The sequence below is a fragment of the Thermanaeromonas sp. C210 genome (assembly GCF_013167955.1).
Classification (GTDB): Bacteria; Bacillota; DSM-521; order Neomoorellales; family Neomoorellaceae; genus UBA12545.
The window spans coordinates 351185-576418 of sequence record NZ_BLWF01000002.1 but is presented as its reverse complement, the minus strand read 5'-3'; the positions used below and the strand labels follow the sequence as shown (position 1 = coordinate 576418).

General features: G+C 59.3%; 244 protein-coding genes, 2 tRNA genes, 2 pseudogenes, 4 riboswitches and 1 other annotated feature (2 of these 253 only partly in view). Of the genes and pseudogenes, 202 read left to right on the top strand and 46 right to left on the bottom strand.

The annotated features are described in order from the left end of the window. Positions 1-220, top strand: partial view of a putative selenate reductase subunit YgfK gene (gene ygfK / locus TAMC210_RS07020; protein WP_173298053.1) — the 3' portion only. 2828 nt of this gene lie to the left of the window's left edge; the window shows 220 of its 3048 coding nt (coding positions 2829-3048); its start codon lies beyond the left edge, outside the window; the stop codon is at positions 218-220. A gap of 164 nt (positions 221-384) precedes the next feature. Here the strand turns inward: ygfK and cydD are convergent, their stop codons facing one another. From cydD to TAMC210_RS06970, 10 genes are all read right to left on the bottom strand, one after another. Then, complete coding sequence (gene cydD / locus TAMC210_RS13500) at positions 385-4029, bottom strand: thiol reductant ABC exporter subunit CydD (protein WP_173298052.1); 3645 nt, start codon at positions 4027-4029, stop codon at positions 385-387. A gap of 145 nt (positions 4030-4174) precedes the next feature. Beyond that, positions 4175-5179: a cytochrome d ubiquinol oxidase subunit II gene (cydB, locus tag TAMC210_RS07010; protein WP_173298051.1), complete on the bottom strand. Its 1005-nt coding sequence runs from the start codon at positions 5177-5179 to the stop codon at positions 4175-4177. Then, positions 5170-6555, bottom strand: a complete 1386-nt coding sequence (locus TAMC210_RS07005) for a cytochrome ubiquinol oxidase subunit I (protein ID WP_254388546.1) — start codon at positions 6553-6555, stop codon at positions 5170-5172. The genes cydB and TAMC210_RS07005 overlap by 10 nt, the downstream gene beginning before the upstream one ends. An 85-nt stretch (positions 6556-6640) precedes the next feature. Further along, positions 6641-7054: an RrF2 family transcriptional regulator gene (locus TAMC210_RS07000; RefSeq protein ID WP_173298049.1), complete on the bottom strand. Its 414-nt coding sequence runs from the start codon at positions 7052-7054 to the stop codon at positions 6641-6643. A 284-nt stretch (positions 7055-7338) separates the two neighbouring features. Then, positions 7339-8667, bottom strand: a complete 1329-nt coding sequence (locus TAMC210_RS06995; RefSeq protein ID WP_173297661.1) for a transposase — start codon at positions 8665-8667, stop codon at positions 7339-7341. A 220-nt stretch (positions 8668-8887) separates the two neighbouring features. Next, positions 8888-9340: a ferritin-like domain-containing protein gene (locus TAMC210_RS06990; RefSeq protein WP_173298048.1), complete on the bottom strand. Its 453-nt coding sequence runs from the start codon at positions 9338-9340 to the stop codon at positions 8888-8890. 17 nt (positions 9341-9357) lie between these two features. Beyond that, the gene (locus TAMC210_RS06985) at positions 9358-9978 is read right to left on the bottom strand and encodes a TetR/AcrR family transcriptional regulator (RefSeq protein WP_173298047.1); all 621 of its coding nucleotides are present in this window, start codon (positions 9976-9978) and stop codon (positions 9358-9360) included. Between the two features lie 25 nt (positions 9979-10003). Next, positions 10004-11146: an ABC transporter permease gene (locus TAMC210_RS06980; RefSeq protein ID WP_254388545.1), complete on the bottom strand. Its 1143-nt coding sequence runs from the start codon at positions 11144-11146 to the stop codon at positions 10004-10006. Between the two features lie 56 nt (positions 11147-11202). Then, positions 11203-12006, bottom strand: a complete 804-nt coding sequence (locus TAMC210_RS06975; protein ID WP_173298045.1) for an ABC transporter ATP-binding protein — start codon at positions 12004-12006, stop codon at positions 11203-11205. A 16-nt stretch (positions 12007-12022) separates the two neighbouring features. Then, the gene (locus TAMC210_RS06970; protein ID WP_173298044.1) at positions 12023-13057 is read right to left on the bottom strand and encodes an HlyD family secretion protein; all 1035 of its coding nucleotides are present in this window, start codon (positions 13055-13057) and stop codon (positions 12023-12025) included. A gap of 165 nt (positions 13058-13222) precedes the next feature. Here TAMC210_RS06970 and TAMC210_RS13645 point away from each other — a divergent pair, with 165 nt between their 5' ends. The 4 genes from TAMC210_RS13645 to TAMC210_RS06955 all read left to right on the top strand — a co-directional run bounded on the left by TAMC210_RS13645 (position 13223) and on the right by TAMC210_RS06955 (position 15485). Continuing rightward, positions 13223-13357, top strand: coding sequence for a hypothetical protein (locus TAMC210_RS13645; protein WP_256366479.1), 135 nt, complete (start codon positions 13223-13225; stop codon positions 13355-13357). 119 nt (positions 13358-13476) lie between these two features. Continuing rightward, entirely contained in the window at positions 13477-13863 is a 387-nt protein-coding gene (locus TAMC210_RS06965) for a GntR family transcriptional regulator (RefSeq protein WP_173298043.1), read from the top strand. Further along, entirely contained in the window at positions 13860-14729 is an 870-nt protein-coding gene (locus TAMC210_RS06960) for an ABC transporter ATP-binding protein (RefSeq protein ID WP_173298042.1), read from the top strand. Before TAMC210_RS06965 ends, TAMC210_RS06960 begins: the two co-directional genes overlap by 4 nt. A gap of 105 nt (positions 14730-14834) precedes the next feature. Continuing rightward, a complete protein-coding gene (locus tag TAMC210_RS06955; RefSeq protein ID WP_173298041.1) occupies positions 14835-15485 on the top strand; it encodes an ABC-2 transporter permease in 651 nt (216 codons plus the stop codon). Between the two features lie 18 nt (positions 15486-15503). On the opposite strand, the gene TAMC210_RS06950 is transcribed toward TAMC210_RS06955, so the two are convergent. Further along, the gene (locus tag TAMC210_RS06950) at positions 15504-16205 is read right to left on the bottom strand and encodes a helix-turn-helix domain-containing protein (protein ID WP_217267298.1); all 702 of its coding nucleotides are present in this window, start codon (positions 16203-16205) and stop codon (positions 15504-15506) included. A gap of 262 nt (positions 16206-16467) precedes the next feature. Between TAMC210_RS06950 and rpoB the strand changes: the two genes are divergently transcribed. From rpoB to TAMC210_RS06625, 65 genes are all read left to right on the top strand, one after another. Further along, positions 16468-19959: a DNA-directed RNA polymerase subunit beta gene (gene rpoB / locus TAMC210_RS06945; RefSeq protein WP_173298040.1), complete on the top strand. Its 3492-nt coding sequence runs from the start codon at positions 16468-16470 to the stop codon at positions 19957-19959. A 20-nt stretch (positions 19960-19979) separates the two neighbouring features. Further along, positions 19980-23471: a DNA-directed RNA polymerase subunit beta' gene (rpoC, locus tag TAMC210_RS06940; RefSeq protein WP_173298039.1), complete on the top strand. Its 3492-nt coding sequence runs from the start codon at positions 19980-19982 to the stop codon at positions 23469-23471. A gap of 38 nt (positions 23472-23509) precedes the next feature. Next, on the top strand, positions 23510-23761 hold the full coding sequence (locus TAMC210_RS06935) for a ribosomal L7Ae/L30e/S12e/Gadd45 family protein (protein WP_173298038.1): 252 nt from the start codon (positions 23510-23512) through the stop codon (positions 23759-23761). A gap of 27 nt (positions 23762-23788) precedes the next feature. Beyond that, positions 23789-24163 carry a 30S ribosomal protein S12 gene (gene rpsL, locus TAMC210_RS06930; RefSeq protein WP_173298037.1) on the top strand — a complete coding sequence of 125 codons (375 nt, stop codon included), beginning with the start codon at positions 23789-23791 and terminating at the stop codon, positions 24161-24163. A gap of 45 nt (positions 24164-24208) precedes the next feature. Beyond that, a complete protein-coding gene (gene rpsG / locus TAMC210_RS06925) occupies positions 24209-24679 on the top strand; it encodes a 30S ribosomal protein S7 (protein WP_173298036.1) in 471 nt (156 codons plus the stop codon). An 85-nt stretch (positions 24680-24764) separates the two neighbouring features. After that, positions 24765-26843 carry an elongation factor G gene (gene fusA / locus TAMC210_RS06920; protein WP_173298035.1) on the top strand — a complete coding sequence of 693 codons (2079 nt, stop codon included), beginning with the start codon at positions 24765-24767 and terminating at the stop codon, positions 26841-26843. A gap of 91 nt (positions 26844-26934) precedes the next feature. After that, positions 26935-28137, top strand: a complete 1203-nt coding sequence (gene tuf / locus TAMC210_RS06915; protein WP_173298034.1) for an elongation factor Tu — start codon at positions 26935-26937, stop codon at positions 28135-28137. 94 nt (positions 28138-28231) lie between these two features. Next, positions 28232-28540: a 30S ribosomal protein S10 gene (gene rpsJ, locus TAMC210_RS06910; RefSeq protein WP_173298033.1), complete on the top strand. Its 309-nt coding sequence runs from the start codon at positions 28232-28234 to the stop codon at positions 28538-28540. Between the two features lie 14 nt (positions 28541-28554). Beyond that, positions 28555-29184: a 50S ribosomal protein L3 gene (rplC, locus tag TAMC210_RS06905; RefSeq protein ID WP_173298032.1), complete on the top strand. Its 630-nt coding sequence runs from the start codon at positions 28555-28557 to the stop codon at positions 29182-29184. 7 nt (positions 29185-29191) lie between these two features. Beyond that, positions 29192-29818 (top strand): 50S ribosomal protein L4, encoded by a 627-nt coding sequence (rplD, locus tag TAMC210_RS06900; RefSeq protein WP_173298031.1) that lies wholly within the window; start codon positions 29192-29194, stop codon positions 29816-29818. After that, entirely contained in the window at positions 29819-30109 is a 291-nt protein-coding gene (gene rplW, locus TAMC210_RS06895; protein WP_173298030.1) for a 50S ribosomal protein L23, read from the top strand. A gap of 20 nt (positions 30110-30129) precedes the next feature. Continuing rightward, positions 30130-30954, top strand: coding sequence for a 50S ribosomal protein L2 (gene rplB, locus TAMC210_RS06890; RefSeq protein WP_173298029.1), 825 nt, complete (start codon positions 30130-30132; stop codon positions 30952-30954). Positions 30955-30974: 20 nt separating this feature from the next. After that, complete coding sequence (gene rpsS / locus TAMC210_RS06885) at positions 30975-31259, top strand: 30S ribosomal protein S19 (protein ID WP_173298028.1); 285 nt, start codon at positions 30975-30977, stop codon at positions 31257-31259. A 19-nt stretch (positions 31260-31278) separates the two neighbouring features. Beyond that, entirely contained in the window at positions 31279-31617 is a 339-nt protein-coding gene (gene rplV, locus TAMC210_RS06880) for a 50S ribosomal protein L22 (RefSeq protein WP_173298027.1), read from the top strand. Positions 31618-31621: 4 nt separating this feature from the next. Beyond that, positions 31622-32317 (top strand): 30S ribosomal protein S3, encoded by a 696-nt coding sequence (gene rpsC / locus TAMC210_RS06875; protein WP_173298026.1) that lies wholly within the window; start codon positions 31622-31624, stop codon positions 32315-32317. Then, complete coding sequence (rplP, locus tag TAMC210_RS06870; RefSeq protein ID WP_173298025.1) at positions 32295-32732, top strand: 50S ribosomal protein L16; 438 nt, start codon at positions 32295-32297, stop codon at positions 32730-32732. Before rpsC ends, rplP begins: the two co-directional genes overlap by 23 nt. Next, complete coding sequence (gene rpmC / locus TAMC210_RS06865) at positions 32719-32925, top strand: 50S ribosomal protein L29 (protein WP_173298024.1); 207 nt, start codon at positions 32719-32721, stop codon at positions 32923-32925. Before rplP ends, rpmC begins: the two co-directional genes overlap by 14 nt. A gap of 23 nt (positions 32926-32948) precedes the next feature. Next, entirely contained in the window at positions 32949-33221 is a 273-nt protein-coding gene (gene rpsQ, locus TAMC210_RS06860) for a 30S ribosomal protein S17 (RefSeq protein ID WP_173298023.1), read from the top strand. Between the two features lie 42 nt (positions 33222-33263). After that, positions 33264-33632 carry a 50S ribosomal protein L14 gene (rplN, locus tag TAMC210_RS06855; RefSeq protein WP_173298022.1) on the top strand — a complete coding sequence of 123 codons (369 nt, stop codon included), beginning with the start codon at positions 33264-33266 and terminating at the stop codon, positions 33630-33632. A gap of 27 nt (positions 33633-33659) precedes the next feature. Then, a complete protein-coding gene (gene rplX / locus TAMC210_RS06850; RefSeq protein ID WP_373996439.1) occupies positions 33660-33986 on the top strand; it encodes a 50S ribosomal protein L24 in 327 nt (108 codons plus the stop codon). A gap of 29 nt (positions 33987-34015) precedes the next feature. Next, entirely contained in the window at positions 34016-34558 is a 543-nt protein-coding gene (rplE, locus tag TAMC210_RS06845; protein ID WP_173298184.1) for a 50S ribosomal protein L5, read from the top strand. Between the two features lie 16 nt (positions 34559-34574). Next, a complete protein-coding gene (locus TAMC210_RS06840; protein ID WP_173298021.1) occupies positions 34575-34760 on the top strand; it encodes a type Z 30S ribosomal protein S14 in 186 nt (61 codons plus the stop codon). A gap of 40 nt (positions 34761-34800) precedes the next feature. Next, a complete protein-coding gene (rpsH, locus tag TAMC210_RS06835) occupies positions 34801-35193 on the top strand; it encodes a 30S ribosomal protein S8 (protein ID WP_173298183.1) in 393 nt (130 codons plus the stop codon). Positions 35194-35208: 15 nt separating this feature from the next. After that, positions 35209-35772 (top strand): 50S ribosomal protein L6, encoded by a 564-nt coding sequence (gene rplF / locus TAMC210_RS06830; RefSeq protein WP_173298020.1) that lies wholly within the window; start codon positions 35209-35211, stop codon positions 35770-35772. Positions 35773-35788: 16 nt separating this feature from the next. Further along, positions 35789-36157, top strand: coding sequence for a 50S ribosomal protein L18 (gene rplR / locus TAMC210_RS06825; protein WP_173298019.1), 369 nt, complete (start codon positions 35789-35791; stop codon positions 36155-36157). 24 nt (positions 36158-36181) lie between these two features. After that, positions 36182-36688 carry a 30S ribosomal protein S5 gene (gene rpsE / locus TAMC210_RS06820; protein ID WP_173298018.1) on the top strand — a complete coding sequence of 169 codons (507 nt, stop codon included), beginning with the start codon at positions 36182-36184 and terminating at the stop codon, positions 36686-36688. Positions 36689-36746: 58 nt separating this feature from the next. After that, entirely contained in the window at positions 36747-36938 is a 192-nt protein-coding gene (gene rpmD / locus TAMC210_RS06815) for a 50S ribosomal protein L30 (RefSeq protein WP_373996444.1), read from the top strand. Between the two features lie 13 nt (positions 36939-36951). Beyond that, a complete protein-coding gene (rplO, locus tag TAMC210_RS06810; RefSeq protein ID WP_173298016.1) occupies positions 36952-37392 on the top strand; it encodes a 50S ribosomal protein L15 in 441 nt (146 codons plus the stop codon). Next, entirely contained in the window at positions 37393-38655 is a 1263-nt protein-coding gene (secY, locus tag TAMC210_RS06805; RefSeq protein ID WP_173298015.1) for a preprotein translocase subunit SecY, read from the top strand. 17 nt (positions 38656-38672) lie between these two features. Next, on the top strand, positions 38673-39326 hold the full coding sequence (locus TAMC210_RS06800; RefSeq protein WP_173298014.1) for an adenylate kinase: 654 nt from the start codon (positions 38673-38675) through the stop codon (positions 39324-39326). After that, positions 39323-40069 carry a type I methionyl aminopeptidase gene (gene map, locus TAMC210_RS06795; RefSeq protein ID WP_173298013.1) on the top strand — a complete coding sequence of 249 codons (747 nt, stop codon included), beginning with the start codon at positions 39323-39325 and terminating at the stop codon, positions 40067-40069. The genes TAMC210_RS06800 and map overlap by 4 nt, the downstream gene beginning before the upstream one ends. Positions 40070-40139: 70 nt before the next feature. Further along, entirely contained in the window at positions 40140-40433 is a 294-nt protein-coding gene (locus TAMC210_RS06790; RefSeq protein ID WP_217267295.1) for a KOW domain-containing RNA-binding protein, read from the top strand. Positions 40434-40459: 26 nt separating this feature from the next. Further along, positions 40460-40678: a translation initiation factor IF-1 gene (infA, locus tag TAMC210_RS06785; protein ID WP_173298012.1), complete on the top strand. Its 219-nt coding sequence runs from the start codon at positions 40460-40462 to the stop codon at positions 40676-40678. Between the two features lie 31 nt (positions 40679-40709). After that, entirely contained in the window at positions 40710-40823 is a 114-nt protein-coding gene (rpmJ, locus tag TAMC210_RS06780; protein ID WP_173298011.1) for a 50S ribosomal protein L36, read from the top strand. A 26-nt stretch (positions 40824-40849) separates the two neighbouring features. Further along, complete coding sequence (gene rpsM / locus TAMC210_RS06775) at positions 40850-41221, top strand: 30S ribosomal protein S13 (protein ID WP_173298010.1); 372 nt, start codon at positions 40850-40852, stop codon at positions 41219-41221. A gap of 38 nt (positions 41222-41259) precedes the next feature. Next, positions 41260-41649, top strand: a complete 390-nt coding sequence (rpsK, locus tag TAMC210_RS06770) for a 30S ribosomal protein S11 (RefSeq protein ID WP_173298009.1) — start codon at positions 41260-41262, stop codon at positions 41647-41649. Between the two features lie 18 nt (positions 41650-41667). After that, on the top strand, positions 41668-42294 hold the full coding sequence (gene rpsD, locus TAMC210_RS06765) for a 30S ribosomal protein S4 (protein ID WP_173298008.1): 627 nt from the start codon (positions 41668-41670) through the stop codon (positions 42292-42294). A 51-nt stretch (positions 42295-42345) separates the two neighbouring features. Further along, on the top strand, positions 42346-43287 hold the full coding sequence (locus tag TAMC210_RS06760; RefSeq protein ID WP_173298007.1) for a DNA-directed RNA polymerase subunit alpha: 942 nt from the start codon (positions 42346-42348) through the stop codon (positions 43285-43287). 11 nt (positions 43288-43298) lie between these two features. Continuing rightward, entirely contained in the window at positions 43299-43637 is a 339-nt protein-coding gene (gene rplQ / locus TAMC210_RS06755) for a 50S ribosomal protein L17 (RefSeq protein WP_173298006.1), read from the top strand. Then, positions 43638-44510, top strand: coding sequence for an energy-coupling factor transporter ATPase (locus TAMC210_RS06750; RefSeq protein ID WP_173298005.1), 873 nt, complete (start codon positions 43638-43640; stop codon positions 44508-44510). 34 nt (positions 44511-44544) lie between these two features. Continuing rightward, the gene (locus TAMC210_RS06745; protein ID WP_173298004.1) at positions 44545-45420 is read left to right on the top strand and encodes an ATP-binding cassette domain-containing protein; all 876 of its coding nucleotides are present in this window, start codon (positions 44545-44547) and stop codon (positions 45418-45420) included. Then, positions 45410-46201, top strand: a complete 792-nt coding sequence (locus TAMC210_RS06740; protein WP_173298003.1) for an energy-coupling factor transporter transmembrane component T family protein — start codon at positions 45410-45412, stop codon at positions 46199-46201. The genes TAMC210_RS06745 and TAMC210_RS06740 overlap by 11 nt, the downstream gene beginning before the upstream one ends. A 19-nt stretch (positions 46202-46220) precedes the next feature. After that, complete coding sequence (gene truA / locus TAMC210_RS06735) at positions 46221-46961, top strand: tRNA pseudouridine(38-40) synthase TruA (protein ID WP_173298002.1); 741 nt, start codon at positions 46221-46223, stop codon at positions 46959-46961. A gap of 610 nt (positions 46962-47571) precedes the next feature. Beyond that, complete coding sequence (gene rplM / locus TAMC210_RS06730) at positions 47572-48006, top strand: 50S ribosomal protein L13 (protein WP_173298001.1); 435 nt, start codon at positions 47572-47574, stop codon at positions 48004-48006. 17 nt (positions 48007-48023) lie between these two features. Next, positions 48024-48416, top strand: a complete 393-nt coding sequence (gene rpsI, locus TAMC210_RS06725) for a 30S ribosomal protein S9 (RefSeq protein ID WP_173298000.1) — start codon at positions 48024-48026, stop codon at positions 48414-48416. 19 nt (positions 48417-48435) lie between these two features. Beyond that, positions 48436-48606 carry a six-cysteine ranthipeptide SCIFF gene (scfA, locus tag TAMC210_RS06720; protein WP_277997689.1) on the top strand — a complete coding sequence of 57 codons (171 nt, stop codon included), beginning with the start codon at positions 48436-48438 and terminating at the stop codon, positions 48604-48606. Positions 48607-49379: 773 nt separating this feature from the next. Next, positions 49380-50786, top strand: a complete 1407-nt coding sequence (gene scfB / locus TAMC210_RS06715) for a thioether cross-link-forming SCIFF peptide maturase (protein WP_173297999.1) — start codon at positions 49380-49382, stop codon at positions 50784-50786. Positions 50787-51105: 319 nt separating this feature from the next. Beyond that, a complete protein-coding gene (locus TAMC210_RS06710) occupies positions 51106-52398 on the top strand; it encodes a M23 family metallopeptidase (protein ID WP_217267294.1) in 1293 nt (430 codons plus the stop codon). 283 nt (positions 52399-52681) lie between these two features. Beyond that, entirely contained in the window at positions 52682-53605 is a 924-nt protein-coding gene (gene trxB / locus TAMC210_RS06705; RefSeq protein WP_173297997.1) for a thioredoxin-disulfide reductase, read from the top strand. A 57-nt stretch (positions 53606-53662) separates the two neighbouring features. After that, positions 53663-53896, top strand: a complete 234-nt coding sequence (locus tag TAMC210_RS06700) for a heavy-metal-associated domain-containing protein (RefSeq protein WP_254388544.1) — start codon at positions 53663-53665, stop codon at positions 53894-53896. A 142-nt stretch (positions 53897-54038) separates the two neighbouring features. Further along, complete coding sequence (locus TAMC210_RS06695; protein ID WP_173297996.1) at positions 54039-54887, top strand: peptidase MA family metallohydrolase; 849 nt, start codon at positions 54039-54041, stop codon at positions 54885-54887. A gap of 144 nt (positions 54888-55031) precedes the next feature. Further along, positions 55032-56153, top strand: coding sequence for a S1C family serine protease (locus tag TAMC210_RS06690; protein WP_173297995.1), 1122 nt, complete (start codon positions 55032-55034; stop codon positions 56151-56153). Positions 56154-56232: 79 nt separating this feature from the next. Continuing rightward, positions 56233-56712 (top strand): 23S rRNA (pseudouridine(1915)-N(3))-methyltransferase RlmH, encoded by a 480-nt coding sequence (gene rlmH / locus TAMC210_RS06685; RefSeq protein WP_173297994.1) that lies wholly within the window; start codon positions 56233-56235, stop codon positions 56710-56712. A gap of 207 nt (positions 56713-56919) precedes the next feature. Then, positions 56920-57200 (top strand) — a binding site (T-box leader). Positions 57201-57364: 164 nt separating this feature from the next. Next, positions 57365-58402, top strand: a complete 1038-nt coding sequence (aroF, locus tag TAMC210_RS06680; RefSeq protein ID WP_173298179.1) for a 3-deoxy-7-phosphoheptulonate synthase — start codon at positions 57365-57367, stop codon at positions 58400-58402. Positions 58403-58525: 123 nt separating this feature from the next. After that, positions 58526-58948, top strand: coding sequence for a DUF1934 domain-containing protein (locus tag TAMC210_RS06675; RefSeq protein WP_173297993.1), 423 nt, complete (start codon positions 58526-58528; stop codon positions 58946-58948). A 9-nt stretch (positions 58949-58957) separates the two neighbouring features. Continuing rightward, complete coding sequence (gene argS / locus TAMC210_RS06670; protein WP_277997687.1) at positions 58958-60640, top strand: arginine--tRNA ligase; 1683 nt, start codon at positions 58958-58960, stop codon at positions 60638-60640. A gap of 6 nt (positions 60641-60646) precedes the next feature. Continuing rightward, positions 60647-62275, top strand: coding sequence for a CTP synthase (locus TAMC210_RS06665; RefSeq protein WP_173297992.1), 1629 nt, complete (start codon positions 60647-60649; stop codon positions 62273-62275). Then, positions 62272-63393, top strand: coding sequence for a lipid II:glycine glycyltransferase FemX (locus TAMC210_RS06660; protein ID WP_173297991.1), 1122 nt, complete (start codon positions 62272-62274; stop codon positions 63391-63393). Before TAMC210_RS06665 ends, TAMC210_RS06660 begins: the two co-directional genes overlap by 4 nt. Before the next feature lie 43 nt (positions 63394-63436). After that, complete coding sequence (alr, locus tag TAMC210_RS06655) at positions 63437-64675, top strand: alanine racemase (RefSeq protein WP_173297990.1); 1239 nt, start codon at positions 63437-63439, stop codon at positions 64673-64675. 155 nt (positions 64676-64830) lie between these two features. Next, complete coding sequence (locus TAMC210_RS06650; protein ID WP_308791915.1) at positions 64831-65229, top strand: response regulator; 399 nt, start codon at positions 64831-64833, stop codon at positions 65227-65229. A gap of 118 nt (positions 65230-65347) precedes the next feature. Then, complete coding sequence (locus tag TAMC210_RS06645) at positions 65348-65776, top strand: hypothetical protein (protein ID WP_173297989.1); 429 nt, start codon at positions 65348-65350, stop codon at positions 65774-65776. 39 nt (positions 65777-65815) lie between these two features. Then, positions 65816-66670 (top strand): class II fructose-1,6-bisphosphate aldolase, encoded by an 855-nt coding sequence (locus TAMC210_RS06640; RefSeq protein WP_173297988.1) that lies wholly within the window; start codon positions 65816-65818, stop codon positions 66668-66670. Between the two features lie 66 nt (positions 66671-66736). Then, the gene (fsa, locus tag TAMC210_RS06635; RefSeq protein WP_173297987.1) at positions 66737-67384 is read left to right on the top strand and encodes a fructose-6-phosphate aldolase; all 648 of its coding nucleotides are present in this window, start codon (positions 66737-66739) and stop codon (positions 67382-67384) included. A 21-nt stretch (positions 67385-67405) separates the two neighbouring features. After that, on the top strand, positions 67406-68716 hold the full coding sequence (gene rho / locus TAMC210_RS06630) for a transcription termination factor Rho (RefSeq protein ID WP_173297986.1): 1311 nt from the start codon (positions 67406-67408) through the stop codon (positions 68714-68716). Positions 68717-68821: 105 nt separating this feature from the next. Further along, positions 68822-69727 carry a peptidoglycan DD-metalloendopeptidase family protein gene (locus TAMC210_RS06625; RefSeq protein WP_173297985.1) on the top strand — a complete coding sequence of 302 codons (906 nt, stop codon included), beginning with the start codon at positions 68822-68824 and terminating at the stop codon, positions 69725-69727. 267 nt (positions 69728-69994) lie between these two features. Here the strand turns inward: TAMC210_RS06625 and TAMC210_RS06620 are convergent, their stop codons facing one another. After that, positions 69995-70156 carry a hypothetical protein gene (locus tag TAMC210_RS06620; RefSeq protein ID WP_173297984.1) on the bottom strand — a complete coding sequence of 54 codons (162 nt, stop codon included), beginning with the start codon at positions 70154-70156 and terminating at the stop codon, positions 69995-69997. 309 nt (positions 70157-70465) lie between these two features. Here TAMC210_RS06620 and rpmE point away from each other — a divergent pair, with 309 nt between their 5' ends. The 29 genes from rpmE (at position 70466) to TAMC210_RS06475 (ending at position 93267) form a co-directional block, all read left to right on the top strand. Then, the gene (rpmE, locus tag TAMC210_RS06615; protein WP_173297983.1) at positions 70466-70666 is read left to right on the top strand and encodes a 50S ribosomal protein L31; all 201 of its coding nucleotides are present in this window, start codon (positions 70466-70468) and stop codon (positions 70664-70666) included. Continuing rightward, the gene (locus TAMC210_RS06610) at positions 70626-71621 is read left to right on the top strand and encodes a DUF1385 domain-containing protein (protein ID WP_254388542.1); all 996 of its coding nucleotides are present in this window, start codon (positions 70626-70628) and stop codon (positions 71619-71621) included. The genes rpmE and TAMC210_RS06610 overlap by 41 nt, the downstream gene beginning before the upstream one ends. Then, positions 71590-72663 carry a peptide chain release factor 1 gene (gene prfA / locus TAMC210_RS06605; protein ID WP_173297982.1) on the top strand — a complete coding sequence of 358 codons (1074 nt, stop codon included), beginning with the start codon at positions 71590-71592 and terminating at the stop codon, positions 72661-72663. The genes TAMC210_RS06610 and prfA overlap by 32 nt, the downstream gene beginning before the upstream one ends. Before the next feature lie 40 nt (positions 72664-72703). Further along, positions 72704-73603: a peptide chain release factor N(5)-glutamine methyltransferase gene (gene prmC / locus TAMC210_RS06600; RefSeq protein ID WP_173297981.1), complete on the top strand. Its 900-nt coding sequence runs from the start codon at positions 72704-72706 to the stop codon at positions 73601-73603. 32 nt (positions 73604-73635) lie between these two features. After that, entirely contained in the window at positions 73636-74709 is a 1074-nt protein-coding gene (locus TAMC210_RS06595) for an L-threonylcarbamoyladenylate synthase (protein ID WP_217267293.1), read from the top strand. A gap of 14 nt (positions 74710-74723) precedes the next feature. Next, positions 74724-75305, top strand: a complete 582-nt coding sequence (locus tag TAMC210_RS06590; protein WP_173297979.1) for a manganese efflux pump MntP family protein — start codon at positions 74724-74726, stop codon at positions 75303-75305. Between the two features lie 14 nt (positions 75306-75319). Then, complete coding sequence (locus tag TAMC210_RS06585) at positions 75320-75775, top strand: low molecular weight protein arginine phosphatase (protein WP_173297978.1); 456 nt, start codon at positions 75320-75322, stop codon at positions 75773-75775. Between the two features lie 112 nt (positions 75776-75887). Further along, on the top strand, positions 75888-76400 hold the full coding sequence (gene rpiB / locus TAMC210_RS06580; RefSeq protein ID WP_173297977.1) for a ribose 5-phosphate isomerase B: 513 nt from the start codon (positions 75888-75890) through the stop codon (positions 76398-76400). Further along, complete coding sequence (locus TAMC210_RS06575; RefSeq protein ID WP_173297976.1) at positions 76378-76968, top strand: TIGR01440 family protein; 591 nt, start codon at positions 76378-76380, stop codon at positions 76966-76968. Before rpiB ends, TAMC210_RS06575 begins: the two co-directional genes overlap by 23 nt. A 27-nt stretch (positions 76969-76995) precedes the next feature. Then, entirely contained in the window at positions 76996-78255 is a 1260-nt protein-coding gene (glyA, locus tag TAMC210_RS06570; protein ID WP_173297975.1) for a serine hydroxymethyltransferase, read from the top strand. Between the two features lie 484 nt (positions 78256-78739). Beyond that, on the top strand, positions 78740-79228 hold the full coding sequence (locus TAMC210_RS06565; protein WP_173297974.1) for a ComE operon protein 2: 489 nt from the start codon (positions 78740-78742) through the stop codon (positions 79226-79228). A gap of 4 nt (positions 79229-79232) precedes the next feature. After that, positions 79233-79541 carry a MazG-like family protein gene (locus TAMC210_RS06560; protein ID WP_173297973.1) on the top strand — a complete coding sequence of 103 codons (309 nt, stop codon included), beginning with the start codon at positions 79233-79235 and terminating at the stop codon, positions 79539-79541. A gap of 19 nt (positions 79542-79560) precedes the next feature. Then, positions 79561-80739, top strand: coding sequence for a non-hydrolyzing UDP-N-acetylglucosamine 2-epimerase (gene wecB / locus TAMC210_RS06555; RefSeq protein WP_256366478.1), 1179 nt, complete (start codon positions 79561-79563; stop codon positions 80737-80739). Positions 80740-81129: 390 nt separating this feature from the next. Beyond that, positions 81130-81369 carry an AtpZ/AtpI family protein gene (locus tag TAMC210_RS06550; protein ID WP_173297971.1) on the top strand — a complete coding sequence of 80 codons (240 nt, stop codon included), beginning with the start codon at positions 81130-81132 and terminating at the stop codon, positions 81367-81369. Beyond that, positions 81341-81781 (top strand): hypothetical protein, encoded by a 441-nt coding sequence (locus TAMC210_RS06545; protein ID WP_173297970.1) that lies wholly within the window; start codon positions 81341-81343, stop codon positions 81779-81781. The genes TAMC210_RS06550 and TAMC210_RS06545 overlap by 29 nt, the downstream gene beginning before the upstream one ends. Positions 81782-82174: 393 nt before the next feature. Continuing rightward, on the top strand, positions 82175-82882 hold the full coding sequence (gene atpB, locus TAMC210_RS06540; protein ID WP_173297969.1) for a F0F1 ATP synthase subunit A: 708 nt from the start codon (positions 82175-82177) through the stop codon (positions 82880-82882). Between the two features lie 37 nt (positions 82883-82919). After that, on the top strand, positions 82920-83144 hold the full coding sequence (gene atpE / locus TAMC210_RS06535; RefSeq protein ID WP_173297968.1) for an ATP synthase F0 subunit C: 225 nt from the start codon (positions 82920-82922) through the stop codon (positions 83142-83144). A gap of 84 nt (positions 83145-83228) precedes the next feature. Continuing rightward, on the top strand, positions 83229-83735 hold the full coding sequence (gene atpF / locus TAMC210_RS06530) for a F0F1 ATP synthase subunit B (RefSeq protein WP_173297967.1): 507 nt from the start codon (positions 83229-83231) through the stop codon (positions 83733-83735). Further along, positions 83732-84274 carry an ATP synthase F1 subunit delta gene (gene atpH / locus TAMC210_RS06525; RefSeq protein ID WP_173297966.1) on the top strand — a complete coding sequence of 181 codons (543 nt, stop codon included), beginning with the start codon at positions 83732-83734 and terminating at the stop codon, positions 84272-84274. Before atpF ends, atpH begins: the two co-directional genes overlap by 4 nt. Before the next feature lie 19 nt (positions 84275-84293). Beyond that, on the top strand, positions 84294-85811 hold the full coding sequence (gene atpA / locus TAMC210_RS06520; RefSeq protein ID WP_173297965.1) for a F0F1 ATP synthase subunit alpha: 1518 nt from the start codon (positions 84294-84296) through the stop codon (positions 85809-85811). A gap of 44 nt (positions 85812-85855) precedes the next feature. Continuing rightward, a complete protein-coding gene (gene atpG / locus TAMC210_RS06515; protein WP_173297964.1) occupies positions 85856-86707 on the top strand; it encodes an ATP synthase F1 subunit gamma in 852 nt (283 codons plus the stop codon). Between the two features lie 57 nt (positions 86708-86764). Beyond that, positions 86765-88156 carry a F0F1 ATP synthase subunit beta gene (gene atpD, locus TAMC210_RS06510; protein ID WP_173297963.1) on the top strand — a complete coding sequence of 464 codons (1392 nt, stop codon included), beginning with the start codon at positions 86765-86767 and terminating at the stop codon, positions 88154-88156. Between the two features lie 16 nt (positions 88157-88172). Continuing rightward, the gene (locus tag TAMC210_RS06505; RefSeq protein ID WP_173297962.1) at positions 88173-88604 is read left to right on the top strand and encodes a F0F1 ATP synthase subunit epsilon; all 432 of its coding nucleotides are present in this window, start codon (positions 88173-88175) and stop codon (positions 88602-88604) included. Between the two features lie 106 nt (positions 88605-88710). Continuing rightward, positions 88711-89541, top strand: coding sequence for a YwmB family TATA-box binding protein (locus TAMC210_RS06500; protein WP_173297961.1), 831 nt, complete (start codon positions 88711-88713; stop codon positions 89539-89541). A gap of 61 nt (positions 89542-89602) precedes the next feature. Then, complete coding sequence (murA, locus tag TAMC210_RS06495) at positions 89603-90850, top strand: UDP-N-acetylglucosamine 1-carboxyvinyltransferase (protein WP_173297960.1); 1248 nt, start codon at positions 89603-89605, stop codon at positions 90848-90850. Between the two features lie 87 nt (positions 90851-90937). Next, positions 90938-91333, top strand: a complete 396-nt coding sequence (locus tag TAMC210_RS06490; RefSeq protein ID WP_173297959.1) for a S1 RNA-binding domain-containing protein — start codon at positions 90938-90940, stop codon at positions 91331-91333. A gap of 70 nt (positions 91334-91403) precedes the next feature. Then, positions 91404-92336, top strand: a complete 933-nt coding sequence (locus TAMC210_RS06485; protein ID WP_173297958.1) for a Ppx/GppA family phosphatase — start codon at positions 91404-91406, stop codon at positions 92334-92336. After that, on the top strand, positions 92321-92884 hold the full coding sequence (locus TAMC210_RS06480) for a UbiX family flavin prenyltransferase (RefSeq protein WP_277997684.1): 564 nt from the start codon (positions 92321-92323) through the stop codon (positions 92882-92884). Before TAMC210_RS06485 ends, TAMC210_RS06480 begins: the two co-directional genes overlap by 16 nt. Continuing rightward, a complete protein-coding gene (locus tag TAMC210_RS06475; protein WP_173297957.1) occupies positions 92881-93267 on the top strand; it encodes a hypothetical protein in 387 nt (128 codons plus the stop codon). The genes TAMC210_RS06480 and TAMC210_RS06475 overlap by 4 nt, the downstream gene beginning before the upstream one ends. Here the strand turns inward: TAMC210_RS06475 and TAMC210_RS06470 are convergent. Further along, positions 93260-94576, bottom strand: coding sequence for an NCS2 family permease (locus TAMC210_RS06470; RefSeq protein ID WP_173297956.1), 1317 nt, complete (start codon positions 94574-94576; stop codon positions 93260-93262). The genes TAMC210_RS06475 and TAMC210_RS06470 overlap by 8 nt on opposite strands. A 135-nt stretch (positions 94577-94711) precedes the next feature. Next, positions 94712-94782: riboswitch (purine riboswitch) on the bottom strand. 226 nt (positions 94783-95008) lie between these two features. Here TAMC210_RS06470 and ade point away from each other — a divergent pair. Beyond that, positions 95009-96769 carry an adenine deaminase gene (gene ade / locus TAMC210_RS06465; protein WP_373996443.1) on the top strand — a complete coding sequence of 587 codons (1761 nt, stop codon included), beginning with the start codon at positions 95009-95011 and terminating at the stop codon, positions 96767-96769. 114 nt (positions 96770-96883) lie between these two features. Here ade and TAMC210_RS06460 read toward each other — a convergent pair whose 3' ends face one another. Further along, the gene (locus TAMC210_RS06460; RefSeq protein WP_173297954.1) at positions 96884-97957 is read right to left on the bottom strand and encodes a L,D-transpeptidase family protein; all 1074 of its coding nucleotides are present in this window, start codon (positions 97955-97957) and stop codon (positions 96884-96886) included. A 126-nt stretch (positions 97958-98083) separates the two neighbouring features. Between TAMC210_RS06460 and TAMC210_RS06455 the strand changes: the two genes are divergently transcribed. Continuing rightward, positions 98084-98515 (top strand): DMT family transporter, encoded by a 432-nt coding sequence (locus TAMC210_RS06455; protein ID WP_173297953.1) that lies wholly within the window; start codon positions 98084-98086, stop codon positions 98513-98515. Positions 98516-98807: 292 nt separating this feature from the next. Here TAMC210_RS06455 and TAMC210_RS06450 read toward each other — a convergent pair whose 3' ends face one another. Both TAMC210_RS06450 and TAMC210_RS06445 read right to left on the bottom strand, forming a co-directional pair. Next, positions 98808-99203: a sigma-70 family RNA polymerase sigma factor gene (locus TAMC210_RS06450; RefSeq protein ID WP_254388540.1), complete on the bottom strand. Its 396-nt coding sequence runs from the start codon at positions 99201-99203 to the stop codon at positions 98808-98810. A gap of 138 nt (positions 99204-99341) precedes the next feature. Further along, the gene (locus tag TAMC210_RS06445; protein ID WP_173297952.1) at positions 99342-99605 is read right to left on the bottom strand and encodes a helix-turn-helix domain-containing protein; all 264 of its coding nucleotides are present in this window, start codon (positions 99603-99605) and stop codon (positions 99342-99344) included. A 68-nt stretch (positions 99606-99673) separates the two neighbouring features. Continuing rightward, positions 99674-99763: riboswitch (cyclic di-GMP riboswitch) on the bottom strand. A 297-nt stretch (positions 99764-100060) separates the two neighbouring features. On the opposite strand from TAMC210_RS06445, the gene TAMC210_RS06440 reads away from it, so the two are divergent. From TAMC210_RS06440 to TAMC210_RS13925, 7 genes and pseudogenes are all read left to right on the top strand, one after another. Next, positions 100061-100345: a hypothetical protein gene (locus TAMC210_RS06440; RefSeq protein ID WP_173297951.1), complete on the top strand. Its 285-nt coding sequence runs from the start codon at positions 100061-100063 to the stop codon at positions 100343-100345. 146 nt (positions 100346-100491) lie between these two features. Continuing rightward, positions 100492-100649: riboswitch (molybdenum cofactor riboswitch) on the top strand. 68 nt (positions 100650-100717) lie between these two features. Further along, a complete protein-coding gene (modA, locus tag TAMC210_RS06435; RefSeq protein ID WP_217267292.1) occupies positions 100718-101602 on the top strand; it encodes a molybdate ABC transporter substrate-binding protein in 885 nt (294 codons plus the stop codon). An 18-nt stretch (positions 101603-101620) separates the two neighbouring features. Next, entirely contained in the window at positions 101621-102412 is a 792-nt protein-coding gene (locus tag TAMC210_RS06430) for an ABC transporter permease (protein WP_254388568.1), read from the top strand. Beyond that, positions 102412-103554: an ABC transporter ATP-binding protein gene (locus TAMC210_RS06425; RefSeq protein ID WP_173297949.1), complete on the top strand. Its 1143-nt coding sequence runs from the start codon at positions 102412-102414 to the stop codon at positions 103552-103554. Before TAMC210_RS06430 ends, TAMC210_RS06425 begins: the two co-directional genes overlap by 1 nt. A 200-nt stretch (positions 103555-103754) precedes the next feature. Then, positions 103755-103831, top strand: a tRNA-Met gene (locus tag TAMC210_RS06420). A gap of 14 nt (positions 103832-103845) precedes the next feature. Next, a tRNA-Glu gene (locus TAMC210_RS06415) sits at positions 103846-103920 on the top strand. Between the two features lie 165 nt (positions 103921-104085). Continuing rightward, a pseudogene (locus tag TAMC210_RS13925) lies at positions 104086-104271 on the top strand (hypothetical protein); the annotation flags it as partial. Between the two features lie 173 nt (positions 104272-104444). Here TAMC210_RS13925 and TAMC210_RS06400 read toward each other — a convergent pair. Both TAMC210_RS06400 and TAMC210_RS06395 read right to left on the bottom strand, forming a co-directional pair. Then, positions 104445-104915, bottom strand: a complete 471-nt coding sequence (locus tag TAMC210_RS06400) for a DUF4231 domain-containing protein (protein ID WP_173297948.1) — start codon at positions 104913-104915, stop codon at positions 104445-104447. A 34-nt stretch (positions 104916-104949) separates the two neighbouring features. Beyond that, on the bottom strand, positions 104950-105126 hold the full coding sequence (locus TAMC210_RS06395) for a hypothetical protein (protein WP_173297947.1): 177 nt from the start codon (positions 105124-105126) through the stop codon (positions 104950-104952). Between the two features lie 773 nt (positions 105127-105899). Here TAMC210_RS06395 and TAMC210_RS06390 point away from each other — a divergent pair. The 27 genes from TAMC210_RS06390 (at position 105900) to phoU (ending at position 142532) form a co-directional block, all read left to right on the top strand. Then, positions 105900-107936, top strand: coding sequence for a SpoIIE family protein phosphatase (locus TAMC210_RS06390; protein ID WP_173297946.1), 2037 nt, complete (start codon positions 105900-105902; stop codon positions 107934-107936). Positions 107937-108032: 96 nt separating this feature from the next. Next, positions 108033-109418, top strand: coding sequence for a tRNA lysidine(34) synthetase TilS (tilS, locus tag TAMC210_RS06385; protein WP_173297945.1), 1386 nt, complete (start codon positions 108033-108035; stop codon positions 109416-109418). Between the two features lie 356 nt (positions 109419-109774). Next, positions 109775-111733, top strand: a complete 1959-nt coding sequence (gene ftsH, locus TAMC210_RS06380) for an ATP-dependent zinc metalloprotease FtsH (RefSeq protein WP_173297944.1) — start codon at positions 109775-109777, stop codon at positions 111731-111733. After that, positions 111727-112146, top strand: a complete 420-nt coding sequence (gene ndk / locus TAMC210_RS06375) for a nucleoside-diphosphate kinase (RefSeq protein ID WP_173297943.1) — start codon at positions 111727-111729, stop codon at positions 112144-112146. The genes ftsH and ndk overlap by 7 nt, the downstream gene beginning before the upstream one ends. Positions 112147-112751: 605 nt before the next feature. After that, positions 112752-115103 (top strand): DMSO/selenate family reductase complex A subunit, encoded by a 2352-nt coding sequence (locus TAMC210_RS06370; protein WP_173297942.1) that lies wholly within the window; start codon positions 112752-112754, stop codon positions 115101-115103. A 118-nt stretch (positions 115104-115221) separates the two neighbouring features. Next, entirely contained in the window at positions 115222-117615 is a 2394-nt protein-coding gene (locus TAMC210_RS06365; protein WP_173297941.1) for a DMSO/selenate family reductase complex A subunit, read from the top strand. A 17-nt stretch (positions 117616-117632) separates the two neighbouring features. Then, a complete protein-coding gene (locus TAMC210_RS06360) occupies positions 117633-118214 on the top strand; it encodes a DMSO/selenate family reductase complex B subunit (protein WP_173297940.1) in 582 nt (193 codons plus the stop codon). Between the two features lie 21 nt (positions 118215-118235). Further along, positions 118236-119063, top strand: a complete 828-nt coding sequence (locus TAMC210_RS06355) for a dimethyl sulfoxide reductase anchor subunit family protein (RefSeq protein WP_173297939.1) — start codon at positions 118236-118238, stop codon at positions 119061-119063. 145 nt (positions 119064-119208) lie between these two features. After that, a complete protein-coding gene (locus tag TAMC210_RS06350) occupies positions 119209-121215 on the top strand; it encodes a molybdopterin-dependent oxidoreductase (RefSeq protein WP_173297938.1) in 2007 nt (668 codons plus the stop codon). A gap of 13 nt (positions 121216-121228) precedes the next feature. Beyond that, entirely contained in the window at positions 121229-121837 is a 609-nt protein-coding gene (locus TAMC210_RS06345) for a 4Fe-4S dicluster domain-containing protein (RefSeq protein WP_173297937.1), read from the top strand. A gap of 196 nt (positions 121838-122033) precedes the next feature. Beyond that, entirely contained in the window at positions 122034-123236 is a 1203-nt protein-coding gene (locus tag TAMC210_RS06340) for a PucR family transcriptional regulator (RefSeq protein WP_173297936.1), read from the top strand. A 199-nt stretch (positions 123237-123435) separates the two neighbouring features. After that, positions 123436-124236: a fumarylacetoacetate hydrolase family protein gene (locus tag TAMC210_RS06335; protein ID WP_277997683.1), complete on the top strand. Its 801-nt coding sequence runs from the start codon at positions 123436-123438 to the stop codon at positions 124234-124236. 150 nt (positions 124237-124386) lie between these two features. Then, on the top strand, positions 124387-126312 hold the full coding sequence (locus tag TAMC210_RS06330; RefSeq protein ID WP_254388538.1) for an FAD-dependent oxidoreductase: 1926 nt from the start codon (positions 124387-124389) through the stop codon (positions 126310-126312). A 20-nt stretch (positions 126313-126332) separates the two neighbouring features. Then, complete coding sequence (locus tag TAMC210_RS06325; protein ID WP_173297934.1) at positions 126333-126527, top strand: hypothetical protein; 195 nt, start codon at positions 126333-126335, stop codon at positions 126525-126527. Between the two features lie 216 nt (positions 126528-126743). Further along, positions 126744-129035: a glycoside hydrolase family 31 protein gene (locus TAMC210_RS06320; RefSeq protein ID WP_173297933.1), complete on the top strand. Its 2292-nt coding sequence runs from the start codon at positions 126744-126746 to the stop codon at positions 129033-129035. A gap of 92 nt (positions 129036-129127) precedes the next feature. Next, positions 129128-130960: a site-specific DNA-methyltransferase gene (locus TAMC210_RS06315; protein WP_217267291.1), complete on the top strand. Its 1833-nt coding sequence runs from the start codon at positions 129128-129130 to the stop codon at positions 130958-130960. A gap of 76 nt (positions 130961-131036) precedes the next feature. Continuing rightward, complete coding sequence (locus tag TAMC210_RS06310) at positions 131037-132017, top strand: DMT family transporter (protein WP_173297932.1); 981 nt, start codon at positions 131037-131039, stop codon at positions 132015-132017. A gap of 16 nt (positions 132018-132033) precedes the next feature. Then, entirely contained in the window at positions 132034-133092 is a 1059-nt protein-coding gene (gene mtnA / locus TAMC210_RS06305) for an S-methyl-5-thioribose-1-phosphate isomerase (RefSeq protein WP_173297931.1), read from the top strand. 434 nt (positions 133093-133526) lie between these two features. After that, positions 133527-134474 carry a copper amine oxidase N-terminal domain-containing protein gene (locus tag TAMC210_RS06300; protein ID WP_173297930.1) on the top strand — a complete coding sequence of 316 codons (948 nt, stop codon included), beginning with the start codon at positions 133527-133529 and terminating at the stop codon, positions 134472-134474. Between the two features lie 253 nt (positions 134475-134727). Further along, positions 134728-134895 carry a hypothetical protein gene (locus TAMC210_RS06295; RefSeq protein ID WP_173297929.1) on the top strand — a complete coding sequence of 56 codons (168 nt, stop codon included), beginning with the start codon at positions 134728-134730 and terminating at the stop codon, positions 134893-134895. 79 nt (positions 134896-134974) lie between these two features. Then, positions 134975-135484, top strand: a complete 510-nt coding sequence (locus TAMC210_RS06290) for a transcription repressor NadR (RefSeq protein ID WP_173297928.1) — start codon at positions 134975-134977, stop codon at positions 135482-135484. A 101-nt stretch (positions 135485-135585) separates the two neighbouring features. Then, complete coding sequence (gene nadA, locus TAMC210_RS06285) at positions 135586-136488, top strand: quinolinate synthase NadA (RefSeq protein ID WP_173297927.1); 903 nt, start codon at positions 135586-135588, stop codon at positions 136486-136488. A gap of 3 nt (positions 136489-136491) precedes the next feature. Beyond that, complete coding sequence (locus TAMC210_RS06280) at positions 136492-138120, top strand: L-aspartate oxidase (protein ID WP_173297926.1); 1629 nt, start codon at positions 136492-136494, stop codon at positions 138118-138120. 35 nt (positions 138121-138155) lie between these two features. Next, positions 138156-138980 (top strand): carboxylating nicotinate-nucleotide diphosphorylase, encoded by an 825-nt coding sequence (gene nadC / locus TAMC210_RS06275; RefSeq protein WP_173298169.1) that lies wholly within the window; start codon positions 138156-138158, stop codon positions 138978-138980. 157 nt (positions 138981-139137) lie between these two features. Beyond that, positions 139138-140808 (top strand): formate--tetrahydrofolate ligase, encoded by a 1671-nt coding sequence (locus TAMC210_RS06270; protein WP_173298168.1) that lies wholly within the window; start codon positions 139138-139140, stop codon positions 140806-140808. 178 nt (positions 140809-140986) lie between these two features. After that, positions 140987-141745, top strand: a complete 759-nt coding sequence (pstB, locus tag TAMC210_RS06265) for a phosphate ABC transporter ATP-binding protein PstB (RefSeq protein WP_173297925.1) — start codon at positions 140987-140989, stop codon at positions 141743-141745. A gap of 70 nt (positions 141746-141815) precedes the next feature. Beyond that, on the top strand, positions 141816-142532 hold the full coding sequence (gene phoU / locus TAMC210_RS06260) for a phosphate signaling complex protein PhoU (RefSeq protein WP_254388537.1): 717 nt from the start codon (positions 141816-141818) through the stop codon (positions 142530-142532). Positions 142533-142552: 20 nt separating this feature from the next. On the opposite strand, the gene TAMC210_RS06255 is transcribed toward phoU, so the two are convergent. Then, positions 142553-143776, bottom strand: coding sequence for an MFS transporter (locus tag TAMC210_RS06255; RefSeq protein ID WP_173297924.1), 1224 nt, complete (start codon positions 143774-143776; stop codon positions 142553-142555). 239 nt (positions 143777-144015) lie between these two features. Here TAMC210_RS06255 and TAMC210_RS06250 point away from each other — a divergent pair, with 239 nt between their 5' ends. From TAMC210_RS06250 to TAMC210_RS06210, 9 genes are all read left to right on the top strand, one after another. Next, the gene (locus tag TAMC210_RS06250) at positions 144016-144834 is read left to right on the top strand and encodes a phosphosulfolactate synthase (protein ID WP_173297923.1); all 819 of its coding nucleotides are present in this window, start codon (positions 144016-144018) and stop codon (positions 144832-144834) included. A 169-nt stretch (positions 144835-145003) separates the two neighbouring features. Beyond that, the gene (locus tag TAMC210_RS06245) at positions 145004-145723 is read left to right on the top strand and encodes a 2-phosphosulfolactate phosphatase (RefSeq protein WP_173297922.1); all 720 of its coding nucleotides are present in this window, start codon (positions 145004-145006) and stop codon (positions 145721-145723) included. A gap of 79 nt (positions 145724-145802) precedes the next feature. Further along, positions 145803-146258, top strand: coding sequence for a DUF441 domain-containing protein (locus tag TAMC210_RS06240; RefSeq protein ID WP_173297921.1), 456 nt, complete (start codon positions 145803-145805; stop codon positions 146256-146258). Between the two features lie 377 nt (positions 146259-146635). Beyond that, on the top strand, positions 146636-147439 hold the full coding sequence (gene panB, locus TAMC210_RS06235) for a 3-methyl-2-oxobutanoate hydroxymethyltransferase (protein ID WP_173297920.1): 804 nt from the start codon (positions 146636-146638) through the stop codon (positions 147437-147439). Then, the gene (locus TAMC210_RS06230) at positions 147439-148155 is read left to right on the top strand and encodes a CvpA family protein (protein WP_173297919.1); all 717 of its coding nucleotides are present in this window, start codon (positions 147439-147441) and stop codon (positions 148153-148155) included. Before panB ends, TAMC210_RS06230 begins: the two co-directional genes overlap by 1 nt. 12 nt (positions 148156-148167) lie before the next feature. Further along, on the top strand, positions 148168-149583 hold the full coding sequence (locus TAMC210_RS06225) for an aminopeptidase (RefSeq protein ID WP_173297918.1): 1416 nt from the start codon (positions 148168-148170) through the stop codon (positions 149581-149583). 93 nt (positions 149584-149676) lie between these two features. Next, positions 149677-150258 (top strand): sulfurtransferase-like selenium metabolism protein YedF, encoded by a 582-nt coding sequence (yedF, locus tag TAMC210_RS06220; RefSeq protein WP_173297917.1) that lies wholly within the window; start codon positions 149677-149679, stop codon positions 150256-150258. Between the two features lie 11 nt (positions 150259-150269). Further along, positions 150270-151136: a HEAT repeat domain-containing protein gene (locus TAMC210_RS06215; RefSeq protein ID WP_173297916.1), complete on the top strand. Its 867-nt coding sequence runs from the start codon at positions 150270-150272 to the stop codon at positions 151134-151136. A 149-nt stretch (positions 151137-151285) separates the two neighbouring features. Next, positions 151286-151486 (top strand): DUF951 domain-containing protein, encoded by a 201-nt coding sequence (locus TAMC210_RS06210; protein ID WP_173297915.1) that lies wholly within the window; start codon positions 151286-151288, stop codon positions 151484-151486. Here the strand turns inward: TAMC210_RS06210 and TAMC210_RS06205 are convergent. Beyond that, positions 151454-151909 (bottom strand): CGGC domain-containing protein, encoded by a 456-nt coding sequence (locus tag TAMC210_RS06205; protein WP_173297914.1) that lies wholly within the window; start codon positions 151907-151909, stop codon positions 151454-151456. The genes TAMC210_RS06210 and TAMC210_RS06205 overlap by 33 nt on opposite strands. Positions 151910-152241: 332 nt before the next feature. Here TAMC210_RS06205 and TAMC210_RS06200 point away from each other — a divergent pair, with 332 nt between their 5' ends. The 4 genes from TAMC210_RS06200 (at position 152242) to TAMC210_RS06185 (ending at position 153464) form a co-directional block, all read left to right on the top strand. Then, positions 152242-152463 carry a DUF1659 domain-containing protein gene (locus TAMC210_RS06200; RefSeq protein WP_173297913.1) on the top strand — a complete coding sequence of 74 codons (222 nt, stop codon included), beginning with the start codon at positions 152242-152244 and terminating at the stop codon, positions 152461-152463. Positions 152464-152486: 23 nt separating this feature from the next. Next, on the top strand, positions 152487-152708 hold the full coding sequence (locus tag TAMC210_RS06195; protein WP_217267290.1) for a DUF2922 domain-containing protein: 222 nt from the start codon (positions 152487-152489) through the stop codon (positions 152706-152708). Between the two features lie 144 nt (positions 152709-152852). Next, positions 152853-153050 (top strand): YvrJ family protein, encoded by a 198-nt coding sequence (locus TAMC210_RS06190; RefSeq protein ID WP_173297912.1) that lies wholly within the window; start codon positions 152853-152855, stop codon positions 153048-153050. Positions 153051-153164: 114 nt separating this feature from the next. After that, positions 153165-153464: a MoaD/ThiS family protein gene (locus TAMC210_RS06185; protein WP_173297911.1), complete on the top strand. Its 300-nt coding sequence runs from the start codon at positions 153165-153167 to the stop codon at positions 153462-153464. A 287-nt stretch (positions 153465-153751) separates the two neighbouring features. Here TAMC210_RS06185 and TAMC210_RS06180 read toward each other — a convergent pair whose 3' ends face one another. The 12 genes from TAMC210_RS06180 to rbr all read right to left on the bottom strand — a co-directional run bounded on the left by TAMC210_RS06180 (position 153752) and on the right by rbr (position 164130). Continuing rightward, positions 153752-154213: a hypothetical protein gene (locus tag TAMC210_RS06180; protein ID WP_173297910.1), complete on the bottom strand. Its 462-nt coding sequence runs from the start codon at positions 154211-154213 to the stop codon at positions 153752-153754. 15 nt (positions 154214-154228) lie between these two features. Further along, the gene (locus tag TAMC210_RS06175; RefSeq protein WP_173297909.1) at positions 154229-154951 is read right to left on the bottom strand and encodes a nitrite reductase; all 723 of its coding nucleotides are present in this window, start codon (positions 154949-154951) and stop codon (positions 154229-154231) included. Between the two features lie 178 nt (positions 154952-155129). Next, positions 155130-156464 (bottom strand): replicative DNA helicase, encoded by a 1335-nt coding sequence (dnaB, locus tag TAMC210_RS06170; protein WP_173297908.1) that lies wholly within the window; start codon positions 156462-156464, stop codon positions 155130-155132. A gap of 14 nt (positions 156465-156478) precedes the next feature. Beyond that, positions 156479-158377: a Lon family ATP-dependent protease gene (lonC, locus tag TAMC210_RS06165; protein WP_173297907.1), complete on the bottom strand. Its 1899-nt coding sequence runs from the start codon at positions 158375-158377 to the stop codon at positions 156479-156481. A gap of 6 nt (positions 158378-158383) precedes the next feature. After that, positions 158384-158836, bottom strand: a complete 453-nt coding sequence (rplI, locus tag TAMC210_RS06160) for a 50S ribosomal protein L9 (protein ID WP_173297906.1) — start codon at positions 158834-158836, stop codon at positions 158384-158386. Between the two features lie 47 nt (positions 158837-158883). Then, positions 158884-159870, bottom strand: coding sequence for a YybS family protein (locus TAMC210_RS06155; RefSeq protein WP_173297905.1), 987 nt, complete (start codon positions 159868-159870; stop codon positions 158884-158886). Between the two features lie 205 nt (positions 159871-160075). After that, the gene (rpsR, locus tag TAMC210_RS06150; RefSeq protein ID WP_173297904.1) at positions 160076-160303 is read right to left on the bottom strand and encodes a 30S ribosomal protein S18; all 228 of its coding nucleotides are present in this window, start codon (positions 160301-160303) and stop codon (positions 160076-160078) included. Positions 160304-160325: 22 nt separating this feature from the next. Next, entirely contained in the window at positions 160326-160748 is a 423-nt protein-coding gene (locus TAMC210_RS06145; protein ID WP_173297903.1) for a single-stranded DNA-binding protein, read from the bottom strand. A gap of 60 nt (positions 160749-160808) precedes the next feature. After that, positions 160809-161105, bottom strand: coding sequence for a 30S ribosomal protein S6 (rpsF, locus tag TAMC210_RS06140; RefSeq protein WP_173297902.1), 297 nt, complete (start codon positions 161103-161105; stop codon positions 160809-160811). Between the two features lie 177 nt (positions 161106-161282). Next, a complete protein-coding gene (locus tag TAMC210_RS06135; protein ID WP_173297901.1) occupies positions 161283-162035 on the bottom strand; it encodes a slipin family protein in 753 nt (250 codons plus the stop codon). 22 nt (positions 162036-162057) lie between these two features. After that, the gene (locus TAMC210_RS06130) at positions 162058-163386 is read right to left on the bottom strand and encodes an NfeD family protein (RefSeq protein ID WP_254388536.1); all 1329 of its coding nucleotides are present in this window, start codon (positions 163384-163386) and stop codon (positions 162058-162060) included. A gap of 168 nt (positions 163387-163554) precedes the next feature. After that, on the bottom strand, positions 163555-164130 hold the full coding sequence (gene rbr, locus TAMC210_RS06125; protein ID WP_173297900.1) for a rubrerythrin: 576 nt from the start codon (positions 164128-164130) through the stop codon (positions 163555-163557). A 335-nt stretch (positions 164131-164465) separates the two neighbouring features. Here rbr and TAMC210_RS06120 point away from each other — a divergent pair, with 335 nt between their 5' ends. Then, a complete protein-coding gene (locus TAMC210_RS06120) occupies positions 164466-165248 on the top strand; it encodes a tRNA (adenine-N1)-methyltransferase (RefSeq protein ID WP_173297899.1) in 783 nt (260 codons plus the stop codon). A 40-nt stretch (positions 165249-165288) separates the two neighbouring features. On the opposite strand, the gene TAMC210_RS06115 is transcribed toward TAMC210_RS06120, so the two are convergent. The 8 genes from TAMC210_RS06115 to TAMC210_RS06080 form a co-directional block, all read right to left on the bottom strand. Beyond that, positions 165289-166950, bottom strand: a complete 1662-nt coding sequence (locus TAMC210_RS06115; RefSeq protein WP_173297898.1) for a bifunctional diguanylate cyclase/phosphohydrolase — start codon at positions 166948-166950, stop codon at positions 165289-165291. 108 nt (positions 166951-167058) lie between these two features. After that, positions 167059-167190: a cyclic lactone autoinducer peptide gene (locus TAMC210_RS06110; RefSeq protein ID WP_173297897.1), complete on the bottom strand. Its 132-nt coding sequence runs from the start codon at positions 167188-167190 to the stop codon at positions 167059-167061. A 20-nt stretch (positions 167191-167210) separates the two neighbouring features. Next, positions 167211-167822 (bottom strand): accessory gene regulator ArgB-like protein, encoded by a 612-nt coding sequence (locus tag TAMC210_RS06105; protein ID WP_173297896.1) that lies wholly within the window; start codon positions 167820-167822, stop codon positions 167211-167213. Beyond that, complete coding sequence (locus TAMC210_RS06100) at positions 167816-168286, bottom strand: hypothetical protein (RefSeq protein ID WP_173297895.1); 471 nt, start codon at positions 168284-168286, stop codon at positions 167816-167818. The genes TAMC210_RS06105 and TAMC210_RS06100 overlap by 7 nt, the downstream gene beginning before the upstream one ends. Before the next feature lie 186 nt (positions 168287-168472). Further along, positions 168473-169219: an energy-coupling factor transporter transmembrane component T family protein gene (locus TAMC210_RS06095; protein ID WP_173297894.1), complete on the bottom strand. Its 747-nt coding sequence runs from the start codon at positions 169217-169219 to the stop codon at positions 168473-168475. After that, complete coding sequence (locus TAMC210_RS06090) at positions 169194-170039, bottom strand: energy-coupling factor ABC transporter ATP-binding protein (RefSeq protein WP_173297893.1); 846 nt, start codon at positions 170037-170039, stop codon at positions 169194-169196. Before TAMC210_RS06090 ends, TAMC210_RS06095 begins: the two co-directional genes overlap by 26 nt. Then, complete coding sequence (locus TAMC210_RS06085; protein WP_173297892.1) at positions 170036-170899, bottom strand: energy-coupling factor ABC transporter ATP-binding protein; 864 nt, start codon at positions 170897-170899, stop codon at positions 170036-170038. Before TAMC210_RS06085 ends, TAMC210_RS06090 begins: the two co-directional genes overlap by 4 nt. Positions 170900-170932: 33 nt before the next feature. Further along, positions 170933-171502 carry a tryptophan transporter gene (locus tag TAMC210_RS06080; protein ID WP_173297891.1) on the bottom strand — a complete coding sequence of 190 codons (570 nt, stop codon included), beginning with the start codon at positions 171500-171502 and terminating at the stop codon, positions 170933-170935. A 420-nt stretch (positions 171503-171922) separates the two neighbouring features. Between TAMC210_RS06080 and TAMC210_RS06075 the strand changes: the two genes are divergently transcribed. Beyond that, entirely contained in the window at positions 171923-173017 is a 1095-nt protein-coding gene (locus TAMC210_RS06075) for a DUF763 domain-containing protein (protein WP_254388535.1), read from the top strand. Between the two features lie 65 nt (positions 173018-173082). On the opposite strand, the gene hcp is transcribed toward TAMC210_RS06075, so the two are convergent. Next, a complete protein-coding gene (gene hcp / locus TAMC210_RS06070) occupies positions 173083-174366 on the bottom strand; it encodes a hydroxylamine reductase (protein ID WP_173297890.1) in 1284 nt (427 codons plus the stop codon). Between the two features lie 301 nt (positions 174367-174667). On the opposite strand from hcp, the gene accD reads away from it, so the two are divergent. Both accD and TAMC210_RS06060 read left to right on the top strand, forming a co-directional pair. Next, a complete protein-coding gene (accD, locus tag TAMC210_RS06065) occupies positions 174668-175519 on the top strand; it encodes an acetyl-CoA carboxylase, carboxyltransferase subunit beta (protein WP_173297889.1) in 852 nt (283 codons plus the stop codon). Next, positions 175506-176450, top strand: coding sequence for an acetyl-CoA carboxylase carboxyltransferase subunit alpha (locus tag TAMC210_RS06060; protein WP_173297888.1), 945 nt, complete (start codon positions 175506-175508; stop codon positions 176448-176450). The genes accD and TAMC210_RS06060 overlap by 14 nt, the downstream gene beginning before the upstream one ends. A 32-nt stretch (positions 176451-176482) precedes the next feature. Here TAMC210_RS06060 and TAMC210_RS06055 read toward each other — a convergent pair whose 3' ends face one another. Then, complete coding sequence (locus TAMC210_RS06055; protein ID WP_173297887.1) at positions 176483-177145, bottom strand: hypothetical protein; 663 nt, start codon at positions 177143-177145, stop codon at positions 176483-176485. 250 nt (positions 177146-177395) lie between these two features. Here TAMC210_RS06055 and TAMC210_RS06050 point away from each other — a divergent pair, with 250 nt between their 5' ends. From TAMC210_RS06050 to TAMC210_RS06040, 3 genes and pseudogenes are all read left to right on the top strand, one after another. Further along, a complete protein-coding gene (locus TAMC210_RS06050; protein ID WP_173297886.1) occupies positions 177396-179021 on the top strand; it encodes a PAS domain-containing protein in 1626 nt (541 codons plus the stop codon). 13 nt (positions 179022-179034) lie between these two features. Further along, positions 179035-179373: pseudogene (locus TAMC210_RS13325) on the top strand (HD-GYP domain-containing protein); the annotation flags it as partial. Between the two features lie 342 nt (positions 179374-179715). Further along, positions 179716-180108 carry a response regulator gene (locus TAMC210_RS06040; RefSeq protein WP_173297885.1) on the top strand — a complete coding sequence of 131 codons (393 nt, stop codon included), beginning with the start codon at positions 179716-179718 and terminating at the stop codon, positions 180106-180108. A 60-nt stretch (positions 180109-180168) separates the two neighbouring features. On the opposite strand, the gene TAMC210_RS06035 is transcribed toward TAMC210_RS06040, so the two are convergent. Beyond that, complete coding sequence (locus tag TAMC210_RS06035) at positions 180169-180573, bottom strand: secondary thiamine-phosphate synthase enzyme YjbQ (RefSeq protein ID WP_173297884.1); 405 nt, start codon at positions 180571-180573, stop codon at positions 180169-180171. A gap of 172 nt (positions 180574-180745) precedes the next feature. On the opposite strand from TAMC210_RS06035, the gene TAMC210_RS06030 reads away from it, so the two are divergent. The 25 genes from TAMC210_RS06030 (at position 180746) to TAMC210_RS05915 (ending at position 203139) form a co-directional block, all read left to right on the top strand. Then, a complete protein-coding gene (locus TAMC210_RS06030; RefSeq protein ID WP_173297883.1) occupies positions 180746-181648 on the top strand; it encodes an HD-GYP domain-containing protein in 903 nt (300 codons plus the stop codon). A gap of 66 nt (positions 181649-181714) precedes the next feature. Beyond that, positions 181715-182473, top strand: a complete 759-nt coding sequence (locus TAMC210_RS06025; protein ID WP_173297882.1) for a tRNA lysidine(34) synthetase — start codon at positions 181715-181717, stop codon at positions 182471-182473. 8 nt (positions 182474-182481) lie between these two features. Next, complete coding sequence (locus TAMC210_RS06020; protein WP_173297881.1) at positions 182482-183477, top strand: radical SAM protein; 996 nt, start codon at positions 182482-182484, stop codon at positions 183475-183477. A gap of 251 nt (positions 183478-183728) precedes the next feature. Next, entirely contained in the window at positions 183729-183980 is a 252-nt protein-coding gene (locus TAMC210_RS06015; protein ID WP_173297880.1) for an AbrB/MazE/SpoVT family DNA-binding domain-containing protein, read from the top strand. Next, the gene (locus TAMC210_RS06010) at positions 183964-184380 is read left to right on the top strand and encodes a type II toxin-antitoxin system VapC family toxin (RefSeq protein ID WP_173297879.1); all 417 of its coding nucleotides are present in this window, start codon (positions 183964-183966) and stop codon (positions 184378-184380) included. The genes TAMC210_RS06015 and TAMC210_RS06010 overlap by 17 nt, the downstream gene beginning before the upstream one ends. 272 nt (positions 184381-184652) lie before the next feature. Next, the gene (locus TAMC210_RS06005; protein ID WP_217267289.1) at positions 184653-185225 is read left to right on the top strand and encodes a sensor histidine kinase; all 573 of its coding nucleotides are present in this window, start codon (positions 184653-184655) and stop codon (positions 185223-185225) included. Further along, a complete protein-coding gene (locus TAMC210_RS13920; RefSeq protein WP_373996442.1) occupies positions 185195-185302 on the top strand; it encodes a hypothetical protein in 108 nt (35 codons plus the stop codon). Before TAMC210_RS06005 ends, TAMC210_RS13920 begins: the two co-directional genes overlap by 31 nt. Then, entirely contained in the window at positions 185295-185771 is a 477-nt protein-coding gene (locus tag TAMC210_RS06000) for a NapC/NirT family cytochrome c (protein ID WP_173297878.1), read from the top strand. The genes TAMC210_RS13920 and TAMC210_RS06000 overlap by 8 nt, the downstream gene beginning before the upstream one ends. Positions 185772-185780: 9 nt before the next feature. After that, a complete protein-coding gene (locus TAMC210_RS05995) occupies positions 185781-186587 on the top strand; it encodes an ammonia-forming cytochrome c nitrite reductase subunit c552 (protein WP_256366477.1) in 807 nt (268 codons plus the stop codon). A gap of 594 nt (positions 186588-187181) precedes the next feature. Further along, positions 187182-188084, top strand: coding sequence for a Rossmann-like and DUF2520 domain-containing protein (locus TAMC210_RS05990; protein WP_173297877.1), 903 nt, complete (start codon positions 187182-187184; stop codon positions 188082-188084). Between the two features lie 310 nt (positions 188085-188394). Continuing rightward, on the top strand, positions 188395-189255 hold the full coding sequence (gene panC, locus TAMC210_RS05985) for a pantoate--beta-alanine ligase (RefSeq protein WP_173297876.1): 861 nt from the start codon (positions 188395-188397) through the stop codon (positions 189253-189255). After that, on the top strand, positions 189255-189638 hold the full coding sequence (gene panD / locus TAMC210_RS05980; RefSeq protein ID WP_173297875.1) for an aspartate 1-decarboxylase: 384 nt from the start codon (positions 189255-189257) through the stop codon (positions 189636-189638). Before panC ends, panD begins: the two co-directional genes overlap by 1 nt. A 106-nt stretch (positions 189639-189744) precedes the next feature. Further along, positions 189745-190728, top strand: a complete 984-nt coding sequence (locus TAMC210_RS05975) for a biotin--[acetyl-CoA-carboxylase] ligase (protein WP_173297874.1) — start codon at positions 189745-189747, stop codon at positions 190726-190728. A 12-nt stretch (positions 190729-190740) separates the two neighbouring features. Beyond that, positions 190741-191307 carry a biotin transporter BioY gene (locus tag TAMC210_RS05970; RefSeq protein ID WP_173297873.1) on the top strand — a complete coding sequence of 189 codons (567 nt, stop codon included), beginning with the start codon at positions 190741-190743 and terminating at the stop codon, positions 191305-191307. A 473-nt stretch (positions 191308-191780) separates the two neighbouring features. After that, positions 191781-191867: riboswitch (cyclic di-GMP riboswitch) on the top strand. A gap of 573 nt (positions 191868-192440) precedes the next feature. Continuing rightward, entirely contained in the window at positions 192441-193601 is a 1161-nt protein-coding gene (locus TAMC210_RS05965; protein ID WP_254388532.1) for an ATP-binding protein, read from the top strand. Between the two features lie 31 nt (positions 193602-193632). Then, positions 193633-193962 carry an STAS domain-containing protein gene (locus TAMC210_RS05960; RefSeq protein WP_173297871.1) on the top strand — a complete coding sequence of 110 codons (330 nt, stop codon included), beginning with the start codon at positions 193633-193635 and terminating at the stop codon, positions 193960-193962. A gap of 1 nt (position 193963) precedes the next feature. Then, a complete protein-coding gene (locus tag TAMC210_RS05955) occupies positions 193964-194665 on the top strand; it encodes a PP2C family protein-serine/threonine phosphatase (protein ID WP_173297870.1) in 702 nt (233 codons plus the stop codon). Positions 194666-194678: 13 nt separating this feature from the next. Next, a complete protein-coding gene (locus TAMC210_RS05950; RefSeq protein ID WP_173297869.1) occupies positions 194679-195002 on the top strand; it encodes an STAS domain-containing protein in 324 nt (107 codons plus the stop codon). Positions 195003-195008: 6 nt separating this feature from the next. Beyond that, complete coding sequence (locus TAMC210_RS05945) at positions 195009-196820, top strand: FapA family protein (RefSeq protein ID WP_173297868.1); 1812 nt, start codon at positions 195009-195011, stop codon at positions 196818-196820. A gap of 350 nt (positions 196821-197170) precedes the next feature. Beyond that, the gene (locus TAMC210_RS05940) at positions 197171-197935 is read left to right on the top strand and encodes a type III pantothenate kinase (protein ID WP_173297867.1); all 765 of its coding nucleotides are present in this window, start codon (positions 197171-197173) and stop codon (positions 197933-197935) included. Positions 197936-197953: 18 nt separating this feature from the next. Then, on the top strand, positions 197954-198940 hold the full coding sequence (dusB, locus tag TAMC210_RS05935; RefSeq protein WP_173297866.1) for a tRNA dihydrouridine synthase DusB: 987 nt from the start codon (positions 197954-197956) through the stop codon (positions 198938-198940). Between the two features lie 209 nt (positions 198941-199149). Next, complete coding sequence (locus TAMC210_RS05930; protein WP_173298163.1) at positions 199150-200418, top strand: double-cubane-cluster-containing anaerobic reductase; 1269 nt, start codon at positions 199150-199152, stop codon at positions 200416-200418. Positions 200419-200562: 144 nt separating this feature from the next. Then, complete coding sequence (locus TAMC210_RS05925; protein WP_173297865.1) at positions 200563-201111, top strand: helix-turn-helix domain-containing protein; 549 nt, start codon at positions 200563-200565, stop codon at positions 201109-201111. Then, a complete protein-coding gene (locus TAMC210_RS05920; RefSeq protein ID WP_173297864.1) occupies positions 201108-202031 on the top strand; it encodes a quinate 5-dehydrogenase in 924 nt (307 codons plus the stop codon). Before TAMC210_RS05925 ends, TAMC210_RS05920 begins: the two co-directional genes overlap by 4 nt. Positions 202032-202059: 28 nt before the next feature. Next, positions 202060-203139, top strand: a complete 1080-nt coding sequence (locus TAMC210_RS05915; RefSeq protein ID WP_173297863.1) for a shikimate dehydrogenase — start codon at positions 202060-202062, stop codon at positions 203137-203139. Here the strand turns inward: TAMC210_RS05915 and TAMC210_RS05910 are convergent. Both TAMC210_RS05910 and TAMC210_RS05905 read right to left on the bottom strand, forming a co-directional pair. Further along, on the bottom strand, positions 203136-203522 hold the full coding sequence (locus tag TAMC210_RS05910; RefSeq protein ID WP_173297862.1) for a DUF1634 domain-containing protein: 387 nt from the start codon (positions 203520-203522) through the stop codon (positions 203136-203138). The two genes, TAMC210_RS05915 and TAMC210_RS05910, sit on opposite strands and share 4 nt — an antisense overlap. 5 nt (positions 203523-203527) lie before the next feature. Continuing rightward, positions 203528-204346 (bottom strand): sulfite exporter TauE/SafE family protein, encoded by an 819-nt coding sequence (locus TAMC210_RS05905; protein ID WP_173298162.1) that lies wholly within the window; start codon positions 204344-204346, stop codon positions 203528-203530. A 291-nt stretch (positions 204347-204637) separates the two neighbouring features. Here TAMC210_RS05905 and TAMC210_RS05900 point away from each other — a divergent pair, with 291 nt between their 5' ends. From TAMC210_RS05900 to TAMC210_RS05875, 6 genes are all read left to right on the top strand, one after another. Continuing rightward, a complete protein-coding gene (locus TAMC210_RS05900; protein ID WP_173297861.1) occupies positions 204638-205672 on the top strand; it encodes a BMP family protein in 1035 nt (344 codons plus the stop codon). A 306-nt stretch (positions 205673-205978) separates the two neighbouring features. After that, the gene (locus tag TAMC210_RS05895; protein WP_173297860.1) at positions 205979-206890 is read left to right on the top strand and encodes a radical SAM protein; all 912 of its coding nucleotides are present in this window, start codon (positions 205979-205981) and stop codon (positions 206888-206890) included. Between the two features lie 290 nt (positions 206891-207180). Continuing rightward, a complete protein-coding gene (locus TAMC210_RS05890) occupies positions 207181-207831 on the top strand; it encodes a cobalamin B12-binding domain-containing protein (protein ID WP_217267287.1) in 651 nt (216 codons plus the stop codon). Positions 207832-207836: 5 nt separating this feature from the next. Further along, positions 207837-208871 (top strand): uroporphyrinogen decarboxylase family protein, encoded by a 1035-nt coding sequence (locus TAMC210_RS05885; protein ID WP_173297859.1) that lies wholly within the window; start codon positions 207837-207839, stop codon positions 208869-208871. After that, a complete protein-coding gene (locus tag TAMC210_RS05880; protein ID WP_173297858.1) occupies positions 208861-210165 on the top strand; it encodes an ATP-binding protein in 1305 nt (434 codons plus the stop codon). Before TAMC210_RS05885 ends, TAMC210_RS05880 begins: the two co-directional genes overlap by 11 nt. Beyond that, positions 210155-211543, top strand: coding sequence for a sigma-54-dependent transcriptional regulator (locus tag TAMC210_RS05875; RefSeq protein WP_173297857.1), 1389 nt, complete (start codon positions 210155-210157; stop codon positions 211541-211543). Before TAMC210_RS05880 ends, TAMC210_RS05875 begins: the two co-directional genes overlap by 11 nt. Positions 211544-211623: 80 nt before the next feature. Here TAMC210_RS05875 and TAMC210_RS05870 read toward each other — a convergent pair whose 3' ends face one another. Next, positions 211624-212124 (bottom strand): hypothetical protein, encoded by a 501-nt coding sequence (locus tag TAMC210_RS05870; RefSeq protein ID WP_173297856.1) that lies wholly within the window; start codon positions 212122-212124, stop codon positions 211624-211626. 562 nt (positions 212125-212686) lie between these two features. On the opposite strand from TAMC210_RS05870, the gene TAMC210_RS05865 reads away from it, so the two are divergent. The 16 genes from TAMC210_RS05865 to greA form a co-directional block, all read left to right on the top strand. Beyond that, positions 212687-213889, top strand: a complete 1203-nt coding sequence (locus TAMC210_RS05865; RefSeq protein WP_217267286.1) for an ABC transporter permease — start codon at positions 212687-212689, stop codon at positions 213887-213889. 15 nt (positions 213890-213904) lie between these two features. Beyond that, positions 213905-214603 carry an ABC transporter ATP-binding protein gene (locus TAMC210_RS05860; RefSeq protein ID WP_173297855.1) on the top strand — a complete coding sequence of 233 codons (699 nt, stop codon included), beginning with the start codon at positions 213905-213907 and terminating at the stop codon, positions 214601-214603. A 146-nt stretch (positions 214604-214749) separates the two neighbouring features. Beyond that, positions 214750-215211, top strand: a complete 462-nt coding sequence (locus TAMC210_RS05855; protein WP_173297854.1) for a DUF4418 family protein — start codon at positions 214750-214752, stop codon at positions 215209-215211. Positions 215212-215561: 350 nt separating this feature from the next. Then, positions 215562-215858 (top strand): c-type cytochrome, encoded by a 297-nt coding sequence (locus TAMC210_RS05850; protein WP_217267285.1) that lies wholly within the window; start codon positions 215562-215564, stop codon positions 215856-215858. Between the two features lie 22 nt (positions 215859-215880). Then, complete coding sequence (locus TAMC210_RS05845) at positions 215881-216126, top strand: hypothetical protein (RefSeq protein WP_173297853.1); 246 nt, start codon at positions 215881-215883, stop codon at positions 216124-216126. Between the two features lie 43 nt (positions 216127-216169). Further along, positions 216170-216562 (top strand): ubiquinol-cytochrome c reductase iron-sulfur subunit, encoded by a 393-nt coding sequence (locus TAMC210_RS05840; protein ID WP_173298159.1) that lies wholly within the window; start codon positions 216170-216172, stop codon positions 216560-216562. Positions 216563-216567: 5 nt separating this feature from the next. Next, positions 216568-217206 carry a cytochrome b N-terminal domain-containing protein gene (locus TAMC210_RS05835; RefSeq protein ID WP_173297852.1) on the top strand — a complete coding sequence of 213 codons (639 nt, stop codon included), beginning with the start codon at positions 216568-216570 and terminating at the stop codon, positions 217204-217206. 12 nt (positions 217207-217218) lie between these two features. Then, positions 217219-217614 carry a hypothetical protein gene (locus TAMC210_RS05830; protein ID WP_217267283.1) on the top strand — a complete coding sequence of 132 codons (396 nt, stop codon included), beginning with the start codon at positions 217219-217221 and terminating at the stop codon, positions 217612-217614. 41 nt (positions 217615-217655) lie between these two features. After that, positions 217656-218195, top strand: a complete 540-nt coding sequence (locus TAMC210_RS05825; protein ID WP_173297851.1) for a cytochrome C — start codon at positions 217656-217658, stop codon at positions 218193-218195. Between the two features lie 38 nt (positions 218196-218233). After that, positions 218234-220138 (top strand): Sec-dependent nitrous-oxide reductase, encoded by a 1905-nt coding sequence (gene nosZ, locus TAMC210_RS05820; protein ID WP_173297850.1) that lies wholly within the window; start codon positions 218234-218236, stop codon positions 220136-220138. Between the two features lie 77 nt (positions 220139-220215). Beyond that, a complete protein-coding gene (locus tag TAMC210_RS05815; RefSeq protein ID WP_217267282.1) occupies positions 220216-220833 on the top strand; it encodes a hypothetical protein in 618 nt (205 codons plus the stop codon). After that, positions 220785-222278 carry a nitrous oxide reductase family maturation protein NosD gene (gene nosD, locus TAMC210_RS05810; protein WP_173297849.1) on the top strand — a complete coding sequence of 498 codons (1494 nt, stop codon included), beginning with the start codon at positions 220785-220787 and terminating at the stop codon, positions 222276-222278. Before TAMC210_RS05815 ends, nosD begins: the two co-directional genes overlap by 49 nt. Beyond that, positions 222272-222817 (top strand): nitrous oxide reductase accessory protein NosL, encoded by a 546-nt coding sequence (locus TAMC210_RS05805; protein WP_173297848.1) that lies wholly within the window; start codon positions 222272-222274, stop codon positions 222815-222817. The genes nosD and TAMC210_RS05805 overlap by 7 nt, the downstream gene beginning before the upstream one ends. Before the next feature lie 56 nt (positions 222818-222873). Next, positions 222874-223710 carry an ABC transporter permease gene (locus TAMC210_RS05800; protein WP_173297847.1) on the top strand — a complete coding sequence of 279 codons (837 nt, stop codon included), beginning with the start codon at positions 222874-222876 and terminating at the stop codon, positions 223708-223710. Positions 223711-223739: 29 nt separating this feature from the next. Beyond that, complete coding sequence (ccmA, locus tag TAMC210_RS05795) at positions 223740-224684, top strand: heme ABC exporter ATP-binding protein CcmA (RefSeq protein ID WP_173297846.1); 945 nt, start codon at positions 223740-223742, stop codon at positions 224682-224684. 308 nt (positions 224685-224992) lie between these two features. Then, positions 224993-225234 carry the 5' portion of a transcription elongation factor GreA gene (greA, locus tag TAMC210_RS05790; protein ID WP_173297845.1) on the top strand. Its footprint extends 244 nt past the window's final position, so only the first 242 of its 486 coding nucleotides appear in the window; its start codon is at positions 224993-224995; its stop codon lies beyond the right edge, outside the window.

Below are 225234 nucleotides of genomic sequence, written 5' to 3'. Positions count from 1 at the left end.
TAAGTTTACCCTCTTCTGGAGCGAGGAGGACTTTAGCAACAGCCGGAACGACGGCTTCCTTCTCCTGCAGAATGGGGAACAACCCCTCTTCAGGGTGCGGAGGGGCGACAAGGTGCTGGAGGTCAAATTCGACGCCGCCGGTAGGGCGGATAAGGAACTGGAACCGGGCCTCCAGGACCTCCTCTGGACCACCTATAAGGAACACAAGTATTTGTTCTAAGAGATGCGGATGGGCTGCAAAAGCCGTTTTTCGGCCCCTTGTTTTGCCCGGTGTTCACCAGCACCGGGCTTTTTCTGCTCCTTAGCCTGTATCTATCCTTATGCCCGGGGAAAAGCTGGTTCGCATTTTAGAGCAGTATTCCCCAAGGCTTTAAAAAGGGAAGGCTAACTGTCCATCTCCAGTATTTCGTGCTGCAGCTCCCACATGCGGCGGTAAAGCCCTTCTTGCCGGAGGAGTTCTTCATGCCGTCCCCGCTGGACAACCCGCCCTTTATCCAGGACCAGGATCTCATCCATGGCTTCCAGGCCTGCCAGGTGGTGGGTTATGACCAGGGTGGTCCGGCCGGCCATTAAACGGTAGAGAGCCTGCCTTATTTCCTCCGCGGTCACCGCGTCCAGACCCGATGTCGCCTCGTCCAGTACCAGGATAGGGGCGTTTTTTAAAAGGGCGCGAGCGATGGCCAGGCGCTGGCGCTGCCCTCCAGAGAGTTTCAGCCCCTCTTCACCGATACAGGTAGCATATCCCCGGGGCAGGCTCTGGATAAAATCGTCCAGCCTGGCCTCCCGCACTGCCTCCTCGATTTCCTCCCAGCTGGCATCCGGTCTGGCTAGCAATAGGTTTTCGGCGATGGTGCCATGGAAAAGGTGGGTCTGCTGGGAGACTACGGCTATTAGACGGCGCAATTCCTCTTGGGGATAGGCTTTGAGTTCATAGCCGCCCAGGCTGATGGTCCCTTCCTCGTAATCCCAAAATCGCAGGAGCAGGTTTACTAATGTGCTTTTGCCAGCTCCGCTGGGACCGACGAGGGCTACCCGGCCTCCTTCGGGCACGGTAAAGTCGATGCCGTCCAGTACGCGGGGTTCTTCCGGAGCATAGCGAAAGCGCAGCCCTTTGACCTGGAGCTGGTAATTGGCGGGCTGAGGCGTCGAGCCGGGAGGGTCCTGGACGGCAGGGCGGGTATCAATAAGGGCGAAAAGCCGTCGCCCGGAAGCCAGGCTTGCTTCCAGGTACTGGGGAATCCTGACCAGGGGTGTGACGGCCTCAAAACTGCCGGCCGCTCCCAAGGCCAGGGCGGCCAGGTAAACACCGGCCATTTTCCCGCCGTTAACCAGGGGAACGGCCAGTACCAGTACAAGCCAGATAGTCAGGTTCATAGCCAGGCTTGTGACGGCTGCTGCCAGTCCGGCCACCCCTGCTTCGCGCCCCCGGAGAACCTCCAGTTCCCGGCTCAAAGCGGCAATGCGCTCCTGCTGTTGTCTGGCCCGGCCGAAGGCCAGTATTTCAGGCATGCCCTGGACGGTATCCACCAGGGCGGTGTTAAGGGCCGCCCGTACTTCTCCCTGTTGCCGGGCCGTTCGCCGGCCGGCAACCTTAATGCCCAGGGGCGCGATTACGCCGCCCCCAAGGAATAACAACAGCCAGGCTATGGCCAGTTGCCAGGCAAAATGGGCCAGGAACATGAAAACGGCAACCATTACCAGCAGGGCTACCAGGGGTGGTGCTAGGACGCGGAGATAAAAGTTTTCCAGGGTCGCCACATCGGCTACGATGCGATGTAACAAGTCGCCGCTATGGTAATCCGGCAGGCGGGAGGGGATCAATGGCTCAAGGGCGCGGTAAAAGGAAACCCGGAGCCGGGTGAGGATGTGCAGGGTGACGCTATGGTTGACGTAACGCTCCAAGTAGCGGCTTGCGGCCCGGGAGAGGCTGAAAAAGCGTACCCCGACGATGGGGAGCATGAGGTCAGAAACTGGTGGGTGGAGGGCGGCGCTGGCAAGGAGAAAGGCCGCAGTGGCCATGAGGCCGACGTTGCTGGCAACGGTAAAAAATCCGAGGAAAGCAGCCATTACTACGGTCGGCCAGGAAGGCATAATTAAACCCAGGAGTCGGATGAAGGTACCGGCAGCATTCCCACGTTGAAGGAGGCTAGGCCCTATCTGCCGGTACGGGGTCTTGCCGACTGCCTGGTTCGGGAGGAGCTTATGACGACGACTTTTTTCCCCGGCAGCGTGTTTCATGCTAGCGCCGCGGAAGGCCGTGACCAGGCGGTAGTAGACACCCTGCCGCGCCATTAATTCCTCGTGCCGTCCTGTTTCCACTACCCGGCCGGAGGCCAGGACCACGATGCGGTCAGCTCGGTAGACGGTGCTGAGGCGGTGGGCGATAATCAACACCGTGCGGTTTTCCATCAGGCGCTCCAGGGCCGCCTGGATGAGCTGGTCGGTAGCCGGGTCCAGGTTGGCCGTAGCTTCATCCAGGATTAACAGGGGGGCGTCCTTCAAGATGGCCCGGGCTATGGCCAGGAGCCGGGCCTGGCCGCCGCTCAAGCGCAGCCCCCGCTCACCTATGGGCGTGTCATACCCCTGGGGCAGGGCGACAATGAATTCGTGGGCACCGGCAAGGCGGGCTGCCGCTACCACTTCTTCCCGCGAGGCTTCCGGGCGTCCCAGGAGGATATTGTCGGCTATAGTACCGCTGAAAAGGTAGGGATGCTGGGGAACCAGGGCCACCTGCCGGCGCCATTCCTCCAGGGGGATCTGGTTTAAGGGAAGTCCGTTGGCGGTAATTAGCCCCCTGTCGGGTTCCAGGAAACGTAGGAGCAGGTGGGCGATGGTGCTTTTCCCCCCGCCGCTGGGACCAACCAGGGCCACCTTTTCCCCCGGCCGGAGTTCCAGGGTGACATCCTCCAGGGCCGGCCGCTCCCTGTCCGGGTAAGTATAATGAACGTCTGCCAGGACAATATGCAGCCCCGGCTGCTGCCTTGCGTTGGCCCCAGCCCCAGGATCATTTCCTGTTCCTGAGCCGTGAGGCGGGGATTTAACCCCCGCGTTCCCTAATGCCGATGCCGGGCAGGGAGAGGCCATATCCAGAAGGGCGAAGATCCGCCGGGCAGCGTTGACACCGGCCAGGCCGGCATGGAACTGACTACCCAGGAGGCGCAGGGGCAGGTAGAATTCCGGGGCCAGCAATAGGAGAAAAAGGGCTTCTTGATAAGGTATGCGGGCATAGACCAGGCGCAGTCCTACGGTGACGGCCACCAGGGCGGTGCTGATGGTAGCTACGAGTTCCAGCACCAGGGCCGAGAGAAAGGCCACCCGCAGCACCCCCAGGGTGGTGGAACGGAAGCGTTCGCTGATACGGGCCAGGACTTCGGCCTGAGCTTTGCTGCGGCCGAAGATTTTCAAGGTGGGTAGACCCTGCAATACATCCAGGAAGTGGCCGCTCAGGGTGGTCAGGGTTTTCCACTGCTGCTGGCTGAGGGTTTCTGCCCGGTTGCCGATGAGGATCATGAACAGGGGTAGGAGGGGAGCGGTAAACAGTAGCAGCAGGCCGGAAAACAGGTCCAGGGGGAAAATAAAACCCAGCACCGCCAGGGGCACCAGGGCTGCCAGGGCCAGCTGGGGCAAATAGCGAGCGAAATAAGCCTCCAGGTCCTCTACACCTTCCACCAGAATGTTTACCAGCTCCCCGGTATGCTCATCCTTTAAAGGAACCGGCCCCAGAGCTAAAAGGTGAGCTACCAGGCGCTGGCGGAGGTCATATTTGACCTCGGCCGCGGCCCGGTGGGACGCCACCTCTACACCCCAGGCCAGGCCCGCCCGCAAGAGAATGATGCCCAGGAAGACCACAAGCCAGGGCCAGACCTCCCGCAGATTACGGCCTTCCAGGAAGACCCCGTTTACCACCCGGGCCAGGTAACCGGCCTGCAGGATAGCCAGCAAGCCGGCCGCCAGGCCCAGGCCGGTGGTGAAGGCCAGATACCGGCGTACCCGGCGGGCTTCGCCCAGGAGATTCCCTTCCAGCAACAAATTGCCTTCTCCTCTCCCTTTAGGACCTTCATTACTCTATCTATCTCTTCATTAAATAAACCTCCTTTGGCAACCCCATTCTACCGCTAATGGATTTAAAATTGGAACTAGCATAACCGGGCCTCCCCTGCCCCGGGATCGGCTACTAATATTCAAGGTTCCTGTCTTTAACCCGCTGGCGAAAGACCCAGTAGGTCCAGCCCTGGTAAAGGAGGACCACGGGTACCAGGGTAAGGGCGACGATGGTCATAACTTTAAGGGTATAGGGGCTCGAGGAGGCCTCGTAAATGGTCAGGCTCCACTGGGGGTTCAGGCTGGAAACCATTACCCGGGGGAAGAGGCCGCCGAAGATAGCGCCGGTACCCAGGAGGATGGTCAGACCGTTAAAGATAAAGGCCAGAATATAGTTCCGGGCTCTGAGCAACCATCTTGCCAGAATGAGGGTTGCCAGGGCGCTCCAGAAGGCCAATGCCGGTCCCAGGCGGGTAAAGATATCGGTTTCGCGGTAACTCATAATTAACAGCAGGAGGAAGGCCACCGCGGCGCCGGTACCGATCTTTAACCCCGCCTGCCGGGCCCGCTCCGGTAATTCATCTCCCGTCTTGAGGGCCAGGAAAAGCGCCCCCTGCAGGGTAAAAAGGAGAAGGGAGGTTATGCCTGCTAAGAGGGTATAAGGAGAAAGGAGATCGAAAAAGGTACCGGTATACTGCATCTTGGCGTCAATGGGTACGCCCCGGATCAGGTTGGCCAGAGCCACGCCCCAGAGGAGGGCCGGCAAAAAGCTCCCCAGGAACAGCATCCAGTCCCAGAAGTTACGCCAGGCCGGGCGGTCATCCTTGCTGCGGAATTCAAAGGCTACCCCGCGCAAGATTAAGGCTACGAGGATAAGAAATAACGCCAGGTAGAAGCCACTGAAAAGGGTGGCGTACCAGTGGGGGAAGGCGGCAAACATGGCCCCGCCGGCGGTGAGCATCCACACCTCGTTCCCGTCCCAGAAGGGGCCGATGCTGTTGATAATGGCTCGGCGCTCCCCATCACTTTTCCCCAGGAAGGGCAACAAGATACCGACGCCGTAGTCAAAACCCTCCAGGAAAAAGAAGCCGGCAAAAAGGACGGCTACCAGGATAAACCAGAGGACAGTTAGATCCATAATGATACCTCCCCGGAATTATCTAACATCCTGGTGGCAGGAGTTGCCTCAACACCCTGCCGGGCATATTTAGCCAGGAGAAAGATGTCGGCTACCGCCAGGACCCCGTACAGCAGGGTAAAGGCCACCAGGGTCGTTAAAATAGCGACGGCGGATACTCCGGGCGAGACGGCCGCCTCGACCCGCTGCAGCCCGTAGACAATCCAGGGATAGCGGCCGATTTCGGCCATCAACCAGCCGGCGGTGTTGGCGAGATAGGGCACGGGAATGCTCCAGAGGAGGGCCTTGAGGACCCGGGGTTTTTCTTCCAGCCGCCCCCGCCGCCAGAGGTACAGGCTGTAGAGGGACAGCAAAATTAGCCACAGCCCGGCGATGACCATTAGGCGGAAGCTCCAGAAAACCGGAGCGACGGGCGGAATATAATTGCCGGGGCCGAAGCTGGCCTCTGCCGCGGCCTGGAGCTCTTTCAGGCCTTTAACCTCGCCCTGGAAGCTGTTGTAGGCCAGAAAGCTGGCCAGGGCGGGAATCTTAATCTCGAAGGTATTGGTCTGGTTTTTTTCATCAACCAGGGCCACCAGAGCCAGAGGGGCCGGGTCGGCACTCTCCCACAAGGCCTCGGCCGCTGCCATCTTCATGGGCTGGGTATCGACCAGGTACTGGCCCTGGAAGTGGCCGACGGCCGCCACCAGCAGGCTGCAGATGACGCCCATTATCAAGGCCAGCCGGAAGGAACGGCGGAAGGGCTCTAATTGGCTTCGCCGCAGGAGATGATAGGCACTGATCCCCATGACAAAGAAGGCTGCCGTCACAAAACCGGCCAGGACGGTATGGGGGAATTGATAGAGGACATGGGGATTGGTGAGCAAGGCAAAGAAATCTGTCATCTCGGACCGGCCGTTACGCAGGACGTAACCCACCGGCTCCTGCATAAAGGAGTTGGCCACCAGGATCCAGAAGGCGGAAAGGTTGGTGGCGAAGGCTACCAACCAGATACAGGCAAGATGGAGGGTTTTAGACAGCTTATCCCAGCCAAAAAGCCATAAGCCCAGAAAGGTGGATTCCAGGAAAAAGGCGGCCAGGGCTTCTATGGCCAGGGGGGCGCCGAAAATGTCCCCGACGAAACGGGAGTATTCGGACCAGTTCATGCCGAAATGAAACTCCTGGACGATACCGGTCACGACGCCCATGGCAAAGTTGATGAGGAAGAGTTTGCCCCAGAAGCGGGCCATGTTCTTGTAAGTTTCATCACCAGTGCGGACGTAGATGGTTTCCATGATGGCCACCAGGACAGACAACCCCAGAGTCAGGGGGACGAAGAGAAAGTGGTAAACCGACGTAATCCCGAACTGCCACCGGGCCAGTAAAAGCGCATCCATCAATTTTCTCCTCCCCTCGGGTTATTAAAAAGTGTACTAAAGAGGTATAGTTTATTTGTATATAAAATCCCTCCTTTCCACTATTTTACTCGCTTTTTCCGGCCAGCTCGGCGAAGTTGTAACGCTCCAGCTCCCGGCGCATGGCATCCTGGACTGAAGCCAGGGCTCGGTGGACCGGGCAGTAAGGGGCGCCGTGTTTATTACAATACCCGGGATCAAGAAGGCAGCGGTTAATGCTGATTGGTCCTTCTACAGCTTCGACGACATCCAGCAGGGTAATTTCCCGGGCCGGCCGGGCAAGGGAAAAACCGCCTTTAATGCCGCGGTAGGATTGCACTATCCCGGCCTGAACCAGGGAACGCATGATTTTAAGCAAGAAGCGCATGGGGATCTCTTCGGAGGAAGCAATCATCTGGGCTTCAGCAATGGTGCCTGGTTCCAATTTGGCCAGGTACAGGACGGCGCGCAAAGCGTAATCAGTGGCTTGGTTTAAGGGCATGTAAAACTACTTCCACTCTAAAGTATATTCAATTGGTATAGTTTATAGTAATAATAACTCATCCTAATTTTGCTGTCAAGTTTTTCTATTACTGAGGCATCTGCGTTGTGGCCGATTTTTTAGAAGGCCTTGACATAATCTTACAGAAGCAACCCTATAATTAATAGGGTAGGCGCCTCAGGAATATAAAAAGCCTTAAGGAGATGGCAAGCGTTGGTAAAATAACCCCAAAAAGGGTATATTACTTCTTCTACCACCCTTTATGGTAGTATCTACCACTTAATTTAGGCTGCCTTTACTAAACTGCGTAGGTTTTCTCCTTTCTTTTCTCGTATCCTCCCTAGCGCCATGGCCAGCATCACCGCTAACGCTAGAGCGCATGTTAAACTCATCTTCTTTAATCCTCGAATAAAGTGTTGCTCAAAACCAAAACTCTGGTCTAATCGGCTGTTTACTCGCTCCACCGCTGTACGCTTCTTGTAAAGTTCCTCCCAGCGGTAGCTGGAACGTGCTAGCGGCGTGAACACCCTCCGGTCTTCCTTAAGGGGTATCCGAATACTGCTCTTAACCGGACATTTATCTATTCCCTTGCATCTTAACCCATAATGCCTGGCCGGACAGCGGTATTTTAATGTTTCCCGGTCCTTCTCAAATCCTCCATAGGCCATCTCCCTCTTTATCCCCGTCTCCGGACAGTAACAGTATACTTTCCCCTTATAGTCGTATACTACGCTCTCCTGCCCCGCTATTAGTTTAGTTTCTTCCCCGTCTTTCCATTGGTTCCTTATGTCTATGACCGGCTTTATTTGATACTCTTCCCATAGCTCGATGATTAGTTCTGTGGAGTCGTAGGCCTTGTCTGCTGTAAGATATTTAATCCTTTCAAAGGTCCCCGGTGCCTTCTCTTTTACCCTCTCCAGAAGCTTGGGCGCCTCTTTTACTTCGCTCGCCGACGCCTTGGTAACTTTAAACCCTAGAGGCAGTTCGTATAGGGCATCTACTATTAGGTGCAGCCGAAATCCAAACCATTTCACTACTTTTTCCCACTGGCTGCCGTCTTCCCTCTTACCCCGGTAAACCTTACACCCCCAGTCTGCATCTTGTTCCCGCCGACCGTCAGGTCTAAGCTCCCCCACTTTTTCCTTCTTCCTCCCACGACTTAAGCTCGCCAAGGCTTTGCCGTCTATGGCCGCTACTTCTCCAAAACCCGGTAGTTCCTCCCTTAGCTCCTCTACCAGCCGGTAAAATATTTCTTCGACCTTCTCTTCTTTCTTAAGCAGTTTCCCCAAAAACCGGCTGTATACCCATGACGGCGGTACGGCTTTTTCTCCCTTCGTTAGGTCAAATCCGCATAGCTCTCGTAATTGGGCATTACGCCAAAGTTCCCGCCTTAAACTTTCTATCGAAGGATGTTGGTATACTATCCCTGCCAGTACAGAGTTCCATACGGCCCTTATGGGATAGTCATCCCGCCCATTCGCCCGTTCCTTCTCCAGTTCCACCATCAATTCTTCGTCCGGCATGTATTCAAGTACTAGCCTAAGTCGTTCGAGCTCCCCTAAATTTTCGATTTCCCTCCACCCAAAAAGCCTCTGTTGTGGTATAATAGCCATGGATGACCCTCCTTTGTTTGGTTGGTTTGGTCTTACTTAACAGATTCGCTCTGAAGGAGGGTCATCCTCTTTTTTGGGGTCAATTTTTTAATTCCTTAAACCCAATCCCCCTCAACCCCAACCAAATTCATGCCTTTCCCGGGGTAAAATTTTTTCCCCCAATCCCTTCATACCTTCACCTTTCTTATTTCCGCGTCAGCGCAGATGGCTCTTACTGTCGTTAATTAAGGGCCAGGCGGTCCAGCTCCTTCAGCTTATTGCTGAACCAGGCGGTATGGAGGTCTTCATCAATAAGGTGGCTCCAGAGGAGGTCAAAGAGAGGCTTTTCGGCAACTTTGAGAATTAGCCTTTTGTAGTCGGCCATGGCCTTTTCCTCTAGAGTTATGTTGGCCCAAAGCACGGTGCGGGTGTCGGTCCAGTTGAGGATGGTTCCTGCCGCCACCCCCAGAAGGGGGGCAATAACGGCCCCGGTGCGGGTGGGGTTGGCGCCGCGGCGGCGGATTTCCGCTTCCAGATTGATGACGTGTTCTTGTTCGACCTGTGCCACCCGGGTCAACACCTTGCGGAGATAAATATCCGGCGTCGCCCGGGCCTGGGTCTGGTAGAGATCTACCTGCTCGATCTCTAAAGTATAAAACCAGTTGAGGCTCCGGATGAGCTCTTTTTCTTCCAAGGAACGGCACCCCTTAATTAACCTTTACTGCGGGGGGTGAAATTATGCTCTCGGGGCACTTTGCCTGCATTACGTGGCGTTGCCAGGCTGATGCCGTAGAGGAAGATTTCCACCATGGTATCCATGGCCCGCGGTAGAGAAATGTTATGGTTGATAAGAAAGCCAGGGCTGATTACGGCGCGGGCAGCGGCTATGAAGGAATTGATCACCAGGGCAACATTAAACTCTTTAAAAAATCCCTTCTGGCAACCTTCCAGGTAGACCTGCCCCAGTCTCTCTGATCGTTCGGTCCTAAAACGGTCGATCTTTTCCCATAGATGGGGGTAATAGTGCTGCAGGTCATGGAAGATATGGGGTTCCAGAAAGCGTACTTCCTCGGCAACGGCGCGGGCCATGGCCTGCAGCTTCGCCGGCGGGCTGAGGGGGCCGGTAAGTATGGCCTCCACCCGGTCTCCCACCTCTTGCAGCATATTATCCAGCACTTGCTCCACAATTTCATCTTTACTGTTGAAGTAGCGGTACAGGGTGCGCTTGCTTATCCCGCAGGCGGCTGCCAGCTCATCGGTAGTCACAGCGCGGAACCCTCTTTCGCCGGCCAGCCTTTTCATGGTGGCCAGGATCTTGTCCCTGATTTCCACTTGTCGCTCACTCCTGCTTTCAGCCTTACTCTACCTGCTTGCGAAAACGTAAGGCAGCCAGGGCGATGATGCCGGCACCAAAGCCGGCCAGGGCCCAGACGTCCTTCCATAGATAGTTAATTCCTATACCTTTGAGCATAATACCCCGGAGAATTTCCAGAAAATAGGTGAGGGGTAGCAGGTTGCCCAGGTACTGGATGGGACGGGGCATGGAAGCGCGGGGAAAAATGAAACCGCTCAACAGGACACTGGGTAGGATGAAGAGCATGGTCATCTGCATGGCCTGGAGCTGGGTACGGGCAATGGTGGAGAAAAACATGCCCAGTCCCAGGGCGAAGACGAGGAAGAGGACGGTCAGCCCCAGGAGCAGCAGGGGGCTCCCGGCGATGGGCACCTTGAACCACAGGGTACCTATCACCAGGGCCAGGCCCATGTCGATGAAGGCAATGACAATGTAAGGGATAAGCTTGCCGAGCATTAATTCCGGGCCCCGGATGGGGGTTACCATCAATTGCTCCAGGGTGCCCCGTTCCCGTTCCCGCACCAGGGCAAAGGCCGTCAACATCATGGTTATATTTTGCATGATTAACCCGATGAGACCCGGGATGTTGAATTTCAGGCTCTCCAGGCCGGGATTGTACCAGGCCCGCGCCCGCAGGTCAATGGCCGGGCCGGGAGGCAGGGCCGGGCCCTCCCTGGCCAGAGCAGCCAGGCGTAATTCTTGTGACCTGACCTGGGCAACTATTTCCGCCATGGAAAGGGCGGTACGGGCCACCAGGGGGTCGGAACCGTCGACGAGAAGCTGGGCGGTGGCCGTTTCCTGGCGCTTTAAGCTCCGGGCATAGCCGGCAGGGATGATCAGGCCGGCGTGGACGCGGCCGCTGTCCAGGAGGGCTTTCAACTCCCCTTCGCTCTCTGTCTGGAAGGCCAGGTCGAAGTAGCCGGTGTTGACCAGGCTGGCAACCAGTAAGCGGCTGTCCTGGCTCCGGTCCTGATCAAAGACGGCCAGGGGGATGTGATTGACATCGGTATTCACGGCATAGCCAAAAAGGAGCAGCATCAGTACCGGCATAATAAAGACTATCACCAGGCTGGGGGGGTCCCGGCGGATATGGATAAATTCTTTCCGGATAATGGCCAGTAACCGCTGCCTGTTCGTAGTAATCACTCCCTGCGATGGCATAGAATAAGCCGGCAGGCGGCCGGGAGAGCTGCCGGTTCGTTTTAATTACCCTCTGTACCGGCCATGTTGATGAAGACGTCTTCCAGGGTGGGCAGGCCGGCCGCTGCCATGAGCCGGGCCGGGGGACCAAAAGCATGGAGCCGGCCGCGGTCCATGAGGGCTATAAGGTGGCAGCGTTCCGCCTCGTCCATATAGTGGGTAGTAACCAGGATGGTGATGCCCTCGGCAGCCAGCCCCTCCAGGAGATCCCAGAAGAGGCGGCGGGAAACGGGGTCGACGCCGGCAGTAGGTTCGTCCAGGATCAGCAAACGCGGGCGGTGAATAAAGGCACAGGCCAGGGCCACCCGCTGCTTCCAGCCACCGGATAAAGTACCCACCCGTTGTTTCTCGCATCCCCAAAGGCGCATGTCCTCGTAGAGTTCCCGGCAGCGCCGGGTAACGTCCTCCCCCCGAAGGCCATAAATGCTCCCAAAAAAATGCAGGTTTTCGGCCACGGTGAGATCCTCGTAGAGGTTGAATTTCTGGGACATGTAGCCGATGCCGGCCTTGATGGCTTCAGCCTGGGTAACAATGTCCAGGCCCAGGACCCGGCCGCTGCCGCTACTGGGCCGCATCAGGCCACACAGCATACGGATAGTTGTGCTTTTGCCCGAACCGTTGGGGCCCAGAAGGCCAAAGATGCTACCGGCAGGGACCCGGAAGCTCACCTGACGTACGGCCTGGATGGGGCCGAAGTTCTTGCTTAAGTTGGTGACCTCAATGGCCGGGGGAGCTTGGTGATCGGGCGTGGCTGGGTCTGGCTGCTCACCGGCCCCTGGCTCGGGGACCTGATAACGAAGTTTCATAAAGTTAACCTCCTTTTCAGGGGGTGGTGGGCATAAAGGTAACGTCGGCAGGCAGTCCCGGCCGCAACTTATCCTGCCCCCCGGTTACCCGGATTTTTACCCGGAAGACCAGGTTGACCCGGTCCTCCCTAGTCTGGACCTGGCGGGGGGTAAATTCAGCCCGAGGAGCGATATACTCTACCCGGCCGGGGAAGGACTGGCCCGGATAGGGGTCTACCTGGATCTGGACCGGCTGGCCTATTTGCACTTCCCCGAGCCTGTTTTCCGGGATGTAGACATTGAGCCACAGGTTGTTGAGGTCCAGGAGGGTGACCACTTCCGCCCCGGGGGGGACCAGTTCTCCCGTTTCAAAGTTAACGCTGGCTACCAGGCCGGCAGCCGGGGACCGCAGGGCAGTTTTGCTCAAGTTCAACCGCGCCACGGCCAGGTTAGCTTCACTCTGCTTTACCCCGGCTACCAGGCGCTCCAGGGTGTACGGCGTACTCCCGGCCTGGAGTAGGGCGAGCCGGGATTTGGCTCCTTCCAGCTGGGCGCGGGCTGCTTCCAGCTGGTGCCGGGTCTGGTTATATTGGCTTTCCCGGTTTACCAGTTCCTGTTCCGGCAGGGCCCCGGCCTGGAAGAGTTCCCGAGCGCGGCGAAGATTATCTTCCAGCAGGGTTACCTGCTCCTGCACGGCGGCTACCTGGGCGTCCAGGCGGGCTACTTCCTGTTCGGCGGCGACAATTTCCTCGGACCTGGCCCCGGCACGGGCTTCGGCTAAAGCGGCCCGGGCTGCGGCCACACCGGCTTCGGCCTGGGCCACCTGAATTTGATAAAGGGCTGGATCCAGACGGCCGATGATCTTGCCGGCGTGGATGGTGTCCCCCTCCTTGACGGTGAGCTCCTGCAGCGTGCCGCCCACTTCAGCAATTACTTTAACCTCGGTAGCTTCGATGGTGCCGCTGGCTGTAAGGACATTTTCCGTCTCCTGGAACTGGCAGCCGGTTAGTAACGCCAGGGTGAGTATTAAAACTGCCAGCAGCACAAGGCTAGCTGTTTTACCTTTACCCAAGTGGTTAACCCTCCCCCTGAAAAACTACTCAGAGCCAGGAAGTATATGGCTCCTTAAAACTAGCTCACGGAAACTAATAATACTAGAATAGTTTATATAGTTTACCTAGTACCATTGTAGCTCGTAACAAGCAGTCTGGCAAGCTGTCTTGCGGTTGTTTCTAGCTTGCAGTGCAATTTACTAAGCACCAGTACGGCCGGGTTGGCAGCCAGGGCAGTGGGTGTTGAGGTGGGTCAGGTTGCCAAATCCATCCTGTTTCTTGTGGCCGAAAAGCTTGTCATAGTGGTGACCAGCGGTTGACAGGGGCCTCAATTACATCTATACTGTATATAGACAGTATATACAGCATTTCCTTTGAAGGGCATTTTTGCCACCAGGGGGGACGGGTCACCCGAAAGCGTAAGAGGGGAGGGATATCCTTGCTCCTCAAAGTATCAGGGGAAAACCCGGAGCCCATGTACCAGCAGATCATTAACGAAATTCGCCGCCTGATTCTCACCGGCGAGCTTTCCCCGGGGGACCCCCTGCCCTCCATCCGCGAATTGGCCCAGCAGCTTACCACCAGCGTCATTACCACCCGGCGGGCCTACCTGGAGCTGGAGCGGGAGGGTTTGCTTACCACCCGCCAGGGGGTGGGGACCTTTGTAGCCCGGGTGGACCGGGAAACCGCCCGCGCGGCGGCCAAGAAAATAGCGGCCGGATTGCTTAGCCGGGCCCTGGCGGAGGCCCGCAGGCTGGGGCTTACGGATGAGGAAATCAGCGCCCTTTGCCACCAAATCCTGCAAGGAGGTAGTGACACGCAATGATTGCCGCCCTGGAAGTACGGAACTTAACAAAGTCTTTCCCCGGTTTTACCCTGGGGCCCTTATCCCTGGAACTGCCTGCCGGTTATATCATGGGCTTCATCGGTCCCAACGGCGCCGGCAAAAGCACTACCATTAAATGCCTGTTGAATCTTTTCCACCCTGACGACGGGGAAATCCGGGTATATGGCCTAGATTCCCGCCGGGACGAACAGGAAATTCGCCAGCTGGTAGGCTACGTTGCCGAAACCCACCCCTATTACCAAGACATGACGGTGTCCTGGACGGCCGGCTTTTACGCCCGCCTTTACCGACATTGGGACGATGGGCTGTGCCGCCGGCTCCTGGAAAAGTTTAATGTGCCCCGCGACAAGAAGATTAAAGAACTTTCCAAGGGGACCCGGGCCAAGCTCTCCCTGGCCCTGGCGTTGGCCCACCGGCCCCGCCTGCTCATCCTGGATGAGCCCATGGCCGGCCTGGACCCCATCGCCCGGCACGAAGTCCTCCAGGAGATGCTGGCCTTCATCCAGGATGAAGAACGGGCCATTTTTTTCTCCACCCACATCATGGAAGACGTGGAGAAGGTGGCCGATTATGTGGCGGTTTTAAACGAGGGCAGATTGCTCCTGTGCCAGGAGAAGGACGACCTCCTGGCCGACTGGAAGGTACTGGCCTTCCCTGTTTCGCGCCTGGAGGAACTGAAGCCCTGGCTGAAAACCTGGCAGCAGGAAGGCGGGCGTTGCCTGGGAGTAACGGGCAGTTACCGCGACCTGCTGCAGCAGCTCCCGGAGGCGACCCGGTACCTGGAGACGAGTCCTTTAAAGCTAGAAGACCTGCTCCTGGCGGCCGTAAGGCAGATCCGACCGTAGCTAAAGTTAAACAGAGCAATCACAGGAGCGAGGGTTTAATTTTCACCGGAGAAAGTAAGGAAAAAGCTATTTTCCCTTGAAAATAAATTCCAGGGGGGAGAAAACATGTGGACCCTTATAGCCAAGGACCTGAGGGTTTTGCGCTCGAGTATCTTGACTTATACCTTGATCGCTGCGGCCATAATCTTATTTTTTAGCCGGATGGAAAATGGGAATGCCTTCATAGCCTTTTGGGGTATTTTCTTACCCTACTTTTATGTTAGCCGCATGTGTTATCAGGAGGAACTAGACGGGGGCCTGGGCCTGCTGCGCTCCCTGCCTGTAAGCCCCGGCGCCATTGTGGCCAGCAAATTCGCCGGCGGCCTGTTGCTAACCATAGGCGGCAGCCTCCTGGTAATCGCTGCGGGCAGCCTGGCATACTGTCTGGGCTGGTTTGCGCTACCGGGCGGAATCAGCCTACTATTCATATCCCTGGCTTTCCCCCTGGCCCTGGTGCTGGTTCTGGAAGGATTGTTTTTCCTGGTCTTCTTTGCCTGGGATTATAAACGCGCTTCTTATGTAATGTTGTTACCCCTTCTGGGCCTTTTACCCCTGGCGTTTCCATCCTTATTTCGCCCGGTCATCGGGTGGGTGGTGGATCATATAACTGTTGACTCCGGGTACTTCCTGCCGGGGTTGCTCCTGGCATCCCTGATCTGCTACCTGGCTTTGGGGCTGCTGGCCGGATGGGTGTTCAGCCGGAGGGATGTAGGATAGGATATTTTCTGCTATAAATTATAAGTATACCCGGCTGGTAACAGAAAGCTGGCAGAGTAGAGAATTGCCCCACACTAAGAGAGGTCTGTCAAGCATCCATGAAAATGTCAGGTAAAACACATCTGTGAAAATGTCAGGGATGTGGTATAATTGGCCTGCGAGGTTTCCATGGTTTACGCCATGGATGGTCTGCAGCGGTCCTACGAGGAAGAGAAGGGGTAGGGCCCGCACTTTTTCTGCCAATAATAAAACCAGCGAAGGGCCACGGCCCTCCAACCAATCATGGTGGCTACCGTCAATTTGAACCAGCATGCCGAATTGCGGTTTACGAGGGCGGCGACAATGGGGTTTATGGGGTCGGTGTTTTCTAGGACTAAGGATACCGGCGGCTTTAAGGATACGGCCCACAGAAGCCGGGCTTAAACAAATACCTTCATGCTCGCGGAGCAATTCGCTCAAGAAAGTATAATTACACCCCCTGTATTTAGTTTGAGCGAGCTGCACCACCACCTGGCGGATATTATCAGGGATAGCATGAGCGGGTCTACGGCCACGATTTCCATGGGCCAGGCCTGCGGGACCCGAGGTTTGAAGTTTTGCCTTAAGGCGATAGGCATGGCGTTCGCTAATTCCCAAGATGAGGGCTGCATACGGTAATGAAACTTCTCCATCTAAAACTTTTTGTAAAATAATTACCCGGTTCATTTCCGTCTGTGACAAAGTAATCCTCTCCCTGCTCATACTGACATTTTCACTGATGGATTTCACCCTGACAATATCACAGACGGATCACAAAAAATCCTTCCTTCCCTTGACATGGGGCCTACCTTATGATAGCATACTAGAATGCCATTATTTTGCGACTCCACGATTAAACTTTTCCACCAAGGGCAATAATTAGTTAAGCAACGTTTTGCTTTAGAAGGAAAAGCGAGGTTTCCCAAACCTTGCTTTTGTAATTTCTCTCGGGGGGGACCTGGCCATGCCTTATCCCATTAAGGTCGGCAATAGGGAACGCTGGAGCTACGCTAGCATCAAGGAGGTCCTGGATCTTCCCAATCTCATCGAGGTTCAGCGCCAATCCTACCAGTGGTTCATCGAAGAAGGAATCCGGGAAACCTTCCAGGAGATATCACCCATCCAGGATTTTACGGGCAACTTGATTTTAGAGTTCGTGGACTATTCCATAGGCGACCCCAAATACAGCGTGGAAGAATGCAAGGAGCGCGATATGACCTATGCCGCGCCTTTAAGGGTCAAAGTGCGCCTCATCAATAAAGAGACGGGCGAGGTCAAGGAGCAGGAGGTCTTTATGGGGGATCTGCCCCTTATGACTTCCAAGGGCACCTTTATCATCAACGGGGCCGAGAGGGTTATCGTGAGCCAGCTGGTACGCTCCCCCGGGGTCTATTATTCGGAAAGCGCCGATCCCTCCGGCGCCAGGATTTTCGGGGCTACTTTGATTCCCAACCGGGGAGCCTGGCTCGAATTCGAGACGGACAACACGGGCAGCGTGTACGTACGCGTGGACCGTACCCGCAAAATTCCGGCTACCGTTTTGCTGAAGGCCCTGGGATATAACACCAAAGCCCGTATCCTGGAACTCTTCGATTACGATGTGCGCATCCAGACCACCCTGGAGAAGGACCCCACGGATTCCGAAGAAGAGGCCCTGGTGGAAATTTATAAGCGCCTCCGGCCCGGCGAGCCTCCGACGGTGGAGAGCGCCCGGAACCTCCTGGAGTCCCTCTTCTTCGATTCCAAGCGCTACGATTTAGGCCAGGTCGGTCGCTACAAGTTGCATAAGAAACTGGGTCACGGCGTTCTTACCCATGAGGTTAACGGCCGCCAGGAATATATCCGTACGTTGACCAAGGAGGATATAGTCCACATCATCCGCTACTTGCTGCGCCTCATGGACGGCCAGGAGCAGCCCGATGATATCGATCACCTGGGGAACCGCCGGGTGCGCTCGGTGGGAGAGCTCCTGCAGAACCAATTCCGCATCGGTCTCGCCCGCATGGAGAGGGTGGTGCGGGAGAGGATGACCATCCAGGATATAGAAGCCATAACACCCCAAGTTCTCATCAACATTCGCCCGGTGGTGGCGGCCGTTAAGGAGTTCTTCGGTTCCAGCCAACTGTCCCAGTTTATGGACCAGACCAACCCCCTATCGGAGTTGACCCACAAGCGCCGCCTTTCGGCCCTTGGCCCGGGCGGCCTGAGCAGGGAACGGGCCGGCTTTGAAGTACGGGACGTGCATACCTCCCACTACGGCCGCATGTGCCCCATTGAGACGCCGGAAGGACCCAATATCGGGCTCATCGGTTCTTTAAGCACCTATGCCCGGGTCAACGAATTCGGCTTTATCGAGACGCCCTACCGCAAGGTGGATAAAGAGAGGGGTATAGTCACCGACGAGGTGATCTACCTCAGCGCCGACGAGGAGGACCAGTACATCATCGCCCAGGCCAATACGCCCGTGGACGAACAGGGACGTTTTCTGGAGCCCCGCGTTACCGCGCGGCACCGCGGCGAGATCGTGGTAGTACCCGCCGACCGGGTGGACCTTATGGACGTGTCTCCCAAACAGATGGTTAGTCTGGCGGCCTCCCTCATTCCTTTCCTGGAGCACGATGACGCCAACCGGGCTTTGATGGGCGCCAACATGCAGCGCCAGGCGGTACCCCTGGTGAGGACGGAAGCCCCCTTGGTGGGCACGGGTATGGAATGGCGGGCTGCCAGGGATTCGGGCGTGGCCCTGCTGGCCGAAAACGCCGGGGTTGTGGAACGGGTGACCGCCCGGGAAATAGTAATTCGTACTGACGGGGGCACCCTGGATACCTACCGGCTGCAGAAATTCGTCCGGTCCAACCAGGGTACCTGCATTAATCAAAAACCTATCGTCCGTAAAGGTCAGCGCGTGGAGGCAGGTCAGGTCATCGCCGATGGACCTTCCACCGAAAACGGTGAACTGGCCCTGGGCCGGAATGTGCTGGTCGCCTTTATGACATGGGAGGGCTACAATTACGAAGACGCCATTCTCATCAGTGAGCGGTTGGTGAAGGACGATATATTTACTTCCATTCATATTGAGGAATACGAGTGCGAGGCCCGGGACACCAAATTGGGCCCGGAAGAGATCACCCGGGATATTCCCAATGTGGGCGAGGACGTTTTAAAGGATCTGGATGAGAGGGGCATCATCCGGGTGGGGGCCGAGGTAAGGCCCGGAGATATCCTGGTGGGCAAGGTGACTCCCAAAGGGGAAACGGAGCTCACGGCCGAGGAAAGGCTGCTGAGGGCCATCTTCGGAGAAAAGGCCCGCGAGGTACGGGATACTTCCCTGCGGGTACCCCACGGTGAGTCGGGCAAGGTGGTGGATGTTAAAGTCTTTTCCCGGGAAAGCGGCGACGAGCTGGCGCCGGGAGTGAATAAACTGGTGCGCGTCTACGTAGCCCAGAAGCGCAAGATTTCCGTGGGCGACAAGATGGCCGGCCGCCACGGCAACAAGGGGGTCATTTCCCGCATCCTGCCGGAGGAGGATATGCCCTTCTTGCCCGACGGTACTCCCGTAGACATCGTACTGAACCCCCTGGGCGTACCTTCACGCATGAACCTCGGCCAGATCCTGGAAACCCACTTAGGGTGGGCGGCTAAGGAACTGGGCATCCATGTGGCCTGCCCGGTCTTCGACGGCGCGGATGAAGAAGAGATAAGGGAAGCCCTGCGCCGGGCCGGCCTGCCGGAAGACGGTAAAACCATCCTCTATGACGGGCGTACCGGCGAGCCCTTCGACCGGCCTATAACCGTGGGCTATATGTACATGCTCAAGCTGGCCCACTTGGTGGACGATAAGATCCACGCCCGTTCAACGGGCCCCTATTCCCTGGTCACCCAGCAGCCCCTGGGCGGCAAGGCCCAGTTCGGCGGCCAGCGCTTCGGAGAAATGGAGGTCTGGGCCCTGGAGGCCTACGGGGCGGCCTACACCCTCCAGGAGATTCTGACCGTCAAGTCCGATGACGTGGTGGGCCGGGTGAAGACTTATGAGGCCATCGTTAAAGGCGAAAACGTACCCGAACCCGGCGTACCCGAATCCTTTAAAGTGTTGATCAAGGAATTGCAGAGCCTGGGTTTGGACGTAAAGGTCCTCTCGGAGGAGGACGAGGAGATAGAGATTAAGGACGACGACGAGGATATCGCCGAGTCGGCCAAGGAATTGGGCTTTGACCTCCACCCCGAAGAAAAATTGAGCCGCAGGGCAGGTAGCCGGCCGGAAGATGAAACGGCTGAAACAGAGGAGGAAGAGGCCGAGGAGGAGGCGGAAGAAGATCTGGACCTGGTGGAATTGGAAGCCGACCTGGCAGGCGAAGGGGGTCTGGAGGAGGCTGAGGAAGAGGATGAAGGGTTGCCTTACGGCCAGCGCTTCCAGCGGGCTAAAGTAGTGCCCAACGGAGACTTTGAGGAAGAATAACCCTGTGGGAGGGAGTCCGTGTGCTGGATGTAAGCAATTTCGAGCGTATGCGCATTGCCCTGGCCTCCCCGGAGCAGATCCGGGCCTGGTCCAGCGGGGAAGTAAAAAAGCCGGAAACCATTAATTACCGGACCTTGAAGCCGGAGCGCGACGGCCTCTTCTGCGAGCGCATCTTCGGTCCTACCCGGGACTGGGAGTGCCACTGCGGTAAGTACAAGAGGGTGCGCTACAAGGGAGTAGTGTGTGACCGCTGCGGCGTAGAGGTTACCCGGTCCAAGGTCCGGCGGGAGCGCCTGGGCCATATCGAACTGGCGGCCCCTGTATCCCACATATGGTATTTCAAGGGTATTCCCAGCCGCATGGGGCTCCTCCTGGATATGTCCCCCAGGTCCCTGGAGCGGGTGCTTTACTTCGTATCATATATTGTAATCGACCCCGGGGACACGGGGTTGACCAAGAAACAGCTTCTCTCCGAAGCCGAATACCGGGAGTGGCGCGAACGCTGCGAACGCGAGGGCAAGAGATTTAAGGCCGGCATGGGCGCCGAGGCCATTAAAGAGCTCCTTATGGAGATCGACCTCGACAAGCTGGCCGAAGAACTCAGACAGGAGCTCAAGGAGAGCACCGGCCAGCGACGGATAAGGGCCATCAGGAGGCTGGAGGTGGTGGAAGCCTTCCGCCAGTCCGGCAACCGGCCGGAGTGGATGATTCTGGATGTCATCCCGGTTATCCCGCCGGAACTCAGGCCCATGGTCCAGCTGGACGGCGGCCGCTTTGCCACCTCGGACTTAAACGATCTCTACCGCCGGGTCATCAACCGGAATAACCGGTTGAAGAGGCTGCTGGACCTGGGAGCCCCGGACATCATAGTGCGCAATGAAAAACGCATGCTCCAGGAAGCGGTCGATGCCCTCATCGACAACGGCCGCCGGGGCCGGCCGGTGACGGGGCCGGGCAACCGCCCATTAAAGTCTTTAAGCGACATGCTCAAAGGTAAGCAGGGTCGCTTCCGGCAGAACCTGCTGGGCAAGCGGGTGGATTATTCCGGCCGTTCGGTCATTGTGGTGGGGCCGGAGCTTAAAATGCACCAGTGCGGTCTGCCCAAAGAGATGGCCCTGGAGCTCTTCAAGCCCTTCGTCATGAAGAGGCTGGTGGACAAGGGATTTGCCCACAACATTAAGAGCGCCAAGCGCATGGTGGAGCGGGTACGCAATGAGGTCTGGGACGTCCTGGAGGAGGTTATTAAGGAACATCCCGTACTGCTGAACAGGGCTCCCACCTTGCACCGTTTGGGCATTCAGGCCTTTGAGCCGGTGCTGGTAGAGGGGCGGGCCATCCAGATACACCCCCTGGTCTGCACGGCTTACAATGCGGACTTCGACGGCGACCAGATGGCCGTTCACGTGCCCCTGTCGGCCGAGGCCCAGGCAGAAGCCCGTCTACTAATGCTGGCCAGCAATAATATTTTGAATCCCAAGGACGGCCGGCCGGTGGTGACTCCAACCCAGGATATCGTCCTGGGAGTTTATTGGTTGACGGTAGCCCGGCCCGGCGCCAAGGGGGAGGGTCGGGCCTTTGCCAGCTACGAAGAGGCTTACCTGGCCTATTTAAACAAGGTTATCGACCTCCACGCCCTAATTAAGGTCCGGATGGAAGACGGCAAACTGATGGAGACCACCATAGGCCGCCTGATCTTCAACAAGGAGGTTCCCATTCCCCAAGAGCTCGGCTTTTACAACTGTGAAGTAGGTAAGAAGCAGCTCGGCGAGATTGTGGCCCGCTGCTACCGGGAACTGGGCACCGCGGCCACGGCGCAGATGCTCGACGGGATGAAGCGGCTGGGCTTCCATTACTCTACCCTGGCCGGCATAACCATCGGCCTGGAAGACATCGCGGTGCCGGAGGAGAAACAGAGCATTATTCGGGAGACGGAAGAAGAAGTAGAGAAGGTCGATATGCAGTACCGCCGCGGCCTCATCAGCGAGGAGGAACGTTACCAGAAGGTCATCCGGCTGTGGAACGAGGCCACCGATCGGGTTACCAGCTGTCTAGTAGAGAAGATGGATAAGTTTAACCCGGTGTTCATGATGGCCAACTCCGGCGCCCGCGGCAACATCCAGCAGATCCGGCAGCTGGCCGGTATGCGGGGCCTCATGGCCGATCCCTCCGGCCGTATCATCGATATGCCCATCAAGGCCAACTTCCGCGAAGGATTGACGGTGCTGGAATACTTCATTTCCACCCACGGAGCGCGTAAGGGGTTGGCCGATACCGCCCTGCGCACGGCAGACTCCGGCTATCTTACCCGCCGCCTGGTGGATGTGGCCCAGGACGTTATTGTGCGAGAAGAGGACTGCGGTACGGAGGAAGGCATCGAGATTGAGGAGCTGCGGGAGGGCAGCGAGGTCATCGAAAAGCTGGGAGAGCGGATACTGGGCCGGTATGCCGCCCGGGACATCGTCCACCCTGCAACGGGTGAGATTCTCGTCAAAAGAGATGAGGAGATCGACGAGGAGGCCGTAGAGGCCATTCTGGCGGCCGGGATCAAGAAGGTACCCGTCCGCTCCGTCCTCACCTGCCAGACCCGTTACGGTGTCTGCTGCAAGTGCTACGGCCGCAACCTGGCCACCGGCCAGCCGGTCGAGATAGGTGAAGCCGTGGGCATAATTGCCGCCCAGTCCATAGGTGAGCCCGGCACCCAGCTGACCATGAGAACCTTCCATACCGGAGGGGTGGCTGGTGAGGACATCACCCAGGGCTTACCCCGGGTGGAGGAGCTCTTTGAAGCCCGCAAGCCCAAGGGGCAGGCCGTCATCGCCGAAGCAGCCGGTGTGGTACACATCCACGAAATCAAAGGCCGGCGGGAGATAGAGCTTACCGCCGACAACGGCGAGCGCTATACCTACCAGGTGCCCTTCGGGTCCCGCCTGCGGGTGGAAGAAGGGCAGCGGGTAGAGCCCGGGGACGAGCTCACGGAAGGTTCGGTTAACCCCCACGACCTCCTGAGGGTGAAGGGTGTGCGCGGCGTACAGCTATACCTGTTGCGGGAGGTACAGCGGGTCTACCGCATGCAGGGGGTGGAGATTAACGATAAGCATATCGAGATCATGATCCGCCAGATGTTGCGCAAGGTTAAGGTCGAGGATCCGGGGGATACCGCCCTCTTGCCCGGCGGCCTGATCGATGCTTTCGAGTTTATGGAGGCCAACGAAAAAGTGAGGGCCGCGGGCGGGAAGCCGGCTACGGCGCGGCCGGTGCTCTTGGGCATCACCAAGGCTTCCCTGACTACCGACTCCTTCCTCTCCGCGGCTTCCTTCCAGGAGACTACCAGGGTGCTGACCGAAGCGGCGGTTAAGGGGAAGGTGGATCCCCTCATGGGCTTAAAGGAAAACGTGATTATCGGCAAGCTTATCCCGGCGGGCACCGGTATGGCCCGGTACCGGCAGATCAAGGTGGTCTGTCCGGAGCAGGAGGAAGGCATGGCCGGTGTTGACTCTGCGGCTGGAAAATGATAATATATCAAGCGTGTGACTTTTAGGAGGGTCGAGAGATGTCCTGCGAGCGCATACGGGCAGCCCGCAAGAAGACGGTGGGTACCAAGCAGACCATGAAAGCCGTGCAAAAAGGGAATGCTCGGGTGGTTTTTGTGGCGCGGGATGCCGAGGCTCATGTAACCGAGCCTTTGCTGGCCCTCTGCCGAGAAAAAGGCGTTGAAGTCGTTATGGTAGATTCCATGCAGGAGCTGGGCCGGGCCTGCGGCATTGAAGTGGGTTCGGCCTCGGCTGCCATCCTTGAGGAATAGACGGCTGGGGAAGGAGGTGGGAAGAACATGCCGACAGTACAGCAGCTGGTACGTGAGGCCCGCCGGCAGGTGGAGAAGAAGTCATCGGCACCGGCCCTTAAAGGAGCTCCCCAGCGGCGCGGGGTGTGCACGCGGGTTTATACTACTACGCCCAAAAAGCCCAACTCCGCCCTGCGCAAGGTGGCCCGCGTACGCCTAACTAACGGCATTGAGGTTACCGCCTACATCCCCGGCATTGGCCATAACCTCCAGGAGCACTCGGTCGTGCTGGTCAGGGGAGGCAGGGTAAAGGACCTGCCGGGCGTACGATACCATATCATTCGCGGCACTCTGGACGCCGCCGGGGTCCAGAACCGGCGCCAGGGCCGTTCCAAGTACGGGGCCAAGCGTCCCAAGAGCTGAACCACAGTGGGAAAAGGGATATCTGATTAGGAGGAGGGATAGAAGGTGCCGCGAAGGGGAAGGGTACCCCGGCGGGAAGTAGAGCCGGATCCCGTGTACGGGAGTACCAAGGTAACCAAGCTCATCAACCAAGTTATGCTGGATGGCAAAAAATCGCTGGCTCAAAAGATTTGCTATGGAGCCTTTGATATAATCAGGGAAAAAACCGGCAAAGATCCGTTGGAAGTCTTTGAGCAGGCCTTGATGAACGTAATGCCGGTGTTGGAGACAAGGGCGCGCAGGGTGGGCGGCGCTAACTATCAGGTGCCGGTGGAAGTCCGGCCCGAAAGGCGCCAGACCCTGGGCATTCGCTGGATTGTGAATTACGCTCGGGCGCGCAGCGGGAAGAGCATGCAGGAAAAATTGGCTGCCGAACTCCTTGATGCGGCCAATAATACGGGCGGTGCGGTGAAGAAGAAGGAAGATACCCACAAGATGGCTGAAGCCAACCGAGCCTTTGCCCATTACCGGTGGTAGCTGCGGGGGTCAGGGGCCCAGGTGCAACGGGGTCCTCCTTTCGGAGCCCGGAGGCCTGCAACCTGATAGGAAAGGGTGATAAAGGATGCCGCGCGAATACCCACTCGAAAAGACCAGAAACATCGGGATCATGGCTCACATCGATGCCGGTAAAACCACCACGACCGAGAGGATCCTTTTCTACACCGGGCGGGTACACCGGATGGGTGAGGTTCACGAAGGTACGGCTACCATGGACTGGATGGTCCAGGAGCAGGAACGGGGCATTACCATTACGTCGGCGGCTACCACCTGCTTCTGGCGCGATTGTCGTATTAACATTATAGACACGCCAGGCCACGTGGACTTCACCGTAGAAGTGGAGAGGTCCCTGAGGGTCCTGGACGGGTCGGTGGCCATCTTCTGTGCCGTTGGGGGGGTGGAGCCCCAGTCGGAAACGGTGTGGCGGCAGGCCGACAAGTACGGTGTGCCCCGGATCGCCTATGTGAATAAGATGGACCGGGTAGGAGCCGATTTCTTCCGAGTGGTAGGCCAGATTGCGGAACGCCTGGGCGCAACGCCGGTTCCCATTCAGCTTCCCATCGGCGCGGAGGATAATTTCCGGGGCATTGTGGACCTGGTGCGCATGAAGGCCGTGGTTTACACCGACGAACTGGGGACGACCATGGAGGAGCAGCCCATTCCTCCGGAGATGGCCGACAGGGTGGCCGAGTACCGGGAAAAGCTGCTGGAGGCAGTGGCGGAAAGCGACGAAGAACTCATGCTTAAATACCTGGAAGGTGAGGAACTGTCGGAGGAGGAAATCAAGGCCGGCATCCGCAAGGCCACCATTGCGTTAAAAATGGTGCCGGTTCTCTGCGGCTCATCCTTCAAGAACAAGGGCGTGCAGCCCTTGCTGGACGCCATTGTGGATTACCTGCCGGCGCCCACCGATATACCCGCTATCCGCGGCGTGGATCCGGAGACGGGGGAAGAGGACCGGCGGCGCTCCAGCGACAGCGAACCCTTTTCGGCCCTGGCCTTTAAAATCATGGCCGATCCCTATGTGGGCAAGCTGACCTTTATCCGCGTCTACTCGGGAACCCTTTCTTCCGGCTCTTATGTGTATAATTCCACCAAGGGCCGCCGGGAGCGCATTGGTCGGATCTTGCGCATGCACGCCAACCATCGGGAGGAGGTGGGCGAGGCCTTTGCCGGCGACATCGTTGCCGCCGTGGGCCTGAGGTTCACCACCACCGGTGATACCCTGTGCGACGAGGAACACCCCATTGTGCTGGAGGCCATGCAGTTCCCGGAGCCGGTTATCTCCGTAGCCATCGAGCCCAAAACTAAGGCCGACCAGGAGAAGCTGAGCCTGGCTCTGCAGAAGCTGGCGGAAGAAGACCCTACCTTCCGCATGCATACCGATCCGGAAACCGGGCAGACCATCATCTCGGGCATGGGAGAGCTGCACCTGGAGATTATTGTGGATCGGCTGGTGCGGGAGTTCAAAGTAGGGGCCAACGTAGGCAAGCCCCAGGTGGCCTATAAAGAGACCATCCGCAAGGCCGTCAAGGCGGAGGGCAAGTATATCCGCCAGTCGGGCGGCCGCGGCCAGTACGGCCATGTGGTCCTGGAACTGGAACCCCTGGAGCCGGGCAAGGGCTACGAATTCGTCAGCAAAATCGTCGGCGGAGTGGTGCCCAAAGAGTACATCCCGGCGGTGGACGCCGGGGTACGGGAAGCTATGGAAACCGGTGTCCTGGCAGGGTATCCCTTGGTGGACATCCGGGCCGTCTTGGTAGACGGCTCCTACCACGAGGTAGACTCCTCGGAAATGGCCTTCAAAATTGCGGCTTCCCAGGCCCTTAAGGAGGGGGTAAAAAAGGCCGATCCGGTCCTTTTGGAACCCATCATGAAAGTGGAGGTTACCGTCCCGGAAGAGTATATGGGAGACGTTATCGGCGATATCAACGCCCGCCGGGGACGGATCGAGGGCCTAGAGCCGCGGGGCGGGACCGAGGTAATCCGCGGCTACGTACCCCTGGCCGAGATGTTCGGCTATGCCACGGATCTCCGCTCCCGCACCCAGGGCCGGGGAACCTATGTTATGCAGTTTTCCCATTACAGCGAAGTACCCCAGAATCTGGCCGAGGAGATTATTAAGAGGCAGCGGGGGATGTAATCCCCCGGGCCTTAAACCCCGGCGGCCTGGCCTGCCGGGGGACTGATACTTAATAAATCAAACTAATTCAGTTTAGTAAGGAGGCAAAGGGATGGCGAAGCAGAAATTTGAGCGCAAGAAGCCGCATGTGAATGTAGGGACGATAGGGCACGTAGACCATGGGAAGACGACGTTGACGGCGGCGATAACGTTCTGTTTATCGAAGGTAGGCGGGGCGGTGCCCACGGCGTACGACCAGATCGACAAGGCGCCGGAGGAGCGGGAGCGGGGGATCACCGTAGCCACGGCGCACGTAGAGTACGAGACAGAGAAGAGGCACTATGCCCACGTAGACTGTCCTGGTCATGCGGACTATGTGAAGAACATGATCACCGGGGCGGCGCAGATGGACGGGGCGATACTGGTAGTATCGGCGGCGGACGGGCCGATGCCGCAGACGCGGGAGCACATACTTTTAGCGCGTCAGGTAGGGGTACCGTATATAGTAGTCTTTTTAAACAAAGTGGACATGGTAGACGACCCTGAGCTTTTGGAACTGGTAGAGATGGAAGTACGGGAGCTATTGAGCGAGTATGAATTTCCTGGGGACGAGATACCGGTAGTAGCGGGTTCGGCGTTAAAGGCCATGGAATGCGGATGTGGGAAGAGGGAATGCGAGTGGTGCGGTAAGATATGGGAGTTAATGGACGCAGTAGACGAATACGTACCGACGCCGGAGCGGGACGTTGACAAGCCTTTCTTGATGCCGATAGAGGACGTATTTAGCATAACGGGGCGCGGCACAGTAACGACTGGGCGAGTGGAGCGCGGGAAAGTGAAAGTAGGGGACGAAGTAGAGATAATCGGGTTGCGGGACGAGATCCGGAAGACGGTAGTGACCGGGGTAGAGATGTTCCGGAAGATATTGGACGAGGCGGTAGCAGGGGACAACATAGGTACCCTGCTGCGCGGGGTAGAGCGTCGGGAAGTAGAGCGTGGGATGGTGCTGGCGAAGCCTGGGAGCATCAAGCCCCATACGAAATTTGAGGCGGAGGTATATGTTCTAACGAAGGAGGAGGGGGGTCGGCACACGCCGTTTTTCAACGGGTACCGGCCGCAGTTTTACTTTCGGACGACGGATGTAACGGGGGTAGTGAAGCTGCCGGAGGGAGTAGAGATGGTCATGCCTGGGGATAACATCCGGATGAGCATCGAGCTGATCACCCCCATTGCCATTGAAGAAGGGTTAAGGTTTGCCATCCGGGAGGGCGGCCGTACCGTCGGCGCCGGCGTGGTAACCAAGATACTGGAGTAGATATAACGCGGGGATATGTCCGGCCGGACTCTAAAGAAGGGCATATCCCCCATTTTGAGATGTCGGGCAACCTACGAGGGAGGTAAGCAGGCCCATGGCCAGACAAAAAATCCGCATCCGCCTCAAGGCCTTCGATCACCGGGTTCTGGACCAGTCATCCCAGAGGATAGTGGAGACGGCCAGGCGCACCGGTGCTGTAGTTTCCGGCCCCATCCCCCTGCCGACTAAACGGAGCGTTTTTACGGTCTTGCGTTCACCCCACGTGAATAAAGATTCCCGGGAGCAGTTCCAGATGTGCATTCACAAGCGGCTCATCGATATCCTGGAGCCAACACCCAAGACCATCGACGCCCTGATGCGCCTAGATCTCCCGGCCGGGGTGGACATTGAGATCAAGCTGTAGGGGGTTTGGTTCGCGTGCAGAAGGGTATCCTAGGAAGGAAACTGGGCATGACCCAGGTTTTTGACGAGGCAGGCCGCGTTGTGCCGGCTACCGTCATCCAGGCAGGCCCCTGCGTGGTCGTCCAGAAAAAGACCGTGGAAAGGGACGGGTATGAGGCTCTACAGGTGGGCTTTGAGCCCATCCCTGAAAGCCGGGTCAATAAGCCCCTGCGGGGTCATTTTGCCCGGGCTAAGGTTAAGCCCTTCCGGTTCCTCCGGGAGCTCCGCCTGGCCAATACCGCCGAATACCAGGTCGGCCAGGAAATCAGGGCGGATATCTTCCAGCCGGGAGACCACGTGGATGTGACGGGTATTTCCAAAGGCAAGGGCTTTGCCGGGGGAATTAAACGGCACGGTTTCCGGCGGGGGCCCATGGCCCACGGTTCCAAGTATCACCGGCGCCCCGGCTCTCTGGCGGCCAAGGGGCCGGCACGGGTTTTCAAAGGCCGGAAACTACCGGGGCGCACGGGCGGCGAAAGGGTAACGGTTTTGAATCTGGAGGTAATCAAGAGCGATCCCGAACGCAACCTCTTGCTGGTCAAGGGGGCAGTGCCCGGACCGCGCCGCGGCCTTCTAATCATTAAGAACTCAGTGAAGGGGGACTAAAAGACCTATGCCCAAGGTGGCGGTATATAATACCCAGGGCCAGCAGGTGGGCGAAATGGAATTGGACGACCGCGTCTTCGGGATAGAGGTTAACGAAGCCGCCCTCCATGAAGCCGTAGTCGCGCACCTCGCCGCTAGGCGGAGGGGTACTGCGGACACCAAGACCAGGTCTGAGGTCCGCGGCGGCGGGCGCAAACCCTGGAGGCAGAAGGGCACCGGCCGCGCCCGGGTAGGGACTATTCGGTCGCCCCTCTGGCGAGGGGGAGGCGTGGTGTTCGGGCCCCGGCCGCGGGACTTCGGCTATAAGCTGCCCAAGAAGGTTCGGCGGCTGGCCTTGCGCTCGGCCCTTTCGGCCAAAGTCCAGGAGGGGAATCTTATCGTCCTGGAAGGTCTCGCCCTTTCCCGGCCGCGGACCAAGGATATGGTGGGAATTCTTAAGGCCCTCCGTCTGGAGGAAGATAAGGCCCTGATAGTAACGGCCGACAAGGATAGGAACGTAGAGCTCTCCGCCCGCAATCTTCCGGGGGTAACGCTGGTGCCTTCCCAGAACATCAATGTTTACGATATTCTGGCCCACAACAAGCTGGTCATCACCCGGGATGCTGTGGAGCGGGTGCAGGAGGTGCTTGCCTAAATGCGCGCTCCTCAGGACATCGTAATCGCACCACTGATTACGGAGAAAACTACCAATCTCATGGCTGATAATAAGTACACCTTTATCGTGGCCCGGGATGCTAATAAAATCGAGATCAAGCACGCCATTGAGAAGCTGTTTAACGTCAAAGTCCTTAAGGTTAATACCCTGCCGGACCGGGGCAAGCTCCGGCGGATGGGACGGTTCCAGGGCCGCCAGCCCGACCGCAAGAAAGCTATTGTGACCCTGGCGCCCGGGCAGAAGATCCCCGTTTTTGAAGGGTTGGAGTAGGAAAAGGAGAGTAGGGTACGATGGCTATCAAGAAGTTTAAACCAACCTCGCCCGGACGGCGGCAGATGACGGTTTCCACCTTTGCCGAAATTACGGCGACGGAGCCGGAAAAATCCCTCCTGGTGCCCCTGACCAAAACCGGCGGCCGCAACAACCAGGGACGCATTACGGTACGGCACCGGGGAGGGGGTCATAAGCGGCTGTACCGCCTTATCGATTTTAAACGCGATAAGGACGGCATACCCGGCCGCGTGGCCACCATTGAATACGATCCCAACCGCTCGGCCAATATAGCCCTCATCCATTATGCGGACGGCGAGAAGCGCTACATCCTGGCGCCGGAGAACTTAAGGGTGGGAGACGTAATTTACTCGGGTCCCCAGGCGGACATTAAAGTGGGGAATGCCCTGCCGCTGCGCAACATCCCGGTAGGCACCTTGGTCCACAATGTAGAACTGAAGCCCGGCCGGGGAGGGCAGATAGTGCGCTCGGCGGGTTCGGCCGCCCAGGTTATGGCCAAGGAAGGGGATTACGCCCAGCTGCGCCTCCCCTCAGGGGAGATACGCATGGTGCACCTGGACTGCCGGGCAACCATCGGCCAGGTCGGCAACCTGGACCACGAGAACATCACCATCGGCAAGGCCGGCCGGTCGCGGTGGCTGGGTATCCGGCCCACGGTGCGCGGAGTGGTTATGAACCCGGTGGACCACCCCCATGGCGGAGGTGAGGGCAAGTCGCCCATCGGCCGGCATCCTGTAACACCGTGGGGCAAGCCCGCCCTGGGTGTTAAAACAAGAAAGAAACACAAGCCTTCGGATAAACTCATCGTAAAGCGGCGCAAATAGAGGCCAAAGGGGGTTAAAGAATGGGGAGGTCCTTGAAAAAGGGGCCCTATTGCGACCCAAAACTCCTCCGACGTATTATGGAAATGAACGAGAAGGGGGAAAAGCGGGTCATCAAGACCTGGTCCCGGCGCTCGACCATTATGCCGGAAATGGTGGGCCATACCATAGCCGTGCATGACGGCCGCAAACATGTGCCCATCTACATTACGGAGGACATGGTGGGGCATAAACTAGGGGAGTTCGCTCCCACCCGTGTATTCCGAGGCCACGGTGCCCATACCGAGCGGTCTACAGCGTTGAAGTAATCTGGGAGGTTAGGAATAAATGGAAGCTAGAGCTGTGGCAAGATATATCCGTATATCCCCGCGTCGGGCGCGGCAGGTCATCGACCTCATCCGGGGGAAGACTGTGCGGGAAGCGGAAGCCATCCTCTGGGCCACACCCAAGAGGGCGTCCAGTATCATTGCCAAGGTTCTGAAGTCCGCCGTGGCCAATGCCGAGCACAACTATAACCTGGATCGGGATAAGCTGGTGGTTACTAAAGCCTATGTGGATGAAGGCCCGACCTGGAAACGCTACCGGCCGCGGGCCTTGGGCCGGGCCGACCTGCGCCGGAAAAGGACCAGCCACATTACCGTGGTGGTAGCAGAAAAGGAGGATTGATTAAGTGGGGCAAAAAGTTCACCCTAAAGGCCTGCGCCTCGGCATAATACGCGATTGGGACGCCCGCTGGTACGCCGGCAAGGAGTATAAGGAACTTCTGCATGAGGACTTAAAGATACGCAAGTTCATCAAAGAACGCCTTTATCAGGCGGGCGTTTCGACCATCGAAATCGAGCGGGCGGCTAACCGGCTTAGAGTGACCATTCACACGGCCAAACCCGGGGTGGTCATCGGCCGCGGGGGAGCCGAAGTGGAGAACCTCAGGCAGCAGCTCGAGAGGATGACCGGCAAGCAGGTAAACCTGAATATAGCGGAGGTCAAAAAGCCCGAGCTGGATGCCCAGCTGGTGGCCGAGAACGTGGCGGCCCAGCTGGAGAAGCGCGTGGCCTTCCGCCGGGCCATGAAGCAGGCCGTGGGCCGGGCCATGCGCATGGGGGCCGAGGGGATCAAGATCGCCGTGTCGGGCCGGCTGGCCGGGGCGGAGATCGCCCGAACTGAATGGTACAGCGAAGGCAAAGTGCCCCTTCATACCCTGAGGGCAGATATCGACTACGGCTTTGCCGAGGCGAACACCACCTACGGCAAGATCGGGGTCAAGGTTTGGATTTTCCGGGGTGAGGTCTTACCCGAGAAGGTGCAGACAAGAGCTAAAGGCACGATAGGGGGACGTACGACCAATGCTGATGCCAAAGAGGGTTAAGTGGCGCAAACCCCACCGGCCGGATACCCGGGGCAAGGCCGGCAAGGGCACAGAGGTCACCTTCGGCGACTACGGCCTCATGGCTTTGGAGCCGGCTTGGATTACCAGCCAGCAGATCGAGGCTGCCCGCGTGGCCATCACCCGTTTTATTCGGCGCGGTGGTAAGATATGGATTCGCATTTTCCCCGACAGGCCCATTACGGCCAAACCCGCTGAGACCCGTATGGGCAGCGGCAAAGGTTCGCCCGAACTCTGGGTAGCCGTGGTAAAGCCAGGCCGCATTCTTTTCGAGCTGGGCGGGGTCCCCGAGGAGGTGGCGCGGGAGGCCATGCGTCTGGCCTCGCACAAGCTGCCCATTAAGACGAGGTTTGTAACGCGGGTAGGATTGGATGGTGAGGTCCATGAAAGCGAGTGAGCTCCGCGAACTGAGCACGGAAGAGCTGGCGCGCAAAGTTTTAGACTGGAAGCAGGAGCTTTTCAATTTGCGCTTCCAGCAGGCGACCGGGCAGCTGGACAATCCCATGAGGCTGCGGGAGGTGCGGCGCAATATCGCCCGGGCCAAGACCATCTTGCGGGAAAGGGAGCTTAAGGAGCGCCGCCAGGCTTGACGGCCGGCTTTTAAACAGCTGCAATGGGGAGGTTCGGCAACTTGGAGAGAGGAAGGCGCAAGACCCGGGTGGGCCGGGTGGTCAGCGATAAGATGGATAAGACCGTGGTGGTAGCGGTAGAAAGCTTCGAACGCCACCCGCTGCTGGGCAAGACCATCCGCCGGACCAGGAAATTCAAGGCCCACGATGAAGAAAACCAGTACCGGGTGGGAGATAAGGTGCGCATCATGGAGACCCGGCCCTTAAGCAAGGAGAAGAGGTGGCGGGTGGTCGAACTTATCGAGCGTCCCGAGTAACGTTTTGGCGCGATAGGCTAGCCGGGAAGGAGGTAGTAAGCGGTGATCCAGCAACAGTCCATCCTCAAAGTCGGTGATAATACCGGGGCTAAGAAGATAATGTGCATTCGCGTCCTCGGCGGGTCCAAACGCCGCTACGCCTCCGTGGGGGACGTTATTATAGCTTCGGTTAAAGAGGCCACCCCCGGAGGCGTGGTTAAAAAGGGAGATGTCGTGCGGGCGGTGGTGGTCCGCACCCGGAAACCCATAAGGCGCGAGGACGGTTCCTATATCCGCTTTAATGAGAACGCGGCAGTGATCATTAACGAGCAGGGTAATCCCCGCGGAACCCGTATCTTTGGCCCGGTAGCCCGAGAGCTGAGGGAGAAGGACTTTATGAGAATCATCTCCTTAGCGCCAGAGGTGCTATAGGCAGCCAGCAAGCGAGGTGATGGCGACGTGACGCGGCCTAAGGTGCATGTCCGCAAGGGCGACACCGTAGTGGTTATAGCCGGAAAGGATAAGGGCAAGAAGGGCAAGGTCCTCCGAGTCATTCCCTCGGAACAACGGGTAATTGTGGAGGGAGTGAATAAAGTAAAGAGGCACATGCGGCCCAATCCCCAACTCCAGCAGGGCGGCATTATTGAGAAGGAGGCGCCCCTGCACAGCAGCAACGTTATGCTGGTCTGCACTAAGTGCGACCGGCCTACAAGGATCGGGCGGCGGATCTTGGCCGACGGCCGAAAGGTCCGCGTATGTAAGAAGTGCGGTGAGGTCATTGACTAGCGTGAAGGTAGGGGGTGAGCCCCGTGACGGTGGCAAGATTGAAGGAGAAATATCTTAAGGATATCCGTCCGGCCATGCAGACCAAATTCGGCTACCGCAACATTATGGAGATACCACGGCTGGAAAAGATAGTGGTAAACATGGGCATCGGAGAAGCCACCCAGAACCCTAAGGCCCTGGACGGGGCGGTGGAGGACCTGATGGCCATTACCGGCCAGAGGCCGGTGGTGACGAGGGCCAAAAAATCCATTGCGGCCTTTAAGTTGCGCAAAGGTAACAAGATCGGGTGCAAGGTCACCCTACGGGGAGACCGGATGTATGAGTTTCTGGATCGCCTCATCAACGTGGCCTTGCCCAGGGTGCGGGATTTCAAGGGTGTATCGCCCAATTCCTTCGACGGCCGGGGCAACTATACCCTGGGCCTGCGGGAACAGCTCATCTTTCCCGAAATAGATTACGACAAGATCGACCAGGTGCGCGGCATGGATATTACCGTAGTGACCACGGCCAAGACGGACGAGGAGGCCCGGGAATTGCTGCGCCTTTTCGGAATGCCCTTCCGGGAGAGTTAACAAAAGGGGGACCAACATGGCCAAGAAGAGCATGATCGCCAAACAGCAGCGAAAGCCCAAATTTCGGGTGCGCGCCTACAACCGTTGTCGGCGTTGTGGTCGGCCTCGAGCTTACTTGCGGAAGTTCGGGCTTTGCCGCATCTGCTTCCGCGAGTTGGCCCATAGGGGGGAGCTTCCCGGCATTACCAAAGCCAGCTGGTAAGCCCGGGCATAGCAAGGAAGGGGGTAGCTATAAACCAATGATGACGGATCCCATTGCCGATTTCCTCACCCGCATCCGCAACGCCAATCTAGCCTATCACGAGAAAGTGGAGGTCCCGGCCTCCCGGGTTAAGCGGGCCATGGCCGAGATCCTCAAGAACGAAGGATACATCAAGGACTATGAGTATATTGAAGACGGCAAGCAAGGGATATTGCGGATCTACCTTAAGTACGGGCCCAACCGGGAAAGGGTCATCACGGGACTGAAGCGCATCAGCCGGCCCGGCCTGAGGATTTATGCCAAGAAGGACCAGCTCCCGCGGGTTTTAGGGGGGTTGGGGATAGCCCTCATCTCCACCTCCAAAGGCATTATGACGGACAGGCAAGCCAGGCGGGAAGGGCTGGGCGGTGAAGTAATCTGTTATATCTGGTAGGTGGGGTGGTTTCAGGTGTCGCGCGTAGGTAAAATGCCGGTGAAGATACCGGCCGGAGTGGAAGTGAAGATCGAGGGCAACACCGTTACGGTAAAAGGCCCTAAAGGAGAGCTGACCCGGACCTTCCCGGATCCCATATCCATCACCCGGGAAGGAGATGTCCTGAAGGTAAACCGTCCTTCCGACGCTAAACCCCACCGGGCCCTGCACGGCCTCTCGCGAGCCCTCCTAAACAATATGGTGGAGGGGGTAACGAAGGGCTTCCAAAAGAACCTGGAGCTGGTAGGCGTCGGCTACCGGGCCTCCAAACAGGGGCGGAAGCTGGTCTTAAGCGTGGGATATTCCCACCCGGTGGAAATCGAGCCGCCGGCCGGCCTGGAGATAGAGGTACCCGCGCCGACCAAAATAATCGTAAAGGGTATTGACAAGGAAGCCGTAGGAACCCTGGCCGCCAACATCCGGTCGGTGCGGGAGCCGGAACCCTACAAGGGCAAAGGGATCAGATACGAAAACGAGCAAGTGCGCCTCAAAGTGGGTAAGGCGGGCGCCAAAGGCGGCGGTAAGGGCGGCAAGAAATAGGGGGTAAAGGCCTGGTATGATTAAGAAACCTACTCGGAAAGAAATAAGGGCGCGCAAGCATCTGCGCGTGCGCAAGAAAATATTCGGTACACCCGAGCGGCCCCGTCTTTCGGTCTACAGGAGCCTGCGCCATATCTATGCCCAGATAATCGACGATGTTGAGGGTCGCACTCTGGTGGCAGCCTCTACCCTGGAACCCTCCCTGCGGACTTCCCTGTCCTACACGGGTAACAAGGAAGCGGCCTACAAGGTGGGAGAGCTGCTCGCGAAAAAAGCCCTGGAGCGTGGTATCAAGAAAGTGGTCTTCGACCGCGGCGGCAACATCTACCACGGGCGCATTGCGGCCCTGGCCGAAGGCGCCCGGGCCGGCGGGCTAGAATTCTAACGGCGTTAGGTAAGGAGGAACGGGATGGCGCGGACACGCATGGAAAACAGGGAATCCAACCTGATGGAGAGGGTAGTACATGTACGACGCGTGGCCAAGGTGGTAAAGGGCGGCCGCCGCTTCAACTTCTCGGCCCTGGTAGTGGTAGGGGACGGCCAGGGACGCGTAGGTGCGGGCCTGGGCAAGGCCGGAGAGGTGCCGGACGCCATCCGCAAAGGGGTGGAGGGCGCCAAAAAGAACCTCCTGGAAGTGCCCATGGTAGGGACCACTATTCCCCATGAAGTCCTGGGCCACTTCGGGGCCAGCAAGGTGCTCCTAAAGCCGGCCGCACCCGGTACAGGGGTTATCGCTGGCGGACCGGTCCGGGCCGTGATGGAAGCGGCGGGTGTACGGGACATCCTTACCAAATCCCTGGGGTCCAACAACCCCATTAATGTGGTCTATGCGACCATGGAGGCCCTGAAATCCCTGAAGCGGGCGGAAGAGGTTGCGCGGCTGCGTGGCAAAACGGTAAAGGAACTCATAGGCTAAAGTTTTCGAGGCCGCCCCGGGCAGTTGGCGGTTGAACAGTTCACCCTCAGCAAGCGAGGTGGCAAAGTTGGGCAAGCTCAAAGTGACCCTTAAGCGCAGCCTTATCGGGCACCCGCCCCAGGTGCGCCGGACGGCCGAGGCCCTGGGGCTGCGGAAGATAGGGCAACAGGTCCTTCAACCCGACAATCCCGCGGTACGGGGCCAGATCCGGAAGCTGGCCCATATGCTGCAGGTAGAAGAGGCCGAATGAGGAGGTGAGGAAGGTGCAGTTGCATGAGCTGCGCCCGGCCCCCGGCGCACGGCGCTCACCCACCCGCGTCGGGCGTGGAACCGGTTCAGGACTGGGCAAGACCGCCGGCAGGGGGCACAAGGGCCAAAAGGCCCGGGCCGGCGGAGGAGTGCGGCCGGGCTTTGAGGGCGGGCAAATGCCCCTTAGCCGCCGGATACCCAAGCGCGGGTTTACCAACATCTTCAAGCGCCAGCTGGCGGTGGTTAATGTCGGGGACCTGGAAAGATTCGATAGCGGAACCGTCGTGACCCCCGAGCTCCTGCGGGAAGCAGGGCTAGTCAAGAAAGGCCGTGATGGAGTAAAGGTCCTAGGGGACGGGGAGATTACCAAGCCCCTGGTGGTCAAGGCCCAGGCGGCGAGCCGCCAGGCCATTGCCAAGATTGAGGCCGCGGGCGGCAGAGTCGAGGTGATATAGGTGCTGGGTACCCTGCAAAAGGCCTGGAAACTGGAGGACCTGCGAAAAAGGATAATCTTTACCCTCCTTATGTTTTTGGTCTTCCGCCTGGGAGCCCATATCCCGGTGCCCGGTATCAACGCCGAAATGCTAAAGGAACTGCTGGACACGGGGTTAATCTTCGGGTTTTTTGACGTCATCTCCGGCGGCGCCTTTAAACGGTTCACGATCCTGGCCATGGGTATTATGCCCTATATCAACGCCTCTATCATTATGCAGCTCCTGACGGTGGTAATACCCTCCCTGGAGAGGCTGGCCAAGGAGGGAATCGACGGGCGGAAGAAGATTATCCAGTACACCCGCTATGGTACCGTAGTCCTCAGCGTGCTCCAGGCCGTGGGGATGTCCGTCCTGCTCGCCCGCCAGGGAGCCTATGTTACGCCCGGATTCTTCAACCATGCGGTGACGGTCATCAGCCTTACGGCAGGCACCGTATTTCTCATGTGGCTGGGAGAACTGATCACCGAAAAGGGCATCGGCAACGGCATCTCCCTGATCATCTTCGCCGGCATAGTGTCGCGGCTACCGGCGGGGGCGGTGTCCATCTACCAGTATATTACCAGTGGAACGGCCGGTATCCTTTCCGTGCTCCTATTCGCGGTCATTGCCATAGTGGTCATTGCGGCCGTGGTGGCCATGCAGGAGGGGCAGCGGCGCATCCCGGTGCAGTACACCAAGAGGGTGGTGGGCCGCCGGGTCTACGGGGGACAGAGCACCCATATTCCCCTGCGGGTGAACCAGGCAGGGGTTATCCCGGTGATCTTCGCCATGTCAATCCTGTTCTTCCCCCATACCCTGGCATCCTGGTTTCCCCATAACCGGTTTGCCCAGACCATAACGGCCATGTTCGACCCCGGGTCGGTGCTCTACATGAGCCTTTACGCCCTGCTCATTATCTTCTTCACCTATTTTTACACTGCCGTGACCTTTAATCCCCAGGACGTGGCCGACAATATTAAGAAATACGGTGGCTTTATCCCCGGCTTGAGGCCGGGCCGTCCCACGGCAGAATATATCGAGCGCATTCTGGCCCGGATTACCTTGGCCGGCGCTGTATTCCTGGCCTTCATAGCCCTTCTGCCGAATTTCGTCATGGCAGTTACGGGCATAAACATCTACTTCGGGGGTACCTCCCTCCTCATTGTGGTCGGCGTAGCCCTGGAAACCATGAAACAACTGGAATCCCATCTATTGCTCCGGCACTACCAAGGTTTTATAAAATAAAGGCAGGAGGTAGTCGCATGCGTCTGGTAATGATGGGGCCTCCAGGGGCAGGGAAAGGAACGCAAGCCCAGGAGATCAGCCGCCGTCTGGATATACCCCATATCTCCACGGGCGATATGCTCCGGGTAGCCATCAGGAGCGGCAATGAGGTCGGGCGGAAAGCCAAGGAATACCTGGAAGCCGGAAGGCTGGTCCCTGACGAGGTGGTTATTGAGCTGGTAAAGGACCGCCTTAGCCGGAGGGATTGCGACGAGGGCTTTATCCTGGATGGCTTTCCGCGCACGGTGAACCAGGCCACGGCCCTGGACGAGTGGCTGGAAGGAAACGGGCTACGGCTGGACGCGGTCCTGGACATCGAGGTTCCCCGGGATTTGCTCCTGGAGCGCATTACAGGCCGCCGGGTATGCCTATTCTGCGGCAACACTTACCACACGGTATACAATCCTCCCCGGGTGCCAGAGCACTGCGACGGGTGCAGCCGGGAGCTTACCCAGCGCCTGGACGATAAAGAGTTTGCCGTAAGGGAACGGCTGGCCGCCTATGATAAACAGGCGGCGCCCCTGAAGGAGTACTACCGCCGCCGCGGCATCCTGCGGGAAATCAACGGCGCCCAGCCGATAGAACAGGTGGGACGGGAAATCGGGAAAGTCCTGGGAAGAGACTGGTCATGATCATCCTTAAGGGGCGCCGGGAAATCGAGTTTATGCGCCAGGCGGGGCGGGTAGTGGCCGAGGCCCTGGCGGCCCTGGAGCGCCGTATAGCCCCGGGAGTCACCACCCTGGAGCTGAACCGCCTGGCCGAGGAAATACTGGAACGCAGGGGAGCCGTTCCCGCCTTCAAAGGGTACCGGGGGTTCCCGGCCAGCATCTGCACCTCTGTGAACGAGGAAGTGGTTCACGGTATACCCGGTTTAAAAAAACTGGTGGAAGGGGATATTATTAGTATTGACATCGGTGCGGTAATAAATGGATATTACGGCGACGCAGCGGCTACCTTCCCTGTGGGAGTCATCGATGAGGAAAAACGGCGCCTGCTGGAGGTAACCCGCGAAGCCCTGTGGCAGGGTATTCGTCATGCCGTGGTGGGCAACCGCCTGTCGGACATATCCTACGCCATCCAGTCCCATGTGGAGAAGGAGGGGTTCTCGGTGGTGAGGGATTATGTGGGGCACGGGATAGGCAGCCAGATGCATGAGGAGCCCCAGGTGCCCAACTTCGGCAGCCCTGGCCGCGGGCCCCGCCTGCGCCCGGGCATGACTCTGGCCATTGAGCCCATGGTCAACGCCGGCGGCCATCAGGTAATGACCCGGGAGGACGGCTGGACGGTGGTGACGGCGGACGGCCGTCCATCGGCCCACTTTGAACACACGGTGGCCATTACCGATAACGGGCCGGAGGTCCTCACCCTTCTTTAGGTCGCCCGGACGAGGGGGGACCCGGCCCGGCGCAGGACCGGAGATTCGCGGGTACAAGGGAGGGGGAGCGGTGTCATCAGGTCCGCCTATAGGGCCTAACCTGCAGGTGGGACAGCTGGTATACTCTAAAGCCGGGCGGGATCGGGGACGGCCGTTTCTAGTCTGGGAGATAATTTCGGACCGGCGTATCGCCCTGGTAGACGGTAAGCTGCGCCGCGTAGTCAAACCCAAGATTAAAAATACTCTGCACGTGCAGGCCGCCAGCCGCATGGCGCAGGACATTGCCGCCAAGCGGCAGAAGGGGGAGCCGGTCTCGGATGCGGAAGTGCGGCGGGCCATTGCCCGGCTTTTGGGAGAGGAGTAACCTGGGACAAAGGAGGGATGTGTTGTTTGGCCAAGGACGATGTCATTGAAGTGGAAGGGACCGTAGTGGAATCCCTGCCCAATGCCATGTTCCGGGTGGAGTTGGCCAATGGGCACAAGGTCCTGGCTCATGTGTCGGGCAAAATCCGCATGAACTTCATCCGCATTCTCCCGGGGGATAGGGTCATGGTGGAGCTCTCTCCTTATGATTTGACCCGGGGTCGTATCGTATACCGCTACCGGTAAAAGCCTGCAAGAATAAGAGAGGTGTCCGGAGTTGAAGGTAAAGCCGTCGGTGAAGGTCATATGTGAAAAGTGTAAGATCATCAAGCGTAAGGGCAGGGTCATGGTTTTATGTTCGAACCCTAAGCATAAGCAGAGACAAGGCTAACCACAGAAACGGGGTGGAGTTGAGAGATGGCACGTATTGCGGGGGTAGACTTGCCGCGGGACAAGCGGGTGGAGGTGGCCCTAACCTATATTTACGGCATCGGCCGTAGCAGGGCTAAAGAGATCCTGGCCGGAACCGGGGTGAACCCGGATACTAGGGTGAAGGATCTGACCGAGGACGAAGTGGCCCGGCTGCGCGATTTCATCGATAAGAATTATACCGTGGAAGGGGATCTCCGCCGGGAAGTGGCCCTGAACATCAAACGCCTTATGGAGATCGGGTGTTACCGGGGATTAAGACACCGGCGGGGGCTGCCCGTGCGGGGACAGCGTACCAGGACCAACGCCCGCACACGCAAGGGTCCGCGGAAGACCGTAGGAGTCCGTCGCAAGAAGTAAAGCCCAGGCTTGAGTAGTCTTTAGAGGAGGGGTTGTGGATGCCGCGGAGAGGTGCCCGCACCAAGCGGCGGGAGCGCAAGCATATAGAAAGCGGCGTTGCCCATATCAAATCAACCTTCAACAATACCATAATTACCATTACGGATAAAAACGGTAATACGGTGGCTTGGGCCAGCGCCGGAACGGTGGGCTTTAAGGGCACACGGAAGAGCACGCCCTATGCGGCTCAACTGGCAGCTGAATCGGCCGCCAAGCAGGCCATGGAATTCGGCATGAAAGAAGTAGAATGCTATGTTAAAGGCCCGGGAGCCGGGAGGGAGGCGGCCATTAGATCCCTGCAGGCAGCGGGACTGGAGGTAAGCGCCATTAAGGACGTCACACCCATTCCCCACAACGGTTGCCGCCCACCCAAGCGCCGTAGAGTCTAGTAGGAGGTGTCATAGCTTTTGGCCAGATACACGGGACCTGTATGCCGTCTTTGCCGACGGGAAGGGATGAAACTCTACCTTAAAGGAGAACGTTGTTACACCGACAAGTGCGCCATAGCCAGGCGGTCCTATCCTCCGGGCCAGCATGGCCAGGAACGGCGTAAGATCTCAGAATACGCCCTGCGCCTGCGGGAAAAGCAAAAGGCACGCCGCATTTACGGCGTCCTGGAGCGCCAGTTCCGCAGCTACTTTGAGCGCGCCGAGCGGCAGAAGGGGGTCACGGGTGAAAACCTCCTCCGACTGCTGGAACGGAGGCTGGATAATGTAGTTTATCGCCTGGGCTTTGCCGCATCCCGCGCCGAGGCCCGCCAGTTAGTTCGCCACGGCCATTTCCAGGTTAATGGCCGTAAGGTCAACATCCCGTCCTACCTGGTGAGGCCGGGAGACGAGATTGAGGTCAGGGAAAGGAGCAAGGAATCCGCCAAGTTTAAGGAAATTGCCGACCAGGCCGCCCACCGCACGCCGCCGGCGTGGCTGGAAGCCGATGCGGCTAACCTTAAAGGGCGGGTACTGGCCCTGCCGACCCGCGACCAGATCGACGTCCCCGTGCAGGAACACCTGATCGTAGAGCTTTATTCCAAATAGGCCCTATCGTGGGTGCGGCGGAATAAAGCCTGCGAGAAGGAGGGGGTTTTTATGCTGGAAATCGAGCGTCCCAAGCTGGAATGCTTGGAGATGACGCCCAAATTCGGCCGCTTCGTAATCGAGCCCCTGGAGAGGGGCTACGGCATAACCCTGGGTAACTCCCTCAGGAGGGTGCTCCTTTCCTCCCTGCCCGGGGCCGCCGTTACCTCCGTTAAGATCGAGGGAGTACTCCACGAGTACTCCACCATTCCCGGTGTGGTGGAGGATACCACGGACATCATTCTCAACCTGAAGACCCTCGCCCTCAAGATCCACAGCGACGAACCCCAGATCCTGCGCATAGAAGCGGAGGGCGAAGGGGAGGTTACGGCGGGCGACATCATTGCCGGCGCCGACGTGGAAATCCTAAACCCGGACCTGCACATCGCTACCCTGGAGAAGGGCGGCCGCCTGTTTATGGAAATGACGGCCCAGCGGGGCCGCGGTTACGTACCGGCGGAGAGGAACAAAAAAGAGGAACAGGTCATTGGGGTTATCCCGGTGGATTCCCTCTTTTCACCCGTGCACAAGGTAAACTATATCGTAGAGAACACCCGGGTGGGCCAGGTTACCGACTACGACAAGCTCACCCTGGAAGTCTGGACCAACGGGAGCCTGGCGCCGGACGAGGCGGTTAGCACGGCGGCCAAGATCCTCATGGATTACTTCCGCCTCTTCCTCGGCCTGACGGATCGCGACGGCCAGGAGATAACCATGGTGGCCAAGGAAGAAGAGAAAAAGGACCGTCTCCTGGACATGACCATCGAAGAGCTGGACCTCTCCGTCCGGTCTTATAACTGCTTGAAGCGGGCCGGCATCAATACCGTAGGCGAGCTCATCCAGCGCACCGAAGAGGATATGATGAAGGTCCGGAACCTGGGCAAGAAATCCCTGGAAGAAGTCACGCAGAAGCTGGCAGAGCTAGGTCTCAGCCTGCGCAGTTCCGATGAGTAGGGGGGAAGAACATGGGATACCGTAAGCTGGGGCGGCGGTCCGACCACCGCAACATGCTACTGCGCAACATTGTGACGTCTTTTTTGCGGGAAGGCCGGCTGCAGACCACCGAGCCCCGGGGCAAGGAAATCAAGCGCATAGCCGACAAGATGATTACCTTGGCCAAGCGGGGCGATCTCCATGCCCGGCGCCAGGCCCTGGCTTATCTGCTGGACGAGGACGTGGTGACCAAGCTCTTTAAGGAGATCGGACCGCGGTATGCCGACCGCCAAGGTGGCTATACGCGGCTGGTAAAGGTGGGCTATCGCCGCGGCGACGGCGCACCCCTGGTGCTGGTAGAGCTGGTATAAATGCTCGCCTTTGAGGGGGTAAGCTTTTCCTATCCGGGAGCCCCGCGGCCCGCCCTGGAGGACATCAACCTCACCCTGTCCCCCGGGGAATTCATGGTGGTCATGGGACCCAACGGCTCGGGAAAGTCCACCCTGGTCAGGCTCGCCAACGGGCTGCTCCGGCCCACCAAAGGCAGAGTAGTAGTAGAAGGCCTGGATACCCGAGCCGAGGACCAGCTCCCGCGCATCCGTCCCCTGGTGGGAATGGTTTTTCAAGATCCCGACAACCAGCTGGTGGCAGCCACGGTGGAAGAAGATGTGGCCTTTGGCCCGGAGAATCTCGGCCTCCCCAGGGAGGTCATCCGAGAACGGGTAGAGCGGGCCCTAAGTACCCTGGGCCTCACGGAACTGCGGCAGCGGCCGCCCCACCGCCTTTCGGGGGGGCAAAAGCAGAGGGCGGCCCTGGCGGGTATCCTGGCCATGGAGCCGCGCTATATACTGCTGGACGAGGCCACGGCCATGTTGGACCCCGGATCCCGGGAGGAAGTTTGGGGCCTCCTCTCCTTCCTCTGCCGGGAGAAAGGCCTGGGGATAATGTTGGTGAGCCACCAGCCGGAAGAAGCCGTACTGGCCGACAAAGTGGTGCTCCTCCACGAAGGGCGCATCCTGCAGGAGGGTGAGCCCCGCGAAATCTTCAGTCGGCCGGAGGAATTGAAACCCCTGGGCCTGGAAGCCCCGGCCGCAACCGTGCTGGCCGGCAGGCTGGCCAGAAGGGGCCTGCCCTTGCCGCCGGGACTCCTGACCCCCGGGGAAGTGGCCCGGGCACTGCGAGACCTGGCGGGAAAAGGGCCTTCAGCTCCACGGAAGAAGGCCGGGCGAGGGAGAAGGGGATGAGTATTTTTTTTGGCGGCCGAAGGTTAAGGGGGACGTGAAGTTTAGAGTCATGGAGATCGCCTTGAAGGAAGTGTCCTTTCACTACCAGACCGGAGGCCAGGATATACCCGCTCTGGTAGACGTCAGCCTCACCGTACGGCCGGGCGAGTGGCTGGCAGTTATCGGAGCCGGGGGATCGGGAAAATCGACCCTGGCTCAGATCATGGCCGGCCTCCTGCGGCCCAGCCGGGGGCAGGTGTACCTCGACGGCGTACCCCTTTGGCGATCCCGGGGCAAGGGCACCCCCACCTGGCGGGGTAGGATCGGACTGGCGCTACAACAGCCGGAGCGCCAGCTCTTTGCTGAAACCGTAGGGCAGGACGTGGCCTTTGGCCCCCGCAGCCTGGGCCTCCCGCCCCAGGAGGTGGAGAGGCGCGTAAGAAAATCCCTGCGGAGTGTTGGGTTGGACCAGGAGGTGGCCGGGCGGTCACCTTTTAGTTTGAGCGGCGGCCAGCAGAGGCGGGTAGCCCTCGCCGGGATATTGGCCCTGGAGCCGGAGGTTTTCATCCTCGACGAACCCACCGCCGGATTGGATCCGGCCGGCCGGAACCTGATTCTGCAGGTGCTAAAGGGATACCACCGCCAGGGGAATACCGTCATCTTTATATCCCATAACATGGCGGAAGTTGCCGCCCTGGCCCAGAGGATCGCGGTCCTCCACCAGGGCAGGCTGGTCTTCTGGGGGAGTCCGGGGGAGGCCTTTGACGGCCGCATTGACCTGTCCCGCTGGGGGTTGAGGCCGCCGCCCATAACGGAGGTTTTCCTGGAGCTGCGGCACCTGGGGGCCCCGGTCTCGTCGGCGGTTTTCAGCCTGGAGGCGGCGGAGGAAGAAATACTCCGCTGGTACAGGAGTGAAGGCCATGACCTTTGAATTAGGGCGCTATGTGCCCGGCCGAAGCTTCCTCCACCGCCTGGATCCGCGGAGCAAAATAGGGGGTCTCTTCCTCTATGGGGTAGCCCTCCTCGCGGCCCCCAACCTCGGCAGTCTTTTTGCCCTGGGGTCCCTTTCCCTGGCAGGGGTGTTCCTGGCGCACTTATCATGGCGCTATCTCTGGCAGCAGATGAAACCCGTACTGCTCTTTCTCCTTATAGTGGTAGCCCTCCAGGCTACCCTTACCCCGGGTACGCCCTGGAGCCAGGTAGGCCCCCTGGTGGTCACCCGCGAAGGGCTGGAGCTGGGTCTGGTGGCCACGGGCCGGGTTGGCTTCCTGTTGGTGGCGGCAACCCTCCTTACGGCTACCACCACCCCCCTGACCCTAGCCCGGGGCATCCAACACCTCCTGCGGCCGACGGCGGCGCTTAGGGTGCCGGTGGACGAAATTAGCCTCATGTTCACCCTGGCCCTCCGCTTTGTACCTACCCTGGTGGAAGAGGCGGACCGGGTACTCAAAGCCCAGGCGGCCCGCGGCCTCAGCCTCGAACGTCGGGGGATCATAGGTTGGGGGAAAAACTTCCTGCCCTTTCTGATACCCCTGTTCGTGGGTACCCTTAAGAGGGCCGAAGACCTGGCCCAGGCCATGGAAGCCCGGTGTTACCAGGCCGGGCGCAGACGGGGTTCACTGGAGCAACTGAAAATGGTGTGGCAGGATTACGCCTTCCTGGTTCTATGCGGCATACTGGCTGGCCTGGCCCTGGCCCTGCGCTGGATATAGATAGCCTTGGGGGAAGCCTATGAGGTACCTGAAGATCACCCTGGCCTACGACGGCACCGACTACGCCGGCTGGCAGGTGCAGCCCCGGGAGCACGGCCCTACCATCCAGCAGAGGGTGGAGGAAGCCCTGGCCCGGCTGACGGGTGAAAGGATCCGGGTGATAGCGGCCGGCCGCACCGATGCCGGGGTTCACGCCCGGGGTCAGGTAATAAGCCTGGCCACTGGGAGCAAGATACCTACAGAGCGCTGGCCGTGGGCCTTAAACAGCGTACTGCCGCCGGACATCGTGGCCCTCAAGGCCGAGGAGGTGGGGCCGGACTTTCACGCCCGCTATTCGGCCAGGAGCAAGACCTACCGCTATACCATCGACAACGGCGCCCTTCCCGATGTGTTTCGACGGCGCTATGCCTGGCACGTCCGGCGGCCCCTGGACCTGGATGCCATGAAAGAGGCGGCCGCAAGCCTAAAGGGACGCCATGATTTCCGCGCCTTCGCCGCGGCGGGCCGGCCCGTTAAGAACTTCGAACGGGAAATTAAGGATATCAGGTGGACCCGCCGGGAACCCTTCCTCTACCTGGACATTACGGCCGACGGCTTCCTGTACCACATGGTGCGCATTATCGTCGGCACCCTGGTGGAAATCGGTCTGGGGCGGCGAGATCCCGGGGATATGGGAAGGATTCTGGCCGGCCGCCGGCGGGAGGAAGCGGGACCTACGGCGCCGCCCCAGGGCCTGTGCCTGGAACGCGTGGAGTATTGAGGCGCGCCGGTGCTGGAAGAAAAAGCGAGGCTATACGGCCGCCGCGGACTATCCCCCGTCTAAAAGGGGGTTTATCCCGCAAGGGGGCTACCCGAGGCGGGCGGAAGGCCCGGGCGTTACGAGGATGGGGCAGGGCCAGGGAAGGGTTATCTCCCGGGCCCGGTTCCCGGAGCACGGCGGCCGGGCGACGGAAAATCCTCCTTGACCCGGGAATTTGGGGTCGGCCCGGCCTGCGGGTCCCGCAGGGAAGGGTGACCATAGAGGGATGTGCCATGGCTCTTCTGGCGATCCCATTTTCGAGCATAGGTCTGCTCGGCTTTCGCTCGCTCCAGAAACCCTCGCGGGCTAAACTATCACTCAGTCTTAAGCTCCGGCGGACTTCCCGGCAAATTCGACATCCTCCTATCTCAATTGCGGGCCTCGGCCGTCCATGGCCTCGGGTCCGCCTCCGCTTTCGACTTCATGAAGTTTGGCAGCCGCTCGGGTTAGTCGCTCGCTTTCAAGCCAAGGCAGCCTCTACCCCCAAAATGGGGATACGCTAGATGTCCTTTAGTTGACTTGGATCGTGTATTCTCGTAAAATTAGGCTGAGCGGAAACAGGAGGGAGAAAATGAAGACCTTTATGGCCAAACCCCATGAGGTGCAGCGCAAGTGGTACGTCATCGACGCCGCCGGCAAGAGCCTGGGGCGCGTAGCGGCCACGGCGGCAGCCCTGCTGCGGGGAAAGCATAAACCCATCTATACTCCCCACGTGGACACCGGTGACCACGTCATCATCATAAATGCCGAGAAGGTACGGTTGACCGGCAAGAAACTGGAGCAGAAGGAGTACATCCGCCATTCGGGTTATCCCGGAGGGCTCAAACGGATCAAGTACGGCACCCTGCTCAAAACCCAGCCGGAAAAGGCCGTGCACAAGGCCGTCTGGGGGATGCTACCCCACAACCGGCTGGGACGCAAGATCATCAAGAAGCTGAGAGTCTACCGGGGCGACACCCATCCCCACCAGGCACAAAAGCCAGAAGTATGGACGGCTAGGGATTAAAGAAGGAGGCGAAGGGTTTGGCACAGGTACAGTTCTACGGCACGGGACGGCGCAAGGAAGCGGTGGCCCGGGTAAGGCTGATTCCAGGGGAAGGCCGTATAATCATAAACGATAGGACGCCTATAGAATATTTCGGCCAGCAGGTTTTGGCCGATATGATACGCCGCCCCCTCGAGGTGGCGCGGATGGCGGACCGCTTCGATGTGGTGGCCAAGGTAGAAGGGGGCGGCTTGAGCGGCCAGGCCGGGGCGGTGCGCCTGGGGATAGCCCGGGCCCTCCTTCAGGCCGACGCCGAACTGCGACCGGTATTGCGGCGGGCCGGGTTCCTTACCCGGGATCCCCGCATGAAGGAGCGGCGCAAGTACGGGCTGAAAAAAGCGCGCAAGGCACCTCAATTCTCCAAACGCTAGAAGCCGGGGTGAGCCTATAATGCATATCATTACCGTGAGCCAACCGCGATTGCAAGAGACCCTGCAAAGGGGCGGCTGCGGATACTGCCGGGTTTCCTGCCAGTCGGCCTGCAAAACCTCCATTACTGTCAGCAATCAGGCTTGTGAAAACGGCCAGAGGACCAGCTCTCGTCCATCCGTGATGAAGTAGAAGAGCCGGGTGCCGGCGGGAGCCGGACCCCGCCGGCTGGCACTCCGGAAAGGGGCCCTCGGCCTGGCCCCCCTGGGGGCCTTTTGCCCGGCCCTGACCAGTGGTCATTCCCGGGCTCCGGCAGTACTTAAGCCCCTGCCCGGTGGCGCGAGGCAAAGAGGTTGGAGCATCGCCAGTTCCTCAGGGTCCCGGGTCCCGCCCGGAGCCGCGGGGACGAGATCGATGCCGCGGGCGAAGGGTCGCCGGGCCTCCGCCATGGCTAAGGGGTCAGCTCGGGGTGGGATACACAGGGCAGGGCAGGAGATGCCGCCTATGGCCTTGCTGGGGAGTCAGGCGGAGGCCATGGTCAGCTTCGGGAGGGCACGGGAGGGTGGCAACCTCCGGGCGTGGGTACCCGTTCCCGTCCCCGGGGACAAAATGGGGCGGTAGGGAAGCCGGTTTCCCCCTCGCAGGGAGCCGGCTTTTTTGTTGGCGTCCTTAAGGCCTCTGCGGCACGGCCTTGGGTGGGTCAACGAGATTGGCGGAGGAAGATCGGTACCCGGTTTTCAGCCACGGGTCTCCCGCATCATTCGAACCCCTTGCCTCAGGAGCGGGCCGCAGGCGGCCTTATGCTTTAGCCCGGCCGGCGGCTCCAATTGCGCAAGGGCCCGCCTTCCCCTTAGGCTGAAGCCCCCTTGCGAGTTATAAGTCACTCCCCTGTGAGCGGGCGATACACCGCGGGAGCCCGGAAATCCCCCGGGCTCCGACCTAGTACCGTATGAGGGTGTGGGAGAATGACGAAAAGGATACCCGACCTGCGGGATGTAGACTGGCAGGCCGATATACACTGGTTTACCTTTAACGACCTGGACCTCCTGTTAGATGTCAACAGCGGCGCCCTCCATATCATCGACCAACCCACCAAGGACGTTCTCGCTGATCTGGCCGGTTGTAACCGCATAGAGTATTCTGCCCTGGCGCGCAGCACCGGCTGCTACGGTCGGGAGGTGGTGGACGAGGTGCTGGCCGACCTGGCGCGCTGCCAGGAGGAGGGCAGTCTTTTTACCCGGGACCTCGCCGCTGGCCTTTACCGACCGCCGGAGCCGGTACTGCAGGCCCTTTGCCTCCACGTGTCCCACGACTGCAACATGCGCTGCCGGTACTGCTTTGCCGGGGGAGGTCCCTTCGGCGGCCGCCGTGGCCTCATGAGCCGCGCAGTTGGCCGCGCGGCCCTGGACCTTCTGTTCCGCCTCGCCGGAAGGCGGCCGCGGGTGGAAGTAGATTTTTTCGGCGGCGAACCCCTGCTCAATTTCGATACGGTGCGGGAATTAGTAGCTTACGGCCGCGCCCGGGCCGAAGCCGCGGGGAAGGAAATACGCTTCACCCTCACCACCAATGGCCTGGGCCTGACGCCGGAAATAGAGGAGTTTTTAAACCGGGAGCGCATCAGCGTGATTTTGAGCCTGGACGGGCGGCCAAATACCCATGACCGGTACCGCCGCCTGCCGGACGGGGAAGGCAGCTATGCCCAGGTAGTCCCGCGCCTCAAAGCCCTTACAGCCGCCCGCGGTCACGAGGACTATTGGATACGCGGCACCTATACCCGGGACAATCTCGACTTCAGCCGGGACGTCGAGCACCTTTTAAGTTTGGGCTTCCGGTTTATTTCCCTGGAGCCGGTAGTGGCCCCGCCCCAGGCACCTTACAGCCTCAGGATGGAGGATATACCCACCGTGAGGAGGGAATATTCCCGGTTGGCCGATCTTTACTGCAGTGCGAGGCGGGAAGGGCGGCCCTTTGAGTTCTTTCACTTTAACCTGGACCTGGGCGGGGGCCCCTGTCTTACCAAGCGGCTGTACGGTTGCGGAGCGGGGGTGAGCTATATGGCTGTTACCCCGGACGGCGAGCTTTACCCCTGCCACCAGCTGGTGGGCAGGTCCGAGTTCCGCCTGGGCCACGTCCAACGGGGCATCGAGAGGCCGGACCTGCAGGAGGAGTTCCGCCAGGCCTACGTGTACCGAAAACCCCGGTGCGCCCGCTGCTGGGCCCGCTTTTACTGCAGCGGCGGGTGCCATGCCGCTGCTCTCGCTTCCACCGGAAACCTGCGGGAACCCGATGAGGTGGCCTGCGCCCTCCAGCAGAGCAGGCTGGAAGCCTCCCTGTATATCCTGGCGAAACTAAAGGCGAATTTTTCAAGTTAGGCAGGATTCCTCTCCCTTTAAAGCGAAATATATAACGTGCTACCGTTCTTTGCTTGTTGGCGGTCGGCCGAACCGAGGACGGCGGGCCGGAATATATATACAAAGGGGGGAGGTCATGCCACCGCACCTTGAGCAGCCGGAAGGGTTGCCGCAACCTAAGGAGAGTCCTGGAAATTGGTTGGAGAAGGTTAAGGGAGCTGCTCAAAGAGCTGCCGAGGGCTTGAAGCAGAGTTGGGCGCTGGTATACAAATTTAGGCGGAAGTGGGAGGACAAACCTCCCCGCTTCAGAAGAGCGGTTATAGGGATAGCAGGAGGCGCAGTGATTCTCCTGGCAGGCTGGCGTCTGGCCGTGGCTCCCAATGCCTGGGCCGTAGTCGTTGAAGGTGAAAGGGTGGCCGTGGCCGCCAGCAGGGAGGAGGCCCAACAGGCCGTTGAAAATCTCCTGGCGGCCATGGGAAAAGGCGGCTATGAGGGTGTCCAGCTTGCCGAAACAATAGAATACCTGCCCGTGAAGGTGGACCGCGGGGCCATCAATACCCCCGAGGAGCTGGAACGGCTCCTGGCGGGGCGAATTTCCTTCAAGGTCCCGGCCACGGCCCTCGAAATTGACGGAGTCTCCCGCGCTTTGTTGCGGGACGAGGCTACGGCCGTAGCCCTCCTGGAACGGCTGAAGAAGGAGTTCGTGCCGGGCGAGGGGGCTATGGTGGAAGAAGTAAAGTTCAAGGAAAAAGTAAGTCTGGTCCGCCAACTGGCGGCCCCGGAGGACATCGCTTCTCCGGATGAGGTTCTCGCCCTTCTTAAGGAAGGAACCGAAGAAGTCAGACAATATACCGTCCAGGAGGGAGACTGCCTCTGGACCATTGCCCAGAAGTTCGACCTCCCGGTAGAAAAGCTGCAGGAAGCCAACCCGCAAATTCAGGGGGAGCGCCTCGACATAGGACAGGTAATTAACCTGAGCGCCAGGAAGCCCCTGCTCAACGTAGTGGTGGTTTACCGGCAGGAGGTTACGGAGAGCATACCTTATCCCACCGAGGTGAAGACGACATCCCAACTGTGGCGGGGTCAGGAGCGGGTAAAACAGGCAGGGGTTGAGGGAGAGAAGAAGGTAACCTACCGCGTCGTGGCCGAGAACGGCCGGGTTGTTGGAAAAGAAGTCCTTGAGGCGAAAGTCCTGAAGGAGCCGGTCACCAGAATTGTAGAACGCGGCACCAAGGTACAAGTGGCCCTGGCCGCCCGCGGGGGCTCGGGCCGCCTGGCCTGGCCGGTGTCGGGTCCTATTAGTTCGCCCTACGGTTACCGGGGCGGGGAGTTTCATTCCGGCCTGGATATCGCGGCTTCTTACGGAACCGCTGTAGGTGCCGCCGAGGACGGCGTGGTGACCCAGGTGGGATATATGGGCGGATACGGCCGTATGGTAACCATCGACCACGGAGGCGGCCTGGTTACCCGCTATGCCCACCTTTCCGGCTACAATGTAAAGACAGGTCAGAGGGTGTCGCGGGGCCAAATAGTAGGTTACGTGGGCACCTCGGGCCGGACCACGGGTCCCCACCTGCACCTGGAGGTTCTGGTTGACGGGGAGTTCCGCAATCCTTACCAATACCTACGCTGAAGGGCCAATCCTTGAGGATATCCAAAAAAGGCCGCGCCTTTGATCGCGAAGGGCGGTCTTTTTTGTTTCGTGGACAGGCCGTGGCCGGCAGGGTTGCGCCGGGACTTACTTATAGCGTATAATTAACTCAAAATCAGAAAAACGAGGGACCAACAGGCTGATTATCAGAGGGCTACCTTGACCCCAACCGGGCCTTAAGGAACCTGCCGGGATGGTGCGGGGAGGCGTAACACCGAAATCTGCAAGGAGAAGATTACCTTATAAATACGGGAGGCAGTTAGCCATGGATTGCGACCTTCTGGTATTGGGAGGGGGCCCGGCCGGGCTTACGGCCGGGCTGTACGGCGCCAGGGGAGGCCTGCGTACGGTTATACTGGAAAGAGGGGTCCCCGGCGGCTGGGCCGGCCAGACGGACAGGATAGAAAACTACCCGGGCTTTCCCGAGGGTATCGACGGCATGGACCTGGCCGCCAAGTTTGCTGAACAGGCCCAGCGTTTTGGAGCCCAACTGGAAACCGCCACGGTGGCCAGGGTGGACTTTAACGGGACGCAGAAGCGGGTATGGGCCGACGGTAATGAGTACGCGGCCGGCGCCGTGATCGTGGCCACCGGTGCCAGCCCCCGCCCCCTGGAGGTGCCGGGAGAGGAAGCCTTGCGGGGGCGAGGGGTGTCCTACTGCGCCACCTGCGACGCCGCCTTCTTCCGGGGCAAAAGGGTGGCCGTAGTGGGCGGGGGCGATTCCGCCGTGGAAGAAGCTCTCTTTCTCACCCGCTTTGCCGCCAGCGTGACCATCATTCACCGCCGCGACCGGCTACGGGCCGCCCAGATCCTTCAACGGAGGGCCCTGGAAAACCCCAAGATAACCTTCTACTGGAGCACAACAGTGGAGGCCATCCTGGGAGAAACTAAAGTGGAAGCCCTGCGCTTGCGGGATGTTCAGAGCGGGATGGTCAGAGAAGAGGAATTCGACGGGATTTTCATCTTCATCGGCCAGAAGCCGAACACCGACTTCCTCCAGGGCATCCTGGAGCTGGATGAAGGAGGCTACATTATTACCCGGGAGGACCTGTCCACCTCGGTCGCCGGCGTCTACGCCGCCGGGGATGTGCGGTCTAAGGCCTTCCGACAGGTAGCCACCGCCGTGGGCGACGGTGCAGCCGCGGCCATGGCGGCGGAGAAATACCTGGCCGACCTTGTCGGCCGGTGATCAATTTCCTCCGGTCAACACTTGAGTGTTCTTCGCCGGGTAAAGGAGGTGGGACAGGTGGCATGTTGCGGGTCCAATAGCCGGCAGGTGACGCTAAAGATCCAGGGTATGACCTGCAGCCACTGCCAGATGACTGTGCAAAAGGCTTTGCAGGGCCTGGCCGGTGTGGAGAGAGTAGAGGTGAACCTGGAAGCTAAAGAAGCGGTAGTTACCTACAAGCCCGACAGGGTCGGCCTGCAGGATTTGAAGGAGGCCGTCACCAGGGCAGGATACGAGGTAGTAGCGCCCTGATGCCCCCCTATAGCAGAGCCCCGGTTCCTACCATGGAGCCGGGGTTTCTCCTTTCCACCCATTTACAGTGAAAGCCCGGTGGGGCTGTAATATAATTGAAAGGAGGAGAGACGGAAAAGGGCTCCCCGGGGGAGGGAGAAGATTGAATAAATTCTGGCGGCGGGCCCTGGCCAAGGTTTGCCTGTTGGGCCTGGTCCTAGCCGGGGCCGGAGCCTGGCGCAGCCTTAGCTGGGTAAGGACCTGGAGCTACAGCGCAGCAGTTGCTTTGGCCAAAGAGCATACAGAGTGGCAAACCCGGGATTGGCTGGCGGCGGAGAGCCGGCATTTTCGCCTTAAATACCGCAGCCAGGACGCCTCCGTGGTACCCCTGGTACTGGAAACGGCGGAGGAGGCCTATAATGCGGCCACCCAAATCTTCGGATATCGTCCGCCGGATAAAACCCTGGTTTTACTTTATCCCGACCGGCAGAGCCTGGCGCGACAGTTCGGGTGGGCAGCCGATGAAAGCGCCATGGGAGTCTACTGGGCCGGTGCGGTGCGTATTTTATCTCCCCTTGATTGGCCGGGGCCGGGAAGGGATTTGGCCGCGGTTTTTAAGACGGAAGGGCCCCTGCTACACGAATTCGTCCACCTGCTGGTGGACCAGCTGGCCCGGGGGAACTACCCCCGCTGGTTAACCGAGGGAATTGCCCAGTATGTCGAGGAGCAGGTAACCGGTTACCGGCTGCCCGGGCCGGAGGCCGCAGAGACAAGCACATGGTATACCCTGGAAGACCTGGACAGGCATTTCGACAACCTTCCCGACCAGGCCCTGGCCTACCGCCAGTCTCTGCTGATGGTAGACTATCTGAGAACCCAGGTGAGCTGGGAAGGAATCCGCCAACTCCTCCTCGAACTCGGCCGCGGCACGCCCTTTAATAAGGCCCTGGAAAGGGCCACGGGCTTGGAAGTAGAGGAGCTGCCGGCCCCCCTTTTCACTCCTTCCCGTTAAAAGGTAAAACACCCTTCTGTGCCCTTGCCCGAGGACGCGGCAGGGGCTTTTTTAACTGGGGCTCTTTTTTCGTCGACTGGAGCCGGGGAAAGGCCGGATAGACGCCGGGCCTTTAGGCAAAGCTATTGGGGGGGGATTCAAGGAATGAAGCCTATGTATGCTAAATGGCGCTGGTGGCTGGCGGCCCTGATGCTGGTGGTGGTTGGAGCCCTGGGGGGAGGCCTTTTAACCTTCGCCCTCGCACCGCGACTGATGGCCAAGCCCCTGCCCCCGGCAACGCCGCCACCACCCCTGCCCCTGGCCCAGCCGCCTAACCTCACGGGGGAAACTTCACCTGTAGTAGCCGTAGCCCGCCAGGTGGGTCCGGCAGTGGTGGGAATTACGGCCCTCACCGGGACGGACTGGCTGGACAAGGGCGGGGTAAAACAGGGATCGGGGATCATTCTCGACGGGGCCAACGGATATATAGTAACCAATAACCACGTCATTGCCGGTGCCGGGCGGATCAATGTAAGCCTGGACCAGGAGCGGGTTTTCCCGGCAGAGGTGGTGGGCCGGGATACCCGCAGCGATTTGGCCGTCCTGCGGATTAAGGCCACCAACCTGCCCACGGCTCGCCTGGGGGATTCCTCCAAAGTGCAGGTAGGAGAAACGGTGGTGGCCATAGGTAATCCCCTAGGCAGGGAATTTGCCCGCTCGGTAACCGTTGGGGTAGTCAGTGCCCTCAACCGGGAGATTACCGTCGGCGCCCAAGGAGGGCAGCCCATCGTTCTGCGGGTCCTGCAGACCGATGCCCCCATTAATCCGGGCAACAGCGGCGGACCCCTGGTAAACATGCGGGGCGAGGTCATCGGCATTAACAGCGTAAAAATTGCCACCACAGGGGTCGAAGGCATGGGTTTTGCCATTCCCATCAACGACGCGCGGCCCATTATCGACCAGCTGGTGACCAGGGGATACGTCAGCCGGCCTTACTTAGGTATCTATAATCTCCGGGAGATTACGCCGGAAGTGGCGGGATGGTATAATATACCTGCGGGCCTGTTCGTGGGAGGGGTAATGCCCGGTAGCCCGGCGGCCAAGGCCGGGATACGGGTAGAGGATATCATCATCAGGCTGGACGACAACCGGGTGACCACCTACGGAGAACTCCAGAGCGCCTTGGCCGGGAAGAGGCCGGGCGACCAGCTGATAGTTACCGTAGTACGCCCGGGCAAGGGGGAACTCTCCTTAAGCGCCACCCTGGCCGAACTGCCCCGGGAGTAAATACTTTAAAGCCCCCAGCTGTGCCGTACCCCGGGCTGGTAAAGCCGGGCGGCGGCTGACGGGTAGGGATGTGGGGTTCATGGAGATATACGTCGTGGCCGTGGGCAGGGTGAAGGAAAAATACCTCCAGGAAGGTATTAAGGAATATAGCAAACGCCTCCGGCCCTATGTCCGGTTGGAAATACGGGAAGGCACGGAGGAAAAGGTGCCGGGCAACCTCACGCCTGGCCAGGAAGAGCGCATCCTGGCCCTGGAAGGGCAGTCCCTTTTGCGGCTACTGCCCGACGGGGCCTATATTATTGCCCTGGACCGGGAAGGAGAGATGCTTTCTTCCGAAGAGCTGGCGGAGCACCTGGCCGACCTCGCCTTACAAGGCCGCAGCCAGGTGGCCTTCGTAATCGGTGGAACCCTGGGCTTAAGCCAGGAAGTCCTCGACCGGGCTCACTTTAAACTATCCTTTTCTCCCTTGACCTTTCCCCACCAGCTTATGCGCCTGATCCTCCTCGAGCAGCTCTACCGGGCCTGTAAAATCCGGCGGGGCGAGCCCTACCACCGCTAATGCGCAAGCAGGGCCGGGTCATTTGCGGGAGAGCGAGCTAAAGCTAAGGAGACCTGTTGGATGGAGGCGTTCGGCACAAGGATAATCCAGGGCCTCCCAAACGAGCTGGATGGCCGGGAGTGCCTCCAAATATTTTAGGTGAGTGATCGCCCCCCCCTTGACGATCCCTTGTCCCCTGTGCTATAGTAACCCACAAATACGATCGTCCCAAATCCGAAGAAGAGGAAAAGTAGGGGTGTATGGGCTTACCCAGCGAGCCGGCGGCGGTGGGAGGCCGGTTAAGCCCTTCACCTTGAAGTTCTCCTCGGAGGAGCAGGCTGAACACGGGTATTTCCATCCGTCAGTAGGCTGCGCCGGAGCTCCCGCCGTTAAAAGGGAGGGGGTATCGGAAAAGGGCTATGGCCGCTTTTCCCGTACCTTTAACGAGGTGGGCCGTTGGCAACGGCCAACTTGGGTGGTACCGCGGGTAGATGCTCCCCGTCCCTTGGGATGGGGAGCTTTTATTTTAGGTAGCAGGATGAAGCCGGACGGGTTTCGGGAGGTCGTATGAACATTGGGGGAGGCCGGCCAGTCAATGAGGAGCTGGCACCGGCGTCCCGACTTAAGGAATGCTTGGGAGAAACATCACCTGACCAGGGGGAGGATTACGGTCATGATCGTAGTAATGCGACCGGGAGCTACGCGGGAAGAAGTCCTGTCCGTGTGCCGGCGTTTGGAAGAGCTCGGCTTTAGAACCCATCCCATTTACGGGCAGGAAAAGACAGTGGTGGGCGCCATCGGCGACAAAAGGGCCTTGAGCTCGGAGGCCATCGTCAATCTACCCGGGGTAGAAAAGGTAGTCCCCATCCTCAAACCTTACAAGCTGGTGAGCCGGGAACTGAAAGACACCTCTACTATAGTGCGCGTCGGTGAGATTCCCGTAGGGGGCCGGGGAATAGTAGTGATGGCCGGGCCTTGTGCGGTGGAAAGCGAGGAGCAGCTCTTAAGTGTCGCCCGTTTCGTCAAGGCAGCCGGGGCCCACATCCTGCGCGGCGGGGCCTTTAAGCCGCGCACTTCTCCCTATGCCTTCCAGGGGCTGGAAGAAGAGGGCCTCAAGATGCTGGCCCGGGCGAGGCAGGAAACGGGATTGCCCTTTGTCACCGAAGTGGTGGACACCCGGGATGTGGCCCTGGTGGCCGAATATGCCGATGCCTTGCAGATCGGGGCACGGAATATGCAGAATTTCCGGCTGCTGCAAGAGGCCGGGGCCACGGGCAAGCCCATCCTTTTGAAGCGCGGCTTTGCCGCGACGGTGGAAGAGTGGCTCATGGCTGCCGAGTACATTTTGGATGCGGGCAACCCCAATGTCATCTTGTGTGAAAGGGGCATACGAACCTTTGAGCCCGCCACCCGTTTTACCCTGGATCTGAGCGCTGTGGCCGTAGTGAAAGAGAACTCCCACCTGCCGGTCATTGTAGACCCCAGCCACGGCACCGGGAGCTGGAAATACGTGCTGCCCCTGGCCCGGGCCGCAGTGGCCGTCGGGGCCGACGGCCTGCTGATCGAGGTACATCCCGATCCGGCCCGCGCCTTATGCGACGGTCCCCAGTCCCTACACCCGGAAACCTTTGACCGCCTCATGGGGGAACTTACCCCGTTGGCGGTGGCCGTGGGCCGGGACTGGGTCACCTCGGGCTCCATGGCCGGTTGACGGCAGGGATAAACTACCAGGGATAAAAATCATTTTAATTACAGGTTAACAAAAGGAAATTTCCTCAAAAGAAAGAATATAACACATAGGGCACCTTAACTATTTAGGAAAGGATGTGTGCCGGTGAAAAAAGAGGTGCTGCTCAAGGTAAAGGGGACGCAGACCCATGCTTGGGGGGAGCAGGACTCCATCGAATTCATCACCGAAGGCCGTCTCTTCAGCCGGGACAACTCCTACTACATCCTCTATAGCGAATCCGCTTTGGCAGGCATGGAGGGTATTACCACCTCCCTAAAAGTGGAGCCCAGTCGGGTTATCCTGAACCGCATGGGAACCGCCGAGCACAAGGCCACCTTTGAAGAAGGCGTGCTGAGCGACGGTTTTTACGTCACCCCTTACGGCACCATGAAGCTTAGCATCCTTCCCTCGAAAGTAGAAGTTCACTTGACAGATGCAGGTGGAAGTATTAATCTAGAATATGAATTGCAAGTAGGCTGTGAGAGGGTAAGTTATAACCAGCTGGAAATCACAGTAAGTTCCATTTAGGAGGTCACCGTGAATTTAGTTCAAGAAATGAAGGCTAGGCTGGCCAGGGCCTTAACGGAGGCTGCGGCCAGTGCCAGGGCAGCCGGCGAGGTAGCTTACGACGAGCTGCCCACTTTTGTGCTTGAAGTGCCCAGGGAAAAGCATCATGGAGATTTCGCGGCCAATCTGGCCTTTCTCCTGGCCAAACAGGCCCGCATGTCCCCCCGGCAGCTGGCGGAAATCCTCCTCCGTTACCTGGAAAGGCCCATACCCGGGGTGGCCAAGGTGGATGTAGCCGGCCCGGGGTTTATTAATTTTACCCTGGAGGGGAACTGGGCCCTTCCCGTCTTACCCGCCGTCCTGGCCGAGGACGAGTATTACGGCTGGTCTAATATAGGCCGGGGAGAAAAGGTCCAGGTGGAGTTCGTAAGCGCCAATCCCACCGGCCTCCTGCACATGGGGCATGCCCGGGGAGCGGCGCTGGGCGATACCATTGCCAACTTGCTGGCCGCCACGGGGTTCGACGTCACCCGCGAGTTCTATATAAACGATGCCGGCAACCAAATCGAGAACTTTGCCCTGTCCCTGGAGGCCCGTTATCTCCAGGCCCTGGGCGTAGATGCCGAAGTACCGGAGGAAGGGTACCACGGTCACGACCTCATCGACACGGTCCGCCGCTTCATTGACCAGGTGGGGGACAAGTACCTGGATGCCGATCCGGCCCTTCGGCGGGAGATGCTGGTGCGCTTTGCCCTGGAGGAGAAACTGACGGCCATCCGAAAAACCCTGGAGGATTTCGGGGTCTACTTCGACGTTTGGTTTAGCGAGCAGAGCCTCCACGACGCGGGGGCCGTAGCCCGGGTCCTCAATGACCTGAAGGAGAGGGGCTACCTCTACGAAAAGGACGGGGCCCTATGGTTTAAAGCCACCCTCCTGGGAGAAGAAAAGGACGAGGTGGTAGTGCGCCAGAACGGCCTGCCCACTTATTTTGCCGCGGACATAGCCTACCACCGGAACAAATTTGAGCGGGGTTTCAGCCGTATTATTAATGTCTGGGGCGCCGACCACCACGGCCATGTGGCCCGGCTTAAAGGAGCCATGGCCGCCCTGGGGTACGATCCCGACAGGCTGGAAATCGTCCTCATGCAGCTCGTCCGCCTTTTCAAGGGCGGGGAGCTCCTGCGCATGTCCAAGCGGACGGGTCAATACGTTACCCTGGAGGAGCTTTTGGAAGAGGTGGGTCGGGATGCTGCCCGGTACTTCTTCGTGATGATTAAACCCGATAGCCACCTGGACTTCGACCTGGACCTGGCGCGCTCCCAGACGGCCGAAAATCCCGTCTATTACGTCCAGTACGCCCATGCCCGTATCTGCAGTATCTTGCGCTTGGCCCGGGAACGGGGCATAGAGGTGCCTTCGCCGCAGGAAGTGGACCTAAGGTGCCTGAGCCACCCGGCGGAGCTGGAACTGGTCAAGAAGATCGCCGAACTGCCGGAAACCGTTATCGGCGCAGCCCGGGCCCTGGAGCCCCACCGCCTCACCCGTTACGCCCAGGAGCTGGCTTCCCTTTTCCACAACTTTTACACCAATTGCCGGGTGCTGGCCGACGAAGAGAATTTGCGCGGTGCGCGCCTCATCCTGGTCACTGCTACCCGGATAACCCTGCGCAACGTTTTACGACTTTTAGGTGTTAGCGCTCCCGAGAGGATGTAACGCATTATGGCCACACAGACCAAGTTTGTTTTTGTCACCGGCGGTGTCGTCTCTTCCCTGGGGAAGGGGATAACCGCCGCTTCTTTGGGCAGGCTATTAAAGAGCCGGGGCCTCAAAGTCGCCCTCCAGAAATTCGACCCCTACATTAATGTGGATGCCGGTACCATGAGCCCTTATCAGCATGGGGAAGTTTTTGTGACCGACGACGGCGCGGAGACGGACCTGGACCTGGGGCATTACGAGCGCTTCGTGGACATAAGCCTCACCCGGGCCAGCAACGTGACCGCAGGCAAGATCTACTGGTCGGTAATAAGCAAAGAGCGGCGCGGCGACTACCTGGGGGGTACGGTGCAGGTCATCCCCCATATTACTAATGAAATAAAAGAGCGGATTTACCGCGTGGCCCAGGAAAGCCAGCCCGATGTGGTGATTACCGAAATAGGCGGTACGGTAGGGGACATCGAGTCCCTGCCTTTTCTGGAGGCCATCCGGCAGCTGAAAAGCGACATCGGCCGCGAGCGGGTCTTGTACATCCATGTGACCCTGGTGCCCTACCTCAAGGCCTCGGGAGAGGCCAAGACTAAGCCCACCCAGCACAGCGTGAAGGAACTCCGCAGTATCGGGATACAGCCGGATATCATCGTTTGTCGTTCGGAGCGGCCCCTTTCGCCCGAGATAGCCGATAAGATTGCCCTCTTTTGTGATATAGAGCGGGAAGCCGTGATCCAGGCCGTTGATGCAGAATCCATATATGAAATCCCCCTGATGATGGAACAGGAAGGCCTGGACCGCATAGTAGTGGAAAAGCTGGGGTTGAAATGCGGGCCGGCTCAAATGGAGGAGTGGCGCTCCATGGTGGAGCGCATGAAAAACCTTAAAGAGCGGGTGACCATAGCCCTGGTGGGCAAATACGTCACCCTGCCCGATGCCTATTTGAGCGTGGTGGAGGCCCTGCGCCATGCCGGGCTGGCCCATGGCGCAGCTGTGGAAATCCGGCGCATTTATTCCGGGGAATTGACGGAAGCCAGCCTGGCCTCCGCCCTGGAGGGCTGTTCCGGCATCCTGGTGCCCGGCGGTTTCGGTGACCGGGGAGTGGAAGGCAAGATCCTAGCGGCCAGCTGGGCCCGGCGGAAGAAAATACCCTATCTGGGTATCTGCCTGGGCATGCAGGTGGCGGTGGTGGAGTTTGCCCGCCAGGTCTGCGGTCTGGAGGGGGCCAACAGCGCCGAATTCGATCCCGACACCCCTTACCCCGTAATTGACATCCTGCCCGAGCAAAAAGAGGTGGCCGAGATGGGCGGTACCATGCGGCTGGGCTCCTATCCCTGCCGCCTCCAGGAAGGTACCCGGGCCGAGGCCGCCTACAGAGAACTTCTGGTCTACGAACGCCACCGACACCGCTATGAGTTTAACAATGCCTTTCGGGCCCATATGACCAGCAGGGGCATGGTAATCAGCGGTACTTCGCCCGACGGTCGCCTGGTGGAGATCATCGAACTGGAAGACCACCCCTGGTTTGTGGCCTGCCAGTTTCACCCGGAGTTTAAATCCCGGCCCAACCGCCCCCACCCCCTGTTCCGCGATTTCGTGGGCGCTGCCCTGGCTTATGGGGAAGAAAAAGGAGAGGGACCATGAAGCTGACCTATCGCCTCATCGGCCCGGCAGAGGAAAAGATTTTCGATGCCTTTATTGCCGGTCATCCCAAGGGACACATCCTGCAGACCTACGCCTGGGGCCAGGTGAAGGCGTCCACCGGCTGGCAGCCCCTCAGACTGGTGGTAGAAGAGGACGGCCGGATCGTGGCGGCTGCCAGCCTTCTCAAGCGGCCCCTGCCCTACATAGGGAGGAGCATTTTTTACGCTCCCCGGGGGCCGGTGGTAGACTTCCATAACCCGGCTTTATTTGATTTTCTCCTGGGGGCGATCCGGGAACTGGCCCTGAAGGAAGGGGCCATTTTGCTGAAGATCGACCCCGATATTCCCTCCACCGACGGAGAAGTACGAGAACTGCTTCTCCGGAAGGGGTTTAGATTGGCCGCCGAGGGCACCGGCTTCGACGGCGTGCAGCCCCGCCACGTTTTCCGCCTGGACCTGCGCCCCCCTCTGGAGGAAATCCGGAAGAATTTCCATCCCAAAACCCGTTACAACATAGGGCTGGCCCAGCGCCGGGGAGTGAACGTTAAAGACGACTGTACCCTGGAGGATCTACCTGTCTTTTACTGCCTCCTCCAGGAAACCGCCCTGCGGGACCGCTTCCTCATCCGCTCCTACGACTACTTCCTCACCCTGTGGAAGGAATTGGTGGAACGGGGTTATGCTAAGCTTTTCCTGGCCTACTACCAGGGTGAGCCCATTGCCGGCACCCTGGCCTTCATCCTGGGGGATAAGGCGTGGTACCTGTATGGGGCTTCCAGCAACCGGCACCGCAATGTCATGCCCAACTACCTCCTGCAGTGGACCATGATCTGCTGGGCCAAGGAGCAGGGCTGCACCCTTTATGATTTCCGGGGGGTGCCGGGCCTGGTGTCGGAAGACCACCCTCTCTACGGCCTTTACCGTTTTAAGAAGGGCTTTAGCGGCACCTTTACCGAGTTCATCGGGGAATACGATCTCGTGTACTCTCCCTTCTACTACCGCCTCTGGCGCCTGGCCCAGCCTGCCCACGCCCTCTTCCGCCGGCTCCTCTTCTGGCGGCGGAAGGGGAGGAGCGGCGGGGCTACAAAGGGTCCATCGCGGGAAGCTGCCGACCTTTAGGCTTGGCCGGGCGGTCGGGGGCCTTTGGTGAGGGATGCCCTATATGGAGACTAGTTTAACCGCGGGGACGGAACTGGCCGCCCTCCTCGGGCCCCGCTGGGTAGAGATTGAGGCTGCGGCCCTGGAACACAATGTGCAACAGGTGAAGAAAATACTGGAGCCCGGCACCCGCCTGCTGGCGGTGGTAAAGGCCGACGCCTACGGCGCAGGGGCCGTTGAGGCGGCGCGGTTGTTCTTGAAGGCCGGGGCCAGTTACGTCGGCGTTACCACCCTGGCCGAGGGGTGGGAGCTGCGCCGGCATGGAATCATGGAGCCCGTGCTCCTCATGAGCCCCCTGCTGCCGGAAGAAATGGCCACAGCCATCCGGCAGGATCTCACCCTCAGTATCGCCAGCCGCGGGGAAGCGGAAAGGGCGGGGGAGGTGGCTAGGGAGGCGGGCAGACCCGCCCGGGTACACCTCAAAATAGAGACGGGGCTTAACCGTACCGGCCTTCAGCCGGAGGAAGCCGTGGCCCTGGCCCGGGAAATGGCCTCGTGGCCCGAGGTACAGTTGGAGGGGGTCTATACCCACCTGGCCCGGGCGGCCCACCCCGGGAAAACCCGGGAGCAGTTCCGGCTTTTTCAGGAAACCCTCCAGGCTCTGGAAGCAGCCGGGGTGTCCCCACCCCTACGTCACATCTGCAACAGCACGGCCTGCCTCAATTATCCCGAGATGCACCTGGACATGGTGCGGGTGGGCACCCTTCTCTACGGCCAGTTCCCTCCCGGAGCCCGGAACCGGGGGCTGGATTTGCGGGATCCGTGGCAGTTGAAGGCGCGCCTGCTGGCGGTGCGCCGGGTGCCGGCTGGTACCCCGGTAGGCTACGGCGGGGATTATGTTACCTCCAGACCCACGTATCTGGGAGTGCTGCCCCTGGGGTATGCCGACGGCCTGGGCTTGACGGCCATCGCCCGGCCCAAATCGGCGGGCGATCTGGTGCGCTTTGTGGCTAAGGCGATACTGTCTTATCTGGGCTGGCACCGTCGGGACCTGGCGGTGGACCTGGAAGGACGTCGGGTGCCGGTGGTCGGCCGCATCGGCATGCAGCTCTCCTTAGTGGACCTGGAAGATATACCGGCGGAAGCAGGGCAAGTGGTTACCATCACCATGGGACGGCCTATTACCGGTGCCCGCCTGCCGCGGCTATACCTGCGGGAGGGGGAGCCCTACCTTCTACGGACGGCCACCGGGGAGTGGATAACCGTGTCCCCGGGGCGGACGGAGGCGGCCCCTTCCTTGTAATTTTAACCTCTCGGATGGGTAACGGGAAAGGACTTTTGGCCTTGGTGGCGAATATAGTTCTCAAGGAGGGAAGCGAAAAAAAGAAAGCGAAGCCTTTAGCCAAGCGGATCGACGCCTCTAGGAGTCTCCCTCAGGGGATGGGGAGGTGAGCTGGTCTGAAGGAGGAGTTAATTCTAATCGTAGATGACCAGCCGGGCGTACGCCGTCTTTTGGTAGAGGCTTTACGTCAGGCAGGCTTTAAGGTGAGCATGGCCGCCAGCGGAGAGGAAGGTCTGCGAAAAATACTTACCGAGAAGCCGAGCCTCGCCATCGTGGATATGAAAATGCCGGGCATGAACGGGGTGGATTTTCTGCGGGAGCTACATAAGCGCTCCTACCACCTGCCGGTGATCGCCATCACCGCCTACGAGGACAAAGAGCTAGCGGAGCAGGCCCAAAAGTTAGGAGCTCGATATTTGCTTCACAAACCCTTCGATCTTTCAACCCTGTACACAATGGTCAATTCTGCTCTAACCTGCGATTACTGTTGGGAACTGGAAGCCATACTGATTTGAACCTTACAGGGGTCCGGGATAGAAAACCGGGCCTCTGGCATCTAGGGCCGGGGAACTGGAGGATTCGGCGCCGGAGTAGCGAATTTTATGGAGTCAGGGAGCATGAGGGGGAAAATCTATGCTCATTCCCACTACCGTATTCTGTGCTTTACGCTGCCCGGAATGCGGCTGCCTGGAAGTTTACAGCCTCTCCCTTTTCGCCCTGGGCGGGGGGCGCTCCTGCTGGCTGGAGTGTTCCTGCGGTACCCCTTTACTGGGGATCGGAAGGCAGAAGGGAAACTGTTGTTGGCTGCAGCTCAACTGCACCATGTGCGGTAATTCCCATTTCTGGCCGGTCGCCCGCCGGGACCTTTGGGGAGGAAGCCTCCGTACGTTGATCTGTGAGGACACGGGCCTGGAAGTGGGTTTCCTGGGGCCCGGGCACCTGGTGCGCCGGGCAGTAACCCTCCACGAGCGGTCCCTGGCCGAATTGGCCCAGGATCTGGGCCTAGTCGGGGAGGGATGGCTCGGCAACGCATGTGGGGGTAATAATAATACTGAAGCATGAAGGAACTCGCAGGTCGATAAACTAAAGCGGGGGAAAAACATGCCGTTGGTAACATTGGCAGAAGTTCTAAAGAAGGCAGAGGTCGAATCCTTTGCCGTGGGAGCCTTTAACTGCAATAACATGGAAATTGTCCAGGCCATTGTGGAGGCGGCCGAAGCAGAAGCCTCCCCGGTGGTTATCCAGGCCAGCCAGGGGGCCCTGAAATACGCGGGTCTGGATTACATAGTCGCCCTGGTCCGCGCGGCAGCAAGCAGCACGCGGGTACCGGTGGTGTTGCACCTGGACCACGGTACCGACCAGCAGCAGGTCTGGCAGGCTCTGCGGGCCGGCTTTACTTCGGTAATGGTGGACGGTTCCAGATTGCCCCTGGAGGAAAACATTTCTCTGACCCGGCAGGTGGTGGAAGTAGCCCGGGCCATGGGGGTATCGGTGGAGGGAGAGCTGGGCCGCATCGGCGGTACTGAGGATCACGTCCAGGTGGCCGGGTGGGAGGCAACCCTGACCGATCCGGGCGAGGCCCGGCGCTTTGTGACAGAAACCGGGGTGGATGCCTTAGCGGTAGCCATTGGGACCGCCCACGGACCCTACCGCGGAGTGCCGCGCCTGGACTTTGAACGCCTTAAAACCATTCGGGAGCTTACCGGCATACCCCTGGTGCTCCATGGCTCTTCCGGGGTACCCGACGAGGACATCCGCCGGGCCGTCGCCCTGGGAGTTCGCAAGGTCAATATCGATACCGATATCCGCATGGCCTTTGTAAAAAAAATGCGGGAGGTACTGGCCACCAGGCCAGAAGAAATAGATCCCCGCAAAGTACTGGGTCCTGCCAGGGAAGCTGCCCGCGAAGTCATCCGCCACAAGATGCGTGTCTTCGGTTCCACCGGACGTGCGTAGCAACCGGGGTAAAGGGGGCCTTGTGGATCCCGCCTGAAAGTTGAACTTCCTGAGGAGGTGTGTTTTTTGCGCATATTTCTTGATACAGCCAACATTGACGAGATTAAAGCCGCCAACGATCTGGGTATAATTTCTGGTGTAACGACCAATCCTTCCCTTGTAGCCCGGGAGGGCCGGCCGCTGCGCCAGGTAGTGGAGGAGATCTGCCACATTGTGGACGGTCCGGTAAGTGCCGAAGTTATCAGCCAGGACGCCCCGGGCATGGTGCGGGAAGCAAGGGATCTGGCCTCCATCCACCCTAACGTGGTGGTAAAAATACCCATGACCGCCGAGGGATTGAAGGCGGTCAAACAACTTTCGGCCGAAGGTATTAAAACCAACGTCACCCTGATTTTTTCCGCCAACCAGGCCCTGTTGGCCGCGCTGGCCGGCGCCACGTACGTCAGCCCTTTTGTGGGCCGCCTGGACGACATAAGCCACAGGGGCATGGAAATTCTATCCGACCTCGTTCCCATCTTTGCCCAGTACGGTTTCTCCACCGAAATCATTGCCGCCAGCATACGCCATCCCCTGCACGTGCTTGAAGCAGCCCGGCTGGGGGCTGACATCGCTACGGTACCCTATGGGGTGCTAAACCAAATGATCAAGCATCCCCTCACCGACGCCGGGTTGGCCCGGTTTTTGGCGGACTGGGAAAAACTGAAAAACAAATAAATACACGGAGGTTGTTTGTTCTTGGATACTGCCGAATTAGAAAGCAAGACCATGGTGGAGCTTTACCGCATAGCGCGGGAAATAGGGCTCACCGGCTATTACCGCCTGCGCAAGAAGGAGCTGGTCTTTGAGCTGGCCAAGGCCCTGGCCCAGCGCCAGCAGGCGGAGCAGCCGGAAACGGCCGAGGAGAATGAGGACCACCTGCAGGCCCAGGGCATCCTGGAAATCCTGCCCGACGGGTACGGGTTCTTGAGGCCCTTTGCCTACCTGCCCAGCGAAGACGATATCTACGTATCTCCTTCGCAGATACGGCGTTTTGACCTGCGTACCGGGGACAAGGTGAAGGGACTGGTACGGCCGCCCAAAGATAACGAGCGGTTCTTTGCCCTTCTGCGGGTAGAAAAGGTAAACCAGGAAAATCCGGAAACCTGTCTCGAACGGCTGCACTTCGACGCCCTCACCCCCATTTACCCCCAGGAGCGGTTAACCCTGGAGACGCCCGAAGGAGACCCCTCCACCCGCATCATCGACCTCATTGCTCCCCTCGGCAAAGGACAGCGCGCCCTGATAGTTTCCCCCCCCAAGGCCGGCAAGACGGTGCTCCTCAAGAAAATCGCCAACAGCATCACCACCAACTATCCCGAAATCCAATTAATAATCCTGTTAATCGATGAGAGGCCGGAGGAGGTCACGGATATCGAGCGCTCGGTAAAGGGGGAAGTGGTCAGTTCTACCTTCGATGAACTGCCGGAAAATCATGTAAAAGTGGCGGACATGGTCCTGGAAAGGGCAAAGCGCTTGGTGGAGCATAAGAAGGATGTAGTGGTCCTTCTGGACAGCATCACCCGCCTGGCCCGGGCCCATAACCTAGTGGTGCCGCCCAGCGGCCGTACCCTTTCGGGCGGCGTGGACCCTGCGGCCCTGTACAAGCCCAAGCGCTTCTTCGGTGCGGCCCGCAAGGTGGAAGAGGGAGGAAGCCTCACCATTGTGGCCACCGCCCTCATCGAAACCGGCAGCCGCATGGACGAAGTAATCTTCGAGGAGTTTAAAGGTACCGGCAACATGGAGCTTATCCTGGACCGCAAACTGGCCGAGCGGCGGATCTTCCCGGCCATTGATGTAAAGCGTTCCGGTACGCGCCGCGAGGAGCTCCTGTTATCCCCCGAGGAGCTGGAACTGGTGTGGCACTTCCGCCGGGTTACGGCCAATCTCGGCACCGTGGAAGTAGCCGAAATGCTCATCGACGCCATGAAGAAGACCAGGAGCAACAAAGATCTCCTGCGAGCCCTGCCTGCCCTATTTCCCCGTGAAAGTGAGCGCCTGAGGGTTTAATAGCGCCGATTGGCGTATATTTTCACCTGCTGCAGGTTACAATATAACAGACTTGGGAGGAAAGCAATACCAATTATCCCAAAGTTTAAGGGGTGATCATGTGTCATGTTCCTCCGCCGGACGGTTGTGGGGGTGAGCGTGGTTCTCCTGGCCCTTTTCGCCGCCAGTCTTGGGGGACCCGCAGCCCAGGCAGCCGTGGTTGAGGACCTGCAGCAGGTGGCCGCCGCCGTGGCGCCGGCCGAGTACGCCGAGCTGGCGGCGCGGGTGAACAGTTTCACCCGACTTTACCAGGTTGAAGAAGGAGATACCATCACGGGCATAGCGCGCAACTTCAGGATTAACCGGGAACTCCTGGCGGCCATGAACGACCTGGAGGTAGAAGCGGTCCTCTCGCCGGGACAGTTTCTTGTGCTGCCCTATGAACCGGAGCGCACCTATGAGGTTGTTCAGGGCGACACCCTCTGGGAAGTCGCCCGGGCCTTCGGCCTGTCGGTAGCCGAGATCATGGCGGCCAACGGGATTACCAATCCCCGTACCCTGCAGGTGGGAACCGTCCTGACCCTTCCGGAAGACCCCGTAAGGCGGGAGGACAAAGCCGTTATGCGGCCCGTCTCCCGGAGCCGTTTGACTTCCTTCCTGTGGCCCTTGATAGGGGCCATTACCTCCGGCTTCGGCTGGCGAAATCAGGAGTTCCACCACGGCCTAGATATTGCGGCCGAGGAAGGGGCGACCATCCGGGCAGCCCGTGAAGGTACGGTGGCCTTTTCCGGCTGGCGCAACGGCATTTACGGGCGGACGGTGATCCTCGATCACGGCGACGGATACCGGACGGTGTACGCCCATAACCGGGACAACCTGGTGACCGCGGGCGAGTTCGTGGATGCGGGCGAGGCCATCGCCTTGGTGGGAAGTAGCGGCAGGGCTACGGGACCTCACCTGCATTTTGAAATCTGGAAACAGGACCAGACGGTAAATCCCCTGCGGTTGCTGGGCGGCATGCCGGACAAGTAATGGCCTGGTAGGGGCCCTCGCCACAGAGCGGGGGCTTTTCTTTGCCCCACGGGCGGGCTTAAACTGGCGCCGGGTGGCGGCTCACTACCCGGTGTCCATGGCGGGCTAATAGAGCCTTGCAGCGTGGACCAGCAAGTTGTAGGTAAACCAGCCGTCTCCGGTAAGGAAGAATTTAGAAATATCTCGCGCCTGTTCCCAACCAGCGACCAGGGCGCCCCATCCTTCACCGGGCAAGATAAAACCGCCGGCGGCTATTGCAACAAGCTGTTAATTGAGCTTTCCCAGAAATCCCGCCGGGCCCTCGCCTAGAGCTGCAGCCTTGGCCCGGCTGACCATTTCGGCCCAACCGCGGTTCCGCTTTTCTGCCCACTCCCGCTGCTTCCGGCGGAAAAGTCCGGCCGGCTTCCCGCCGTAAATGCAAAGGCCCATAAAATCCCTCCCGGCCATGGATTGCCCTATCGGTGAGCCGTTCCCTTGGCCGGCGGTCCCCTACATTCCCATAGTAAATCCTCTATAACCGCGGGCCAATCCACCTCTGCCCGGGGGCCTTACCCAGTAATCGCCCCGCGTGCCCTTTAGCTTTCGCCCCTGCTTCAAACTTTGGAGGCCAGCACGGTGCTCGATTTGCGGGCGCGGGGCTTCCCGGACCCTTCACCTGGGGTCAGAGCCCTTTGCAGGGGTATGGCATCTGTGCTATACTAAAATAGCTTTAATCTCGTACCCCGGAGGTGAAATAAAGTGAAACCCGATATTCATCCTCCCTACGATAAGGCGCGCATTATTTGCGCTTGTGGCAACGTAATTGAAACCCGGTCCACCAAGAAGGAAATCCGGGTGGAGGTTTGTTCAAACTGCCATCCCTTCTATACGGGGACGCGGCAGCGGGTGGTGGAACGCGGTGGCCGGATTGAACGCTTCAGGAAGAAATACGGCCAGTAGGGGAGAAAGGCGGAGCCGCAGGCTCTGCTTTTTCCTATGGAGCAGGCCGGAAGTTCAGTACGGCGGTCAGGCCGTCATTGAAGGAGTTATGATGCGCGGTCCCCGGCGGCTGGCGGTGGCTGTCCGACGGCCGGCCGGTGATATCCTGGTGGAGTCCCAGCCCTTTACTTCTTGGGCGGCGCGCCACCCCGTACTAAAGTGGCCCTTTTTCCGCGGGGTCGTGGCCCTCATCGAATCCCTGGTCCTGGGGATCCGTTACCTCAGTCTTTCGGCTAACCTGGCCCTGGAAGAGGAGGATGAGGAGCTCACCACCCGGGATCTCATCCTAACCGTAGGCCTGGCCCTCGCGGTGGCCGTGGCCCTCTTTGTCCTTTTGCCGGCGGCCTTGGCCGCGCTTTCCCAGCGCGTCCTGCCCTTTTACGGGCAGAACCTTTTAGAAGGTGTCTTGCGGTTGGCCCTCTTTTTGGCCTACGTCTGGGCCATTTCCCGGGTAAAGGAAATCCAGAGGGTGTTTCAATACCACGGGGCCGAGCATAAAGTTATTAACGCCCTGGAAGCTGGCGAAGAGTTGACGGTAGAGAAGGTGCGCCCCTATTCTACCCTCCATCCCCGGTGCGGCACGAGCTTTCTCCTCCTAGTACTGGTACTGACCATCGTTTTTTTCTCTCTCCTGGGGAAGGGAGGGCTTCTGTGGCGGCTGGCCTCCAGGCTGGTACTGTTACCGGTGGTAGCAGGGGTAGCCTATGAAATTATGAAATTTTCCAGCCGTCACATGAATTCGCTACCGGTCCGGGCCGTGGTGGCCCCCGGCTTGTGGTTGCAAAGGCTTACCACCCGGGAGCCTGATGACGGCATGCTGGAAGTGGCCCTCAAGGCCCTCGCGGCCGCCCGGGAGGAGGACACTGCCAAAGGAGGTGAGGTAAGTGCTGGAGAAGCTGCAGGAGCTGGAAGATAAGTATGAAGAACTGAGCAGGCTCATGACCGATCCGGCCGTGGTAACCGACCCGGCCCGCCTGCAGAAAACTGCCAAGGCCCACGCAGAGCTGGAAGGGATTGTGACTACCTTCCGGCGTTACCGCCAGGTGGAAGAGGATTTGACCGCGGCCCGGGAAATGCTGGAAAGGGAACAGGACAGGGAATTTATGGAACTCCTCAAGGAAGAAATAGAAAGTCTGGAGGAAGAAAGGGAAAACCTAAAGCAGAGGCTCAAGATTCTCTTGTTGCCCAAGGACCCCAACGATGAAAAAAACATTATAATGGAAATCCGCGCTGGCGCTGGAGGGGAAGAGGCGGCCCTCTTTGCTGCCGACCTTTTCCGCATGTATCAGCGTTACGCTGAAAATAAAGGCTGGCGGACGGAGATAATGGATTCCCATCCTACGGAGCTGGGCGGTTTTAAAGAAATTATTCTCTTCATAGAAGGACGCGGGGCCTATAGCCGCCTTAAGTTTGAGAGCGGCGTCCACCGGGTCCAGCGCATTCCGGTGACCGAGTCCGGCGGCCGCATTCATACTTCTACCGCCACCGTCGCTGTACTGCCGGAGGCGGAAGAAGTGGAGGTCGAGATTAAGCCCGAAGATCTGCGCATCGATATTTTCTGTTCCAGCGGGCACGGGGGCCAGTCGGTGAATACCACCTATTCGGCCGTCCGCATCACCCATTTACCCACCGGCCTGGTAGTGAGTTGCCAGGACGAGAGGTCCCAGCTCAAGAATAAGGAAAAGGCCCTCAAAGTCCTGCGGGCCCGGCTTCTGGATATGGCCCGCTCCCAGCAGCAGGACGAACTGGCGGCCACGCGGCGTTCCCAGGTGGGGACGGGAGACCGCAGCGAGCGCATTCGCACTTATAATTTCCCCCAGAACCGGGTTACCGATCACCGCATCGGCATGACCCTGCACCGGCTGGATACGGTGCTGGATGGCGACCTGGACGAGATCATCGAGGCCCTGATCACCAATGACCAGGCGGAGCGGCTAAAACAAATGGAGGGTAAGTGAGAAGTTGGCCGTGGACGAGAGGGGTAGGGGGCTCCCGGAGATGACCCTGGGAGAAGCCCTCGAGAAAGCCACTTCCCGTTTGAGAAGGGCCGGCGTGGAAGAGCCGCGGCTGGAGGCCGAGGTCCTGCTGGCCGCCGTCAGCGGCCTAACAAGGCCCCAGCTGCTGGCCCGCCGGGAGTATCTTCTGGCCGGGGAGACCGTGGAGGAATACCTTCGCCTGGTAGCCCGGAGGAGTGAAGGCTACCCCCTCCAGTATCTCACCGGCTGCCGGGAGTTTATGGGGCTGCCCTTCAAGGTGACGCCGGACGTACTGATCCCGCGGGGCGACACGGAGGTCCTGGTTGAAGCGGTCCTGAACCGGGCGGACAGGGACAGACCCTGGGTGGTGGCCGATGTGGGCACCGGTAGCGGCGCCATCGCCGTGAGCCTGGCCTATTATCTCCCCCGGGCTTTTATTTATGCCCTGGATATCAGCAAAGGGGCCTTAAGGGTGGCGGCGGAAAATGCCCGGCGCTTAGGAGTGGCAGAGAGGATCCGTTGGGAGGAAGGGGATTTGCTGGAGCCCCTCTTGAAGCAGCGGGAGGTGGCCGGGGCCGGCGTGGACGCGGTGGTGGCCAATCTTCCCTATATTCCCGCAGGCGAGTGGGAAAAGCTGCCCCGGGAGGTGCGCCACGAGCCCCGGCTGGCCCTGGACGGGGGACCGGACGGCTTGGACCTCTACCGCCGCCTCCTGCCCCAGGCGGCCGCCCTCTTGAAACCGGGGGGGCTGCTGGCCGTGGAAATAGGCCCTGGCCAGGGTCCGGCAATGGCCCAACTGGCCGCCGCCCTCGGGGCATACACCGCCGGAGAAATCATAAAGGATTATGCCGGCCGGCCCCGCTGCTTCCTGGCCCGGCGGGCAGGACACGGGGGACAAGCCCTTTTTAAGGGCGGGGATTAAGGGCAGTAAACTGCGGGATAGAGGTGAAGACATTGCCTGCCAGGAAACGGACCAAATACATCAAGATCGATCCCCAGGTGCCGGAATTACATAAAATACGCCTTGCCGCCCGGATACTGCAGCGGGGCGGAGTGGTGGCCTTCCCCACGGAGACCGTTTACGGCCTGGGCGCTAATGCCCTGGACCCTCATGCGGTCCGCCGTATTTTCTGGGCCAAGGGACGGCCCCAGGATAATCCCCTCATCGTTCACGTGGCCAACCTGAAGATGGTGCAGGCCCTAACGGCTTGCCTGCCCTCCCGGGCTCTGGAGCTCATCCGCCGGTTTTGGCCGGGCCCCCTCACCCTGGTACTGCCCAAAAGCGGCCTGGTACCGCCGGAAGTAACGGCGGGCCTGGATACCGTGGCCCTCCGCATGCCGGCCCACCCCGTGGCTTTAGCCTTGATTAAGGCGGCGCGCCGGCCCATTGCCGCGCCCAGCGCCAACCTGTCGGGCAAACCCAGTCCCACTACCGGGCACCATGTGCTGCGGGATCTTAGGGGCAAGATCGAAGCCGTGGTGGACGGGGGACCGGCCTGGGTAGGGCTGGAGTCTACGGTCCTGGATTTGACTTCTCCGGTGCCGGTTATTCTGAGGCCGGGAGGCATTACCCGGGAACAGCTCCAGGAGGTTTTGGGGGAGGTATCCCTGGACCCCGGCACCGGGGAAAACCGAGGCGGTGCGCCGCCCAAATCTCCGGGCATGAAATACATTCATTATGCCCCGGAAGGGGAAGTATATCTGGTAGAAGGCGACCTATTCGCCATGACCTCCCGTATACGGGAACTGGTGGCCTTATTTAAAAGGCAGGGCCGGCGGGTAGCCGTACTGGCCACGGCGGAGACGGCTCCCCAGTATACCAGGGATCCCCGACCCGATTACCTGGAGGTTCTGGGCAGCCGGCAGGACCTCTCCCAGGTGGCCGCCCATCTCTTTGCCGCCCTGCGCAACTGCGACCGCCACGGCATGGAGGTAATCCTGGCTGAGACCTTTCCCGAGGAAGGGATCGGCCTGGCCATCATGAACCGGCTGCGCAAAGCTTCCGGTAACCGCATAATCCGCCCTTAGGAGGAAAGCTTCCAGTGGATTTTCCCGCTGTTTTATTGGTGGCCATAGCCCTGGGAACCGATGCCTTTTCTCTGGCCACGGGGCTAGGCATGGGAGGAATAAGGAGGCGTCTGGCTGTATTTTTTTCCGGTGCTGTTGGACTTCTCCACGTCCTCATGCCCCTGGCCGGCCTTTACCTGGGATTCTTTATGGGCCGCCTTCTGGGGCGGCTGGCGGCTATAGTCGGGGCCATCGTCTTGGCCACCATAGGTATCTTAATGCTGTGGGAGGCCCTGGCCGAACGCCGGCAGCCGGGGTCCTTGGGCCGGCGCCTGGGGAAAAGTCTCCTGGGGGAAGGGGTCATCCAGGGAGTATCTGCGGTGCTCCTCCTGGCCGGAAGCGTAAGCCTGGACGCTTTGAGCGTCGGCTTCGGCCTGGGTGCCCTGCGGGCCAACCTGCCCTTGACGGTCCTGGCCATGGGCCTGGTAGCGGCGGTTATGACCGCCGCGGGTTTTATCCTGGGACGGCGGGCCGGGCACTGGCTGGGGGATAAGGCCGAAATAGCCGGCGGGCTGATCCTGGTGATTATCGGCCTGAAAATGCTGGTGGGGAGATGAAAAGGGGGAAGGCTATGCCGGCAATCCTTTTCGTATGTACGGGCAATACCTGCCGCAGCAGCATGGCCGAGGGCCTGGCCAAGAAGATCGCCCGGGAAAAAGGATGGACGGGCGAAATATGGTCGGCCGGGGTGGCGGCCTGGCCCGGGACTCCGGCCACCGACGAGGCCATCAGGGCGGCGGCGGAATGGGAGGTAGACATAAGCCAGCACAGGGCCCGGCCTCTGGACGCGGAGCTGGTAGATAAGGCCGACCTCATCCTCACCATGGCGGAGCACCATAAACGGCAAATTTTGGACCGGTTTCCGCGGGCGGCGGGCAAAGTTTTTACTTTAGCGGAGTATGCCGCCTCCGAAGAAGGAGATATTCCGGACCCCATCGGGTACCCCCTGGAGGCCTACCGCGCCTGTGCTGCCCGTCTTAAAGAACTGATAGAAAAGGCCCTGGACCGCCTAGGGGATAACCCTTAGGAGATAACTAATAATTATTTTTTGGTTCCCTTGTAAAGCAGGAATTTATGTACTTATGCCGAATAATGATTTAAGTACAATTTAATTTTAGCCCGGCGAGGTGCAGTAAAGGTTGCGTATAGCCCTGGGTAGCGACCATGGAGGTTATCACCTGAAAGAGGAAATCAAAAAGTTTCTGGAGGAAGAAGGTGTGCCCTACCGCGATTTCGGGTGTTTTAACCCTGAGGCGGTGGACTATCCCGACTACGCCCGGCAGGTGGCTGAAGCCGTGGCCCGGGGTGAATTCGAACGGGGTATTTTGTGCTGCGGCACAGGGATAGGGGTGTCCATTGTCGCCAATAAAGTACCCGGGATCCGGGCCGCCCTGTGTCACGATACCTTTTCGGCCAGGGCCTCGCGGGAGCACAACGATGCCAATATCCTGACCTTAGGCGGTCGGGTTATCGGGCCGGGCCTGGCGCGAGATATTGTAAAAACGTGGCTCGAAGCCGGGTTTACGGGGGGACGTCATGCCCGGCGGCTGGCCAAAATAGCCGCGCTGGAGAAGGAGTATGCGACCCGCCTGGAGGTCGGGGAAAAGGGTTGCGGCTGCGGGGGGCGTGATGCCGGTGAAGGTGGATTTTAAAGATATTACGCGACAGGTGGCCGGGGTCACCCGGGAGCTCCTGGCGGTAGCCGGGATCCGGCCGGGCCGCATACTGGTCGTGGGGTGCAGTACCAGCGAGATCGCGGGGCAGAAAATCGGCACCTCTTCTTCCCTGGACATCGGCCGGGCGGTGGTGGAAGGGCTCCTTGAGGCTACGGCCGAGGCCCAAGTTTATCTCGCTGCCCAGTGCTGTGAGCATCTAAACCGGGCCCTGGTCATTGAAGCCCAGGCTGCCGAGATTTACGGCCTGGAGGAAGTGACGGTGGTACCGGCCCTGAAGGCCGGCGGAGCCTTGGCCACCGCCGCCTACGAAGCCCTCCACCGGCCGGTGGTCGTGGCCCGGGTCCAGGCCCATGCGGGATTGGACATCGGGGGCACCCTCATCGGCATGCACCTGCGTCCGGTAGCGGTTCCCGTCCGCCTGGAAGTGAAAACGATAGGGGCGGCCACCCTGACCATGGCCCGCACCCGGCCTCCCCTGATCGGCGGGGAACGGGCCGTTTACCCCCCCAGAACCCGGGGGGTGTTGGACCACCTCGGGAGTTGAGGTCGAAAAGGAGGCTTGATCGGCGCTATGAACTTGTTACCTCTAGAACAATATGACCCGGAAATAGCAGAGGCCCTGGAAAAGGAACTGAACCGGCAGCGCTCTCACCTGGAGCTCATTGCCTCGGAGAACTTCGTCAGCCCTGCCGTCCTGGCGGCCCAGGGAAGCGTCTTGACCAACAAGTATGCCGAGGGATATCCGGGGCGGCGCTATTACGGAGGCTGTGAATGGGTAGATGTGGCCGAAAACCTGGCCCGGAGCCGTGCCTGCAGCCTTTTCGGCGCAGACCACGCCAACGTCCAGCCCCATTCGGGCAGCCAGGCTAATACGGCTGTGTATCTGGCGGTTCTGAAGCCGGGCGATACGGTCATGGGGATGAACCTGGCCCACGGAGGGCATCTAACCCACGGCAGCCCGGTAAGCATTTCGGGGAAATACTTTAATTTTGTCTTTTACGGAGTCCGCCAGGATACGGGCTACATCGACTACGACCAGGTGGCCTCTCTGGCCCGCGAACACCGTCCCAAGCTCATCATAGCCGGAGCCAGCGCTTATCCAAGGATTATTGATTTTGCGGCCTTCCGGGAGATCGCCGATGAAGTGGGGGCCCTCCTTATGGTGGATATGGCCCATATTGCCGGCCTGGTGGCAGCCGGTGTACATCCCAGCCCCGTGCCCTATGCCCAGTTTGTTACCTCCACCACCCATAAAACCCTGCGGGGTCCCCGGGGCGGCCTCATCCTGTGCCAGTCAGAATATGCGGCCGCCATCGACAAGGCGGTCTTTCCCGGCATCCAGGGCGGCCCCCTTATGCACATTATAGCGGCCAAGGCCGTCGCCTTTAAGGAGGCCATGGAACCCTCCTTCAAAGAATACCAGCAGCAAATCGTCAGGAACGCCCGCGCCCTGGCCGAGGCCCTGCAGGGCTACGGCTTCAACCTGGTTTCGGGCGGCACCGACAACCATATCATCCTGGTGGACCTGCGCAACAAGGGTTTGACCGGACGGGAGGCGGAGGATATTCTCGGTTCGGTCAACATTACCGTGAATAAGAATGCCGTGCCCTTTGATCCCCAGAAGCCCAATATCACCAGCGGTATCCGCCTGGGTACGGCCGCCCTCACCACCCGCGGTATGGACGAGGCAGCCATGAAACTGGTGGCCGAGGCCATCGATCTGGCCCTGTCCCACCGCGGCGATGAAGGGAAGCTGGCCCGGGCCCGCGGCATCGTGACCGAGCTCTGCCGACAGTACCCCCTCTACCCCGGCCTTAGCTACCGGAGTTAGGGGCTTTTATCCCTCCGGCCGGCTTCGCCTTCAAGTACCCTTGGGATTTGGCGCGGGGAAGGTGGGCCCCTGGCCCCTGGGAGAGCTGGGGGCCGGGGGCCGTGACCGGGCGGATGGTACGACGGATAGTGCAACAGGCGGCTGGTGGAGCCCGGCCCCAGGATATCCCGGCAGCTTGAAGGACCGGACCCGACCCCCGGAAGGCGGCGCCTTCCGGGGGTTTCTTGTGCTCCGGAGGCGGGGCCGAGGCCTAAAGAGCCTTGCGGCCGGCAATGGAGACAGGTTGCCGAATTTGGCGGGAAGTCCGCCTTAAGCTTTTAGGCCGAGGGCTGGTTTGGCCCGCAAGGGTGTCCGGAGGGAGCGAAAGCCAAGCAGGACTAGAAGTGAAAGTGGGGATACGCCAGGATTTTTTGCCCGTTGCCTTACGGACACAACAATGGTACACTCTTTCTGTACGGAAGCCACCAGGGGAGGGGGGAGACCCGTGCGGCGTTTGCCCTGGCACCAGTATTTTATGGCCCAAGCTAAACTCTTGGCCTCCCGCTCCACCTGTCCCCGCCTGCAAGTGGGGTGTGTAATTACCCGGGATAAGCGGGTGGTGGCGACCGGGTATAACGGCTCCGTCTCCGGGGAAGTGCATTGTGTTGACGCGGGGTGCAAGCTGGAGGACGGGCACTGTATCCGGACGGTCCATGCCGAGGCCAACGCCCTGATCCAGTGTGCCCGCTTCGGTATAGCCACCGAGGGGGCCGAACTTTATGTAACCCATTTTCCCTGTCTCCACTGTGTTAAGCTCATCCTTCAGGCCGGCATCCGGCATATCTACTACGAAACCGACTACCGCCCCCACCCTTATGCTCTGGAGCTGCTGGAAGGCAGCGCAGTAGGGGTTACCCGGGTAACAGTGTCACTGCGAGACTGGCTGGCCGGGCTGGAGGAGCCGGGGGCTCGGTCCGGATCGGGGGAGGAATAAACTCGTGGAGCAGAAGATTATCGCCCTCCCGCGCCTCAATAAGCTTACTCCCACCGTGGAGTCTACGGCCCTGAAGCTCATGGAGGAGGCCGGGGAGCTGGCCCAGGCCATAGGGAAATTTAGGGGCATGAGCGGTGAGCAGATACAGGTAGAAGAGGAGGAGGTTATGCGGGCCATCACCAGGGAACTCCTGGACGTGGCCCAGACCGCCGTTTCCCTCATGTTCGTTCTGGAAGAACACTACGGCGTGGATATTCAGCAAGCCCTTAAGGAGCATGTGGACAAGCTCCGGCGCAAGGGTTATCTGGCCTAATACGGGGAGGCTGTGTCCTTTGCCGCCCATTAAAATACTGGTGGTTTTCGGGACCCGCCCCGAAGCCATCAAAATGGCTCCTGTAGTGCAGGAGCTAAAGAGATATCCGGAAGAATTCACCTGTTCGGTAGCGGTGACCGCCCAGCACCGGGAAATGCTGGACCAGGTGTTGAAGCTCTTTGCCATCGAGCCCCAATACGATTTAAACATTATGCGGCCCCGACAGACCTTGGAGGAGGTAACCACCAGGGCTCTGGAGGGGTTGACCCGCGTCCTGGATCAGGAGCGGCCGGACATGGTCTTGGTTCACGGCGATACCACGACTACCTTTGTGGCCGCCCTGGCCGCCTTTTATCGGCAGGTGGCGGTGGGCCATGTGGAGGCGGGGCTGCGGACCCGGGATAAATATGCCCCCTACCCGGAGGAGATGAACCGGCGACTTACCGGTGCCCTGGCCGACCTCCATTTTGCCCCCACAGCCCAGGCCAGGCAGAATCTCCTGGAGGAAGCGGTACCGGCGGATCGCATCTATGTAACCGGCAATACGGTCATAGACGCCCTTAAGGCAACGGTGCGGGAGGATTACCGGTTTGAAGATCCCCTCTTGGCGGGGCTGGACCCCAAGAAGCGGCTGATTCTGGTCACGGCCCACCGCCGGGAGAACTGGGGCCGGCCGCTGGAGGATATCTTTTGGGCCCTGCGGGAGATAAAGGGGCTTTATGCCGATGTAGAGATTGTATTCCCGGTGCACAAGAATCCCCGGGTGCGCAGCCGGGCCCGGGAGATCCTGGAGGGGTGCCGGGGCATCCATCTTATAGAGCCCCTGGACTACGAGCCTTTTGTCAACCTTATGGCGCGCTCTTATCTGGTACTGACGGACTCCGGAGGGTTACAGGAAGAAGCCCCGGCCCTGGGTAAGCCGGTGCTGGTGCTCCGGGAGGTTACCGAGAGGCCGGAAGCCGTCCGGGCGGGAACGGTCTGCCTGGTGGGGACCGACCGGGAGCAGATTGTGGCCAAGGTGCGAGAACTCCTGGACGACCGGCGCGAGTATTTGAAGATGGCCCAGGCCGTTAACCCCTATGGAGACGGCCTGGCCTCCAGGCGGATACGCGGTTTCCTGCGGTACTATTTCGGCTTGAGCATTGTCCGCCCGGCGGAGTTTGTTCCGCCAGGAGAGGGGGAAAAAGTACCAATTTAGCCGACGTATCCCTGGTTTTGAATGGGTGATTTGGCTCGTAAGGGACCGACTTGAGCCGAGCGAAAGACAAATCCTTTGCGAAATTGAGGACGGAGGGCGGGGCCGAGGCAGCCTGAGGCCTGCGGCCCGCTCCTGAGACACGGGGGCCGAAGGAGCCAGAAACCCTGCCGGAGTCCGAAAATTGAGCACCAGTATTGGCCCGCGAGGCTATTGGTGCGAGCGAGCCAAATCACGCCTAGCTAAAAAGTAGGAATGACTCATCAAATTTAGAGCTTGAGAAAGAGGATTCCGGCTAGAAAAGGCGAATACCTTCTATTTGTGGAAGTATAAAAGGCAGGCCGGGGAAAGAGACTGTTAGGGGGAACCATTTTTTGCCCTGGGCCCGTACCTATGCCTAGAGACTTGTGGAATTACGCCAAGTACGCGAACCTCGCCCTCTCCTTGGGAATCACCATGGGAGCCAGCATCTTTTCGGGCTTGGGGTTGGGCCGGTGGCTGGACCGCCGCCTGGGTACTTCACCCTGGCTAATGGTTCTAGGGGCCTTGCTGGGCGTAGGGCTGGGCTTTTACAGCTTGGTCAAGGAGATCGGCGCCCTGGAAAATGAGGCGGAAAGAAAGAAAAAGAAATGACCGGCCGGGGCGGGGCGAGGGACACCCTCCCATCCCTCCACGGGATTCTGCCCTGGTCGAAGGGCGTACTACTGCCCGCAGGATGCTGGTGTTAGGGGCAGCCTTGGCCACCGGGGGGTTCCTGGCCCGCCAGCCCCTCTACAGTGCGGGAGTGCTGGTAGCCCTGCCCGTAAGTCTAGGCCTCTATCTATGGTTGCTGCGGTCGGTCAAGGGCGCGGAGGGCTTGACACCCGGTGAGGCCCAAAAGGTGTTTATGCGCCGGGCCTTTATCCGCATGGGCCTGTGCTGGGCTGTTCTCTTGCTTTCCGCGGGTGGGGGACCGGCTTTCTTGCTGGGCGTCCTAAGCGGCCTGGTCCTGCAGATGCTGAGCTATTTAGTTGAAGCTTTTTTCCTGGTCTGGCGCAAAGCTTGAGGCCAAGTCCCTTTAGCGCCTTGCCGATGCCCCAAGGGGGAGGGCCGGGGATGCCGGCCGGAGGAGGCGCCGGGGGAGGTTGCCGGGTGTTAGTCAAGAAGGGGCCCCTCTGGGTTATCCCCGCTTTTTTGCGGGAGAGGCCTGCCTTGGCTCGAAAGCGAGCGACTAAACCGGAGCGAGGGAGAGGCAAGTGGCTTAGTCTCGAAAGTGGGGATACGTCAGGGGTCCCGGAGGTTGGCGATAGGGCGGAAGGTTCACGGCCGGCCGGAAGAGGCGGCGAAGGCCGGTCGCCTTACCGGAAAGGTGAGGTAAGGACATAAGGACTGGCGGTTGGCCAACTGGCAGATGGCGCCGGGCTCCCCGGCGTGCGATGCTGCAGAAGGTCTACCCCGTATGGAGGGATTCGTCTTTATGGAAGGCAAGCTCCACCAGCTGGCAACCGTTATGGAGCACGTCCAGCCCCACGTGGTATTTCATCTGGGGCCCATTCCCGTGTATTCCACGGTAGTCAACACGTGGATAATCATGGCCCTCCTTTTCCTGGGGGTTTTCGTGGCCACCCGGAGGCTCCAGTTTATACCCCGGGGCGTCCAGCACATCCTGGAGATGTTACTGGAATTTATTATGGGGCTCCTGGAGGAGGTTGCGGGTAAGGAAGGGAGGAAATACCTTCCTCTGGTGGCTACCCTCTTCATTTTCATCCTTTCCCTCAACCTCTCGTGGTTTATCCCCGGTATGAAGCCGCCCACCATGGATTTGAGTACTACTGCGGCCTTCGGGGTTACCACCATTATCCTGGTTCAACTGATTGCTATCCGCAAGAAAGGATTGAAGGGATATATCAAACATTTCTTCTCCCCTGCTCCCTTCATGTTTCCCCTTAACGTTATCGAAGAACTGGTGAAGCCCCTGTCTCTTTCCCTCCGTCTTTTCGGCAACATGTTCGGGGAAGAGATGGTGGTAACGATCCTCATCATTTTAGTACCCTTTTTCATTCCCACCCCCATTATGCTCCTGGGGGTCATCATGGGCCTCATTCAGGCGTTTATTTTCACCCTTTTAACCGTTACCTATATAGCCAATTTCCTTCACGGCCACTAATTTAAGGCCGGAATAACGCTGAAAGGGAGGGAAAATCATGACGGCTCTCGGCTTCATCGGTGTTGCCCTGGCCATCGGCCTGCCGGCCCTGGGTTCTGCCTTGGGACAAGGCAACGCTTCGGCCCGGGCCATGGAGGGCATCGCCCGGCAGCCAGAGGCCGCAGGGAACATCCGGACTACCCTGCTCCTGGCCCTGGCCTTCATGGAAGCCCTGACGCTCTTCTCCTTTGTTATTGCCATCCTGATGTGGACCAAACTTTAAGGAAGAAAAGAGGGCGAACGGGTTAAGGGAAGGAACCACCTGTTCGCCCCTCCCATCAGGTGTTCGCTGAAGGGGGTCGAACCTTTGGAAGCTATTTTCCAAGCCCTTAATTTCAATTTTTGGACTTTCCTGTGGCAAGTCCTGGATCTCCTGATCGTCATGGGGGTCCTTTATGTTCTACTATATAAACCCCTGGGCAAGATCCTGGCCGAACGAGAGGCCAAAATAGAGGGTTCCCTGCAGGACGCCGCCCTGGCCAAAGAAAAGGCCGAAAGGATGTTGCAGGAGTACGAAAACCAGCTGGCGGGGGCCCGCCAGGAAGCCCAGGCCATCATCGACCGCGCCACCCGGCTGGGAGAGGAAATGCGGGAAGATATTGTAAAACGGGCTCGGGAGGAGGCCAGCCGGACCCTGGAACAGGCGCGGGCCGAAATCGCCGGAGAGAAGGCCAAAGCCCTGGCCGCCATCCGGGATGAGGCTGCCGGTTTAGCGATACTGGTGGCCGAGAAAATCATTAACAAATCCCTGACCTCCGAGGACCAGAAGCGGCTCCTGGAGGAATCCCTGGCCGAAGTGGAGAGATTGCAATGAGTTGGAAAGTTGCCAGGCGCTACGCCCAGGCCCTCTTTACCCTGGCCAGGGAAAGGGGTGTGCTGGCGGAGGTCAGGGAGGAGCTGGAGCGGGTGGTCTCCACCGTGGAGTCGGAACCCCAGGTGGGCCGTATTTTGTACCACCAGTTAATACCGGCCCGAGAGAAAAAGAAACTGCTGGCCGCCCTCTTTCCCGACCTCCGGGAAGAGACGCGTAATTTCCTGTACACGGTGCTGGACAAGAGGCGCGAGCGCCTGCTGCCCCAAATGGTGAGGCAGTTGCAGCAGCTGGTGGACCTGGCGGAAGGGATTCTGGAGGCTGAAGTCATCACCAGGGTGCCGGTGCCGGATGACGTGTTCTCTCGCCTGGAAGAACGCCTGGGCCGCCTTACGGGGCGGCGGGTCCGCCTCCGGAATCGGTTAAGCGAGGAAGTAATGGGGGGCATGGTGCTGAAGGTGGGGGACCGCGTTCTGGACGCCAGCGTAAAGAAGCGCCTGGAACTTTTGAAGGACCGCCTGCAGCGCCTAGAGGTTCAGTGACAGAGAGGTGAAAAAGTCCTTGAGCATACGTCCCGACGAGATCACCAGCATCTTGAAAAGCCAGATTGAGCGATATGAGGCCGAGGTGGAGGTCGCCGAGGTAGGTATAGTGACCCAGGTAGGGGACGGCATTGCCCGCGTTTACGGCCTGGAGCAGGCCATGGCCGGTGAGCTGCTGGAGTTCCCCGGCGGCGTTTACGGTATGGCCCTCAACCTGGAAGAGGATAATGTGGGTTGCGTCATCTTGGGGCCTTACAACCATATCAAAGAAGGAGACCGGGTAAAGCGCACGGGGCGCATAACCGAGGTGCCGGTGGGGGAGGCCCTTATAGGCCGGGTGGTCAATCCCCTGGGGCAGCCCCTCGACGGCAAAGGACCCATTAAAACCGAGCGCTTCCGGCCGGTGGAGTCCCCGGCGCCCGGTGTCATCTACCGCCGTCCGGTAAATACGCCCCTGCAGACGGGGATCAAGGCCATCGATTCCATGATCCCCATCGGCCGCGGCCAGCGGGAGCTCATCATCGGCGACCGGCAGACGGGGAAGACGGCCATCGCCGTGGACACCATTATCAATCAAAAGGGGCAGGACGTCATCTGCATTTACGTGGCCATCGGCCAGAAGGCCTCCACGGTGGCGGGTGTGGTGCGCCGCCTGGAGGAGGCCGGAGCCATGGACTACACCATCGTAGTATCGGCTACGGCCAGCGAGCCGGCTCCCCTGCTGTATATTGCTCCTTATGCCGGCTGTGCCATGGGCGAGTATTTCATGTACGAGCAGCACAAGGACGTCCTCTGCATTTACGACGACCTCTCCAAACACGCCGCCGCGTACCGCGAGCTCTCGCTCCTCCTTCGCCGGCCTCCCGGCCGCGAGGCCTATCCCGGGGACGTCTTTTATCTCCATTCCCGGCTGCTGGAGAGGGCGGCTCGCCTGTCGGAAGAAATGGGTGGGGGTTCCCTCACCGCCCTGCCCATCATCGAGACCCAGGCGGGGGATGTGTCCGCCTACATTCCCACCAACGTGATCTCCATAACCGACGGCCAGATCTACCTGGAGTCCGACCTTTTCTATGCCGGGGTGAGGCCGGCCATTAACGTGGGCCTTTCCGTCTCCCGGGTGGGCGGCGCGGCGCAGATCAAGGCTATGAAGCAGGTCGCCGGTAGGCTGCGCCTCGACCTGGCCCAGTACCGCGAACTGGCGGCCTTTGCCCAGTTCGGGTCGGACCTGGACAAAGCCACCCAGGCCCGGCTGGCCCGCGGTGAGCGCATGGTGGAAATCCTCAAGCAGGACCAGTACCAGCCCATGCCGGTGGAGGAGCAGGTGGTGGTCATCTACGCGGCCGTCAACGGCTACCTGGACGACCTGCCCGTGGAGAGGGTGCGTCCCTTTGAGGCCGAATTCCTCCACTATCTGCGCTCCCAGCACCCGGAGATCCTGGCCGCCATCCGGGATAAGAAGGAGCTTACCGCGGAAGTAGAGGAAAGCTTAGAGAAAGCCATCCAGGAATTTAAAGGGACCTTCAGCCCGGCGGCGTAAGGACGAATAGCTTTACCGGGCGCCGCCTAAGGGGGTGAGATATCATGCCCACCATGCGGGACCTCAAACGCCGCATAAAGAGCATCCGCAACACCCAGCAGATCACCCGGGCTATGAAAATGGTGGCGGCGGCCAAACTGCGCAAGATCCAGTACCGGGTGGCCTCCGGACGCCCCTACGGGGATAAACTGGCCGAAGTCATCGGGCATCTGGTGGCCTCCACCGACCCCGGGGAGCAGCCCCTGGCGGCCGTGCGGGAAGTGCGCAAGGTAGGGTACGTTCTCATTACAGCCGACCGGGGCCTGGCCGGCGGTTATAATGCCAACCTCATCCGCTTAGCCCAAGAGAGGCTGGCCCAGGAAGAGCGGCCGGCAGCCCTCATCACCATAGGACGGAAGGGCCGGGACTACTTCCGGCGGCGCCAAGTAGAAATCCTCGAGGAGTACCTCAACCTGGGCGATGCCCCGGACCCCGTCCTGGCCCGGCAGATTGCTCGCCGGCTGATGCAGCTCTTCCTGGATGGCGTCTTGGACGAGGTTTATCTCATTTACAGCCGGTTCTACTCGGCCATCCGGCAGGTGCCCCGGGTGGATAAGCTCCTGCCCATTACCCCGCCGCCGGGGGAAAGGCCCGAGGCCCACGAGTATATTTATGAGCCCGGGCAGAAGGAGGTCCTCGGGGCCCTTTTACCCCGCTATTGCGAGATTCAGGTGTACCGGGCCCTCCTGGAAGCCAAAGCCAGCGAGCACGGGGCGCGCATGACGGCCATGGATCATGCTACGGAGAACGCGGCGGAGATGATCGAGAAGTTAACCCTTTCCTTTAACCGGGCCCGCCAGGCGGCCATTACCCGCGAGATCGTAGAGGTAGTGGCCGGGGCCGAGGCCTTGCAGTAGCGGTTTATTACCTTCTGCCACCTAGAGGGTGTGGGGTAACAAGTGAGGTGACACAACTTGAACGTAGGAAGGGTAGTTCAGGTTATAGGTCCGGTGGTGGACGTGGAATTTCCCCACCAGCTGCCGGATTTGTTAAATGCCATAACCATTAAGTCTGACGATGGCCGCATTAACATTACCATGGAGGCCATGCAGCATCTGGGTAACAACACCGTCCGATGCGTAGCCCTGGCCTCCACGGACGGACTGCAGCGGGGCATGGAGGCGGTGGATACCGGCCAGCCCATTACTGTGCCTGTGGGCCGGGAAACCTTGGGCCGGCTCTTCAACGTTTTGGGGGAGCCTATTGATAATGGGGGCCCGGTGCAGGCCAAGGAGCGCTTGCCTATTCACCGCCCGGCGCCCTCCTTCGAGGAGCAAGAGCCCTCCACGGAAATCCTGGAAACGGGTATCAAGGTAGTGGATCTACTGGCCCCCTACGCCAAGGGCGGAAAAATCGGGCTCTTCGGGGGGGCAGGTGTAGGCAAGACGGTCATCATCATGGAGCTCATCCGCAATATTGCCTATGAGCACGGCGGCTTCTCCGTATTTGCGGGAGTGGGCGAGAGGACCCGCGAGGGGAACGACTTGTGGCTGGAAATGAAGGAGGCCGGCGTTCTGGACAAGACCGTCCTGGTGTTCGGGCAGATGAACGAGCCCCCGGGCGCCCGTCTGCGGGTGGGGCTCACGGGCCTGACCATGGCCGAATATTTCCGGGATGTGGAAGGCCAGGACGTGCTCCTCTTTATCGACAACATTTTCCGCTTCGTCCAGGCCGGTTCGGAAGTATCGGCCCTGCTGGGGCGTATGCCTTCAGCCGTGGGCTACCAGCCCACCCTGGCCACGGAGATGGGCGCCCTCCAGGAGCGCATTACCTCCACTAAGAAGGGTTCCATTACCTCCGTCCAGGCCATTTACGTCCCGGCCGACGACCTTACCGACCCCGCACCGGCCACTACCTTCGCCCACCTGGACGCCACCACGGTCCTCTCGCGTCAAATAGCCGAGCTGGGCATTTACCCGGCGGTGGACCCCCTCGATTCCACCTCCCGTATCCTCGACCCCCGCATCGTTGGAGAGGAGCACTACCGGGTGGCCCGGGGAGTACAGCAGGTCCTCCAGCGTTATAAAGAGCTGCAGGATATAATCGCCATCCTGGGTATGGATGAGCTCTCGGAAGAGGACAAACTCGTGGTGGCCCGGGCGCGGAAGATCCAGCGATTCCTTTCCCAACCCTTCCATGTGGCCGAGGCCTTTACGGGCCGGCCGGGGGTTTACGTGCCCCTGAAGGAGACTATCCGCGGCTTCAAGGAAATACTGGAGGGCCGCCACGACGACCTGCCCGAACATGCCTTCTATATGGTGGGCACCATCGACGAAGCCGTAAAGAGAGCCAAGGAAACGGCATAGGCCGGGAGGTAGGGTGATGGCCGAAAAGGAAAAAGCAGTCGCCCGCGGCCCCTTTACCATGGAAGTCGTAACGCCGGAGAGGGTGCTTTTGCGTACCGAGGCTACCAGCCTTGTCGCCCCGGGTGTCCTGGGTTATCTGGGCATCCTGCCCGGCCACGCCCCCATGGTAACCCTGCTGGTGCCTGGAGTGGTCACCTACCGGGAAGGCGGGCAGGAGAGAAGGCTGGCAGTTGGCGGAGGTCTTCTCGAAGTGGCGGACGACCGGGTGGTAATCCTGGCGGACACCGCCGAAAAAGCCGAAGAAATCGATGTAGAGCGGGCGCGCAGGGCTAAGGAAAGGGCCGAAAGGCGCCTAAAGGAGAGGCCGCCGGGGGTGGACCTGGTGCGGGCGGAGGCGGCCCGCAAGCGGGCCGTGGCCAGGCTGAAGGCGGCAGGCACTGCGGAGTGAATCCTTGGCCGCGGGGATGAAATCATAACGTGCGTGGCCCTCGAAGGATTACCTATTAGGATAGATGGCAAGAATAGGGGGTGAGAATCCTTTAGGGGGTACCGTTATGCGCGCACCTGGAGGGCCGCTTAAGCTTAAGGCCCTGGTAGGCGGACTGGTAATCCTGAGCGTAACCTGTGGGTGGCTTACCGGCTGGAGGCCCTGGGCCTATGAAAATACCCAGCCGACCTCTGTGCCATCCCAGGCAGAAGGACGGTCGGAAGTTCCCGACCTCCTAGAGGGGGCCCTGGAGGCCGCCGAGGCCCAGAGTCTCGGCGGCGGCCTGGAGAGCTGGGGCAGAATTGCTGGGGCTTGGGAGGACTGGGAGCAGGTATCCCGGGCGGCCGCGCAGGCGGCCAGGGCCCTGGGATTAACGGAAGACCTTTCCTGGAGGAGGGAAGAGGGACCTGTTTTCCGGTCCTGCGCGTGGGAGGGAGCGGTGGGAGCGGACGCCGTCCTCTACCTGGCGGTCCAGAGCCTGGGAGAAACGGGAGATGGTGGCGAGACATACCTTTTACTCCAATGGAAGGGAGGTCCCGGCGAGGACGGGATGGCTGCCACCCTTAAGGAGTGGGAACGGCAGGCCGTGAGGGCCTTCGCCGAATTCGGGGTCGGCCCCCACCTGGCCTATACGGCCACCGGCCAGATCCCGGGACGCCTGTCCCCAGAGGAACGCCGCCGGCGGGCGGCGGCCGTGCTGCAGGCCCTGCAGGCCAGCCCGGTGGAGGGTGTGGAGGATGAAGAAGTGCTGAGCCTTAGCGCCTACAGCCCCCTGTTGCTCGAGCAGAGGGAGGTAAGGGAGGGGCGCGTCAACCTCCAGGTGGCCCTGCGCTACCACCACGGTACTGGGACAACTTACCTGCACATAGGTTCTCCACGTTTGGGTGGCGAGTATTAGGCAGCCTATGTTATAATCAATCTGGTTGCAAATAAGGCCGGAAAAAGGAGTAAAGATAAACTTGGACACCATAAGGGTGAGAGGAGGAGCCCGGCTGGAAGGCCGGGTTGCGATCAGCGGGGCTAAAAATGCGGCCTTGCCCATCATTGCCGCCTGCCTCTTGGCGGAAGGGGAGTGCCGCCTGGAAGAAGTACCCCATCTGGCGGATGTGGACACCATGTGTGGGGTGGTCAGGGAGCTGGGCCTGCGCGTCCTTCCCGGCCGGCAAACCCTGACGATCATCAACGAAGGCATAACCGGCGTGGCCCCGCCCTATGATTTTGTGCGGCGCATGCGGGCGTCCTTTTTGGTTTTAGGCCCCCTCCTGGCCCGGGCCGGAAAGGTCAAGGTAGCCCTGCCCGGCGGCTGTGCCATCGGCGCCCGTCCCATTGACCTGCACCTCAAGGGCCTGGCCGCCCTGGGGGCGGAAATCGAGGTGAAAAACGGCTGGGTCAAGGCCCGTGCCCGTCGCTTGCGTGGGGCTTCCATTTACCTTGATTTTCCCAGCGTAGGGGCTACCGAAAACATCATGATGGCCGCGGCCCTGGCGGAAGGGACGACCACCATCGAAAATGCCGCCGGCGAACCGGAGATTGTTGACCTGGCCAATTTTATAAACGCCATGGGCGGGCGGATAACCGGGGCCGGTACCCGGGTTATAAGGGTCGAGGGCGTAAAACAACTCCGCGGGACTTCCCATGCCGTCATACCCGACCGCATCGAGGCCGGCACCTTTATGGTAGCGGCGGCGGCCACGGGGGGCGACGTACTGGTGGAGAACGTCATCCCCACCCACCTCAAGGCCGTTATGGCCAAATTGAGGGAAGCGGGAGCCGTGTTGGAAGAGGAAAACGGCGGGGTGCGGGTCCGGGCCGAGCTGCCCCCGAAGGCGGTGGATCTCAAGACTATGCCCTATCCCGGGTTTCCGACGGACATGCAAGCCCAGTTCATGGCCCTCCTGACCGTGGCGCAGGGCAGCAGCGTCATTACGGAAACCGTGTTTGAAAACCGCTTCATGCACGTCAATGAACTCAAGCGCATGGGGGCCCAGATTGTCATCGAAGGACATTGTGCGGTGGTTAAGGGCGTAGAAAAACTTACCGGGGCCTGTGTTAAGGCTACCGACCTACGGGCGGGGGCTGCTCTGGTCATTGCCGGGCTCATGGCCGAAGGGGAGACCGAAATAGGCTGCGTGCACCATATCCGGCGGGGATATGAGGATCTGGTGGGCAAGCTCCAGGGCCTGGGGGCTGACATCACCGAGAATTGAGAAAGGCTATTGACAATTTTCGCACCCCTTGCATATAATGATATCATCTGCGTTCTATTCTTAAAACCCAGGGGGCATATTATTTCTATGACCATTGAAGTGGGCAGTATCCTGGAAGGCGTGGTCACGGGGGTCACCAAATTCGGGGCCTTTGTGGAACTGCCGGGTGGGGTTACCGGTCTGGTGCACATCTCCGAAGTGGCCCACACCTTTGTGAAGGACGTCAGCGATTATGTTAAAGTTCAGGACCGGGTGCGCGTCAAAGTGATCCGGCTCGATGAGGGGGGGAAAATAGGGCTCTCCATCAAGCGAGCGCTACCGGAACCGGAGAGAACGGGCAAGAGGGCCTCGTCCAAACCCAGGGCCCACGCCTCCTTCGAGGAAAAGCTGGCCCGCTTCCTCAGGGAGAGTGACGAGCGGCTCCAGGACCTGCGGCGCCAGACCGAAGCCAGGCGTAGAGGCCGCGGGGCGCGGAGCTACTAGGTGGGGGATTATACGACCATCAAGCATCTAAGCGGCTGCAAGCCGGGCACCCGAAGGGGTGCCCATTCTTGTGCTGCATAGAAGGAGCAGTTGCGCCATGCCTATTTGCGCCGCTCTGGATATAGGCTCTAACTCTGTTCGCCTGCTGGTGGGACAAGTAGAAGGAGGGCAGGTACACCCCCTGCGGCAGAGCCTCCGGAGCACCCGCCTCATGGCGGGGTTTCAGGGAGGCAGGCTGGTTCCCACGGCCATCGAGAGGACCATAGAGGGCGCCAGGGAGCTGGTGGCCGAGGCGCGGACCTTTCCCCTGGCGGGAATGGCCGCCGTGGCCACCTCGGCCGCCAGGGAGGCGGAGAACGCCCACCAGCTCCTGGACGGCCTCCGACAAGCTACCGGCCTGACGGCGAAGATTATCACCGGGGAAGCGGAAGCCCTTTTGAATTATCGCGGGGTCAGGGCAGGCCTTAAGCACGGGAACGCGGAGCGCATCCTGGTAGTAGATGTGGGGGGCGGCAGCACGGAATTAAGCTGGGAAGATCACGGCCGCCTAAATTTGCGGAGTATTCCCCTGGGGGCCGTCCGCTGCACCGAGGCCCGTACACCGGAGGCCGCCATGGCACGGGCGCTGGTGCCGGTGCTGCGGGAAGTCGGGAATGAGGGCTTTTCCCGGGTGGTTGCCACGGGCGGCACGGCCACCACCCTGGCCGCCATGGAGCAAGGCCTAAGGGATTACCGGCCCGACCGGGTGCACGGGTTCACCCTGCGGCGGGAAAGGATTCATTACTGGCGGGATACCCTAAAAGCCCTGCCGGTGGAAGAGAGAAGGAAGATCCCCGGCCTCCAGCCGGAACGCGCCGACATTATCGTGGCGGGAATAAGCATTTTACTCGAGGTTCTGCAGGGCCTGGGAGCGGAGGAGGTCACCGTAAGCGAGGCGGACCTCCTGTGGGGCCTGCTTCTCTATGCGGCGGGAGAGGAGATGGACTGGTGCGAATTGTTGTAGCTATAACCGGGGCCACTGGGGCTATTTACGGTATACGGCTTCTAGAGGTGCTCCGGGATCTGGAGGTGGAAACCCACCTGATTTTGAGCCGGTGGGGGCAAAAGACTATAGAAATCGAAACCTCCTGGAAGGTGGAGGAGGTTAGGGCCCTGGCCGCCGTAAACTACCGGGAGGACCAGCTGGAGGCGGCCGTGGCCAGCGGTTCCTTTAGGCATGAAGGTATGGTAGTGGCGCCCTGCAGCATGAAGACTCTGGCCAATATCGCCCACGGCCTCGCCTCCAACCTCGTCGGCCGCGCGGCCGACGTGACCCTCAAGGAAGGCCGCAAGCTCATCCTCGTACCCCGGGAGACCCCTTTAAACGCCATCCACCTGGAGAATATGCTGCGACTTGCCCGCCTGGGCGCCGTCATCCTGCCCCCCATGCCGGCCTTTTATCATCGGCCGCGCACCCTGGAGGACCTGGTGGACCACCTGGTGGGCCGCATCTTAGACCAGCTAGGTCTGGAGCATAATTTATACCGGCGCTGGGGCGGTGAGGGGGAGTGATTACTTACCGGGCAGGGTGCGGCCGACTCACGGTCTGTTGCCGCCTGTTTCGAGCGGGAGAGGGGGTGGTGGCCCACCTTTTCGGAGGGGAGAGGCCCCACGTGGGGGCCGTGGCCCTGGCCATGCCCCGTCCCAGCCTGCGGGACCCCCGGAAGACCAGTGCCACCGCCTCGGTTCTTACTGTTGTGGGCCACAAAGACGACGAGCTCGCGCGGCCGGCTGCGCTGCTGCTGGCTTCCAGGTGCGGAGTGCCGGCCGTGGTGGTGGCCGGCGTCCACATTGAGGGAGCCGGCCACCACGAAATTGGCCTCCTCATGGAGCACGCCCGGCGGGCGGTGGAGGGGGCTCTCAAGGCCTGGCAGCGCCTGTCAAGTCCTACATGAAGAAGCGGATTACAAACAGCACGGCCAGTATCCACATGGTAAGGCTGATCTTCTTAGCATTGCCGGTGATCAGGTTAAGGAACACGTAGGCCAGCACGCCCCAAACGATACCCTCGGCTATATCGTAGGTGAAGGGCATGATGGTGATGGTCAGGAAGGCCGGGGCGGCTTCGAGGAAGTTGCTGAAATCGATTTTCATGATGGGTTCCATCATGAAAATGCCCACGATGACGAGGACGGGCGCCGTGGCCACCGCGGGGACGATGCCTACCAGGGGAGAGAAGAACAGGGAGGCCAGGAAGAGCAGGCCCACAACCAGGGCCGTCAGCCCCGTGCGGCCGCCTTCGGCCACGCCCGAGGCGCTTTCAATGTAGGCCACGCACGTGCTGGTGCCCAGAATAGCCCCGCAAGTGGTGGCAATGGCGTCGGACATCAAGGCCTGGCCGGCACGCGGCAGGTGGCCCTTTTCGTCCAGGAAACCCGCCTTGCTGCTTACCCCGATCAGCGTGCCCAGGGTATCAAAGAGGTCCACAAAGGTCAGAGTAAAGATCACGGGAATAATTCCCGCGGCCAAGAGATCGCCTAACCCGAGCCGGAAGGCGCCGAAGGTGGGAGCCAAGCTGGGCGGCAAGCTGACGATTTTTAAGCCCTCCAGTTTGGTGACGCCCAGGGGTATACCCAGCAGGGTGGTGATGATAATGCCCAACAAGAGGGCACCCTTGACGCGGAGCCCCACCAGGGCGGCGGTAATGATGAGGCCGATAACGGCCAGGAGCACCGATGGATCGCGGAGGTTCCCCAGCTGCACTAGGGTGTCGGGATTGGATACCACAATGCCTGCGCTTTGCAACCCTATGAGGGCGATGAACAGGCCGATGCCTGCGCTGATGGCCAGCTTCAGGGAAAGGGGAATGGAGTTGACGATGGCCTCCCGCGCTTTAGTCAGGGTCAGGATTATGAAAATGATACCGCTCATGAAAACTGCGGCCAACGCTGCCTCCCACGGGTACCCCATCTGCTTGACGATGGTAAAAGCAAAGAAAGCATTGAGTCCCATGCCCGGAGCCACGGCAATGGGGTAATTGGCCAAGAAGGCCATGAGCAGGGTGCCGATGACGCTGGCCAGGATGGTGGCCACTAGGACGGCGTTAAAGTCCATACCCGTGGTGCTGAGGATAGTGGGGTTAACAAAAATGATGTAGGCCATGGTCATGAAAGTAGTAAAGCCGGCCAGCACCTCGGTACGGACGGTGGTGTTATTTTCCTTTAACTTGAACACCCTCTCCAGGAAGCCTTCCTGTACGGACATGTTTGACCCCTCCTTTTACGTTAGTATGTGCGATTTCGGGCTGCAAACTTTATCGACCAGCTCCCGTCTAACCTATCACCCCCTTCGGTACGGCCTCAAAAATTAACCCGGCTCACCGGCGGACCCTCAGGGCCGCCTTCGTAGCCGGGCAATTTACGGTTGCCTGGTAGAAACCCCCAGACCCTATTACTGGGGATATACGAAGACAGGCGCACTCGGCAAATATGAGATTACACCTTATATTATTTATATTTATTTGCTGTTTTTAGAGAAATTCCTGCCGGGGAATTAAAACAAAATTAAATTTGCGCAGCGGCCTACAATCACATTGACACTGCTTGGGCCTGTACATTAAGCTTAAATTAATAGGACACAATAGTACCAAAATTGCCCCGGAAGGAGATGGATACGGTGTCTAGCCCCCTTTCGGCCATGACCCAGGAACTGGTGGCTACGGCCACCGGCCGGATACCTGCCGATGTAGTCATCCGCGGCGGGAAAGTCATCAACGTATTCACGCGGGAGATACTGTCGTGGGATATCGCCGTCAAGAACGGGCGCATCGCTACGGTAGGGGATGTGGACCACTGCATCGGGCCCCAGACCCGGGTAGTGGACGCCACGGGTTTTTATCTGGCACCGGGCTTTCTGGACGGCCACCTGCACGTGGAGAGCAGCATGGTAAGCGTAACCCAGTTTGCCCGGGCGGTCCTTCCCCGGGGCACTACCGCTATTTTTATGGATCCCCACGAAATCGCCAATGTCCTGGGCCTGGAGGGTGTAAGACTGATGGTGGAAGAAGGCCGGAATCTCCCCTTGAGGGTTTATGCCACCATGCCCTCCTGCGTGCCGGCCGCGCCCGGCCTGGAGGATGCGGGGGCCGCCTTTGGCCCCGAAGAGGTGGCCCAGGCCATGCAGTGGGAAAACATAGTGGGGCTGGGAGAGATGATGAATTTCCCCGGCGTGCTTAACGGAGACGAGAAGGTACACGGGGAAATCAGGGCCACCCTGGAGGCGGGCAAGCCGGTTACCGGCCACTATGCCCTCCTGGAGACCGAAAAGGGATTGCCCGCCTATGCGGCGGCCGGTATATGCTGCTGCCATGAGTCTACCAGGGCTATCGATGCCCTGGCCCGCCTCCGGCTGGGCATGTACGCCATGATGCGGGAGGGTTCGGCCGCCAGGGATGTGCGGGAGACCGTTAAGAGCCTGACGGAGAACTGCGTAGACCCCCGGCGAGCGGTCCTGGTAACCGACGATACCCATCCTGAAACCCTCCTTTCCCAGGGCCACATGGACCATGTTCTCCGCCGAGCCATCAGCGAGGGTCTCAATCCCCTGGTGGCCATCCAGGCCGTAACCCTCAATACCGCCGAGTGTTTCGGGCTGGCCCAAGACCTGGGCAGTATCGCTCCGGGGAGATGGGCGGACATCGTCTTCCTTTCCGACCTGGCGGCCGTTAAGGTAGAAAAGGTCATGGTTGCGGGCCGGGAAGTGGCGGAGGGGGGCCGGCTTTTAGTCGAACTCCCGGAGCCTACTTACCCGGACGAGGTCAGGAATTCGGTACACCTGAAGGAAGCCCTGACGGCGGACCACTTTACCATCCCCGCTCCTCCCGGCAGGAGTTCGGTACGGGTCCGCATAATCCAGGTACTGGAGGGAAGCATCCTCACCAGGCACGTTATCGAAGAGTTAGAGGTAGAGGACGGGCAGGTGAAGGCCTCTCCGGAGCGCGACATTGCCAAAGTGGCGGTGGTGGAACGCCACCGCGGCACGGGAACCAGGGGCCTCGCCCTGGTAAAGGGTTTTGGCTTTAAGGCAGGGGCCCTGGCCTCGACGGTAGCCCATGACAGCCACAACCTGATTATCGTGGGCACCGACGAGGCCGATATGGCCCTGGCAGGCAACACCCTGGCCCGGTGCGGTGGCGGTATGGCCGTAGTAAGGGACGGCCGGATTCTGGCGCTGCTTCCCTTACCCATTGCGGGGCTCATGTCCGACCAGCCGGTAGAGACGGTCGCCGGACAGGTGGAGGAAGTGCTTAAAGCCTCGCGGGAACTGGGGTGTCAGATGACCTCTCCCTTTATGACCATGGCCTTTGTGGCCCTGCCGGTCATCCCGGAGCTGCGCCTCACCAACCGCGGACTCGTCGACGTTCTGCGCTTTGAGTTGGTGCCGGTAATAGCGGAATAGGGCGCTGTTAGCTTCTTCTATTGGGGTCCTGGAGCTTGGGCGCGCCCGGCCGCAGGGGCGGGCGCGCCGAGAACTGGGCCTGGTTGCTCCGGACCGAGGCCCCCAGGATCGGGGTCAGGGCGAGGCAACGGCTTCCGGGGCTACCTCAAACCCCAGAGCCTGCAGGGTCTGGCGGTCGGCTATGCCGGTGGGTTTTATACCCTCCATTATTTGAAAGGCCTTTACGGCCAGGACGGTCATGGGGCCGTAGTCGCCGTCCGTCGGACCGAAGAGGTAAAACCCCTTTTCCCGCAGCCTGGCCTGTAAAGTCACCACTTCTGGCGATATGGTTCCCGGTTTTAAGGGCCCCGTGGGCGGTACCAGGGGGCCCTTTACTATGACCGGGGTTCCTACGGATATCCAGGGGAAGATTTCTTCTACATGTTCGTTTAGCATGCGGAAGCAGCCGGCGGAAGCGGGCCAGCCTACGGACCAGGGGCGATTAGTACCGTGGATGCCGTAGTTCCCCCACGGCACGTTAAGGCCCATCCAGCGGGTGCCGAAGGGACCCCCGCTCTCGTAAGACTTATCCACAATCTTCCACTCCCCCACCGGCGAGGGCGAAGTATACTTGCCTATGGCCACGGGATACTGGCGGAATACCCGGCCGTCTACCAGGAGATAAAGGTACAATTGGTCGGTGTCCACCAGGATCTGGATCTTGCTGCCCGGCGGGGGGCCTTCCCCGGCTTCCCGGGCTACAGGTTGGACCCTGTTACTTAAGGCCTGGTAAGTTGCAGTGTCCACCTCTCCGGAAGGGAGGAGGCCGTGGGCCCGCTGGAGATTGATCACCGCCCGCTGGGTGATACGGTCGTAGACGCCGGTGGGCGGTCCAAAGTAAAAGCCCATCCGGGACAGTACATACTGGAGTTCGGCTACATCCTGCCCCTTAAGGGGCGGGTCGGTCAACATGAGGGTGCGGTTTTCGCCTTCACAGCCGCACGGGGAATGGGCCTGTACAGCCCCGGGGTAAGAAAGGGTAAGGGCTAAGAGAAGAGCGGTGAAAAGGGGTAAGACCTGCACCTTGCTTCTCCTTCCCATGGGATTATGCCACTCGTAACTTACTCCTGCCTGCTGGGGGCTTTGGCCCCAAGGTCCTGACTCATATTTTTCCCGCAGATAGCCCTTTTCCATGTATATGGTCCGCAACTTGCCCTTCCCGTAAAAGGCCGCCTGCCCTGGTGGCCCATGGCGCAAGGTTGACGCCGGGCGGGGTATACTAAGAAAGGGTTATATAGCCTCAAAGCCGATTCTTTGTGGCAAAGGAGCAATAACATGTTCCTCGCCCTGATCATTGCCCTCGTGGCCGGGGTGGCCATGGCCGTTCAAGGTTCCCTAAATGCAGCCCTGGCCAAAATTACCGGCCTCCTCCAGGCCACCCTCGTGGTCCACCTTACGGCTACCATAGCGACTGCCCTTTTACTTCTTTGGCCCCTTAGCCCCGGCAGTTTAGGTAAAATTACCCAGACCCCCTGGTATTTGCTCCTCGGGGGTCTTATCGGGGTGCTCATCACCTACGGCGTAATGGCCAGCATATCCCGGGCCGGAGCGGCCCTGGCCACCACCGCCATCATTGTGGGACAGGTAACCATGGCCCTGATCATCGACCACCTGGGGCTCTTCGGCCTCAACAAAATCCCCTTTACCTGGTGGAAGGCCCTGGGCCTGGTTCTATTGGCGGCCGGAGCGCGCCTGATGTTGAATTAGGCCGAGCAGAGAGCTGGTTTACAACGGCCGTGGCCGTATGGCGCCTTGAGCGACAACTTCCGGCTAGCTTAGCCTATCCGGAATGCCTTTGGCCAACGCCGTAGCGCGCCGCATGATTGGAGGGCTACAGGAGAACAAAATGTATAAAAATGCGTGAAGAATTAGCCAGGAGACAAAAATATGAGAATAGTTGCATAGGATATGGAGAAATATACAGAGCCATTATGGTGTGCCTGCATTTATCTGGGGGGCTACGACCCTGTAACCTTTGGCTCTCGAAGAGCTGCGTGTCTCAAGTGCCTACTGGCTGGTCGGGTCCGTCGGGGACCAAATGCTTCCTAAGCCTGTTCAAGGCGCGTACTTTAATCCGGTGCACTGCCGGTTGGGAAATCCCTAGTTTTTTGGCCACTTCATATTCCGTGGCTCCGTTTAAGACGGTAGCGATAATAACTCTCTGCTGTTGGGGTGTAAGCACCGAAAGGGCTTCTTCGAGGAACAGAGTGTCCTCTACTTCGGCCAGGGTGTCGGCAGGAGAAGCAAGGGCGTCAACCATTTCCCTTTCCTCTTCTTCGGATTCTTGATTCACAGGTTTATTAAGGATTAGCAGCTCGTGCTTTCTTAAGTATTTCTGCTTTCTTGCCAGCCTGGTGGCCTCGTGGCATAGACCGGTTAAGAGCCAGGCTGCCACTTGAGCATCTTCAAAGTCGAGTTTGGCCGGATTCAGGCTTAGGGGGACATAGTTCTGCGCCTCCTTTTAACCTACATATCTCGTTACAATAATTAAAGAGAAGGAGAAGAGGCTGTTAATACCCCCCATACCCAACTGTCAAGATGATTTTCCGCGATTATTCTTTTCTGAAAAGTATTGCTCTAGTTCGCTCCTTCCCCACGGGGTTTTGGGCTTGTATCGGCGAACGGCGTCTACTATCCAGGCTACCAAGTCAGAGCGTGCTTCCTCATAATCATAACCTAGGCGGCGGCTGTATTTCTTAATTACCGGGCTAAAGCGCTGAATCAGCTCGGCGAGGGCTTCTTGGTCACCAGCTTGGGCCTTCATAATTAACTCCCGTAGTTTAACCTTTCTCGACATGAAGTTTTGCCCTCCCCAGAAGACAAAAAAGTCTGCCCCAAAGATGAGGGCAGGTTTAATGGGCTTCAAGTGGCAGCCAGGCTGTCATAGTACCAGTTGGTACTTTAGACCCTATGGCTTTGCGTCCTCACCTTTCGGTAAGTTTGCCTTTGGCACTCGAACTATTAGGTTGTGGGGAGCAAATATATCCTTCTTCTGTAGTTACGCATCCATTATATACTAGAAGTCAGGATATGGCAATTGGTTACTGATCTGGAATAATAAGCATACTGGTGCGTCGATCAATTGGGGACAGGCTGGCGTCCCGGTTTCGGGTTTGGAAGGAAGGGCCTCCGGACGACTGGGTTATTAAAAGGGGCAGTTCTTCCCTCTTTAGGGAGTAGAAGGTACCGAGCCTTAGGAATTTCACTCGAGAGCCCGAGGCCGGCTCAGTTTACATGGAAGGGGGGAAAGCCATGGAGGGCTTATTTACCTACGCCGATCTCGCTACCTTATCCGGAGCCGCTATGGCTACTTTATTGGTGGTGGAGTTTCTCAAGAATATTGGAAGGTTAAAGGGATGGTCGATGCGCGGCCTAATTCTAACCGTCGCCTTAACACTTATTATAATAACGAACCTGGCTACAGGTAATTTCTCGTTCAGAGATATCCCGCTATATTTGTTAAACGGCCTGTTAGTCGCCGTTTCCGCCACCGGAAGCCGACAGATGTTCGGTTCGAAAATAGGCACCCGGACATGAAGCCCGTGTCCCGTGTCAAGAGCCGGCAAAAACGCGGGTACCCGGGTATGCGACCTGCAAATACGAGTTTAGGGGCGCACCACCGGGCATCCTTGACGGGCTGGATACGATAGGGTATGATAAGAACGTGGAAGTAGCCGACAAAATTTGATATCTTTCTCCGAGCCGGTTGAGCCTAAGGACGAGCCCTTAAGCAAGGGTCAGATCTATGGCCAGCCGGCCTGGGCTAAAATATAGCCCACGGGGTATGCCGGGAAACGGGCATGCCTCCCCTTGCTCGGAAAGGAGAAAGGTTTGGACCACGCGGAACAGACCCCGGCATCCTTTGCGAGCCGGGGTTATCTTTTAGGAAGATTGAGGGGGAGGATAACCTTGAGCGGCAGGCGGCACTTCTTATGGATGCTGGCGGCGGTGGTAATGGCCATGGCAATGGCGAGCGCCCTGCTGGGCGGCTGCGCCGGCCGCCCGGAAAGGGGAGGGGAAGGGGTGGCTACCGCCCGGGAGATCAGGGTGTTTGCCGGGTCGGCCAGCAAGCCTCCCCTGGAAGAGATCGCGGCCAGGTTCGAAGCCAGGACGGGCACCAGGGTGACTCTCACCTTCGGCGGGTCGGGCGCGGTCCTGAGCCAGATGAAATTGAGCAAGCAGGGGGATATTTACCTGCCGGGTTCCTCGGATTTCATGGAGCTGGCCAAAAAGGAAGGGGTAGTGCTGCCGGAAACCGAGAGGATCGTGGTCTACCTGGTCCCCGCTATCAACGTTCCTAAAGGCAATCCCCAAGGCATTCAGGGCCTAGAAGATCTGGCCAAACCCGGCGTAAAGGTAGGTATGGCCCGGCCGGACACGGTCTGTGTGGGCCTTTACGGAGCGGAGATTTTGGAAAAGGCCGGCTTGGATTCCGAAGTGAAGGAAAACATCGTTACTTATGTGGAAAGCTGCGAAAAGGTGGCCAACCTGGTGGCCCTGGGACAGGTGGACGCCGTGCTGGGCTGGGAAGTATTTGCTTCCTGGAATCCGGATAAAATCGAAACCATCTACCTGCCCCCGGAGAAGGTGTCCAGGATCGGCTACATCCCGGTGGCCGTTTCCAGCTATTCCACCCAGAGGGATTTGGCCCAGCAGTTCATCGATTATCTTACTTCTGAAGAAGGCAAGGCTGTCTTTAAAAAATGGGGCTACCTGACCACCGAGGAGGAAGCCCGCCGGCTGGCTCCCCAGGCCCCCGTGGGCGGGGAGTACCGCCTCCAAAACCCCTGGTAAAGGGGCAAGGGAACCGTGATGAAGAAAAAGGATGCTTTCAACCTGGCCACTACAGGCCTTTTGGGAATCGTCCTGGCCTACTTCTTACTCTTGTTTTTGGCCCAGATACCGTATGTTAGGCCTGATATTCTACTGGAGAGCTTGCAGGACAAGGAGATACAGTTCGCCCTCGGCCTCTCCCTTAAAACATCCCTGGTGTCCGCCTCCCTGGCCGTAATCCTGGGCACGCCCGTGGCCTATCTGTTATCCCGCCGTCCTTTCCGGGGGAAAATCCTGGTGGACACCGTACTGGACCTGCCGACGGGAGTTTCCCCCATCGCCCTGGGCGCCCTCCTGTTGATTTTTTTCAACCAACCCGTCGGCCTGTGGATCCAGCAGCACCTAATCCCCGTCGTTTTCACCCCGGCGGGTATCATCGTGGCCCAGACGACCATAACCCTGGCCCTGGCCATACGGTTGATCAAAGCCGTCTTCGATTCCATCGATACCCATTATGAGCTGACGGCCCGCCTTCTGGGCGAAAGCAGCGGGGGAGCCTTTTGGCGGGTTACCCTGCCCATGGCCCGGCAGGGGATTCTCTCCGCCTTTATCCTGTCCTGGGCCCGGGCTCTGGGAGAATTCGGGGCTACCGTCACCCTGGCCGGGGCCACCAAATTCAAAACCGAAACCCTGCCCATCGCCATCTACCTGAACCTGGCCAGCGCCAATATAGAAAAGGCCGTGGTCCTGATATGGATCCTGTTGTTGGTTTCCTTTCTGGTGTTACTTTCGCTGCGCTATCTCGATAATGAGAGGAGAGCGGCCTTTTAATGCTGTACCTGTCCGGTGTGGAAGTGCAAGTCCCGGGGTTCCGGCTGCAAGATATATCCTTTAGAGTGGAGCGGGGCCGGTGCCTGGTCATCGTAGGCCCTTCGGGTTCGGGTAAAACCCTGCTCTTGGACACCATCTGCGGGGTCCACGCCGTAAAAAAGGGTTCCATTATCCTGGAGGATCGCGATATAACCCGGGCCCGGCCGGAGGAAAGGAAAATTGGCTATCTGCCGCAGAATTTGGCCCTGTTTCCCCATTTGTCGGTCATGGATAACATCCTCTTCGGTGCCAGGGCCCGGAAAATGCCCCTCGACCGGGCCCGGGACAGGGCCCGGAAGCTGGCCGGGCTCCTCCAGATCGAACACTTGCTCGAAAGGAAATCCCCCCTTCATTTGAGCGGCGGGGAGAAGCAGCGGGTGGCCCTCGCCCGGGCCCTGCTGGTGGAACCCTCGGTTATCCTGCTGGACGAGCCCTTTTCCGCCCTGGACAGCTTTATACGGCGCAAGCTAGTCCTTTATCTTAGAGAAGTATTCAACAAGCTGGGGACCACCGTCATTCACGTTACCCACGACCTCCAAGAGGCCTTCCTGCTGGCCGATCACCTGGGCGTCATGCTGGGGGGGAAGCTTCACCAGGTCGGGACGCCGGAAGAAGTGTACTACCGGCCGGCCACTCTGGGAGTGGCGCGGCTGTTTGCCGGGCGCAACGTATTTAGGGGCCTCATAACGGATATCGAGCCCGGTGTGTCCCTGGTGGCCCGCACCCCCCGCGGTTTTGTGTGTGAACTGCCCTGGAGGGAGGGGCTGGGAGCAGGACAGCAGGTGGTCTTCGGCCTGAGCCCCCGGGAAGTGGTCATCATCCGGGAGGGGAAGCCCCTGCGGCCCAAGGTGCAGGCCAATGTCTTTCCGGCCCGGATATCCAGCCTTTTTGACGGTTACGGCAGTTACCTGGTGTTCCTCACCCTGGACGGTTCGGGAGAAACTGTGGAACTGGAGATACCCAGCTATGTCTTCCGCGATATGGGGCTGGCGGCCGGGGCGGAGGTACAGGTTTCCCTCAAGAAGGATTCCCTGTGGGTCCTGCCGGATGAGCCGGACGGCGGCGGGTCTTGGGAGGAGGAGCCGGCGCCCGGAGGCTCCTAGCCGCCCCGCGTGGCCGGGTTCGCGTATCGTGCGTGGACGGTGTAAGTGAAGGCGTGCTACAAGGGGGCCCGAGGGCGCCGGGGCGCTCCAGGTCTAAAGAGGCCTTTACAGGCGCCCGGCCCCTTTGGATTGGGGGCCTTGGCCGTGGTTTTGGACCCTTGACAACGGGGCCGGTTTTAGGCATAATAATAAGCGCGGGTGGCGGTGTAGCTCAGCTGGTCAGAGCAAGCGGTTCATACCCGCTGTGTCGTAGGTTCGAGTCCTACCACCGCTACCATTTTTATGGCTTATGGCCCGTTAGTCAAGGGGTTAAGACACCGGTCTTTCAAGCCGGGATCGGGGGTTCGAATCCCCCACGGGTCACCAAACCTCAAGAAACCTGGTTTTTCAACGCCTGAAGCCTGCTTGGCGAATCCGGTGACGCCAAGCAGGCTTATTTTATGGCTAAAATCGGCTATTTACGTCTGTATCCAATAGCTATGGGCGACGGCCTCCCGTTCTGTGTTATACTATAAGTTAAGGAGGATAACCATGAACAAGCGCAAGTTCCGCAAGAAACCGGTTGTCGTCGAAGCCTACCAAACTGACAGAAAGATAGTCGTCCAGGCTACGGAGGGCCCACTTCTGGCTTCTCCGGGCGACTGGATCATAACGGGCGTAGACGGCAAGCAGTACCCATGCAAGCCTGATATATTTGAGAAGACTTACGAACCAGTTAACGGCACGGGCCAATACCGTAGGAAGCCTGTGATAATAGAAGCATTTCAAACGCCTAAGGAGTTAGTTATTATCACTTTGGAAGGCCCTCTCCGGGCTGAGCCCGGAGACTGGATCATTACCGGGGTCACCGGTGAACAGTACCCATGCAAACCGTCCATTTTTGAGAAAATTTACGAGCCGGTGGATGAAGACCTATCCAGCACCGCCCTTTGGGGCACCGAAACCTTTTGACGGTGTACCTGCGCCCATGCGATGTTCTCGCGGGCCATGATGCTCTCGACCCTATCAACTAGCAAGGAGAACGGGTTCTCTGTCTCGGTGTATATGCCGCTTCTGGTTAAGTACAGGTGCTTTTCACGCTTGAGAGCCTCGCACACAGAACGGTACTCTATCCAGTTTTCATGGAAGTTATAGAGGCCGTGCACCGCCGAGATAACCGCCACGGCGGAGCCAGCCGTCGCTATCGCCACTTTTATGAACCAATGATAGGTAACGAAAGCAACCAATACCGGCACAGATGCTGCTAAGACGAACTCGGCCGTCTTAAGCCGCTTGTACCATTTTTGGTTCCACATGCTTTTCTTGTCGTACCACTCTATTTGGTCGTCCAGACGTTTAGCGATGTATTCTTCTTCCGTCACGCTAAACACCCCCAAGGAGGGGTTTTGAAAAACCCTAAAGATAGGAGGCATTCCCTATACAGTCAGGTTTACTCCGCTCCTCGACGTCCAGCACCGCAGTTTTGCCGAGCATCGCCCCTTCGCCCAGGAGATAGTCTTGGCCGAAGGGCAGCCCCCGGAATAGGCCGGGGAAAGCCTTCTGCAAGATATCAAGATATGTTAAGGTGATCATTAACCTAGCCAGTTGGGACTAGAGCATTTTTCCATATCATATTGCCCAGTGGGGCACTACTAATTCCTAATCTTATCTGCAGCTTCTTTTTGTTGAAGTCCAGCAGCTTCTCTAGCATTTCTCGGTCTATCGCCTATGATTTCTCGATACATCTTTTATCACCCCCACTTGTAAAGTTGCTCTCCTCTCAATATTATTAGATTTACAATTGCCTGTAAAGTAAATTGAAAAACTGCAATCCAACGAGCTAAATTAACTAAGCGTCTTTGACCTGTTGGATGGGGCAACTCCAGTTGGTGGGCATATACGGTGACCTTCTGCCATGGCATCCTTGCCCATGGGCCGGTCTTGGACATCCTATCCTCGCCGCCTCCGTTTTCGGCCGAAGCTCAAGGTCGGCCAGCCGCGAAGGCTCGCTCCCTTTGAAGTCCCCCCAGGACCCTCCTCGCAAAAAGTGGGATGCGCCAGGGCCGGGTATGAGCCCGGATTTTTTATTGCCTTTTATCCCCGCCGGGGAAACTGGGCTCCGTGCTCTTAATTTGCCGTGACCGGCCGAAAAAGGGGAGGATTGTCGGACGCGGGCTCCTGTACGGGAGGGGATCCCTTTTCCTTCGGGCCCAGTTTAAGTCGGCGGCCCTCTCGCGGAGGGGGTGTGCCTTCCCCGCCCCCTTTCGTGTCGAAATGTTGTTCCTCCTCCTTCCCTCGAGGCGACAAGAATTGCCCCCCTGCCTGGGATATAATTTTTACCAGAAATGTAAGGGGTGGTGTATCTATTGGCCGAGAGTTCGCAGCGCTTGTCGAGGGTTGCGGTGGGCGGGTGGCTGGGCAGCCTGGGCCTTTTGGGGGCCACTTTCCTCCTAACCCGCGCCACCCTGCTGGGGGAGCTTATGCCCTTCGGTCCGGGAATCCTCATCGCCCTGGCGGGGCGCCGGCCCCGCCTCCTGTGGCCGGCGGTGCTAACGGCCGGGGCGGGCCTGTACGGCGTGGCAGCGGGTATAGAGGCCTACCTCCGCCTAGCCGTCTTTGTCGCCCTGGGGATCGCCCTTTCCCTGCCCCAGGCCCGCCGCCTGGAAAGGGGGATAGCCGTAGCGGCCCTGGGTACGGCCGTGATCATTTTAATCCGCGGCCTTGGACAGGCTTTCCTGGGCCCCTCCTTTTACGGCTGGGTCCTGCTCCTCTTTGAGGCGGTCCTGGCCGGCGGCCTGGCCCTGGCGTGGCTGGAGGCGGGGGTGAGCCGGCACCGGGAAGAGAGGCTTTTGGGCCTCGGCCTCTTTGCGCTGGGCCTCCTTTTAGGCCTGGAGGGGTGGCAGGTGGCCGGTATGTCCCTCCAGAGCCTAGTGGGGAGGCTGTTTATTCTGGCGGCCGCTATAGTGGGAGGTGCGGGGTCCGGGGCGGCCATGGGTGCCGTTCTCGGGTTCCTTCCCAGCCTTACCAGCCTGACGGCTCCGGCCCTGGCCGGCCTCCTGGCCCTCGTAGGGTTGACGGCCGGGGCCTTTCACAGCCTGGGCAAGCTCGGCGTGGTGGGGGGCTTTATGCTAGCCCACCTGCTCCTTTCGAGTTACTTCCTGGGAGCCCAGGGGGCCAACTTGGCCTTGAAAGAGAGCGCCGTGGTGGCGCTGGTGGTTCTCCTGTGGCCGACCAAATGGATCAAGCCCGCAACCTCTTTTTTCAATAAAGAAGGGCCAGAATCCGCCGCGAGCCCTCCAGTAGCTCGGGCACAGAGGCTGGCCGCCGCCCTTAAATTCCTCGGGGAAAGCCTGGAAAATGCCGTTGAGGCCGGCACCGGCAGTGCGGGAGCCGCCGTGCGTCAGGTGGCCCGGCTGGTATGCGAAGGGTGCCCGGCCAACAAAGTTTGTTGGGAACTGGATGGGGACAAGCTTACGTCTGCCCTCAAGGACCTGCTGGTGAGGAAGGGAACGGCGGGTCTGGTGGCGGCCGATCTTCCCGGCTGGCTGCAGGGCCGCTGCGGCAGGGCCCGGGAGCTCCTGGCGGCCCTGGAAGCCCAGGCCCGGAAGTTCACGCCGGAACAGGCCGCCCAGGGCCTGGCTCCCCTGCTGGCCCGCCAATTTAGAGCTCTGGGAAGCCTCCTGGAGGATAGCCTCCGGGAGACTGCGGCGGCGGGCGAGGCTGCCGCAAAGGAGCCCTTCCTCAGGGTAGAGGTGGGCTACACCTCGTGCGCCCGCCAGCAGGACTTAACCTGCGGGGATTCCTTCCTGGCCGCCCCCTTGGAAGAGGGCCGGTATCTCCTGGTCTTGAGCGACGGCATGGGTGCGGGCCGGGAGGCCCGGAGGACCAGCCACACCGCTGTGGAGCTGGTGAAGGAACTGCTGGCCGCCGGCTTCTCCCGGGAGCTGGCCCTGCGCCTTGTCAATATGGTTCTCCTCCTGCGGTCCCCCCGGGAAAGCTTTGCCACCCTGGACATGGCGGTCCTGGACCTTAACCAGGGCCAGGCCGAATTTACGAAGCTGGGGGCCTGCTCCGGTTTTCTGGTCAGGGGACAGCGGGTCCTGACTATTAAGCCCCAGTCCCTCCCCGTGGGCATCCTGGAGGACATTCCCCTCGAGGTGAGCCGGGAAGAAATACAGCCCGGGGATGTACTGGTCATGGTTAGCGACGGCGTGCTGGAAGCCCACCGCGACCCGGCGGAAAAGGATCGCTGGGTGGCAGCAGCCCTGAAAAGGGCAACGGAGTCCGAGCCCCAGAGGCTGGCCGAGCGCCTTCTAAACCAGGCCGTGGCCCTGGCCGGGGGCAGCCCGGCGGACGATATGCTGGTGGCCGTAGCCCGCCTTGAGCAGGTCGGCCGGACGTAAGTAGGAGGACGGGTAAAATGGCTTCCCCAAAGCAGGAAAACGGCCTCCCGTGGCGAAATACAAAATAAAAATAGATAATCTTGGAAAGAACCGGGAATGGAGTCGTTTTTGGCCAAGGTCCGCCGGACCATAAGCCGCTACGGCCTGCTGAACAGGGGAGACAAAGTCGTAGTAGGGGTTTCGGGTGGCCCGGACTCCCTGGCCCTCCTGTACTGCCTGCTGGAGCTCCGGGATGAGTTCGGCGTCAGCCTGCACGTAGCCCATCTTAACCACCTTTTACGGGGTGAAGCGGCCGCCCGGGAGGCGGCTTTTGTTTCCCGCCTGGCGGAGGACCTGGGGCTCCCCGCCACGGTGGAGGCCCGTGATGTGAGGGCCTACCGGAAGGAATGCCGCCTTTCCGTGGAAGAGGCGGCCCGGGAGGTCCGCTACGCCTTTTTGCGGGAGGTGGCTGCCAGGGTCGGGGCCCGGAAAATCGCCGTAGGCCACCAGGCCGACGACCAGGCGGAGACGGTGCTGCTCAATCTCCTGCGGGGCAGCGGCCTGGCGGGGCTCAAGGCCATGGTACCCTGCCGGGAAGGCATTATCCGGCCTTTGCTCTTCGTGAGCCGGGCGGAAATCGAGGCCTACTGCCGGGAAAAGGGCCTGCAGCCCTGCTGCGACTGGACCAATTGGGACACGGCCTACCGCCGGAATAAAATACGCCACGAGCTCCTGCCCCTTCTGGCCCGCCAGTACAATCCGGCCGTTGTACCTGCCCTGGCACGGACGGCAGCCCTTTTAGCGGAAGAAAATGAACTTTTGGAGGACCTGGCCCGGCAGGGGCTGGCGCGGGTAGTGCTGGAAAGGGGACCCGCCTCCCTCCTGCTGGACCGGGAGGCCTTTTTGGGCCTGGCGCCCGCCCTCCAGCGCCGCGCCTTAAGGGCGGCGGCTGTGGAGGTGGGCGGCGGGGCGGAGTTTGAACACGTGGAGGCCCTGCGGGAGATCATACGGGCGGGCACCGGAGCCTTAACCTTGCCTAAGGGCGTGCAGGTCCGGGTTGAGGGGGGACGGATCCGTTTCGGCCGGCCCGGCCGCGGAGCCGGGGAAGCTCCGGTTTTCAGTTATCCCCTGCGGGTTCCCGGCGTCACTTCCCTGCCCGAGATCGGACGGGCTATAAGGGCCGAGGTGCTTCCGCCGCCGGAGCGGGTGGTGGCCCCCCCTCATGAAGCTTGGCTGGATTGGGAAAGGATCGCGGGCCCCCTCGTGGTCCGCAATTGGCGTCCGGGGGACCGGTTCTCCCCCCTGGGTATGAAGGGAAGCAAGAAACTGCAGGACCTTTTTGTGGATGCGGGGGTTCCGGCCGCCGAGAGGCGACGGTTGCCGGTGGTTGCTGCAGGAAAAAATATTATATGGGTGGCCGGGGTGCGCATCGCCGAGAACTATAAGATAACCCCGGCCACTAAGGAAGCCCTGCACCTGGTGCTGGAAGGCGAGGAGGGGTAAGGGCCGGTAGCAGCTCCGGGTTATTCTCCTTTTTCCGGGACAGGCCCGGCCTGGAGGAGTGGGCCGCGGCAGGTGATAGACTTCACGAGGAGCGTGGAGAGGCGGCCGCGGAGCCCCCAGGTCGGCCGACGCCTACCGGGAAGGGCCGGCTTTGAGGGTTGTTAGTTCCCGCCGGAGGCCTGAAAGCGCCGGCCGGTTCGGCTCCCGCCGGCCATGAGTGCCAGCGGGGATCTAACTACACCGGGCCGAAAAGTAGGGATGGTCCGGACCCTGGTGAAATTGCAATCATATTTCCCTTGTGCTAAAATATATACCTAAAATTGAATGCAGGGGCAGGGCGAGAGGAGGGCTAACTTTTGAACCGTATTTTTAAGAACCTGGCCGTATACCTGTTAATAGTTCTGCTAGCTGTTTCTATTTTAAGAATATCATCACCGGTAGAAAGAACGGTGCAAGAGCTGGATTTTACGCGCTTTTACCAGCTGGTGGAGCAGGGCCAGGTTCAGGAAGTAACCATTACACCGGAGAGGGATATATATAAGATAGCGGGGACGCTGAAGGACGGCACCAAGTTTAGCGTGAATGCCCTGCCTTCCCAGAACTTGATCGACCTTCTGGCCAGCAAAAACGTGCCCACCAAGATGCTGCCCGCCCCCGAGGCGCCCTGGTGGACCAACCTTCTGGGCACCTTCTTACCCATCCTTTTACTGGTAGGCCTTGTCCTATTCATGATGCAGCAGACCCAGGGCGGGGGCTCCCGGGTGATGCAGTTCGGCCGGAGCAGGGCCCGCTTGCACACTCCGGATGAGAAGCGCAAGGTCACCTTTGCCGATGTGGCCGGGGCCGACGAGGTAAAGGAAGAGCTGGAGGAAATAGTGGAGTTCCTCAAGAACCCCCGCAAATTTAACGAACTGGGAGCGCGGATCCCCAAGGGGGTTCTCCTCTACGGTCCCCCCGGCACAGGCAAAACTCTGCTGGCCCGCGCGGTGGCCGGGGAGGCGGGAGTGCCCTTTTTTAGCATCAGCGGCTCCGACTTTGTGGAAATGTTTGTGGGTGTGGGGGCCTCCCGGGTCAGGGACCTCTTCGACCAGGCCAAGAAAAACGCCCCCTGTATAGTGTTCATCGACGAGATCGACGCCGTGGGCCGGCAGCGGGGGGCCGGGCTGGGAGGCGGCCACGACGAGCGGGAGCAGACATTAAACCAGCTCCTGGTGGAGATGGACGGTTTCAGCCCCAATGAAGGAATTATCATCATTGCGGCTACCAACCGGCCGGACATCCTGGATCCCGCCCTCTTGCGGCCGGGACGCTTCGACCGCCAGATTGTGGTCGACGTGCCGGACATCAACGGCCGGAAGGAGATCCTTAAAGTCCACGTCCGGGGCAAGCCCCTGGACGCCAATGTGGATCTGGACGTGCTGGCCCGGCGCACCCCCGGCTTTACGGGAGCCGACCTGGCCAATATGGTGAACGAGGCTGCTTTGCTGGCCGCGCGGCGGGGCAAAAAGAAGATCTCCATGCAGGAGATGGAAGAGGCCATTGAGCGGGTGATTGCCGGCCCGGAAAAGAAATCAAGGGTGATCAGCGAATTCGAAAAGCGGCTGGTGGCCTACCACGAGGCAGGCCATGCCCTGCTGGGGCACTACCTGCCCCATACGGATCCCCTCCATAAAGTTTCCATTATCCCCCGGGGCCGGGCCGGAGGATATACCCTGCTGTTGCCCAAGGAAGACCGGCGCTATATGACCAAGTCCCAGATCCTCGACCAGGTCACCATGCTCTTGGGCGGCCGGGTGGCCGAAGAGCTGGTGCTGAACGAGGTGAGCACCGGGGCCCAGAACGATCTAGAACGGGCCACCGAACTGGTGCGGAAAATGATCACCGAATTCGGCATGTCCGAGGAGCTGGGGCCCCTCACCTTCGGCCGCAAGCAGGAGACGGTCTTCTTGGGACGGGATATTGCCCGCGACCGCAATTACAGCGAAGCCGTAGCCTTCTCCATCGACAAGGAAGCCCGGCGCATTATTGATGAGTGCTACAACCGGGCGGAGCAGATCCTGAAGGACCACATGGAAGAGCTGCACCTGGTGGCCAAGGCCCTGATGGAGAAGGAAACCCTGGAGGCCGAGGAATTCACGGCCATCCTCGAGGAATACAACCGCAGCCGCGAAGCCGGCCCGGAAGAGGGCCGGGTCCCGACTGCGGCGGCGCCGGTGCTCAATATCAATATTAAACCCACCGATCCGGACCACAACGCCAAAGATCTACTGCTCAAGCTTACGTACCAGCTATTCTGCTTGAAAGGGGTATGGTAGTGGAACGCACCTTCAGCATGATCAAGCCCGAGGGGGTAGCCCGCGGGCTGGTGGGAGAAATTATAAGCCGCATCGAGGGCAAAGGTTACCGCATTGTGGCCTTGAAGATGCTGCGCCTTTCGCGGGAGATGGCCGAAAAGCATTACGCCGAGCACCGGGATAAGCCCTTTTTCGGGGAGCTCATCGAGCATATAACTGCCGGCCCGGTGGTGGCCATGGTGCTGGAAGGCCCCAATGTAATTGCCGGTTGGCGCAAGATGATGGGTGCCACCAACCCCCAGGAGGCCGCCCCCGGGACCATACGGGGAGACTACGCCCTGGAGACAGGGCAAAACGTAGTCCACGGCTCCGATTCGCCGGCCAACGCCGAAAGGGAAATCGCCCTCTTCTTCCGGCCGGAGGAACTGGTTTAAGGCCCCGAGCCTTCGGCGAAGAGTTAAGTAGGGAACGTTAAGAAGGGTTAAAGGCTAAAGGGAACGGGAGGCCGCTTCCATGGGTCGGGAAGCGGCCTCCCGGTTTTTTTAGGCTTCGCCCGTTAGATTGGCCTGCCTTCTTCTCCATCCCCAAGGTTCCATCCATCCTCTTTCCCGGGTTATATCCCCGCCCCCATGCAGGGAGGTCCTGTCCGGACTTGAAAGCCCGGGACCAATCCCTGGCGGGCCCGGGCTTTGGCAGCCTCTGTCCCCTCCACCGTAAATTTCGCAAGAGAACGGCCGTCCGCCCGGCCCCGGCACCTCCCTCACGAGAAATTACCTCACCGGACCCCGGAACCCTCAGGACCCGGAAGCCAATGGGCGGGTGCGCGGACCCCGCTCCCCTTCCCGTCCTCGTGGTACCTTTCCCGCGCTCCGGCCGATCTTCCTGCCGCTTTCTCTTGGACCCACGAATCCCCGCTTTACCGGAGGCCATTTGTATTTTTGTACAACAAAAGGGGGCCTAGATTTAATCGCTTGTTCAAAGGAGGAATAAAGCCGGGAAACGAATCAATAAGGACCAAGACCGAAGGACGGTAGGAGAGATGAAGCTTTCCCGCCGGAGCTTTCTTAAAGCCGGGATTGTTCTCGGGGGAACAAGTGCTCTGGCCGCGGGGTCCTGGTCCGGTTGGGGGCTTAAGGGAGCCGCTCCTGCCGGGGCCGAGGAAGAAGTAAAGATCGTCCCCACGGCCTGCAATCACAACTGCGGCGGGCGGTGTGTATTGAAGGCCCACGTGCGCAACGGCGTTATAACCCGCATCACCACCGACGACGAGCCCGACACGCCGGAGACTCCCCAGCTGCGGGCCTGCCTGCGCGGCCGGGCCTACCGCAACCGCCTCTATCACCCGGACCGGCTGAAATTCCCTTTAAAGAGGACCGGGGAGCGGGGCGAGGGGAAGTTCGAGCGCATCACCTGGGACGAGGCCATCGACAGCATTGCGCGGGAGCTAAGGCGTATTAAAGAGACCTACGGGCCGGAGGCCATCTACGTCAATTACGCCACCGGTAACGCCGGGGTCCTTTCGGGCGGCAACCTCATCCGCCGGCTGTTGAGCCTTTACGGCGGATACCTGAACTACTACAACAACTACAGCAATCCCTGCGTTACCTGGGCCCTAAATTACACCTTCGGCGACCAGAACGCGGCTAACAGCCGGGAGGACCTCGTCAACTCCAAGCTCATTATCCTGTGGGGCTTCAACCCGGCCGAGACCATCCACGGCACCAACACCATATATTACCTGCGCCGGGCCAAGGAAGCCGGGGCCCGCATTATAGTTGTCGATCCCCGGTACTCCGACACGGTTATTGCCCTGGCCGACCAGTGGATCCCCATCCGGCCTACCACGGACAATGCCCTTATGGATGCCATGGCCTACGTTATGATCACTGAAGGCCTCCACGACCAGGCCTTCCTCGACAAGTACTGCCTGGGTTTTGACGATGAACACCTGCCGGAGGGTGTGCCGCCCGGCAACTCCTACAAGTCCTACGTCCTGGGCCTGGGTGAGGACAAAACCCCCAAGACGCCGGAGTGGGCCGAGAGGATCACCGGCGTTCCCAAGGAAACCATCATCCAGCTGGCGCGGGAATACGCTACTGTAAAGCCGGCGGCCTTAATCTGCGGGTTCGGCGTCCAGCGCCATGCCTACGGCGAGCAGCCGCCCCGGGGGGCTGCGGTCCTGGCGGCCATGACGGGCAACATAGGCCGCAGCGGAGGGTTTGCCGGCGCCATGGGCTATCCCGGATACGGCCGGGGTCCCAAGATAGGCAGCGTCGGCCTCAAGAATCCAGTGCAAGCCTCCATCCCCTGCTTCCTGTGGACGGAAGCCGCGGTGAGGGGGGTGGAAATGGGCCCGGCCGACGGGGTCCAGGGGGTAGACCGTCTGCCCACCAACATTAAGCTTATTTTCAACCTGGCGGGCAACGCCCTCATCAACCAGCACGCCGATGTCAACCGCACGGCCGAAATCCTGCGGGACGAGAAGAAAGTAGAATTTATCGTGGTGAGCGAGCAGTTTATGACTCCCAGCGCCCGCTTCGCCGACATCCTGCTGCCGGTCAACACCTGGATGGAGCGGAACGATATCTGCACTCCCTGGGGCTGGGGCGACTACGTGCTGTTCATGAACAAGGCCATCGACAGCATGTACGAGTGCAAGAGCGAGTACGAGTGGATTAGCATGCTGGCCGAGCGCCTGGGGTTAGGGCAGGAGTTTACCGAGGGCCGGAGCGAGGAAGATTGGCTGCGGTATGTGGTGGAGGAGACCCGCAAGAACCACCCCGACTTTCCGTCCTTTGAAGAATTCAGGAAGCGGGGTGTCTATAAGTTCTCCTATCCCGAGAATTTCATCGCCTTCAAGGAACAGATCGAGGACCCGGAGAACAACCCCTTCCCCACGCCTTCGGGCAAGATCGAGATCTTCTCCCCCCGGCTGTGGGAGATGAACAATCCCCGGGAGATACCTGCGGTGCCCAAATACATCCCCGCCTGGGAGGGGCCGGAGGATTCCCTGCGGGAGAAATACCCCCTCCAGTGCATCGGCTGGCATTACCGCCGCCGCACCCACTCCACCTTTGATAACGTGCCCTGGATGGAAGAAGTGGCTCCCCAGGTTATGTGGATGAACCCCCAAGATGCTGCTCCCCGGGGCATTAAGGACGGCGACCGGGTTAAGGTGTTCAACGACCGCGGTGCCCTCATGATCAACGTTAAGGTCACCCCCCGCATTATGCCCGGAGTGGTGGCCATACCCCAGGGAGCCTGGTGGACGCCCGGGCCCGACGGGGTGGACCAGCGGGGCTGCATAAACGTGCTGACCAGCTCCCGGCCCACACCCCTGGCCAAGGCCAATCCCCAGCATACCAACCTTGTGGAAGTGGCGAAGGTATAGCTCCGCCGGGTTGAAGGCCAGCCCGGCTGGAGCCCCGGCGGAGGGAAAGGGGTGTCACCCGGAGAACGTGGAGTAGGTTAAGGGGATATACCACCAAAGGAGCGGGAGGTGTCAGTTTTTGGAGAATGTGAAGCACCTGTGGCAAAAACCCTTACCCCGCCGCAAGTTCCTGGGCCTGAGCGCCGCGGCGGCGGGCGGGGCGGCCCTTTTGGGGAGGCTAACGCCCCTGACCGGGGTCCCGAGGGCCGAAGCCGCCGACCAGAGCGAGGAAAAGATCATTCCCACCAGCTGCGTCCACAACTGCGGCGGCCGTTGCTACCTCCGGGCCCACGTAAGGGATAACGTAGTGGTGCGCTTCAGCTCCGACCAGGAAGGCCCCGACAGCCCCGAGCTGCCCCAGGCCAGGGCCTGCCTGCGAGGCCGCGCCCAGCGCCAGCGCCTATACCACCCCGACCGCCTGAAGTATCCCATGAAACGGGTGGGCAAGCGGGGAGAGGGCAAGTTCGAGCGCATATCCTGGGAGGAAGCCTTGGACACCATCGCCCGGGAATTGACGAGGATACGGGACACTTACGGCAACGAGGCCATTTATTTGAATTACGCCACCGGTATCTACGGCCAGATCAGCCAGGCGTGGATAACCCCGGCCTTTGGCGGGGCCCTGAAACGCTTTTTCAATATGTTCGGCGGCTTCCTGGAATATTACAACACCTACAGCACAGCCTGCTACAGCTTTACCGCCCCCTACACCTACGGCTCGGTGGAAGGGGTAAGCCCGGACAACCTGCTGTACTCCAAACTCATCGTTCTCTTCGCCGACAACACCGCTGAAACGCGGCTCGGCGGGGCCAACTACCATTACTACCTGCGCCAGGCCAAGGAAAAAGGGGCCCGGATAATCGTAGTGGATCCCCGGTACACGGACACGGCGGCCAATGTGGCCGACGAGTGGATCCCCATACGGCCTACTACCGATAACGCCTTGCTCGCGGCCCTGGCCTATGTGATCATCATGGAAAACCTCCACGATCAGGCCTTCCTGGACAAATACTGCCTGGGCTTTGACGAAGAGCACATGCCCCCCGGCGTGCCGCCCGGTAACTCCTATAAGAGCTACGTGCTGGGCCTGGGCGAAGATAAGACTCCCAAGACGCCGGAGTGGGCCGAGGCCATCACGGGCGTTCCGCGGGACACCATCATCAAACTGGCCCGGCAGATCGCCACCATTAAGCCCTGCTGCCTGATCCAGGGCTGGGGCTGGCAGCGCCATGCCTACGGCGAGCAGCCGGTTAGGGGCCTGCCGGTCCTGGCGGCCATGACGGGCAACATCGGCATCAAGGGCGGCGGTCCCGGCCTCTACTACAGCGGGCAGGGGGTTTCCGTGGCCTGGATGCCGGCGGGAGAAAATCCCGTCAAGGCGGCCATCCCGTGTTTCATGTGGACGGAGGCCATAGAGCGGGGTCATGAGCTCACGGCGGCCGACGGGGTTCGGGGGGTGGACAGATTACCCACCGACATCAAGGTGGTCTGGAATTATGCCAGCAATACCCTGATAAACCAGCACGCTGACGTAAACCGTACGGCCCAGATCCTCGTCGATGAAACCAAATGCGAGCTGATAGTGGTACACGACGTCTTCCTTACCCCGAGCGCTCGGTTCGCCGACATCCTGCTGCCCGATGTCACCCATTTTGAAAGGGAAGACATCGTTACCTTCGGCTCCGGCATAGGTTATGCCATTTACTACCAGAAGGTAGTAGATCCGCCCCATGAGTGCCGCAGCGTTTACTGGGTGTGCAGCGAACTGGCTAAGAGGCTGGGCTTCGGCGACCGGTACACCGAAGGCAAGACCGAGGAAGACTGGCTGCGCTACATCGTAGAGGAGACCCGGAAGGCGAACCCCGACTTTCCCACCTTCGAGGAGTTCCGCCGGCGGGGCATCTACAAAGTGGTGCCCAAAGAGCCCATCATCCCCTACAAAAAGCAGATCGAAGATCCGGTCAACAACCCCTTCAAGACGCCGTCGGGCAAGATTGAGATTTTTTCGCCTCGCCTATGGGCTATGAACAAACCGAAGGAAATACCGGCCATACCCAAGTATGTTCCCGCCTGGGAGGGGCCGGAGGATCCCCTGCGGGAAAAGTACCCCCTCCAGTGCATAGGCCCCCATTACAAGCGGCGGGTCCATTCCACCTTTGATAACGTGCCCTGGATGGAGGAAGCGGCCCGGCAGGAGCTCTGGATCAATCCCGAAGATGCCGCCAAGCGGGGCATCAAGAACGGGGACCGGGTCAAGGTGTTCAACGACCGCGGGGCTACCATCACCTACGCCAAGGTCACACCCCGCATCATGCCGGGCGTGGTGGCCCTGCCCCAGGGAGCCTGGTGGACGCCGGGGCCCGATGGAGTGGATACCAGGGGCTGCATTAACGTGCTGACCAAGTATCATCCCACGCCCCTGGCCCGCGGGAATCCCCAGCACACCAATCTGGTGGAAGTCGTTAAGCTATAAGCGGAGGAGGAGAGACCATGGCTGGACAGGTCGGTTTCCATGTTGAACAGGACCGATGCATCGGCTGTTTCACCTGCCAGATAGCCTGCAAAGACAAGAACGACCTGGAGGTAGGCCAGCGCTGGCGCCGGGTGGAAGAAATAGCCGGCGGGGGATATACCCGCGTGGGGGAGGCCATCCGGGGCAACGTGTACGCCTACTGGATCTCCATAAGCTGCAACCACTGCCAGGACCCCCTGTGCGTAAAAAACTGTCCCACCGGAGCCATGTATAAACGGCCCGAAGACGGCGTAGTGCTGGTGGACGAAAGGAAATGCATCGGCTGCCGTTACTGCACCTGGAGCTGCCCCTACGGCGCGCCCCAATACGATCCGGGCAAGGGCAAGGTGGGCAAGTGCAACTTCTGCCTCGATCTCGTCGAGAAGGGAGAAGAGCCGGCCTGCGTGGCCGCCTGCCCCATGAGGGCCCTTCATGCCGGCGACCTGGAGGAACTTGCCAGGAAGTACGGGGGGACCAGCGCCATTAAAGGGCTGCCTGACCCCAAGCTGACCAAACCTTCCCTGCTCATAAGCCCCCACCGGCACGCCGTGGACAAATAACAGGCAAGGAGGTTAGCTGCAATGGAACGGGAGTGGACTTTGGTACTGTTTACCCTGCTTAACCAGGCCAGCGTAGGGCTGTTCGCCGTAGACCTCCTGGCCGGCGTAAACGAGGATAAGGCCCGGAAGAACGTCCTGCTCGTTGTTGGGGGCCTGGCGGTCTTGAGCCTCCTCGTTTCCCTGGGCCACTTGGGGAGTCCCTGGGGTGCCTATCGCGCCATCGCCAATGTGGGCAGTTCGTGGCTCAGCCGCGAAATCCTCTTCGCCTCCGCCTATACCGGCCTGTGGGTGATTATCGCCTATCTGGAACTGAAGGCCGGGGGAGGAGGAGCGGCTAAGGCCCTGCGGTGGATCATGCTGGCCGCCGGAATCCTCGCCGTCTTCAGCATGGCATCCATCTATACCCACACCGTGCGGCCCGCCTGGCAGACGGCCTACACCTACGTAAGCTTTTTCGCCACCAGCCTGGTGCTGGGCTGCCTCCTGTACATGGCCCTGGCCCCGGCTCCGTCCTGGACGGTATGGGCGGCCTTGGCCGGCGTGGGAGTGCAACTGCTGGCCCTGCCCCCCTACCTGGTAAGCCTCATGTCCGGGGAGCCCGCCGCCCAGGCCAGCGCCCAGCTCCTGGCCCGTTCGGCCGTGACCCTGGGTCTGGGAGTGGCGGCGGTGATGGCCGCCGTCGGCCTGGCCCTGCTGGGGCGGTTTGCGTCCCGGGGGCAGGCCGGAGACCAGGCCGGCGCGACCGCGAGCATGCTGTACCTGGCCCTGGCCGTCGGCCTCCTGGGCGAAGGCATCCTGCGTTACCTCTTCTACAGCACCGGTGTAAATATAATGGTAGGCCATTTTTAGCCCCTTACCTTCGAGGGCCGGGAAACCCGAGCGCCAGGTCCGGCGGGGTCCCGGCCTTTTTTGCTTTGCGGGATTAAATATGTTATCATCGAATTGTCATCCAAGATAATCCCGGCGGGAAGGAGGGCCCGGGGGAGAAGGGACCATGGGGGACAGGGTACAGATCTTCCGGCATGTTTGCCCTCGGAACTGCTATAACGCGTGCGGCCTCCTCTCCCTGGTGGAAGGGGGAGTGATCCGGGAGATCCGGGGCGACGCGGCCCACGGGTACTCCCACGGCCGCATGTGCCACCTGGCCTACAGCTACCCGGAGCTGGTCTACCATCCCCGGCGCCTCCTTTACCCCCTGCGCCAGCAGGGACGGGGCACCGGGAGCTGGCGGCGTACCACCTGGGACCGGGCCTTGGAGCTTATGGCCGGGAAGATGGCCGACCTCAAAGCCCGGTACGGTTCTTATCTGCCGGTGCTTTTTTATACCAATTCCGGCAATTTAGGCCTTTTAGGCCAGAGCCTGAATTGGTTGGCCGACTTTTTAGGAGACGTCACCGTCACCGGCGGTTCCCTCTGCTGGGGGGCGGGCTTGGACGCAGCCTACTACGACTTCGGCGGCTATCCTCCTGCGGACCCGGAACTCATGGCGGAAGCCGGGGAGATCGTTATCTGGGGCGGCAATCCCGCCTGGACGGCCACCTTGCAGATGGAGTTCGTTAACCGGGCGCGGGAAAAGGGAGCCGGCCTTACGGTCATCGATCCCCTTTTCACCGCCACGGCGGCCCTCGCCGACTGCTATATCCAGCTCAATCCGGGGACCGACGGGGCCCTTGCCCTGGCCGTCCTGCGCCTCCTCTGGGAGGAGGACCGCCTGGATAAAACCTTCCTGCGCGGTAAGGCGGTGGGATGGGAGAAGTTCGAGCCGTATCTCCGGGACCTTTCGGTAGAAGACCTGGCCGGCCTGTGCGGGGTAGAGCCCCGGGCCGTCAGGGAGCTGGCCGACCTTTATGCCGGTCCCCGGCCGGTGGCCACCTGGATCGGCTTTGGCCTGCAGCGCCACGTCAACGGCGGTCAGAACGTCCGGGCCATCCATGCCCTGGTGGCCCTGAGCGGCAACTTGTCGCCGCCGGGAGGCCTGTATTATGCCAATGATAAAACCTCCCTGTTCTCCCGGCCGGTGGAAGGGGCACCGGCGGGCCGGAAGCCCCGCGCGCTGCCGGTCCACGACCTGGCCGGAGCCCTCCGCCGGGCCCACGACCCGCCCGTAAAGATGGCCGTTATCAGCAGGGCCAATCCCCTGAGCCAGAACAGCGATATCCACGGGCTGGCCAGGGCCCTCCAGGAGATGGAACTGGTGGTAGTGGTGGACTATTTCCTTACCCCGACGGCCCGGATGGCCGACCTGGTCCTGCCGGCGGCCATGTTCCTTGAGGCCTGGGATGTGGTGCCCAGTTACTGGCACAACTGGATAGGCCTTAATCAGCCCGCCCTTCCTCCCCGCGGGGAAGCCCGGCCGGAAATTGCCGTGGTGTCCGGCCTGGTGCGGGCCTTACGGGAGCTGGACCCCGCCCTGCGCCCCTTCCCGGCGGACCGGACGGAGGAAGAATGGCTGGCCCGGCTCTTCAATCCCAGGGTCTACGAGGCCCTGGGCATCGGCCATTTTCGCGAGCTCCTGGAAGGCCCTCGTCCCCTAAAACAGGGGTGGACGGCGCCCCGGGAGATTAAATACTATATCTACTCTGTGGAGGCCCGGCGGCGGGGATTGCCCGGCCTGCCCGTGCTCCGGCCGGCTCCCCGCGGTTCCTCCCTTTATCCCTACCGCCTCCTCACCCCCCACACCACCGGGGGCATCAACTCCCAGTTCGGGGAGGCGAGGGAACCGGCACCCCTCACGGCCTGGGTGCACCCGGACCTGGCCGCGGCCAAGGGATGGCAGCCGGGCCGCAAGGTGCGCATCTTCAACGAGTGGGGCGAGATCCGGGTGCTCCTGGCCGTAAGTCCCGTTGTTCCCTGGGACAGTGTGGTGTGTTATCAAGAGCCGGGGAGGGACGGCGACCTCAACAGCCTGGTACCGCCCCTGGCCACGGACATGGGTCACGTTTCCTGCGGTGGCCCGGGGGTGGCGTACCACGACACCTTTGTTAACCTGCAGCCCCTCTAAAGGGGGAGAGAGAATGGCCCTGGGTTTTCTGCTGGACCTGTCGCGGTGCACCGGCTGCCGCGCCTGCGAGACGGCCTGCCGGTATGAACATGGAGGAGTGCTGGCCTTCCGGCGGGTGCAGCGGGTGGAAAGGCAGGTCGCGGGGACTCTGCAGCTTTGTTTCCTCTCCCTTGCCTGCAATCACTGCGAGCACCCGGAATGCTTCAGGGTCTGCCCCCAGCGGGCGTACTCCAAGCGCCGGGACGGGGTGGTCCTCCATTCCCCGGGGCGCTGCAACGGCTGCAACACCTGCATCAGGGCCTGCCCCTTCCAGGCCCCCCGCTACAACCCCCTGACCGGCAAGACGGGCAAATGCGATCTGTGCGTCCACCGGCTGGACGCCGGCCTTTCGCCGGCCTGTATAGAGGCCTGTCCGGTCAAAGCCCTGCATCTCCTGGATTTGAGGGCCGAAAGGGAGGGCGTCTGGCAGAGGTGGGTGTACGGCCTGAGCGATGTGAGCCTTACCCGGCCCAGCCTCCGCTTCAAGATCAATCCCGCCGGCCGCCGGTATTTTGCCCGGCGTCCCGGCGGGCTGCGGGAGGATAAGGGGGAAGGGAGGCGCAGGCGGGCCGACGCGGGGTGATGGGTGATACCCCTTCCGGGGCTTTACAGGCCCCTGGGGGCGACCTCCGGCCGCTACCCCCAAGGGCGACCGGGGGCGGGGAGAGTGCGGCAAGCGGGGAGAAGCCCGGGGACCGGCGCTGCCGATATGTTCCGGGCCCAGGTTCCCGGGGATATGGGCTAAGGTTTAAGCCTTTAGACAGAGGAGTAGACCGCCTATGCAAATCTGGCGTCGCTTCCTGGAAGCAGCCGCAGCCGGCGAGGGGCTTGCCTCCGTTACCAGGATTCTAAGGGAGGAGACCGGGCAGCCCTGCCTCATAATGGATGTGGCCTTCAGGGTTCTGGCCTCCTCCTTTCCCCCCGGTACGGAGGACCTCTGGGAGGAAGATATCCTCCCGTGCGAGGTGTGGCGGGGGACGGAGGGAGAAGAATTCTTCGCCGGTACCCTGTCCGTCCAAGGGAAGCAGGTCGACTTTTTGACGGCGGCCATCGGACACCAAGAGCTCTGGGGCTACCTGGTCCTCCTGGGCACGCGGGATGAAGGATACCGGGAGTACCTGCGGGCGGCTTCCCGGGCGGCCCTGGTGGAGCTTTCCCGCCTGCGGGCCCATCAAGAAGCGGAAAGGCGCTTTCGCAACGAATTCATCCAGGATATCCTTTACAACAACCTGCCGAGCCGGGAAGCCATTATCACCCGGGCCCAACTGTGGGGATGGGACCTGTCCCGGCCCCAGGCCCTGGTGGTGTTAGAGTATCGGGAACCTCCCGAGGCCGGGTTTTCCGCCGCCATGGAGCGCCTCCGCCAGCTCGTGGGGCGGGTAGTCTCCCGGGAATGCCCCCAGGCCATTATGGCCGACCGGAGCGAACAGCTTATCCTCCTCCTGCCTCACCCCTCCGGCAGCCCGGGGGAGGCCAAGGCCTGGCTCCGGAAGTTCTGGGAAAGGGTGACGGGGGAGATCGGACGGTGCCTGCCCCGCCGGGACCTCGTGGCCGGCGTGGGGCGCTTTTATGCTTCCCCGGACCAGCTTTACCGGGCCTATCAGGAGGCCAAACTGGCCCTCCATGTGGGCCGCTTCCTTTACCCGGGAGCTGGCATCACCTTTTTCGACGAGTTGGGCGCCCTGCGGTTTTTCTTAAACCAGGGGGAGCAGGAGCTGGCCGACTTTTACGAAGACGTTCTCGGCCCTGTGGAGGAGTACGACCGGCAGCACAACACCAACCTGCTGCCCACCCTGGTGGAGTTCATCCGCTCCTCGGCGGACTACGCCTTAACGGCGGAAAGGCTCTACATCCACGTTAATACCCTGCGCTACCGGCTGCGGAAAGTAGAGGAGCTCCTCGGGGTGAATCTGCGGGACATCAATACCCTCTTGAATCTTTATGCCGCCCTGCAGGCCAAGGTAATCCTCGAAAGGCTTTAAGGGGCGGAGCAGCCGTACCCCGTTTGGCCTGATGTATCCCCTGTTTTGGCGGGGGTGATTAAGCTCGTAAGCGAGGGGGAGCCAAATCGCGCCCGGCTAAAAAGTGGGTACGGGCCGGGCCTCAACCCGGCCGCCGGCGAGGGGTTGCGGTCCAAAATAAAAACACTTCCGGGCAGCACCGGCTGCACGGCTAAGGAGGATGGCAAAAAACATGGCGGCAGTGGAGAGATACGTACGTTTTGCCCACCGGGACCAGATCCTGTACGGCCGGGTGGAGGGGGATATAATCGTAGCCCTGGAAGGGGACCCCTTTACCGCGCCCCGGGAAACAGGAGAGACCTTTCCCCTCCAGGGGGTCCGGCTCCTGGCGCCCTGCCGGCCCGGCAAGGCCGTATGCGTAGGCCTGAATTATAAAAACCACGCGGCAGAAATGAAACAAGAGCTCCCGTCCGAACCGGTGCTCTTCCTTAAACCCCCCACCAGCGTCATCGGGCCGGGGGAGGACATTATTTTCTGGCCCATGGTGGGGCGCCTGGACTACGAAGCCGAGCTGGCGGTAGTCATCGGCCGGACCTGCCACCGGGTAAGCCAGGAGGAGGCCGGGGACTACATCTTCGGCTATACCATTGCCAACGATGTTACGGCCCGAGACCTGCAGAAAAAGGACGGCCAGTGGACCCGGGCCAAGTCCTTCGACACCTTTTTGCCCTTAGGCCCCTACATAGTCCGCGGTGTGGACCCTACGGACCTGCCCGTCCAGGCGTATCTTAACGGCCGGTTGAGGCAGGACGGCCGCACTTCCCAGCTAATTTTTCCCATCCCCTATCTGGTGAGCTTTATCTCCCAGATTATGACCTTGCTCCCGGGGGACGTCATTCTAACCGGCACCCCGGAAGGCGTGGGCAGCATGGAGGTGGGAGACGAGATCGAAATAAGGATCCCGGGGCTGGGGAGCCTGGTCAACCGCGTCGCGGCCCCCGGGCACCCTTCCCGACCCTGAGCCCGCCCCTTAGGCCGGCCGCGCTGCGGCCCTCCTGCACCTTCCATCCCTTGGGAGGCCCCGGCGGCGCGGCCCCCTTCTCCTAATAATGTCCTGCTCCCCGGCAAATAATAACGGGGGAAAAGAAACCTTTTAAGGAGGTCAATGCCTGTGCAGCCCCTGACCTTGCTGGGGAGCCCCGTTAAAATCGGCCCCCTGGAGCTCAAGAATAGAATGATCATGGCCCCCATGGTAACCAACTACGCCTACCACGACGGTTCGGTAACGGACCGGCTGGTGGCCTACCATGCAGAACGGGCCCGGGGCGGGGTGGGCATGATCATCGTGGAAGCCGCCTATGTCCACCCGTCGGGGAAGGGTTTCCCCAACGAACTCGGCATCTATTCCGACCGCCTCATACCCGGCCTGCGCCGGCTGGTAGACGCCGTCCACGCCCACGGCGCCAAGATCGCCGTCCAGCTCTACCACGGCGGCCGGCAGACCAGGTCCGCGGTGACCGGGCAGCCCATTGTGGCCCCTTCGCCCATCCCCGACCCCACGGTGGGGGAAACGCCCCGGGAGCTCACCCGAGAGGAGATAAGGGAACTGGTGGAAGCCTTTGCCGCGGCCGCCCTGCGGGCCAAAAGGGCCGGCTTTGACGCCGTGGAAATCCACGGCGCCCACGGCTACCTCTTAAACCAATTCCTCTCGCCCTATTCCAACAAACGCCGCGACGAGTACGGCGGCCCCCTGGAAAACCGCATGCGTTTTCCCCTGGAAGTGGTCCGGGCCGTGCGCAAGGCCGTAGGGGCCCAATATCCCGTCCTCTACCGCCTTAGCGCCGATGAGAAGGTGCCGGGGGGCCTGACCCTGGAAGAGACCAGAATCTTCGCCCGCAGCCTGGAAGAAGAGGGCATAGCCGCCCTTCATGTTTCCGCTGGCGTATACGAAACAGCCTTCTGGATTATCCAGCCCATGTACCTGCCCCAGGGATGCCTGGCCGACCTGGCCCAGGGCATCAAATCGGCGGTGAAGATCCCGGTTATAGCCGTGGGGCGCATCAACGACCCGCAAGTGGCCGAGGGCATCCTGGCCGCCGGCAAGGCCGACCTTATAGCCTTCGGCCGGGAACTCCTGACGGACCCGGAAATGCCCCGCAAGGTTGTGGAGGGCAGGCTGGATGAGGTCCGGCGCTGCATTGCCTGCTGCCAGGCCTGCATCCACGAGCTGTTCCTGGACCATACCGTCGGGTGCACCGTCAACGGCCGTACGGGTTTTGAACGCGAATTTCCCCTGGACCGGGCAACGAAACCCCGCAGGGTCCTGGTGGTGGGAGGTGGCCCGGCAGGCATGGAAGCGGCCCGGGTGGCGGCCCTGAGGGGGCACCGGGTGTCCCTGTGGGAGAAGAGGGGAGAGCTGGGCGGCCAGCTTGCTCTGGCCGCCGCCGCGCCCCAGAAGGGCGAGATAGCCGTATTCCGGCAACACCTGGCGGACCAGATGGCCAAACTCAACATAGAGGTTCGGCTCCATACTGAGGCCACCCCGGAGGGTATACGCCGGGAAAACCCCGACGTAGTGATCATCGCCACCGGCGCCCGGCCGGCAGCGTTAAATATTCCAGGTGTCGGTGGGGGGAATGTGGTGAGCTCCTGGGATGTCCTTGCAGGAAGAGGCGGGATCGGCCGCCGGGTGGCCGTGATCGGCGGCGGCCTGGTGGGCTGCGAAGCGGCCGAGTACCTGGCCCACAAGGGCCATGAAGTGACCATCCTGGAAATGCTGCCCCAGGTGGCATCCGACATCGGCCCCTTGGTGGCGCCCCTTCTCCTGGGACGCCTGAAAGATCTGGGCGTCAAGATGATAACCGAAGCCCGGGTAACGGCCGTAGACGCCGGCCGGGTGATATACAACCGGGACGGCCGGGAAGAAGCCCTGGAAGCGGACACCGTGGTGGCGGCCGTGGGTTCCCAGCCCGAGGATACCCTGGCCCGGGAGTTGGAGGGGTCGGGAATAGACTACTTCGTAATCGGGGATGCCCTTAAACCCCGCCGGATCACCGAAGCCATCCACGAAGCCGTGCGGGTAGCCCACCAGATATAAAGGGGAAAAGGAGGTTGCCTGTGCTGGAGAAAGACAAGCCCGGTGCCCGACGAGATGGAGAAGACCGGTGGCCGGAGGCCGAAAGGTACGGCGGAGAAACGGAGAGCTGGCGGCAGGAGTTCGTCCGCGGTGTGCTGCGCCGGACCGAGGGCATTGCGGCCGAAAGGGAGAAGTTCCTCCGCGGCCTCAAGACCGGCTCCCCCAAAACCCCTTGAAGATCAACGGGGAGCCCCTCCCCTGCGGGCCGGCCCCGGCAGGCCACCGGCCCGAAAGGAACGCCTCGAGTTCGCCCTGGGAGGCGTTTTTTTCGTGCCTGGCTCCCCTGAACCCAAGTCCCGCTCCTCGTAAGAGGAATTGCCGGGGTAAGAAAGGGGGCCGGGGCATAAAATATACGAAGACCTTGCTGCAGGGAGGGACACAGGGAATTTCCTATGGGCTCCGGAAGGGTCATCTCTTGGGAGAAGGGTAAAGACGGTGTGCTCCTAACGGGCGGGGATTACCGGGTGGCAATCCGAGTTTGGGCCCCCGGGATCGTAAACATCGCCCTCTGCCTGCCGGGAGAAGGCGAGGAGGCCCTTAGCCCGGCCGTGGTACTCCGACCGCAGGCGCCGCAGGTGCAGGTGGAAGAGGAGTCCGACCACCTTCTTTTCTTGACGGGCGCCTTATACATAAAAGTGGAGAAAGAGAACCTCGGCCTCGAGCTGGGCGACGGCCGGGGCTTCGCCCTGCAGGGCCGGGGGCTGGTCATCCACGGGAAGGAGAAGAGATGGTCCTTTGCCATCCGCCGGGAAGAGCATTTTTACGGGTTAGGGGAGAAGACGGGGTTCCTGGACAAGAGGGGCCGTAGATATACCATGTGGAACGCCGACTGCTACGAGGCCTATAACGAAGGGGCGGACACCATGTACGCCAGCTTCCCCCTATACATAGGCGTGGCGCCCGGCGGGTCCTACGGCGTATACCTGGACAACACCTTTCCCACCTTCTTCGACCTGGGCAAAACGGAGGTCCATACCGCGGCCTTCGGCTGCGAGAAGGGCCCCCTGAACTTCTTCTTCCTTTACGGCCCTTCCCTCCGGGAGGTGGTGGAAAGGTACACGCTCCTTACGGGGAGGATGGAGCTTCCGCCCCTGTGGGCCCTGGGCTACCACCAGAGCCGTTACAGCTACTACCCCCAGGAGAGGGTGCTGGAAATTGCCCGGGAGTTCCGGCGGAGGGGCATCCCCTGCGACGCCGTCTACCTGGACATCCACTACATGGACGGGTTCCGGGTGTTTACCTTCGACCGGGAAAGGTTCCCCGATCCCCGGGGCATGGCGGAGACCCTCAAAGGGATGGGGTTTAGGGTAGTGGCCATTGTCGATCCGGGGGTTAAGGTGGATAAAGATTATTCCGTTTTCCGGGAGGGCCTGAAGAGGGGATACTTTGTCACCGATGAGAACGGCCTTGTCTACACGGGAGAGGTCTGGCCGGGCCGTACCTGCTTTCCGGATTTTGCCCAGGGCAGGGTCAGGGCCTGGTGGGCGGATTTGCACGGCGAGCTGGTGGCTTCGGGCATTGACGGCATATGGAACGATATGAACGAGCCCACGGTGCTGGATGCCCCGGGCAAAGTCATGCCGGCCCACTTAATCCACAACCGGGACGGCCGCCGGGTGGTCCATGAGGAGTTCCGCAATGTTTATGCCCTCCATATGGCCATGGCCACCCGGGAAGGGCTGCTCAAGTACCGGCCCGGGGAGAGGCCCTTTATACTGACCCGCTCGGGTTTTTCCGGCATCCAGCGCTACGCCGCTCTGTGGACGGGGGATAACAGGAGCCACTGGGAGCATCTCAGGATGTCCCTGCCCATGCTCTTAAATTTGGGCCTGTCCGGGGTGGCCTTCGCCGGCGCGGACCTAGGAGGATTTGCCGGGGATGTCGGCGAAGAACTCCTGATAAGGTGGACCCAGGCGGGGATCCTTTATCCCTTCTGCCGCAACCACAGTGAAGTAGATACGGCCCCCCAGGAGCCCTGGGCCTTCGGGGAGCGGTGTGAGGCCATATGCCGGGAGTATATAAAGCTTAGGTACACCCTCCTCCCTTATATTTACAACTTATTTTACCGCTCGGCCCGCTACGGGTGGCCGGTCTTAAGGCCCCTGGTATGGGAGTATGAAGGGGACGAGAACGTGCACCTCCTCTTTGACGAAGTAATGCTCGGGGAGAGCCTGCTGGCGGCGCCGGTATGCGAACCGGGGAGGACGGTGAGGGCCGTGTATTTGCCCGCCGGCACCTGGCTGGACTGGTGGTCGGGCCGGCCCTTGGAAGGGGGGCGGTACCACCTGGCGGAGGCCCCCTTGGAGAAAATGCCCCTTTTTGTCAAGGCCGGGTCCGTCCTTCCCCTGGTGGGGGAGGCGGTGAGGCATACGGGCGAGATCCCGGGCCGGGTGGAGTTCCATATCTTCCCGGGAGGTGCCCGGGGCGAATACCTTTACTACGAAGACGACGGCTGTTCCCTGGACTATAAGAAGGGCGTGTACAACCTGTATAAGCTGAGCTATAACCTGGCCGGGGAAGAACTGCACCTGCACTGGGAGAAGCTCTACGGCGGTTTCCCCCGGGGCCAGGCGGAATTCCGGGTGGTCCTGCGGAGCCGGGAGGGGATAAAGACCCTCTACCTTAACGGGAGAAGGGTGGAAGGTTCGTTAAGACTGCCAGGGGCTCCCGGGGCGGGAGCCTGAGGGGCGGCCGTGGACCGGCAGGGTACGGCCGCTGTCCCGGCGAATATTATCCTTTGGCCCCGTTCCTTTCGGGGCGGGCCGCGGGGAGAGGGGTGAGCCGCAGAAGGGTGGAGGAGAAGGAGGTAAGCGGGGTGGAGGAAAAGGGCACGCCGTCGGCCGGGCAGGAGCCCCTACCGGGCCGGCCCGTGCTCACCTGGCGGGGCAAGCGTCCCCTGGGAAAGGCGCGGTGCGGCGTTATCGAGCTTAAAGAGCAGTACGGGGAGCCCGGCCGGGACGGGTGGGTCAACCGCCTCTACTGGGGCGACAACTTGCAGGTTATGGGCCGCCTCCTGGAGGAGTTCCGGGAGCAGATAAAACTCATTTACATAGACCCCCCCTTTGCTTCAGGAGCCGAATACTCCAAGAAGGTAAAGCTTAAAGGACAGGCCTCCGGGCTGACGCCCCCGGTGGTGGAACAGAAGCAGTACAGTGACGTCTGGGCCGACGAGGGCTACCTGCAGTTTATCTACGAGAGGCTGCAGCTCATGCGAGAGCTCCTGGCGCCGGAGGGTTCCCTTTATGTCCACCTGGACTACCGGCGGAGCCATTATGTTAAGGTCCTTTTGGATGAGATCTTCGGGCCCGAAAACTTCCGGAACGAAATCGTGGTCCGGCGGGCCACCAAGAACCTCCAGAACCAGTTTGACGAGGTGGCCATGCTTAACGTGGCCACGGACAGCCTTTTATGGTATTCCAAGACGCCTGCCGCCCGCTACCGGGCGCCGGTCAAGGAAAGCACCCACCGCCAGCGCCGGGGCAGGTGGACGGGCTTTTTCAACGACCAGGACCGGCCCACCATGCGTTACGAGCTTTTCGGCCACGTTCCCACCCGCGGCCAGTGGAAGTGGAACAAAGCGCGGGCCTACCGGGCGGCGGCCAACTATGAGGAGTATCTAAGATACTGGGCCGACAAGATGACTCTGGAAGAATACTGGGAAAGGACGGGCCGCCGGCTGGAGTTCCTGCGGCCCAACCCCCGGACGGGCAGGCCGGAGTACTGGGTGGAGCCTAAGGACGAGGTTCCCTGCGACACCAATTGGCTGGACATACCCGCCTACGGCCGCCGTACGGGCTATCCCACGGAGAAGAGCGAGGGGCTCCTGGAGCGCATCCTCCGTGCGGCCACCGAACCGGGGGACCTGGTGGCCGATTTCTTCTGCGGCTCGGGCACTACCCTCTTTGTGGCCCAGAAGCTGGGACGGCGGTGGATAGGGAGCGATGTAAACCTGGGGGCCGTCCACACTACGGTCAAGAGGCTCCTATCCCTGTTAAGCGGCCCGGGGCAGGACGAGCCCCGGGCCAAAGCCTACCCGTCCTTCGCCGTCTTCCGGGTCCGGCCTTCCCCAGAAGTCGGGAACGCCGGGGAGGCTAAAGAGGTGGTGGGCTCCTTATGCGACGACGGCCTGGACGGGAAACGGGTTAAAGTGATAGACTTAAACGGGATAAGCGCCAGGGAAGACGTAGGAGCTGCCCCGGCCGCGCCAGACACCGCCGTGGAGGGCTGGGAAACCACCGCGGCCGGCGGGGCCCATCCCCGCGGGACGCTCCCAAAAGCCGCGGAAGCCGAGGTTACCCTCCGCCGGGAGGGAGACCATGCGGTCGTCGAAATCCGCCGCTTCCACCTACCCCATCTGTGGCGGGAGCTCCGGGGTGGAGAGGGGTCGGCGGGGCCGGTGGACTGGCGCCGGACGGTGGAGGCGGTGCTCATCGATCCCGATTACGACGGCCGGGTGCTGCGGCCCTCCCTCCTGGATGTGCCCCAGGGCCGGGAAACTGCCCAAGGGGTTTACCGGGTGGGTCCCGTAAGGCCGGGGCAAAGGATAGCCGTTAAAATTGTGGATGTTCTTTCCGGGGAGTACTTGACGGTGCTGGAGATCCCCGGGTAGGGGCGCTCCGCCGGCCGCAGGGGGCCGGGGGCCGTCCTCGGCACCGGCGGCCGGGTAAGCAGGAGGATGAGTGGGGTTGGAAAGAGGGAGAAGAGGCGCCGGAGAGTTCTGGGGCTTGTTTTTGGTTACCATCGCGGCGGCTTCCCTGGGAATGGAAGGTATTGCCGCCAAGTTTGCCTTTGCCGGCGGGGCCAGTTCCCTGGCGGTCTTGGCCCTGCGGTTCCCGTTGGCGGCCCTGATCTTTTGGGCCAGCCTGGCCTGGTTCGGGGGCCGGTGGAAAATTGGCCTGGGAACCCTGGGACGGCTGGCGGCCCTGGCCGTGGGCGGGCACGGCATGACGGTGGTGCTGCTTTTTTATGCCTTTCAGCATATACCCGCATCCCTGGCCATCCTTTTGTTTTATATCTACCCGGTGCTGGTCACCCTGTTGGCGGCCGTCTTCTTACGGGAACCCCTCACCCGGGCAAAAATGGAAGCTCTGGTCCTCGCGTCGGCGGGGCTGGTCATCACCCTGGGCCTCCCGGCGGGCCGGCTGCATATGGGCGGGGCCGTAGCCGCCTGCCTGGCGGCCGTGGCCAACAGCATCTTTATGGTGGGCCAGACCGAGCTGTTAAGACGGGTAGAGACCAGGGTGTTTAATGCCTACCTCACTTTAGTCCTGGCTGTTCTCTTTCTGCCGGTTGCCCTGTTGAGCAACCAATTCCGGGTGCCCCTGAACGCTGAGGTGGTGGGGGCCGTGCTGGTCCTGGCCCTGGTATGCACGGTGGTCGCCTCGGAAACCCTGTGCCGGGGGCTGGTATATATCGGAGCCTCCCGGGCGGCCATCATTTTAACCCTGGAGCCGGTAGTCACCGCCGTGCTGGGCTACCTGCTCTTAAACGAGAGGCTTTATCCCAGCCAGTTACTGGGGGGAGCCCTGATCCTCGCCGGAGTGGCCCGGCAACAGGTGGCCGAATACAAGGCCCAGGGTATGGAGTCCCGGAGGGAGGGGGCCGGGGAAGCTGGCGGCCAGGGGAGACCGGACGGGATTTTCGGGGAAAAGCGGTTACCAAAGTAAGGGGAGGAGGTTCGTCATGTACCGGCCTGTAGCGCCTATTGTGTGGAGGGACGGCGGAGTAGAAATCATCGACCAGACGAAGCTGCCGGAAGAGCTGGTGGTTATCCGGCCCCAGAACATCCGCGAAATGTGGGAGGCCATTAAACAGCTTAAGGTTAGGGGTGCTCCGGCCATCGGGATTGCCGCTGCCTTCGGCCTTTATCTGGGGGTAAAGGATTCCCGGGCCCGGGATAAAGGGAGTTTCTTGGCTGAGCTTAAGGCGGCTGCCGATTACTTGGCCACTTCCCGGCCTACGGCCGTAAACCTTTTCTGGGCCCTGGCGAGGATCCAGGAGAGGGTGGCGGCCTCCGAATACCAGGAGGTTGACGAGCTGAAGGAAGTGGTTTTAAAGGAGGCCCTGGCCATTCAGGAAGAGGACGAGGCCATGTGCCGGGCCATAGGGCGGAACGGTGCCGAGCTTTTGCGCCGGGCCGAAGCGGTCCTAACCCACTGTAATGCCGGTACCCTGGCGACGGCCAGGTACGGCACGGCCCTGGCCCCGGTTTACTACTTGGCCGGGGAAGACAAGGTCCTGCGGGTTTTTGTGGATGAAACCAGGCCCCTGCTCCAGGGGGCGCGGCTTACGGCCTGGGAGCTAAAGGAGGCGGGCATCCCGGTTACCCTTATTACCGATAACATGGCGGCGGTAGTTATGCAGAAGGGCTGGGTCCAGGCGGTAATCGTAGGGGCCGACCGCATTGCGGCCAACGGCGATGTGGCCAACAAGATCGGTACCTACGGCGTGGCCATCCTGGCCCGCGAGCACGGCCTGCCCTTCTATGTGGCGGCCCCCAGTTCCACCTTTGATTTGAGCCTGTCCCATGGTGGTGAGATACCCATCGAAGAGCGGGATCCCGAAGAAGTCAGGTGCTGGGGAGGAAGAAGGACGGCTCCCGAGGGGATCCACGTCTTTAACCCGGCCTTTGACGTAACCCCTCACACCTACGTTACGGCTATAATTACGGAGAAGGGCGTAATCAGGCCGCCCTATACCGAGAACATCCCCCGGGTGCTGAGGGGCGAAGGGAGAGGGTAAACCTACCCCCCAAAGGTGCGGCCCGGCCCCGAATATATTAGTAGACGCCTGGAAGGTGCTTCCGCAACAAGGGGAAATTCCCAGGGGACCGGCTTAGGGCCCCTTTAGGCACCGGTCCCGAGCCGGTCGGTGAAACCGGGTCCGAACCCGTGTACTTCCGGAGGGGCTGCCTCTCCCGGGCCGGCCCGGCAAAAACCGCGGGCAAGCCCCCTGGCTTCTGGGCCGGCCCGGCGGCGCCCAGGGGGCTCCGTGCGGGGGGTTCCATCCGGGGCGGCAACGACACCCGGGCGAAGGATAGGCGGCGGGCCGCGAAGGGATAAGCCTTTGCGGCGGCCGGATATGCCGCCCGCAGGGACCGGGCGGGGTCCGAAGCCGCGCCCCGGGGGCGATAGTCCGGAAGCACCGACACTACCAAAGTATCGGGGGGTTGTTCTATGGGTAAAGGAAAGGCCTACGCGGCAGTGATGCTGGGTCTGCTGTTTTGCCTGTGGGCGGTCCTGCCGGCCTGGGCCCAGACGTCCCGTCCCAAAGCTACATATCAGGTGCAGGTCCAGGAGCAGGACGAGGAAAGGGAGCAAGAGCGGGAACTCCAGCAGGAGCAGGAACAGGAACGGGAGGGCCGGGGAGGAAAGAAGACAGGGCAAGTTAAGGAGCATCCCCGCAGCGTGGCCGGACATGTCTACCGGGGAATCGAGAATGCCCTGCAGCATGTAAGAAATCCGGTGGCCAGGGCGGCCCTGCAGGCCAAGCTGGAGGGCAGGAGTGTAGCCGAGGCGGTCTATGAGGCCAAAGAGCTCCTGGCCCAATGGCAGGACCGCGAAGAACTGGCCGAGATTACCCAAGGGCTGGAGGAGGCCCTGGAAGAGGACGACAGCCTGGACGACCTCGGACGGGCAAAGGCCAAGAAGCAGCTGGTAGAGCTCTACCTTAAAGCAGGCCGGGCCGATAAGGCCAGGACCGTCCTGCTGGCCGTTTTGGCCCAAATTCCCGACGATGATGAGGCCTACCAGGAGCTGGACGAAGCTTGCGCCCTCCTGGGCGACCTGAAGGTCAAGGTATTCTTCCGCGGCAAACCGATGGTTTTTGAGGTGGAACCCCGCGTGGAAGGGGGACGCGTCCTGGTCCCCCTGCGCCGGCTGGGCGAAGCCCTGGGGGCCCGCATTTCCTACGAGAACGGGGTGGTAACCCTTGAAAGCCACGGCCTCACCATAAGGCTAGAAATAGGCAGCCGGCAGGCCAGAGTTAACGGTGCCGCCGTTTCCCTGGATGCTCCCGCCGTGGTGCGGGAAGGGCGGATGCTGGTACCCCTGCGGTTTGTGAGCGAGCAGCTAAAGGCCAGGGTGGAGTATTACGGCAAAAGCCATCTGGTGGTCGTAAACTAATAGCGGCCCAGGGCCGGCCCGGTCGACCGGCCCGAGGAACGTCGGCAAGCCCCGCGTTATGCGCGGGGCCTGCCGACGTTATAGGAGCATCCCCTCCGGTTGCCGGTAACTGGAAGGAATATGTTTCCCCGACACAAACCCATTATCTCCCGCCCTTGCCGACAAGGCCTTGCCGACAAGGCCCCCTTTGGGCTTGGCGGCGGGACTGCTAAACCGGAGGGACAGCCAAACTTGAGGAGGAGAAAGCAGAGGCGTGGGAGGACGGAAGGCCCGATACTGGCTCCGGCGTCGAGGACGCCCACTGGAGCGGGAACCCCTCCGTAAGCTTTTGAGGCCGAGTAATAGTTTGGCCCGGGAAAGCTTGAAGGAGCTCAAGCCCAAGGGGCAGGTCATCGAAGGGGGGTATATACCCCAGCGGTGAAAGGCCTGGAAAAGAAGGCCGGAGTTTGTTACACTTATGCCGGCCGCACCGCCGATATTTATTGCTATGGAGGACCGCTATGAAGGCAGCGGAAAGAAGGGAAAAGATCCTGGCCATCTTGGGCCGGGGGCAACCCGTCACCGGAGCCCAGCTCGCCCGCTGGCTGGGGGTCAGCCGGCAGGTAATCGTTCAGGATGTGGCCATATTGAGGGCCCGGGGAAGCGAGGTCCTGGCTACCCCCCAGGGCTATGTTCTGCCCCTCCGGGAGGAGGGCTGCCGGCGGACCTTCGCCTGCCGGCACGACCTGGAGGGTCTGGAAAGGGAACTCCTCATCATGGTGGATAACGGGGGTAAGGTAATGGACGTGGTGGTCGAGCACCCCCTTTACGGGGAGCTGCGGGGCTACCTCATGCTCTCTTCCCGCCGGGAAGTGTATGAATTCATAAATAAACTGAAGAAGAGCGGCGCTAACCCCTTGTACACCCTGACGGGCAGCGGGGTGCATCTGCACACGGTAGTGGCCCCCGACGAGGCCACCCTGGAGGCCATGGAGAGGGAGTTGCTGGAAGCAGGAATCCTTTTAGGGTGAAGAAGGTAAACAAGGTACCGTTGACGGGCTGAGGTGGCAGTCTTATAATGGGCTTAAACATGACAAGACAGCTGTCTTTACCCAGGAGGAAGGGGAGAAGGATGGAGGAACTGGTTAAGGAAATCGAGGAGCTTAAAAGGGAGCGGGGAGCCGTAATCCTCGCCCACAACTACCAGCCGAACGCGGTGCAGGACATCGCCGATTTTGTGGGCGACTCCCTGGCCTTGAGCCGCATGGCCGCCACCACTCCGGCCCGGGTTATCGTCCTGGCTGGGGTGCGCTTCATGGCCGAGAGCGCGAGCATCCTGGCCCCGGAGAAGACCATCCTGCTGCCCGATCCCTTTGCCGGCTGCCCCCTGGCCGACACCGTCGATGCCGAAGGCTTGCGGCGGGCCCGGGAACGGTACCCCGATGCCGCGGTGGTATGCTACGTCAATTCTCCGGCCGAGGTCAAGGCGGAAAGCGACATCTGCTGCACTTCCAGCAACGCCCTAAAGGTGGTGCAGTCCCTGCCCCACCGCCGCGTCCTATTTGTGCCCGATCGGAATCTGGCCCACTATGTGTCCCGCTTTACCGATAAGGAGATTATCCCGTGGGAGGGCTCCTGCCTTACCCACTGCCGGGTTACCCCGGAAGAGGTCGAGGAAGCCAAGGCGGCCCATCCCGAGGCCAAGGTCCTCGTTCACCCCGAGTGCCGGCCCGAGGTGGTGGAGGCCGCCGACTTTGTGGGGAGCACCGGGGGCATCCTCCGATTCGCCCGCGAAAGCCTTGACCGGGAGTTCCTTATCGGCACGGAAATGGGTATAATCCACCGCCTGGAGGCGGAGAATCCGGGTAAGAAGTTTTACCTCCTCTCCCCGGGGTTGATCTGCCCCAATATGAAGCTGACGAGCCTGGCCAAGATAGCCCAGTGCTTGAGGGAAATGAAGCCGGTCGTTAAGGTGCCCGAACCGGTGCGAAGCCGGGCCTATGGAGCCCTGGAGCGCATGTTGAAAGCGGTGTGAGTTATGCAACCGGTACCCCGCTACCTGGTAAATTTTAGTTTAGCCGACCTCCCCTGCCTCCGGGCGGACGTCCTTATCATAGGGAGCGGTATAGCCGGACTCTTCACCGCCCTGAAGCTGGCGCCCCGCTACCGGATTATATTAATCACCAAGGAACGCCCGGAGGATTGTTGTACTTATCTGGCCCAGGGTGACATTGCGGCCGTCATGGACGAGGAAGATTCCGTAGAGCTGCACGTGGAGGACACCCTGGCAGCCGGCGCGGGACTGGGCAATCCTGCGGCCGCCAGGGTGCTGGCGGAAGAGGGCCCGGAGCGGATTCGGGAGCTCCTGGAGTGGGGTATAGCCTTCGACCGCGAAGAGGGCCGCCTGGCCCTGGGCAGGGAAGGGGCCCACAGCCGGCGGCGCATCCTCCATGCCGGGGGAGATGCTACAGGCGCCGTCATCTGGCAGGGCCTGTTCGCCAGGGCCAGGGCCTGCGAAGGCCTCTATATCCTGCCGCAAACCATGGCCCTGGACCTCCTGGCCGAGGAGGGCCGGTGCTTCGGGGCCCTGGTATTGCGGCCGGACGGGTCCCCGGCGGCCATCCTGGCGGCCGCCACCGTGCTGGCCAGCGGTGGGGCCGGAGGCCTTTATCCGGTAACCACTAATACGGCCGGGGCCACCGGGGACGGCGTGGCCATGGCCTACAGGGCCGGAGCAGAAGTAGTGGACCTGGAGTTTTACCAGTTCCACCCCACGGCCCTGGCCCACCCCCAGGCGGCGGGCCTCTTGATAACCGAAGCGGTCCGCGGGGAAGGGGCCGTCCTGCGCAACGGAAGGGGGGAGCGGTTTATGCCCGCTTACCATCCCCGGGCGGAGCTGGCGCCGCGGGACGTAGTAGCCCGGGCCATAGTGCGGGAAATGGCGCGCACCGGGGAGCGGTGGGTTTATCTGGACCTCCGCCACCTGGACCCGGCGTGGCTGGAACGCCGCTTTCCTACCGTGGTGGCTACCTGCCGCCGGGCCGGCCTGGACCCCGCGCGGGACTGGTTGCCGGTGGCACCGGCAGCCCATTATTTCATGGGCGGGGTGCGCACCGACTTGAGCGGCCGTACCAGCCTGGAAGGCCTTTATGCCTGCGGGGAGGTGGCCTGCACCGGCGTCCACGGCGCCAATCGCCTGGGGAGCAATTCCCTCCTGGAAGGGGTAGTTTTCGGGGGACGGATAGCCAGGGAACTGCTGGACCGCAAGCTCAACCGCCCCCCCTGTCCTCCCTTACAGTACAGGGAACTGCGCGAGGGAGGCACTCCCACCGAGGATGCCGCGGTCGCGGAGCTGCGGGAAATTATGGCGGCGCGGGTGGGACTGGTGCGGGAGGCCGAGGGGCTTAAGGAAGCTGCCTCCAAGCTTGAGGCGTGCTGGTCCCGGCTGGCCCGGGAGGCTCCGGAGCGCCGGGAGGCGGAAAGCCATAATATGCTGCTGTTGGCCGGCCTCATGGTGACGGCGGCAACCTGGCGCCGGGAGAGCCGTGGGGCCCATTTCCGGAGCGACTTCCCGGCCCCGAACCCTGCGTACGCCAAACACCTGGTCCTGGCCTGGGGGCGAGAACCCCGGGAACTCCCGGCACGTCCCCCTGCTGAGGACCGGTAAGGGTTTTCCGGAGGAGGTAGGAAAGGGTGCTGAATATGTTGGCCGTCAAGGAGATAGTGGCCCGGGCCCTGGAGGAAGATTTGGGCGACGGCGATTTGACCAGTGCCGCCCTGTTCGGCGTCGAAGATCGGGGCCGGGCAGAAATTATTGCCCGCCAGGAAGGACTCATAGCCGGGCTGCCGGTGGCCGAAATGGTTTTCCGGATGGCCCCGCCGGGCTGCAGTCTCACCCCCCTGGTGGAAGAAGGGAGCAGGGTTGCGCCGGGTCAGACCGTGGCCTGGGTAGAAGGTCCCCTGCTGGGCATCCTGGGTGGCGAGAGGGTGGCCCTCAATTTCCTCCAGCGCCTCTCCGGCATTGCGTCTTTAACGGCACGTTATGTAGAGCGCGTAAAGCCCTATAAGGCAAGAATCTGCGACACCCGCAAAACCGTCCCGGGGCTGAGGGCCCTGGACAAATATGCTGTGCGTATGGGCGGCGGCACCAACCACCGCTTTAATCTGGGAGATGCCGTCCTCCTCAAAGACAACCACATCCGCGGCGCGGGGGGCCTTCGCCGGGCGGTGGAGAAAGTGCGGACCTGCATACCCCTTACCGCCAAGATCGAAGTAGAAGTGGAGAACCTGGACCAGGTGGCCGAAGCCCTGGAGGCCGGGGTGGATCTCATTATGCTGGATAATATGTCCCTGGAGGAGATGGCCGAGGCGGTGGAAATGATCCGGGGCCGAGCGCTGGTGGAAGCTTCGGGGGGGATTTCCCTCGAGACGGTAGCTGCGGTGGCCGCCACCGGGGTCGATTTCATCTCCGTAGGGGCTTTGACCCACAGCCCTCCTGCCCTGGATTTTAGTCTGGAATTAATTTAAGGTTCTACTTTAAATTTAATTTAACTTTTATGGTCCTTATTTAAGCTTCCGGAAGGAACAAATCAAGAAATGGCGAAATAATTTCTCCAGGAGGACGGGCTCTTATATATCTAATTTAAAAGTTACAGAAAGGAGTGTTCTTCCCTTGTCCACTCGCATCCCTACGGACATCGAGATCGCCCAGAGGGCTAAAATGAAGCCCGCCATGGAACTGGCCCGGGATTTAGGCATTGAGGAAGACGAGGTGGAGCTGTACGGCAAATACAAGGCCAAAATCTCCCTCAATGTATACCGCCGGTTGCAGGATAAGCCCGACGGCAAGCTGATCCTGGTCACCGCCATTACCCCTACGCCGGCCGGTGAAGGCAAGACCACTACCAGCGTAGGTTTAACCGACGGCCTGGCCCGGCTGGGCAAAAAGGTCATGGTCTGCCTGCGGGAGCCCTCCCTGGGGCCCAGCTTCGGCATCAAGGGAGGGGCGGCCGGGGGCGGATACGCCCAGGTAGTGCCCATGGAAGACATCAACCTCCACTTCACCGGCGACATCCATGCCGTGACCTATGCCCATAACCTGCTGGCGGCCATGGTGGACAATCACCTCCAGCAGGGCAACGAGCTGGGCCTCGATCCCCGGACCATTACCTGGCGGCGGGTTATCGACTTGAACGACCGGGCCCTGCGCTACACCGTCATCGGCCTGGGCGGCAAGGCCAACGGCGTGCCGCGGGAAACCGGCTTTGATATTTCCGTGGCTTCCGAAGTTATGGCCTGCCTCTGCCTGGCGAGCGACCTGATGGATCTAAAGGAGCGGTTCCGCCGCATAGTAGTAGGATATACCTATGACGGCAGGCCGGTAACGGCCGGCGACCTGGAAGCCCAGGGAGCTATGGCCCTCCTCATGAAAGACGCCATTAAGCCCAATCTGGTGCAGACCCTGGAGAACACCCCGGCCTTCGTCCACGGCGGCCCCTTTGCCAACATAGCCCACGGGTGCAACAGCATCACGGCCACCAAGACAGCCCTTAAACTGGCCGACTACGTAGTGACGGAAGCAGGCTTCGGTGCCGACCTGGGGGCGGAGAAGTTCTTCGACGTCAAATGCCGCTATGGCGGCCTAAAACCCGACGTGGCGGTGATTGTGGCCACCGTCCGGGCCCTCAAGATGCACGGCGGGGTTCCCAAATCCGACCTGGCCCAGGAAAACCTGGCGGCCCTGGAGGCCGGCTTTGCCAACCTGGAGAAGCACATTGAGAATGTGGGCAAATTCGGTGTACCGGCCGTAGTGGCCATTAACGCCTTCCCGACCGATACCGAGCGGGAGCTCAACCTCCTCTACGATCTCTGCACCAGGGCCGGTGCCGAGGTGGCCCTGTCGGAAGTATGGGCCAAGGGAGGTGCGGGCGGTATCGAACTGGCCCAGAAGGTGTTGAAGACCATCGAAACCAAGCCCTCCAACTTCCGCTTCCTGTACGAGCTGGACCTGCCCATTAAAGACAAGATCCACAAGATAGCCACCGAAATTTACGGCGCCGACGGCGTAAACTACACTGCCGAGGCGGAAAAGGCCATTGCCAACTTCACGGCCATAGGCTACGGCAACCTGCCGGTAGTCATGGCCAAGACCCAGTATTCCCTGTCCGATGACATGACCAAACTGGGTCGGCCGCGCAATTTCTCCATAACCGTCCGGGAGGTGCGCCTGTCCGCCGGCGCGGGCTTCATAGTACCCATTACCGGCGCCATCATGACCATGCCTGGATTGCCCAAACGCCCGGCGGCCTGCAACATCGATATTGATGCCAACGGCGTGATCACCGGCTTGTTCTAGGCCCGCCTGATCTCGACCTCCGGAGCGGCGGCCGGGATTCCCTGCGGCCGCCGCTCCTTTTAACACAGGCTTAACCCGGGCCTAACGCGGCCTTAATAGGGCCGGTCTATAATTTTTATAGTAGGAATATTAGGGCCGGAAACCGGGTATAAAAAGGAACAAGGGGTCGGGAGGCGAAATGGGAAAGCCGAAGATACGGGTTAAGAATTTGAATTTTTATTACGGCAGCACCAGGGCCCTCAAAGACATTAATCTCACCATTGAAGAACACCGTATTACGGCGTTGATCGGGCCTTCGGGGTGCGGTAAGTCCACTTTTCTGCGCACCCTAAACAGGTTGAACGACCTGATAGAGGACAGCCACGTGTCGGGGGAAGTTTTGCTGGATGAAAAGAACATTTACGATCCCGATGTGGACGTGATCGGGCTGCGGAAACGGGTGGGCATGGTTTTTCAAAGGCCGAATCCCTTTCCCATGTCCGTTTACGATAATGTGGCCTACGGCCCCCGCATCCACGGCATAAAAAAGAAAAAAGATCTCGATGAGATCGTGGAGCGCAGCTTGAAGGCCGCGGCCCTGTGGAATGAAGTGGCCGATCGTCTGCAGCAATCGGCCCTGGGCCTGTCCGGAGGGCAGCAGCAGCGGCTCTGCATTGCCCGGTGCCTGGCGGTGGACCCGGAGGTAATCCTCATGGATGAGCCCTCTTCGGCCCTGGACCCGGTTTCCACCCTTAAAATTGAGGAACTGGTCCTCTCCTTGAAGGAGCGATATACCATCGTCATAGTGACCCATAACATGCAGCAGGCCGCCCGGGTCTCCGATACCACGGCCTTTTTCTTGAACGGGGAGATAGTGGAGTGCGATGAAACGGCCATTATTTTCACCAGGCCGCGGGACCAGCGGACGGAGGATTATATTACCGGCCGTTTCGGGTAAGATAGGCGAGGACAAAGTATACAATATTCATAAAAGCTGGACGGTGACAACCGAGAGGGGGTGAAATATAATGGATACCAATAAGCATGGAGAAAGCATAGGGGGCGAACAGTTTATGGCAGGCCTTACCCGGCAGGGCTTTCACCAGTCTTTAGAATATCTCCAACAGGAGATTTTGCGCATGGGTAGCATTGTGGAGCAGGTGATAGCTAAGGCGGTGGACAGTCTGGCCAAGCTGGACGCTAAAATAGCCGATGAGGTCATTGAGGGCGATAAAGTCGTGGATGACCTGGAACTCCAGATCGAAAACCAGTGCCTGAAACTCATCGCTACCCAGCAGCCCATGGCCAAGGACCTGCGTAAAATTGCCGCAGGGTTCAAGATCATTACAGATTTAGAGCGGATTGCTGACTATTCGGTGGATATCGCCCGGGTAGCCAAGCGGATTATCGAGACCGGTCAGCCCCTGATCAAGCCCTTGATCGATATTCCCCGCATGGCCGAACTGGCCCAGAACATGGTCAAACAGTCTCTGGATGCTTACGTGCACGGGGATGTGGACCTGGCCTATACCGTGGCCCGGGAGGATGACCAGGTGGACCACCTGCATAATCAGATCTTCCGGGAACTCCTGGTCTTCATGATGGAGGACCCCAAGACCATCGGCCAGGCGACCTACCTTCTGTTTGTGAGCCGCTATCTGGAGCGTATTGCCGACCACGCCACTAACATTGCGGAGGAAGCCATTTACCTGGAAACAGGGGAGCGTAAAGAGTTAAACGATTAGGCGGGTAAAAACCCGCTTTTTTAATTTCGGGCCAAGAGCTCCGGAGGCAGCATTTTCTGGATCCGGACGGTAAAAGCGCTCAGCAGGGCAATGCCCACCACCAGGGCGGCGGCCAGGACGTAAAGGGAGGGGATACCCCACTTCACGGCCATCCCGAAGGCCGGGGGCCCCAAGGCCACGCCGAAGAAGCGCATGGAGCCGTACAGGCAGGTAATGCCCCCGCGCTCGGAAGCGGAAGCCGCGCTGGTTATGAGGGTGTTTACCGCCGGCAGTACGGCCCCGGTACCCAGGCCTAAGAGGGTGAGGGCTCCGAAGAGAATATAGACGGACGGCCGGAAGGCCATAATAAACAGGGAGGCGGCCACCAGGGCCAGGCCGGCCACGGCGGTCCCTTTGAGGAGATGCCCTCCCTTTTTCTGGAGGTAGCTGCCCGAGAGGTAAGAGGATAGGGCCATGGCCCCTACCGGGATGGCGATGAGGAGGCCCACCGTTAAACCGTGAAAGTTATAAGTAGCTTCCAGGGAATCCGCCACCAAGCTCAAAACCCCGAATAAAATAAAAAGCACCGCCATTCCGGCCAGAAAGCAGGCGAGAAGGCCCAGGCCCCTCTGCCGGAAGATCTCTTTAAGGCTGGCCAGGTAGGCTGCCAGGCTCTGGGGTTCTTCCTTTCCCTGCCGGGGCTCGCGTACCACCAGCCAGACGGCTATCCCGATGGGGATGGCCAGCAGACCATAGGCGTAGAAGGGAGCAAACCAGGCCAGGAGACCTAGAAGGGAACCGGCTATGGGGCTGATGACTTTACCCAGGCCGTTGGAGGCTTCCAGGGTGCCCAGGGCTTTGGCCCGCTCTTTACTCTGGAAGATGTCCCCTACCAGGGCCATGGCCAGTTGGTAAGTTCCACCCGCTCCTATGCCTTGGAGTACCCGGCTGCCCAGGATGAAGTAGTAGGGCTGGGCGAGGAAGGTGGCGGCCAGGCCGGCCAGGAGCCCGCCGGCCCCATAAAGGACGAGGGCGGGGGACATGATTACCCGGCGGCCGAAGCGGTCGGATAAAAACCCGGCAAAGGGGATGACGAAGCCTGCCGGGAGGGAAAAGGCGGTGATGAAAAGGCTCACTTGAAAGAGACTTACCCCCATAGCCTCTTTCATGGCGGGCAAGAGGGGTACCAGCATGGAATTGCCCAGGACCATAATAAAGGGAACGGCGCACAGGACGGCGAAGGGTAGCCGCATGGAAGCCTGCAAGCCACATCACCTCGTTTAGTTCACTGCTTCTATTTTTGTCCGGACTTTCCTTTGTTATCCCCGGCGGCTTAAGGGCCCCGGAGCTTTCTCTTTGGTATTTTTTCCCGTCAGCCCGGCAAGCCTGGCTCTTGGCAGAATCGGTACTCCTGGGCGCCTCTCTCCTGTTTCCCTTCAGGCCTTCGCAGAATAAAGTAACAGGGGAACAAAATACAGCACCTTTGAGGGAGGCGACAGTCGGCATGCAAAAGGGAGATTTCGGCGGGGGCAGTTGGCAGGAGATTCTGGATTTTCCCCTCCAGGGGCGCCTGCAAAAGCCGCGGCGGCAAGGTTTGACCATGGTTATCGACAAGGGGATGGGCCTGGCCCAGGTTCAGGATTTGCTGCGGGTAGCGGCACCTTATATTGACTTCATAAAACTCGGCTTCGGCACCTCCGTGTTTTACCCGGCCGACATCCTGAAGGAAAAAATCAGCATGGTCCGTTCTTACGGCGTCGACATCTTTCCGGGCGGGACCTTCCTAGAGGTGGCCGTGCTCCAGGGGAAGCTGGAACTTTATCTCAAGACGGCTCGGGAGATGGGCTATACTTTTGTGGAAGTTTCCGACGGCACCATAACCATGAGCCCGGAGGTACGCCGGCAAGCCATTCACCATGCCCTGGAGCTGGGCCTGGGCGTAATAAGCGAGGTGGGGAAGAAGGATCCCAGGGACCGGGTAGAGGAAACGGCCATCCTGGAGCAGATACGCCAGGACCTGCAGGACGGGGCGTATAAGGTGATTGTGGAAGGCCGGGAGTCCGGGAAAGGGGTGGTTATCTACGACGATGCCGGCGCCATCAAATGGGATGAGCTGGAGGCCATGGCAGCGGGAATTGAACGCCTGGAAGATATTATCTGGGAAGCACCCTTAAAACAGCAGCAACAGGAATTGATCCTGCGCTTTGGTCCCAATGTTAACCTGGGTAACGTTCATCCCCAGGACGTGCTGGCCCTGGAGGCCTTACGGGTGGGCCTCAGGGGTGATACCCTGCGGGCCACCTTGAGGGCGGCAATTTCTTGAGGGTTTGGCAGGAATCAGGTGCGGCGGTGGAGAAATATATTCCCCTCAGGGCCTGCATCCCTTCCCGGGATGCAGGCCCGAGAAGACCTTGGGGAGTAGAAAGGACTTCCGGCGCCGCGCCGGCAGGGCGCAAGCCTTGTATCGCGCCTTAATCGGTGGAGGGGTTCCTTTGGAAATCGATGTTTTCAGCACCATCAACAGCGCTACAGATGACGGATTAGCGGGCAAGGTAGTCCTGGTGGTGGATACCCTGCGGGCTACCACTACCATTGCTACGGCCCTGGAAGCGGGTTGCCTGGAAATCATACCGGTTCTCACTCCGGAAGAAGCCATTGAAATGCGGGAAAGGCTGGAGGACGACCGGGTACTCCTGGGCGGCGAAAGGGGAGGAGTAAAGATCCCCGGCTTTGACCTGGGCAACTCTCCCCTGGAATATACGGCCGAAGTGGTGGGCGGGAAAAGGATTATCATGACCACTACCAACGGCACCAGGGCCATCAAAAGGGCGGCACCGGCCCGGGTTATCTTTTTGGCCGCCGTGGTCAACGCTCCCGCGGTAGCCGCGGCCGCCGCCGAGGTTGAAGGGGATGTAAGTATCCTCTGTGCCGGGACCAGGGATCGTTTTTCCCTGGAAGATTTCTTGACCGCCGGCCTCCTGATCGATGAACTCCGGCAAAGGGGTAATTATTCCCTGCGGGACGGGGCCCGGGCGGCCTTGGAGCTTTACGGGCTTTATAAAGGGGACGTGGCCGGGATCATACGCGGCAGCCTGCACGGGCGGCAGTTGCTGGAGTTGGGCTTTGAAGCGGACCTGGATTACAGCAGCCGCATCGGGCTGTTGTCAACGGTCCCCTCCTACAACGGGGGTTTGATCAAAACATACCGCTGAAGGGGCGCCCCTTGCCGGGGACTATTCGAGCGGCAGGTTAGCATATAAATGCAGTGAAACGTATTAGAGGGGAGTTCCCATGAACTCGTCCACCCTGCTCCTGCTGCTCATCATGCTCCTCGGCATCATCGGCCGTTCGAACATTATTGCCGCGGCGTCGGCCGTTTTGCTACTGCTGCAGTTTACCAACCTCCAGCGGTTTTTTCCCCTCTTAGAGCGCCGGGCCCTGGAGGTCGGTCTTATCTGTCTCGTCGTCTCCGTCCTCATACCCTTCAGTTCCGGCCGGGTTTCGGCGGCCGAGATATTGAAATCCTTTATTAGTTCCAACGGGATTATCGCCCTTTTGAGCGGGGTTATCGCCACCCATATGAATTATCAGGGCTTGGAGCTCCTCCAGCGTTATCCCCAGATGATGGTCGGTATGGTCCTGGGCTCCATCATCGGGGTGGCCTTTTTCGGCGGTATCCCCGTAGGGCCCCTCATGGCGGGTGGCATTGCGGCCCTGCTGGTCCAGCTCGTCGCCTACCTGAAGTGAAGGGCGGTAGACGCCGGCTTATATCCTGCCCCGCCGGCAGGGGTGGCGGTCCGTGGAGGAGGCGGAAGGGTTATAAGAGTGGAGCCGGGCTGCATAACCTTTGCCGGTGACAGGGAATAATAATTAAGGATCGGGGGCAACCCCAGGCTCCTGCTCAAATAAAGCTCAATATAGTCCAGCGTGAGGGGGTGCCTTTTCTGTATAACCGGATCGAACCTCCGGAAGGGCCCCGGGAAAGTCCCCAGCCCACCACCACTCCCCACCCCCGGACAGCTCCGCCAGAATTCCCCGACCAGGTGGAAGAACCAAGGGAATCCCCGCCGCGGGGATTTTCTTGTTATAATGGTGGTAGGTTAATCCAGAAAGGGGGATAAGCTGTGGCGGGCAAAAAGATAACCGTCCTTAAGCTCAGGGAAATGAAGGAACGCGGCGAAAAGATAACCATGCTCACGGCCTATGATTATCCCTCGGCCTTAACGGCCGATCGGGCCGGGATAGACGTTATCTTGGTGGGAGACTCCGTAGGAATGGTGGTGCTGGGCTATGAAAGCACCCTCCCCGTCACTATGGACGATATGGTACACCATACCAAAGCTGTAACCCGGGCCCGGCTTGCAGCCCTGGTCGTAGCCGATCTGCCTTTTCTCTCCTATCAGGTCAGCGTGGCTGAAGCCGTGCGCAATGCCGGCCGGCTGGTGCAGGAGGGAGGGGCAGAGGCCGTAAAGCTGGAAGGAGGCCGGCCGGTAGTGGAAAAGGTTGAAGCCATAGTGGAGGCCGGCATCCCGGTTATGGGCCACTTGGGCCTTACTCCCCAGGCTGCTAACCAGCTAGGGGGGTTCCGCGTCCAGGGTCGGGATGAAGAAACGGCCAGGCGCCTCATAGAGGAAGCAGAGCTTTTGCAGGAGGCAGGAGCCTTCGCTGTGGTGCTAGAGTGTGTACCGGCTAACCTTGCCCGCACCATTACTGAGCGCCTCCGCATACCCACCATCGGTATAGGCGCCGGTCCCCATTGTGACGGCCAGGTGCTGGTGTATCATGATGTGCTGGGGCTCTTTGACCGCTTCCAGCCAAAATTTGTCAAGCGTTACGCCCGTTTAGGGGAGGAAATAGTGGCGGCCCTGCAACAATACTGCCAAGAGGTGCGGCAGGGTATTTTCCCCGGGGAGGAACATTCCTATTGATGAATTACCTGGACTGGATTCTGCTGCTGATACTGGCCTGGGGCGCGTGGCATGGTTACCGCCAGGGCCTCATCAACCTGGCGGCCGGGCTCATGGGTTACGTGGTCGGCTTTCTGGTGGCTTTAAACTTGGCCGGCCCCCTGGCCACCCTGGTCGACCGCCAGTGGCAGCTGGCGGAAAGGGGGGGAAAGTGGCTGGCCGCCTACCTGCCCCTCCCCCGGTTGGTCCTCCAACAGGATTTTAGCGTCCAGTCGGTGCAGCAAATGGACTCCCTGGTGGGAGGCTGGCCTTTACCGGCGGCCTGGAAGGCCGGCCTCCTCAATTCCATGCTCCAGTCCGGGGAAAGGGGAATGACCCTGGGAGAGGTCCTGGCCGGGCAGCTGGTGCTGGGGGCCGTAAAGCTACTGGCCCTGATTCTTCTGTTCTACGCAAGCCTCTGGCTGGTACGCCGCAGCGGATATATCTTGAGCCGGGGGATAGCCTTTACACCCTTCGGCTGGCCCAGCCGCCTTTTGGGTTCCGCCCTGGGCCTCAGCACCCATGCCCTCTACCTTTCCCTTTTTTTAGGTGCTGTCGAATGGGGGCTGCAGAGGGGATTCCTGGACCGGTTGCCCTTGGGAGTTCCCCTGACCCGCCAGTTGTACGGTTCCCAGCTGGCACCGCCCCTCCTCGGGATGTTCTACTGGCTGGAAGGATTGGTGCATAACTTATTCTAGGAGGCGATAGTCATGGCCGGAGAAGGTAAGCAGCTACAGGCCAAGCTGGCCCTGCCGGAAAAGAGCGCCTGGGAAAGGCTGGCGCCGGGAGAGAGGGAGGCGGTATTTAATTTCTGTGAGGGCTATAAGGCCTTTTTGAGCCGGGCCAAGACCGAGCGGGAGGCCGCCCGCCTGGCCGTTGAGGTCGCCCGACAGAAGGGGTATGCCCCCCTGGCCGGCCTTCCTTCCGGCCGCGGCCTGGCGCCCGGCACCAAGTTCTTCTTGGAATGGCGGCATAAAGTGGCCGTGCTGGGGGTTGTGGGGCAGGCCCCCCTTGACCGGGGAGTGCGCCTGGTGGGAGCCCATATCGATGCCCCGCGCCTGGATCTCAAGCCCATGCCCCTGTACGAGCAGGGAGGTCTGGCGCTGTTCAAGACCCACTATTACGGGGGCATTAAAAAATATCAGTGGACGGCCCTACCCCTGGCCCTCCACGGGGTGGTGATCCTGCGGGACGGGAGCAGGCGGGAAATCATCATAGGCGAAGATCCTGGGGATCCCGTTTTCAGCATCAGCGACCTGCTCCCCCACCTGGCCAAAGAACAGATGAAAAAGGCTATGGAAGAAGCCGTGGCCGGCGAGGATTTGAACCTGGTGGTCGGTAACATACCCTATCCTGACGAAGAAGTTAAAGAAAAGGTGCGGCTGGCCATCCTGCAGCTCCTCCACCAGAACTACGGCCTTACAGAGGAGGATTTCATAGTGGCCGAACTGGAGCTGGTACCGGCCGGTCCGGCCCGGGATTTGGGTCTGGACCGCAGTATGATTGCGGGGTACGGCCAGGACGACCGGGTTTGTGCTTACGCCGCCCTCCAGGCCCTCATGGACCTGCCTTATCCCCAGCATACGGCCCTGGTGCTCCTGGTAGACAAGGAAGAGATCGGGAGTACCGGTAATACCGGTGCCCAGTCACGGCTCCTGGAACACGTGGTGGCCGAGCTGGCCGCCCGGGCCGGCTACCCTGACCTCTTAAGTGTTGGGCGCATCCTGGCGGCATCCAAGGCCATTTCGGCGGATGTGACGGCCGGCCTGGATCCCACCTATGAAAACGTCTTCGATAAGCGCAACGCCTCTCGCCTGGGTTACGGCGTGGTCCTCAATAAGTACTCCGGCTCCCGGGGCAAGTACGAGGCCAACGATGCCAGCGCGGAATTTATGGCCGAACTGCGGGCTATTTTCAACAACGCCGGGGTGATCTGGCAGAGTGGCGAGCTCGGCAAGGTGGACCTGGGCGGCGGGGGAACCATCGCCAAGTACCTGGCCTATTTCGGGTTGGAAGTGGCAGACTGCGGTCCGGCCCTCTTGTCTATGCATGCTCCCCTGGAAATAAGCAGTAAAGTGGATGTCTACATGGCCTACCGGGCTTACGGTGCCTTCCTGGGCAGTTAGGGCCGTCAGGCCAGGCAGGTAAAGGAGCGGTTCATGTCGAATATTCAATAGTTCGTACCGGGGCAATAAAGTTGGCAAAAGGTGGGGAGAAAAGTGGAAACCAAGGTGGATGCCCGCGGGCTGCCCTGCCCCCAGCCGGTTATTCATACCAAGAAGGCCCTGGAAGGGCTGAAGGAAGCCGGGGAAGTCGTCACCATCGTGGACAATGAAGTGGCGCGGGACAACGTGGTGAAACTGGCCCGCAGCCTGGACTGCGCCGTGGAAGTGGAGGAGCGGGGTTCGGATTACTACATCCACATCCGCAAAGAAGGGCTGCCCGGCACCCAGCTCTGTGTAGCCCCGGGGCAGGTGGTCTTGATCAGCACCGATGCCCTCGGCCAGGGAACCCGGGAGTTGGGCGAAGTCCTCATGCGCAATTTTCTTTATACCCTGAGCGAAGGAGAAGTTATTCCGCGGCGCCTCCTCTTCATCAACAGCGGGGTTAAGCTGTGTTGCGAGGGCTCCCCGGCCCTGGCCAGTCTAATGGCCCTGGAACGGAGGGGCCTTGAAATACTGGTCTGCGGTACCTGCCTGGACTATTACCGCCTTAAGGAAAAGCTCTGCGTGGGTTCCATTACCAACATGTATACCATCGTCGAACACCTTATGGCTGCCGAAAAGGTCATCACCCTATAGGAGGATGGGCCTTGCTCAGGGGCTGGTGGCGCAAGGGCCGGGAAAAGGACCCAAGGGGATTGATAGAAAAACTCTGCCGCTGCAGGGGAAGGCTTCCTTCCTCCTTGAGGAAAGCCCTGGCTAAACTGGGAGCCGGGGAGGGGGCCCGGGTTATTCTGGAGTGCTGGCCCCGCCTCGGACCGGAAGTGCGGCGGGAAGTCAAGGCTCTGGCCTGCGGGAAGGACTGGGTAGGGGAGTGGCTCCAGATGCTAAAGGGCGGCGGGGCTAAGGAGCGGGCCCTGGCGGCGGAGATACTGGGGGTCTTGCAGGTAGACGGCGCCGTGGCCCTGCTTCTGGAGGCCCTGGCCGACGGGGAAGAAGGGGTTCAGATGGCTGCAGCTGCGGCTCTCGCTTCCCTTAAGGATCCCCGCTGCCTGGAACCTTTAGCCCTGGCCCTGGCCGAGCCCCAGCGCATTCCCCCGGCCCGCGTGGCCCAGGTTATGGCCGCCTTTGGCCGGCAGAGCATACCCTATTTGCTGCCGTCCGTCCGGACCGGCCCGGAGGAAGTGGCGGTGCGGGCCGTCGAGATTCTGGGTAACCTCGGCGAGGCCGAGGTCCTGCCGGTGCTGGGAGAAGGCCTGCAGGCCTCCTCGCCTGCCCTGCGGGCGGCGGCCGCCCAGGCCCTTGGAGATACGGGGCTAAGGGAGGCCGCAGGCTATCTCTTGCCGGCCCTAGGGGATCCCGAGCCTAAGGTGCGGGCGGCGGCCGCCCTTTCCTTGGGGCGCCTGCGGTGCAGGGAGGCCCGTCATGTCTTGGAGAAGGCCCGGGACGATCCTGCCTGGGAAGTGCGTATTTCCGCGGAAGCGGCCCTGAAGGCCGTGGGTCAGGGGCCCGTTTAGCTCCTCTGGATAGAAAGGGCCTGTTCCGGTGATGGGTGGACGCCGTTAAAGGTCCTTGAAGGGCGAGGAGAGAGTACCCCTCGTGCCCGCGCGCTGGACGGCGGCCCTGAGGGCGTCGGTACGGGGCATCTCAAGGAGGCTAAGAAGCGGTGGACCTTCACCTGGGAGACATTGTAGAAATGCGCAAAACCCACCCCTGTGGCAGCAGCCGCTGGGAGATCCTGCGGACGGGTATGGATTTCCGGCTCCGGTGCCTGGGCTGCGGCCGGCTGGTTCTACTCCCCAGGACCAAAGTAGAGAAGAGCATCAAGAGGGTGTTATCCCGAGGGGAGGGAACACCAGTAACTTAAATTGCCCAGCTGGCGAAGACATTCCGGTACGCTGGGTATGCCCGGGAGGGCTCGCCGGACGGAGCGGCAGCCTACGGCCTTATCGGCGGCGATATAGGTACCCATCAATACGGGGCGCCCGAAGGCGGCCTCTATTTTTTTGCCCAGTTGTACGGCCTCGGGGCAGTGGCCGGCCAGGAAAAGGCAGGAAGCCAGGGCGAACACCTGGACGTTGTCCTGGGCGAGCATATCGGCGGCCAGTTCGGTGATCCGGTCTCCGGGACAGCCGGGACACGGGCGCAGGCTCACGATGCGCCCTTTCCGCAGCCGGCCCAGGGGACCTTTTTGTTCCAATTGGGCCAGAAAACAGAGGATATGGGACTGGAACCCCGGGCAACCGTGGTACCAATAGTGGCGGCAGGCAATAATTCCTACGCGGGCCATATCAGGCTTCCCTTTCGACCAAAAAGTATTTTTAAGATCATGTGCTTGACTTAATACAGGATCCATACAACAAAAAGTATTCTAGCATAAAAAGAGCATAAAACTTGTCGGATTATGTAGGCCCTCCGGGCCCTCGGGCAGTTTACGCCGGGCTCAGATTTTGGGTTTTGCCGGCCTGAAGGCCCGGGCCGGGTCTTCCATACCGCCTTCACGCCGTCCGGTTGCCGGACCGGGAGCAAGGGAAGGAGGTTCATCTTCGCTTCGTCGGGAAAGGCAAATTCGACCGCTGCCTCCCCTCCTGGTAGACTCCAGACCAGAAGGGGGGTGGCAAAATGGCAGTAGTGGCGACGCCTGTAGGGGCATCCCTGCGGCTGCAGGTGCAGGTCGGGACCAATTCCGCGGGCGAGCCGGTTTACCGGTGGAGGACTTTCAACCGCGTAAAACCGGAGGCTGCCGACCAGGACCTCTGGGACGTGGCCCAGGCCCTGGCTGCCCTGCAGGCTTATCCGGTGGTCTCCGTCAACCGCGTACAGGAGAGCAGCTTGTCGGCCTAAAAAGCAGGAGGGGGGATTAGACCATGATGACCAGGCGGTTGGAGCTCGTCTTCCAAAATGCTGCCGGTCGCCGCACCGTCCTGACCGTCCAGGAACCGCGGTCCGACATCACAGCCGATGAGGTGAGGGCGGCTATGGAGCTTATTGTGGCCCGCAACGTCTTCACCTCCCCCGGCGGGGACCTGGTGGCCGTGGCCGGGGCCCGGCTGGTGAGCAGGGAAACCGTGGATCTTATCTCCGTCTAGGGGTATACGGCCGGGCTGACCTGTGGTTCCCGGCCCTTGGCTCAACTCCCGCGTTGGGGTGGCCGGCAGGTGAAGAGAAACGCCGGCCACCCCAACTGGGGGCATCCCTGGGGAGCGTGCCCGCAGGAGGGGGGGAATCGTTAAATGGAGGACCTATGGACCCAGGTGGGAAATGTTGGCTTTCCCATGGTCATGGCCTTTTACCTCCTGGTCCGCATGGAGCCTCTAATAAAGGAGCTGCAGAAGTCGGTTACTTTACTGACGGTGGTAGTAGCCCGTTTGGGGGGCCTGGACTACCAGGAAGCCAAAGGGTTGCTGGAAGGCAAGGGTGTTAGTAAATAGCGCAACTCCTCCATCCCCGGTACCCGGGAGTTAGCCTTGACTTTCTCCGGGGAGAGGGTTACTCTGGAAATGTAAAAAGGTTAGATTAATTTCATCAGTTCCGGGGGTGGTGGCATGGAGGAGAGGATGGAGGTAAAGGTTAGCACTATTTTAGACCTGGCCCAGTTCCTGGGTACCAGTGAGCTTACGGTATCCGTCCCTGCAAAGGCCACGGTTATGAATGTTTTGGAAGCCGTCCGGGAGCTCACCGGCAGGGACGTAAGGGAAAAGATAATAGCCCCGGAAACGGGAGACCTTAAAAGCTTCATACGAGTATTCGTAGAAGGCCGCGATGTTCGCTTCCTGCAGGGACTTGCCACCCCGGTAAACCCCGGGGATACGGTGCTTATTCTACCTCCGGCGGCAGGGGGGTAATCCCGCCCGGCTCCGGCGGAAGGACGTCGGGTGCTAGCCCTGGAGGCCGCGCTCCGAAGGGGGATGGTTCCGGCCTCACCCCGCCGGCCGGTCGCCCCCTCCAGGGACATGAAGATCGACCGAAGCCTGGCCTGGGGGAGATACCACGCCCTTGCGGGGAAGCCCTCGAAGCTTTGCCAAAGAGCCCGAGGCCCTGCCCGGGGACGGCGGGTTTTTGGGGGAGGAGCATGGTGCAGGCTGCCGCCCGGGCAGGGAAGATGCCCCGGGGCCGGAGCCCGGGGGGCTGTTCAGGGGCCGTCGGAAGACGCGGCCTTTTTCTTTTGCTGGTAAAGGGACGCCAGCTTTTCTCCCAGGGCCGGTTCCTGGCGGGCCACCTGGAGGAGGTAGGCAGCGATACTTCCCGTGAAGGGCATATACTCCCCGAAGAGGGCCCGCTCCATGGCCCGCCGGCTGATGCTGATAACACAGTCTTCTTCGTGGTTATCCTGGCAGCTATGGCACTGGAGGAGTATTTCACTTAAAGTTTCCAGCAGGTCCTCCTGGTAATAAAGGCGGAGGTCGTCTTCCGGAATGAAGGTGTGTCCCTGGGGAATGTGCCAGGTGTTTTTGGCCTGCGCATAGTCCAGGACAGTCTGGGTGAATCCTATAAGGCAGCGGGCCTTATCACAACTACCGCATTCTTCTACTGTCTTGCAGCACTTATCCACCGCCCGGCGGATGGTTTCCAGGTTTACGCTCCTGACTGTCAAAGGTGTTCACCGCCTTTACCGCGTAGTTTGGTTTAAGAAGTGGAGAAAGTCGCTCTCTTCTTCTTGCGGCTGGAACGAAGCCAGCATGTCGGCCGGTGGCTCGAAGGGTTCCCACCCCGCTCGCTGGATGGTGTGGCAGAGCCTTTCCTTGGGCTGGGCCAGTTCGTTGTAACGGACGAGAACATGTTCCAGGATGGCCAGAACCCCTTCTCCATTTACCTTCTCCGCCAGCAGCCGGCCGTGGATGGGTTTCCGGCTGGCCCCCCGGCCGCCTATGTAGATACTGAAGGAATCTTCCCCGGTAGCCACCACCCCGAAGTCGGCGCAGAAGGGCTCGGTGCAACCTCGGTGGCAGCCGGCTACCGAAATCTTAAAATCGTTGGGCACCGGGCGATTCATAAACCGATCCTGCAGAATGCCGGCCAACGCAAAAACGTCGGAGAGGGAGCGCTGGCACAGCTCAGAGCTGCCTGCACAGGCCTTGACGTTCCGCACTGTTTCGCCGAAAACACCTACCCTAAGACCCAGGCTTTCCACCCCTTCCCGCAGGACCGGGAGTTTTTCCTCGGGAATAAGGAAAATCAACGTCTGCCGGGTGGTTAGTTTGCAGGCTTTACATTCCAGCTCCTGGGCCAGCCGGGCCAGGCCCATGAGCTGTTGGGGGGTAAGGAACCCACATTGCGCTACAATGCCCACCCCTAAAATCCCCGATTTCTGCAAAAAGATGGCGTCGCCCATGCCCTTCCTCTCCTTGTTAGTAATAGTTATTATTAGTATGCAGAGGTGATATATTTATTCGCCACGTCCGCGGAAGATCCTGCCGAGTTATTCCAACTTTTAAGCCTTGGGTCCAAGGCAGAGGCCCCATCCTGTCAGGGCTTCGGGAGCCGGGGAAGCAGGGCCGGTTCCGCCTTCCTTAAGGCTCCGGCTCGGGGGCCAGGTCCACAAACTTGGTAAATTCGGGCAGGAAGGCCATTTCCACGGTTCCCACGGGGCCGTTGCGATGCTTGGCCACGATGACTTCGGCAATACCCTTCTTGTCAGTATCGGGGTCGTAGTACTGGGGGCGGTAGAGGAAAATGATCACATCGGCGTCGGCTTCAATGGCCCCGCTCTCCAAAAGATCGGCCATAACCGGCCGCTTGTCCTGCCGCTGCTCCACGCCGCGGTTCAGCTGGGATAATACCAGGACCGGCACGTTCAGTTCCCGGGCCAGGGCTTTGAGGGCCCGGGAGATGAGGGCGATTTCCTGCTGGCGGCTGTCCACCCGGCGGTGGGCCTGCATGAGCTGGAGGTAATCGATGACTACCAGCCCCAACCCGCATTCGGCCTGCAACCGGCGGGCCTTGGCCCGGACTTCCATGGCCGTGATGGCCGGCGTGTCGTCTATGTAAATGGGCGCCTCCGCAAGGAGGCTGGCCGCGTTCACCAGGCGGGCCCAATCCTCTTCCTTCAGGAAGCCGGTGCGGAGGCGGTGCTGTTCTACCATGGCTTCGGCGGCCAGCATCCGCTGCACCACCTGGTCCTTGGACATCTCCAGGCTAAAGATGGCCACCGGCACCTTCTGCTGGAGGGCCACCTTCTGGGCAATATTAAGGCAGAAGGAGGTCTTGCCCATGCCCGGCCGGGCCGCGCAAATGATGAGGTCGGAGGGCTGCAGGCCGGAGAGTAGTCGGTCTAAATCCGTAAAGGTGGGTAGACCGGTAACCTCTCCTTTGTGGGAGGCCAGCCGCTCCAGGTGTTCAAAGGTTTGGAGGAGGACCTGCTTGATGTTTACAAAACCGTCCCGGTACCGGCCGGCGGCCACCTCCAGGATAAGCCTTTCGGCTTCATCCACGATTTCCCCGACTTCCCCCTCCTCCTCATAAGCCCTTTCGGCGATACGGGTAGCCGCCTGGATTAGCTGCCGGAGGGCGGCCTTCTGGGAGACAATGCGGGCGTAGTGGCCGGCATTGGCTACACTGGGAACTACCGTGGTAAGCTGGGCAAGGTAGGAGGCCCCTCCCACGGCCTCCAGCTCACCCCTGCGCTTCAATTCCTCGGTTACCGTTAAGAGGTCGACCACTTCGCCCCTGGATTCCAGGTCCAGGATGGTCCGGTAAATGACGCGGTGAGCTTCGCGGTAGAAGTCCTCCATCCGGAGGATTTCGGCAGCCGTGAGCAGAGCCTCCCGGTCGAGGAGAATGGCGCCCAGGACGGATTGCTCCGCCTCCAGACTGTGGGGGGGGAGCCGCTCCGCAAGCTCCTGCATAGACTTCACCGCCCCTATTCTTTCACCAACAAATGTTCCAAAGCCTGGGCTACGGTGGCTACCGGTATCACTTGGATGCCCGGCAGATCCCCCGGAACCTCGGCGGCATTGGCCTCGGGAAGAATAACATAACGCATGCCGGCCTGACGGGCACCGTAAATTTTTTCCACAATTCCCCCTACGGGTTTTACTTTACCCTGGATGGAGATTTCGCCGGTTACGGCCACATCCTGCCGTACCGCACGGCCCTGGATGGCGCTGATGATGGCCGCACACACGGCCAACCCTGCCGAAGGACCGTCGATGTTACCCCCGCCGACCACGTTCACGTGGACGTCGTAGTCGCTCAGGTCTTCCCCGGTGAGCAAGCGAAAGACGGCGGCCGCATTGAACACCGAGTCCCGGGCCATACTCCCGGCAGTCTCATTAAAGCGGATATTGCCCTTGCCCGGCTCCCGGGCCGGGAAGGCTACGGCCTCTACCTCCAGCACCGAACCCACAAAACCGGCCACGGCCAGGCCGAAAACTCGGCCGATCTCCGGCTCATCCTGGGCCCTGGCGGTGATGAAGGGGGTCAGGCGGGCCGTCTGGGCGACCTCCAGGATATGCTGCACGGTAATGAGCCGGCGGCGCCGGCCCCTCTTTTGATACTGCTGGTAGAGGGCCAGACCGTACGCATCGGCCAGGAGGCTAACGGCCTTCCGGCCTTCTATGGTGTATTCGGCAATGAGGGAGGGAACCGCGGGCTCCAGCTTTACCCCCAGCCTGGCGGCCGCCTCCCGCACGATGGTTTCGATCTGCGCCGGGGTTAGGGGCTCGAAATATACTTCGGCACACCGCGAGCGCAGGGCGGGGCTCAGCTCCTCGGGATCGCAGGTCGTGGCCCCGATGAGGACGAAATCCGCCGGCGCCCCTTCCTCGAAGAGCTTTCTTATATATTGGGGCACGTTTTCATCGGCCGGATCGTAATAAGAGGAATCGAAGGTTACCCGCTTGTCCTCCAGAACCTTAAGGAGCTTGTTCAGCAAAAGGGGGTCCATTTCGCCTATCTCGTCTATGAACAGGACCCCCCCATGGGCTTCGGTTACCAGTCCCAGCTTCGGCTCCGGCACGCCGCTCTCGGCCAGATCCCGCCGGGCCCCCTGATAGATGGGGTCGTGGACCGAGCCCAAAAGAGGGTTGGTTACCTCCCGGGGATCCCAGCGCAGGGTGGCGCCGTTGACCTCGATGAAGGGGGCATCGGCCTTAAAGGGCGAGCCTTTGATCTTCTTGGCTTCCTCCAGGGCCAGCCGGGCGGCCGTCGTCTTGCCCACTCCAGGAGGCCCGTAAATTAGGATATGCTGGGGAAAGGGGGATACCAGTTTGGCCAGGAGGGACCGCACGGCCCGCTCCTGGCCCACAATCTCCTCCAGGCTTTGGGGCCTTAAGACTTCCATGGCCGAGCGGGCCAGCCTGGTCTGTTCCATCTTTTCCAGAATTGCCAGTTTCTTAAGGGTGTGGGCATTTTCCGGCCCTGCGTTTTCCCGCAGGATCTGCATACGGATTTCCTGCAGGTATTCCTCGTGGCGCTCCTGCATCCTTTCGGCCACCCGGCGTTCCAGGTTGTCTTCCACCGACCGGCGGGCTATGAAATCCGCCAGCTCTTCCTGGATTTCGTTTAGGATTTGGGGGATGGCCTCCAAGGGAGGCGCCGTATCGATGGTGGGGTCTTCGTAAACCAGCTTCTGGAGGGCCAGAACCCGCTCCGAGAGTTTATCCGATTGGAGATAATCCAGCGCCTCCAGCTTGCTGGCCTTGAGCACCAGCTTATCCGTTCCGTAAATATCGGCCAGAATACCGTACAGGGCGCTGACCTGCCGGGATAGAAAATCGCCTTCATCTTTAAAAAGAGCTACTTTAGCTCTCCGGGGCATTGGGTCTTAACTCCTTTCTGCCACTACCTGTACCAGTACTTTGGCCTGCACCTCGGGATGCAGGCGCAGTACCACCGGATAGGAACCCAGCATTCTGATGGGCTCCTCCAGTTCAATTTTACGCCTATCCACCTTGATATGAAAGGTGTTTTCTATCTCCAGGGCTATTTCTTTATTGGTAACCGAACCAAAAAGCTTGCCCCCTTCTCCAGCCCGGGCCGTTACCGTGACCGTACTCCCCTCCAGCTGACGGGCCACCCTCTGGGCTTCTTCCCTTTCTTTCTGCCTTTTTATCTCCTCCTGGGCCTTAACTCGGGAAAGTTCCTCCAAGCGGCCCTTGGTAGCCGGAACCGCCAGCTGGCGGGGAAAGAGGTAATTACGAGCATAACCGTCGGAAACTTCTACTACGCTTCCCTTGGCGCCTAGCTTGGGTACGTCGGTGGTCAAAATAACCTTCACCGGGTCTTACCCCCTTAATTATAGAAATAGTAATTGCCGATCCCGCCTCAAGGGCTTCCCGCCTCCCGGGGCTTGCGCCACCCCAAGAAGGGATCGAAGAGCCCCAGGCCCAGTACCACCAGGAGGCCGAGGGGTATATTGATTAAAAAGATCATAAGGAAGGCCGCCTTGAGGAACCACGACCACCTGAAACGGTGGGCGAAAAAGCTGACGACGGCCAGGCCGTTGCCCAAAACCAGGGGGAGATAGAGGTAAAGAATGTTGAGACCCAGGGTTTTGAGCCAGGTCACTTCCTCGTAGTCCCCCAGCAGGCTCAGACCCAGACCGGCGATAACCCCCCAGAGGGTGTACCAGGGGAGCTGCCAGTGACGAAAGGGCGGCAGCCTCTGCTCGGTAAGGCTTAGCCTTCGCAGGACAGTTTCGGCTACCAGATAATTGATAAAGGCCGTGAACAGCGCCACGGTGGCCAGTATGGCTGGCAAGAGGCGCTTTAGATAGTCCACCATGTTCTCCAGGTAGCCGTGGAGCTCCTCCGGCGTCACTCCTTCCCGGGCCATTTGCTCCAATACCCCCGACCGCCGATACATTTCCAGGACATGCTCCGGCATCTGTTCGAGGTCGGCCGCCAGCCGGGCGGGGGACCAGCCGGCCAAATAAAAGGAGAACCCCAGGGAACAGAGGAGGGATATTAAGGCTACCAGGGTACCGGCCAACACCATACGCCCGGGAGCCGTTCCCTGTTTAAAAAGGTAACCGTACAGGAGGCCGACGGCCGCAAATTGGGTAAAAAGCAAGAAAGCCCGCGGCACCCCTCCCAGCAGCCCCACCAGCAGCCCGGCAACGAAGGCGGCCATGATTCCCGTACGCAAGTCCCGGCGCACTATGAGGACGGTGATGGGAAGCGTCCAGATCAGGTTAGTGAAGAGCTGTAAGGGGGGCAAGAAAAGGCCCACCAGAGCCAGCCCGGCCGCAAGGGCGGCCATCAAGGCTCCTTCGGCCAGGGCCGTAGTACTTTCCCGCTGGCTCACTGCCATCTCCTCGCTTCCCACCTGGGATTTATCTTTAGATAGCCTTGGATAATGAAAGAGGGAGCTTTTTGGCTGGCCCCCTCCATGGTGACTGCGGTGCCCTCCGGAGGACTCACCGGGCGGGGAGCCCGTCCCCGGCGGGCCGGGCGTATTGCGCGGTGGGCTCGTTCCCCCCCGGAAGCACCCTAACGGCTAATCCTTTCAGGACCCTTTATTCTGCAGTGAAGGGCAACAGAGCCACCATCCGCGCCCTCTTGATGGCCCTCGTAAGCTGCCGCTGGTGGCGGGCGCAGTTACCCGAAATCCTCCGGGGTATAATCTTGCCCCGCTCGCTCATGTACTTACGCAGGCGGTTTACATCTTTGTAATCGATGTAATCGATTTTATCTACACAGAAACTGCAGACGCGCTTCCGGCCGCGCTTCCGATCCCGCGCCAAATTCCTTCACTCTCCTTTTAAATTAAAAGGGAAGCTCGTCGTCCCCCATTTCGATTTCCGTACCCAGATCTCCCAGATCAGGGAAATCACCCATCTCCTCATTGCCGGAACCGGTGGTCCGGTCTTTGGGCCAGTCTAAGAACCGCACATCTTCGGCCACCACCTCGGTGACCTGACGCCTCTGGCCCTCAGGGGTCTCATAAGATCTTACCTGCAGGCGCCCTTCCACGGCTACCAGCCGCCCTTTGCCCAGATGGTTGGCACAGGTTTCTGCCAGCTTACGCCACAGGGCAATGCGAATAAAGTCCGTGCCCCGCTCGCCCTGCTGGTTGAGGTAGGGGCGGTCCACCGCCAGGGTGAAATTGGCTACCGGCACCCCACTGGGCGTATAGCGCAGCTCTGGGTCCCTCACCAGGCGGCCGATGAGTATCACCCGGTTTAACATAGCTCTATCCCCACCTTGTAAGAAAGATCCTTACTCCCTGCAGGCCGGTCCCGGCCGGGGCTAGCTCGCTTTTTCCTCTAGGCGGGTTATAAGGTAGCGGATAACCTCATCGGTTATCTTAAAGACCCGTTCCAATTCCTGGGCAACGGCTGCTGGCCCCTTAAACTGCAGCAAGACATAGTAACCCTCGCGGAACTTCCGCACCTCATAGGCCAACCGCTTCTTGCCCCATTTGTCTACCTGGACCACTTCTCCTCCGTTGTCGGTGATCAGGTTGGTGAATTTGTCTATCACTGCCTGGGTTTGTTCGGCGTCCAGGTCGGGTCTAATTACAAACAGGGCCTCGTAACTGCGCATGCCTAACCACACCTCCTCCCTGTGGACTGGATCGGCCCCACCCCTCCGGGTGGAGCAGGGAAGCATTTTTCCGGTGTATTATAGCATACCCTCTCCCCGCAGACAAGGGCTCCTTTTCCGTTGTGCGGCAAGACAAAGCCCCCGGCCTGTGGCCGGGGGCGGGGGTTGAGGGGCCCTTCATTTATCTCGGTTCCATAGTTGCTGGAAGAACTCCACGGGAACGGGAAACACTATAATATTGCTCTTGTCCGAGGCAATTTCGGTGAGGGTTTGCAGGTAGCGCAGCTGGAGGGAAGCGGGCTCGGAAGAGATGATCCGGGCCGCTTGGGCGAGCTTTTCGGCCGCCTGATATTCACCGTCGGCATGGATGATCTTGGCCCGCCGATCGCGCTCGGCTTCGGCCTGGGCGGCCATAGCCCTCTGCATGGTCTGGGGCAGCTCCACATCCCTGATTTCCACCTGGGTCACCTTAACTCCCCAGGGCTCGGTGCCCTCATCAATAATCTGCTGGAGCCGCTGGTTGATCTGTTCCCGTTGGGAGAGGAGCTCATCGAGATCCGACTGACCGAGGACGCTGCGCAGGGTGGTCTGGGCCAGCTGGGAAGTGGCCGTTATGTGGTTTACAACTCTAATGACCGCGTTGGCAGGGTCTACGACCCGGAAGTAAACCACGGCATTAACCTTTACGGTAACATTATCCTTGGTAATGGCCTCCTGGGTGGGAACGTCCATGGTTACTACCCGCAGGTCGACCTTCTGCATGCGCTCGATGAAGGGTATCAGGAAAAACAGGCCGGGTCCCCTTACTCCTACATAGCGCCCGAGGCGGAAGATCACGCCGCGCTCGTACTCCTGGACGACCCGTATAGCCGAGGAAAGGATGCTGGCAATTACTACTACCAGGGCTATAAGGGTGATGAGATTCTCCACGCTGGTGACACCTCTCCTTTCGTTAAAGCTTTTTTACCTTTAGTTTTAACCCCTCTACGCCGATAATCTTCACCTTCTCGCCGGCTTCTATCGGCTCTTCACTTTCGGCCTTCCACCGTTCTCCTTCTACCAGCAGGAAGCCCTCGGGTTTCAAATCCGTCAAGGCCACGCCTATCGTACCGGCCAGGCTTTCCTTTCCGGTTACCGCCGGGCGACGCTGGGCTTTGACTACGGCACCTAAAAGAAAGGTCACAAATCCTACCATAGTCAGGGCAGTAAGAAGTATGAGGCTCAGGCTCACGCGGAAGGCAGGGGGTCCTCCGCTGAAAAGCATGAGGGAGCCCAATATGAAGGATACCAGCCCTCCGGCCGCCAAGAGGCCGTGGCTGACCACAAAAACTTCAGCTGCCAGGAGCCCCAGACCCAGAAGGAGCAGGACCAGACCGCTCAACTGGGCATTGAGGGTGCCCAGGGCGTAAAGGCCGAGAACCAGGCTGATCCCGCCTGCAACTCCCGGAAATACGGCGCCGGGGTTGTATAGTTCGGCCAAGAGCCCGATAGTGCCGATGCTCATGAGGATGTAAGCGATATTGGGGTCGCTTATCCCGAACAGCAGCCGTTGAACTGAACTCATTGGTATTTCCCGCACGGGGAGGCCGGCCACATTCAGGTCAACCTCGCGGCCGTCCACCATGCTAACCTTCCGCCCCTGGAGCTGGGCCAAAAGTTCGGCCCGGTCGGAGGCCCGGAGGTCCACCAGCTTGGCCTGGATGGCCTCGCCGTCGGTAAAGGATTTGCTTTCCAGAACGGCCAGTTCAGCCTGGGAGGGGTCCCGCCCCCTCCATTGGGCAATACTCCGTACCCAGGCGGCGGCATCCTGGGCCATTTTCTGCTTTTGGGTATCCGAGAGCCCGCTGTCGTTGTCCATGGCCACCGGATGGGCGGCGCCGATACGGCTGCCGGGCGCCATGGCGGCCACATGGGCGGCTATGGTAATAAAAGTGCCGGCGGAACCCGCCCAGGCCCCTGCGGGGGACACATATACCACTACGGGCACCCGGGAGTTCAATATGCTTTCTACAATTTTCTGGGTTGTCGCGTAAAGGCCGCCGGGCGTGCTAAGCTCAAGGATGACGCAAGCACCGTTTTCTTGGTAGGCCCGCTGGATCCCGTCCTGGATATAGTCAGCTACCACGGGGACAATGGGGCCTTCCACCCGCAAGACATAGACAGCAGGTGTACCGCTCCCTGGCCCGGAGGACCCGACCGCCGGAGGGGGGAAAAGGGTCTGGGATAAAACCAAAAACAACAGAAAAAAGCCAAAACTCCTGGTAAAAAAGCCCTTCATCATTCCCATCATCCTTTAAGACCATTTTATCATGTTTCCAGATAACATGCCAGGGCCTTTTCCTGTAAGGGGCTCCTAACCTCCGGGCGTGACGGGGGACAAAAAAAGCCCCCTTGGGAGGGGCCGCGTACTGGTGGGGAGAAAGAAATCCCCGAGGTAGTGTCCGGTTGTTTACTGCACCTTAACCAGGACTTCGAAGAAGGCGCGCGGGTGATTGCAGGCGGGGCAAGCCTGGGGCGCCGCCTGACCCTCATGGATGTAACCGCAGTTACGGCAGCGCCACGTTACTTTTTCTTCCCGCTCGAAAACACGTCCCTTGCGGAGGCTATCCAGGAGGGTGAGGTAGCGCTCCTCGTGCCCCTTCTCGGCTACCGCGATAGCCCGCAATACGGCCGCAATTTCCGGGAAGCCTTCCTTCTCGGCAGTTTCGGCAAAGGAGGGATACATTTGGGTATACTCATAGTTTTCCCCTCCAGCGGCGGCGGCCAGGTTCTCAGCCGTAGTCCCGATAACGCCGGCGGGGAAGGCGGCCGTGATTTCCACTTCGCCTCCTTCTAGAAACTTAAACAAACGCTTAGCATGCTCCTTTTCGTTTTCGGCCGTATCCAGAAAGATAGCGGCTATTTGCTCGTAACCTTCCTTCTTGGCCTGGCTGGCGTAAAAGGTATACCTGTTACGCGCCTGGGATTCCCCGGCAAAGGCCACCAGCAGGTTCTTTTCGGTCTGGGTTCCCTTGAGGCTGGGCATGGAATAAGACAACTCCTTTCCGGGCCAGGTCGGAGCCGGCCCTTGGTATTCTACTTTTAGGATCTAGAACAACTACTATTAATTTTAAAGGAGGGCTGCCCCAAAGTCCAGCTAATTTTTTCTTGGAGGCCCGTCTTATTTTCTGGGAGACCCTTTTTATTTCGCGAGAAAAAATACCACGGTGCGGCCGCCCGGGGGAGGCAGAAGTATGCTCCCGCCGGGGCTGACGGGTTTCGCGCTTGCCCTGGAGCCTCCTACTTATGCTACCATAAAGAGAGGCTACCTGAGACAGTTGGAAAGTAAATCCTTGTCAATACCGGGAGGTGAGGGGCTTTATGTTCCGCGAAGGAGATTGGGTTATTTTTACGGATAATCGTGTCTGTATGGTGGAGCGGCTGACTTCTCACCGCCGCCTGCATACCCACTGGGGTTACATTGAACACGATGACGTGCTGGGCCGGGAGCCGGGCAGCATAGTGGAAACTTCACGGGGCAAGAAGCTCTATGTATTTGCTCCCACCCTGGCCGATTATGTTATGCACATGCCCCGCAAAAGCGGTATTATCTACCCCAAGGATACCGGCATTATCTTACTGTGGGCAGACGTCTTTCCGGGGTCCAGGGTACTGGTAGGCGGGGTGGGGAGCGGCGGTCTCCTGCTGGCCGTCCTGCGGCAGGTGGGGGAAAAGGGGAGGGTGGTGGCTTATGATGTGCGCCAGGATATGTTAGACCGGGCGGCGGAAAACGTAAAGGGCTACTTCGGGGACCTCCCCCCCTACTTGGAACTCAGGCTGGGGGACATTTACGCACCGGAAGACCTGGAGGAGGACTTCGATCGGGTTCTCCTGGACGTGCCGGAGCCCTGGCGGGCGCTGGAGACGGTTTGCCGGGTTCTCCTGCCGGGCGGCATCCTGTGTTCCTACCTGCCCTCTATCCTCCAGGTGGCCCGGTTTGAGAACCTTTTGCGGAGAACGGAGTCTTTTGCCCTGATAGAAACCTTGGAGGTCATGATGCGGGGGTGGCATATAGAAGGCCGGGCCATAAGGCCCCAGCATCGCATGGTGGGTCACACGGGCTTCTTGACCTTCGCCCGCCTTTCAAAAGGCGGAGCAGATTAACTGTTGTAAACCGGATTAGGGGTGGGTCATCCGGATTATCCTACCCCTCGCCGTACACTTCTTTTACTGCTTCCAGAAAGGGGGGAATTAGCGCGGGATCGTAGTAAGTTCCGCTGTGCCTCAGCAATTCCCGGCTGGCTTCTTCCAGGGACAGGGCTTGGCGGTAGGGCCGGTCGGTGGTCATAGCATCGAAGCTGTCGGCCAGGCGCACAATGCGGGCCAGAAGGGGGATTTCTTCTCCCCGCAAACCATCGGGATAGCCGGAGCCGTCGTAGTTCTCATGGTGGAAACGCAAGATCTGTGATATTTCCTGGAAAAATACTAAAGGTTTCACCATTTCTGCTCCCCATACGGTGTGGTTTTGCATGGCCTCCCGTTCTTCCGGGCTCAGGGGGCCCTTCTTGGTGAGGATGGCGCTGTCCACTTCAATTTTGCCCAGGTCGTGTAAGTAAGCACCGTAACGCAGGGTCTCCTTTTCCTCCCCGGAAAGGGGCAACTTTTCCGCCACAGCCAGGGCGTAGGACATAACCCTTTCCGAGTGGCCAAAGGTGTAGCGGTCTTTAATATTAATCAGGGCCACCAGGACCTGCAAGGTAGGGAAGGCTTCTTTCACTTTCATGGCACTGATCTCGCTGATAATAGAATGGTACAGGTAGTTTTTGTCCCGGGAGTACTTGGCCCTGAACAGGTCGTTTTCCGCCGCCCGGATGAGGGACAGGGCATCGTTACCGTCGGCAGGGTAAGTGGCCAAACCGACCGAGAGGGTAAAGGGTTTAAAGGGCGGCTTCCCCTCCCCGCCCGCCAGGGTTCTGGTAGCCTCCTCCATGAGTCTTACCTTTAGGCGGCAGGCGGTCTCCGCCGCCTGGCCCTTGCCTCTGCCGGGCAGGACCAGGGCGAATTCGTCGCTGCCGTAGCGGGCAGCACAGGATGGCTCCTTTACCTCTTCCTGCAGCAGCCGGCCCAGGGCGGCCAGGAGCTGGTCTCCCTTGGGATAGCCGTAAACGGTGTTGAAATACTTGAACTGGTCGATGTCCAGCAATATTAACGAGAGAGGAAGGTTACTGCTGGCCGCTTCCCGTATCTTCCCGCCCAGATTTTCCTGTAGATAGCGGTGGTTGTACAGTCCGGTGAGTTGATCGTAGTCGGCCAGGCGCAGCAGCTCTTGCTGAGTTTGCCTCTCCACTTCCATCAAGCCGCCCACCAGCCAGGCCAGGAGAACTACCACCCCGGTCAAAATACTGTCAGCTTGGAAGACTGCGGCGGGCAAGGAGCCGTAAACTCGGTAATCCAGGAAAAAGAGGAGGGCGGAGGCCACGGCAGCTGCTGCCGTGCCGGCAACCTTTCCGAAGCTGGTGGCAGTGATAACGATAGGGACGAGGACCAGGACCTTGGCGCCGAAGAAATTGCGGCTGTACCAAAGGAAGGCAAAGGTTACAGGGAAAATGATGGTGAGGAGTAAGATTTCGTCCCTATGGGGGTGGCCTAGGAAGGATACTCTGGGGAGGAGCTTGCGCGAGACATATACAATTATACCTATCACGGAGGCGCTAAACACGGCGACCGCGTAAACGGAGAAATGCAGGCCTAGAGGCAGGTTATAAAAGCTAAAAATAATCATCAAGACAAGCAAGAGGCTTACAATATGGGTGACCAAAATGTACTCGGATATTTCTTCAGCTCTTTTCTCTTCCCATTTGCGCATCTAGAGTTCTCCCGTCCCTCGAAATGGAGGCCTCAATTTCTCCTCCTCTGACCGTTCGCGCTTCACCGGGGCGCGGGGAAGGGCGGGTTCCCCGCGCCCACCGGGGCGTTACTTGAGCAGGGACTTGGGTACTTCGGGTTGGTGCCAGAGCAAAGCACAGGTTGGCTTGACCCCGACGGCTGCGGCAAAGGCCAGCAAGCTGAAGGCAACCGGCAGCAGGCGATAGAATAACTTCTTCATCCTCTCTACCTCCCTGATGATTAACTCAGTTTGTCTACGAAAGCGGCAAACCTGTGACCCGCCCTTGTCAACGAAAAGGTTTGCCACCCTAGACCCAGACTCAGGGCCAGCACCAGGTTGTAAGCGCCGGCTTTTAAGAGGGCAACCTGAGCAGCGGTGATAAGGATGACGGCTGCTACCGACAGGCGGCGCAGGTTGCGGCGGTAATCCGCCGAGAGGATGGGTTTGGCCGGGGAATCCACCGGCGCCATCCGGACAACGGTGGGCAGGCACACTGCCGAAACAGCCGCCAGGACGAGAAGCAGGCCGGAGGCCCCCATGCCGGGCGCCGCCGCGTCGGCTATTTTACCTAGGAGGGGGAAAAGGGCCATACCTACCAGGGTACAGGTGAGGGGGGAGCGGGTGTGGGCACCGCCGGACCACAGCCGCAGAAAACCGGCGCTGAAGGTGGCCGCCAGGGTGGCCGGTAAGCAGCCCAGGAGGCGGCCCACCAGCACGATAGCCAGGAGGCCGGTAAGGGGATAAAGGATGGTTTGCAGGCCGTAAAGGGCGATTTCCTCTTGCTCCGGGGTTAGCTGGAGCTTTTCTCTGAGATAAGCTGCGGCCGGCCGCGCAATGTTTAACTTCAGCATACCAATCCCCTCTTGCGGTTGTAATAGTCCTTGCCCAGGGCCACGGCCAGGAGGACCATCATGTCCGGAAGGGCGAAGGCCGCCCTTAAGAAAGGATCGGCAAATACCTCTTCATACTGCAGTCCCGTAAAGCTCAAAAGAGGCCTGACATATATCAGCTCAGTGACACCGAGCAGGGCGAAACAAACTAAAGCGGAGAGGAAGGTCTTGCTCAACTGGGCCCGGGTGAAGAGCCGAGTATAGATAGATATAGAAATAATGAGAATGACCGAGTGCATGCCGAAGGCAATGGGTAGAAGGCGCACCAGATTGGTAAGGGTCTGCAGGAGGCCGACCAACACGACCCTCCTGTCCCAGATACGTAAATTTAGGAGGCTGAACACCACCATAGCCATGAGCATGCTTTCGGGCAAGTCTTGGAGGAGCAGGGCATACAAAAGACCGGGGAAGGTTTCCCGAACCATTTAGATAGTTACCTGGATTGCTGGTTATTTCTGCTGTTTTCTTACTTACTTAGAAGTTCAATTCGACGCAGACAGGTTTTCTCCTGCCAAATGATGCAAAGAAAACCAACCAATATAGGCCTGGAAACGGTCCCGTAGCAGGCTGAAAATACCGGACGCCGTCAGGTCGACGGCGTCCTAAAGAGCTTACAGGACAATCACAAGGAAGGTGAGCAAGGTGCAGGAGGCCATAACCGCTATATCGGCCGGCCGGAAGGCCATGGAACGCAGGTGAGTGCGCGGTCCGGTACCGAAGCCCCGGGTTTCCAGGGAGATGGCCAGGGTTCGGGACCGCCGGATGGAGACGAGGAGCAGGGGAAGGGCCACGGGGACTACGGCTTTGAGCCTCTTGATAAAATTGCGCCCCTCCAGGTCGCGGCCCCGGGCCCGCTGGGCTTGGAGGACGAGATCCAGTTGCTCCTGAAGGACCGGGATGAAGCGCAAAGAAGTAACCAGCATGAAGGCGTAAAGATACGGCACCTTCAACTTTTCTACAAAGGCCACCACCATATCTTTGGGGTTGGTGGTGGCCAGGAGCACCGGAATGGTAGAAGTCATGACCAGCATTCTAAGGGCCAGCACGGTGCATGCGTAAAGGCCCACATCGGTCACCCGGCCGAACCCTCTGCCGGGGAAGAGGGTGAGGACCGTGTTGCCTTCTTGAATTAAGAAGACCTGGAAGAGGAAGAAAAGGGCGGCCAGGAAGGCCAGCCCCTTGAGGGCCGGCCATACCTGCCGGAGCACCTTCCCGGCCCCGGCCACGGCCAGGACCGAGGCTAACAGAAGGAGCAGGGGGAGGGGCCCCCGGAGAAAGAAGGCGGCAGTCACCACGGCCAGGGACCAGACCACCTTGGTTAGAGGATGGAGATCATGCAGGAAGGATGCGGACGGCATGGTCCTCACCCCTTAACATAAGACAGACTTCCCGGAAGAGATCCTCCGGTGTGAGCACGTTGGGGAACAGCCCGGCTGTCCGGTAAGGGCTGATCAGTCTTACTATAGCAGGGGGGAGAAGGCCGGCCGCGGCCAGGATGTCATCCCGGGAGAAGACCTCGGTCAAGGACCCCTCCAGTAACAGCCTTCCCTCGCCCAGGACGAAGGCCTTTTCGGCATATCGTACTACCATCTCCATGTCGTGGGTTACCAGTATTATGGTATGCCCTCTCCGGTGCAACTCCTTTATTATGGCCATTATTTCCCGAGCCTGGCGGTAATCTTGACCCGTGGTGGGTTCGTCCAAGACCAGGATCTCGGGCCGCATGGCCAGGACGGAGGCCAGGGCCACCCTCTGGCGCAGCCCCTTACCGAGCCTCCAGGGGTTGGCGCCCAGGTAGTCCGTTAAACCCACCTGGGCAGCGGCCTCGGCCACCCGCTCCTCAATCTCCCGGCCCTTAAGGCCCAAATTCCTGGGACCAAAGGCAATTTCCTGGGCTACCGTGGGCAGGAAAATCTGGTGGTCGGGATTCTGGAACAAAAAACCTACTTTGCGGGCCAGCTCGGACGTTCTGGCCCGGGCGGTGTCCAGACCGGCGATGAAGAGGCGGCCTCCTGTGGGCTTGAGGAGGCCGTTAAGGTGCTTCAGCAAGGTGGTTTTCCCGGAGCCGTTGCGGCCAATTAAGGCTACGAACTCCCCCTTCTTTATATAAAAAGAAACATCCTTTAGGGCTTGCAGGCCGTTAGGATAAGTGAAACTCAAGTTCTCGGCCCGGATCACGGTATCCCCTCCTTACCGAGGAGTCGACCCAGTTCCTCCCGGCCTTCCTCCACCGTCAGGGGTAAGTCCTGGGTATAGAGGCCCGCCCGTCGCAGCAGCCTGAAAAAAGCGGCGACCGGCGGCTCCTCCAACCCCAGTTCCTGGAGGAGTTTCTCCCGGCGCAGGATCTCGCGCGGCGGGGCGTCGGCCACTATGCGGCCCTTATGGAGGCAAACCAGCCGGGAGATATAGGGAGCCATGGCGGCCAGCTTTTGTTCAAGGAGGACGATGGTGAGGCGGTGGTCCCGGTTGAGGAGGCGCAGAACTTCCATGACTTCCAGAGTACCCTGGGGGTCGAGCTCGGAAGTGGGCTCGTCAAGGACCAGCACGGCGGGCCGCATGGCTACGGCGGCGGCAATGGCCACCCTTTGCTTCTGGCCTCCGGATAGCTCCTTGAGGCTGCGGCGGCGCAGCTCGCGGATGCCCACCATGGTTAAAGCTTCATCGATTCGCCGGAGCATTTCCTCCCGGGGAAGGCCCTGATTTTCCAGGCCAAAGGCCAGTTCTTCTTCTACCTCCGTAGCCACCAGCTGGGCCTCCGGGTCTTGAAAGACGCTGCCGATTACCCGGGCCAGGCGGGAACAGGGCGTTTCCGAGGTGTCCAGCCCGGCCACCACAACCCGGCCGGACCAACGGCCCCCCTGGAAGTGGGGGATCACGCCGTTTAAAGCCAGGGCCAGGGTGGTTTTGCCCGCCCCGGTGGGGCCGGTAACGCCCAGAAATTCTCCCTGCCGGACTACCAGGTTGAGGCCCGCCAGGGCCGGTACTTGGCTTTCACCGTAATAAAACGTAAAGTCTTGTACCTCAATTACAGGGTCCATCTTTAGCCCTCCCCGTGGTGGTGGAGGTTGCCCTCAAATATTCTTGATAAGTTCCTTTAACGGGAAATAAAGGACCTGGGCCAGGACGGCATTTACTGCCCCGGTCACGAGAACCACCATCAAAAGGTAGGTGTAGGCCGGGTTATTCGGCAGCGCTGCAAAAAGGGTGGCGGCCTTAAAAATAGTGATGTAGGTGAAGCCGCTGGCCAGGGTGCCCAGAAAGGTTACCACCAGAGGTTTGACGGCCGCCAGGAGGCGGTTCTTATCAAAGGGAAGATAAAGCAACAGGCCGGTGACTAATGCTCCTACGGGCTCGCTGATGAAATTCAAGTAAGGCAGCAGGGATTTGGTAGTAAAGTGGCATACAGCCGCGGCCACCAGTCCTATGCCCAGGACCTGGCCTAAGCGGGGCTTAAGGAGCATGATGCTCAGGACGTACATACCGATGACCAGGTTAGGGGTGATGCCGAAAAAGGGCGGGGTTATCATGCGCAGGACGGCTCCCGCCGCCAGCAGTACGGCTACCAGGACCACATCTACGGCCTGCAGACCCCTTCGGGAGACTTCCCGCAGTCTTACCTCCTCCACGGACGGTTCCTTCATAATTGCAACCTCCTTTACCCCGATTGGGTTTCATAAAAATAAAAACAGCCCGACGAAAACCGCCAGGCTGCTCTTCCTCCACCGGCAAGTCTCGTCTCCCCTCAACTCGTCTCCCCTGATCTCTGTCTCGGCTCCTAGGCTATACCATTTTTAGTTTGCTTCCAGCATACTAGAGCACGCCGTCCCTTGTCAAGGATAATTTTATTGACTTTGTCCCGGACCCGGCGCTATAATGGGGACGGCCTTCGACCGGGGAGTAAGGCGCTGCTGGCGGAGCCCCCGGGCCGGGGCACGCTGGCCCCTAAAGGACGGGAGGAATTCGTCTCGCCCCTTACGCCGATCCATTACCGGCGCGGCCCTCCTCAACCGCCCGGTTAGAAGGGAAGAGCAGGGCTCTTCCCGTGAAAGGGAGAAGGGAAAATGTTGCGGACGGGAACGGCCAGTTTGCCCCTCCACAGCGGCCACTGCCCGCCGTGGTTATTTGAGCGCATGCGCCGGTTATCCGGGGCCATTATAGAAGTGATCGTGCGGGAATTCGGACCCGGAGAAGTTTTGCGGCGGCTGAGCGATCCCCATTGGTTCCAGGCCCTGGGGTGCGTCCTGGGGTTTGACTGGCATTCCTCTGGCCTGACCACCACCCTTTGCGGAGCCCTGAAGGAAGGGATAAGGGACCGGGAGTGGGACCTGGGACTGGTCATTGCCGGGGGTAAAGGGCGGACTTCCCGGCAGACCCCCCAGGAAATCCTGAGGGCTGCCGAGCGTTACCCCCTGGCCCTGGAGCCGGAGCAGCTCATCTATGCCAGCCGCATGGCGGCCAAGGTGGATAACACCGCCGTGCAGGATGGATACCAGCTCTACCACCACGTTTTTATCTTTACCTTCGACGGCCAATGGGCCGTGGTCCAGCAGGGCATGAACGAACATACCCGCCTGGCCCGGCGCTACCACTGGCTGGGGGAGCAGGTCGGGAGTTTTGTTTGCGAGCCCCATGCGGCAGTGTGCTGCGACCGCCGCGGCGAGGTCCTCAACATGGTGGCAGAAGAAGGCGAGGCCTCCCGCCGGGTGGTAACCGAACTGGCCCGGGAAAAACCGGAAAAGATAGTACGGGAGTTTCGCCGGATACTGGAAAGGAGCTCTTCCGGCCTGGCCAACCTCCGGCTCCCCTGGCGCCACGATATTCCTCGGGCCGATTATCTAAACAGGACCTTGTTGAAAGTCTATGCTTCCCCGCCCTCCGACTTCGCCGGGCTGCTGGGCACGGAGGGTGTCGGCCCCAAGACTCTGCGCGCCCTGGCCATGGTGGCCGAGGTAGCCTACGGTGCTCCCGCCAGTTTCCGCGACCCGGTGAAATACAGTTTTGGCCACGGCGGCAAGGACGGCCATCCCTACCCGGTGGACCGACGGGTTTACGACCGCTCCATCGCCGTGCTGGAAAAGGCCCTGGCCGAGGCCAAGATTGGCCGCAGCGAAAAGATGCAGGCCCTCAAGCGGTTGGCCGCCCTGTACGGGGCCTGAAAACGGTAAAAGAAAAGGAAGAGCCGGACACCCCCCTTGAGAGGGCTGCCCGGCTCTTTTTTGCTCTACCCCAGGATGGCCTTGAGATCCTCTTCTGGAGTGGTAATGAGCTTTAGGCCGAACTTCTCCTGGAGGATTTTCAGGATATTGGGAGAGATAAAGGCCGGCGCCGAAGGGCCGATGCGGATGTCCTTGACCCCCAGGTGGAGCAGGGTAAGGAGGATGGCCACGGCCTTCTGCTCGAACCAGGACAGGATGAGGCTTAAGGGCAGCTCGTTAACGCTGCAGTTAAAGGCCTCAGCCAGGGCCAGGGCCACCCGGATGGCAGAATAGGCGTTGTTGCATTGACCCATGTCCAACAGGCGCGGAATGCCGTCTATTTCCCCCAGGTCCATATAATTGAAGCGGTACTTGCCACAGCCAAGGGTGATGACCACACAATCCTGGGGTATTTTGCTGACCAGTTCGGTGTAGTAACTCCGGCCCGGCTTGGCTCCGTCACAACCTCCGACTAGGAAGAAGTGCCGGATTTTACCCTCCTTGACCGCGGCCACGATCTTATCGGCCAGGCCTAGGACGGCTTGGTGATGAAAGCCGGTAACCACCTTACCTCCCTCCCTGGCCGGCAGAGGCGGCAGGCACTTGGCCTTTTCGATGACCGGCCGGAAGTCCCGGTTCTTGATGTGGGTGACCTCCGGCAGGCCGGCTATGCCGCAGGTGAACATCCGGTCTTTATAGGATTCCTTGGGAAGCAGAACGCAGTTGGTGGTGGCCACGATGGCCCCCGGGAATTCTTCGAATTCCCGCCGCTGATTCTGCCAGGCCGAACCGTAGTTGCCTGCCAGGTGGGGGAACTTCTTCAGCTCCGGATAGGCATGGGCCGGGAGCATTTCTCCATGGGTGTATACGTTAATGCCGGTTCCTTCCGTCTGTTTAAGGAGCTCATAAAGGTCCAGCAGGTCGTGGCCGGTAACCAGAATGCCCGGGCCGGCCTTGGTGCCGGTGGACACCTCCGTGGGCACCGGGGCACCGAAGCGCTCCACATGGGCCCGGTCCAGCAGTTCCATAACCTTAAGGTTAACGGCGCCGCACCTTAAGAGGAGTTCCAGGAAGCGCTCGGCATCAAAGTCCACGTTGGTCAGGGTAGAGAAAAGGGCCTCGTGCATGAAGGCATCGATTTCTTCATCGCGGGCCCCCAGCTCCCGGGCGTGGTAAGCGTAGGCCGCCACCCCCTTCAGGCCGAAGACAAGGGTGTCCTGCAGGCTGGCTATATCCTCATTCTTGCCGCAGACGCCCACCCTCGTACAGCCGGTTCCCCCGGCCGTCTGTTCACATTGATAACAGAACATAAGTATCTCCTCCCCTCTTTTCCGGGTGCTTCCGTAGCGATCCCCGGGGCCGGGACTTTTTAGGATCTCCTGCCTACCCGGCCCTTTCATAGTTGCTGCGGAAGCACCTCTTCAATTTGCATGGCAGAGGTTTTGCCGGTTTATGTCCTCCGGCGATCATATTAAGGGAAAATCCAGTAGAAAACTGTGATTTACCTCACACCTGGAAGGGAACTTTTTGCTGGCCGCCGGCCGGGGAATGTGTTATAATTTAACATCAGGTAATAAAATCAACTACTAGCAGGAGGCGATAAACTCTTAGATGTTTCCCGGGCTTAAGAGGACGCGCTACATAGAGGTGCATGCTTCCGCGTATGCCCGCGAAAATCCCCTGGGAAAATGCCCGGAGTGCCGGGAGATCTTAATACAGAAGCAGCTGGAAGACAACCTTAAGGTATGCCCCCACTGCGGATACCATTTCCGCCTCACGGCCGCCGAGCGGCTGCAACAAACCGTGGATGAGGGCACCTTCAGGGAATTGGACGCGGAGCTCACCTCCAGGGATCCCCTCTCCTTTCCGGGCTATGGGGAAAAACTGAAGGAAGCCCGTGAGGTTACCGGACTGCAGGAAGCGGTAGTCACCGGTTACGGTGAGATAGAGGGGGAGCCCTGCCTCCTGGCCGTAATGGACAGTCACTTTATGATGGGCAGCATGGGTTTGGTGGTGGGGGAAAAGATCGCCCGGGCCGTGGAGGCCGCCCTCCGGGAAGGGCTGCCCTTCGTGGCTTTCTGCGCTTCCGGCGGGGCCCGCATGCAAGAAGGGACCCTGTCGCTGCTGCAGATGGCCAAAATAGCAGGCCTGCTGCAGGAATTCGGCCGGGCGGGCCTCCTTTACATCAGCGTTTTGACGGATCCCACCACCGGCGGCGTCACGGCCAGTTTTGCCTCCCTGGGGGACATCATCATCGCCGAACCCCGGGCCCTCATCTGCTTTACCGGGCCCCGGGTCATCGAGCAAACCATAGGGCAAAAGCTGCCGGAGGGTTTCCAGCGCGCAGAGTTTATGCTGGCCAAGGGGTTTGTTGACCTGATCGTCCCCCGCAAGAACATGAAGGCCACCCTGGCCAGGATTCTGAGGATGCACCCGCGAGGGGATAGGAATGCTGCTCTGTGAACGGAATTTGGCCCGGCTGCGGAGCAAGATAGAGGAGTTGGAGGAATTTTCCCGGGAGCACTCTTTTGATTTGAGTTCCGAGATCGGGATGCTCAAAGCGAGGGTGGAAATGCTTGAACGGGAACTATACAGCAACCTTAAAGCATGGGAGCGGGTTTATCTGGCCCGCCTGCCGGAAAGGCCGGGGGCCGTGGATTACATCCAGGCCATCTTCCCCGACTTCCTGGAACTCCATGGGGACCGCTGTTTCGGGGATGACCCGAGCATTGTAGGGGGGCTGGCTACCTTAGAGGGAAGGCCCGTTACCGTTATCGGCAACCGCAAGGGTAGGGATGCCAAAGAAAACTTGCAGTACAACTTCGGCATGGCCCACCCTGAGGGCTACCGTAAAGCACGCCGCCTCATGCAGCAGGCCGAAAAGTTCGGCCGTCCTGTTATTACCCTGGTGGATACGCCGGGGGCCTACCCGGGCACCGGAGCGGAAGAAAGGGGACAGGGAGAGGCCATCGCCCGGAACCTGGCGATGATGAGCACCCTTAGAGTGCCTATTGTTACGGTGATCATCGGCCAGGGAGGCAGCGGAGGCGCCCTGGCCCTGGCCGTGGCCGACCGGCTCCTCATGCTGGAGAATGCTTTTTTCAGCGTTATTTCCCCGGAGGGGTGCGCCAGCATACTCTTTAAGGACGCAGGCCGGGCCTGGGAGGCGGCCGAGGCCCTAAAACTTACGGCCCAGGACCTCTACCGCCTAAAAATAATCGACGAGATCATCCCCGAGCCCCTGGGTGGCGCCCACCGGGATAAAGGGGGCGTGGCCGCCCGGATCAAGGAGAGGCTTATTTTTCACCTTGAGGAATTGTCGCGGCTGAAAGGGGAAGAGCTGGTCCGGGCCCGCCGGGAACGCTACCGGCGGGTGGGGGCCGAATTCCTTTAGGGTTCCGCATGGCGGGCCCGGCAGGATGCCCTTTATTCAGACCGGCCGGTGAGTTCCGCGGCTAGGCCCTGGGACGCAGCAGTGTAGAAGGTAGGGCGCTCATGGGGATCCCCCGTCAGGCGGGCGAGGCGGCGCGCATCCTGCACCACCCGCCAGGCAGGGAGGTCTAGGGTTTTTTCACCGGCGGCAATCACGGCGGCCACCTCTTGGATGACCGCTGGTTCCAGCCCAGGGACGGCGGCCATAATCTGGCGGGCCCGGGAGGCAGCGTCGGGCCCGCCGCCGGCACCTCCCAGGTCGTAGAACAGGCAGGCCGCAATGGCCACGAGAGGCTCCACCCCTTCTTCCCGCGCCAGTTTTTCCGCCCAGCCTGCGGACTTCAAGGCCACGTTCAAAAGTTGTTTGTTATTCAGGTAGTTCTTCCGGGCTTCTACTTCTAGCTTATCCCGGAGGACCCGGGGCTGGCGCTGGTAGGTGAGGGCTATTTCTCCTAAACATTTGTGGGCATAGGAACACCATGCGGCGCACCCGGGATCAAAGCGCGGATTGGTCACGGGCTGCCGGCAATGGGGACATCTCACAGTAACGTCGTCCTTCCAAAATTCTATCGGGCCCCCGCAGTGGGGGCACGGCTCTTCAAAGATGTCCTCCGGCTTCCAGCAGCGCCTGTCCTGTCCGGGACAACGTCCTTCCATGGGTATCACCCCTGAACCTTGGTGTGTTTGCTGGTGGGCTCACAGAAGATTTTAACGGATGGCTTCGCCCTTTACCATGATGGAGATCACACGCCGGACAAGGAAAATAGAGGTAACGTGTCGAATCTATTCCAAATAGAGTAGCCACCCCACCGGGGAAGAAGGGGACAGGGAGAGGCCTTGGAAAGGCGGGGGTGGAGCCCCCCTTCGGACGAGGGATTTACCTTTCGCGGGCAGGAGACCGGCAGGTATGGAAAGGAAACTCGTGCTCTACTACCGTCTGGTTACGGGTTTGATCGGGCTTCTTACCTTGGGCCTGGTCATCATGTCGGTGCAACTGTGGTACGTGGGCCGTTCGGTTGTGGCCCTCAACCAGGCCCTCCTGGAAATCCACAGGATAGGCCAGCACAGCGCGGCTGTCACCCGCGAGGTGGCTGGCCGGTTGCTGACCGGGAGGCCGGTGGTGGCGGCTGCCCTCGAAGAATGTCCCGTGGTCCGGGATCTGGAAAGACTGGCCTCCGCCGTGCGGGGGGACCGGCACCTGGAAGGCCTTGTATGGGAAACCACCAGGCAGCACAGGAGTATACATAATGTTTTGACCCTCCTGGAAACCACCGCTTCCGGGCTTCGGCCTGGGGACGGGCGGGTCGAGGCATCCCGGTACTTTACGGAAGAACTGTTACCTGCGGTGTCCGGCCTTGACGCCCTGCTGGCCAGGATCCAGGAGACCCTGACGTCCAGACTGGAAGGGATGTGGGCGGGATATCGCATTTTCCACTGGCTGGTGACGGCCGGCGGGTTGGCCTTTACCGTGGCCGGCTTGATTTTTCTGGCCGTCTTTCAGCGAAGCATAGCCCGCACTCTGACCCAGCCCCTGGCCCGCATCTTCGGCCTGGTGGAGCAGGCGGTGAAGGCCGAGGTGCCGGCCGGGCGGCCCGGGGATGCCGAAGGGGAAATAGTCCGCCTGGAGAAGCTGGTAGACCTGGCCGCCAGGGTTTATTTCCGGGATGAGGAGGCGGTCAATGAAATCTTCACCCTCTGGGCGGATAAACTCGGAGAAGTTGATTTTAATGCTTTGATCCAGGACACCCTGGCCGTCCTTTACAACCGCGGGATTATTTTAGGCGGCGCCTACTACCGGTACGATGACGAAGGGGAGAGGCTGGAACTGGCGGTGAGGTATGCCCTCCCGGCAGAAGTAGAAACCGAGGTGCTTCCGGGACACGGCCCGGCCGGCCAGTGCGCCCGGGAGCTTCGCGTGATGGTTGGCTGGCAGGAATTCGATTTAGGCCACGGCTTGACCCCGCGGACAAGGGTGAAGGTGGTGGCTGCGCCCCTGGGGCTGGAAGAACTGCGGGGGGTGCTGCTGGTTCTCGTGCCGGCGGAAGACGGGGACCGGGAACACCTAATCCGCCTGTTTACGAGGCTCTCCCGGCTCCTGAGCCTCCTGCAGGAGAAACACGAGCGGGAGACGGAAAGGAAGGAGCTTCTGGAGGAAATAAGCCGCCAGGCCCGGACCGCCGAAGAAAAGCTGGCCCATGTCCAGGCGGTGCTGGAGAGCTCCCTGGACGGGATCTGCACCGTGGACCGGGAAGGACGGATTACCGCCTGGAACCGGGGGGCCGAGGTCATCACCGGCTATACGGCGGCCGAGGCCATAGGCAGGCCCTGCAGGGAGGTACTGGGCCATACCTATACTTCCGGAGAACCCATCTGCGGCTCCCACGACTGCGTGCTTTGCCGGGCCTTCGATGGGGAGAACGTCGAGGGGATGGAGGCTCTACTCCGGACCAAGGATAACCGGCGCCTTCCCATAAGGATAAGTGCGGCCCCCGTCAGGGTGGGAGAGGGCGGGATTAAAGAGATAGTGCCTTAATAAGCCCGGCCCCCTCACTCCCCAGGAACGACAGGTCATCTGCCAGCACCCGGAGGTCGGGGCCTGCATCCTCAGCCAGATGGACCGCACGAAGCCGCCGGTGCCCCTGGTGGGCAATCACCACGAGCGCCTGGACGGCAGCGGTTACCCGGCCGGAAAAAAGGCGGCGGACATCCCCTTTTTTGCCCGGATTTTGAGTGTGGCGGATGTCTACGATGCCCTGACCAGCGACCGTCCCTACCGTCCGGCCCTGCCGCGGGAACGCGCCCTGGCCATAATAGGGGAAGAGGTGGACAAGGGCTGGTGGGACCCGGAGGCATACAGACTTCTTGTCAAGGTCCTGGGCTGCTGAGTTATCCCCAGTTTTTGCTGGGAAGGCCTGCTTAGGCTTCAAGCGAGCGACTAAACCCGAGCGGCAGCCAAACTTAGCGAAGCCGAAAGCGGAGGCGGACCCGAGGGCATGGATGCCCGAGGCCGGCAACTGAGGCAGGATGCCGAATTTGCCGGGAAGTCCGCCGGAGCTTGAGGCTGAGTGATAGTTTGGCCTGCGAGGGTTTCCGGAGCGAGCTGAAGCCAAGCAGGCCTAGAAGCCAAACTGGGGATACGCCAGCCTGGGCGGAGGTGCCGGGGACAGGAGTTAGGGGGCTAACATGCGGGTGGCCCGGTGCGGCGCGCACGGGGAGGGTGGTAACCTGTGGACGCGGGGGAACCCCTTAAGATTCTAATCGCCGAGGACGACGACCTCAACCTGGAGCTCCTTCTTTCGGTGCTGGAAGGCATGGGAACCCTCATCGTAGCCGTCGATGGGTGGGAAGCCTGGTATAAATTCTGGGAAGAGGACCCTTCCCTGGTGTTCCTGGATATGCAGCTCCCCTCGGTGGACGGCTTCACCCTGGCCGGCTGGATGAAGGAGGCGCGGCCGAGGACCGCCATCGTAGGAGTGACGGCCTTCGCCATGCCCGGCGACCGGGAAAAGGTCCTGGCGGCGGGCTGCGACTACTACCTGGCCAAGCCCTTTGAAGTCGCCGAGGTCCGGCGGCTGGTCCGGACCCTTGCGGGGCAGGGCCCGGTGATGGGTTCCCCGTAGGGCGGCTTCCGTTCGGACCGGAGGGGGTGCCGGCGTGTACCTCCGTGGCCCTCGGACCCTTCACTCCGGGATGGGAGCCAGAAAAGTGGCCGTGACCTGGCGCCGGCGGGGACCGTCGAATTCGGCCAGGTAAATCCCCTGCCAGGTGCCCAGCCCGAGACGGCCCTGGAAAATAGGAACGAGGACCGAGGAGCCCGTCAGGACCGTTTTGATATGGGCGTCGCTGTTGCCCTCACCGTGGCGGTAGGCGCCCTGCCGGGGTACGAGATCGGCCAGGGTGGCCAGGATATCTTCCGCCACGTCGGGATCGGCATTTTCGTTGATGAGGATGCCGGCGGTGGTGTGGGGCACGAAAAGGAGCAGGGCCCCCTCGGTTACTTTATGCCGGGCAACTAGATCCCGGACTTGGTCCGTGATGTCGATGAGCTCCGCTCTCCGGCGGGACTGGACGGTCAGGTACGGCATGTTCCTCCCTCCTTCCGCGGTTCTTTCAACTTCATTCTAACAGATTTTTGCCTGCCCACAATTGCATTACGTGTTTAAGGCTAATAATCCTTGGGAGTAGGAATTTTTATAAAAGCTGTCGAATAATCGAAACAGGTCTTTCTACGCCTAAGCTTGGGGCAGGGAGAACGTTATGGGGCAGGCACCTGAAGTTGAGGAGCTCATGCTCCTGGATGAAGGTCCGGCTAAGCAAGTGTACCTGGAAGCCCAGGCAGTCCTCCACGACCTCTACCGGAGCTGCCGCTTGGGCAGCAACCGCCTGGCGGTGGAAGATGTAAGGGAGGCCGTGGCGGAGTTCATCGGCCGCATGCGGGAGAAGCAGGACGTCTTCCTGCAGATGGCCATGTTAAAGGATGTGGACCCCTATTCCGCCAGGCATTCCCTTAATGTGACTCTGCTGGCCACCTATCTCGGTTCTCGTCTCAAGCTTCCCGAAGAGGAATTGATGGTATTGGGCGTAGGAGCTATGCTCCACGATATCGGAAAGTTAGAAATACCCAGCGAGATTATCGGCAAGCCCGGAAGGCTCACTCCTGAAGAGTTCGAGGTGGTCAAGGGCCATCCGGAGGCAGGCTACCGGCGCCTGGAGGGGCTGGTAAGTGAGGAAGTAAGGCTAGTAGTGAGGGATCACCACGAGCGGTGTGACGGGAGTGGTTACCCCCGGGGTCTGGTAAAGGAAGAAATCACCCTGGCGGCCCGCTGTGTGGCCATTGCCGATGTTTACGATGCGGTGACTACCGACCGGTGTTACCGGCCCAAGCTTTTGCCCCATGAAGGGATGGAGCTTTTGATGGTGGAGAGCACCCGGGGCACCTTGGATTTAGAACTGGTCAAAATCTTCCTGCAGGAAATTGCCAGCTACCCGGTGGGCACCATTGTTCGCCTGACCAGCGGAGAAATAGCCAGGGTGGTGGCCCAGGAACCGGCGGTTCCCTTAAGACCCATCGTCGAAGTGCTCCGGCCCGAGGAAAGGTCGGGGGAGATTATCCGGCTTCTGGTCCACCCGTCGATACTTATTCAGGAAATCGTGGCCTGAGGGCGGCCACGGCGAAGGCCTTGACCCGGGCGGGCGATTAAGAGCAGCTGGGGACATGGGAGTTAAATGGGTGTGGATGAACGGGACATCATCGAGCATAAAGTAAAACGCAGTTACGGCAAATGGTTTCTGACGCCCGTGAAGCGGGCGGTTTATAAATACAACATGATTACCGCCGGTGACCGAATTGCGGTAGGGGCGTCCGGCGGGAAGGATAGCTCTATTCTCCTCTATGTGTTATGGCTGCTGCGCAACTTTTCCTCCCTGGACTTCCACTTTGAGGCCGTTTTTGTAGACCTGGGATGGGAGGTCGACTTCCGGCCCCTGGTCGGATTTTGCCGCCGACTCGACATCCCCTTCCATGTCGAGCGGACGGCTATTGGTCCCATTGTTTTTCAGTACAGGAGGGAATCCAATCCCTGCGCCCTTTGCTCCCACCTCCGCCGCGGGGCCCTGAACGAAGCGGCCCGGCGCCTGGGGTGTAACAAAGTAGCCTTAGGTCACCACCTGGACGATCTTCTAGAAACCTTCTTACTCAACTGGCTTTATAACGGCCGCTTTGCCACCTTTCTGCCCGTAACTTATCTGACGAGAAAAGGGCTCACAGTTATAAGACCCCTCATTTACCTCCCGGAGGCCACCGTGGCCGGAGTGGCCAAGGTAGAACACTTGCCGGTACTGCCCAATCCCTGCCCGGCTGCCGGCCGGACAAAACGCCACGAAGTAAAAAGGACGGTGAGCTTGCTGGCGGAGGACCATCCCCATATCCGCCACCGGTTCCTGGCGGCCCTAGAGGCTGCCGGATGGTTGGGAGAAGAAAGGTGACCGGGTGAATGCAAAAATTCGATTGGATCCAGGTACAAGTCACTTCTTATTGTAATGCCCGCTGCGGCTACTGCCCCCGGACGGCCTACAGCGGTGAGTGGATAAACACCCATATGGATTGGGAAACTTTCGTAAGATTGGAACCGTCCTTCCCCCAGGCCCGCATGGTTCACCTCCAGGGATGGGGTGAACCCCTCCTGCATCCCCGTTTTTTCGATATGGTAGCCCGCGCCAAGAAGGCGGGTTGCCTGGTGGGCGCCACTACTAATGGCACTCTGATAGACCCCCCGACGGCAAGGGAAATAGTAGCTTCCGGCATGGATGTGTTGGCCTTTTCCCTGGCCGGCACCGGGGAAGACCACGACCGGTGGCGTCAAAGTACCCGCTTGGAACAAGTGCTGGCTGCCATTAAAGAGGTGGAGGCGGCCAAGGGGCGGTATCGTACTGACAGGCCGTTCCTGCACGTGGCCTATATGCTGCTGCGCTCCGGCCTGGAAAGGCTAAAGCGGCTCCCGGACCTCCTCAAAGGTTTCGGTTTAAGGCAAGTGGTCATAACCACCTTGGATTTCGTACCCTCGGAGGAGCTGGCACGGGAGGCCTTTCTTTTCTGCGCGCCCGATGAACTCCAATATGCCCGGGTTTGTCTGGAAGAAGTCCGGCGCAAGGGTGGGAAGCAGGGGCTGGAGGTATATTACTATTTGGCGGATAGGAGCTGCTCCCGCCAGCTCTGTACAGAAAACGTCCTGCGCTCGGTGTTTGTGGCGGGAGATGGATCGGTAGCCCCGTGCGTCTTTGCCTGCCTCCCCGTCCGGGAGGGCGTGGTATACTACACCCCGTCCGGTTCCTTTGCTTACGAAAAGATGATCTTCGGCAACGTGCACAGCTTGACCCTGGACGTTCTTTGGGAGGAGCAGGCCTACGCGGATTTTCGCGCCTCCTTTGCCGCCCAAAGGCTGCGCACCCGTTGCCAAAGCTGCCCGAAACTTTACGCCGTAACCCCGTGATTTATGTTCTGCCCCTGGCGTGTCTTCACCATGAAGAACCGTAAAGGGGAGCAGCTCATTAAGTAAAGTACAATTGCACCCCTTACTTACTTTGAGACGCGCATGCCGCTGGCGCGGCACCAGCAGGAGTATTTTCAGGCTAGCGAGTTATTTTACCCTGACAACAACACAGACCGAGCACACGGCCTGCTTTTTGCTTGACCTTTGGCCGACTTATCCTTACAATAGAGGTAAGAAAGGATGGTGCTGGCGTGCAGGTGACGACCCTTTCCACCAAGGGCCAGCTGGTGCTGCCCAAGGAAATACGGGAGCGACTGGGTCTTTTTCCCGGTGACCGGCTCAAGGTGGAGCTTTCCGGCGGCCGGATAGTTCTTGAACCCATCGAAGGGAAGGCCCGGAAGGGCTGGCGGCGCTGGCGCGGGGCGTTTGCCGGGAGCGACATGCTAGAGGAGCACGTGGCCGAGCACCGGCTTGAGGTGGAGCGGGATGAAGAAGGTACTTGATGCCTATGCCGTCCTGTGCTGGATGCAGGACGAGCCGGGTGCCTCTTATGTGGACCGGCTCATGGGCGAAGCTGAAGAAGGAAGGGTAGAGCTTGCGATTTCGGCCGTAAACCTGGGCGAGGTGTACTACCGTCTCTTCCGGAGCCGTGGAGAAACGGAGGCGGAGGATTTCCGGGCCGACGTAGCCGCCGGTGTCTTCCCGTGGCGAGTGTTTCCGGCGAGCAACCGCCGGGTGTGGCAGGCGGCGGCCCTGAAAGGTGCCTTTCGCCTTTCCTACGCCGACGCCTTTGCGGTGGCCCTGGCTGGAGAGCTGGGGGCGGAATTGGTTACGGGGGATCCAGAGATACTGGCGGCTGCACCTGAGGGGGGCTTTAGCGTAGACCCGATCCCGAGGGAATAGGTCTTTCTCGTAGGAGGCTGTTGACCATACTACCGCCTCCATCTCGTTACAGGGCGGCTGTGAGGGCGCCCTTCTGAGCTTTCTTCTTTGCTCTACTTACAAGCTGGGATCCAGTGGAAGTAACTCCTTCTGTTTTTGTTTTGCTTAAATACTATTCGGTTTTCTCGGATGTTAAATGTTTTAGCCCGGAGTTTTTGGGGGGAACTAGGTAGGCTATTTAGACATATATTAACCCCCCTATATTAACTTCCTTCGCGGTGTGTGACCTGGTTATGCAGGATACTTTAAACAAAAGGTTCATGATCCGTATCACTATAGCCCTTATAATTATTACCGCCGTCTTCATGGGCCTTCAGTATTACGAGCAGAGGAACCAGATGCTATATGAACTCAAGGGAAAATCCCAGGTGATTATTAAGCAGCTCCTAGCCACCAGGGAGTTCATCGCCCGTGTACAGGACCGCATAAATTATGACTCCGCCTTAAGCCCCCTGATGGAAGAGAACAAGATCACGTGGCAATGGGAAGTGGAACCTGAGGTGCCCCTCATCTACGTGGATGGGGAGAAGATCCGCCGGGCTGTGTTAAATCTCGTGGATAACGCTATTAAGTTTACACCCCCTGGTGGGACGGTGAAACTAAAGGCCTGGTTCGATACAGTACGGCAGGAAGTCATAATTAGCGTACAGGACAGCGGCATCGGCATCCAGCCGGAGGAAATAGAAAAGATCTTTGAGCGATTCTATCAAGTAAGTAGATCAAGCACTCGGAGATTTCGGGGTCTGGCTTGGGGTTGTCTTTGGCCAAGGAATTGGTGGAGCTGCATGGAGGGCATATTATGGTGACCAGCTTGCCGGGCAAAAGAAGTACCTTCACCATACATTTACCGGGAGAACTGGCCAGGGGTGAGGGGAATGCCTAGGATTCCCCTAGTAGACGATGAGCTTAGCATCAAGAGAATTGTGGAGCAAGCCCTGGAACGAGATGGTTTCGAAATAGAATATGCTCCAGATGGGCGTTCGGCTCAGGAACTGTTTGCGCAACGCCGACCCGATCTGGTAATTCTGGACATCATGTTGCCGATGGCCTACACCGACCGCCCTGAGTATTGTCTTAGCTGTCATGTTATGGAAGATTCCTATGAAAGCTGGTTCCACTCTTCTCACAGGGAGTGGGCAACTTGCAGAGACTGCCATGTACCCCATCAAAACCTGGTGGCCAAATTAGCTGGAAAGGCAGCTGACGGTATGCGGGATTTGTATATGTTTTATACCAACCAGATTCCAGATCCCATACTTCTCAGCAACCGCGGTAGCCGCATCGTCCAGGAAAACTGCCTACGATGCCACGGAACTATCATGGCGAATGTTAACATGGAAAACCGTAATTGAAAGAGGACCTTGGTTTGCGCCCAGTGCCATAATACCTACGTGATACCGCGAGACAAAGATATGAAACCGGTCGGCCTCTTCCTGCCTTGGCAGAAGTCCCAGTGGGGTAACATTACCATCGAGCAGATTGAAGAAGTGATGACTTCCGACCCGGCTAACCGGGAGTGGACGCATGCTCTTACCGGTATTAAACTGGGCCATATCCGCCACCCAGAGTTTGAGCTCTATTCCAACGGTAGCACCCACTGGAAAGCGGGCGTGGCTTGCGCCGATTGCCACATGCCCTATGAGAGGGTAGGAAGCAGCAAGATCTCTTCTCACCACGTACAGAGCCCGCTGAAGGACAATATGAGGGCCTGCCTCCAGTGTCACAACCTGACTCCCGACTGGCTGCGGGAACAGGTAATCTTCATCCAAGACCGGGTTAACAATCTTGCCACGAGGGCTGGCAACGCGGCTGCCCAGGCGGCTAAAGCCATTGAGATGGCCAACAAGACCAGCGGCGTCGATCAAAAACTCCTCGATGAGGCGAAGAAGCTTTATGAAAAGGCTTATTACCGAATAATATTTGTCACCGCGGAGAACAGCATGGGTTTCCACAACCCGGAGGAAGCCCTGCGTGTCCTGGGCGATGGATTATACTATGCCGATCAATCGCTGATGAAGGCACGGGAAGCCCTGGCAAAGGCAGGAGTGCAGGTGCCCGACCGGTTTGACCTGGCACTGGATAAATATGCTAAACGAGGCAGCAAGGAGGTCCCCTACCGGCCTGAACAAAATTTGGAATTCACCTTCGATGGAACTAAGGAAAAGTAGCCAGACAGCGACCGCCTTCCGTGCCCGCCCCTGGGGTTACGGAAGGCGGCCCAATTTTAATTCCTCGACTGTAAATTGGCAGTGGACGGGATCCTAAGACGGAGTGAGTGAGACCCTTGTTTACTAAGATAGGTGCCAGCTGCGGGGTACAGAAAACTATAAAGTTCTTGTCCTCCATGAGAGTGGGCAACGTGGGCGCTGATAACACGCTGATCTACGCCGGATACCTGCATGCCCGCAAAAGCTACTGATTCTATCTCACCCTCACCTCCCTTTGGGTGGAGGCCTAGGACCTGAATTTAGGCCATACCCCTCCGGGAACCATCCTCGGATAGCTTTCTTCTAGAGGCACGTATTAACCTTGACATGCAAACGAAAGAACTTGTTTATTCTCCCTTGAATATGGTAAACTAACCATGCAGGCGATACCTTGGGGGTTCGCACTGCGCGAAATTTTACAAGGGCTTATAGCCCGCCAACATCCCTCCGCTTGGATCCTCCTTCGGGACCGAGACGGGAAAAGAAGTTTGGTGTTTCGGCCTTCTGGACCCGTCCGGAAGGCCTTTTATTTTGCCTTCAAAGGTGGGGGAAAATATGAGGGTGGGGATTATCGGCGCCGGTGCAGTGGGCACGGGCATGGGCCTTCTCCTTAAAGAAAGGGGTTACTTTATTGCCGGAGTGGCCAGCAGGACCCTGGCCTCGGCCCGGCGGGCGGCCGAGCGCCTGGGCTGCCCGGTATTTGAGGGGCCGGAGGAGGTGGCCCGGCGCTCCGACCTGGTCTTTATAACCACCACCGATCAGGCCATCGCCCCGGTAGCCCACCGGGTGGCCGAGGGAGGTGGTTTCCGGCCCGGCCAGACGGTCATCCATATGAGCGGTTCGCTGACTTCCGCCGTGCTGAATCCCGCCCGCCGGCGGGGAGCCCGGGCCCTGTCCCTCCATCCTCTGCAGTCCTGTGCCGATGCTGACCGGGCTGTGGCCAATATCCCCGGTTCGGTTTTCAGCATCGAAGGTGACCGGGAAGCCTATCCCCTTGCCGAGAGGCTGGTACGGGAGCTGGGCGGAGAGTTCTTTTATATCCGGCCCGAGGATAAGGCCTTATACCATGCGGCGGCCTGCGTGGCTTCCAATTATCTTGTGTCCCTGGTGGACCTGAGCCGGCGGCTCATGGTGGCGGCCGGGATGACGCCGGAGATGGCCGCCAGGGCCCTGGAGCCGCTGGCGGCGGGGACCTGGAAGAACATAGGCGAGAAGGGAATACCGGCCGCCCTGACGGGTCCCATCAGCCGGGGGGATGTGGCTACCGTAGCCGGACACCTGGCGGCCATGCGGGAAAAGGCGCCCCAGCTGCTGGATCTATACGCTGCCCTTGGCCGCTACACGGTGGAGGTAGCGCGGCGCAAGGGGAGCCTGGGCGAAGCCGAGGGGAAGGCTTTTTTGAGGCTTTTCGGGGCGGTGAGGAAAGAGCGGGCCCGGGAGAGGGCTAGACTGGGGTAGGCTGCTGGCCCGTCGTGATCGGGCGCCTGCTAGGAAATATGAAAATCTCTGCGAGGCCGGCGCAAGGCGTCAGGGGAGTCCTGCGCGCTGCGTGCGGGGACGAGCCCGGAGGCCGGGATTGCGGGCGGGGACCCGGAGTGCCGGCGGAAGCCGGCACCGGGGAACGTCGGCCGTTGGGGCCGGGACCCCCGCCGTAGGGGCGAGGAGGAGTCGTATGGATCGCCGGCCGGCCCGCAAGGAGGGCGGCGCGTAGCGCCTCACTTTGGGGAATGCTTCCCAAGGACCGTTAGTAACAAGGGGGAAACGGAACATGGAGCTGCTGAAGACGGTGGCCGAAGTTCGGCGGTGGGCCCGGGAAAGGCGGGAGCAGAAACAGCGCATCGGATTCGTGCCCACCATGGGATACCTGCATGAGGGCCACCTAGCCCTGGCACGCCGAGCCAGGGAGAGATGTGATGCAGTCATCATGAGCATTTTCGTCAATCCTACTCAGTTCGGTCCCCGGGAGGATTTTGCCAGCTATCCGCGGGACCTGGAGCGGGACCTCCGGCTGGCCGAGGAAGTGGGGGTGGATGCCGTCTTTGCCCCGGAGGTGGAGGAAATGTATCCCCCGGGTTACTCCACTTATGTGGAGGTGGAGGGGGTAACGGAAGTACTGTGCGGCGCCTCGCGGCCCGGCCATTTTCGAGGGGTGGCCACGGTGGTTACCAAACTGCTTAACATCGTCCAGCCCGATGAGGCCTTTTTCGGCCAAAAGGACTACCAGCAGTCGGTTGTCGTGAGGCGCATGGCGGCGGATCTGAATATTCCGGTGGAGATCATAACCGTGCCCACGGTGAGGGAGCCGGACGGGCTGGCCTTAAGCTCCCGTAACAAGTATTTAAACGAGGAAGAACGCCGACAGGCCCTCTGCCTCTACCGGGCCCTTAAGCTGGGAGAGGAGATGATCCTTTCCGGTGAGAGGCGGGCGGAAGCGGTGCGGCAGGCCATGGTCGAGGAGATATCCCGCTATCCCCTGGCGCGAATAGATTATGTTAGCGTGAACGATGCCGAGACCCTGAAGCCCCTGAAGGAGATTAGCGGTCGAGTGCTGCTGGCGGTAGCGGTATGGATTGGGAAGACCAGGCTCATTGATAATCTGGTGGTGGAAGGGAGAAGGGGGAAGGACTAATGTGGCGGATTATGATGAAATCCAAGATCCACCGGGCTAGGGTAACAGAAGCCAATTTGAACTATGTGGGCAGCATTACCATTGACAGGGAGCTCCTGGATGCTGCGGGCATCTTGCCCCAGGAGAAAGTTCAAGTGGTTAATAATAACAACGGGGCTCGCTTTGAAACCTATGCCATTGAAGGTGAAAGGGGCAGCGGCGTAATCTGTGTCAACGGGGCGGCCGCCCGCCTGGTGCAGCCGGGGGATATTGTAATTATTATTTCTTACGGCATCTTCACCGATGAGGAAGCCCAGAGGCTGCGCCCCAAAGTTATCTTGGTGGACGAGAATAACAGGATCCAGGCGTATCTGGACGGAGAAGAACCATCCTCTATCCCGTAGGGGACCTTTTGTTCGGCCCCGGCGGGGGTCTTAAGTCATGAATAAATTGTTAACCTACGAAAAATAATAAGTTGACATTGTGGGCCGAGGAGGTTATAATGGAAACATGGACCGGTTAGGGAGCCGGCACCAGGTGCTGGCAGAATTGCGGCGTCGTCAAGGAGAATACGTTTCGGGTGAGGAATTAAGCCGCAAATTGGGCCTGTCGCGGACGGCCATCTGGAAGCACATCCAGGCCTTGCGCCGGGAAGGCTACCGGATCAGCGCCTCCACCAGGCGGGGATACGCCCTTCTAAATATACCCGATTGCTTCTACCCGGAGGAGGTTATGGCCGGCCTTCGCACTTCCTGGTTGGGGCGGCCCTTCTACTATTACGATGAAGTGGGCTCCACCAACCAGGTGGCTAAAGACCTGGCCGATGCCGGGGCACCGGAGGGTACGGTGGTGGTGGCCGAGACTCAGAAGAGCGGCCGCGGCCGCCTGGGGAGATCATGGTTTTCTCCCGGGGGTAAGGGAATCTGGGTTTCCACTATTTTGCGGCCGCGGGTGCCGCCCGTGCAGCTTCCCCAGGTAAGCCTTCTGGCCGCCGTGGCCGCAACCGAGGCCTTAGAGGAAACGACGGGATTGCGGCCGGGCATTAAGTGGCCCAACGATCTTCTCCTCCGTGGCCGCAAGTTAGCAGGGATCCTCACCGAGATGCGGGCTGAGATGGACACTACCCAGTACGTAGTCGTGGGGATCGGGATTAATGTTAATCTGGAGCCGGGGGACTTTACGCCGGATATCCAGTCCCTGGCTACTTCCCTGGAGGTGGAGCTGGGGCGGAGGATAGAACGGTTACCCCTTTTGCAGGCCCTCCTTTACCACCTGGAGGGCTGGTACGAGCGGTGGCAGGAGGAGGGATTTGCTCCGGTAGCCCAGGCCTGGAGGAGGGCCAGCGTTACCTTGGGCCGCCAGGTGAGAGTCGTGACCCCGGACAAGGTTTACGCCGGCCGGGCCGTAGATATCGATGAAGAAGGAGCTCTCTTGGTAAAAGATGAGGCGGGGCGCTTGCGGCGATTCAATTACGGCGAAATAAGTCTGCGCTAAGGAGAGGTTACTATGCAGGCCAAAGAGATGAGTTGGGTGGCTTTTTTTGCAGCCTTGATGGCGGTGCTGGCCCAGCTATCCATCCCTCTGCCCTTTACTCCGGTACCCCTTACGGGACAAATCCTGGGGGTCTTCCTGGCCGGAGCCATTTTGGGGAGGAAGTTAGGGACCGTGGCGGTCCTGGTGTATTTGCTGCTGGGAGCCGTCGGCCTACCGGTCTTTGCCCGGGGCGCGGCGGGAATAGCCCGCTTTCTTGGCCCGACAGGTGGCTATCTCTGGGGCTTTCTCCTGGGCGTATATTTTTTGGGCTGGGTTACCGACGGCTCTTCCAAGTTAAGTTTTCTCCGGGCCGCCGGGGGCATGTTCGTCTGCCTGGTGGTGGTTTACGCCCTGGGGACCCTCCAGCTGGCCTATCTTATGAAGCTTACTTTGTCTAAGGCCCTGGCCTTGGGGGTCCTGCCCTATGTGCCCCTGGACCTGGCCAAAATGGTCCTGGCTGCCCTGGTGAGCGTCCGGGTGCGGCGGGCCCTCGGGGAGGCCGGCCTGTTGCCTTTGCCCGGCGGGCGAAAGAACCCCTAAGGGGACGCGGCGGCAGGGCGCGGTGCGTGTTTACTGCTACCTCGGGCTGGCGGCAATGGTGGAGGCCGTGGCAGCGATGGATCTCGCCTCGACTAATCGAGGATCAGGCCAAGGTGGGCTATATGGGGGAGTATGTTTTCCTTTCGGCTCTCTATAGTAACCCTGCCGGTGGTGGCGAAAGCGTTAAAGCTTCTACTTCCCGGATGCCTTTTGTGGGCCTCCAAGGCTTAAGGCTAGGGGCCTCCACCTCTGGATTAAAAGGGTAAGAATCACCCCGAAAGTTCGACAGTAAACGACAAAATCCGCCAGAAGGTAAATACACCGGGCATGGACTGGAAAATATGCAGAAATCAGCCGCCAGGCCTCCCATACACTAGATAATCGAAGTTGCGACAGGGGAGGCGGTCGTGGGATAATCAAGATTAAGGTTGTATTCCGACAACGGTTGAAAAGGGCAATTTCTTATATTGCCTTCACGCAAAGGGCAAACCGCTCGAAAGGGCGGGACGCAAAGCCGTGGGCCTAAGGCCGGGGTAGGCTATGGTTGCCAGGCTGCCGTGGGGGATGGCGAGGTGACCGTCTATCCAGGTCACCTATTTTTTTATAAAGGGGTGCGGCGAGTGGCGATAGAAAAGCCGAAAGGGATGACAATAATCGTAAGAAATAACATAAACCACCATAATGGGGGGGGGGGGGGTATATCTACCAGATACACCAGGTAAAGTAGGTTCTGGTAAGTACTGTATAGCGCCTTCCGACGGTTCTCACCCTCTGGTTACGTCCGGTTCCTTACGCTTCTTATATAAGGATCGGGTTTCTGCCTCCCTCGATTGTTGCCTTCCTTCCTGCCCTATTCCTCTGCTTCCCCATTGCAGTTATCCGCGACCGGAGCCCGCAGATATCCCCGCGGCCGCAAGGGCCATCTTGGTGCCTCGGGTGCCGTAGCGGCCTTTCGCCCCTACCGTAATGCGGTTCGCTCCCTGTTAGGGAGATGTTAGTACCGACCAGAAGGCAGAACATTAGGGGGGTCATGTGTGGAGGAGTGTAGCCGGTGTGCCCAAAGGACCCCACATCGTTCTTGTGTCGACTGCGAGCATTTCATGAGTCCCGGACCTTCGCGCCGGAAACCACAGGTGCCTATAAATATTAGCCTGGTTGCCGTCGATGGGCAACGTTATGCCGGCCGTCTCCTCGTATTGAACACCATGGAACTGGGCCTGGAAACCCGGGCTCCCGTTCCCGGTCAATACCGGATTTATTTAAAGCACCATCTCAGCCTGGATGTAGCAGGAGTGCCTACCAGGGGCAAGGGCGACATCCATCTCTTTGATATCATAGCCGTTCACCGGGGTAAGGAAACGGCCGGCCGCCTGGGCAATGAAGAATACCGCTTGCTGACGGGTAGTACGGGGGACTTCATTGAGCAGGTGTCGCAGTTAGTTCCCGCCCATTTACAGGAGCTGGTTAAAGAGCGCTTACTTGCCGAGTTGGAAAGATCAGAGATTTTCCATGCCATGCGGCTGGGCACAGTAATGCGTTACGAAAAAGGTCGTTTTCGCCATCTGGCGGGACAGGAGGATCTGGAGCTGCCCCTGCCGGCAATGGAAAGTCTAATGCGCCAGGCAATACACCGGGGAACCCATTGCCGGGAAGTGATAGTAAGTGATGACGGTAAACGGATTTTCGATCTGCACGGTATACCCCTTGATGCCCGGGCAGGGGGCCTGCTGGCCTTTGACCTCACCGAAATTATTGAAAAGGAAAGGCAGATGCGCCGCCAGGAGATGCTGGCCTACCGGGAGGCCATAGCTGCCGTTACCAACGGGCGCCTGGAGCTGCTGCCTTCAGAAGAAATGGTGGCTCTGTTGTCCCAAGGTAGGGAACTGGCAAAGGGGGTAGTTAACAAGGCTACCGACATAGCTTCAGCGCGCAGCCAGTTATGCAGTTTGTTACCTGGAGCTTTCCGCACCCGTAGATATGGGATGGCCTTATCTTTAACTGAGGCTTTGACCAACGCTTTAAAACATGCTGGGGGCGGTGAGTGGGTGGTCCGACAGAAGGAGGGGGCCATCCGGATAATCATTAAAGACCAGGGCCGGGGAATTAAGATAAAAGATTTGCCTAAAGCAGCTTTAATGCAGCATTACTCTACCCAGGACTCTTTGGGGTGCGGTTTTACTCTAATACTTTATTATGCCGATAAAGTTTATCTAACTACGGGTACCGGGGGAACCACCCTGGTCCTGGATTTCCACCCTTCAGCAGGTGAAGAGAGCTGTTGTACAGCTTCCTAGTTCCTAGGTCGAAGAAAGGATGAGCTATAAAATGCTGGCCATCTCTGTAACCAAAGGTGAACATGGGCGCCGTTTAAACCTTACAGGGGAGTTAGACATGGAGACCCTGGCCATGCTGGAGCAAGCTGCAGAACTGCAGGAAGGCGAAAGGCAGCTGGAAATAAATCTGGCGGGGGTATCCTTTATAGATTCTACAGGCCTCAGGGGTTTATTAGAAATACGGCGTCGGTGGTCAAGGCAGGGAGGTGAGGTACGGGTTATTAACCCTTGCCCGGAGATTGCCGAAGTTTTCCGGCTGGTAGGTGTGGAAGAACTCCTTGATTATAGTGGTCAGGGCAAGGCAGCCGGGGGTGAATCCTAAAATGTCCCTGGATACCGGTGACAGGGGGAGGAGAATAATACATGCCGGTATTCAGGGTGCCGGCTGTAGTATTCCAGCAGACCTGGAAGGCGGCGACTTTTTTGCTTTTATTCCCCGGGGAGAAGATGGACTTATCGTGGCCATCGGAGACGTAATGGGGAAAGGTATGCGTGCTGCCGGGCAAAGGAAGGACCTTTGTACAGTCTTATATTCCTGCACTGGAAAAGACCTGTCCCTGCTGGAAATCGTGAATCAGCTGGCTGCAACCGCAGGCAAGCGGCTGTACCGCGCCGGCTCCTTTGCCACCCTGGGCCTAATTTCTTACGAACGGCAACATAATTGTATAACCTGCCTGAGCGCCGGCCACCCTTCCCCGGTAATATTTTCAGGGCAGAATATCTACATGCCCCGGGTAAGGGGAGTAGCCCTGGGTTTCCTGGATGAATACCAAGGCACAGGGCCGGAACAATTCATCCTATCACGGGGCGATGTGGTGGTCATGTACACCGATGGTCTGATAGAAGCTCGCAATGCCGGGGGGCAACATTATGGCTTGAATCGCCTCACAGGAATAGTTGCGGCTAATGCCGGCCTGGATGCAGGGGATCTCCAGGACGTTATCTTAAGGGATTTATTTACCTTTACCGGTTGTAAGCAGCAAAGGGATGATGTGACTCTGGTAATCCTTAAAAGAGACCAATGACGGGGTGAACAGCATGTTGCAAATCAGAGTGAATAAAGAAAGGGGAAAGACCACCCTGGTGGTAGCGGGTGAACTCGATTACAGCAACATTGCCCAGTTGCAAGAAGAAATTGAAAGACAGGAGGCTCCCCGGGTAGAAGTAAACCTCAAAGACCTGCAGTTTATGGATTCCTCCGGTGCGGGGATGCTCCTCCACCAGGCGAGGTTGTTGAGGAGCCAGAACCGTATTTTGGAGATCACCCATATACCCGCCAATATTTCCCATGATCTAGAAATAATCGGCTTCTTCCGCGTCCTGGAAACCCTTCAAGGCGCCCCTCAAAGGGGAGGGGAGTGAGGGCCCGTGGAACCCTTAAAGGATGGAGCCCTTGAACGGTCCGGGGAAGAAGGCCTGGCACCCCGGGCAGCCGTAATAAACGGGCGGCTGGTAATAAAACACCCGCCGGGAGGACCTTATCCGGTGATAGCTCCCTGCCCGGGGCTGCGCCTGGTAGTAAATGGGGAAGAACGGAAGGAACCGACACCTGTAAGTGACAAGGACAAGGTAGAAATTATCGTGCTGGATGAGCAGCGGGAAGGATACTGGCAGGTAAAGGTCAGTGAGGATAAACTGAAGGCCTTTTTACACGTGAAACCCTGGGTACTGGTCCGAAGAGAAATGCAGGATGTGCCGCCGGCGCGGTTTTTGAACCTGCAGGTCCTGGAACAGGAGGATTTCTATAAAGCCTTTACCATGGAAGATTTGACCAGGGAGATGGAGCGCCAGGGCATCAGGTACGGTATAGACTGGCAGGCCTGCGGCCGGGGCCTCGAACCCTCAACGGAAGGCACTTTAATCATTGCCCAGGGTATACCACCTGTCCCTGGAAAGGACGCTTCGGTAGAAATATTCTTTACTACCCAGCCCAAGGTTCCGGTGGCCGTGGGAGAAGAAGAGACGGTGGACTTCCGGGAAAGATTTCATTTTACCGCTGTAGAAGCCGGCATGGTCCTGGCCCGGAAGCATCCCGCTGGGGCAGGGCAGCCGGGGCAGACGGTAACGGGTGAGCTGATCCTGCCTCCCGAGCCCAAAGACATTCAAATGATTGCCGGGTCTGGCGCTGTTTTGAGCAATGATGGCCTGGAAGTCATTGCTGCTATGGCCGGCCGTCCCGTCGTCCGAAGGCTAAAGGGGCGGGTCATCATCAGTGTGCTGCCTGCCCTCGTGCACCCCAGCAATGTTGATATCACCTCGGGAAATATTTCCTTCAGCGGCGATGTAATCATTGCCGGCCAGGTGGAAGAGGGGATGCGTGTGGAGGCCGGTGGCAACATTAATATAGCGGGCGCCGTGTCCGGGGCCGCGATCCGGGCCGGAGGATGCATTGAGGTACGCGGCAATGTTTTTTCTTCCCTCCTGGTCGCCGGGAGCAGCACGGTCTGGCAGGAGAAATTCCTTTCAATCCTGGGCAGGATTGGTGCTATGTTGGAGCATTTGACTACCGCTATTACTCAGCTTCTCCATCACCCTTCCTTCAAGAAAGATGACCTTAAAGGTGGCATTGGGCCTCTGGTGCTACTGCTTTTAGAAAGGAAATTTCGCGATCTTCCTGCGGCCGTGAAAATACTAGAAAAGGAACTACAAACCTTCCCTGCTATATCCATGAATGGGCTGACGGCGTTGGTGAAGGATCTGGAACGCCTGGTAAGGACCCCCTTGGCCGTTAAAAGTGTAGAGCAGCTGGAGGCGATTATGAAAGGCATAAGGATTTGCCGCGAGGAGATTAATACACCGCCTCAGGATACGGCTGACATTATAATTAACTACGCTGTGAACTCCACCGTTATAGCTACCGGTAACATTAAGGTAATGGGTAACGGCTGTTATCATACCAGGCTCCAGGCCGGGAGATCGGTGACCGTCGTGGGTGGTGTGTTCCGGGGTGGGGAGATCCAGGCCCAGGGTGACGTTTATATAAAAGAACTGGGCTCCCGTACCGGCACCAGTACCGGGGTTGAAACCGGGAGCGCTGCTACCGTGACCATAGGTCATGCCTTTGAGAATACTTCCGTCCGTATAGGTTCTCGCCGGTATTATTTTGTTCAGGAGGAGTGGGGAGTACGGCTAAGGCTTGACCGGGAAGGGAATATAATCAAAAGTAGTATTCCACTCTAATAACGTCAAAACCACTTCTTTGGGCTCGACCATTCCGCATATACCCTTCTTTTTTACCCCGGGAAGGCGGCGCACATGCCCCTCCCCGTGAGCCTCCCCAACTCAGATCGAAGGAGAAGTATTATGGTGGCGTTTTTTAGACCTACCGGGACAGAGCGTTGCACGGTAGGGCAGGGTATATGAAAAGGGCTAAGGCGACCCGCCACGGGTCGCCCCTTTTATGGTCGCGCCGGCAGGGATGCTGGCATAGCGGTGGTAAGCCGTCCCGGGCGAGGCATTACTGTTAAAGGGCGGGGCGGGAGGAGAAGAGCCTTTGGTGTGGAATAATGGGAACAGAAAGGGGGCCTAATATGCTACTGGCAATCGATGTGGGTAATACAAATATCGTTTACGGTGTTTACCGGGATGGGAAACTGGTGTGCCATTGGAGGACGGCCACCGACCGGCAAAAGACGGCCGAGGAATACAGCTTGATGTGGTATCACTTTAGCCAGTTTTACGGGCTGCCCGTGGGAGACGTGCAGGCGGTGGCCCTGGCTTCGGTGGTTCCCCCTCTGACGCCCATTCTGACGGCCGCCGTCAGGGAGCTTTTCAAAGTAGAGCCCCTGGTGGTGGGCCCGGGAGTAAAGACGGGTATGCCCATCCGTTTTGACAATCCCCGGGAGGTAGGCGCAGACCGCATCCTCAACGGGGTGGCGGCGTACGAGCTGTACGGCGGCCCGGCCATTGTCGTTGATTTCGGGACGGCCACTACCTTTGATGCCATTTCGGAGGCCGGAGAATATGTGGGCGGCGCCATTGCCCCAGGCATCGGCATCTCAACGGAAGCCCTTTTCTACCATGCGGCCAAACTCCCCAGGGTAGAGCTGGTGCGACCCCGATCGGTCATCGGCAAGAATACCGTGGCCTGCATGCAGGCAGGCATCATGTACGGTTTCATCGGCCAGGTGGAGGGCATCGTAAGCCGCATGAAGAAGGAGCTGGGAGCGGGGGCCGTGGTGGTGGCCACCGGCGGGCTGGCCGGGCTTATAGCTCCGGAAACGGAGGCCATTGACCATTTGAACCCCTGGCTCACCCTGGAGGGCCTGCGGATCGTTTATGAACGGAACAAGTAGGAGGCCGGTGACCGGCAGGTGCAAATAGGAACCATCGTTTTAGAGGCGCCGGTGGTGGCGGCGCCCATGGCCGGGGTGACGGACAAAATCTTCCGCCGTATCCTGCGGGAGGCGGGGGCGGCCCTTACCTTTACGGAAATGATAAGCGCCAAGGGCCTTTATTACCGCAATAGCGCCACCTGGGAGCTGATGGACCTAAAGGGAGAGGAAGGCCGGGTGGTGGTCCAGCTTTTCGGCCGCGAGCCGGAGATAATGGCTTGGGCGGCGAGGGAAGCGGTAAAGGCCGGGGCGGCCTGGGTGGACCTCAACATGGGCTGCCCCACGCCCAAAATCACCCGCAACGGGGAAGGGGCGGCCCTCATGCGGGACTTGCCCCGGGCCAGAGACATTGTGGCGGCCGTGGCGGAGGTCATATACCCCGTTCCGGTTACCGTGAAGATGCGGAAGGGATGGGACGAGGGAGAAGTCAATGCCGTAGAGGCCGCCTGCGCCGTGGTGGAGGCCGGGGCCCGGGCCGTCACCGTCCACGGCCGCACCCGTAGCCAGTTCTACAGCGGGAGGGCCGATTGGGAGATAATCCGGCGGGTGAAAGAAGCGGTGGGCGTCCCAGTTATCGGTAACGGGGATGTTTGGCGGCCGGAGGACGCCCTGGCCCTTATGAAAGCCACGGGATGCGACGGGGTTATGGTAGGCCGGGGCTGCCTGGGGAATCCTTGGATCTTTAGCCAAATCCGGGCTTTGCTGGACGGAAGGGAAGTGCCTCCGCCTCCAGACCCGCGGGAACGGCTGGGTATGGCCCTCCGGCACCTCCGCATGGCGGTGGAACGTAAGGGAGAAGCAAAGGGCGTCAAGGAAATGCGTAAGCACCTGGCCTGGTACCTTAAGGGCTTGCCCGGCGCGGCCCGGGTTCGGCAGGCCGTAAATAATGAGGGCACCCTGGCGGGGGTGACGGCCCTCCTGGAGGATTATATGGCGCGGTTAAACTCCGCGGATCGGTCCCGGTGAGGGACCGCTGCTGGCGGGTATGCGGAGATTGGCCGGCTCCCGGCCCCGTCAACCCGGGCCGGGTTTTTAAATGTCTGTTGCTATAACTAATAGGAATACATATAATGAAGGAAGTTTAGATATCGTGAAGAAATACAATGAGAGGACAAAACCCAGGGCGGCTGACAGGCCATAAATTTCAAGGGACCGGAGGAGTGGTAAGAATGACCATGGAAGCTTATCGCCAGATGTGGCAGGAGCTGGGTATGGATTTAGAGCGGCACGATCTCTTTCTGGGCGTTTTACCCGAGGCTTTCGGCACGGTTTACCTATCCCAATCTAACCGGCCCCAGGGGATGGGCTATTTCGATAATCTTCTCATGGAGGCCCATGGAGGGCGTATTCAAGAGATCCTGGAACGGAAAAAAGAAGGAGCGCCGGTAGTGGGTACCTTTTGTGTTTTCGTCCCCGAGGAATTGATCTTTGCGGTGGGCGGGGTCAGTGTAGGGTTATGCGGCGGCGCCCAATTCACCGTTCCGGCCGGGGAGCGGATCCTCCCCCGGAACCTATGCCCCTTGATAAAGTCCCTGGTGGGCTTTAAGCTGGAAAGAATCTGCCCCTATTTTCAGACGGTGGACTTCTTGATCGGAGAGACGACCTGCGACGGCAAGAAGAAGACGTGGGAGATACTCAACGAATATGTACCCACTTATGTTATGGAACTACCCCAGCGCAAAGAAGAGGCCGATCTGGCCCTGTGGGAAGGGGAGATATGGCGTCTAAAGGAGGAAATAGAGCGCCGCTCCGGCCGGACGGTGGACAAAGACAAGCTGGCGGCGGGAATAAAGGTGGCCAACTCCCGCCGGGAGGCCTTGAAAAGGCTGTATAAGGCGCGACAGGCGGACCCCGTTCCCATAAGCGGCAAAGATGCCCTGCTTATATCCCAGCTGGCCTTTTTCGACGAACCTGAGCGCTTTGCCGCCAGGTTAAAGGAGCTCTGCGAGGAATTAGAGGGCCGTGTGGCGCGGGGAGAAGGGGTGGCTCCGAAGGGGGCCCCGCGTATAGTGGTGGCCGGCACACCGATGCCCATACCCTACTGGAAGCTCCACCATGTGGTGGAGTCCGCGGGGGCGGTTATAGTGGCCGAAGAGACCTGCACCGGCACTCGTTATTTTGCCGGCCACGTAGAGGAGGGCGGGACGTTAGAGGACCAAGTAAAAGCCCTGGCCCGCCGCGTACTGGATATCAACTGCGCCTGCTTTACTCCCAATACCGGCCGGGTGGAGGATATAATAACCTTAGCCCGGGAATGGCGGGCGGACGGCGTTATTTACTATACCCTGCAGTTCTGCCAGACCTATGCCCTGGAGGCCAGGAGGGTGGAGAGGGCTTTGAAGGAAGAGGGCATACCGGTGCTCACGCTGGAGAGCGATTACAGCGAAGAGGATACGGGCCAGATTAAGACCCGGGTAGAGGCTTTCTTGGAGATGTTGAAATAAGGTGCGGCCCCTTGCTCCGGGCCCCGGAGGGCCGGGTTCTTCCCGGCCCTCCGGGGCTTTTTTGTGTCCGCCGAACCTTGCTTTTCCGCAGGGTTTTTGTTATAATCTACCGTGCACATATCTGTGCACAAAGGAGAGGCCGCCGTGGATTTCGTCCGCGTAGGCGACAAACTGCTGGATCGGCGCAAGATCGCGGCCGCCGTCGACGAGATTCTCACCCTGCGCTGCAGGGGCTATTCTCAGGCCGAGACGGCCCGGCGGCTGGGGGTGGACCGGTCCTTTGTGTCCCGGCTGGAAAGTTTGGGGGAAGTCCGGCGGGGCCGGAGGGTGGCAGTCATCGGCTTTCCCCTGGCCAATAAGGAAGAGCTGGAGAAAATGCTGGAGGAGGAAGGGGTGGAGTACATCCTCCTCCTGACGGAAGACGAAAGGTGGGAATTCCTGCGGCAGAGGAGCGGCGTGGAGGTCTTCAATTTCCTTATGGAAACCGTCGCCCGCCTGCGGGAGTTCGACGCCGTAATAATCATCGGATCCGACTACCGCATTAGACTGAGCGAGGCTTTGCTGGGGCGAGAGGTTATCGGCGTGGAGATCGGCACTTCGCCTATTCGCGAGGACAGGACCCTGGAAGCAGAAAAACTGCGCCATCTGGTGCGGCAAGTATTGTTGCCGGCAAAGGAGAGAAGGAAAAGGTGAAACGGGTGGTAAGCATCAGCCTGGGCTCCTCCAAGCGAAACCACGTGGCCCGGGCGGAATTCCTGGGGGTTCCCTTTGAACTATCGCGCATCGGCACCGACGGTGACATGGATAAAATGATAGATCTCATCCGGGAAATGGACGGCGAGGTGGATGCCTTCGGCCTGGGGGGCATGGACCTGTACCTGAGGGTCGGTTCCCGCAAATATCTTTTGCGGGATGCGGCCCGGGTGGTCAGGGCGGCCCGCAAGACCCCCATAGTGGACGGCGGTGGTCTAAAGGATACTTTAGAACGCCGGGTCATTGCCCAGCTGGCCCGGGAGGGCTTTTCCTTCCGCGGCAAGAAGGTACTGATGGTCTGCGCGGTGGACCGTTTCGGTATGGCCGAAGCCCTGGCCGAAGCCGGTGCCGACCTCACCTGCGGGGATTTGATCTTCGGCCTGGGCCTGCCCATACCTCTACGGTCCCTGCCCACTTTCCGCCGGGTAGCTTATCTGGCCGCACCCCTCGTACGTCTTTTGCCCTTTAAAATGCTCTACCCCACGGGCCGTGACCAGGATAGGATAGAGCCCCGCTACAACAGGTTTTACCAAGAAGCCGAGATCGTCGCCGGAGATTTCCACTTCATCCGTCGATATATGCCCGAAGACATGGCCGGAAAGATTATTATCACCAATACCGTTACCCAGGCCGATATCGAAGAGCTCAAGGCGCGGGGGGTGGCGGCCCTCGTTACCACCACTCCTGAGATTGGCGGCCGGTCCTTCGGTACCAACGTATTGGAAGGGGTTCTTCTGGTGCTGAGCGGTAAACGACCGGAAGAAGTGAGGTCGGAGGATTATAACGCCCTTTTAGACCGCCTCGGCCTCCGGCCCCGCATTCTCCGTTTTACGGAAGGGGCCCTGGGGGCGGGAAATTGAGGCAAGGGAAAACGGGAGGCTGAAGGAATTGCATAAATTCGCCTTTATCATTCATCCCCTGGATGCCAGTTATGTAGCCCGCAAATTCCCAGTGGCCAAGTACCTGCCCGCCTCCCTGGTGGAGAAGCTCCTCTTGTGGCTGCCGCCCCTCAAAACTTCTTATATCACGGGCGTGCGTTCCCCCCATGCCGAGACCGAAGGATGGTTCATTTCTTGCCCCCTGACCAGCCGCCAAATGGTTTCCCTGCCGGAAGAATTGGTGCTGGACCACATAATCCGGGCGGGGCGCCTGGCGGAAAAACTGGGAGCCGAGATTGTCGGCCTGGGGGCCATGACCTCGGTGGTGGGAGATGCCGGTATCACTATAGCCCGCCATTTAAACATTCCGGTAACAACCGGCAACAGCTATACGGTGGCCACGGCCCTGGAGGGAACCCGGAAGGCGGCGGAGCTCATGGGTATCGATCTTACACGGGCGCAAACCCTGGTGGTGGGGGCCACCGGGGCCATAGGCGCCGTCTGCGCCCGCATCCTGGCCAGGGAATGCCCCTCGCTGACCTTGGTGGCCAGGAATGAACAAAGGCTCGAGAACCTGGCCCGGCGCATCGTTAAGGATACGGGGGCAGATGTCCGGGTAAGCCGGAATCTCAAAGAGGCCCTGCGCCGGGCGGACGTAGTCCTTACCGTTACTTCCGCGGCGGAAGCGGTGATCGAGCCGGAGGACCTCAAACCGGGTGCCGTAGTATGCGACGTGGCCCGGCCGCGGGATGTATCCCGCAGAGTGGCGGAAGAAAGGGATGATGTCCTGGTCATCGAGGGCGGCGTGGTGGAGGTCCCCGGGGAAGTAGACTTTCACTTCAATTTCGGCTATCCCCCCGGGCTGGCCTATGCGTGCATGGCCGAAACCATGATCCTGGCCCTGGAGGGCCGCCTGGAAAACTTTACCCTGGGGCGCGAGCTGACGGTGGAGCAGGTGGACGAAATCAGCCGCCTGGCCCGCAAACACGGCTTTCGCCTGGCCGGACTGCGCAGCTTTGAGCGGCCCATGCCGGAGGAGAAGATAGAGGCCATCCGCCGGCGGGCCGAGGAGAAGGCCGCCTGCAACTAGACGGCCTTTCCCAGCAGCAAACTGAGGAGCAGCATGGCCAACACATAAGCACTTATTAACACATAGGGCAGGTCCCTGCCGGCCAAAAAGGCTACCAGGGAAGCTGCTACCCGGAAGATGGGGGTAGCGATAAGGATGAGGAGTCCTACATCAATGACGGCCAAGGGTTTGGCCCCGAGGGCTCCCCGGAGCACCTGAGAGAGGGTTGTGGGATAGTAGCCCGGTGGATAGCCGGTGCTCCCCGTAATCAGGATCCAGGCGAGACCCAGGGCAATGAACCCCGCACTTATCACCACGCCCCACCGCAGGGAACGGCTGATAATACCCTCCACTGCAGCGGCCCGGAGACCCCCAGGAGACCCCTGGGGCGAACCGGTGGCCATAAGCCTCACCCCTTCAAACCCTTAAGGAGCATTTCCAAGGATACATAGAGCAGTACAGGGACAAAGATCTTGCGCAATGTAACATTGCGGAGCCGGACCATAAGGCGGGTGCCCAGGGTGGCACCCACCATTACTCCCAGGGCAACCGGCGCGGCAAGGGCCGGGTTGATATTGCCCCGGGCAAAATAGATGCCCGCGCTGGCCGCAGCGGTGACCCCGATCATGAAGTTGCTGGTGGCGGTGGAAACCTTCATGGGCAGCTTCATGAACACATCCATGGCCATGACCTTGAAAAGCCCGCTGCCGATCCCCAAAAGGCCCGAGATAATCCCGGCCACGTACATAAGGGCAAAACTTTCGTAAACCCCGGAGGAAGTATAATCAACCTGTCTGGCTAAGGCTGGATCGTAGTAGCTTCCTTCCAAGCGCAGCTTGCGGGCCAGGGGGTGGAGCACAACTCCCTCGGGCAACTCCACGTGGCGGCGCCGGAACATGGCCAGGGTAGAATAACCCAGCATGAGGGCAAAAATGATATATAAGAAGCGCGGGCTGATTACCCCGGCCAAATAGGCTCCGGTGATGGCTCCGGAGGTGGTGGCCATCTCCAGGAAAAGGCCGATGCGGATGTTGGTAAGGCGGTCCCGTACATAGGCGGCCGCCGCCCCGCTGGAGGTGGCTATTACAGAAATCAGGCTGGCGCCGGCGGCATAGCGAATATCGATACCGAAGCCCAGAGTAAGGACGGGAATGAGGATAATGCCTCCTCCCAGCCCCAGCAGGGCCCCGATGGTACCGGCGACCACGGAGACCAAAAAAACGGCCATAGTGGTATCCAGGGGCAGCACGGGAAAGACCTCCTGTTAAAGACCGTTACCAACAGCATACGGCCTCTTAACCCGTTGCGCAAGGGAGAGATCGACGGCTCCCCCGGGCTCCTCCCGGCCTAGGGCCTGGCGTGGTGTAGCCTTATCGGGTGATCCGGGAGAAAAGTAGTTGGTTTGATAGTAGGGTTTAATTTTTGTATTTTACCTTCCCTGCAAGCAGGAGAAAAGGCGGTTGCCGGCGAATTTATTAATCAGACCTAATAACGTCTGAAGACAAGGGAGGCAGAAAGGTTGTTTAAGAAGTCCTACTGGTTACTCGTCGTCGCTGTGTTCCTCTTAGGTCTCCTCGCTTTGGGCGGGTGCGGGCAGCAGAAGGCTGCCGAGCAGCCGTCTCCCCAGGAAGAGGGTACCCAAGGAGGCGAGGGCTCCGAGAAACTAAAAGTAGCCCTGGTGCTTCCCGGCCCCATTAACGATAACGGCTGGAATGCCACGGCCTACGAAGGATTAAAGGCCATGGAACAGGAACTTGGCGCTGAAGTGTCCTACACGGAAAACGTCAGCCAATCGGATCAGGAAGAGATTATGAGGGGATATGCGGAGCAGGGATATGACATAATAATTGCCCACGGGTTCCAGTTTGAGGGTGCGGCCCAAAAGGTGGCGCCCCAGTTTACCGAGTCCATTTTCGTCATCAACAACGGCAGCGTTGCCAAGGATAACGTCTGCTCTCTCGTAGTAGATAACTATCAGATCGGTTTCCTGCAGGGGGCCGTTGCCGCCATCCTGAGCAAGAGCAACAAGGTAGCCGCCATCGGCGGGGAGGAGATGCCTCCCATCCGCGAAACCCTGGACGGCTTTGTTGACGGGGCTAAATACGTTAACCCCAACATCGACGTCAAGACGGCCATGACGGGGAGTTTTAGCGATGTGGCCAAAATGAAAGAGATGACCTTGAGCCTCATCGACCAAGGCTGCGATGTGGTTATGGGAGATGCCAACCAGGCCAGCCTGGGAGCCATCCAGGCGGCCCAGGAGAGAAAGGTCCTGGCCATAGGGTACGGCGCGGATCTGAACGGCGTGGCGCCCGATACCGTGGTGACCAGCGTGGTCCAGAGCTGGGCCCAGGCCATGGTGGCCTTCGGCAAGATCGTGCAGGAAGGCCAGTACGAACCCAAGATTTACTACATGGGCGTTAAAGAAGGTGCCGTATACCTGGCGCCCTTCCATGGCTTTGAAGACAAGCTGTCCGCCGAGGTGAAGGAGAAAATTAATCAAGTCGTCGAGGATGTTAAAAGCGGCAAGGCAGGAATAAAGCCCGACAGATAAGTTAGAGAAGAGTTACGGTAAAGCCCGCCGGTGCCTCCTTTGGGCGCCGGCGGGCTTTGCTTTTTATAGGGAGGCCTTGCCCGGACCTAATTCCTGATCTAAACTACTGGCAAGGGTTGGAGTGGGCCCTTTTCTACCTGCCGTAAACCCCACCCCGCGGCGGAGGTACGGCCCGGGCCTACCTCGAAACCCACCTCTAAGTAATATAGGAGGACCTTATAAAAGCTAAAGGGTTTCGTCGGGAAGGTCCTGGGTATATCCCGGGTATAATAGTTGCTGTACGGAAGGTAAGGGCGAGGGACGGGCATGGACCTATATCCGGGTTACAGGAATTACCTGGCCAGAGGGCGGCTGAAGGAGCTGGCCGCCGAGCTCCTGGAGCGCCTCGAAGACTGCACTATTTGTCCCCATCACTGCCACGTCAACCGGCAAAAAGGAGAACTGGGCTTTTGCCGGGCGGGGTGGGAGGTGGAGATCGCGGGCTACGGTCCCCATTTCGGGGAAGAGCCGCCCCTGGTGGGCTGGGGAGGTTCGGGTACGATTTTCTTCAGCCATTGCAACCTGGGCTGCGTATTCTGCCAGAACTTCGCAATCAGCCGGGGGAAGGAGGGTGAGAAGGTATCCCTGGAGGAGTTGGCCCGCATCATGCTGGCCCTCCAAGAGCGGGGCTGCCACAACATCAACCTGGTCACCCCTTCCCATTACGTCCCCCAAATTGTCGCCGCCCTGGCCTTGGCCGCGGAGGAGGGCTTGCACTTGCCCCTGGTTTTCAACTGCGGCGGGTACGAAGAGAAAGCTACTCTGGAGAGGATCGACGGATTGATTGATATTTACATGCCCGATTTCAAGTATACCGATGCGGAAGTGGGCCGCCGGTTTTCCCGGGTACCCGATTATCCCCAGGTGGCCAAGGAAGCCCTCAAGGAAATGCACCGCCAGGTCGGGGATCTGGAAATCGACCATAAGGGCCTTGCCCGGCGAGGCCTTATCATCCGCCACCTAGTGCTGCCCGAGGGACTGGCCGGCACAGAGGAAGTGATGGATTTTATCGCCCGGGAGATTTCTCCCTACTCTTACATCAACCTCATGGACCAGTACTATCCGGCTGGAGAGGCGCGGCGCTACGGGGCCCTGGCCCGGCGCCTTACGGCTAAGGAGTATAAAGAAGCTCTACAGGCCGCCCGCCGCGCAAGCCCCCACTTTCGGCTGGCTCTTTAGTGTAAAATAAAAGTGGACTGGCAGCAAAAGGGCAATAGCCGAACTTCATCAGAAATGCCGAATATAGAGAAGACTACTTCATTCCTGGCCGGTAAAAAAACAAGCCCGGCTAAAAAGTCGGGAATGCGCCGGGTTTGGTACCCCCTTGGCTTTGCCCCTAAAATTGTGGAAAATGGAGGTGAGGGCCCCTCGAGGGACACCTGAGAGCACCATAAGCCGTGGATTCTAGTTAGGACAAATAGGGATCCCGTCCGGTTCGGTAATGTGTACGGGAAAGGGGGACCAGGGGTGTGAAAGAGAGATTTCCCACTACTAAGGATCTCGCCCTGGCCATCGCCCGCGGAGACAATAAAGAAGCCGTAGCTATGGCCCGCCAGTTATTGGCCAGGGGGCTAGATGTGGAGCTGGTAGTTGAGGAAGGGCTAACTAAAGCCTTAGAGTCCCTGGATGTCAAGTGTAATAACGAACAGTTCAGTTTGCTAGAAATTTTACTGGCAGGCCGGGCTATGATGGATGTGATGGAGCAGGTTATCTGCAGGCATATTTCTTTGAGCAGCAGCCGCCTAAAAAGAAATGAGGTTGTTATTTTAGGAACGATTAAAGGAGATGTCCATGACTTAGGCAAAAACATCGTCGGTCTCATGTTAAAGGTGTGCGGTTACAAGGTGGTTGATTTGGGCAAGGATGTGGACCCTTTACGCTTTGTAGAGGCTGCCGCCCACGAGGGGGCCCGCTATATTGGGGTGAGCAGCCTGATTACCACTACCGTGGATTACGTAAAGGAAGTGAAGAAGCTGGCCGTCCAAGAGGGGTTAAAAGAAGTACGCGTCCTCGCGGGTGGTGCGGCCTTGCGCCAGGCAGAAGCCGGGGAGCTCAATGTAGACTATGTAGCCCAGAATGTTTTTAACCTGTTGCAGTACTTAAAAAAAGAGGGTGAATAGCGCCTATGGAGAGGAGCCCCCTGGAAAGGTTCAAGGATGCCCTCCGGTGGCAGCCCACCGGCCGCCGCTGTTGCTTGCCTATGGTTTTTGGGTATGCGGCTACACTGGCGGGGCTCAAAATTAGGGATTATGTGACAGAGGCCGAGGCCCAGGTATATTCCCAGCTGCAGGCCCAGAGGTGTTTCGGCTACGACGGGGTGTTCGTTTACGGGGGCAATGCGGTAGAGGTAGAAAGCCTAGGTGTCCCCCTGGAGTTTCCCGCAGACGATTATCCCTACGTCCAGCCCGGCTACCAGCCCCCGTCCCCTGATATTTTACTCAAGAAACCCTTGCCCGATCCTGCCAAGCACGGCAGGATGCCCCAACTATTAAAGGCAGCCAGGATATTGCGCCGGGAAGTGGGAGATAAGCTTCCGGTAATAGCTGTAGTGGTAGGACCTGTCAGCATTGTCGCCCAGATCTTGGGCCTCGAAAAGACCTTGTTCTTGCTGGCAGATAATCCACGGAAACTCCAAGAAGTCTTAAGTTACTTGGCCCCCTTATCCCGCAATTTTGCCTTGGCCCTCTTGGACGCAGGAGCCCAGGTCATTATGCTGATGGACCCCGTCGCCTCTCAGAGCATTATCCCTCCCAGCATATTCCGGGAGGTGGAACTTCCTTTAATTCATAGCATTTTTAGAGACTGCAAGACGGCCGGAGCCCTGGCTTGTTGGCTGGCCATTACCGGCCAAAGTCGCGACTTGCTGCCTTCTTATCCGCAGGCCGGGGCTGACCTGGCGACCGTAGACTATGAGGTACCCTTAAAAGAGGCTTTTAACCTGTTGCCCCATACAGTTGTGGTGGGCAACATAAAGCCCTTCTCCTTTGTACAGCTTGACCCCGGGGAAATAAAAGAAGAGGCGCGGACTTTACTGCGGCTGGCCGCTTCGCAGCGGGGCTATATTTTAGGCACCGGGTGCGAATTGCCCCTCAATAGCCGGCCGGAAAACTTAGAGGCTCTCATGGCGGCTCGAGAGGAGAAGGAGGATTATGGGACTTAAGGGGCTAAGCGGGGAACAATTGGCCACCTTAATTAAAATTAATAATATTACCGGTTACCTGCCTCTGGATTTACCTCAGGTTCTGGGTGTTATCGGTAAGGAACTGGAAAAGCTTTTTCCACCTTACCGTTGCTTTTTTCTCCTTTTAAATTTCCAATATTTAGGTATTAAGGATATCGACGGCGAGACCTTTCATGGTCCCTGTGGCCGGACGATACGGGACTGCAAGGTTGTTAAGGAACAACTGCCTGTGGTCGTAGACGAGGTGAAGGCACAGCACAGGTGCTGCCGTTATCCCTGCGGTAGGCAGTGCCTCGCCCGTATCTGTGTTCCCCTCGTTGCGGGCACCGAAGTACTGGGTGCCCTTTCCCTCAAAAGTACACAACCGGTAGCATTTAGCCGGGCACAGTTAGACGTGTTGCTGGCCATAGCCAATCAAACGGCGGCCACCATCCAGCGAGCCCGGCTGTTCAACCGGCTAGCCTGGGAGAAAGAAAGGCTAGCCCAGGCCAACCGGGATATTGCGGCCTTGAACCGGGCCCTGGAGGAGACGATCCGCGAGTTACAAACGGCCCAGCGTCAATTGATTCTTTCCGAACGGCTGGCGGCGGCCGGACGTTTGGCGGCTAATCTGACTCACGAAATAAACAATCCCCTGGGGATAATTCTTACTCGCCTAGAGCTACTGGAACTGGAGGCAGAAAAATTATCTCTGCCCGAAGCGGTGTTGAAGGATTTGGCTGTGATAAAAAAGCACGTCAGCCGCATAGCCCGCATAGCCCGGGGCTTGCTGGCTTTCTCCCGCCAGACGCTACAAGGGGTAGAGCTTGTTTCGCTTAACAAGCTTATCCAAGAGACGGTGGATTGGCTGGAAGAACAATTCGCCCGCCAGGGTATTAGCTTTTCTCTGCAGCTCGTAGACTTGCCCCTGATTAAAGGTAGTCGGGAGCAGCTGCAACAGGTTTTGGTCAACCTTTTAACCAACGCGCGCGATGCCTTGCCTGCCGGCGGGGAGATTAAAATTACCACCGCCCTCCATGGGGACAAGAAGGAAATACAGGTGGATATCAGCGATAACGGCGTGGGCATTCCCCCGTCCAACTTAGATAAAATTTTTGAGCCCTTTTTTACTACTAAAACGGCCGGCCAAGGCACGGGCTTGGGTTTATCCATCAGCTACGCCATTGTGAAAAAGCACGGCGGGAAAATGGAGGTGAGCAGTACGGAAGGGAAGGGCACCACGGTATCCATCAAACTACCAATCCCTGATGAAGGTGATGCGGGTGACAGGTAAGCGTCGTATACTGGTCATTGACGATGAGATAGACATGCTGGAAACTTGCCAGCGCCTCCTGGAGCGTATGGGCTACGAATGTACTACCTTAAGGGATAGCACACGATCCGCTGAAGCTATAGCCGAAGTGCAGCCGGATATAGTACTTACGGATCTAGTGATGCCGCAACTGGATGGCCTGGAAGTTCTCCGGATTACCCAAGACATTTTACCGGATGCCCTGGTCATCATTATTACCGGGTATGCTACGGTGGAATCGGCTGTTAAAGCCATGAAAGACGGGGCCTTTGATTACCTACCCAAACCTTTTTCGGCAGAACAACTGGAAGTAACCCTTAAGCGGGCGGTAGAACGGCTGGCCTTAAGGGAAGAGAACCAAATTTTGCGCTCCCAATTAGAGGAAAGATATAATTTTGCCAACCTCATCGGAGCCAACGGTGGGCTCCAGCAGGTAGTAGAAATCCTCCGTAAAGCCTCCGACTGTGATGCCAACGTTCTTATCCTGGGGGAAAGCGGCACCGGTAAAGAACTGGTGGCTCGCAGTATCCATGCCAACAGCAAGCGGAGGCAGGGTCCCTTCATCGCGGTGAATTGTGCTTCCCTGCCCGATGAGTTATTGGAGAGCGAACTCTTCGGACATGAAAAAGGCGCTTTTACCGGCGCCCATGCCAGCAAAGAAGGCTTAATGGAATTAGCCCATAAAGGTACCCTGTTTCTGGACGAAATTGGAGAGTTGAGCTGGTCGCTACAGGCCAAGTTATTGAGGGCCCTGGAGGAGCGGGCCTTCCGCCGCGTAGGGGGTACGAAAGAGATTAAGGTGGACGTGCGTGTCTTGGCAGCCACCAATCGTAATCTGGAAGAAGCGGTAGAGAGGCGGGAGTTTCGCGAGGATCTTTACTACCGCCTGAATGTTATTACTATCACTTTACCGCCTTTGAGGGAGCGCAGGCAGGATATTCGCCTGTTGGCAAACCATTTTCTCCAGCATTTTTCTCGCCAGATGGGCAAACCCGTGAAGGGCATCTCGCCCAAGGCCCTTGAGCTCCTCCAACAGTATTCCTGGCCGGGCAACGTCCGCGAGTTAAGAAATGCGATAGAGAGAGCGGTAGCCCTCTGTGACTCTAAGGTTATCATGCCTGAAGATCTACCTGAGAAGTTGCAGAAAAAAGAGGACGTCTTTTACACCTCCCCCCGGGTAGACTTGCCTTTTCATAAGGCTAAAGCCCAGTGGATCGAAACTTTTGAGGTTAGATACCTCCTGGAACTGTTAAAGAAGAATGGCGGTAATATTTCCCAGGCGGCCAGGGAAGCCGGCGTAAACCGGAAAACGATTCACCGCCTATTGAAAAAACATAAAATCCCCTTTGATGATGGGTAAGTGTTGAGCAGTATCATCAAGATTACAGCGGATCCCCGTCCTTTATAGTTTAAAACTGGCCTCCCGGCGCAGCGGGGGATTTATTTTTGCTCTTTCAATTCTATATCGATGGTTAATTCCTCCCGCAGGGGATTATGATGGGAGTCCTCAGGAGCCGGGAATTTAATAGTCAGGCGGCTTATTTCCTCCTGCATATTTCCGGCGACAGGGAATAGGATAAAGCCTTTTTTGATCGTCCTGGGAGGGTAGGAGCCCCCCACGTCCGAAGATATGGTCACGTCAGGGGGAAAATTTTGGCCGGAGGGCGTTGTTAAAACCATTTCTTCCGGGTAATAGTAGACAGTTTGGTCTCCAGTATTGGCTATTTCCAGGCCCAAGGCCACCTGGCCGCTCCTGTCTTGTGGGGCATTGAGGAAGTTTACGATACCGATGTTGACGATTCTTATTTTAATCGGTTCCAGCTCCACTATGCGGTCAATATTATAGACTTTGCTGAGCGGTGTGCCGGGATCAACCTTGGCCACGGCCATATCAGAATCGGGTGAAGACGGTGCCGGGCTTTTGTTACATCCCGTTAGCAAGGATAAGAACCCCCAAAGCCCCATTATTAGAAATAAGCCTTTCATCCAGTGCTTCACTTCTTATTAACCTCCTACTCGCAATCTGGCCATAGGGTCAGCCGGCGACTTCCCTTTACCGCCTTCTTTATCCCATGAAGAGAGATGCAAAACCAATGCCAGCTGTTAAAAAAAGAACCAAGCATGCTGGAGGCCCTTTAATGCCAACGAACTCGCGTTAAGTGGGGCATAAAAGGGACAGAATGAGACAGGAATGTCTCTAGAACTAGGTTCGCTAGTTGAACCCCTCGACCATCCTATTCCTTGTGTTCTTGTGGCCTGTATTTTGTACTTATGGCACGGATCTTGCAACGGAAAGGGCCTTGAATCCTCTTTTCACAAACCTCAGTGCTAGCTGTGAATAAATAGACAAGCGGCATCGACCTAGGCAACGGGAAACTAACGGGAAGCGGCAAAAACAAAGGGATAGGCAGCAAGGTGGAATTGAGACGGATTTCACAAACTTCTACCTACCCGGTTACCAACCCAGTGCCCCGGTTTAGTCGCTCAAAAGGAGGTGGCAAAGGTGTTATGGAGGTTAAGCTTAAGAAACCTTCAGCGCAGGCCCTGGCAAACCGGCTTAACCTTAATGGTAGTGGCTACTTGTACGGCTTCACTGGTGGCTTGTCTGCTGCTGGTAAAAGGCATTGAGGTGGGCACGCGAGGAGCCGTAGATAACCTGGGAGCAGATATCTTGGTTTTGCCCCCTGGAGTGGAATATGACCCCGACCAGGTGTTGTTTACCGGTATCCCGGTGAATGTCTATATGCCGGCCCAAATGCTAGAAAAGGTTAAGTCCGTTGCAGGAGTCGCCGAAGCTACCGCCCAGTTCTTTAGCCAGACCTTAAATCAGAGCTGCTGTAGCCTCCCCGAGGAATACAGATTAGTTGGCTACGATCCCCAAACGGATTTTGTGGTGAAAAGGCTGTTGGACAAGTCGGTTGGACGGGATTTAAATCCCAATGAAGTGATAGTAGGTGGCGAGGTACCGGCCTTTTTAGGGGATCGAGTGCTGATATTGGGTCATCCCTATGAAGTGGCGGGTTACTTACGCCCTCTGGGAGGCGGGGTGGATAAAACTATCTTTATTCACATTTCCAATGCGCGCCAGATCTCAGCCGAAAGTCCTTACTTGCAACACCTGTGGAAGGAAGCGGGGGACCCCGCCCACCTTGTTTCAGCCATACTGGTCCGGGTGCAGGAGGGGGCGGCCCCTGAAGTGGTGGCTAGGTCCATTAACAGCCTAGGGGGTGTAAGGGCGGTAACGGCAGGAAAGCTGTTCCTGGACTTAAAAAAGCAGCTGTTGGTATTGGTGGGTGTTAGTTGGTTGCTGGTAGTGGCCCTTGGAGGGGTCATTGTGGCCTCCCTCTTATCCCGCTATACCTCCTTAGTGATAGAACGCCAGGGGGAAATAGGCCTGCTGCGGGCCCTGGGGGCTAGGAAGGGGCACATTTTCTCCATGGTGATGCTAGAAACCCTTTGGACCGGCTTGGGGGCCGGCCTGTTGGGCCTCCTGGGCGGCTGGGGGATAACGCTCATTCTGAAGGGGTTGGTGCAGAAATCCGGTTCCTTTCCTTTTCTGCTGCCTCCGACGGCTGAGGTGGCCCTGCTGCTGGGAGGTATACTTCTGGTCATCTTAATCCTGAGCGCTCTAGCGGCCGCCTGGCCGGCTAGAACCTGCTCCTGCTTGGACCCGGTAACTGCGCTGACCGAAGGGGAGCTCAAGTAAGGAGGGAGTAGGGGAATGGAGATCAGGTTGCTAAAAGTTTCGCATTGCTTTGACGACGGCTACGGCGGAAAGGTGACCCCCTTACGGGAAATCGATTGGACCTTGCAAGGGGGGGAGACCTATGCCCTCCTGGGCCCCTCGGGAAGCGGCAAGACGACATTACTTTTTATCCTGGGCTGCCTGCTCCGCCCTACCGAGGGGGAGGTGATAATGGACGGGCGGAACGTGTACCACTTGAGCGAAGACCAGCTGAGCGAGCTGAGGGGCCAAAGGATAGGATTTGTTTTTCAACGTTGTTATCTGATACCTACCTTGACTGTCTGGGAAAACCTGGCCTTACCTGCTTGGGTACTGAAGAAGGAAATACCGAAGAGAAAATTGGCCACCAGGATAGAGGAATTATTGGAACAGTTCGGCCTTAAGGAAAGAGCCGGGTTTTTACCCCACCAGCTGAGCGGAGGGCAGCGCCGTCGGGTGGCTCTGGCCAGGGCCCTGCTTTACGATCCGGAAATAATCCTGGCCGATGAGCCCACGGCTGAAATGGATGAGGCTCAACGTCAAAAGGTGGCGGAGTGGCTACTGACCACCAGGCGCCAGGGTAAAACTGTAGTGGTGGCTACCCATGATACCTGGTTGGCTTCCCAGGCCCGGCACATCTTCGCTTTAAAAAATGGGAAGCTGTACTTGCAGAATAAGAATAGCCTGGCTGTATAAAGGAGCCATAACGAGGGGCCGACCCACCACCTCTTTTTAGCCTGCTGCTATTGGGGGTAAGGAAGGCGGCACAGTGGGGGAAGGATTGGTCGGCCCTTTTTTTACCACGAACAGTTCAGACCGAACAACCCGAGGAGGGATGGACGTTGAAAACTAAACTGCAGAAAGTCACCGGGACCATAGGTTTACTGCTGGGAGGGCTGATCATTTTGACTCCCTTCCACCTGGCTCCGGTATGCCAGAGGCTCCTGGAGCTGAAAACCGGGAGGCTCGTCCATATGCGCTGCCATTATACGGGACAGGCTGAAGTTTACCTGGGTATCGCTGTCCTTTTGACGTCCCTATTTTTCTTGCTGGCCCAGGGAAGCGGGGCCAGGAAAGCCCTGGGGAAAGTATGGGCGGTTTTAGGGCTGCTAGTTCTCCTCCTTCCCACAAAGTACGGTATCGGTGTTTGTCTTAGCCCCATGGAATGCTGGACTACGCGCATAGTATTGTATGTGCTGGGCGGATTAGTAGTGGCAAATGGGCTGGCCGTTCACTTGGAAAAAGACAGGGCGGCAGATGCCACTTCAGGAGAAAGGCGGGCGCACCTTAGCTCGGCACCCTAATAGGCTATACCCGACGGTCCCCTTCACTTATCCCCCTGATTAAGCCCTAGCTTTGGCTTCCCGGCCTAGACCGGGAAGCCTTTTTTGTTGTGACCGGGTCCTATAGGGGCATTTATGTCCCTTGGTGAGGCAATTTTGTCCCATCCTTTAGGGGGTAACCTGACGTAAGGGTTTCTGGGAGAAGGCCCTCGCTTAGACCGGCCGTCCTGGCATAGAATTTGCTAAAGTTGTTCAGTAAAAGTGAAAGGTTTCTCATAAAAAGACCCCCTTAGTTTTCCTTGCCGGAGCAGCACTTCTTCGCGAAACCTTTCACAAACAGCTTGGAAGAGGAGAGGGAGGTGACCGCACTTGTGAGAGTCACGTTCACGGGAACTATGGTCCTGGTAGGTATGGTGATAGGATTCTTGTTCTTTTCTCCGTATGCCATTCCCCAACAGGTTCCCAGTGAGGCGGAAGCGGATACCGCCGGCGCCCTTGCCTTTCAAGGAGCCTGTACGACATGCCACGGCGTGGACCGGGTAGAGAATTACCAGGGGAATCAGAGCTGGGAGGAGATCATTCAGCTTATGCGCGATTTTGGGGCCTTTATAACAGAGGAAGAAGCCAAGGAGATCCAGCAATATTTAGAAAGCACTTATCCCAGATAAAGGTTAAGGAGGGGGGAGAAGGGTGGCGTTTTTCCCAGAGGAGAAATGGGGGGAGAAAGACATCGAAGGCTTAGTGGTTTTAGGGCTGAGCGCTTGGGCTTCCATCACCCTGTTACTCATGCTGGTCAGGAGTTGGACGGCTGGCAATTGGAACTGGGTGGCCATCTTAAGCGGCTTGATATGTTGCAGCGCCTCTCTGGGGACCAGCGCCTGGAGGCGGCTGGTCTTGAACGGAGAGGGAGAAAGGGGTGAAGAGGGTGCCAGCTGATAGAATTCGAGGACTTTCGCGCCGGCAGTTTTTAACCCTCCTCATGGAAGTCCCGGTGGTACTAGGTGTGACTACACCTCTGGTGCTTACCGCCGGAGCGCTGTCGCCGCCCCGCTCTTTAAGGCCCCTTCCGCCGCGCATGGCCGTGGCCAAAGAAGAGGAAGTTGGGGAAAAACCGGTGGAATTCATCTATGACGGCTACCCTGCCATTCTCTTCAAGAAGGATGGGGAATACAAAGCCTTTTCTCGGGTATGTACCCATTTGGGCTGTATTGTGGCCTGGAAGGAAGAGGAGCAGGTTTTTGAATGCCCTTGCCATGGCGGCGTATTTGACGCCGAAGGCAAAGTAGTGAAGGGGCCGCCCCCTGAACCTTTGCACCGCCTGGCAGTCTGGGTAGAAAACGGCTTGGTAATGGTGGAAAAGGAGGTGGGGTAAAAGTAATGGCTTCCCAGCTGAAGGAACCAGATTTGAAGTCCATATGGCGAGAGGTTGCCGATCACCCGGTGCCTTTTCATGCCCGTAGTTTTCTTTACTGTTTTGGAGGGCTTACTTTTCTAACCTTCCTAGTGCAGACGGTCACCGGCATAATACTCGCTATTTACTACCGGCCTACACCGGAAATGGCTTATCAAAGTGTCAAATTTATCATGGAAGAAGTGCCCATGGGTAGCGTTATACGCTCTGTGCACAATATTGGCGCCAATCTTATGGTGATTCTCGTAGTCATCCATATGTTGCGGGTGATCTACACGGGTTCCTATAAACCTCCCCGGCAGTTCAACTGGGTAGTCGGGGTTTCGCTGTTACTGCTGGTCTTAACTTTCTGCTTCACGGGCTACCTCCTGGTGTGGGATCAGGTAGGTTACTGGGCTGCCATTATCGGTACCAAGATTATGGGGTCCATTCCTCTATTAGGAGACAAATTGCTGGTGCTCACCCAAGGTGGTACGAAGGTGACCGGTTACACGTTGACGAGGTTTTACGCTTTGCATGTGGTGGTGCTGCCCATACTGACCCTTATTCTGATGGGTATCCATTTTTTCCTGGTGCGCAAGCAGGGCATATCCGGTGGTTTATAAGGGGGGTAAGGGATGGAACAACAAATGGAACAGCGAGCCCCCAAGGGGAGTATCCCTTTCTACCCACACCATTTTATGGCAGAACTCGCCTTAGCCCTGGGTTTTATCGGTCTAGTTTTGTTCCTGGCCGGTATAGCGCCCCGTGAACTGAGGCCCCCGGCCAATCCTATAATGACGCCTGCCCATATCAAGCCCGAGTGGTACTTTTTATGGGTATACGGCCTTCTCAAAGTTGTCCCGCAGCTTTTAGGACTGGCGATCTCCGCCCTGGTATTCCTGGCCCTGTTCCTGCTGCCCTGGCTGGACAGGAGCCCTCACCGGCGACCGGAAGAAAGGCCTAAAGTCATCATAGGTACCCTGCTAGTCCTCATCGGCCTGGTGGTCCTAACCTATGTGGGGCTCAGATAGCAGGGTGATGGCCAGCACTCGAACAAAGGAGGTATATCCCCGTGGAGGCAAAGGGTAAGGGGGGGATCCTGCTGTTCTTGATGTGGGCGGGAATAGGTTTCCTAGGGGGCCTTACCGCCAGTGTGGCGGCGGCGCCCAGGTATTTCCCGGAGGTGGCCCAAACAGCATCTACGGTTTATAATGCTGGCTTAAATGTAGAGGAGCAAGCTGCATCAGGAGATAAGGGAACCCCCGAAAGCGAGGCCGGGGAGAGCACAGCCGCTACCGGTGAGCAAAAGGAAGCGGAAATTTTCACCACCCTGGGCTGCATCCAGTGCCACAAAGTGAGTGCTTATAACGTGAAGGGCGGCGAGACGGGACCCGACCTTTCCAACGCCTATCACAATGTCCCGGCTCGCTATGGTAAGACCCTGGAAGAGTTCCTGTGGAACCCCGAGGGTACTATGGCCGAAATTTTACGAGGGAGGGAGATTACCGATGAAGAAAAGACGATAATCCTGGAGCTGCTGACTAGGGTAGCCGAGGGAGGGCCAGACGAGGGCGCGCCAGCCCCGACTCAGGAGCAAGAAACGAACCCGTGATTCTAGGTAGCGGGTGACGGAAGGAGGATAGTAAGCATATGGAAAAGAGGTCCTTTAGTAAGATTGTCTTAGCCCTAGCGGGCCTCCTGGTAGGCTTGGTACTGGCTGTATTCATTACCGGCCGGGTGAACCCTTCGGCGAGCCAGGAAGGGGCCTCTTTCAACTTTTCAGCCTCTAATACGGGTGTAGCCGATGAAGTTGTGGAGGCGGCCCTAAAAACTTATGTACCGCCCGGCAAACTGGATGAATATTACCTTTTTGCCTCGGGCGGGCATTCTGGAAACGTATTTGTGTACGGCGTACCTTCCATGCGGAGGATCAGGACTATTCCGGTCTTCACCAAAGAATCGTCGGTGGGTTACGGCTGGACGGCAGAGACCAAGGAAATGCTGGGTAATTTTACCTGGGGAGACGTCCATCACCCGGCCTTAAGCGAGACGAACGGGGAATACGATGGTCGCTGGCTGTTCGTCAACGATAACGCCAACAGCCGGGTGGCCCGTATAGACCTGGATTCCTTTACCACCAAGCAGATATTGGGGCCCATCCCCAATATTTACGGCCCCCACGGTGCCGTCTTCCTTACCCCCAATAGCGAGTATTTCATGATGGCGTCCCGCTTCGCCGGGCCCATCCCCTTTGGCAAGTATGCCCCTATTGAAAAATTTAAGGACGAATATTACTGCGTGCTGGCGGCCATTGCCATCGATCCCGAGAACGGGAACATGAGCTTGGCCTGGGAGGCTTTATTGCCGCCCTGGTCTTACGACCTCTCGGATGCCGGAAAATTGGTCAGCGATGGCTGGATGTTCCTTACCAGCTATAACACGGAAGAAGCGTATACCCTGCTGGAGGTTAATGCCTCCCAGCGGGAGAGGGACTATATCGTAGCTATGAACTGGAAGATGCTAGAAAAGGCTGTCCAGGAAGGTAAATACAAGGAGATCGGCGGGGCCAAGGTTATCGATCCCCGCGATGTTCCGGGATCTACTTATCTAATACCGTGCGCCAAGAGCCCCCACGGTGTAGACGTTTCGCCGGACGGGAAATACATTATAGGCAACGGCAAGCTGTCGCCCACGGTTACGGTGTTCAGCTTTGAGAAATTCATGGAGTGCATCGAGAATAAGGATTTCCAGGGCGAGGAGCGCGGCTTCCCCATCGTCAACTATGACAAGGTGAGGGTGGCGGAAGTGGAAGTAGGCCTGGGGCCCTTGCACACCCAATTTGATGATCAGGGCTACGCTTATACCAGCTTATTTGTGGAAAGCGCCGTGGCCAAATGGTCTTTGACGGATTTCAAAGTGGTGGATAAGGTGCAGGTCCACTATTGCCCAGGCCACCTGTGCGCTGCCGAAGGGGATACTGTTTCTCCGGACGGCAAGTACCTGGTCGCCTTAAACAAGCTGGCCAAGGACAAATTCCTATCCGTCGGGCCGTCTCATCCCGAGTCCATGCAACTGGTCGATCTCACCTCGCCCAAAATGAAGGTCCTTTTCGACAATCCGGTGGACCCGGAACCCCACTACGCTCAAATGATCAAGGCGGACAAAATCAAGACTTTCGAAGTCTATCCCAAGGATGAGCAATTAGAGGGTGCGGTCTACAAAAAGGAGGACGCCAGGGTAGAGCGCAATGGCAACCGGGTAAACGTCTATATGATGTCTTACCGCAGTCGTTACTATCCCGACGTGGTGGAAGTGAACGAAGGGGACCACGTTACTTGGTACCTAACAAACACCGACTTCGATGAAGACATTACCCACGGTTTTGCCATCTGTTTGTATGACATCAATTTCGAGGTCCAGCCTGGCCAGACGGAAAAGATAGAATTTGTGGCCGATAAACCCGGCGTATATCCCTTCTATTGCACCAACTTTTGTTCGGCCCTTCACCAGGAAATGCAAGGGTTCCTAATCGTAAAACCTAAGGATCAACAATAGCCTCAATGAAGGGGAGGGTCTAAAGGTTACGGCCGCGGGTCCCCCCCTCTTTACCTCACCTGAAAGGAGAGATAGGGGTGAAAAACCTGATCTATGGCCGGCTTAATACCACGGGGAGGGTTTTATTTTTACTGTCAGCGGCCCTGTTAATTGCTTCCCTGTTTTTCCCCTGGTGGTATATGAACCTGGTAGCGCCTCAATACCCGGAGGGGCTTCCCATGACGGTGTACGCTAACAAGATAGGCGGCCGCATCGATATCATTAACAACCTCAACCATTACATTGGCATGAAAGAAATTCAGGAAGAAGACTTCCCTGAGTTAAAGTATATGACCTATGGGGTAAGCTTACTGGCCTTCCTGGCCGTCCTCACGGCTTTACTGCGCCGCAATTGGCTAGGACTTTTAACGGCCGGGCTGGGCTCTGCAGGAGGAGCTCTGGGGATTTACCGCCTGTGGTACTGGCTCCATAAGTACGGTACCGAGTTAGATCCCCAGGCGGCAATGAAAATCCCGCCCTTTACCCCGCCCATGATAGGTACTAACCAACTGGCCAATTTTACCACCTATACGGGGTTCGGTCTGGGCGGCTATCTGCTGGGGATAGGGATACTGCTAATGGTATTAAGCCTGTGGAGGTTCCGGCAATGGGACGAAAAATCCTCCTCCTCGGCCTCTTTGCCTTCCTCATCTTAGGGGGTGTCAACGGCACGGCGCTTGCAGCCACCATAGAGGTATGGCCCGGGGGACCGGTCAGCACTATCCAGGAGGCCCTGGATAGGGCGGATAACGGAGATATTATCCGTGTACACCAGGGCCACTACCGGGAGAGACTGGTGATAAGTAAGTCCGTTTCGCTGCTAGGGCTAGAATGTCCGGTGATCGACGGAGGAGGGGTGGGGGATGTAATAACCATCCTGGCCGATGATGTCGTCATTAAGGGCTTTGAAATCCTGGGTAGCGGGAAAAAACTGGAGGATTCCGATGCAGGTATCAAATTAAAGTCGGCTAGGGGGGTAGTCATCGAAGACTGCCGTATCGTGAACAATCATTTTGGCATCTATCTGGATCGTTCGGAGGGCAATATCATCCGGCGCAACCTTATCCGGGGCAGGCCGGTAAAGGGTAGGGCGGAAGCCTATCAAGTCGAGAATGATCCCTACGCCGGTTATCACCCCACTTTTGAGGGAGAGGGAGGCGATGGTATTCACCTGTTTGCCTCCTCAGACAACCAGATCGAGAACAACGTAATTGTAGACACCCGGGATGGCATTTATTTTAATTATGCCCATAACAACTGTGTAATCGGGAACAGGATTTCGGGGGTAAGATATGGCATTCACTACATGTATTCCGATGATAATTACTTCGAGGCCAACCTTTTAACTCATAATGTGGCAGGGGCGGCCCCCATGTTTTCTAAGCGGATTGTGTTTCGGAGAAACGTTTTTGCCCATAGCCGGGGGCACAGGGCTTATGGCGTACTTTTTGCAACTTGCGATGATAGCCTTGCCGAGGAGAACATTATCGTGGACAATACCAGAGGCGTTTTCTTTGACGTCTCCTTGCGCAATGTTTTTCGGCGCAATATGGTGGCCCTTAATGATATTGGGCTGGACCTGATATCTAGTTCCTCGGACAACCTTTTTGTGGAAAATAACTTTATCGATAATCTCCAGGACGTTGTCATGGTATCGGGACGAGTGGGGGAAGGAAACCGCTTTTATGAGGAAGGACGAGGCAACCACTGGAATGATTACTGGGGTTTCGATCTGGACCGGGACGGCATTGGAGATATACCCCACCGGACGGGGGACCCTTTTACTTACTTGATGGCCCGATATCCGGCAGTGCGGTTATTTCTGAACAGCCCTGCGGCTAAAGCCCTGGAGTTTTCGGAGAGAATTTTCCCCCTGGTGGATGTTCCTAAAGCGGAAGACCGCTATCCTCTAGCCCAGCCCGTGGAGATTGAAATACCGGAGTTTGGCGACCAGGAGAGGCAAGTTCATAGCAAGGCGTTGGGATGGTATTCTCTCTTCATGTTGCTCTTAGCCGGTGCCATTTTTAGCCGTGCCTTTCGCCTGAGTTCCGGGAGAAGGGAGAGGTGGCGGCTCCTGGGGAGGAGAGGTAGTCCATGGTAAGATGTCGGCTTTTCCTGTTGCTATTGGTAGGGCTGGCCCTGGCGGGTTGCGGAGGAGGTCCGGAAGATGTGGAACCCCAAGCCATTGATCCTACCCTAGACATTTGCCCGGTATGTAAAATGAGCATCGTAGATATGCATTTTGCCGCCCAGCTCATCGATAGCATGGGAAACCCCATCAGCTTCGACGATATAGGGTGTATGGTCCTTTATCTTAAAAGGCTGGGGCCCGAGGGGAGCCAGGGGGTAAAGGCCCTTTATGTAACGGATTTTAATATGCTGGAATGGTTGCCGGCCAGGGAGGCTTATTACGTACAGGGGCGCATCAATACTCCCATGGGGTTTGGCATCGTGGCCTGTAGCCAGGAGGAAGAGGCCCAAAGGTTAGCCGAACGCACCGAGGGTAAAGTCCTTACCTGGGAAGAGGTACTGGAAGCCAAATTGACGGTGGGGTTTGATCCGGCCCGGCAGGCTGAAGACAAAGGGGAACAGGATGCTTCTGAGGAAAGAGGGGAAGAGGGGATCCCACCTGCAAGGTAAACCGAGAATCCCAGGGGGAATTGTTATTGTGGAGTAGAAGATGAGGGAGGATGGAAATGAGCCTGGGGAATATCCTGACGGTGGCAGAAAAAGAGATGTTGGAATCCATCCGCAACCGATGGCTTACCACCTTTGCCGTGGTATTCGGTCTTTTGGCCCTTTTAATCTCCTTTTTTGGCCTGTCGGCGTTAGGGCTGCGAGGCTACCAGGGGTTTAACCGGGTGACGGCCAGCTTGCTGAACCTGGTGTTGTACCTGTTGCCCCTCATTGCCCTGGTAATGGGGGCTTACAGTGTGGCCGGGGAAAGGGAGAGCGGCTCCCTCCATGTCCTACTTACCCATCCTGTTCACCCTGGCGAGGTAATTATGGGCAAGTTCCTGGGCGTAGCCCTGGCCTTGGTGGCCGCTATCTTTAGCGGCTTTGGTGGCGCGGGAGTGGTCATGGCCTGGAAGACGGGGGTCTTATACCTAGGGGACTATTTGGTTTTTGTGGGCCTTTCCGTGGGTTTGGCCCTGATCTTTTTAAGCTTGGCCATCCTGATCTCGGTGATCTCAACCAGGCGAGCTCAAGCATTAGGGCTGGCTATTTTTGTCTGGTTTGTGATTATCTTAGTCTACGATTTCTTAGCCATCGGAGTGGCTGCCCTCCAGCAAGTCACCCTGGTAGTACCCCTGTTATTAGCTTTATTACTATTGAACCCGGCCGATATGGTGCGGGTGCTAGTTATTCTTCAGTTAGGGGGTGAGGCCACTTTCGGCCCTACCCTGGCGGCTTTAACCCGGGTGCTATCCGCGGGCTCGGGGGAAGCATTACTTTTAGTGGTTCTGGCCTTATGGATGATTTTGCCTCTGGCCGTGGCCGCCTTGTGGTTTAGCAGGAGGCAGGACTATTAGCGAGGAGGAGAATAGGAAGGCGGAAGAGCATGAATAGAGACTATGTCCTGCAAGTAAAGGCTTTATATAAGTATTACGGAGGATTCGCTGCCGTTAAAAATATTTCTTTTCAGGTTGCCCGGGGAAAGGTTTTTGCCCTCCTGGGCCATAACGGGGCGGGTAAAACTACCTTGATTAAGATGATCGTAGGTCTGGTGAACCCCAGCAGCGGCCAGATCATAATCGAGGGTCATACCCACCAGCGGAAACCCCAGGAGACTAAAATGAACATAGGCTATTTACCCGAGAAGATGAGCTTCTATGATAATCTAACCGCATGGGAAACCATCCGCTTTTACGCCAAGTTAAAGGGGCAACCTGCGGAAAGGTGTGCGGAAGTCCTGGAGCAGGTGGGCTTAAAGGAAGTCATGCATAAACGGGTGGGAACTTTTTCTAAGGGTATGCAGCAGCGCCTAGGCCTGGCCCAGGCCATTATCCACCGGCCCCAGTTGCTGATCTTGGATGAACCTACCACGGGCCTGGACCCCTTGGGGGTCTGCTGGCTAAAACAAATGATTCGCACCTGGAATGAAGAAGGTACCACCGTTTTCTTCTCCTCCCACAATTTGGCCGATGTGCAGGAGCTAGCCCACCGGGTAGCCATTTTGTGCCGGGGAGAGATGGTGGCTCTGGGTACCATTGCCCAACTGCAGGCACAACTAAACTTGAAGGTCAAGATGAAAATCAGGTTGGCCGGTCAATATCCCTTTCCCTGGTTGATGCAACTGGCTGACAAGGGACTGGGGTTTATGGAAATGGGAGAGAACCAGTTGACAGTTACCTGTAATGTGGGAGAGAAGGGTAAAATAATAGAGCAGCTACTGGCCCAGGGGGTTCATATTGCCGACTTTGAGGTAGAGGAACCTGGGCTAGATATAATTTACCAGGAAGTCATGCAGCGGGCAGGTCTCTCTACCCCTCTCGCGAAGACGTGATTGGTTGTCAACTTATTTTTTAAGGTGCTCTCCCTTTTTCCTACTGGTCTTAAGGAGGCAAGCACCGTTGCTTTTCACAAGGGGTTCCTCTAGGATTGTTCTCGGATGGGGTTCCCCTTTATTGATTCCTTAACGGCTTTTTTCCTTGACATGGTTGGTAGCCGTACCTATAATACCTATAAAAGGCAGGAGGCCGGAAGCACTGGGCGTTGCTCCAGTGCTTTTGAGCGCATAAAGAGCCAATAAACTTCATATATTGAGTTACCGAATCGGCGCAGGAAGAAAGAAAGAGTAAGGAGCGAATGTAAATGGCCGAAAAAGAAGTCCTCCTGACCGTCGACGGATTAAAGAAGTTGGAGGAAGAGCTGGAGTATCTTAAGTCCGTTAAACGGCGGGAAGTGGCCGAACGTATAAAGCAGGCCATCGAGTTCGGGGATATCAGTGAAAACTCGGAGTACGAGGACGCCAAAAACGAGCAGGCCTTTTTAGAAGGCCGCATTCTTGCTTTAGAGAAGAAGTTGCGCCACGCGCGTGTTATCGATACCCAGGA

What these genes read in the sequence shown, in the direction of transcription:
- cydB (WP_173298051.1), bottom strand. Translation starts at nt 5,179, where the DNA reads ATGGATCTAACTGTCCTCTGGTTTATCCTGGTAGCCGTCCTTTTTGCC.
- TAMC210_RS07005 (WP_254388546.1), bottom strand. Translation starts at nt 6,555, where the DNA reads ATGGATGCGCTTTTACTGGCCCGGTGGCAGTTCGGGATTACGTCGGTT.
- TAMC210_RS07000 (WP_173298049.1), bottom strand. Translation starts at nt 7,054, where the DNA reads ATGCCCTTAAACCAAGCCACTGATTACGCTTTGCGCGCCGTCCTGTAC.
- TAMC210_RS06995 (WP_173297661.1), bottom strand. Translation starts at nt 8,667, where the DNA reads ATGGCTATTATACCACAACAGAGGCTTTTTGGGTGGAGGGAAATCGAA.
- TAMC210_RS06975 (WP_173298045.1), bottom strand. Translation starts at nt 12,006, where the DNA reads ATGAAACTTCGTTATCAGGTCCCCGAGCCAGGGGCCGGTGAGCAGCCA.
- TAMC210_RS06960 (WP_173298042.1), top strand. Translation starts at nt 13,860, where the DNA reads ATGATTGCCGCCCTGGAAGTACGGAACTTAACAAAGTCTTTCCCCGGT.
- TAMC210_RS06955 (WP_173298041.1), top strand. Translation starts at nt 14,835, where the DNA reads ATGTGGACCCTTATAGCCAAGGACCTGAGGGTTTTGCGCTCGAGTATC.
- rpoB (WP_173298040.1), top strand. Translation starts at nt 16,468, where the DNA reads ATGCCTTATCCCATTAAGGTCGGCAATAGGGAACGCTGGAGCTACGCT.
- TAMC210_RS06935 (WP_173298038.1), top strand. Translation starts at nt 23,510, where the DNA reads ATGTCCTGCGAGCGCATACGGGCAGCCCGCAAGAAGACGGTGGGTACC.
- rpsL (WP_173298037.1), top strand. Translation starts at nt 23,789, where the DNA reads ATGCCGACAGTACAGCAGCTGGTACGTGAGGCCCGCCGGCAGGTGGAG.
- fusA (WP_173298035.1), top strand. Translation starts at nt 24,765, where the DNA reads ATGCCGCGCGAATACCCACTCGAAAAGACCAGAAACATCGGGATCATG.
- tuf (WP_173298034.1), top strand. Translation starts at nt 26,935, where the DNA reads ATGGCGAAGCAGAAATTTGAGCGCAAGAAGCCGCATGTGAATGTAGGG.
- rpsJ (WP_173298033.1), top strand. Translation starts at nt 28,232, where the DNA reads ATGGCCAGACAAAAAATCCGCATCCGCCTCAAGGCCTTCGATCACCGG.
- rplD (WP_173298031.1), top strand. Translation starts at nt 29,192, where the DNA reads ATGCCCAAGGTGGCGGTATATAATACCCAGGGCCAGCAGGTGGGCGAA.
- rplW (WP_173298030.1), top strand. Translation starts at nt 29,819, where the DNA reads ATGCGCGCTCCTCAGGACATCGTAATCGCACCACTGATTACGGAGAAA.
- rplB (WP_173298029.1), top strand. Translation starts at nt 30,130, where the DNA reads ATGGCTATCAAGAAGTTTAAACCAACCTCGCCCGGACGGCGGCAGATG.
- rpsS (WP_173298028.1), top strand. Translation starts at nt 30,975, where the DNA reads ATGGGGAGGTCCTTGAAAAAGGGGCCCTATTGCGACCCAAAACTCCTC.
- rplV (WP_173298027.1), top strand. Translation starts at nt 31,279, where the DNA reads ATGGAAGCTAGAGCTGTGGCAAGATATATCCGTATATCCCCGCGTCGG.
- rplP (WP_173298025.1), top strand. Translation starts at nt 32,295, where the DNA reads ATGCTGATGCCAAAGAGGGTTAAGTGGCGCAAACCCCACCGGCCGGAT.
- rpmC (WP_173298024.1), top strand. Translation starts at nt 32,719, where the DNA reads ATGAAAGCGAGTGAGCTCCGCGAACTGAGCACGGAAGAGCTGGCGCGC.
- rpsQ (WP_173298023.1), top strand. Translation starts at nt 32,949, where the DNA reads ATGGGGAGGTTCGGCAACTTGGAGAGAGGAAGGCGCAAGACCCGGGTG.
- TAMC210_RS06840 (WP_173298021.1), top strand. Translation starts at nt 34,575, where the DNA reads ATGGCCAAGAAGAGCATGATCGCCAAACAGCAGCGAAAGCCCAAATTT.
- rpsH (WP_173298183.1), top strand. Translation starts at nt 34,801, where the DNA reads ATGACGGATCCCATTGCCGATTTCCTCACCCGCATCCGCAACGCCAAT.
- rplR (WP_173298019.1), top strand. Translation starts at nt 35,789, where the DNA reads ATGATTAAGAAACCTACTCGGAAAGAAATAAGGGCGCGCAAGCATCTG.
- rpsE (WP_173298018.1), top strand. Translation starts at nt 36,182, where the DNA reads ATGGCGCGGACACGCATGGAAAACAGGGAATCCAACCTGATGGAGAGG.
- TAMC210_RS06800 (WP_173298014.1), top strand. Translation starts at nt 38,673, where the DNA reads ATGCGTCTGGTAATGATGGGGCCTCCAGGGGCAGGGAAAGGAACGCAA.
- map (WP_173298013.1), top strand. Translation starts at nt 39,323, where the DNA reads ATGATCATCCTTAAGGGGCGCCGGGAAATCGAGTTTATGCGCCAGGCG.
- rpsM (WP_173298010.1), top strand. Translation starts at nt 40,850, where the DNA reads ATGGCACGTATTGCGGGGGTAGACTTGCCGCGGGACAAGCGGGTGGAG.
- rpsK (WP_173298009.1), top strand. Translation starts at nt 41,260, where the DNA reads ATGCCGCGGAGAGGTGCCCGCACCAAGCGGCGGGAGCGCAAGCATATA.
- TAMC210_RS06760 (WP_173298007.1), top strand. Translation starts at nt 42,346, where the DNA reads ATGCTGGAAATCGAGCGTCCCAAGCTGGAATGCTTGGAGATGACGCCC.
- rplQ (WP_173298006.1), top strand. Translation starts at nt 43,299, where the DNA reads ATGGGATACCGTAAGCTGGGGCGGCGGTCCGACCACCGCAACATGCTA.
- TAMC210_RS06750 (WP_173298005.1), top strand. Translation starts at nt 43,638, where the DNA reads ATGCTCGCCTTTGAGGGGGTAAGCTTTTCCTATCCGGGAGCCCCGCGG.
- TAMC210_RS06740 (WP_173298003.1), top strand. Translation starts at nt 45,410, where the DNA reads ATGACCTTTGAATTAGGGCGCTATGTGCCCGGCCGAAGCTTCCTCCAC.
- truA (WP_173298002.1), top strand. Translation starts at nt 46,221, where the DNA reads ATGAGGTACCTGAAGATCACCCTGGCCTACGACGGCACCGACTACGCC.
- rplM (WP_173298001.1), top strand. Translation starts at nt 47,572, where the DNA reads ATGAAGACCTTTATGGCCAAACCCCATGAGGTGCAGCGCAAGTGGTAC.
- scfA (WP_277997689.1), top strand. Translation starts at nt 48,436, where the DNA reads ATGCATATCATTACCGTGAGCCAACCGCGATTGCAAGAGACCCTGCAA.
- scfB (WP_173297999.1), top strand. Translation starts at nt 49,380, where the DNA reads ATGACGAAAAGGATACCCGACCTGCGGGATGTAGACTGGCAGGCCGAT.
- trxB (WP_173297997.1), top strand. Translation starts at nt 52,682, where the DNA reads ATGGATTGCGACCTTCTGGTATTGGGAGGGGGCCCGGCCGGGCTTACG.
- TAMC210_RS06690 (WP_173297995.1), top strand. Translation starts at nt 55,032, where the DNA reads ATGAAGCCTATGTATGCTAAATGGCGCTGGTGGCTGGCGGCCCTGATG.
- rlmH (WP_173297994.1), top strand. Translation starts at nt 56,233, where the DNA reads ATGGAGATATACGTCGTGGCCGTGGGCAGGGTGAAGGAAAAATACCTC.
- aroF (WP_173298179.1), top strand. Translation starts at nt 57,365, where the DNA reads ATGATCGTAGTAATGCGACCGGGAGCTACGCGGGAAGAAGTCCTGTCC.
- TAMC210_RS06665 (WP_173297992.1), top strand. Translation starts at nt 60,647, where the DNA reads ATGGCCACACAGACCAAGTTTGTTTTTGTCACCGGCGGTGTCGTCTCT.
- TAMC210_RS06660 (WP_173297991.1), top strand. Translation starts at nt 62,272, where the DNA reads ATGAAGCTGACCTATCGCCTCATCGGCCCGGCAGAGGAAAAGATTTTC.
- alr (WP_173297990.1), top strand. Translation starts at nt 63,437, where the DNA reads ATGGAGACTAGTTTAACCGCGGGGACGGAACTGGCCGCCCTCCTCGGG.
- TAMC210_RS06645 (WP_173297989.1), top strand. Translation starts at nt 65,348, where the DNA reads ATGCTCATTCCCACTACCGTATTCTGTGCTTTACGCTGCCCGGAATGC.
- TAMC210_RS06640 (WP_173297988.1), top strand. Translation starts at nt 65,816, where the DNA reads ATGCCGTTGGTAACATTGGCAGAAGTTCTAAAGAAGGCAGAGGTCGAA.
- TAMC210_RS06625 (WP_173297985.1), top strand. Translation starts at nt 68,822, where the DNA reads ATGTTCCTCCGCCGGACGGTTGTGGGGGTGAGCGTGGTTCTCCTGGCC.
- TAMC210_RS06620 (WP_173297984.1), bottom strand. Translation starts at nt 70,156, where the DNA reads ATGGGCCTTTGCATTTACGGCGGGAAGCCGGCCGGACTTTTCCGCCGG.
- prmC (WP_173297981.1), top strand. Translation starts at nt 72,704, where the DNA reads ATGACCCTGGGAGAAGCCCTCGAGAAAGCCACTTCCCGTTTGAGAAGG.
- TAMC210_RS06585 (WP_173297978.1), top strand. Translation starts at nt 75,320, where the DNA reads ATGCCGGCAATCCTTTTCGTATGTACGGGCAATACCTGCCGCAGCAGC.
- TAMC210_RS06575 (WP_173297976.1), top strand. Translation starts at nt 76,378, where the DNA reads ATGCCGGTGAAGGTGGATTTTAAAGATATTACGCGACAGGTGGCCGGG.
- glyA (WP_173297975.1), top strand. Translation starts at nt 76,996, where the DNA reads ATGAACTTGTTACCTCTAGAACAATATGACCCGGAAATAGCAGAGGCC.
- TAMC210_RS06550 (WP_173297971.1), top strand. Translation starts at nt 81,130, where the DNA reads ATGCCTAGAGACTTGTGGAATTACGCCAAGTACGCGAACCTCGCCCTC.
- TAMC210_RS06545 (WP_173297970.1), top strand. Translation starts at nt 81,341, where the DNA reads ATGAGGCGGAAAGAAAGAAAAAGAAATGACCGGCCGGGGCGGGGCGAG.
- atpB (WP_173297969.1), top strand. Translation starts at nt 82,175, where the DNA reads ATGGAGGGATTCGTCTTTATGGAAGGCAAGCTCCACCAGCTGGCAACC.
- atpE (WP_173297968.1), top strand. Translation starts at nt 82,920, where the DNA reads ATGACGGCTCTCGGCTTCATCGGTGTTGCCCTGGCCATCGGCCTGCCG.
- atpH (WP_173297966.1), top strand. Translation starts at nt 83,732, where the DNA reads ATGAGTTGGAAAGTTGCCAGGCGCTACGCCCAGGCCCTCTTTACCCTG.
- atpG (WP_173297964.1), top strand. Translation starts at nt 85,856, where the DNA reads ATGCCCACCATGCGGGACCTCAAACGCCGCATAAAGAGCATCCGCAAC.
- TAMC210_RS06505 (WP_173297962.1), top strand. Translation starts at nt 88,173, where the DNA reads ATGGCCGAAAAGGAAAAAGCAGTCGCCCGCGGCCCCTTTACCATGGAA.
- TAMC210_RS06500 (WP_173297961.1), top strand. Translation starts at nt 88,711, where the DNA reads ATGCGCGCACCTGGAGGGCCGCTTAAGCTTAAGGCCCTGGTAGGCGGA.
- TAMC210_RS06490 (WP_173297959.1), top strand. Translation starts at nt 90,938, where the DNA reads ATGACCATTGAAGTGGGCAGTATCCTGGAAGGCGTGGTCACGGGGGTC.
- TAMC210_RS06470 (WP_173297956.1), bottom strand. Translation starts at nt 94,576, where the DNA reads ATGTCCGTACAGGAAGGCTTCCTGGAGAGGGTGTTCAAGTTAAAGGAA.
- ade (WP_373996443.1), top strand. Translation starts at nt 95,009, where the DNA reads ATGACCCAGGAACTGGTGGCTACGGCCACCGGCCGGATACCTGCCGAT.
- TAMC210_RS06455 (WP_173297953.1), top strand. Translation starts at nt 98,084, where the DNA reads ATGTTCCTCGCCCTGATCATTGCCCTCGTGGCCGGGGTGGCCATGGCC.
- TAMC210_RS06445 (WP_173297952.1), bottom strand. Translation starts at nt 99,605, where the DNA reads ATGTCGAGAAAGGTTAAACTACGGGAGTTAATTATGAAGGCCCAAGCT.
- TAMC210_RS06440 (WP_173297951.1), top strand. Translation starts at nt 100,061, where the DNA reads ATGGAGGGCTTATTTACCTACGCCGATCTCGCTACCTTATCCGGAGCC.
- TAMC210_RS06430 (WP_254388568.1), top strand. Translation starts at nt 101,621, where the DNA reads ATGAAGAAAAAGGATGCTTTCAACCTGGCCACTACAGGCCTTTTGGGA.
- TAMC210_RS06425 (WP_173297949.1), top strand. Translation starts at nt 102,412, where the DNA reads ATGCTGTACCTGTCCGGTGTGGAAGTGCAAGTCCCGGGGTTCCGGCTG.
- TAMC210_RS06395 (WP_173297947.1), bottom strand. Translation starts at nt 105,126, where the DNA reads ATGATCACCTTAACATATCTTGATATCTTGCAGAAGGCTTTCCCCGGC.
- tilS (WP_173297945.1), top strand. Translation starts at nt 108,033, where the DNA reads ATGGAGTCGTTTTTGGCCAAGGTCCGCCGGACCATAAGCCGCTACGGC.
- ndk (WP_173297943.1), top strand. Translation starts at nt 111,727, where the DNA reads ATGGTAGTGGAACGCACCTTCAGCATGATCAAGCCCGAGGGGGTAGCC.
- TAMC210_RS06370 (WP_173297942.1), top strand. Translation starts at nt 112,752, where the DNA reads ATGAAGCTTTCCCGCCGGAGCTTTCTTAAAGCCGGGATTGTTCTCGGG.
- TAMC210_RS06360 (WP_173297940.1), top strand. Translation starts at nt 117,633, where the DNA reads ATGGCTGGACAGGTCGGTTTCCATGTTGAACAGGACCGATGCATCGGC.
- TAMC210_RS06355 (WP_173297939.1), top strand. Translation starts at nt 118,236, where the DNA reads ATGGAACGGGAGTGGACTTTGGTACTGTTTACCCTGCTTAACCAGGCC.
- TAMC210_RS06350 (WP_173297938.1), top strand. Translation starts at nt 119,209, where the DNA reads ATGGGGGACAGGGTACAGATCTTCCGGCATGTTTGCCCTCGGAACTGC.
- TAMC210_RS06345 (WP_173297937.1), top strand. Translation starts at nt 121,229, where the DNA reads ATGGCCCTGGGTTTTCTGCTGGACCTGTCGCGGTGCACCGGCTGCCGC.
- TAMC210_RS06340 (WP_173297936.1), top strand. Translation starts at nt 122,034, where the DNA reads ATGCAAATCTGGCGTCGCTTCCTGGAAGCAGCCGCAGCCGGCGAGGGG.
- TAMC210_RS06335 (WP_277997683.1), top strand. Translation starts at nt 123,436, where the DNA reads ATGGCAAAAAACATGGCGGCAGTGGAGAGATACGTACGTTTTGCCCAC.
- TAMC210_RS06320 (WP_173297933.1), top strand. Translation starts at nt 126,744, where the DNA reads ATGGGCTCCGGAAGGGTCATCTCTTGGGAGAAGGGTAAAGACGGTGTG.
- mtnA (WP_173297931.1), top strand. Translation starts at nt 132,034, where the DNA reads ATGTACCGGCCTGTAGCGCCTATTGTGTGGAGGGACGGCGGAGTAGAA.
- TAMC210_RS06300 (WP_173297930.1), top strand. Translation starts at nt 133,527, where the DNA reads ATGGGTAAAGGAAAGGCCTACGCGGCAGTGATGCTGGGTCTGCTGTTT.
- TAMC210_RS06290 (WP_173297928.1), top strand. Translation starts at nt 134,975, where the DNA reads ATGAAGGCAGCGGAAAGAAGGGAAAAGATCCTGGCCATCTTGGGCCGG.
- nadA (WP_173297927.1), top strand. Translation starts at nt 135,586, where the DNA reads ATGGAGGAACTGGTTAAGGAAATCGAGGAGCTTAAAAGGGAGCGGGGA.
- TAMC210_RS06280 (WP_173297926.1), top strand. Translation starts at nt 136,492, where the DNA reads ATGCAACCGGTACCCCGCTACCTGGTAAATTTTAGTTTAGCCGACCTC.
- nadC (WP_173298169.1), top strand. Translation starts at nt 138,156, where the DNA reads ATGTTGGCCGTCAAGGAGATAGTGGCCCGGGCCCTGGAGGAAGATTTG.
- pstB (WP_173297925.1), top strand. Translation starts at nt 140,987, where the DNA reads ATGGGAAAGCCGAAGATACGGGTTAAGAATTTGAATTTTTATTACGGC.
- phoU (WP_254388537.1), top strand. Translation starts at nt 141,816, where the DNA reads ATGGATACCAATAAGCATGGAGAAAGCATAGGGGGCGAACAGTTTATG.
- TAMC210_RS06250 (WP_173297923.1), top strand. Translation starts at nt 144,016, where the DNA reads ATGCAAAAGGGAGATTTCGGCGGGGGCAGTTGGCAGGAGATTCTGGAT.
- TAMC210_RS06240 (WP_173297921.1), top strand. Translation starts at nt 145,803, where the DNA reads ATGAACTCGTCCACCCTGCTCCTGCTGCTCATCATGCTCCTCGGCATC.
- TAMC210_RS06230 (WP_173297919.1), top strand. Translation starts at nt 147,439, where the DNA reads ATGAATTACCTGGACTGGATTCTGCTGCTGATACTGGCCTGGGGCGCG.
- TAMC210_RS06225 (WP_173297918.1), top strand. Translation starts at nt 148,168, where the DNA reads ATGGCCGGAGAAGGTAAGCAGCTACAGGCCAAGCTGGCCCTGCCGGAA.
- TAMC210_RS06205 (WP_173297914.1), bottom strand. Translation starts at nt 151,909, where the DNA reads ATGGCCCGCGTAGGAATTATTGCCTGCCGCCACTATTGGTACCACGGT.
- TAMC210_RS06200 (WP_173297913.1), top strand. Translation starts at nt 152,242, where the DNA reads ATGGCAGTAGTGGCGACGCCTGTAGGGGCATCCCTGCGGCTGCAGGTG.
- TAMC210_RS06195 (WP_217267290.1), top strand. Translation starts at nt 152,487, where the DNA reads ATGATGACCAGGCGGTTGGAGCTCGTCTTCCAAAATGCTGCCGGTCGC.
- TAMC210_RS06190 (WP_173297912.1), top strand. Translation starts at nt 152,853, where the DNA reads ATGGAGGACCTATGGACCCAGGTGGGAAATGTTGGCTTTCCCATGGTC.
- TAMC210_RS06185 (WP_173297911.1), top strand. Translation starts at nt 153,165, where the DNA reads ATGGAGGAGAGGATGGAGGTAAAGGTTAGCACTATTTTAGACCTGGCC.
- TAMC210_RS06175 (WP_173297909.1), bottom strand. Translation starts at nt 154,951, where the DNA reads ATGGGCGACGCCATCTTTTTGCAGAAATCGGGGATTTTAGGGGTGGGC.
- dnaB (WP_173297908.1), bottom strand. Translation starts at nt 156,464, where the DNA reads ATGCAGGAGCTTGCGGAGCGGCTCCCCCCCCACAGTCTGGAGGCGGAG.
- lonC (WP_173297907.1), bottom strand. Translation starts at nt 158,377, where the DNA reads ATGCCCCGGAGAGCTAAAGTAGCTCTTTTTAAAGATGAAGGCGATTTT.
- TAMC210_RS06155 (WP_173297905.1), bottom strand. Translation starts at nt 159,870, where the DNA reads ATGGCAGTGAGCCAGCGGGAAAGTACTACGGCCCTGGCCGAAGGAGCC.
- TAMC210_RS06145 (WP_173297903.1), bottom strand. Translation starts at nt 160,748, where the DNA reads ATGTTAAACCGGGTGATACTCATCGGCCGCCTGGTGAGGGACCCAGAG.
- rpsF (WP_173297902.1), bottom strand. Translation starts at nt 161,105, where the DNA reads ATGCGCAGTTACGAGGCCCTGTTTGTAATTAGACCCGACCTGGACGCC.
- TAMC210_RS06130 (WP_254388536.1), bottom strand. Translation starts at nt 163,386, where the DNA reads ATGATGAAGGGCTTTTTTACCAGGAGTTTTGGCTTTTTTCTGTTGTTT.
- rbr (WP_173297900.1), bottom strand. Translation starts at nt 164,130, where the DNA reads ATGCCCAGCCTCAAGGGAACCCAGACCGAAAAGAACCTGCTGGTGGCC.
- TAMC210_RS06120 (WP_173297899.1), top strand. Translation starts at nt 164,466, where the DNA reads ATGTTCCGCGAAGGAGATTGGGTTATTTTTACGGATAATCGTGTCTGT.
- TAMC210_RS06115 (WP_173297898.1), bottom strand. Translation starts at nt 166,950, where the DNA reads ATGCGCAAATGGGAAGAGAAAAGAGCTGAAGAAATATCCGAGTACATT.
- TAMC210_RS06110 (WP_173297897.1), bottom strand. Translation starts at nt 167,190, where the DNA reads ATGAAGAAGTTATTCTATCGCCTGCTGCCGGTTGCCTTCAGCTTGCTG.
- TAMC210_RS06105 (WP_173297896.1), bottom strand. Translation starts at nt 167,822, where the DNA reads ATGCTGAAGTTAAACATTGCGCGGCCGGCCGCAGCTTATCTCAGAGAA.
- TAMC210_RS06100 (WP_173297895.1), bottom strand. Translation starts at nt 168,286, where the DNA reads ATGGTTCGGGAAACCTTCCCCGGTCTTTTGTATGCCCTGCTCCTCCAA.
- TAMC210_RS06095 (WP_173297894.1), bottom strand. Translation starts at nt 169,219, where the DNA reads ATGCCGTCCGCATCCTTCCTGCATGATCTCCATCCTCTAACCAAGGTG.
- TAMC210_RS06085 (WP_173297892.1), bottom strand. Translation starts at nt 170,899, where the DNA reads ATGGACCCTGTAATTGAGGTACAAGACTTTACGTTTTATTACGGTGAA.
- TAMC210_RS06080 (WP_173297891.1), bottom strand. Translation starts at nt 171,502, where the DNA reads ATGAAGGAACCGTCCGTGGAGGAGGTAAGACTGCGGGAAGTCTCCCGA.
- TAMC210_RS06075 (WP_254388535.1), top strand. Translation starts at nt 171,923, where the DNA reads ATGTTGCGGACGGGAACGGCCAGTTTGCCCCTCCACAGCGGCCACTGC.
- hcp (WP_173297890.1), bottom strand. Translation starts at nt 174,366, where the DNA reads ATGTTCTGTTATCAATGTGAACAGACGGCCGGGGGAACCGGCTGTACG.
- accD (WP_173297889.1), top strand. Translation starts at nt 174,668, where the DNA reads ATGTTTCCCGGGCTTAAGAGGACGCGCTACATAGAGGTGCATGCTTCC.
- TAMC210_RS06060 (WP_173297888.1), top strand. Translation starts at nt 175,506, where the DNA reads ATGCTGCTCTGTGAACGGAATTTGGCCCGGCTGCGGAGCAAGATAGAG.
- TAMC210_RS06055 (WP_173297887.1), bottom strand. Translation starts at nt 177,145, where the DNA reads ATGGAAGGACGTTGTCCCGGACAGGACAGGCGCTGCTGGAAGCCGGAG.
- TAMC210_RS06050 (WP_173297886.1), top strand. Translation starts at nt 177,396, where the DNA reads ATGGAAAGGAAACTCGTGCTCTACTACCGTCTGGTTACGGGTTTGATC.
- TAMC210_RS06035 (WP_173297884.1), bottom strand. Translation starts at nt 180,573, where the DNA reads ATGCCGTACCTGACCGTCCAGTCCCGCCGGAGAGCGGAGCTCATCGAC.
- TAMC210_RS06030 (WP_173297883.1), top strand. Translation starts at nt 180,746, where the DNA reads ATGGGGCAGGCACCTGAAGTTGAGGAGCTCATGCTCCTGGATGAAGGT.
- TAMC210_RS06025 (WP_173297882.1), top strand. Translation starts at nt 181,715, where the DNA reads ATGGGTGTGGATGAACGGGACATCATCGAGCATAAAGTAAAACGCAGT.
- TAMC210_RS06020 (WP_173297881.1), top strand. Translation starts at nt 182,482, where the DNA reads ATGCAAAAATTCGATTGGATCCAGGTACAAGTCACTTCTTATTGTAAT.
- TAMC210_RS06010 (WP_173297879.1), top strand. Translation starts at nt 183,964, where the DNA reads ATGAAGAAGGTACTTGATGCCTATGCCGTCCTGTGCTGGATGCAGGAC.
- TAMC210_RS06005 (WP_217267289.1), top strand. Translation starts at nt 184,653, where the DNA reads ATGCAGGATACTTTAAACAAAAGGTTCATGATCCGTATCACTATAGCC.
- TAMC210_RS06000 (WP_173297878.1), top strand. Translation starts at nt 185,295, where the DNA reads ATGCCTAGGATTCCCCTAGTAGACGATGAGCTTAGCATCAAGAGAATT.
- TAMC210_RS05990 (WP_173297877.1), top strand. Translation starts at nt 187,182, where the DNA reads ATGAGGGTGGGGATTATCGGCGCCGGTGCAGTGGGCACGGGCATGGGC.
- panC (WP_173297876.1), top strand. Translation starts at nt 188,395, where the DNA reads ATGGAGCTGCTGAAGACGGTGGCCGAAGTTCGGCGGTGGGCCCGGGAA.
- panD (WP_173297875.1), top strand. Translation starts at nt 189,255, where the DNA reads ATGTGGCGGATTATGATGAAATCCAAGATCCACCGGGCTAGGGTAACA.
- TAMC210_RS05975 (WP_173297874.1), top strand. Translation starts at nt 189,745, where the DNA reads ATGGACCGGTTAGGGAGCCGGCACCAGGTGCTGGCAGAATTGCGGCGT.
- TAMC210_RS05970 (WP_173297873.1), top strand. Translation starts at nt 190,741, where the DNA reads ATGCAGGCCAAAGAGATGAGTTGGGTGGCTTTTTTTGCAGCCTTGATG.
- TAMC210_RS05960 (WP_173297871.1), top strand. Translation starts at nt 193,633, where the DNA reads ATGCTGGCCATCTCTGTAACCAAAGGTGAACATGGGCGCCGTTTAAAC.
- TAMC210_RS05955 (WP_173297870.1), top strand. Translation starts at nt 193,964, where the DNA reads ATGTCCCTGGATACCGGTGACAGGGGGAGGAGAATAATACATGCCGGT.
- TAMC210_RS05950 (WP_173297869.1), top strand. Translation starts at nt 194,679, where the DNA reads ATGTTGCAAATCAGAGTGAATAAAGAAAGGGGAAAGACCACCCTGGTG.
- TAMC210_RS05940 (WP_173297867.1), top strand. Translation starts at nt 197,171, where the DNA reads ATGCTACTGGCAATCGATGTGGGTAATACAAATATCGTTTACGGTGTT.
- TAMC210_RS05930 (WP_173298163.1), top strand. Translation starts at nt 199,150, where the DNA reads ATGGAAGCTTATCGCCAGATGTGGCAGGAGCTGGGTATGGATTTAGAG.
- TAMC210_RS05910 (WP_173297862.1), bottom strand. Translation starts at nt 203,522, where the DNA reads ATGGCCACCGGTTCGCCCCAGGGGTCTCCTGGGGGTCTCCGGGCCGCT.
- TAMC210_RS05905 (WP_173298162.1), bottom strand. Translation starts at nt 204,346, where the DNA reads ATGGCCGTTTTTTTGGTCTCCGTGGTCGCCGGTACCATCGGGGCCCTG.
- TAMC210_RS05895 (WP_173297860.1), top strand. Translation starts at nt 205,979, where the DNA reads ATGGACCTATATCCGGGTTACAGGAATTACCTGGCCAGAGGGCGGCTG.
- TAMC210_RS05885 (WP_173297859.1), top strand. Translation starts at nt 207,837, where the DNA reads ATGGAGAGGAGCCCCCTGGAAAGGTTCAAGGATGCCCTCCGGTGGCAG.
- TAMC210_RS05880 (WP_173297858.1), top strand. Translation starts at nt 208,861, where the DNA reads ATGGGACTTAAGGGGCTAAGCGGGGAACAATTGGCCACCTTAATTAAA.
- TAMC210_RS05860 (WP_173297855.1), top strand. Translation starts at nt 213,905, where the DNA reads ATGGAGATCAGGTTGCTAAAAGTTTCGCATTGCTTTGACGACGGCTAC.
- TAMC210_RS05840 (WP_173298159.1), top strand. Translation starts at nt 216,170, where the DNA reads ATGGAAGTCCCGGTGGTACTAGGTGTGACTACACCTCTGGTGCTTACC.
- TAMC210_RS05835 (WP_173297852.1), top strand. Translation starts at nt 216,568, where the DNA reads ATGGCTTCCCAGCTGAAGGAACCAGATTTGAAGTCCATATGGCGAGAG.
- TAMC210_RS05830 (WP_217267283.1), top strand. Translation starts at nt 217,219, where the DNA reads ATGGAACAACAAATGGAACAGCGAGCCCCCAAGGGGAGTATCCCTTTC.
- nosZ (WP_173297850.1), top strand. Translation starts at nt 218,234, where the DNA reads ATGGAAAAGAGGTCCTTTAGTAAGATTGTCTTAGCCCTAGCGGGCCTC.
- nosD (WP_173297849.1), top strand. Translation starts at nt 220,785, where the DNA reads ATGGGACGAAAAATCCTCCTCCTCGGCCTCTTTGCCTTCCTCATCTTA.
- TAMC210_RS05805 (WP_173297848.1), top strand. Translation starts at nt 222,272, where the DNA reads ATGGTAAGATGTCGGCTTTTCCTGTTGCTATTGGTAGGGCTGGCCCTG.
- TAMC210_RS05800 (WP_173297847.1), top strand. Translation starts at nt 222,874, where the DNA reads ATGAGCCTGGGGAATATCCTGACGGTGGCAGAAAAAGAGATGTTGGAA.
- ccmA (WP_173297846.1), top strand. Translation starts at nt 223,740, where the DNA reads ATGAATAGAGACTATGTCCTGCAAGTAAAGGCTTTATATAAGTATTAC.